Annotated in this window: 216 protein-coding genes and 2 pseudogenes (2 of these 218 cut by a window edge); 73 read left to right on the forward strand and 145 right to left on the reverse strand. The window is 32.5% G+C overall.

Annotation, left to right across the window (positions count from 1 at the left end; translation table 11 throughout):
• Together ACRHNM_RS05300 and ACRHNM_RS05305 are read right to left on the reverse strand one after the other, a co-directional pair.
• A protein-coding gene (locus tag ACRHNM_RS05300) for a hypothetical protein (protein WP_431134425.1) crosses the window boundary here: on the reverse strand, positions 1-464 show its 5' end (the start). It extends 574 nt beyond the left edge of the window; the window shows 464 of its 1,038 coding nt (coding positions 1-464); the start codon lies at positions 462-464; its stop codon lies off the left edge, out of view.
• Positions 465-641: 177 nt separating this feature from the next.
• The gene (locus ACRHNM_RS05305) at positions 642-1,985 is read right to left on the reverse strand and encodes a microtubule-binding protein (protein WP_431134427.1); all 1,344 of its coding nucleotides are present in this window, start codon (positions 1,983-1,985) and stop codon (positions 642-644) included.
• A gap of 174 nt (positions 1,986-2,159) precedes the next feature.
• On the opposite strand from ACRHNM_RS05305, the gene ACRHNM_RS05310 reads away from it, so the two are divergent.
• On the forward strand, positions 2,160-3,011 hold the full coding sequence (locus ACRHNM_RS05310) for an MBL fold metallo-hydrolase (RefSeq protein WP_431134429.1): 852 nt from the start codon (positions 2,160-2,162) through the stop codon (positions 3,009-3,011).
• 92 nt (positions 3,012-3,103) lie between these two features.
• The gene (locus ACRHNM_RS05315; protein WP_431134431.1) at positions 3,104-3,334 is read left to right on the forward strand and encodes a hypothetical protein; all 231 of its coding nucleotides are present in this window, start codon (positions 3,104-3,106) and stop codon (positions 3,332-3,334) included.
• 199 nt (positions 3,335-3,533) lie between these two features.
• Here ACRHNM_RS05315 and ettA read toward each other — a convergent pair whose 3' ends face one another.
• The 7 genes from ettA to ACRHNM_RS05350 form a co-directional block, all read right to left on the reverse strand.
• On the reverse strand, positions 3,534-5,225 hold the full coding sequence (gene ettA, locus ACRHNM_RS05320) for an energy-dependent translational throttle protein EttA (RefSeq protein ID WP_431134433.1): 1,692 nt from the start codon (positions 5,223-5,225) through the stop codon (positions 3,534-3,536).
• A 79-nt stretch (positions 5,226-5,304) separates the two neighbouring features.
• Positions 5,305-5,487 (reverse strand): CAL67264 family membrane protein, encoded by a 183-nt coding sequence (locus ACRHNM_RS05325; RefSeq protein ID WP_040249340.1) that lies wholly within the window; start codon positions 5,485-5,487, stop codon positions 5,305-5,307.
• Between the two features lie 84 nt (positions 5,488-5,571).
• On the reverse strand, positions 5,572-6,288 hold the full coding sequence (locus ACRHNM_RS05330) for a pirin family protein (RefSeq protein ID WP_431134435.1): 717 nt from the start codon (positions 6,286-6,288) through the stop codon (positions 5,572-5,574).
• An 18-nt stretch (positions 6,289-6,306) separates the two neighbouring features.
• Positions 6,307-7,179: a pirin family protein gene (locus tag ACRHNM_RS05335; RefSeq protein ID WP_431134438.1), complete on the reverse strand. Its 873-nt coding sequence runs from the start codon at positions 7,177-7,179 to the stop codon at positions 6,307-6,309.
• Between the two features lie 90 nt (positions 7,180-7,269).
• Positions 7,270-7,707 (reverse strand): MarR family winged helix-turn-helix transcriptional regulator, encoded by a 438-nt coding sequence (locus ACRHNM_RS05340; RefSeq protein WP_431134440.1) that lies wholly within the window; start codon positions 7,705-7,707, stop codon positions 7,270-7,272.
• An 18-nt stretch (positions 7,708-7,725) separates the two neighbouring features.
• Positions 7,726-8,013, reverse strand: coding sequence for a GNAT family N-acetyltransferase (locus ACRHNM_RS05345; RefSeq protein ID WP_431134442.1), 288 nt, complete (start codon positions 8,011-8,013; stop codon positions 7,726-7,728).
• Between the two features lies 1 nt (position 8,014).
• On the reverse strand, positions 8,015-8,545 hold the full coding sequence (locus ACRHNM_RS05350) for an NADPH-dependent FMN reductase (protein WP_431134444.1): 531 nt from the start codon (positions 8,543-8,545) through the stop codon (positions 8,015-8,017).
• Positions 8,546-8,684: 139 nt separating this feature from the next.
• Between ACRHNM_RS05350 and ACRHNM_RS05355 the strand changes: the two genes are divergently transcribed.
• The 4 genes from ACRHNM_RS05355 to ACRHNM_RS05370 are packed head-to-tail and all read left to right on the forward strand — an operon-like array spanning position 8,685 to position 13,322.
• A complete protein-coding gene (locus ACRHNM_RS05355) occupies positions 8,685-10,313 on the forward strand; it encodes an acyl-CoA carboxylase subunit beta (RefSeq protein WP_431134445.1) in 1,629 nt (542 codons plus the stop codon).
• A gap of 3 nt (positions 10,314-10,316) precedes the next feature.
• Positions 10,317-11,183 (forward strand): hypothetical protein, encoded by an 867-nt coding sequence (locus tag ACRHNM_RS05360; RefSeq protein WP_431134447.1) that lies wholly within the window; start codon positions 10,317-10,319, stop codon positions 11,181-11,183.
• On the forward strand, positions 11,167-12,048 hold the full coding sequence (locus tag ACRHNM_RS05365) for a hypothetical protein (protein WP_431134449.1): 882 nt from the start codon (positions 11,167-11,169) through the stop codon (positions 12,046-12,048). Before ACRHNM_RS05360 ends, ACRHNM_RS05365 begins: the two co-directional genes overlap by 17 nt.
• A 5-nt stretch (positions 12,049-12,053) precedes the next feature.
• Positions 12,054-13,322 carry an MFS transporter gene (locus ACRHNM_RS05370; protein WP_431134947.1) on the forward strand — a complete coding sequence of 423 codons (1,269 nt, stop codon included), beginning with the start codon at positions 12,054-12,056 and terminating at the stop codon, positions 13,320-13,322.
• Between the two features lie 3 nt (positions 13,323-13,325).
• Here the strand turns inward: ACRHNM_RS05370 and ACRHNM_RS05375 are convergent, their stop codons facing one another.
• Positions 13,326-13,493 (reverse strand): hypothetical protein, encoded by a 168-nt coding sequence (locus tag ACRHNM_RS05375; RefSeq protein WP_431134451.1) that lies wholly within the window; start codon positions 13,491-13,493, stop codon positions 13,326-13,328.
• Between the two features lie 202 nt (positions 13,494-13,695).
• Entirely contained in the window at positions 13,696-14,760 is a 1,065-nt protein-coding gene (locus ACRHNM_RS05380) for an AMP-binding protein (RefSeq protein ID WP_431134453.1), read from the reverse strand.
• 92 nt (positions 14,761-14,852) lie between these two features.
• On the opposite strand from ACRHNM_RS05380, the gene ACRHNM_RS05385 reads away from it, so the two are divergent.
• Together ACRHNM_RS05385 and ACRHNM_RS05390 are read left to right on the forward strand one after the other, a co-directional pair.
• Positions 14,853-16,736: a DUF3857 domain-containing protein gene (locus ACRHNM_RS05385; RefSeq protein ID WP_431134455.1), complete on the forward strand. Its 1,884-nt coding sequence runs from the start codon at positions 14,853-14,855 to the stop codon at positions 16,734-16,736.
• Positions 16,736-18,670: a hypothetical protein gene (locus ACRHNM_RS05390; RefSeq protein ID WP_431134456.1), complete on the forward strand. Its 1,935-nt coding sequence runs from the start codon at positions 16,736-16,738 to the stop codon at positions 18,668-18,670. Before ACRHNM_RS05385 ends, ACRHNM_RS05390 begins: the two co-directional genes overlap by 1 nt.
• Before the next feature lie 48 nt (positions 18,671-18,718).
• Here ACRHNM_RS05390 and ACRHNM_RS05395 read toward each other — a convergent pair whose 3' ends face one another.
• Genes ACRHNM_RS05395 through ACRHNM_RS05405 form a run of 3 tightly spaced genes read right to left on the reverse strand, consistent with a single transcriptional unit; the run spans position 18,719 to position 21,663 of the window.
• On the reverse strand, positions 18,719-19,885 hold the full coding sequence (locus tag ACRHNM_RS05395; RefSeq protein WP_431134458.1) for a CPBP family glutamic-type intramembrane protease: 1,167 nt from the start codon (positions 19,883-19,885) through the stop codon (positions 18,719-18,721).
• Between the two features lie 5 nt (positions 19,886-19,890).
• Entirely contained in the window at positions 19,891-20,946 is a 1,056-nt protein-coding gene (locus ACRHNM_RS05400) for an o-succinylbenzoate synthase (RefSeq protein ID WP_431134460.1), read from the reverse strand.
• A gap of 27 nt (positions 20,947-20,973) precedes the next feature.
• Positions 20,974-21,663, reverse strand: coding sequence for a DUF2490 domain-containing protein (locus tag ACRHNM_RS05405; protein ID WP_431134462.1), 690 nt, complete (start codon positions 21,661-21,663; stop codon positions 20,974-20,976).
• Positions 21,664-21,737: 74 nt separating this feature from the next.
• Here ACRHNM_RS05405 and ACRHNM_RS05410 point away from each other — a divergent pair, with 74 nt between their 5' ends.
• Positions 21,738-22,652: a sterol desaturase family protein gene (locus tag ACRHNM_RS05410; protein WP_431134464.1), complete on the forward strand. Its 915-nt coding sequence runs from the start codon at positions 21,738-21,740 to the stop codon at positions 22,650-22,652.
• A 125-nt stretch (positions 22,653-22,777) separates the two neighbouring features.
• On the opposite strand, the gene ACRHNM_RS05415 is transcribed toward ACRHNM_RS05410, so the two are convergent.
• The 6 genes from ACRHNM_RS05415 to ACRHNM_RS05440 form a co-directional block, all read right to left on the reverse strand.
• Entirely contained in the window at positions 22,778-23,293 is a 516-nt protein-coding gene (locus ACRHNM_RS05415) for a hypothetical protein (RefSeq protein ID WP_431134466.1), read from the reverse strand.
• Between the two features lie 140 nt (positions 23,294-23,433).
• Complete coding sequence (locus tag ACRHNM_RS05420; protein ID WP_431134468.1) at positions 23,434-23,982, reverse strand: HNH endonuclease; 549 nt, start codon at positions 23,980-23,982, stop codon at positions 23,434-23,436.
• Positions 23,983-24,148: 166 nt separating this feature from the next.
• Positions 24,149-24,553: an OsmC family protein gene (locus ACRHNM_RS05425; protein WP_431134470.1), complete on the reverse strand. Its 405-nt coding sequence runs from the start codon at positions 24,551-24,553 to the stop codon at positions 24,149-24,151.
• A 72-nt stretch (positions 24,554-24,625) separates the two neighbouring features.
• A complete protein-coding gene (locus ACRHNM_RS05430; RefSeq protein ID WP_431134472.1) occupies positions 24,626-25,303 on the reverse strand; it encodes a metal-dependent hydrolase in 678 nt (225 codons plus the stop codon).
• A gap of 193 nt (positions 25,304-25,496) precedes the next feature.
• Entirely contained in the window at positions 25,497-26,402 is a 906-nt protein-coding gene (menA, locus tag ACRHNM_RS05435; RefSeq protein WP_431134474.1) for a 1,4-dihydroxy-2-naphthoate octaprenyltransferase, read from the reverse strand.
• A 16-nt stretch (positions 26,403-26,418) separates the two neighbouring features.
• Entirely contained in the window at positions 26,419-27,258 is an 840-nt protein-coding gene (locus tag ACRHNM_RS05440) for a 1,4-dihydroxy-2-naphthoyl-CoA synthase (RefSeq protein WP_431134475.1), read from the reverse strand.
• A 192-nt stretch (positions 27,259-27,450) separates the two neighbouring features.
• Between ACRHNM_RS05440 and ACRHNM_RS05445 the strand changes: the two genes are divergently transcribed.
• Together ACRHNM_RS05445 and ACRHNM_RS05450 are read left to right on the forward strand one after the other, a co-directional pair.
• Positions 27,451-27,879 (forward strand): hypothetical protein, encoded by a 429-nt coding sequence (locus ACRHNM_RS05445; protein WP_431134477.1) that lies wholly within the window; start codon positions 27,451-27,453, stop codon positions 27,877-27,879.
• Positions 27,880-28,101: 222 nt separating this feature from the next.
• Positions 28,102-28,521 carry a hypothetical protein gene (locus ACRHNM_RS05450; RefSeq protein WP_431134480.1) on the forward strand — a complete coding sequence of 140 codons (420 nt, stop codon included), beginning with the start codon at positions 28,102-28,104 and terminating at the stop codon, positions 28,519-28,521.
• On the opposite strand, the gene ACRHNM_RS05455 is transcribed toward ACRHNM_RS05450, so the two are convergent.
• The 5 genes from ACRHNM_RS05455 to ACRHNM_RS05475 all read right to left on the reverse strand — a co-directional run bounded on the left by ACRHNM_RS05455 (position 28,518) and on the right by ACRHNM_RS05475 (position 33,205).
• Complete coding sequence (locus tag ACRHNM_RS05455) at positions 28,518-29,348, reverse strand: CvfB family protein (protein WP_431134482.1); 831 nt, start codon at positions 29,346-29,348, stop codon at positions 28,518-28,520. The genes ACRHNM_RS05450 and ACRHNM_RS05455 overlap by 4 nt on opposite strands.
• 92 nt (positions 29,349-29,440) lie before the next feature.
• Entirely contained in the window at positions 29,441-29,782 is a 342-nt protein-coding gene (locus tag ACRHNM_RS05460) for a DUF2853 family protein (protein ID WP_431134484.1), read from the reverse strand.
• Positions 29,783-29,869: 87 nt separating this feature from the next.
• Positions 29,870-31,630 carry a 2-succinyl-5-enolpyruvyl-6-hydroxy-3-cyclohexene-1-carboxylic-acid synthase gene (gene menD, locus ACRHNM_RS05465; protein ID WP_431134486.1) on the reverse strand — a complete coding sequence of 587 codons (1,761 nt, stop codon included), beginning with the start codon at positions 31,628-31,630 and terminating at the stop codon, positions 29,870-29,872.
• A 30-nt stretch (positions 31,631-31,660) separates the two neighbouring features.
• The gene (locus tag ACRHNM_RS05470; protein WP_431134488.1) at positions 31,661-32,776 is read right to left on the reverse strand and encodes a chorismate-binding protein; all 1,116 of its coding nucleotides are present in this window, start codon (positions 32,774-32,776) and stop codon (positions 31,661-31,663) included.
• 3 nt (positions 32,777-32,779) lie between these two features.
• Positions 32,780-33,205, reverse strand: coding sequence for a PaaI family thioesterase (locus ACRHNM_RS05475; protein WP_431134490.1), 426 nt, complete (start codon positions 33,203-33,205; stop codon positions 32,780-32,782).
• 40 nt (positions 33,206-33,245) lie between these two features.
• On the opposite strand from ACRHNM_RS05475, the gene ACRHNM_RS05480 reads away from it, so the two are divergent.
• Complete coding sequence (locus ACRHNM_RS05480) at positions 33,246-33,881, forward strand: alpha/beta hydrolase (RefSeq protein ID WP_431134492.1); 636 nt, start codon at positions 33,246-33,248, stop codon at positions 33,879-33,881.
• Between the two features lie 36 nt (positions 33,882-33,917).
• Positions 33,918-34,490 carry a GNAT family N-acetyltransferase gene (locus tag ACRHNM_RS05485; protein WP_431134493.1) on the forward strand — a complete coding sequence of 191 codons (573 nt, stop codon included), beginning with the start codon at positions 33,918-33,920 and terminating at the stop codon, positions 34,488-34,490.
• On the opposite strand, the gene ACRHNM_RS05490 is transcribed toward ACRHNM_RS05485, so the two are convergent.
• The 4 genes from ACRHNM_RS05490 to ACRHNM_RS05505 form a co-directional block, all read right to left on the reverse strand.
• Positions 34,487-34,807 carry a YtxH domain-containing protein gene (locus tag ACRHNM_RS05490; RefSeq protein ID WP_431134496.1) on the reverse strand — a complete coding sequence of 107 codons (321 nt, stop codon included), beginning with the start codon at positions 34,805-34,807 and terminating at the stop codon, positions 34,487-34,489. The genes ACRHNM_RS05485 and ACRHNM_RS05490 overlap by 4 nt on opposite strands.
• 93 nt (positions 34,808-34,900) lie before the next feature.
• Positions 34,901-36,379 (reverse strand): serine hydrolase, encoded by a 1,479-nt coding sequence (locus ACRHNM_RS05495; protein WP_431134498.1) that lies wholly within the window; start codon positions 36,377-36,379, stop codon positions 34,901-34,903.
• Positions 36,380-36,442: 63 nt separating this feature from the next.
• Positions 36,443-37,714, reverse strand: coding sequence for a hypothetical protein (locus ACRHNM_RS05500; RefSeq protein WP_431134500.1), 1,272 nt, complete (start codon positions 37,712-37,714; stop codon positions 36,443-36,445).
• An 82-nt stretch (positions 37,715-37,796) separates the two neighbouring features.
• Positions 37,797-38,750 carry an NAD(P)H-dependent flavin oxidoreductase gene (locus ACRHNM_RS05505; RefSeq protein WP_431134501.1) on the reverse strand — a complete coding sequence of 318 codons (954 nt, stop codon included), beginning with the start codon at positions 38,748-38,750 and terminating at the stop codon, positions 37,797-37,799.
• A 149-nt stretch (positions 38,751-38,899) separates the two neighbouring features.
• Between ACRHNM_RS05505 and ACRHNM_RS05510 the strand changes: the two genes are divergently transcribed.
• The 4 genes from ACRHNM_RS05510 to ACRHNM_RS05525 all read left to right on the forward strand — a co-directional run bounded on the left by ACRHNM_RS05510 (position 38,900) and on the right by ACRHNM_RS05525 (position 45,651).
• Positions 38,900-40,822, forward strand: coding sequence for a transglutaminase-like domain-containing protein (locus ACRHNM_RS05510; protein WP_431134503.1), 1,923 nt, complete (start codon positions 38,900-38,902; stop codon positions 40,820-40,822).
• A gap of 3 nt (positions 40,823-40,825) precedes the next feature.
• A complete protein-coding gene (locus ACRHNM_RS05515; RefSeq protein WP_431134505.1) occupies positions 40,826-43,003 on the forward strand; it encodes a hypothetical protein in 2,178 nt (725 codons plus the stop codon).
• A gap of 99 nt (positions 43,004-43,102) precedes the next feature.
• The gene (locus ACRHNM_RS05520) at positions 43,103-45,004 is read left to right on the forward strand and encodes a DUF294 nucleotidyltransferase-like domain-containing protein (protein WP_431134507.1); all 1,902 of its coding nucleotides are present in this window, start codon (positions 43,103-43,105) and stop codon (positions 45,002-45,004) included.
• Complete coding sequence (locus tag ACRHNM_RS05525) at positions 45,004-45,651, forward strand: 3'-5' exonuclease (protein WP_431134509.1); 648 nt, start codon at positions 45,004-45,006, stop codon at positions 45,649-45,651. Before ACRHNM_RS05520 ends, ACRHNM_RS05525 begins: the two co-directional genes overlap by 1 nt.
• Here the strand turns inward: ACRHNM_RS05525 and ACRHNM_RS05530 are convergent.
• From ACRHNM_RS05530 to ACRHNM_RS05575, 10 genes are all read right to left on the reverse strand, one after another.
• Positions 45,648-46,268, reverse strand: coding sequence for a DUF2306 domain-containing protein (locus ACRHNM_RS05530; protein WP_431134511.1), 621 nt, complete (start codon positions 46,266-46,268; stop codon positions 45,648-45,650). The two genes, ACRHNM_RS05525 and ACRHNM_RS05530, sit on opposite strands and share 4 nt — an antisense overlap.
• Before the next feature lie 9 nt (positions 46,269-46,277).
• On the reverse strand, positions 46,278-48,185 hold the full coding sequence (gene acs, locus ACRHNM_RS05535) for an acetate--CoA ligase (protein ID WP_431134513.1): 1,908 nt from the start codon (positions 48,183-48,185) through the stop codon (positions 46,278-46,280).
• 11 nt (positions 48,186-48,196) lie between these two features.
• On the reverse strand, positions 48,197-50,092 hold the full coding sequence (locus tag ACRHNM_RS05540) for an acetate--CoA ligase (RefSeq protein WP_431134515.1): 1,896 nt from the start codon (positions 50,090-50,092) through the stop codon (positions 48,197-48,199).
• Between the two features lie 271 nt (positions 50,093-50,363).
• On the reverse strand, positions 50,364-50,729 hold the full coding sequence (locus ACRHNM_RS05545; RefSeq protein WP_431134517.1) for a response regulator: 366 nt from the start codon (positions 50,727-50,729) through the stop codon (positions 50,364-50,366).
• 16 nt (positions 50,730-50,745) lie between these two features.
• A complete protein-coding gene (locus ACRHNM_RS05550) occupies positions 50,746-53,436 on the reverse strand; it encodes an ATP-binding protein (RefSeq protein ID WP_431134519.1) in 2,691 nt (896 codons plus the stop codon).
• Between the two features lie 339 nt (positions 53,437-53,775).
• Positions 53,776-55,554 carry a sodium:solute symporter family protein gene (locus ACRHNM_RS05555; protein WP_431134521.1) on the reverse strand — a complete coding sequence of 593 codons (1,779 nt, stop codon included), beginning with the start codon at positions 55,552-55,554 and terminating at the stop codon, positions 53,776-53,778.
• Between the two features lie 30 nt (positions 55,555-55,584).
• Positions 55,585-55,845, reverse strand: a complete 261-nt coding sequence (locus ACRHNM_RS05560; RefSeq protein ID WP_040249453.1) for a DUF4212 domain-containing protein — start codon at positions 55,843-55,845, stop codon at positions 55,585-55,587.
• Between the two features lie 11 nt (positions 55,846-55,856).
• Positions 55,857-57,101 carry a hypothetical protein gene (locus ACRHNM_RS05565; protein WP_431134523.1) on the reverse strand — a complete coding sequence of 415 codons (1,245 nt, stop codon included), beginning with the start codon at positions 57,099-57,101 and terminating at the stop codon, positions 55,857-55,859.
• Between the two features lie 107 nt (positions 57,102-57,208).
• Positions 57,209-57,628: a transposase gene (locus tag ACRHNM_RS05570; protein ID WP_431134525.1), complete on the reverse strand. Its 420-nt coding sequence runs from the start codon at positions 57,626-57,628 to the stop codon at positions 57,209-57,211.
• Positions 57,629-57,723: 95 nt separating this feature from the next.
• A complete protein-coding gene (locus ACRHNM_RS05575) occupies positions 57,724-59,097 on the reverse strand; it encodes an alanine/glycine:cation symporter family protein (RefSeq protein WP_431134527.1) in 1,374 nt (457 codons plus the stop codon).
• Between the two features lie 89 nt (positions 59,098-59,186).
• Here ACRHNM_RS05575 and ACRHNM_RS05580 point away from each other — a divergent pair, with 89 nt between their 5' ends.
• Together ACRHNM_RS05580 and ACRHNM_RS05585 are read left to right on the forward strand one after the other, a co-directional pair.
• Positions 59,187-60,275 (forward strand): heparan-alpha-glucosaminide N-acetyltransferase domain-containing protein, encoded by a 1,089-nt coding sequence (locus ACRHNM_RS05580; protein ID WP_431134529.1) that lies wholly within the window; start codon positions 59,187-59,189, stop codon positions 60,273-60,275.
• A 5-nt stretch (positions 60,276-60,280) separates the two neighbouring features.
• Entirely contained in the window at positions 60,281-60,658 is a 378-nt protein-coding gene (locus tag ACRHNM_RS05585; RefSeq protein WP_431134531.1) for a nuclear transport factor 2 family protein, read from the forward strand.
• 95 nt (positions 60,659-60,753) lie between these two features.
• Here the strand turns inward: ACRHNM_RS05585 and ACRHNM_RS05590 are convergent, their stop codons facing one another.
• Positions 60,754-61,236 (reverse strand): DUF2306 domain-containing protein, encoded by a 483-nt coding sequence (locus tag ACRHNM_RS05590; RefSeq protein ID WP_431134533.1) that lies wholly within the window; start codon positions 61,234-61,236, stop codon positions 60,754-60,756.
• A 269-nt stretch (positions 61,237-61,505) separates the two neighbouring features.
• Between ACRHNM_RS05590 and ACRHNM_RS05595 the strand changes: the two genes are divergently transcribed.
• Together ACRHNM_RS05595 and ACRHNM_RS05600 are read left to right on the forward strand one after the other, a co-directional pair.
• On the forward strand, positions 61,506-61,868 hold the full coding sequence (locus tag ACRHNM_RS05595) for a DUF2975 domain-containing protein (RefSeq protein WP_431134535.1): 363 nt from the start codon (positions 61,506-61,508) through the stop codon (positions 61,866-61,868).
• Positions 61,869-61,870: 2 nt separating this feature from the next.
• Positions 61,871-62,076, forward strand: a pseudogene (locus tag ACRHNM_RS05600) (helix-turn-helix domain-containing protein).
• A gap of 122 nt (positions 62,077-62,198) precedes the next feature.
• On the opposite strand, the gene ACRHNM_RS05605 reads toward ACRHNM_RS05600, so the two are convergent.
• From ACRHNM_RS05605 to ACRHNM_RS05620, 4 genes are all read right to left on the reverse strand, one after another.
• Positions 62,199-62,612, reverse strand: coding sequence for a lipocalin family protein (locus ACRHNM_RS05605; RefSeq protein WP_431134537.1), 414 nt, complete (start codon positions 62,610-62,612; stop codon positions 62,199-62,201).
• A gap of 193 nt (positions 62,613-62,805) precedes the next feature.
• Positions 62,806-63,570, reverse strand: coding sequence for a DUF3667 domain-containing protein (locus ACRHNM_RS05610; RefSeq protein WP_431134539.1), 765 nt, complete (start codon positions 63,568-63,570; stop codon positions 62,806-62,808).
• A 30-nt stretch (positions 63,571-63,600) separates the two neighbouring features.
• The gene (locus ACRHNM_RS05615; protein ID WP_431134541.1) at positions 63,601-64,548 is read right to left on the reverse strand and encodes a phosphoribosylaminoimidazolesuccinocarboxamide synthase; all 948 of its coding nucleotides are present in this window, start codon (positions 64,546-64,548) and stop codon (positions 63,601-63,603) included.
• 135 nt (positions 64,549-64,683) lie between these two features.
• Positions 64,684-65,637, reverse strand: coding sequence for a PhoH family protein (locus ACRHNM_RS05620; RefSeq protein WP_431134543.1), 954 nt, complete (start codon positions 65,635-65,637; stop codon positions 64,684-64,686).
• 210 nt (positions 65,638-65,847) lie between these two features.
• On the opposite strand from ACRHNM_RS05620, the gene ACRHNM_RS05625 reads away from it, so the two are divergent.
• From ACRHNM_RS05625 to gldG, 6 genes are read left to right on the forward strand one after another with little or no spacing between them, the layout of a single operon-like run.
• Positions 65,848-66,720 (forward strand): SAM hydrolase/SAM-dependent halogenase family protein, encoded by an 873-nt coding sequence (locus tag ACRHNM_RS05625; protein ID WP_431134545.1) that lies wholly within the window; start codon positions 65,848-65,850, stop codon positions 66,718-66,720.
• Between the two features lie 4 nt (positions 66,721-66,724).
• Positions 66,725-67,021, forward strand: a complete 297-nt coding sequence (locus tag ACRHNM_RS05630) for a putative quinol monooxygenase (RefSeq protein WP_431134547.1) — start codon at positions 66,725-66,727, stop codon at positions 67,019-67,021.
• Positions 67,022-67,028: 7 nt separating this feature from the next.
• Positions 67,029-67,256 carry a hypothetical protein gene (locus ACRHNM_RS05635; RefSeq protein WP_431134549.1) on the forward strand — a complete coding sequence of 76 codons (228 nt, stop codon included), beginning with the start codon at positions 67,029-67,031 and terminating at the stop codon, positions 67,254-67,256.
• On the forward strand, positions 67,257-67,985 hold the full coding sequence (gene gldF, locus ACRHNM_RS05640; protein WP_431134551.1) for a gliding motility-associated ABC transporter permease subunit GldF: 729 nt from the start codon (positions 67,257-67,259) through the stop codon (positions 67,983-67,985).
• A complete protein-coding gene (locus tag ACRHNM_RS05645) occupies positions 67,982-68,476 on the forward strand; it encodes a hypothetical protein (protein ID WP_431134553.1) in 495 nt (164 codons plus the stop codon). The genes gldF and ACRHNM_RS05645 overlap by 4 nt, the downstream gene beginning before the upstream one ends.
• Positions 68,463-70,133: a gliding motility-associated ABC transporter substrate-binding protein GldG gene (gldG, locus tag ACRHNM_RS05650; protein WP_431134555.1), complete on the forward strand. Its 1,671-nt coding sequence runs from the start codon at positions 68,463-68,465 to the stop codon at positions 70,131-70,133. The genes ACRHNM_RS05645 and gldG overlap by 14 nt, the downstream gene beginning before the upstream one ends.
• Before the next feature lie 52 nt (positions 70,134-70,185).
• On the opposite strand, the gene ACRHNM_RS05655 is transcribed toward gldG, so the two are convergent.
• Positions 70,186-73,107 carry a S8 family serine peptidase gene (locus ACRHNM_RS05655; protein WP_431134557.1) on the reverse strand — a complete coding sequence of 974 codons (2,922 nt, stop codon included), beginning with the start codon at positions 73,105-73,107 and terminating at the stop codon, positions 70,186-70,188.
• 207 nt (positions 73,108-73,314) lie between these two features.
• Between ACRHNM_RS05655 and dnaN the strand changes: the two genes are divergently transcribed.
• Positions 73,315-74,433: a DNA polymerase III subunit beta gene (gene dnaN / locus ACRHNM_RS05660; protein ID WP_431134559.1), complete on the forward strand. Its 1,119-nt coding sequence runs from the start codon at positions 73,315-73,317 to the stop codon at positions 74,431-74,433.
• A gap of 368 nt (positions 74,434-74,801) precedes the next feature.
• Here dnaN and ACRHNM_RS05665 read toward each other — a convergent pair whose 3' ends face one another.
• The 8 genes from ACRHNM_RS05665 to ACRHNM_RS05700 all read right to left on the reverse strand — a co-directional run bounded on the left by ACRHNM_RS05665 (position 74,802) and on the right by ACRHNM_RS05700 (position 87,739).
• Entirely contained in the window at positions 74,802-77,339 is a 2,538-nt protein-coding gene (locus ACRHNM_RS05665) for a T9SS type A sorting domain-containing protein (protein WP_431134562.1), read from the reverse strand.
• Between the two features lie 105 nt (positions 77,340-77,444).
• A complete protein-coding gene (locus ACRHNM_RS05670) occupies positions 77,445-78,197 on the reverse strand; it encodes a LytR/AlgR family response regulator transcription factor (RefSeq protein WP_431134564.1) in 753 nt (250 codons plus the stop codon).
• A 6-nt stretch (positions 78,198-78,203) separates the two neighbouring features.
• Positions 78,204-81,026, reverse strand: coding sequence for a sensor histidine kinase (locus ACRHNM_RS05675; RefSeq protein WP_431134566.1), 2,823 nt, complete (start codon positions 81,024-81,026; stop codon positions 78,204-78,206).
• A gap of 351 nt (positions 81,027-81,377) precedes the next feature.
• Positions 81,378-81,587: a YgaP family membrane protein gene (locus tag ACRHNM_RS05680; RefSeq protein WP_431134568.1), complete on the reverse strand. Its 210-nt coding sequence runs from the start codon at positions 81,585-81,587 to the stop codon at positions 81,378-81,380.
• Between the two features lie 31 nt (positions 81,588-81,618).
• Positions 81,619-81,924, reverse strand: coding sequence for a hypothetical protein (locus ACRHNM_RS05685; protein WP_431134569.1), 306 nt, complete (start codon positions 81,922-81,924; stop codon positions 81,619-81,621).
• 45 nt (positions 81,925-81,969) lie between these two features.
• A complete protein-coding gene (locus ACRHNM_RS05690; RefSeq protein ID WP_431134571.1) occupies positions 81,970-85,167 on the reverse strand; it encodes an efflux RND transporter permease subunit in 3,198 nt (1,065 codons plus the stop codon).
• A gap of 111 nt (positions 85,168-85,278) precedes the next feature.
• A complete protein-coding gene (locus ACRHNM_RS05695; RefSeq protein ID WP_431134573.1) occupies positions 85,279-86,355 on the reverse strand; it encodes an efflux RND transporter periplasmic adaptor subunit in 1,077 nt (358 codons plus the stop codon).
• A 76-nt stretch (positions 86,356-86,431) separates the two neighbouring features.
• Positions 86,432-87,739: a TolC family protein gene (locus ACRHNM_RS05700; RefSeq protein ID WP_431134575.1), complete on the reverse strand. Its 1,308-nt coding sequence runs from the start codon at positions 87,737-87,739 to the stop codon at positions 86,432-86,434.
• A gap of 125 nt (positions 87,740-87,864) precedes the next feature.
• Between ACRHNM_RS05700 and ACRHNM_RS05705 the strand changes: the two genes are divergently transcribed.
• Positions 87,865-88,863, forward strand: coding sequence for a metal-dependent hydrolase (locus tag ACRHNM_RS05705; protein WP_431134577.1), 999 nt, complete (start codon positions 87,865-87,867; stop codon positions 88,861-88,863).
• 62 nt (positions 88,864-88,925) lie between these two features.
• Here ACRHNM_RS05705 and ACRHNM_RS05710 read toward each other — a convergent pair whose 3' ends face one another.
• The 10 genes from ACRHNM_RS05710 to ACRHNM_RS05755 all read right to left on the reverse strand — a co-directional run bounded on the left by ACRHNM_RS05710 (position 88,926) and on the right by ACRHNM_RS05755 (position 101,603).
• Positions 88,926-89,552: a DUF2202 domain-containing protein gene (locus ACRHNM_RS05710; RefSeq protein ID WP_431134579.1), complete on the reverse strand. Its 627-nt coding sequence runs from the start codon at positions 89,550-89,552 to the stop codon at positions 88,926-88,928.
• A 245-nt stretch (positions 89,553-89,797) separates the two neighbouring features.
• Positions 89,798-90,136, reverse strand: coding sequence for a DUF4870 domain-containing protein (locus ACRHNM_RS05715; protein WP_431134581.1), 339 nt, complete (start codon positions 90,134-90,136; stop codon positions 89,798-89,800).
• A 68-nt stretch (positions 90,137-90,204) separates the two neighbouring features.
• Positions 90,205-92,976, reverse strand: coding sequence for a PQQ-dependent sugar dehydrogenase (locus ACRHNM_RS05720; protein WP_431134583.1), 2,772 nt, complete (start codon positions 92,974-92,976; stop codon positions 90,205-90,207).
• A gap of 440 nt (positions 92,977-93,416) precedes the next feature.
• On the reverse strand, positions 93,417-94,874 hold the full coding sequence (locus ACRHNM_RS05725) for an NAD(P)/FAD-dependent oxidoreductase (RefSeq protein WP_431134585.1): 1,458 nt from the start codon (positions 94,872-94,874) through the stop codon (positions 93,417-93,419).
• 68 nt (positions 94,875-94,942) lie between these two features.
• Positions 94,943-96,556 (reverse strand): T9SS type A sorting domain-containing protein, encoded by a 1,614-nt coding sequence (locus ACRHNM_RS05730; RefSeq protein ID WP_431134587.1) that lies wholly within the window; start codon positions 96,554-96,556, stop codon positions 94,943-94,945.
• A gap of 252 nt (positions 96,557-96,808) precedes the next feature.
• The gene (locus ACRHNM_RS05735) at positions 96,809-97,543 is read right to left on the reverse strand and encodes a class I SAM-dependent methyltransferase (RefSeq protein WP_431134589.1); all 735 of its coding nucleotides are present in this window, start codon (positions 97,541-97,543) and stop codon (positions 96,809-96,811) included.
• Positions 97,544-97,581: 38 nt separating this feature from the next.
• Entirely contained in the window at positions 97,582-98,898 is a 1,317-nt protein-coding gene (locus ACRHNM_RS05740) for an APC family permease (protein ID WP_431134591.1), read from the reverse strand.
• Positions 98,899-98,919: 21 nt separating this feature from the next.
• Positions 98,920-99,360 carry a methyltransferase family protein gene (locus ACRHNM_RS05745; RefSeq protein ID WP_431134592.1) on the reverse strand — a complete coding sequence of 147 codons (441 nt, stop codon included), beginning with the start codon at positions 99,358-99,360 and terminating at the stop codon, positions 98,920-98,922.
• A gap of 5 nt (positions 99,361-99,365) precedes the next feature.
• Positions 99,366-100,709: an MBL fold metallo-hydrolase gene (locus ACRHNM_RS05750; protein ID WP_431134594.1), complete on the reverse strand. Its 1,344-nt coding sequence runs from the start codon at positions 100,707-100,709 to the stop codon at positions 99,366-99,368.
• A gap of 168 nt (positions 100,710-100,877) precedes the next feature.
• A complete protein-coding gene (locus ACRHNM_RS05755) occupies positions 100,878-101,603 on the reverse strand; it encodes a peroxiredoxin (protein ID WP_431134596.1) in 726 nt (241 codons plus the stop codon).
• Positions 101,604-101,793: 190 nt separating this feature from the next.
• On the opposite strand from ACRHNM_RS05755, the gene ACRHNM_RS05760 reads away from it, so the two are divergent.
• A complete protein-coding gene (locus tag ACRHNM_RS05760; RefSeq protein WP_431134598.1) occupies positions 101,794-102,207 on the forward strand; it encodes a hypothetical protein in 414 nt (137 codons plus the stop codon).
• A gap of 54 nt (positions 102,208-102,261) precedes the next feature.
• Complete coding sequence (locus ACRHNM_RS05765) at positions 102,262-104,361, forward strand: TonB-dependent receptor domain-containing protein (RefSeq protein WP_431134600.1); 2,100 nt, start codon at positions 102,262-102,264, stop codon at positions 104,359-104,361.
• Positions 104,362-104,717: 356 nt separating this feature from the next.
• Here ACRHNM_RS05765 and ACRHNM_RS05770 read toward each other — a convergent pair whose 3' ends face one another.
• The 27 genes from ACRHNM_RS05770 to ACRHNM_RS05900 form a co-directional block, all read right to left on the reverse strand.
• Entirely contained in the window at positions 104,718-105,308 is a 591-nt protein-coding gene (locus ACRHNM_RS05770; RefSeq protein WP_431134602.1) for a methyltransferase domain-containing protein, read from the reverse strand.
• Positions 105,308-105,604, reverse strand: coding sequence for a thioredoxin (gene trxA / locus ACRHNM_RS05775; protein WP_431134604.1), 297 nt, complete (start codon positions 105,602-105,604; stop codon positions 105,308-105,310). The genes ACRHNM_RS05770 and trxA overlap by 1 nt, the downstream gene beginning before the upstream one ends.
• Positions 105,605-105,616: 12 nt before the next feature.
• Positions 105,617-106,618, reverse strand: a complete 1,002-nt coding sequence (locus tag ACRHNM_RS05780; RefSeq protein WP_431134606.1) for a c-type heme family protein — start codon at positions 106,616-106,618, stop codon at positions 105,617-105,619.
• A gap of 3 nt (positions 106,619-106,621) precedes the next feature.
• Positions 106,622-106,960, reverse strand: a complete 339-nt coding sequence (locus tag ACRHNM_RS05785) for a rhodanese-like domain-containing protein (protein WP_431134608.1) — start codon at positions 106,958-106,960, stop codon at positions 106,622-106,624.
• A 262-nt stretch (positions 106,961-107,222) separates the two neighbouring features.
• Positions 107,223-108,023, reverse strand: coding sequence for a sulfite exporter TauE/SafE family protein (locus ACRHNM_RS05790; protein WP_431134610.1), 801 nt, complete (start codon positions 108,021-108,023; stop codon positions 107,223-107,225).
• 65 nt (positions 108,024-108,088) lie between these two features.
• On the reverse strand, positions 108,089-108,721 hold the full coding sequence (locus tag ACRHNM_RS05795) for a Crp/Fnr family transcriptional regulator (RefSeq protein ID WP_431134612.1): 633 nt from the start codon (positions 108,719-108,721) through the stop codon (positions 108,089-108,091).
• 401 nt (positions 108,722-109,122) lie between these two features.
• Positions 109,123-109,953 (reverse strand): universal stress protein, encoded by an 831-nt coding sequence (locus tag ACRHNM_RS05800; RefSeq protein WP_431134614.1) that lies wholly within the window; start codon positions 109,951-109,953, stop codon positions 109,123-109,125.
• A gap of 169 nt (positions 109,954-110,122) precedes the next feature.
• The gene (locus ACRHNM_RS05805) at positions 110,123-110,512 is read right to left on the reverse strand and encodes a hypothetical protein (RefSeq protein WP_431134616.1); all 390 of its coding nucleotides are present in this window, start codon (positions 110,510-110,512) and stop codon (positions 110,123-110,125) included.
• A 10-nt stretch (positions 110,513-110,522) separates the two neighbouring features.
• Positions 110,523-110,942 (reverse strand): hypothetical protein, encoded by a 420-nt coding sequence (locus ACRHNM_RS05810; RefSeq protein WP_431134617.1) that lies wholly within the window; start codon positions 110,940-110,942, stop codon positions 110,523-110,525.
• Between the two features lie 11 nt (positions 110,943-110,953).
• Complete coding sequence (locus ACRHNM_RS05815; protein ID WP_431134619.1) at positions 110,954-111,373, reverse strand: GreA/GreB family elongation factor; 420 nt, start codon at positions 111,371-111,373, stop codon at positions 110,954-110,956.
• A gap of 19 nt (positions 111,374-111,392) precedes the next feature.
• Positions 111,393-112,697, reverse strand: a complete 1,305-nt coding sequence (locus ACRHNM_RS05820) for a Glu/Leu/Phe/Val family dehydrogenase (protein WP_431134621.1) — start codon at positions 112,695-112,697, stop codon at positions 111,393-111,395.
• Between the two features lie 176 nt (positions 112,698-112,873).
• On the reverse strand, positions 112,874-113,038 hold the full coding sequence (locus tag ACRHNM_RS05825) for a hypothetical protein (protein ID WP_431134623.1): 165 nt from the start codon (positions 113,036-113,038) through the stop codon (positions 112,874-112,876).
• 188 nt (positions 113,039-113,226) lie between these two features.
• Positions 113,227-114,555 carry a sigma-54-dependent transcriptional regulator gene (locus ACRHNM_RS05830; RefSeq protein ID WP_431134625.1) on the reverse strand — a complete coding sequence of 443 codons (1,329 nt, stop codon included), beginning with the start codon at positions 114,553-114,555 and terminating at the stop codon, positions 113,227-113,229.
• 7 nt (positions 114,556-114,562) lie between these two features.
• A complete protein-coding gene (locus ACRHNM_RS05835) occupies positions 114,563-115,654 on the reverse strand; it encodes a sensor histidine kinase (RefSeq protein ID WP_431134627.1) in 1,092 nt (363 codons plus the stop codon).
• Positions 115,655-115,710: 56 nt separating this feature from the next.
• On the reverse strand, positions 115,711-116,655 hold the full coding sequence (locus ACRHNM_RS05840; protein WP_431134629.1) for an L-histidine N(alpha)-methyltransferase: 945 nt from the start codon (positions 116,653-116,655) through the stop codon (positions 115,711-115,713).
• Position 116,656: 1 nt separating this feature from the next.
• Positions 116,657-117,811 carry an ergothioneine biosynthesis protein EgtB gene (gene egtB, locus ACRHNM_RS05845; RefSeq protein WP_431134631.1) on the reverse strand — a complete coding sequence of 385 codons (1,155 nt, stop codon included), beginning with the start codon at positions 117,809-117,811 and terminating at the stop codon, positions 116,657-116,659.
• A 1-nt stretch (position 117,812) separates the two neighbouring features.
• A complete protein-coding gene (locus tag ACRHNM_RS05850; protein WP_431134633.1) occupies positions 117,813-119,036 on the reverse strand; it encodes a bifunctional alpha/beta hydrolase/OsmC family protein in 1,224 nt (407 codons plus the stop codon).
• Between the two features lie 6 nt (positions 119,037-119,042).
• A complete protein-coding gene (gene msrA / locus ACRHNM_RS05855) occupies positions 119,043-119,549 on the reverse strand; it encodes a peptide-methionine (S)-S-oxide reductase MsrA (protein ID WP_431134635.1) in 507 nt (168 codons plus the stop codon).
• A gap of 183 nt (positions 119,550-119,732) precedes the next feature.
• On the reverse strand, positions 119,733-121,301 hold the full coding sequence (locus tag ACRHNM_RS05860) for a protein adenylyltransferase SelO (RefSeq protein WP_431134637.1): 1,569 nt from the start codon (positions 121,299-121,301) through the stop codon (positions 119,733-119,735).
• A 15-nt stretch (positions 121,302-121,316) separates the two neighbouring features.
• Positions 121,317-121,778 (reverse strand): peptide-methionine (R)-S-oxide reductase MsrB, encoded by a 462-nt coding sequence (gene msrB / locus ACRHNM_RS05865; protein WP_431134638.1) that lies wholly within the window; start codon positions 121,776-121,778, stop codon positions 121,317-121,319.
• Between the two features lie 165 nt (positions 121,779-121,943).
• Complete coding sequence (locus ACRHNM_RS05870; protein WP_431134640.1) at positions 121,944-122,675, reverse strand: heavy-metal-associated domain-containing protein; 732 nt, start codon at positions 122,673-122,675, stop codon at positions 121,944-121,946.
• 54 nt (positions 122,676-122,729) lie between these two features.
• Positions 122,730-123,116 carry a DUF302 domain-containing protein gene (locus ACRHNM_RS05875; protein WP_431134642.1) on the reverse strand — a complete coding sequence of 129 codons (387 nt, stop codon included), beginning with the start codon at positions 123,114-123,116 and terminating at the stop codon, positions 122,730-122,732.
• 343 nt (positions 123,117-123,459) lie between these two features.
• Complete coding sequence (locus ACRHNM_RS05880; RefSeq protein ID WP_431134644.1) at positions 123,460-124,794, reverse strand: DUF885 domain-containing protein; 1,335 nt, start codon at positions 124,792-124,794, stop codon at positions 123,460-123,462.
• Positions 124,795-124,822: 28 nt separating this feature from the next.
• A complete protein-coding gene (locus ACRHNM_RS05885) occupies positions 124,823-124,990 on the reverse strand; it encodes a hypothetical protein (protein WP_431134645.1) in 168 nt (55 codons plus the stop codon).
• 92 nt (positions 124,991-125,082) lie between these two features.
• Entirely contained in the window at positions 125,083-126,354 is a 1,272-nt protein-coding gene (locus ACRHNM_RS05890) for a hypothetical protein (RefSeq protein WP_431134647.1), read from the reverse strand.
• Positions 126,355-126,360: 6 nt separating this feature from the next.
• Positions 126,361-127,728: a serine aminopeptidase domain-containing protein gene (locus ACRHNM_RS05895; protein WP_431134649.1), complete on the reverse strand. Its 1,368-nt coding sequence runs from the start codon at positions 127,726-127,728 to the stop codon at positions 126,361-126,363.
• A gap of 5 nt (positions 127,729-127,733) precedes the next feature.
• On the reverse strand, positions 127,734-128,828 hold the full coding sequence (locus ACRHNM_RS05900) for a DUF2911 domain-containing protein (RefSeq protein WP_431134651.1): 1,095 nt from the start codon (positions 128,826-128,828) through the stop codon (positions 127,734-127,736).
• Positions 128,829-128,975: 147 nt separating this feature from the next.
• Here ACRHNM_RS05900 and ACRHNM_RS05905 point away from each other — a divergent pair, with 147 nt between their 5' ends.
• Positions 128,976-129,965 carry a helix-turn-helix domain-containing protein gene (locus tag ACRHNM_RS05905; RefSeq protein ID WP_431134653.1) on the forward strand — a complete coding sequence of 330 codons (990 nt, stop codon included), beginning with the start codon at positions 128,976-128,978 and terminating at the stop codon, positions 129,963-129,965.
• Between the two features lie 145 nt (positions 129,966-130,110).
• On the opposite strand, the gene ACRHNM_RS05910 is transcribed toward ACRHNM_RS05905, so the two are convergent.
• The 25 genes from ACRHNM_RS05910 to ACRHNM_RS06030 all read right to left on the reverse strand — a co-directional run bounded on the left by ACRHNM_RS05910 (position 130,111) and on the right by ACRHNM_RS06030 (position 149,996).
• Positions 130,111-131,367, reverse strand: coding sequence for a S41 family peptidase (locus tag ACRHNM_RS05910; protein WP_431134655.1), 1,257 nt, complete (start codon positions 131,365-131,367; stop codon positions 130,111-130,113).
• 4 nt (positions 131,368-131,371) lie between these two features.
• A complete protein-coding gene (locus tag ACRHNM_RS05915) occupies positions 131,372-132,496 on the reverse strand; it encodes a serine hydrolase domain-containing protein (protein WP_431134657.1) in 1,125 nt (374 codons plus the stop codon).
• Between the two features lie 6 nt (positions 132,497-132,502).
• A complete protein-coding gene (locus tag ACRHNM_RS05920; RefSeq protein ID WP_431134659.1) occupies positions 132,503-133,468 on the reverse strand; it encodes a type 1 glutamine amidotransferase domain-containing protein in 966 nt (321 codons plus the stop codon).
• A gap of 238 nt (positions 133,469-133,706) precedes the next feature.
• A complete protein-coding gene (locus tag ACRHNM_RS05925) occupies positions 133,707-134,309 on the reverse strand; it encodes a hypothetical protein (RefSeq protein WP_431134661.1) in 603 nt (200 codons plus the stop codon).
• Positions 134,310-134,450: 141 nt separating this feature from the next.
• Complete coding sequence (locus ACRHNM_RS05930) at positions 134,451-135,095, reverse strand: hypothetical protein (protein WP_431134663.1); 645 nt, start codon at positions 135,093-135,095, stop codon at positions 134,451-134,453.
• Positions 135,096-135,306: 211 nt separating this feature from the next.
• Positions 135,307-135,924 (reverse strand): CatB-related O-acetyltransferase, encoded by a 618-nt coding sequence (locus ACRHNM_RS05935; RefSeq protein ID WP_431134665.1) that lies wholly within the window; start codon positions 135,922-135,924, stop codon positions 135,307-135,309.
• A gap of 7 nt (positions 135,925-135,931) precedes the next feature.
• Positions 135,932-136,804, reverse strand: a complete 873-nt coding sequence (locus ACRHNM_RS05940) for an SDR family oxidoreductase (protein ID WP_431134667.1) — start codon at positions 136,802-136,804, stop codon at positions 135,932-135,934.
• A 24-nt stretch (positions 136,805-136,828) separates the two neighbouring features.
• Positions 136,829-137,908: a serine hydrolase domain-containing protein gene (locus ACRHNM_RS05945; RefSeq protein ID WP_431134669.1), complete on the reverse strand. Its 1,080-nt coding sequence runs from the start codon at positions 137,906-137,908 to the stop codon at positions 136,829-136,831.
• Positions 137,909-138,008: 100 nt separating this feature from the next.
• Positions 138,009-139,784, reverse strand: coding sequence for a helix-turn-helix domain-containing protein (locus ACRHNM_RS05950; protein WP_431134671.1), 1,776 nt, complete (start codon positions 139,782-139,784; stop codon positions 138,009-138,011).
• A 167-nt stretch (positions 139,785-139,951) separates the two neighbouring features.
• The gene (locus tag ACRHNM_RS05955) at positions 139,952-140,980 is read right to left on the reverse strand and encodes an amidohydrolase family protein (RefSeq protein ID WP_431134673.1); all 1,029 of its coding nucleotides are present in this window, start codon (positions 140,978-140,980) and stop codon (positions 139,952-139,954) included.
• Positions 140,950-141,435, reverse strand: a complete 486-nt coding sequence (locus ACRHNM_RS05960) for a hypothetical protein (protein WP_431134675.1) — start codon at positions 141,433-141,435, stop codon at positions 140,950-140,952. The genes ACRHNM_RS05955 and ACRHNM_RS05960 overlap by 31 nt, the downstream gene beginning before the upstream one ends.
• Positions 141,436-141,585: 150 nt before the next feature.
• Positions 141,586-141,810: a hypothetical protein gene (locus ACRHNM_RS05965; RefSeq protein ID WP_431134676.1), complete on the reverse strand. Its 225-nt coding sequence runs from the start codon at positions 141,808-141,810 to the stop codon at positions 141,586-141,588.
• The gene (locus ACRHNM_RS05970) at positions 141,800-141,970 is read right to left on the reverse strand and encodes a hypothetical protein (RefSeq protein WP_431134678.1); all 171 of its coding nucleotides are present in this window, start codon (positions 141,968-141,970) and stop codon (positions 141,800-141,802) included. The genes ACRHNM_RS05965 and ACRHNM_RS05970 overlap by 11 nt, the downstream gene beginning before the upstream one ends.
• 88 nt (positions 141,971-142,058) lie before the next feature.
• The gene (locus tag ACRHNM_RS05975; protein ID WP_431134680.1) at positions 142,059-143,009 is read right to left on the reverse strand and encodes a hypothetical protein; all 951 of its coding nucleotides are present in this window, start codon (positions 143,007-143,009) and stop codon (positions 142,059-142,061) included.
• A gap of 9 nt (positions 143,010-143,018) precedes the next feature.
• Positions 143,019-143,750, reverse strand: a complete 732-nt coding sequence (locus ACRHNM_RS05980; RefSeq protein ID WP_431134682.1) for a serine hydrolase domain-containing protein — start codon at positions 143,748-143,750, stop codon at positions 143,019-143,021.
• 19 nt (positions 143,751-143,769) lie between these two features.
• Complete coding sequence (locus ACRHNM_RS05985) at positions 143,770-144,117, reverse strand: 5-carboxymethyl-2-hydroxymuconate Delta-isomerase (protein ID WP_431134684.1); 348 nt, start codon at positions 144,115-144,117, stop codon at positions 143,770-143,772.
• 107 nt (positions 144,118-144,224) lie between these two features.
• On the reverse strand, positions 144,225-145,061 hold the full coding sequence (locus ACRHNM_RS05990; RefSeq protein ID WP_431134686.1) for an NmrA family NAD(P)-binding protein: 837 nt from the start codon (positions 145,059-145,061) through the stop codon (positions 144,225-144,227).
• 16 nt (positions 145,062-145,077) lie between these two features.
• The gene (locus ACRHNM_RS05995) at positions 145,078-145,572 is read right to left on the reverse strand and encodes a DUF1772 domain-containing protein (RefSeq protein ID WP_431134688.1); all 495 of its coding nucleotides are present in this window, start codon (positions 145,570-145,572) and stop codon (positions 145,078-145,080) included.
• 4 nt (positions 145,573-145,576) lie between these two features.
• Positions 145,577-145,978 carry a DUF5367 family protein gene (locus ACRHNM_RS06000; RefSeq protein WP_431134690.1) on the reverse strand — a complete coding sequence of 134 codons (402 nt, stop codon included), beginning with the start codon at positions 145,976-145,978 and terminating at the stop codon, positions 145,577-145,579.
• Between the two features lie 90 nt (positions 145,979-146,068).
• On the reverse strand, positions 146,069-146,923 hold the full coding sequence (locus tag ACRHNM_RS06005) for a helix-turn-helix domain-containing protein (protein WP_431134692.1): 855 nt from the start codon (positions 146,921-146,923) through the stop codon (positions 146,069-146,071).
• A gap of 173 nt (positions 146,924-147,096) precedes the next feature.
• Complete coding sequence (locus ACRHNM_RS06010; RefSeq protein WP_431134694.1) at positions 147,097-147,954, reverse strand: alpha/beta fold hydrolase; 858 nt, start codon at positions 147,952-147,954, stop codon at positions 147,097-147,099.
• Between the two features lie 26 nt (positions 147,955-147,980).
• Positions 147,981-148,943 carry an NAD(P)-dependent alcohol dehydrogenase gene (locus ACRHNM_RS06015; RefSeq protein ID WP_431134695.1) on the reverse strand — a complete coding sequence of 321 codons (963 nt, stop codon included), beginning with the start codon at positions 148,941-148,943 and terminating at the stop codon, positions 147,981-147,983.
• 68 nt (positions 148,944-149,011) lie between these two features.
• Positions 149,012-149,323: a helix-turn-helix domain-containing protein gene (locus tag ACRHNM_RS06020; RefSeq protein WP_431134697.1), complete on the reverse strand. Its 312-nt coding sequence runs from the start codon at positions 149,321-149,323 to the stop codon at positions 149,012-149,014.
• 88 nt (positions 149,324-149,411) lie between these two features.
• Positions 149,412-149,576, reverse strand: coding sequence for a hypothetical protein (locus ACRHNM_RS06025; RefSeq protein ID WP_431134699.1), 165 nt, complete (start codon positions 149,574-149,576; stop codon positions 149,412-149,414).
• A 141-nt stretch (positions 149,577-149,717) separates the two neighbouring features.
• Positions 149,718-149,996, reverse strand: a complete 279-nt coding sequence (locus tag ACRHNM_RS06030; protein WP_431134701.1) for a hypothetical protein — start codon at positions 149,994-149,996, stop codon at positions 149,718-149,720.
• Between the two features lie 315 nt (positions 149,997-150,311).
• Between ACRHNM_RS06030 and ACRHNM_RS06035 the strand changes: the two genes are divergently transcribed.
• From ACRHNM_RS06035 to ACRHNM_RS06060, 6 genes and pseudogenes are all read left to right on the forward strand, one after another.
• Complete coding sequence (locus ACRHNM_RS06035) at positions 150,312-151,583, forward strand: alpha/beta hydrolase-fold protein (protein WP_431134703.1); 1,272 nt, start codon at positions 150,312-150,314, stop codon at positions 151,581-151,583.
• Positions 151,584-151,739: 156 nt separating this feature from the next.
• Entirely contained in the window at positions 151,740-152,594 is an 855-nt protein-coding gene (locus ACRHNM_RS06040; RefSeq protein WP_431134705.1) for a CPBP family intramembrane glutamic endopeptidase, read from the forward strand.
• A gap of 283 nt (positions 152,595-152,877) precedes the next feature.
• Positions 152,878-154,263, forward strand: a complete 1,386-nt coding sequence (locus tag ACRHNM_RS06045; RefSeq protein WP_431134709.1) for a serine hydrolase — start codon at positions 152,878-152,880, stop codon at positions 154,261-154,263.
• A gap of 1 nt (position 154,264) precedes the next feature.
• Positions 154,265-154,723, forward strand: a complete 459-nt coding sequence (locus ACRHNM_RS06050; RefSeq protein WP_431134710.1) for a hypothetical protein — start codon at positions 154,265-154,267, stop codon at positions 154,721-154,723.
• A gap of 3 nt (positions 154,724-154,726) precedes the next feature.
• Positions 154,727-155,302, forward strand: a complete 576-nt coding sequence (locus ACRHNM_RS06055) for a helix-turn-helix domain-containing protein (protein WP_431134712.1) — start codon at positions 154,727-154,729, stop codon at positions 155,300-155,302.
• 66 nt (positions 155,303-155,368) lie between these two features.
• Positions 155,369-155,568, forward strand: a pseudogene (locus ACRHNM_RS06060) (zinc ribbon domain-containing protein).
• A 44-nt stretch (positions 155,569-155,612) separates the two neighbouring features.
• Here ACRHNM_RS06060 and ACRHNM_RS06065 read toward each other — a convergent pair.
• The 3 genes from ACRHNM_RS06065 to ACRHNM_RS06075 form a co-directional block, all read right to left on the reverse strand.
• On the reverse strand, positions 155,613-155,909 hold the full coding sequence (locus tag ACRHNM_RS06065) for a LytR/AlgR family response regulator transcription factor (RefSeq protein ID WP_431134949.1): 297 nt from the start codon (positions 155,907-155,909) through the stop codon (positions 155,613-155,615).
• Positions 155,910-155,937: 28 nt separating this feature from the next.
• Complete coding sequence (locus ACRHNM_RS06070; protein WP_431134714.1) at positions 155,938-156,315, reverse strand: LytR/AlgR family response regulator transcription factor; 378 nt, start codon at positions 156,313-156,315, stop codon at positions 155,938-155,940.
• 511 nt (positions 156,316-156,826) lie between these two features.
• A complete protein-coding gene (locus ACRHNM_RS06075; RefSeq protein ID WP_431134716.1) occupies positions 156,827-157,468 on the reverse strand; it encodes a DUF6266 family protein in 642 nt (213 codons plus the stop codon).
• A gap of 420 nt (positions 157,469-157,888) precedes the next feature.
• On the opposite strand from ACRHNM_RS06075, the gene ACRHNM_RS06080 reads away from it, so the two are divergent.
• Entirely contained in the window at positions 157,889-158,215 is a 327-nt protein-coding gene (locus ACRHNM_RS06080) for a YegP family protein (RefSeq protein WP_431134718.1), read from the forward strand.
• A gap of 1,326 nt (positions 158,216-159,541) precedes the next feature.
• Here the strand turns inward: ACRHNM_RS06080 and ACRHNM_RS06085 are convergent.
• From ACRHNM_RS06085 to ACRHNM_RS06145, 13 genes are all read right to left on the reverse strand, one after another.
• Positions 159,542-160,681, reverse strand: a complete 1,140-nt coding sequence (locus ACRHNM_RS06085) for a hypothetical protein (protein WP_431134720.1) — start codon at positions 160,679-160,681, stop codon at positions 159,542-159,544.
• Between the two features lie 351 nt (positions 160,682-161,032).
• Positions 161,033-162,127: a Card1-like endonuclease domain-containing protein gene (locus tag ACRHNM_RS06090; RefSeq protein WP_431134722.1), complete on the reverse strand. Its 1,095-nt coding sequence runs from the start codon at positions 162,125-162,127 to the stop codon at positions 161,033-161,035.
• Positions 162,127-162,705: a hypothetical protein gene (locus tag ACRHNM_RS06095; RefSeq protein ID WP_431134724.1), complete on the reverse strand. Its 579-nt coding sequence runs from the start codon at positions 162,703-162,705 to the stop codon at positions 162,127-162,129. Before ACRHNM_RS06095 ends, ACRHNM_RS06090 begins: the two co-directional genes overlap by 1 nt.
• 1 nt (position 162,706) lies before the next feature.
• Complete coding sequence (locus ACRHNM_RS06100; RefSeq protein ID WP_431134726.1) at positions 162,707-164,146, reverse strand: phospholipase D family protein; 1,440 nt, start codon at positions 164,144-164,146, stop codon at positions 162,707-162,709.
• Positions 164,139-165,470, reverse strand: a complete 1,332-nt coding sequence (locus ACRHNM_RS06105) for a hypothetical protein (RefSeq protein ID WP_431134728.1) — start codon at positions 165,468-165,470, stop codon at positions 164,139-164,141. Before ACRHNM_RS06105 ends, ACRHNM_RS06100 begins: the two co-directional genes overlap by 8 nt.
• Positions 165,470-169,666, reverse strand: coding sequence for an AAA domain-containing protein (locus tag ACRHNM_RS06110; RefSeq protein WP_431134730.1), 4,197 nt, complete (start codon positions 169,664-169,666; stop codon positions 165,470-165,472). Before ACRHNM_RS06110 ends, ACRHNM_RS06105 begins: the two co-directional genes overlap by 1 nt.
• Before the next feature lie 28 nt (positions 169,667-169,694).
• Positions 169,695-171,815, reverse strand: a complete 2,121-nt coding sequence (locus ACRHNM_RS06115; protein WP_431134731.1) for a Piwi domain-containing protein — start codon at positions 171,813-171,815, stop codon at positions 169,695-169,697.
• Positions 171,816-171,859: 44 nt separating this feature from the next.
• Positions 171,860-172,567, reverse strand: a complete 708-nt coding sequence (locus ACRHNM_RS06120; RefSeq protein WP_431134733.1) for a hypothetical protein — start codon at positions 172,565-172,567, stop codon at positions 171,860-171,862.
• Positions 172,568-173,707, reverse strand: a complete 1,140-nt coding sequence (locus ACRHNM_RS06125; RefSeq protein WP_431134735.1) for a DUF3800 domain-containing protein — start codon at positions 173,705-173,707, stop codon at positions 172,568-172,570.
• Entirely contained in the window at positions 173,708-177,004 is a 3,297-nt protein-coding gene (locus tag ACRHNM_RS06130) for an Eco57I restriction-modification methylase domain-containing protein (protein ID WP_431134737.1), read from the reverse strand.
• 346 nt (positions 177,005-177,350) lie between these two features.
• Complete coding sequence (locus tag ACRHNM_RS06135; RefSeq protein WP_431134738.1) at positions 177,351-177,650, reverse strand: ORF6N domain-containing protein; 300 nt, start codon at positions 177,648-177,650, stop codon at positions 177,351-177,353.
• 655 nt (positions 177,651-178,305) lie between these two features.
• Positions 178,306-178,890, reverse strand: coding sequence for a mobile mystery protein B (locus ACRHNM_RS06140; protein ID WP_431134740.1), 585 nt, complete (start codon positions 178,888-178,890; stop codon positions 178,306-178,308).
• 2 nt (positions 178,891-178,892) lie between these two features.
• Entirely contained in the window at positions 178,893-179,351 is a 459-nt protein-coding gene (locus tag ACRHNM_RS06145; protein WP_183477848.1) for a mobile mystery protein A, read from the reverse strand.
• Positions 179,352-179,610: 259 nt separating this feature from the next.
• Here ACRHNM_RS06145 and ACRHNM_RS06150 point away from each other — a divergent pair, with 259 nt between their 5' ends.
• From ACRHNM_RS06150 to ACRHNM_RS06220, 15 genes are all read left to right on the forward strand, one after another.
• Positions 179,611-180,438 carry a helix-turn-helix domain-containing protein gene (locus tag ACRHNM_RS06150; RefSeq protein ID WP_431134742.1) on the forward strand — a complete coding sequence of 276 codons (828 nt, stop codon included), beginning with the start codon at positions 179,611-179,613 and terminating at the stop codon, positions 180,436-180,438.
• A 98-nt stretch (positions 180,439-180,536) separates the two neighbouring features.
• Complete coding sequence (locus ACRHNM_RS06155; protein ID WP_431134744.1) at positions 180,537-181,106, forward strand: YceI family protein; 570 nt, start codon at positions 180,537-180,539, stop codon at positions 181,104-181,106.
• 283 nt (positions 181,107-181,389) lie between these two features.
• Positions 181,390-181,692 carry a phosphoribosylpyrophosphate synthetase gene (locus ACRHNM_RS06160; RefSeq protein ID WP_431134746.1) on the forward strand — a complete coding sequence of 101 codons (303 nt, stop codon included), beginning with the start codon at positions 181,390-181,392 and terminating at the stop codon, positions 181,690-181,692.
• Between the two features lie 33 nt (positions 181,693-181,725).
• Positions 181,726-182,517 carry a glucose 1-dehydrogenase gene (locus ACRHNM_RS06165; protein ID WP_431134748.1) on the forward strand — a complete coding sequence of 264 codons (792 nt, stop codon included), beginning with the start codon at positions 181,726-181,728 and terminating at the stop codon, positions 182,515-182,517.
• 22 nt (positions 182,518-182,539) lie between these two features.
• A complete protein-coding gene (locus ACRHNM_RS06170; protein ID WP_431134750.1) occupies positions 182,540-183,127 on the forward strand; it encodes a DUF417 family protein in 588 nt (195 codons plus the stop codon).
• A gap of 34 nt (positions 183,128-183,161) precedes the next feature.
• The gene (locus ACRHNM_RS06175) at positions 183,162-184,046 is read left to right on the forward strand and encodes a pirin family protein (protein ID WP_431134752.1); all 885 of its coding nucleotides are present in this window, start codon (positions 183,162-183,164) and stop codon (positions 184,044-184,046) included.
• A gap of 453 nt (positions 184,047-184,499) precedes the next feature.
• Positions 184,500-185,147, forward strand: coding sequence for an NAD(P)-dependent oxidoreductase (locus ACRHNM_RS06180; protein ID WP_008610595.1), 648 nt, complete (start codon positions 184,500-184,502; stop codon positions 185,145-185,147).
• 73 nt (positions 185,148-185,220) lie between these two features.
• Positions 185,221-186,189: an aldo/keto reductase gene (locus ACRHNM_RS06185; protein WP_008610596.1), complete on the forward strand. Its 969-nt coding sequence runs from the start codon at positions 185,221-185,223 to the stop codon at positions 186,187-186,189.
• 210 nt (positions 186,190-186,399) lie between these two features.
• Positions 186,400-187,911: an aldehyde dehydrogenase family protein gene (locus ACRHNM_RS06190; RefSeq protein WP_431134755.1), complete on the forward strand. Its 1,512-nt coding sequence runs from the start codon at positions 186,400-186,402 to the stop codon at positions 187,909-187,911.
• Between the two features lie 69 nt (positions 187,912-187,980).
• The gene (locus tag ACRHNM_RS06195; protein ID WP_008610598.1) at positions 187,981-188,352 is read left to right on the forward strand and encodes a DUF779 domain-containing protein; all 372 of its coding nucleotides are present in this window, start codon (positions 187,981-187,983) and stop codon (positions 188,350-188,352) included.
• Positions 188,353-188,591: 239 nt separating this feature from the next.
• Positions 188,592-189,593, forward strand: coding sequence for an alpha/beta fold hydrolase (locus tag ACRHNM_RS06200; RefSeq protein WP_431134757.1), 1,002 nt, complete (start codon positions 188,592-188,594; stop codon positions 189,591-189,593).
• A gap of 175 nt (positions 189,594-189,768) precedes the next feature.
• Complete coding sequence (locus ACRHNM_RS06205) at positions 189,769-190,299, forward strand: YceI family protein (protein WP_431134759.1); 531 nt, start codon at positions 189,769-189,771, stop codon at positions 190,297-190,299.
• Between the two features lie 69 nt (positions 190,300-190,368).
• Entirely contained in the window at positions 190,369-191,193 is an 825-nt protein-coding gene (gene ygiD, locus ACRHNM_RS06210; RefSeq protein WP_431134760.1) for a 4,5-DOPA dioxygenase extradiol, read from the forward strand.
• 17 nt (positions 191,194-191,210) lie between these two features.
• Positions 191,211-191,633 carry a DoxX family protein gene (locus ACRHNM_RS06215; RefSeq protein WP_431134762.1) on the forward strand — a complete coding sequence of 141 codons (423 nt, stop codon included), beginning with the start codon at positions 191,211-191,213 and terminating at the stop codon, positions 191,631-191,633.
• 27 nt (positions 191,634-191,660) lie between these two features.
• A complete protein-coding gene (locus ACRHNM_RS06220; RefSeq protein ID WP_431134764.1) occupies positions 191,661-192,224 on the forward strand; it encodes a TetR/AcrR family transcriptional regulator in 564 nt (187 codons plus the stop codon).
• Between the two features lie 116 nt (positions 192,225-192,340).
• On the opposite strand, the gene ACRHNM_RS06225 is transcribed toward ACRHNM_RS06220, so the two are convergent.
• From ACRHNM_RS06225 to mnmE, 8 genes are all read right to left on the reverse strand, one after another.
• Positions 192,341-194,098, reverse strand: coding sequence for a DUF3987 domain-containing protein (locus ACRHNM_RS06225; RefSeq protein ID WP_431134766.1), 1,758 nt, complete (start codon positions 194,096-194,098; stop codon positions 192,341-192,343).
• Positions 194,095-195,003, reverse strand: coding sequence for a BT4734/BF3469 family protein (locus ACRHNM_RS06230; RefSeq protein ID WP_431134768.1), 909 nt, complete (start codon positions 195,001-195,003; stop codon positions 194,095-194,097). Before ACRHNM_RS06230 ends, ACRHNM_RS06225 begins: the two co-directional genes overlap by 4 nt.
• A complete protein-coding gene (locus ACRHNM_RS06235) occupies positions 194,990-195,286 on the reverse strand; it encodes a helix-turn-helix domain-containing protein (protein WP_431134770.1) in 297 nt (98 codons plus the stop codon). Before ACRHNM_RS06235 ends, ACRHNM_RS06230 begins: the two co-directional genes overlap by 14 nt.
• Positions 195,283-195,582: a helix-turn-helix domain-containing protein gene (locus tag ACRHNM_RS06240; RefSeq protein WP_431134772.1), complete on the reverse strand. Its 300-nt coding sequence runs from the start codon at positions 195,580-195,582 to the stop codon at positions 195,283-195,285. Before ACRHNM_RS06240 ends, ACRHNM_RS06235 begins: the two co-directional genes overlap by 4 nt.
• A 157-nt stretch (positions 195,583-195,739) precedes the next feature.
• Positions 195,740-196,687 carry a DUF6617 family protein gene (locus ACRHNM_RS06245; RefSeq protein ID WP_431134774.1) on the reverse strand — a complete coding sequence of 316 codons (948 nt, stop codon included), beginning with the start codon at positions 196,685-196,687 and terminating at the stop codon, positions 195,740-195,742.
• On the reverse strand, positions 196,687-197,781 hold the full coding sequence (locus ACRHNM_RS06250) for a phage integrase SAM-like domain-containing protein (protein ID WP_431134776.1): 1,095 nt from the start codon (positions 197,779-197,781) through the stop codon (positions 196,687-196,689). Before ACRHNM_RS06250 ends, ACRHNM_RS06245 begins: the two co-directional genes overlap by 1 nt.
• Positions 197,782-197,787: 6 nt before the next feature.
• Positions 197,788-198,153 (reverse strand): helix-turn-helix domain-containing protein, encoded by a 366-nt coding sequence (locus ACRHNM_RS06255; RefSeq protein ID WP_431134777.1) that lies wholly within the window; start codon positions 198,151-198,153, stop codon positions 197,788-197,790.
• A gap of 217 nt (positions 198,154-198,370) precedes the next feature.
• Complete coding sequence (gene mnmE / locus ACRHNM_RS06260) at positions 198,371-199,762, reverse strand: tRNA uridine-5-carboxymethylaminomethyl(34) synthesis GTPase MnmE (RefSeq protein ID WP_431134951.1); 1,392 nt, start codon at positions 199,760-199,762, stop codon at positions 198,371-198,373.
• Positions 199,763-199,883: 121 nt separating this feature from the next.
• On the opposite strand from mnmE, the gene ACRHNM_RS06265 reads away from it, so the two are divergent.
• A complete protein-coding gene (locus ACRHNM_RS06265; protein WP_431134779.1) occupies positions 199,884-201,050 on the forward strand; it encodes a redoxin domain-containing protein in 1,167 nt (388 codons plus the stop codon).
• Positions 201,050-202,219 carry a redoxin domain-containing protein gene (locus tag ACRHNM_RS06270; protein WP_431134781.1) on the forward strand — a complete coding sequence of 390 codons (1,170 nt, stop codon included), beginning with the start codon at positions 201,050-201,052 and terminating at the stop codon, positions 202,217-202,219. The genes ACRHNM_RS06265 and ACRHNM_RS06270 overlap by 1 nt, the downstream gene beginning before the upstream one ends.
• A gap of 12 nt (positions 202,220-202,231) precedes the next feature.
• Here ACRHNM_RS06270 and ACRHNM_RS06275 read toward each other — a convergent pair whose 3' ends face one another.
• Positions 202,232-202,882 carry a rhomboid family intramembrane serine protease gene (locus ACRHNM_RS06275; RefSeq protein WP_431134783.1) on the reverse strand — a complete coding sequence of 217 codons (651 nt, stop codon included), beginning with the start codon at positions 202,880-202,882 and terminating at the stop codon, positions 202,232-202,234.
• Positions 202,883-202,936: 54 nt separating this feature from the next.
• On the opposite strand from ACRHNM_RS06275, the gene ACRHNM_RS06280 reads away from it, so the two are divergent.
• Positions 202,937-203,827, forward strand: coding sequence for a lysophospholipid acyltransferase family protein (locus tag ACRHNM_RS06280; RefSeq protein ID WP_431134785.1), 891 nt, complete (start codon positions 202,937-202,939; stop codon positions 203,825-203,827).
• A gap of 3 nt (positions 203,828-203,830) precedes the next feature.
• On the opposite strand, the gene ACRHNM_RS06285 is transcribed toward ACRHNM_RS06280, so the two are convergent.
• Both ACRHNM_RS06285 and glmM read right to left on the reverse strand, forming a co-directional pair.
• On the reverse strand, positions 203,831-205,336 hold the full coding sequence (locus ACRHNM_RS06285; RefSeq protein ID WP_431134787.1) for an aminotransferase class V-fold PLP-dependent enzyme: 1,506 nt from the start codon (positions 205,334-205,336) through the stop codon (positions 203,831-203,833).
• 31 nt (positions 205,337-205,367) lie between these two features.
• Complete coding sequence (gene glmM, locus ACRHNM_RS06290; RefSeq protein ID WP_431134789.1) at positions 205,368-206,756, reverse strand: phosphoglucosamine mutase; 1,389 nt, start codon at positions 206,754-206,756, stop codon at positions 205,368-205,370.
• 74 nt (positions 206,757-206,830) lie between these two features.
• Between glmM and ACRHNM_RS06295 the strand changes: the two genes are divergently transcribed.
• The 8 genes from ACRHNM_RS06295 to ACRHNM_RS06330 all read left to right on the forward strand — a co-directional run bounded on the left by ACRHNM_RS06295 (position 206,831) and on the right by ACRHNM_RS06330 (position 214,342).
• Positions 206,831-207,433, forward strand: coding sequence for an ACP phosphodiesterase (locus tag ACRHNM_RS06295; protein ID WP_431134791.1), 603 nt, complete (start codon positions 206,831-206,833; stop codon positions 207,431-207,433).
• On the forward strand, positions 207,430-209,133 hold the full coding sequence (ggt, locus tag ACRHNM_RS06300) for a gamma-glutamyltransferase (RefSeq protein ID WP_431134793.1): 1,704 nt from the start codon (positions 207,430-207,432) through the stop codon (positions 209,131-209,133). Before ACRHNM_RS06295 ends, ggt begins: the two co-directional genes overlap by 4 nt.
• A 176-nt stretch (positions 209,134-209,309) precedes the next feature.
• Positions 209,310-210,290 (forward strand): DUF6624 domain-containing protein, encoded by a 981-nt coding sequence (locus ACRHNM_RS06305; RefSeq protein ID WP_431134795.1) that lies wholly within the window; start codon positions 209,310-209,312, stop codon positions 210,288-210,290.
• 52 nt (positions 210,291-210,342) lie between these two features.
• The gene (locus tag ACRHNM_RS06310; protein ID WP_431134797.1) at positions 210,343-210,900 is read left to right on the forward strand and encodes a GNAT family N-acetyltransferase; all 558 of its coding nucleotides are present in this window, start codon (positions 210,343-210,345) and stop codon (positions 210,898-210,900) included.
• 102 nt (positions 210,901-211,002) lie between these two features.
• Positions 211,003-211,746 carry a class I SAM-dependent methyltransferase gene (locus tag ACRHNM_RS06315; RefSeq protein ID WP_431134799.1) on the forward strand — a complete coding sequence of 248 codons (744 nt, stop codon included), beginning with the start codon at positions 211,003-211,005 and terminating at the stop codon, positions 211,744-211,746.
• 86 nt (positions 211,747-211,832) lie between these two features.
• Positions 211,833-212,741, forward strand: a complete 909-nt coding sequence (locus tag ACRHNM_RS06320) for an ATP-grasp domain-containing protein (protein WP_431134801.1) — start codon at positions 211,833-211,835, stop codon at positions 212,739-212,741.
• Positions 212,731-213,453, forward strand: a complete 723-nt coding sequence (locus ACRHNM_RS06325) for a hypothetical protein (RefSeq protein WP_431134803.1) — start codon at positions 212,731-212,733, stop codon at positions 213,451-213,453. The genes ACRHNM_RS06320 and ACRHNM_RS06325 overlap by 11 nt, the downstream gene beginning before the upstream one ends.
• A gap of 178 nt (positions 213,454-213,631) precedes the next feature.
• A complete protein-coding gene (locus ACRHNM_RS06330; protein WP_431134805.1) occupies positions 213,632-214,342 on the forward strand; it encodes a flavodoxin family protein in 711 nt (236 codons plus the stop codon).
• A gap of 29 nt (positions 214,343-214,371) precedes the next feature.
• Here ACRHNM_RS06330 and ACRHNM_RS06335 read toward each other — a convergent pair whose 3' ends face one another.
• From ACRHNM_RS06335 to ACRHNM_RS06345, 3 genes are all read right to left on the reverse strand, one after another.
• Positions 214,372-214,890 carry a hypothetical protein gene (locus ACRHNM_RS06335; RefSeq protein WP_431134807.1) on the reverse strand — a complete coding sequence of 173 codons (519 nt, stop codon included), beginning with the start codon at positions 214,888-214,890 and terminating at the stop codon, positions 214,372-214,374.
• Positions 214,891-215,090: 200 nt separating this feature from the next.
• Positions 215,091-216,323, reverse strand: coding sequence for a glycosyltransferase (locus ACRHNM_RS06340; RefSeq protein WP_431134809.1), 1,233 nt, complete (start codon positions 216,321-216,323; stop codon positions 215,091-215,093).
• 17 nt (positions 216,324-216,340) lie between these two features.
• Positions 216,341-216,814, reverse strand: coding sequence for a heme-binding domain-containing protein (locus tag ACRHNM_RS06345; RefSeq protein ID WP_431134810.1), 474 nt, complete (start codon positions 216,812-216,814; stop codon positions 216,341-216,343).
• Between ACRHNM_RS06345 and ACRHNM_RS06350 the strand changes: the two genes are divergently transcribed.
• From ACRHNM_RS06350 to ACRHNM_RS06385, 8 genes are all read left to right on the forward strand, one after another.
• A complete protein-coding gene (locus ACRHNM_RS06350) occupies positions 216,804-217,418 on the forward strand; it encodes an adenylosuccinate lyase (protein WP_431134812.1) in 615 nt (204 codons plus the stop codon). The two genes, ACRHNM_RS06345 and ACRHNM_RS06350, sit on opposite strands and share 11 nt — an antisense overlap.
• Before the next feature lie 47 nt (positions 217,419-217,465).
• Positions 217,466-218,482 carry a COX15/CtaA family protein gene (locus ACRHNM_RS06355; RefSeq protein ID WP_431134814.1) on the forward strand — a complete coding sequence of 339 codons (1,017 nt, stop codon included), beginning with the start codon at positions 217,466-217,468 and terminating at the stop codon, positions 218,480-218,482.
• 14 nt (positions 218,483-218,496) lie between these two features.
• Positions 218,497-219,018 carry an IS1096 element passenger TnpR family protein gene (locus tag ACRHNM_RS06360; RefSeq protein ID WP_431134816.1) on the forward strand — a complete coding sequence of 174 codons (522 nt, stop codon included), beginning with the start codon at positions 218,497-218,499 and terminating at the stop codon, positions 219,016-219,018.
• A 120-nt stretch (positions 219,019-219,138) separates the two neighbouring features.
• Positions 219,139-220,035, forward strand: a complete 897-nt coding sequence (locus ACRHNM_RS06365; RefSeq protein WP_431134819.1) for an ABC transporter ATP-binding protein — start codon at positions 219,139-219,141, stop codon at positions 220,033-220,035.
• A gap of 54 nt (positions 220,036-220,089) precedes the next feature.
• Positions 220,090-220,914, forward strand: a complete 825-nt coding sequence (locus tag ACRHNM_RS06370) for an ABC transporter permease (protein ID WP_431134821.1) — start codon at positions 220,090-220,092, stop codon at positions 220,912-220,914.
• 139 nt (positions 220,915-221,053) lie between these two features.
• The gene (locus ACRHNM_RS06375) at positions 221,054-224,494 is read left to right on the forward strand and encodes a T9SS type B sorting domain-containing protein (protein WP_431134823.1); all 3,441 of its coding nucleotides are present in this window, start codon (positions 221,054-221,056) and stop codon (positions 224,492-224,494) included.
• A gap of 42 nt (positions 224,495-224,536) precedes the next feature.
• A complete protein-coding gene (locus tag ACRHNM_RS06380; RefSeq protein WP_431134825.1) occupies positions 224,537-226,381 on the forward strand; it encodes a gliding motility-associated C-terminal domain-containing protein in 1,845 nt (614 codons plus the stop codon).
• 508 nt (positions 226,382-226,889) lie between these two features.
• A protein-coding gene (locus ACRHNM_RS06385; protein WP_431134827.1) for a choice-of-anchor L domain-containing protein crosses the window boundary here: on the forward strand, positions 226,890-230,686 show its 5' portion. 1,051 nt of this gene lie beyond the right edge of the window; the window shows 3,797 of its 4,848 coding nt (coding positions 1-3,797); it begins with the start codon at positions 226,890-226,892; its stop codon lies off the right edge, out of view.

The raw sequence follows: 230,686 nt of genomic DNA on the forward strand, positions 1-230,686 counted from the left end.
ACAAACCGATTAAAAATATACTTCTGTTCTACAGAGGTGTAATAGACTATGGATGCTGCCTGAAACAACTTGTGTTTTCTAACAGGTTGTTTTTTTCGTAATAACTGGTCTAAAAATTCGTCTTGCAGTTCACTGACATCTTTAAGTTTTGCGATATAATTATCTCTTAAGGATAAATCGTTGAATAAATATCTAAATTCTAAATAATTTGGAAATCCTGAATCGGTTAAATCCACTTTCATGTTATCCTCTTCATCATACATGTATTTGACACGCATGGCTTCAATAGAGTACAATAATAAGTCGCAATATTGTTTAAAAAAGATGAGTTCTTTAGACGTACATAGGTTTTCCTTCTGAACACTTACAATCAGTTCTTTAAGAACGAAATCTACTTTTTTATGATAAAAGATGTATTGTTCTTTAGAATCTAATACTGCGGAATCTAATGGAGTTACAATCATATTCTAATTAGATATGAGTTTATTTAATAGTTTGCGTTAAGGATTGATGCGACATCCTTTTTGTTTATTTGAAGACCTTCTGACTGCGATAAAGGTGACACTACAAAAAGATATAGCGGAAAGCCTGACCTACTTTTGTCATTAAAAGCAAAAGTAGGTAACGCCATCATCATTAATTTAGCTTAACAAATCATCTGTTCCACCTTCTGGCTTTGGAGTTCCTTCAGATTTGCCATCATCTCCTGAAGGTGCATTAGGATTTGCTTTATAGTAATCTTCGAAAATCTCTTTCATATCGATACCATAACGCTCAGCAAAATTCTTTTGAATATCGACATCTTTAGCACGAATTTCTTGTAACGCCTCAGCATAACTACTGTATACTCCTTGCATTACTTTTTCGTGAACAGGAATATTATCCATCATTTCCTGACGTGCTTTAGCACTTGCAGTATGCATAGACGCTAAGGTTTCGCCAATGTGTTCATCCGTTTTTACACCTAAATGCTCTAAAATAGCAGCAAATTCCTGATCTGTTCTTGCTTTTAAAGCCACGACGTAACCATCATAATATTTAAGGCGCTCTTCGGTATCACTCTTTAATTTAGCACGATGTGTTTGTAAATTACTACGTAAAGACGTCAATACTTTAATCGTTAAATTATGTTTATGAACGAAACTATCTTTAGAAGCCGCTAAAGTGGTGTAGGCATTTTTAAGTCCTTCTAATTCCTCTACTTCCTGTTCCAAAGTTGTCACATTACCAATGGCTTGAGCATACTCGGCAGATTGTTTATCGACTATTTCTTCTAAAGCCTGACGAGCTTGTTTTAAAGCGGCATATTTTTCTTCAAGTTTTGCTTCTACCTCTTTCTTCTTTTCTAAAGCTTTTGTGTGATTTTTAGTAGCTTCGACAATGGCAGTTTGCAATTTATCTTCAACTTCTTTAATTTCTACTTCACGATTTTTTAATCGTGTTACAGCTGCCTGAGATTTATAACTTAGTTCGCTTAGTAAGGTTTGTACATCTGCGCTTTCAATACGGGTTTGAAACATGGCTTTCGCTTTGTTATCGGCAGCATCTCTATCCTTTTGAGCCGTTTTTAGCTCATCTTGTGCATCTTTAATTTTACTCTTTCTTCCCCAGAGATTATTCCACCAGGTATCTGGCTTAGCTTCAGCATCTTCTAATTCTACTTTAGCACGTTCTAAGCGCTTAATTGCATCATCAATAATTTTTTGTTCATCAGGATTAAGTGAAGAGAATTTCTCAAAAATAATGCCTACTTCATCTTGATAATCTGTAAGATCTTTTATGGCATCTAAAAGCGTTGTTCTGTCTTTTTCTGCCATATGAACGACATCATCAAGCGTTGCATTTAAGATTTTCTGACGACTTTCAGGATCATCTTCCTGAGCTAATTTAGACTTCATAGTGTCAATGGCTTTTCCCCAATTGACATCTACTTTCTCACTTTTCTCGTTAGTATTGGTTTCTAATAAATCAAAATCGTCAGACATGGTTTGTGTAATGTTTTAAGTTGAACAAAGTTTACAGACAAGCAATTTCGTTAAAAAATATGATTTTAAAAATTTAATGTGCTTAAATTATCAGTAGCTAATTTGAATATTTTGTTACAATTTTTCATTACTCCTAAATTTGTAATTATCTTTAAGTTCTAAAAAACAGATGAGATGAAATATTTAAAGCTTTTTATAATATTGATTTGTATATCAATAAGTTCTTGTAAAACTGACACTAAAGAAACGAAAACAACTACCATAAGTGAATCAACAGATGAAAAGGCAAACTCAGATCACAAATTTGAAGCTGATGATACAAACTTTGATGCTTCAGAGAGTGCTGTTACTATTCATCCAATCCACCATGGAACTTTAGTTTTAGAATATGACAATGTAGTGCTTTACGTAGATCCTGTGGGAGGCGCTGAAGCTTTTAAAGGTCAGAAACCACCAACTTTAATATTGGTAACAGACATTCATGGTGACCATTTAAGCATTGAAACTTTAGAAGCAATTTCGATTGCTGGCTCTAAAATAATAGCTCCAGTTGCTGTTGCTGACAAATTACCTGCTGAGTTACGAAGTAAAACCTCTGTACTTTCAAATTTTGAAAGTAAAAATTACAGCATTGGTAGTTCTAATTTAACTGTTGAAGCCATTCCGATGTATAATCTTCGAGAAGAAGCATTACAATTTCACCCTAAAAATCGTGGTAATGGTTATGTCTTGACTTTAGGAGACGAACGTATTTATATTTCTGGTGATACAGAAGACATTCCTGAAATGCGTGCCTTAAAAAATATTGATATTGCTTTTGTTTGTATGAATTTACCTTATACCATGACTGTTGAAAATGCTGCTGATGCCGTTTTAGAGTTTCAACCTAAAAAAGTTTATCCGTATCACTACAGAGGCACTGAAGGTTTTAGTGATGTAGAAAAATTTAAATCTATCGTGAATGAGGAAAATAGCGCTATTGAAGTAATACTGGATGATTGGTATGAAAAATCCGATGAAGTGTAAGTGTTAAAATGTAACTTTTTTATAATTAAATAGTTGGCGTTTCGATTTAAATTGTATATTTGAGTGACCAAATCTGATTAAACTTAAAAGATATGTTAGCTAACTTCACCAGGAATTACTCCCTTGTAAGCACGACACAACTCACTATTGTACTCATTATAACTGCTGTTATTTTTGCAATTTTTATTGGTATTGCTGTTATTAAAATGTACAAACTCAAAGCTGAGAACAAACGCTTAATGGATAAAAGCAAGTACAAATCTAAGGTAGATAAAGAATATACAGACTTTACGGATGGTCATCTTTATGATACTAATAATTAATTCTTTGTAGTATGCAAGATCTTTCTAAGATTGTCGCAATACTATCTATTGCATTTATAACATTACTATTTCTATTCATTATAAATCTTATCAAAGTCTATAAATTAAAACAAGAAAACAAAGGTCTCCAACAACAACTCAATAAAAAATAAAAAGTCAGCATAACGCTGACTCTTTTACCTTTAAAACTCACTTAATATTATCTCACTAGCTTTTTATATTTGATTCGTTTTGGCATCAAATCGCCACCTAATCGCTTTTTCTTATTTTCTTCATAATCGGAGAAACTCCCTTCAAAGAAATATACCTGACTATTACCTTCAAAAGCTAAAATGTGTGTACAAATACGATCTAAAAACCATCTGTCGTGACTAATCACAACTGCACAACCTGCAAAATTCTCTAAACCTTCTTCTAAAGCTCTTAATGTATTGACATCAAGATCGTTAGTTGGCTCATCTAAAAGTAAAACATTACCTTCCTCCTTGAGTGTCATTGCTAAATGCAATCGGTTTCGTTCACCTCCAGACAATAACTTAACCGCTTTATTTTGCTCACTTCCAGAAAAGTTAAAGCGACTTAAATAAGCTCTGGAATTCACTTGTTTTCCTCCCATCATCACTAACTCTTGTTCATCACTAAAGTTTTGCCATATTGATTTTTCTGGATTGATATTAGAGTGTGCTTGATCTACGTAAGCGATTTTAGCTGTTTCACCAACGATAAACTCTCCTTTATCAGGTGTTTCTTCTCCCATAATCATTTTGAAAATGGTTGTCTTTCCAGCTCCATTCGGACCAATAACACCAACAATACCTGCTTGAGGCAGATTAAAATTTAAATCTTCATATAATAATTTATCACCATAACCTTTGCTTACGCCTTTGGCTTCAATCACGTTGGTTCCTAAACGTGGTCCATTAGGTATGTAAATTTCAAGCTTTTCATCCAGCTGTTTTTGATCCTGACTCATTAATTTATCGTAATTCTTCAAACGTGCTTTTTGTTTCGTTTGTCGGCCTTTAGCACCTTGACGAACCCATTCTAACTCTCGTTCTAAAGTTTTTTGACGTTTGGAAGCCGTTTTGCTTTCCTGAGCCATACGTTTCGATTTTTGATCTAACCAAGACGAGTAATTTCCTTTCCATGGAATTCCTTCACCTCTATCGAGCTCTAAAATCCAGCCTGCTACATTATCTAAAAAGTATCTATCGTGAGTTACAGCGATAACCGTTCCTTTATATTGTGCTAAATGGTGCTCTAACCAATGAACAGATTCGGCATCTAAATGGTTGGTAGGCTCATCTAAAAGTAACACATCAGGTTCCTGAAGTAACAAGCGGCAAAGCGCGACTCTACGACGTTCACCACCAGATAAAACTTCGATTTTTTTATCGCCATCAGGCGTACGAAGCGCATCCATGGCTATCTCTAATTTGGTATCTAATTCCCAGGCGTTAGAGGCATCAATTTTATCTTGTAGTTCTGCCTGACGATTCATTAGTTTTTCCATTTTGTCTGGATTACTGTAAACCTCCTCTAAACCAAACTGATCATTAATGCTATTGTATTCATCAAGTATCGCTACAGTTTCAGCAGCGCCTTCACGAACAACTTCCATAACTGTTTTATCATTATCTAATTTTGGTTCCTGTTCTAAATAGCCGACTGTGTAACCAGGTGAGAACACTACATCACCTTGATAATTTTTATCAACACCTGCAATAATTTTTAACAGTGTTGATTTACCTGAACCATTAAGCCCTAAGATGCCTATTTTTGCTCCATAGAAGAAACTCAAATAAATATTTTTAAGAACTGGTGTGTTTGCAGATTGAAATGTCTTAGTAACGCCAGACATTGAAAAGATTACTTTTTTATCGTCACTCATTTTTCCAAAAGTTGTTAATTGTTAATTTGTTGGATTAGTTTTTTTGACTTAATCATGAAAGAATTTGGGTGTTTAAAATCTAAACTCTTCCTTTGAGAGCGTTAAACACCCAAGCAATAGCAAAAAAGCCAATACCTACAGCTGCAAATCCCCATCCAGCGACATCATCATATCTAAAGGCTCCTAATGCTATTAAACCTAATCCGACTATTATCATAATTGTGGTAGCCCAAGCCAACACCGTATTTTTATTCATTGCCATAATTATATTTTTAAGGGAAATACAAATATCGCATTTTTAAACTAAAAAAAGCACCCAAATTTGGATGCTTTTTTTAGTTTAAATCTAGGTCATTGGAACTTCAACGATTACCAATTCTGAATTTAGGTTTGATTTTATTTTTAAACCATCTGTTTGAAACACTCCAATAGCATCTCTTTTTTCAAGAGTAGTGTTTGCTATTTCAATTTCACCATCTATTACAAAAATATATAAGCCGTTTTGTTCAGATTTTACTTTTAAATCAATACTATTATTTGAATCTAAATGAGTTCTATAAATATAAGCTTGTTGGCTGATAGGCAAAGCACGTCCTTCTAGCTTATCTTTAGGTGCAACAACAGTTTGCAACCGGTTTTTTTTACCTTCCATTGGAAATAGACGTTGTTCATAATTTGGTTCCACATTTAATGCTTCAGGAACAATCCATAATTGTAAAAAATTAACTTCATCTGTTTTACTATCGTTAAATTCTGAATGTGTTAATCCAGTACCAGCACTCATTACCTGTACTTCTCCAACTTCAATAGCGCGTTTGTTTCCCATACTATCTTTGTGAGATAATGCACCTTTTAACGTAATTGAAATGATTTCCATGTTTTGATGCGGATGGGTTCCAAATCCCATTTTAGGCTGAACTACATCGTCATTTAAAACCCGAAGAGCACCAAAATTCATACGTTCTGCATTTTGATAACTCGCAAAACTGAACGTGTGGTATGATTTTAACCAACCATGATTAGCGAATCCTCTTGAATTTGATCTGTGAACTATTGTTTTCATAATCGTTTCTATAATATTTTAATTTGCGGGAAGAAACCCCATTTTACCCATTTGATAATCTCTCATAGCTTCTAAAAGTTCGGTTTGTGAATTCATCACATAAGGTCCGTAAGTGGCCACAGTTTCATTTAGGGGTTCACCAGAAAGTAATAACAATTTACTATCGGACTCTGCTTTAACTGAAACACCTTCACCATCCTGATTAAACTCCATCAACTGATTTTTATCAAGTTCTAAAGATTCCGTTCCATTTACAATCACTTTTCCTTTTAGTAGATACAACAATCCTTTGTGAGATTTAGAATACGGAATAAACTGTTCTCCTTCTGCTTTCGCATCTATCATAAAAGCATTTACAGCAGTTTGCGTTTTAATTTTTCCAAAAGTATTTTCCAGTTCACCAGCAATGATTCTTATGGTTACTTTCTGATCTTCGGAAGTAATACTCTTAAAATCCTCATGTTTTACATGCTGGTAATTAGCTTCTATCATTTTCTTTTCAGAAGGTAAATTCAACCACAACTGAATGCCTTCAATTGTTCCTCCTTTTTTCACGAACTCTTTAGTAGGTCGTTCAGCATGAACAATACCGCGTCCAGCTGTTGTCCATTGTACATCTCCAGCCTTGACTATACTTTCATTTCCCAGTGAATCCCGATGCAGTTGTTCACCTTGTACTAAAAATGTTACAGGCTCAAAACCTCTGTGTGGATGTGGACCCAAATCAAAAGGGTTGTTTGTTTCTGAAATGTCGTATGGACCATAATGATGCAGTAACACGAATGGATCAATCATTTCAATATGCTGTGTTGGAAAAGGTTGTCGTAAGCGAATGGAACCCATATTTACAAAGTGACTTCGTCCTGCTCTCTGTATTGTATTTAGTTTCATAATAATATTTTGTATTGATATTTTCCATGGAAAATATCTGGTTAAAAAAAACGATTGAATTCCTTATAAGTTACCGTTTTAAATGGAATCTTACCGCATTTTATCAAGCAGGTGACTTAGTTGTTCTGCTTCATCTTCATTTAAGTTTTTTAGCAGACTTTTATTAAAATCATTAGGAATGGAGTTCAAAAGCTCTAAACCTGATGCTGTTATCGCGATTTTTACAACTCTTCGATCATGATCTGATGGTAGTCTTTCTATATATTTTTTAGAACATAACTTATCCATTAAACGTGTTGCATTTGGAGAACGTTCTAACATTCGATTTTTAATAGTTTGAACATTTAAAGGTGCTTCTGCTCCTCTTAATATTCTTAAAATGTTATACTGTTGAGGAGAAATACCAAAATCTTTAAAAAATTCATTTTGACAACTTGTTATCCAATTCGCTGTATATATAATATTAAGCAGCGCTTTTACTCTGTTATTCTCAAATTTTGAATTGATATCTTTAGCTAAATCTCCCATTCTTCTGTGCTTGATATTTTAATCTTCAAATAAGACATCAGTATAGTCATCCTTTTTTTTAAAAACGGAAGACACAAACGGACAAAGAGGTAAAATTTTAATGTGATGTTCTCTTGCATATTCAACAGAAGCATCGACTAACTTATATCCAATTCCCTGACCTTTTAATGACTCATCAACTTCGGTATGATCAATAATAATTTTATCGTCATTAGCATGAGTATAAGTCATTTTAGCTACTTCCTGACCATCTACTTCATAATAAAACCGACCTTTATGTCCTGTGTTTTTGTGTTTAATATTCATTTTATAAACTATTTTGAAATTGTTTAACTTTTTCTAAAAGTTGCTGATTTAAATCTTCATTTGTAATTTTTCCATCTTGAAAATTTGCTCCAAAAGATGGTAGTGAAAACATTGCTACAATATTAGCTTCATGTCTTGGAAAACGATCATTTGCCATAGCTAAAACAGATTGTCCTCCTCTTGCTCCTGGTGATGTGGCCATTAATAACATTGGTTTACCAGAGAATAATTTTTGTTCAGCTCTAGACATCCAATCAAAAATATTCTTGAAAGCAGTTGCATAAGCTCCATTATGTTCTGCCAAAGACAGTATGATTCCGTCAGAAGATTCTATATGTTTCAAAAATGCATGTACATCATCTGGAATACCATGTTTTATTTCAAAATCAATCCCATAAATTGGCAAATCAAAATCATTTAAATCCAAAACTGTAACGTCAACCTCTTCCACTAATGTAGAAGCATACATAGCTAATTGTTTATTTATTGAGTTTTGACTATTGCTTCCTGCGAATGTTATAATGTGTTTCATTTCCTGTTTTTTATTACGCGAATATACAATAAATATTAATATATCCCTAGGAAACTAATTCCATGTTTTTTATTTTAACAAATTATTCACTTTTTAATCCGTTAAGGGTTTCGTAAATTCGTAGAAAATTAACAATACTATGGACATCAACTTCAATAAAAACGAAGATCACAATAAATTACTCCTATCTGACTTAAAAAAACGTCTAGCAAAAGTAAAGCTAGGTGGTGGTGAAAAGCGTATAGAAAAGCATCATTCTAAGGGAAAAATGACAGCAAGAGAGCGAATTAATTTTTTATTAGATGCTAAAAAGCCATCTCTAGAAATTGGTGCGTTTGCAGGCGAAGACATGTATGAAGAGCATGGTGGATGTCCTTCTGGTGGTGTTGTTGTTAAGATGGGATATATTAAAGGTAAACAATGTATCGTTGTTGCTAATGATGCCACAGTTAAAGCTGGAGCATGGTTTCCAATTACCGGAAAAAAGAATTTACGTGCTCAGGAAATTGCTATTGAAAACAGATTACCTATTATTTACTTAGTGGATTCTGCAGGTGTTTATTTACCTATGCAAGATGAGATTTTTCCTGATAAAGAACATTTCGGACGCATATTTAGAAATAATGCTGTAATGAGTAGTATGGGAATTACCCAAATTGCAGCTGTTATGGGAAGTTGTGTTGCTGGTGGAGCTTACTTACCAATAATGAGTGATGAAGCATTAATTGTGGATAAAACTGGAAGCATCTTTCTGGCTGGTAGCTATTTAGTGAAAGCTGCTATTGGAGAAACGATTGATAATGAAACATTGGGAGGAGCAACTACACACTGTGAGATTTCTGGAGTAACAGATTATAAAGCGAAAGACGATAAAGATGCTTTAGAAACGATTCAGCGATTAATGGATAAAATTGGCGATTATGATAAAGCTGGATTTAACAAGACTGCTTCAAAAAAACCAAAAGAAAATCCAGATGATATTTTCGGAATATTACCAAGGTCAAGAGCAGATCAATATGATATGAAAGACATCATTAAGCGTTTAGTTGACAACAGCGAATTTGATGAATATAAAGAAGGTTACGGACAAACAATAATCACTGCATATGCAAGAATAGAAGGTTGGGCTGTTGGTATCGTTGCCAATCAGCGAAAACTGGTCAAAACCAAAAAAGGTGAAATGCAATTTGGTGGTGTTATTTATAATGATAGTGCAGACAAAGCTACACGATTTATCGCCAATTGTAATCAGAAGAAAATTCCGTTAGTATTTTTACAGGACGTCACAGGATTTATGGTAGGTAGCAAATCTGAACATGGTGGTATCATTAAAAATGGTGCAAAAATGGTAAATGCAGTTAGTAATTCTGTTGTGCCAAAATTCACGATTGTGATTGGTAATAGTTATGGCGCAGGAAATTATGCCATGTGTGGTAAAGCATATGACCCAAGATTAATTGCAGCATGGCCAAGTGCAGAACTTGCGGTGATGAGTGGAAATTCTGCAGCTAAAGTTCTACTGCAAATTGAAAAAGCTTCACTTCTTAAGAAAGGTGAGGAAATTACTGAAGAGAAAGAAAAAGAGTTATTTGATAAAATCAAAAACAGATACGATAATCAAGTTTCTCCTTATTATGCTGCGGCACGAATCTGGACTGATGCTGTAATCAACCCGTTAGATACGAGAACATGGATTAGTATGGGAATTGAAGCTGCCAACCACGCTCCTATTGAAAAACCATTTAATATGGGCGTTTTACAGGTTTAAATTATGAACTATTTTTTCATTTTACTTTTTAGTTTTTCAATTAATGGTTTTTCTCAAAATGAAGGTAATATTATTAAACCTAGAATTAAATTCACAAAATTAGAATCTAAGAAAAGAATAAAAAACGAATTGTATTATACAATATCGAATAATGATACTTTTTATATTGAAGAGTATAAATTTAAGAGTTTAAATGATTTTCAATATGATAAAGAAAAAACACCTTATCTTTTAGAGCATTTTAGTACATCTGTTTTTTTTAATACTAATAAATATTCTAAAAAAACTTATCAGTTATATCAATGGAAAGTACCACTAGTAATTTACTTTGATAAAGCTATTTCGAATAGAATAAAAAAGAGAGTAAAAACCTTTTATGAAATAACAGATAGTATTCATAATTTAAACATTACGTTTACCAATAATTTAGATAAAGCAAATTACAGGATTTTTATTACTGATAAAACATTTGATATCGACCCTTATGACTTTGGCATTACCGACTCACTAGAAATGCAAAAGTTTTTTTTTAATAATTGTTACTACTCCATAGTTAGCGACAATAGCAACGGGATTATTGGTTGCTCAATGAAAATCAATAGAAAACAATTAGATTCTGATGATATACTATTGACAAACATAAAACAAGGAATTTTTTTAAGTTTAGGTAGATTTCATTATAATTATTATTTAACATCTGAAAATAGCCTGACTAGCCTGATCTATGATAATAGAGATGTTTTAAGCAATTTAGATTTAAATCTTTTACGATTGCATTATTTTCAATTATATGATCGACTCGTAGATGGAACTGATATTTTCAAATTGTTGCAGTCAAATGAATCAAATCTGTATGAAATCAATAATTAGTTTTTTAATTATCGTGCTTCTTTCTCTTTCTGGTTTTTCACAAAAAAAGCAAAAGTCTAAGCACTTAAGATACTTTCCTCTAGAAACTTTTAAAAAAAACTATAATCATACACTAACAAAAAAGGATTCTTTAAACTTTATGATTAGAGATAAAGATACTTTAGTGTTAATTACAGAGAATATGAAGTCTATTGGCACTTTTGTGGACTATGCTTATAAAGACTCTATTTTTCTTAAGCATTATAAAAAGGTTGCTTTCAATCATAAAAATGATAGCTTAGATCCTACAACCACAATGAAATATTGGAAAAATGACATAAAGCTATTCTTTGCCAAATCTGTTTCAAGAAAAGAGAAAAAAGCAATTTTAAAATTTGTTAAAATCATCTCAAATAACGTTGACTCTCTTAATATTTATGAAGCTAAAAATCATGCGGATTCTAATTATCAAATCTACTATTCAACTGATTATAATTACGATTCCAATCTCAAAAATTTAAAAGGTGCTGATTATTGGATTTATTGGAATGGCGATAATCAAATTTATAAAGGAGTTGTCAAAATAAATACTGAAAAATACTTCAGTGAGTCTCTACGAATTGCTAAAATCAAAACACTTTTGTTTCGGTCGTTAGGTCACTTTGAGTTGTCAGATGAGTTTGATTGTAGAAGTTATTTCTCAAATTGTTTCTCTGAGAATAAACAAATAACAGATTTTGATTACGAATTACTTAGATATCACTATTGTTATGGTATCTGTAAAGGTACATCGTTAAACACTTTTGAAATACAACATGAGGATATAAAAAAAATCTTAAATGAGGACCACCATGCTATTTATAGATTTTATTATTCTAACAATTAAAGTATATTTTGAAAAATATAAGTGCAAATTCACCAGCGTCCATTATCATCTTACTTATTTTAGCTGGTGAAGCTGTTTTTATATTGCCTTTTGTTTTACAGCGCATTTTTAGACCAACCTTTTTAGAAACCTTTGCTATAAATAATACACAATTGGGAAGTTGTTTTTCCGTGTATGGATTGGTCGCCTTATTCTCTTACTTATTTGGTGGTCCGTTAGCCGATAAATTTAAACCTCATGTATTAATGTCTGTCGCTTTAATCCTGACTGCGCTTGGTGGATTTTATTTGGCAACATATCCCAAATTAGCAAATCTTCATTTACTTTATGGTTTTTGGGGTTTTACTACCATTTTTTTGTTTTGGGCTGCCATGATTAAAGCTACCAGAATTTGGGGAGGCACTAATAAACAAGGTATTGCTTTTGGATTTTTAGATGGTGGACGCGGACTTACAGCTGCCATTTTTGGTTCTGTAGGAGTTTTGATTTTTTCATTATTTCTTGTAAAAGACATTGAAATTACCTCTTTAAATGAACGTCGTGAAGCTTTTAAATATGTTATTATTTATGCTTCAGTTGCGATTTGCATTATTGCTGTATTCGTTTTTTTTTATTTAAAGAATTTAAATACTTCTCATGATGATTCGTTAAGTAAGTCAAATTTATTGACCTTTTCTAATTTTAAAAACGTGATGAAATTCAGGTCAGTTTGGCTACTTATGATAATCATATTATGTGCATATTTTGGGTATAAAATGACTGATGTTTTTAGTCTTTATGCTAATCAGGTGATGAGCTACAACGAAATAAATTCAGCAAAAATAGGCACTTATCTATTATATATGCGACCTGTTATTGGTGTTGTAATTGGTTTACTTGCAGATCGAACTCGAGCTTCACTATGGATTATTATTGGATTTCTACTCATGTTTGTTACCAGTTTGATTTTTGCTTCTGGGATTATAAATGAGAGTTCCACATTGCTTTTTGTGCTCACTATTATTACTATGGCTTTAGGAGTATATGCGGCCAGAGTTTTATATTTTGCAACTTTGGAAGAAAGCAAAATTCCACTGGCATTCACCGGAACAGCTGTAGGTTTTATATCAATTGTAGGCTATACTCCAGATATATTTGCGGGTCCGTTAATAGGTTATTTTTTAGATGCTAATCCTGGAGAACTTGGTCTACAACATGTGTTTGCAATCATGACAGGCTTTTCATTTGTTGGACTTATAGCGGCTTATTTTTTATACAAAACTTCAAAATCTTAATCTTTAATAACAGATATAATCATCTACTGTTAAACGCTTTGAAATTAATTTGAAGGCTTGATTTAAAATAACTTCATCTTGAATCATTTCATTTTCAGGAGTTTGAAATACAAACGAAATGTTGTTGACTAGTAAATTAGAATCCCCTGTTTTACTCTCTAAAGTATCCACAATAAAACTGATTCAATTATCTATTGAAACCAATTTAGTTTTAATATTTAAGTTCTGACAAACAGCAATGTTTGTTAATAAGACTCCGAATTGAGATGGCCAGATGTTACATTTGTATATTTTTTAGATCTGCATTAAACATACATACGAACCACTAACATTTAAACAAATAATCAGTAAAGCTAAATTATCGATAAGTTAACTAACTCAAAACGGTATCTAGAATTTTTTTACGTTGCAATTTTCCAGTTTCAGTTTCTATAAATTTTGGAATATTATAAACCGCTTTAGGAATCTCATATTTTTCCAACTGTGAAAATACATCTTTGTCAAAATCGGTGTTTTGACTTTCTATAACAAGAATAACTTTCTGTCCAAAATCGTTATCTTTTTCTGATGCTATAAAAAAACGATGCTGTATCAAATCCTGAAGTTTAAGTTCTATTAATTCCGGAAACACTTTCACACCTCCCGAATTAATCATATTATCATAGCGACCAACAAGTTCAAATTGATGCTCTGAAATCAATTCTACAACATCATTCGTTACAATAGTATCCTTACTTAACTTAGGTGCATCAATAACCAAACAGCCTCTGTTATCTTTAGAAATACTAACATGTGGCAGTACTTTAAAACCTTTTATATGAGTAGGGTTTTGATTGAGCTTTTTTACAGCAATATGACTTATAGTTTCTGTCATACCGAACGTTTCAAATATGTTTGTGTTTAAGGTCTGTACCTTTTCTATCAATGGCTTTGAAACACTTGCTCCACCAACTATGAGTGTCTTAATATTATGTAATCTATTTAAAGAATTTTTAAGCTGTAATGGAATCATGGCACAAAAATCATAATGCTTTTCATCGTCATAAGCAGGATACAATGTTGGAGCTATCATATCTAATTCTAAACCTAAAATCATGGCTCTCACCAACATCATCTTTCCTGAAATATACCGACTTGGTAAACAATGTAATGCTTTATTTCCTGGATTTATTCCAAAAAAGTCACCTGTCATAATAGCAGAATTAACCATGGCTGCTTTACTTAGTTTTATCATTTTTGGCAGACCTGTTGTTCCAGAAGTGCTTACCATAACATGGTCTTTAGAGTCTAACCAATCTAAAAGAAAATTTCCAGCACTTTTTTCATAAGGTTCCCCTTCTTTTATTAGGTTATATGCAACTTCTACGAGTTCTTCATGATTAAAAGATGTTCCGTTCAACTTAAATTTTAAGTGAATTTTATCAAATGTCGGAGTCATTTTGGTATGATATTAGCTATATGTTTGTATACTATTTTTAACACAACTAAGTTAAAGATAAATAGTCTATATTTGAATTAAACCCCTAAACAATGAGTAAATATTTTTTCTTTTTCTTACTTGTACCCTTTTTTTGTTGGTCACAAGATTTTTCTGATGAAGATTACATCTATCTCAAAAGACATGAACATATTAAAATAAGTCTGAATGACGACAAATTTGATATCGTTCAAAATATCACAGAACAAGGAAAATTTATAAGTTCAAAAAATTTGTACTATGCCAATGAATCTATAGGTTATAGTAGTTTTTCTGAAATTAAAGACATCGAAGCGTTTACATATATTCCTTCAACCGATAAAAAAATTGAAGTGGATTATATTGAAACGAAACAAGAATTTGACAACATGGTGTTTTATAGTGATGATGAATTCAAAAGTTTTATATTTCCTGCAGTAGCTAAAGGCGCAGAAACACATTTAAACTACAAGCGAATTATTAAAGAACCTCGCTTTTTAGGAGGTTTCAATTTTGCGATTCATGTTCCGACTAAAAGCGCTCAGCTTTCTGTAGAATTTCCAAAAAATGTTGAAATCGGTTATGTAGAATTTAATACGGAATCTATCAAATTAGATTTCAAAAAAGAAGAAACGGCAACTAGTAATATATACACATGGAGTGCCTCCAACACTGAAGGGTTTGAAGGTGAAGATGATAGTGAAGCTGCCATGTATTATTTACCTCATATGCTTCTGTATATAAAAAGCTATAAAATAAATGACAAAAAAGTAAATGTTTTAAATGATTTATCCGACTTATACAAATGGTATGTCAGCTTAATAGATCAAGTAGACACTAATGAATTGGATAATGTCTATAACATCACAGATGAGATTACAAAATCATTAACTTCTAAAAAAGACAAAGCAAGAGCCATTTTTGAATGGGTACAAAACAACATCAATTACATCGCTTTTGGAGATGGTTATGGCGGATTTATTCCTACTGGAGCAGCATCCACTTATGAGACACGCTATGGTGATTGTAAAGCGATGTCAAACCTGCTTTATGAAATGCTTAACCATGTCGATATAGAAGCTTACAGAACCTGGATTGGCTCCAGAAACAAACCTTACTCCTATTATAAAGTTCCTACCACCTCAGTAGACGACCATATGATTACAACTGCTATTATTGAAAATGACACCATCTTTCTTGATGCTACAGACAGCTATGTGCCTTTTGGCATGCCTAGTGCTTTTATTCAAAACAAGGAAGCCCTTATGGGAATTGACAAAAACAACTATAAAATCATAAAGGTTCCTGCTCAAAATGCAAATAAAAGTATTACTGACATCACGACTCACATGCGTTTAGAAAATGGTACTGTAAAAGTTTCTGAAAAACGCACTCTAAAAGGATATGATAAAGTAGAGTTCGTTTCTGACTACATCTATAAAAAAGATACCAAAACTGAAGAGGAATACCTCAATACAACACTTGCTCTTGGTAATAACAAAACTAAATACACTAATATTTCTAAGACCAATTTTGATAATAAAGGCATTCCATTAATTTTGGAATACGATTTAGACATTGACAGCTACACCAGAAATATTGGCGATAAAATTTATATTAATTTGAACATTGATCGCTCTCTATCAAATAGTGATGTAGAGATTGAAGGTAGAAAGTTCAGTAAAAAAATTGATTATCAATTTGAAAAACACTTTACTACCCATTTTCAAATTCCAGACGGTTATAAAGCGAGTTACATTCCTGATGAAATGTCTTTTGAGGATTCAAACTATGGCTTTGACATAAAATATGAGTTGAAAGATAATGTAATCACACAAACCAAATCCATTTATATTAAAACCTTGAGTGTTAAAACCGATGATTTTGAAAACTGGAATCGCTTTATAAAAAGTTTATTAAAAGCTTACAAAAAAAGTATAATATTAGAACAGATATAATGATAAAAAAAATTGCATTTATAGCCTTATTGATAACTTCAACAACTGGTTTTGCCCAGCACTATTTAACTTATGACTGGGAAAAGAAACCAAAACTACATAAATTGTCTGATGATGAAAAACAAGAATCTTCAATAGCAATTTTGAAGAAAGTTATTGTTGAGTATGATTATGAAGAAAACTCTCAAGAGCCTAGACTTTATGAGACAAAACATACCATTGTTCACGTTAATGACGACAAAGGGATTGCGCAACACAATACCGTTTACATTTCAATGTATGATGTAAAAAGACTTGTTGAAGTTAAAGCCAGAACGATAAGTCCTAAAGGAAAGGTTGTGTTATTAAATCAAGAAAACATCAAGGAAGTAAGTAATGTAGAAGAGTACGGAGATTTTAAAATTTTTGCTATCGAAGGTGCCGAAATGAACTCTGAAATAGAAGTTTTATATACTGTAGAAAAAGAATTCGACATTTATGGTTCTGAAACCATTCAATCGAACTATAAAATAAAAGACGCTCAGTTTTTATTCATTACTGGAGACCTTCAATCTAATGTAAAAGCTTACAGAACGCTTCAAACATTTGAACCTGTTACCATAGATGGAGATAAAGCTCAGCTTTTGAGCATTAAGAACATTCCTGCTATGGTTGAAGAAGAATATGCTACACCAAAAGCTAATAACATTTCTGTTGTATATCAGTGTTTTCCTGAAGGTCAAAACATTACTCAAAACATGTTTTGGAATAATGTTTCTAATAATATTGGCCACCAATTTTTTCCTGAAACAGTTGTTGAGCAAGCCAAAGAGGATGTCAATAAAATTGTGGAAGGAAAAACAGACCTTACTACGTATAAAAAAGCAGCACTTGTAGATATTTTTATAAAGTCTAATTACACTATTGTTAAGAACAACAATCAGGAACTTTCAGATTTAAATTATATTTTAACAAATCGTTCTGCTAGTGATTACGGTATTTTAAAAGTGTATGCACAATATTTAACAGCGTTAGATATTGAATTTGAAATCGTAATTACAGCAAACCGTTTTTTAACAAAGTTTGATCCAGAATTCTTCCTTCCGAGTATGCTTAGAGATTTTTTAATCTACATTCCTTCAGAACGAAAATATATTGCTCCAGATCGATTTGAAGCTAGAATTGGTGAAGCGCCTTTCAATATTTTAGGGAATTATGGTTTATTTATTTCTTCAGATTTTCAGCATTATTTCTCAAAAATCATTCAAGAAGATCCTGAATATAGTAGAATTAGAAGAGATATGAACATCTCTTTTAAGAATGATTTTGAAAGTGTCACTATCAATCAAGATCAGGATTATTATGGTCACTGGTCTGAAACAAGCAGAGCTGTTTTGAGCCTGTCTACAGAACAAGGTATTGCAGAATACAAAGATTATTTAACAGGTTCTGGTATTGAAGATAAAGAGATTTTAAGTTATGAAACCTTCAATACTGATATGAATCAGTTAGAATATAACATTCCGTTTCAAGTTAAAACAACAATTTCCTCTGAAGTTTTATTAGAAGATGCTGGCGACAGCTATATTTTTCAAATAGGATTAGTTATCGGAACACAAAGTGAGTTATATCAGGAAACGGAACGCATCAATCCAATTGAAATGATTTACCCTAACCGTTATAACTATGAAATTATAGTTAACATTCCTGAAGGTTACGAGGTGGAAGGTTTAGAATCTTTGGTTATTGATAAAAGCTATGTGGCTAGAAATGGAGAAAAGACTGCTAAGTTTGAATCTAATTATAAACTTGAAGATGATAAAATCGTCATCACGATTGAAGAATTCTACAAAACGCATGAGTTTGATTTAAACAGATATGAAGAATTCAGAGAGGTCATCAATGCAGCATCAGATTTTAATAAAGCTGCTATTCTATTTAAAAAAGCAGAATAGAAATTAAATTTATAAGACAAAAAAAGCGACTAACAAGTCGCTTTTTTTTTATTCAATGATTTTATAATCTTCTTTTGGTGGCTCTTCTATGGGAGCAAAAAGTTTATCTTTCCAGTTGGTCCACTTGTACTTTTTAGAAAATATAATTAGTAATAATGGATACATTATAAACACCGGAACAATCAAATCTATCATTCCTAATTCTGGTTCTGCAATATCCTTTAAAATAGAATGTGTTTGGAACGCTGTCCAGTCTGTGGTTACTAATAAAGCTGTGAATAAGTTATTTGCTGCATGAAAGCCTAAAGCCAATTCCATTCCTTCATCCATAACCGTCATAATTCCCCAAAACAAACCTGTTCCTATGTAATAAATCATGATAAAGTATCCTAATTTTCCGACTTCAGGATTTGCGATGTGAAGTCCACCAAAAATAACAGATGTAATAAGTATAGGTGTCCAATTTCTTTGACACATATTTCTAAGACTATCATTCGTTTTAGATTCAAAAAAATCAATCTTTTTTAAGATAAAAAACAACAAAACGACGAATAGAAAAATACCAGCAATAAGACCAGTATTAAATAATGTATCTATACTATAATTAATGTTTAGTATCACCAGTAAGGGTATAAATACTATGGAAACAATAAACGCAAAAGGAAAGTGTTTTTCTTTTGTTGCAGTTCCGAAACCTTGCATTAAATACCCTCTAAAAACATACTCTTCTAAACTTGTTTGAATTGGAATTAATGCCACAGCTATAACTACCAGAATAGCAAATCGTTTAATTTCAAAGTTATACATATAATTTTCTGGAGACAAATAGAAATAGTCTAACAACACCAATCCAGAAGACAGGACTCCCCAAAACACAAAGGTAAACCAAATCCGTTTCCAATCTAACTTTGATCTTGACGTGGCTATAGATGTCATCGTTTGCTTATGCAAATATTTTACCGCAAAAAATAACCCTACAAATCCAGCTGCAAAAGACAGTAGCATTAAGAAGAGAAATACATTTGCATCTAACATAGAATACATTGATTCTTCCGTAATATCCTCTAATCCTTCTCCTCCATTTTGCATTACTTTGAAAACTACTGCTATTAACAAAGGGAACTGACCTATTATAGAAGCTAAAAGCACTAATAAAGATCCTATTAGGTATCTCCAAAAGTCATGTTTTACTTTAAAAGCTTGGTTTATAAACATATAAATTATTTTTTTAGACTTATATCAAGATTGGTCATATTCCAATCTTGATTAACATTATATTGTAATGTTCCGTTATTTACTTGTAACGGACTTTCAAAATTATTGGTAAATAAGCTACCAGTTCCTAAGCCTTGTGGCAAGTGGCTTTTAAGTGTGTATGTCCATTGCGCTATGGCATTCAAACCAACATTACTTTCCAAAGCACTGGTAATCCAACTTCCTATTTTGTGTTTGTCAGCAATATTTATCCATTGCTGACTGCCACTCCATCCACCAACCAAACTTGGTTTTAAAATGATGTATTGCGGACGAATCATTTGTAGCAATTCTGTTTGTTTTGTTACAGAAAACACACCTATTAATTCTTCATCTAACGCAATTGGTAAAGGTGTTTGTTCGCATAACTTTGCCATTGCTTCAAATTGTCCTTGTTTTATGGGTTGTTCAATCGAATGTAAATTGTAATCAGACAAACGTTTCAACTTTTCGAGAGCATTTTCAGGAGTAAAAGCACCATTTGCATCTACTCTCAATTCAATATCACTTACAGAAAATTCTTGTCTTATTGATTTTAAAAGATGCAATTCGGTATTAAAATCGATAGCTCCAATTTTCATTTTGAGACAATCAAAACCAGCGTTAAGTTTTTCCTTGATTTGATCTTTCATAAAAGCTTGAGTTCCCATCCATATCAATCCGTTAATAGGAATTGAAGCTTTGCCTTCTGTAAATTCTGAAGGATATAAATTGAAAGGCGATTGACCTTGTAAAGATGCAAAGGCTTGTTCCAAACCAAACTGGATGCTTGGATATTCGATTAAACTTTCTAATAACTTTTCCAGACCCAACTGAATATGCTTACAAACCCATTGAAGCTTTGCCTCAAAATCTGGTCTGTCATCAACGCTAAGGCCTCTAAATAAGCCACATTCACCAATTCCTGTTTTATGATTATCTTTTAAAATAATGAAATATGTCTCTTTGGTTTTTAAAATTCCACGAGACGTTCCACTAGCCTTTTTAAAATGGAGTAAGTAAGGTTGAAAAGTTGCTATCATCTAAACACAAAAATAAGGCTTCTTAAGTTAGAATTTGTGATGAAAACTTAACTGTAATTGTGCTTTCCCAATCGCATTGGTTTTTTGATTCATCCAACCCAATTGAAAGCGCATCCCTTCTTTTAAAACATACCCAAAACCAAGATAAGTACGATTTCTATCAAAAAATGCTACTTCTCTTCCATCACCAATATCTTGTTGTCCGTTAATAAACAACTCATTATACAAAGCGGCATACACAGCACCTTTTTCTAAAGCAGATTTATTAAAAGGTACATTTAAAAACAGATTGTAACGATATCGTGTTCTAAAATCTTGATCTTCAACAAAACGCTGTTCATACCTGAAACGATGGGCTAAGTAAATTCGTTGTCCTAATTTCTGAGGAATTAATACTTCCTGATAAATTCTACTCTCTCCTGAAGTTGCAGTACCATCTCCATACTCTCCAGATGTAATATTAGCATACCCAAGGGTTAGTAAAACATTAGCCTTTTTTGGTGTATAAGTTGCACCTGCTCGAATTAATAATTGTTCTAAATCACCACCTAAATTCCAATTACGATACTGGATATCTCCTTGAATTCCAAACTGACTGTCTTTAAACTGATGATTTAAGAAGTACATATACCAAGCACCTGTTTTACTAGATTCAACTTGCGCAAAACCATGTAGAGAAGAGCATGCAATTATAATAAGTAAAAGTTTCAATTTCATAGTGTAAATTTTAAGCTATTGCAAAAGTAAAGATTTTTAAGGATTTCGTACATTAGCAAAAACCTTTGTTTCAAATGCAAGACCCAGATTTTCCAAATATTATTTTATATGCCATTCCGTTTTTTATACTGGCAATGGTATTGGAGTTATTCGTAACCATCAAACAAGGCATGAAAACTTATGAGTCTAAGGATGCGTTTTCCTCCATTGCTATGGGTTTAGGGAATGTGTTTTTAGGTTTTTTTAGTAAAGCTTTGGTATTGGTATCGTTTTTCTACATCTATGAAAATTTTAGGTTTTTTACAATTCCGATTACATGGTGGAGTTTCGTTTTAATTTTCTTTGCTGATGATTTTGCTTATTATTGGTTTCATCGTATATCTCATGAATGTCGCCTATTCTGGGCTTCACATGTGGTACATCATTCTTCTCAACATTATAATTTAAGTACTGCTCTGCGTCAGACCTGGTCTGGCGGGTTTTATACTTTTATTTTTTGGTTATGGTTACCTTTGCTTGGATTTCATCCTGCCATGATTTTACTTCAAATGTCTATAAGTTTATTATATCAATTTTGGATTCATACCGAAGCCATAAACAAAATGCCACGATGGTTTGAAGCTATGTTCAATACGCCTTCACATCATCGTGTTCATCATGGAAGCAATCCGTTATATTTAGATAGAAATCACGCAGGCATTTTGATTGTCTGGGATAAACTTTTCGGAACATTTCAACCAGAATTAGAAAATGAGAAAGTTGTTTATGGTCTCGTTAAGAATATCCATACATATAACCCTGTAAAAATTGCTTTTATTGAATGGGTTAACATGTTTAAAGATGCTTTTTCCGGACGTCAATCTTTAAAAAGCAGACTGCTCTATTTTGTAAAACCACCAGGCTGGAAACACGATGGGACAGGTATTGTGAGTGAGGACTTAAAAACGGAGTGGCTGAAAATGAAACCTAAGCAACGGAAAATTCAATAAATTTTACTAAATACTTTCAAATTGATTAATTAATTGATGTTACAAGATGCTACTTTTTATAATTTAGTTCATTATCAATTTACATTGCGAATACTCAATTAAAATTTAATAATAAGAACTGATTATTATTGTTTTTGATTTTTCACTTTTAACCATATCATGAAAGAGCTAATAATTGATAAAATATCAATTACTAGAACGATATAAGTTCCTGTTTTTGTTATGCTTATTATAGAGTTTCCGTTAGAATTTGTTTCCGAAATCAGTATAAAAGGTGTAAATACCACAATAACTATGAAAATTTGAAAAATGACAAAAAGCAATAAAGGGATGACATCACGAATTTTTAAACCAATAAAAATCAAATCTTTTTCTCTTTTTTTTCTCCATTTTTCCCAATCGTTTTGATGAGATGTTCTTAAAAATAATCCTAGTTGACGAACCCTTACTTCATTATGGCACCAAATAAATGACATGACCATAACAATTGGAGGGCAAAAAGCTAACAATAAAATTACTTTTTGAGTAAAACTAAATGAAAAAAATGCACCAATTATAATAATAGTCCAATTCAAAATATTTTGTCTACTACCTAACCTTAAAATTAGTTCTTCTCGTAATTTATTAAATTCATTCTCCATCCTTAGTTCCTAAAAAAATTGCTACTAGCCTAGTGCGAATTTTGATCACTAGCCACAACGAAATTAATAAAAGAAAACGAATCTGATATAAGTCTAAAATTTTACTCAAAAAATTTATATTTAAGTTACTAAAAATTCATTTACTCTGTTACATGACTCCAGTTTTCACCCGTTTTTATTCTGTAAAGTTGCATTTCTGAAATCCCAAATTGTTTGGCTATCATTTTCATTCGGGTTCTACGATTTGGATCGTTGATTTTTCGTTTGATTAATTTGACTTTAGTTTCAGTTAATTTAGCATTAGATGGTATCTTACGAACAATATTTTTGAATTCAGGATTACTAAACTGGTGATGCTCTTTTTCTTTTTTGGTTGCCCATTTTAAATTTTCGACGCGATTGTCTGTCTTGTCATAATTCAAATGTATAACACATACTCCATCTTCTTTATCAAGAAAATGTTCAGCAACTAGTTTATGTACATATCTACTAGTTAGTTTTCCATTCTTTTTTTGCTTGAGAGGTAAATTCTGATAACCATTTATAAAGTATTCTTTTACAATAAATTGTTCTTCCGATTTACAATTTATGATTCTACCATAGTTAGAAATTTTGAATTTCTCTTTTTCAGAAATTTTGTCATCAAATTTAATCTCTTTCCATTTTTCATTCCAGTGATTTCTGATCATTTAATTTACTTTCTTTTAATTTTATTAAATATGTTTGTTTAAGATTAGTTGTTTGGTTAGGCTTTTAATTAAACAAATATAAGCCATAAAAGAACATTTGATAGCAATATTAACAAGCCTATAATTTTTATTAGACTTAGCTATTAGCTTTCGTTTAGTCCTTTTTTTATTCAGATACTATTTTTAATTCTCCAGTGATGTTACATGAGGATTTTACTGTATTAAATATTGTTCCAAATTTTTCGATATTCTTTTTAAGTAAATCAATATTTAAACTATGATCTTGACTGTAGATTTTCAATTCATAATGTAAGTCGTCCATCCTGGGAGGTTTTTCTAGGCGTATTGCATGGACTACTAATTCTGCATTTGAGTATTCAAAATTCATTAGCTGTGAAAAGCGTTCAACATTTTTAAGAATACATGCTGAAAATGATCCTAAGAATAATTCGGCTGGGTTTGGCAAATCATTAGCTGATTCTGGAGTAATTCCAAAAACAATCTCTGATTTTTTTATTTTTATCGAAGCATTGCTTCTGGAAGAAGAATTGGCTTTACTATAGTACTTCATAAATTAATGTCGTGTAAAGTTAGGGCTAACTAATTCATGTTGAAATAAATTTTTAAACCCAATTATTTCAGATTACAGTTCAATACTCTCACCGATTTCCAAGAGCATCAAATCTTTATTCTTATCAAAAAATTTACGTTTAGCCACTTCATGGTCTATTTCTATATAGCCAAACGTATCAAAATGATATCCAAGAATTTTATCACATTGTACAAAATCACTAGCTATAATAGCATCATCAATGCCCATAGTAAAATTATCTCCAATAGGTAAAATAGCTAAATCAAGTTTTGTTTGTAAAGGGATAAGTTTCATATCCATCGTAAGTGCTGTGTCTCCAGCTATGTATATATTTTTATGTTCGCTTTCTATTACAAAACCTCCTGGTTGTCCACCATAACTCCCATCAGGAAATGAAGAGGTATGGATAGCGTTGACATATTTTAAATTTCCAAACTCAAAATCCCATTGACCACCATGATTCATAGGATGGTTCTCAATACCTAACTTATCGTAATGCGTCGCAATTTCAAAGTTAGATACCACTACAGCTCCAGTGCGTTTAGCAATGGTTTCAACATCTAAAACATGATCTTGATGTGCATGAGTAACCAGAATAAAATCTGCTTTAAGTTCATCTAAATTAATTGCAGAAGCTTTAGGGTTTTCAGAAATAAAGGGGTCGACTAAAATATGTACATCTGCGATTTTAATACCTAAGCTTGCATGGCCATAAAATGTAATTTGCATAAGAAATTTTTTAACGGATAATTAATAGTAATGTAAAATACGAAAAAACTCAGACAGATTAAAGATAATTTGTCTGAGTTTTAAAGCCCCAAATTTTATTGCCAACATAATAGCAAATAATGCCGACCTACAAAATTTCAATCATAAATATAAGAATTAATTATTTGAAAACCAAACAATTATGTTAAAAATTTCATAAAATATAACCGACACCTAAAAGCACTGAAAACAAGAAAGTAGTTAATGCCAATACTTTTAACTGCGAATCAAAATCATTTGCTTTCTGGGCTTTTTTAATTTTTATCAAATGAATAGTCAAGGGAATATAAGTTATAAAAAACAGTAAATTATAATATGAAGAAAAATAAAGTACTCCAAAAATTGCAGAAATAGCAATAGCTGAACCTATTAGAAAAAAGTGATAATGTTTTGCTTTTTTCTTTCCTAATTTAACTGCTAAAGTTATTTTATTTGATGCTCGGTCTGAATCAATATCTCTCATATTATTAAGGTTTAAAACACCTACACTTAACAAACCTAAAGCTACAGATGGTAAAAATATATGATGATCTAAGTCCTTTACAAATAATAAATAACTTCCTCCAACACTAACCAAACCAAAAAATATAAAAACGAATACATCGCCTAAGCCTCTGTAGCCGTAAGCCGAATCTCCTACTGTATAAGTTATAGCAGCATAAATTGATAATCCAGCTAGTAAAAAAAACAATAATGATAAGAATAAATGACTTACTCCAAAGGATGCATAAATAAGTGCCACAGACAATCCAACAACGATTAAGATATTGTTTTTGATACCTAGCATCATTTCATCTTCACTAATGGCTCCACTTTGAATAGCGCGTTTGGGACCTACTCTATTCTCATTGTCTGTGCCTTTAACACCATCTCCATAATCGTTAGCAAGATTGGAAAGAATTTGTAAACTGATGGTTAACAAGATAGCAATTACGAATATATAAATATTAAAAGCGCCATTATGTTGCGCTAAACAAGCTCCAATAATAATTCCTGAAACTGATAATGGTAAGGTTCGTAATCGAAATGCAGAAATCCAAGGTTTAATTTTTTTAAACATTACAATAGAGTTCTATTTATGGAATCCATTTTTTATCAAAGTTTGGCTTACGTTTTTCCAAAAACGCATCACGACCTTCTTTAGCTTCATCAGTCATGTAAGCCAGACGTGTTGCTTCACCAGCAAATACTTGTTGCCCTACCATGCCATCATCAGTTAGATTCATTGCAAATTTGAGCATTTTAATTGAAGTTGGTGATTTAGCCAAGATCTCTTGAGCCCATTCGTATGCTGTATTTTCTAATTCGTCATGAGGAATTACGGCATTTACCATTCCCATGTTGTAAGCTTCCTGTGCAGAATAATTCCTTCCGAGGAAAAAAATCTCACGAGCTCTTTTTTGACCAACCATTTTCGCTAAATATGCAGAACCATAGCCACCATCAAAGCTGGTAACATCAGCATCTGTTTGCTTAAAAATAGCATGTTCTTTACTGGCTAAGGTTAAATCGCAAACCACATGCAGACTATGTCCACCACCAACAGCCCAACCAGGAACCACAGCAATAACTGCCTTTGGCATAAATCTTATTAAACGCTGTACTTCAAGAATGTTTAAGCGATGGTAACCATCATCACCAACATAACCTTGATGACCTCTTGCTTTTTGATCACCTCCAGAACAAAAACTCCATATACCATCTTTTCCTGAAGGTCCTTCAGCAGACAATAATACAACACCAATATTTACGTCTTCGTTGGCATCATAAAACGCATCGTAAAGTTCACTTGTTGTTTTCGGTCTAAATGCATTTCTAATATCTGGTCGATTAAATGCTATTCTGGCTACACCATTGCTTTTTTTATAGGTAATATCTTCATAGGTTTTTGCTGTAACCCATTTTACTTTATTCATGTTATAATCTATTTAAAAACAAAAATACTGCTTTTAATATAATATGTAAGTACAAAAACATCCAAAACGAGAGATAATTTCGTACAATAAGTTCATGATTTATTTTGTGACCTTTATAGAATAATCGTGTCTAAAGTATTGGTACTATTCACAGTAGGCTAAAAATTAGTTAAATTAAATATATTTAGGGATATGACTATTGTAGATTCAAAGGTAGCTTCACAAATTGTTAAGCAGGAACAATCTGATGCAGGAACACTTCATTTTTTTAACCATATTGCAGTTGTTGAATTCAAGGAAGGCTTACACATTGATTTAAATTCAGGTAGAAAAACGATTCATGATTTAATGACTTATTTTGGGAATACAAAACCATTTGGTTTAGTTGCAAATCGGGTTAATTCATACTCTATTTCACTATTAGAAACGATGGAAGTTAAATCGATTTTTCCAAATATGGTTGCTTATGGTGTTGTAAGCCATAATGAAGCTGGACGAATGAATGCAAAAATTGAGAGTAGTTTCTGTTCTTCAAAAGACATTAGTTTTGATAATTTATATGAAGGTTTAGATGCTGTTTATTTGAGAGTGATAGATAAATTAGGCGTTTCTTTAAACTAATTGTATGTGACCTGCCATAATTTTAAAACACGATACTTATTGTTATTTTATGGATGGAGTAGTTTTTTCTACGTCCATGCAATAATTATCATAAATTAATGCAGAATCTCTATATAATCATTTTTTAGCATGATGAATAGATAATACTGATATTCGTTAAAAATAGCTTGAATATACTGTTTAGGTGCAATACCTTTGTAGTCCCTATATTTAATAACAGTTATGTCGATTAGCGATACCAATTACAAAGATCAACTTATCCGTTTAGAAGTTGTAGATCTTGGAAAGTTATATTTCTTTAAAGATTTTCTTGTTGCAGAATTTAATGAAGGTGTAACCATTAGCTTCGATAATTTTGATGTCGTTAGGTTTCTAATAAAAACACACTATAAAGACGAAGATTTTGGTTTTATAGCAAATAGAATACACTCCTATTCAATAGCTATTAATGACGCACCTCTTTTCAACTCAACATTCAAGAATTTAAAAGCCTATGCTACTGTAACTTATACCTCTTTTGCCAGTAAAGTTTTTGAAATGGAAAATTACTTTTTCAAATTTAACAGGCAAAATTTCAAAGAATTAGACAGTGCAATTGATTGGGTTAAAAACTGCTTAAACGACCACACTAGAGACGTTTAAATGAGATGAATTCCGTCGTCTTTTATATCAATTAATCGTTGCTTATATAAAGAGCCTATTGCCTTTTTAAAACTCTTTTTACTCATTTCTAATTCGTCTTTTATCTGATCTGGATTAGATTTGTCGGTTAATGGTAAAAAGCCATCACTATCTTCTAATGTGTGTAGGATTTTTTCGGCATTAGGTTCAATGTTTCGATACCCAATTTGACCTAAAGTAATATCTAATTTGTTATCATGACGTACTTTTTTCACGATGCCTTTAAGTTTATCGCCAACACTTAGTTCTTTATAAATATCATCTTTATAAATTAAGCCATGGTGTTGTTTGTTAACAATCACATTCATGCCAAGTTCTGAAGGATGTGATACTATTAAATCTACCTCATCAAATTGTTGAACTGTAAGGTCTTTATTATCTAAAAAGCGGTTCGTTTTACTTGAAGCTACTAATCGACCTGATTCTTCATCTAAATAACAAAAAATCAAGTACCAGCCACCAGCTTTCATTTTAAAGGCCTGTTCTTTGAAAGGACAAAATAATTCTTTAACCATTCCCCAATCTAGAAAAGCACCATGTTGAGTTACTTGATTACAACGTAACATTGCGAAATCATTAACAGTTACATAAGGTTCGTCGGTTACTGCAACGGGTCGTTCTTCATTATCTAAATACACAAAAACATCTAGAGGTTCCCATATTTTGAATTCTTCAGGTACATATCTGTTAGGTAATAAAACTTCATTTCCATCTGCATCAGCAAGATATAAGCCTTGTTCGCTTTCACGAAGGATATCTAGTGTATTGTATTCTCCTATTTTTATCATGAGGCAAAGATACAGATATTACATATTAGAAATAAAAAAAGCGTTAGAATTCTATTTGAATCATAACGCTTGATATTTTAAAAAGTTTACGGTTATTTGTAAACTGACTCTTTCTTAAAGTGTTTAGTCAATAAATAATAAACAACTGCTCTATATTTATTTCTATTGGACTTTCCGTAAGTTTCCATTACAGCATCAATTCCTTTATCTAAATCAGCACTATCTTTTAATCCTAATTTCTTAATTAGAAAGTTGTTTTTTACAGTTGCTAATTCAGAATCATCAGAACCCGAAACTGTTGCTGCATCTGCATTGTAAATTGATGGACCACAGCCAATTGTTACTTTTGTTAATAAATCCATATCAGGATTTACGCCACATTTATCTTTTAAGTCTGCAGCATACTTTGTAATTAATTCGTCTCTTTTACTCATGTGTAAATAATTTTTAGTGTTAAAAAAAGCTCTATAAAGATAGTTAATTTTGAGACACCTAAATAATTAAAAGGTCACAAATAATGATTATTTAATATAATCAAAATAGTCTAAGAGAATGGCATCATTCACTGTTCTTGGTGTAAAAACCTCGAGTAATCTAGGTGTTTTAGACTTATTAAAAAAACCTTTCAATGACTCAGATAGTGCTGTTTCATTAGACGCTGTACGGTATTGAATTTTATACATCTCACATAAATGTTGTGCCGTTAAATGATGAGTTGTTTCAAAATAATCGTCAAAATTCTCCGTGTTTTTATGTCCAGGTAAAATTCTGAAAATACCACCACCTTGATTATTGATAACAATAATTCTGAAGTTATTAGGAATATAGTTGTTCCATAGGGCATTACTGTCGTAAAAGAAACTCAGATCACCAGTAATAAAAGTGGTTTGCTTATTTGCTACAACCGCACAACCAATAGCGGTAGATGTGCTTCCATCAATTCCGCTTGTGCCTCGATTGCAAAAGACTTCTATTGACGGATTTAAATTAAAGAGTTGTGCATATCGTATTGCTGAGCTATTGCCTAACTGCAATATGGTTTTATTAGGAATAGACTTTAATACATGATTAAATACTTTAAAGTCTGAAAAGGGAATCTCTTTAATGTATTCTAAATGCTTCTTGCTTCTGTGTTTTTTTACCAAAATCCAAGTGTCAAAATAATGACTCTTTGGAAGATGCGTGATTTTTGATAAAAAAGCTGAAAAGAATTGATTAGGAGAGGTTTCAATATGCTTAGTTAAACAGAAAAACGTATCGTAAGCTTTTTTTTCATCTATATGCCAATGGTGTTTTGGTTTGTATTGTCGTAAAAATGCTTTAATTTTTTTGGACACAATCATACCTCCAAACGTAATTAAAATCTCAGGTTGTAATGCTTTTAACTCCTCTTCAGATAAAGGTGCAATCATTTTATCTATACTAGGAAAAAAGCTAGAATGATGCAAATTTGAAGTCGTCTCAGTAAACACTAAAACGCTATCATCATCTGCCAGTTCTTCAAGTAATTTTTGCTCTACAGCATTAGGTTCTAAAACACCAACCAATATCATTTTTCGTTGTGCAACATACCATTCATCTATACAATCGTCTAATTCAGCTTCGTCAATCTTTGGAGATTTTAAATCTAGAGACTCTACTTCTGGTTTAACCGTTAATGTTTCTGAAAGTTCATAAAGAGGTTCATCAAAAGGTACATTAATATGTACAGGTCCTCTTTTTAATTTAGCTAAATTTAATGCTGTATTTATTTCGTCTTCATTAAATGTCTGAATGCCTTGTTGCAACCCTAAAATACGTTCTAATTTATTCTCTAAATTCTTAAAAATTGGCAGTTCTTCTTTTCTTGACAAATTATGTTCATCTTTAAGATCGAGTTTCAGGTTTGCTGAATATAAAATATGATTTTCAAATACATTTTTCTGATTAATTGCTTGTCCGTCACCTACATCTATCAAATGCTTTGGTCTGTCTGCAGAAAGCACAATTAAAGGAATATCACTGTAGAACGCTTCTGAAATTGCAGGATAATAATTAAGCAGTGCACTACCTGATGTACACACCATAGCAACTGCTTCTTTTGTTTGTTGTGCAATACCTAAAGCAAAAAAAGCAGCACAACGCTCATCTACAATGCTATAACAGGTAAAATAATCATTATTAGTAAACCCTATCGTTAGAGGTGCATTTCTACTGCCTGGAGAAATAATAACATGTTTAACCTGTTTGAGTTTACACAACTGAACAACAGTTTGTGCTAAAGGGATTTTTGAGTGAATCATAACTACAAATTTAAGAAAAAAACGGCTGTTTTAAGACCTCAAAACACACTTCATTGTTTCTGCTTTTGATACCGTTTCCTCCCATTCTTTTTCGGGATTTGAGTCTTTGGTAATTCCTCCACCAACATATATAAATGCTCTGTTGTTTTTAATTTGCATGCAACGTAGATTTACAAATAAACGACTGACAGATTTCACCGAACCATATGCATTATTTTCTACATTGCGACTGTTCGTATTTCTAGATCTTGTTTCTTTAAAGTTGAGTTCGCCTAAAAAACCTGTATAAAATTCACGATTATAAGGTTCGTTAGTAAGAATAAACGCTTTGGCTCTTTTTACTGGCAATCCGCAAACGGCTGGAGTTGGATGCATTTTTTTTAAAACAGTACGTAAGTCTGTGTTAAGAATTCCACTAATATTAGATTGCAGATGTAAAAGGGTTCCTGCTTTTACTGTTTTAGCTTCAGAGACTGACAAAGTGTTTGCAGAAGATTTTAAACAATTTTCTATAAAATTGGTGACCATTTGCTGTTCTTCCTGTTCCTTTTTTTGCCAGACGACATCCATAGAATCTTTATAAGGTTGTGTTCCTGCTAAAGCCATCGTTTTAAAACGATTTCCTGACATGTCAATTAAAGTTTCTGGAGTTGCTCCTAACCACAGACCAACTTTAGGATGATACCAACAATACACAAACGCATCGGGATAATTTTCCAGTAATTTCTTAAATACTGAAATGGTTTGATTTTCTTGAAAACTTACAGACTCACATCTTGACAACACCACTTTTTGCAGGCTCTCTTTTTCAATAGACGCAATGCCTTTTTGAACCAAATCTATATGTGCTTGTTTGTCGCCAGACACATCTTCAAGATTAGTTTTACCGAACGTATTTGAGTGTTCGTTTTCCCGTTCACAAGTTAAAAGCTCAGAGTGATCTAATGGAATGAATACGGTTTGATTAGAATCGTCAAAAGGCGCAAATACAAATCCGTTTTCAACAAAATTTTGAGTATGGAAAATGTTATTGTTCTTTTGAAGCAAAGCTTTAATCTCAGAATCGGCAGGTTTACTATAGGCAACAAAAGGTAAATTATTAGTGTATTGATTTTCAATATGTAAAAAGAACTCTTTTTGTAGCATTATCTATTTCTTTTTTGGAAGCGATATGGTTGATAATTTACAAATAGACACTAAATTATCATGTTCATCAGTGACTCTAATATCCAACAATTGAGTGGTTCTTCCTTTATGTAAAAATGTAGCTTTAGCATATATAAAACCTTCGGTAACACTTTTTAAATGGTTTGCTGTAATTTCTAGGCCACGAACAAAAAACTGTTCCGTATCTACAAACATATGAGCAGCAAAACTTCCAACGCTTTCCGCCAAAGCAGCTGTTGCTCCTCCATGTAAAACACCATCTGGCTGATGCACTTTAGGTGTGACTGGCATTCTTGCGACTAAAAAATCTTCGCCATAATCTACCATCTCGATAGATAGTGTTTCCATTAATGTGTTTTTACTCACTAAATTGGCCTGAGCCAATAGATCTTCTTTAGATAATTGCATAGAATTACTGTATTTTTATAATCGATAGCAAAAATACAAAATGAATTCTACTGAAAACGAAATTTATTATACCATTAACAACAGTTATTCTACATTGAATAGTTTAACTAAAACCACTAAACATGTATGGTTTGTATGTCATGGCATGGGTTATTTAAGTCGTTATTTTATTCAGTATTTCAAAGGACTTGATCCAAATGAGAACTATATCATTGCACCTCAGGCTCAAAGTAAGTACTATCAATCACCAAAATTTAAACATGTTGGTGCAAGTTGGCTCACTAAGGAAAACACACGGGTTGAAACCGAAAACGTCATGACTTATTTTGATGCTGTTTTTGAGAATGAATCCATACCTAACGATAAAAATTTAATAATTTTTGGATATTCTCAAGGTGTTAGTGTCGCGATGAGATATCTCGCTAAACGGAAACTTCAATGTCATCAGCTTATATTGCATTCTGGAGGCATTCCAAAAGAATTAACACCTGAAGATTTTAAATTTCTAAACGCAAAAGTGACTTTAATTTATGGCACTCAAGATGAATTTTTAAATGAAGAACGTATCACTTATGAAACTAAAAAAGCTCAATCGCTGTTTGGTAATAATCTGAAGATTCTTCCGTTTGATGGTAAACATATTGTTAATGTTAATTTGATTGAAAAGCTAGTATAATATTGAGATTCCTTATACTTAAGAATAACACATCATATGAATACACCAACCTTAGAAAACAAACGCGTAAAATTACTGCCTTTAACGCTTGACAATTATCATTATTTGTTACCTATTACTCAGGAAAAAGATTTAATTTATTACTCGCCAAGTGATATATCAACTCCTGAAGCACTTAAAAATTATGTAGAAGTTGCTTTAGAAGGATTTAATACTAACACAATAATGCCTTTTATTGTTTTTGATAAACTAAAACAGAAATATGCAGGAAGTACGAGATTCGGATTAATAAACTGGAAAAATAAGGTTTTGCATATTGGCTGGACATGGATTGGTAATGAGTTTCAAGGTTCTGGACTCAATATGCATATGAAGTTTTTAATGCTTCAATACACATTTGAAACCCTTGAGTTTGAAAAAGTAGAATTCAGAATTGATGAGCGCAATCAAAAATCACGTAAAGCTGTTGAAAAACTTGGAGCTACTCTAGAAGGTTTATTAAGGAAAGATACCTTAATGAGAGATGGTTATAGACGTAATACCTGTTGTTATGGCATCTTAAAAGAAGAATGGCCAAATATTAAAGCTACAGTATTTAAACCCTTTTAACTAGTTTTTTGAAGCATTTTATTTTTCTCTTTTAAAATAGCCAATTGCTTTTCTAAAAATGTAATGGCCTGCTCTGTTTTAAAACTGGTTTTAGAAGCTATATCTTTAATTTCTTGCTTTAATGTTTCCTTACCTGAAGCTGCTGCCTTGGATACATCTTCTTTTACTTCTTTTAAATCACTAGACAATTGATTCTTAATCTCTTTACCCTCTTTTTTGAGTTTCTCTCTAGTGACACTTCCTTTTTCTGGTGCTAACAAAACTCCTGCTGCTGCTCCAATGAGTACACCTAGTACTATTGCTCCTTTATGAATCATAGCTTTTTTATTTTAAATTAAATGTGTTTTAGTTATAAGTCGCAGAACTAAGGTGTTTGTTACAAATACGCTTCAAATCAACAACTTAAACTCCTAATTTATTTTATTAATTTCTTCAATCATATCTTTAGCATTACTGTTTTCTGGATTGAGTTCTAAGGCAATTTTATAATTTTTTAGTGATAAATCGTATTGTTCATTTAAGAAGTAAGCTTCACCAAGACTGTCATATGGATTTCCTTGGTCTGGGAATTCTGAAACTAATAATTTGAATACTTTTATTGCATTCTCCTTTTGCTCTTTTCTTAAAAGCTCATAACCTATTCTGTTAAGTATGGAAGCATCTTGAAAATTATAATCCTCAGATTTTTCTCTCTTCACTTTTTTGTAAAACGCTATTCCTTCATCTGTGTTATGAATAATCTTATCCTTAATTAAAAAATAGATATTCTTTTTTGGGTAGATTTCAATATCATCTAAAATTCTGTTAGCAATACTATTAATTAGCATTCCAGAAGTATCTCCATTTGAATTAAACATCACAGTAAAACCTGCATTCAATTTCGGTAAAATAACAACCCAGTTTGTGCTTCCATTTGTCCCTCCATTATGCATGAATTCACCATCAGTATTAACTTGCCAAAAATAACCAAACATACCTTCCTCTTCATCTGTAAATAAAGGTTTCTTCATTTCTTTAACAACTGGATTATTAGTTTCAAGAAGATACTCAATGTATTTGAGTACATCTGGAATTGTAGATTTTAATCCTGCTCCTGCTCCAGTCATAGGGAATACTATGGGTTCTACAAGTTGACCTTCATCATCATAACCATTTAAAAAAAAATCAGCTTCCGATGGACTCAAAGTTAGACTAGTTTGATTCATTTTAGCTTTAGTCAGAATCTGTTCCTTTAATAATTCAGAATAGGATTTATGATATACTTTTTCAAGAATTATTGCTAAAATTTCTGGACCAATAACTGGAGAATAATCATATCTGGTACCTGGAATCGTATCTAATTTATACTGCTTCAAATCTTTTAGTAATGCTTCTCTATCATAAGCAACAATATTCTTTTTATCTTCTGGTGATGAATTTAATGAAAACATCTTTAATAAAGCTTCAGAAAAATCTCTTCTGATTCCGCTTGAGTGCGTTAATAAATCTCTAATTTGAATGGATCTATTTTTATATTCCAAATTTGGATAGGAATCGTCTAAATAGTTTCTAATATCATCGTCTAGATTAAGTTTTCCATCTAAAACAGCCTGTGCAGTTATAATTCCAGTAAAAGTTTTGGTAACTGAAGCCAATTCAAATATTGAATGATCATTAGGTAAGTTGTTTTTGCCTTTATCAATTTCTCCATAATAACCAGTATATGTTTTTCCATCTTTATAAACACCAATTGATACTGAATTAATTTCTGGGTATTCAAGAACAAAATTGGTATTATTGACCATTAAATATTCGATAGGATTTAATGATGTTTCAGAGAGTTCTTTAGATTCTTCTTTACAATTGAAAAGAACCAGAATAATGAAAAGTAAGCTAAATTTTCTATGCATTATAAGTTAATGTTGATTATTGTAAAGATACATTTAAATGAAAAATGTTACAGTTTACATGAATTATAAACATTCAAAACAATCAATAAAATGATTATCAAATTCAACATCATCTGATCCTTTTAGGATATTTTTAACCAGACCTTGCTTATCAATTTCATATTTGAATTGTTTAGCGTATTTAATTAAATCGTCCCTTCTATGTTTGATTTTATTAATAATTTCGTTTTCGCTAAGTTTGGCAATGTTTTCTGGCCAGATATTTATGCTCGCTTCAATTACTGAATCTGTAAGTTGCTGTTGTAGATATTTAGCTTCTGAAACAAATAGATCTTCAGGTGTGTGTATCAAAAAATAACGATCAAATGGATACACCAAACCTGCCATATAATCAATATCTTCTTTAAATGGTCTCAATTCTGGAATGACATGTTCATTTGATAAAACAGATGGAATAAGCCCTTCTGGATTAAAAAAAGCATTATCTCTGTCGCCTGGCACTGGAATGGCATTGTATTTTTGAGCTATGCTTTGAATTGCCCAACCCCATTGTTTGGTATGTCTGTCCCAATCTCCAATTATAAAATCAAAAAGTCGCGCTCTGATAAGTGCTTTTTTATCAATTGAAAGATTGTTTTTTAATTTGACCTTTAACTCTTGTAAATCTTCAGTATCGACTAATTTATCTACATTTTTGATGGACGTCCAATTGACATCACTTTCAGTTTCATATTCCAGAAGATATAAACGATTTCCATAATTCTTATTATAGTGATGTAATACCTTTTGTTTTGGTATAAAAACTAATTTCGGATTGGTATGAATTATTTGAGCTTCATCAGACAACTTCGCAACAACCAATGCTGCATAAGGATGTTGAGCCGATATACCATCAACAACAATATTTTCTAAGCCTAAGGTTTTTGCTACATCAGGAATTAAAGGTTTTGGATCTTTATTAACGCTTCGCAATGTATATTCTATTCCGTTTTTAGCTTTTAAACGCAACGAATGGGTTTGCTTTCCTCCTCCTTCTTTTACAATGTTCATGCCTCCAAAAAGTGTATCAAGAAATACTACAGGAACCATAACTGGTGTTGACCAGACATCTCTATATTGACTTCCTTGTATTAAGATTTTGATATCATCAGCCTCGTACAGCACACTCGCAGCAACTAAAACTGAATCATGGTTTTTAAAATTGATGGCATCAATAGATTTAAAATCTAATATTTCACAACGTTGAAATGTTTTAGATGTACTCGATACTGACCAATACACAAGAATTATTATTACACATAAAGCACTAAGTAAAATGTAATAAATTCGTTTCATATGGATTTTTAATTAAAAACAAAATTAGTTCAAAATAATATTGACTTTTAATCCATAACACAATAGAATTAACTTATATACTCTAAGCATTAACCAACTTAGAAACAATATCTTTTACTGGTAAAATGGCTTTAGTATGCTCAATACTAGGACCAGCTACCCAAACGGTTTTATACGTTGCTTGTTTTGCTGCTTTTTCAGTGGCTTTCATTCCTATTGAAAAGCGAATCATTTTCACCCACTTTTTAAGTTTGCGGTTTTTATTTAACAGGTTTTCTAACCAAGTTGCTTTGGTACCTATTTTTTGAACATAAGGGGTGTTAATAACTGTACAAGGTGTTCCAGAAATACGTTCAGTCATCACAATATCATCAGCACCATAATCGACACAGGCTTGCTTATAGTCGTCTGTAACACCAGCTTCAACTGAAGCAATAAACGGACTCCCAACAGAGACACCTTCAGCACCATAACTCAGCATTTTGTCAATATCTGCTCTACAACCAACTCCTCCTGCAGAAATCACAGGAATAGTTAATTCTTTACTCAATAGGTTGGTTAATTCTTCTGGAGTAAGATTTCCTCTATGACCACCAGCTTCATTGTTTACTGCAATAGCAGCATCAGCACCTAATTGCTCTACTTTTTTAGCAAAACGTAAATCGGTAACATCACAAAACACTTTTATCCCAACAGCGTGAGCTTGATTTATGGTTTCTTCAGGACTTCCCAATGATGTGATAATGAAATCACAACCTTCTTCACACAGTACTTCCAACTGACCTTTATACTTGATATTAGATTTATTAACGATGAGGTTAAAGCCAAAAGATCCTCCTTCTAGTTTAGCTGCCTTTAATTCTTTTATAGCAACTCTTAACTCGTCTAGTGTTCTATAATTTAATGCTGGAATACATCCTGCAATACCAGCATTCATAGCTTCTTTTACCATGGCAACATTAGAAACCAAAAACATTGGTGCTTGTATAATTGGATATTTTATATTTAAAAGCTTAGTGAGTTTTGTTGGAGTCATGCTTATTATTTTTTGTAAAGATATGAAAAATACTATGCGTGCATAATTAAATGTTTTAATAAAAAGGTCAGGTGAAATAATAAAAAAAGTCCTATTTTTAACTTTTTCTTAACTATTGCACAAACACAATCGCATTCTAACAACTACCTATGATTAAATACACGTTAAGTGTTTTCCTATGTTTAACACTAATTTCCTCCGCATTTTCACAAAAAAGAATTGAGCCAGCAACTGAAGACATTACTTTAGCTAACACATTAAAAGAACTATATCCTGATGACCATGTCGCATTGATTACCAGTAAGGATGATGTTTCTTTTGATTTAAATAAACGCGATGGAAAGGTGACTGTAATGCATCATGTAGCCGAAAACATGATTAATATAGACTCTCGAGCTGATATTCAAATCTATAATTTTTACGATGGAGAATCGACTATCGAAGAATTTGAAATTAGATATAGAAATCAAAAAGAAGCGAGTTTTTATGTAAAAGATGAAGCTTATACTAGCGATGATTTATTTCATAACGACAGTCGTGTACAATATGCAAATATTGATTTCCCTTTAAAAGGCTATCGATATTTAACCTCAATTAAAAAGGAATACAAAGACATCAAGTATTTTACTAAACTCTATTTTAATGGCGAATACCCAACAGTAAAAAAAACGATTTGTATTGAAGTTCCAGATTGGTTAGATTTAGAGCTTAAAGAAATGAATTTTGAAGGATATGCTATTGAAAAAAATGTAAATCCGAATAAAAAAGGAAATGGAAAAATCTATACTTATACCTTAAAAGACACTCCAGGAATGTATAAAGACAAGTCTGCTCCTGGACCTACATATATTTATCCTCACATTCTTATTTTAGCTAAATCTTACACAGTAAATGATGAAACAGTTAATATTTTTAAAGAAACACAAGATCTCTATAACTGGTATAAATCGTTGGTAAACAGCTTAGAAAACGATAATACACCTATACAATCTAAAGTTAAAGAACTCACAGAAAATGCGACTTCAGATGAAGAAAAAATAAAAAACATCTACTACTGGGTTCAAGATAATATTCGGTATATCGCTTTTGAGGATGGTATTGCAGGTTTTAAACCTGATGAAGCTTCTAATGTGTTTACCAAACGTTATGGTGACTGTAAGGGCATGGCTAATCTCACAAAACAAATGTTGATTGAAGCGGGTTTCGATGCACGTCTAACCTGGATTGGTACAAAACGAATTGCTTATGACTACTCTACACCTAATCTCTCTGTAGATAACCATATGATATGTACACTCTTTAAAGATGGTAAGACTATTTTCTTAGATGGCACTGAAAAATTTAATGCTTTTGGTGAATATGCAGATCGTATTCAAGGCAAGCAAGTTTTAATTGAAAATGGCGATGATTATATTTTAGAATATGTTCCAAATTCTGAAGCTGAATTTAATAAAGAACAATTTGCTTATAGCTTGAAACTTTCAGATAATAATATTGTTGGCAACGTTGACAAAATCTATAATGGTGAAAGTCGATCTGGTCTACTCTACTATTTCAATAGTTTGAAAACTGATAAAAAAGATGAATTTTTAGAATACTATCTCAATAAAGGAAACAGTAATATTAAAGTGTCTAATATTGAAACTTCAGATTTACAAAATCGTGATGGCAACATAAACATTGCTTACGATGTAGATGTAAAAAATGCCGTATCCTCTTTTGACAATCAAGTGTATATCGACCTTGATTTCGATAAAGAATTGTCAAATTTTATTATGGAAGAACGCCATACAGATTACATTTTCAGATCAAAAAAAGACCTGGAATCTGTCACTCATTTAGAAATTCCTCAAGGTTATAAAATTTCACATTTACCAGAAAATATTTCGGTAGCCAGTGACAACTTTAATATGAGCGTTAACTTTTCGAGAGAAAACAATGTTATTATTTACAAAAAACAATTCCGTATAAAACATGCTAAAATTGAAACAAGCGATTTCGAAGAATGGAATGGTTTCATCAAAAAACTCGATGCCTTATACAACGAACAAATCATCTTAAACAAAGACTAACTTATGACTTCTAAATATCTACTCTTAATCATTTTTATAGTATCCACAAGCGCTTATTCTCAATCCAAAGAAGAGTTGGCTGCTAAAGATTTTTTTTGGGGAACCAATGATGCTTACAAAAATGCCAATGATATCCCAGCAGAATGGTCAAATGAATCGGCTGTGATTATTTATAAGAATGAAAACTACGATTTTCATAAATATGGTAAAAATGTAACCTATACCACTTCGGTAAGAAAGCGTATAAAATTGTTAGATAAAGCTGCTGTTGAAGAATTTTCGGAGTTTGCTTTTATCAAACGCTTCAGATCATCGAAGGGTCGTTTTTCATGGAAGAAAAAAGGAGATACTTTTGTTGGTGTTAAAGTGATTAAACCAGATGGAACTGTTACAGAAATTGATGTAGAAAATGATGCTGTTGAAGTTGATGGTGAGACCAAATTAGCCATATCAAACCTTGAAGTTGGTGATATCATTGATTATTATTCGTATAAAAATGAACCTTTTAAAAGCACATATGCTTTTGGCTTTGATCCAGTAGAAACAAGTTTAAATGAAGAATATCCAATTATGGATTTTAAATTATTCTTTGAGACTGAAAATGATTTCTTTATCAACTTCAATTCGTTTAATGGAGCACCAGATTTAATTGAAATTCCAACAGAAAAAAAGAACATGAGACGTTATGAGCTTACGGAAACAAATATTCCTAAGCGTGAATACACACGTTGGTTTTACCCTTTAGTAGAATTACCTTCGTATAAATTTCAAGTTTATTTTGCCCGATCTGGAAAGTTTGAAGATCGTGCCTTAGCCTTTCTCCCTGAAAAGGAAGACATCATTAAAACCAGTGTTTCAGATGAAGAAGTTTTAGACCTTTACGATAGTAGATTTAAACCAGATGGTGATGTTGGTGATGTGAAAGATTTTTTCAAAGGAAAATCATTTAAAAATGATTCTGAAAAAGTAACTGCTGCTTATTATTACATGCGTCATTATTACCTGACACGTTATTTAGAGGCGTTTTATGCTAGAGAAGCAAATATTTCTACCTATCCGTTTATGGTCTATGGAAACAATGTTGTTTTCATTCAAAATCAAAAACAATTCATCAGACATTTTACAGAATTCTTAAAACGACAAAAAATTGATTACAGTATTGTTGTAGGTAAAAAACGTTTTGATGGTAATATTGACGATTTACTTATTGAACGAAACCTAAACGTTATGGTAAAAGTTAATACACCAGAACCTTCATATGCAGAGTTTTTTAGTCCGCATACCAACATCAATGAATTTTCTCCGCTTATGGAAGGCACAGAAATCTTATTGTTATCTTCAAAGAAAAACAAACGCATTATTGATAAAATAGATCGAGGTTCTCTACCATCATCAACGTATGAAGACAACGAAACTAAAAAAGAAATGATTCTCAGTTTAAATGATGACTTCTCCGGATTCTCTCTGTCTGCGGTTAATAGTTTTAAAGGCCATCAAAAAGGAGAGCAACAATATGACAGATTATTGTTTAGTGACTATGTCTTTGAAGATTATAAAAAATATGAAACAGAATCTTGGATTGAAGTTACAAGAGGAAAGAAAAATAAGATCAAATTTCAAAAAGAAATGGATGCTTTAATTGAAAAATTAAAAACTACCCAAAAAGAACGTTTTGAAAACAGCGCAAAAGGAGAATACGGAATCGATGATATTGAGGATTACACTTATATAATTAATGAAAACGGACGCTATTCACTTGATAGCTATTTTACATTTACTGAAAGCTTTTCAGCTAAAAATGCCTTAATCAAGAAAGCTGGTCCCAATTATATTTTTGAAATAGGTAAATTAATTGGTGGACAAATAGATTTAGATGAAAAAGAACGTCAACGTACAGAAAATGTATACTTACCACACCCAAGAGCGTTTAACTATACCATTAGATTTAATATTCCCGAAGGTTATACTGTGACTGGCTTAGAGAATCTGAATAAAAATGTGGACAATTCTACTGGAGCGTTTATCAGTCATGCAAAAATTGAAGACAATCAGTTAGTCATTGAAACGTCAAAGCGCTATAAACATTATTACGAGCCAAACAGTAACTGGTCAAAAATGATTGCATTTTTAGACGAAGCAAACCAGTTTACAAATGAAAAAGTCTTACTGAAAAAGAAATAGGTTCTTATTCATTTGTGAAGTATTAAATAACTATAGCATTTTAGCAAATACCTGACGTTTTTCAGCTTTTATACTATTTATTTTACATAAATTAGTAAGATGAAGAACACCATTGCAGAGCGTATTTTAGATTTCCTTAAAAGCTTTCCTCCTTTTGATTCTTTAAGCTACAATCAGTTATTTATAATTTCGTCACAAGTAAAAGTCATTTACTTTGAAAAAGAAGATTATGTTTTTAAGCAAAACGACGTGTTACATGACTGCTTCTATGTGGTTAAAGATGGAGCTATAGGAATATATCGTGATAAAACCTTAGTCGATGAATGTGACGAAGGCGATATTTTTGGATTACGTGCCATTATTCGTAAAGACCTTTACTTGCTTAATGCCGTTGCTATTGAAGAAAGCATTGTATATGGTATTCCTGCTAATTTAATTGAAGAAGTCATTATAAATAATCTTCAGGCAAATCAGTTTATTATAGCAAGTTTTGCTACTAATGCTCGTAATCCTTATTCAAAGGAAGACAAAGGAAAGATATTTGCAAATGAAACCATATTACAACCAAACGCATCTAATTTTACCGAAGTACAATCGGCTTCTTTTTCTAAAAACCCTATTACCTGTCAAGTAGAAATGACCATAAAGGAGGCTTCAATTATGATGAGTAATTATAAAGTAGGATCTGTTGTAGTAACAAAAAACAAAAGGCCAATTGGTATTATCACTGATAAGGATTTGCGACATAAAATCGCAACGGGTAAGCACAAGATTTCAGAACAGGTTTCAGCAATTATGTCTTCTCCAGTTATAACTTTTCCAGAACAGATTACTGTAGCCGAAGCACAAATTGCCATGCTCAAACACAGCATATCACATTTATGTATTACGAAAGATGGCACCATTAATTCTGAATTAGTTGGTATTCTTTCAGAACATGATATTATCGTAATTCATGGGAATAATCCTTCAGTACTCATTAAAGAAATCAAACGTGCCACTTCTGCAAATCAGCTTCAAACCATCAGACAAAAAGCACAGGTTTTAATGAAGAATTACATTGAACAACACATTCCTATTTCATTCATTACCCATATTATTGCTGCTATTAATGATGCCATAACAAAACGTTGTATTCAGTTGAGTATGGATGAAATATATGAAAAACCACCAACGAGTTTTGCATGGTTAGCAATTGGTAGTCAAGGACGGAAAGAGCAATTACTTCTCACAGATCAAGATAATGCTTTAGTATATGAAGATGTAGAGAATGATAAAGAAGCAAAAACATATTTTATCAACTTGTCAAAAGCAATCAATAGCAAACTTGATGTTGTTGGTTTTGAATTGTGTCCTGCAGAAATGATGGCAAGTAATCCAAAATGGTGTTTATCTGTTTCTCAGTGGAAAGCTCAGTTTAAAAACTGGATCACACATCCTGATGAAGATAAAATGATGCTTTGTAACATTTTTTTTGATTACGATATGGTATATGGTAATCATGAACTTGTTGATGAAATGTCTGATAGCATATTTGAAGCTATTGATAATTATGAAATCTTTTTGAATTTCATGGGTCGCAATGCCCTTAAAAACCCTCCTCCTCTAAGTTTTTTTAGAAATTTTTTAGTGGAAGATTCTGGAGAACATAAAGATCAATTTGATATTAAAGCCAGAGCCATTATGCCTTTAGTTGATGCAGCTCGATTACTGGTTTTATCTCATGAAATTAAAGAGATAAATAGCACATTGGCACGTTACCAGAAACTTTGTGATTTAGAACCTCAGAATAGTGACCTCTACGAGTCTTGTGTGAACGCCTTTAGAATTTTATTACGCTTTAGAACACAACATGGTTTAAAACATGGAGATTCCGGACGTTTTATTGATGTTAAGAGTTTAAGTAAAACTGATAGATTAAAATTAAAAGGCTGCTTTAAACCTGTTAAAGATATTCAGGAACTTGTTCAAATTAGATTTAAATTATCACAGCTACTATAATGAATTGGTTTAAAAGTCGTCATAATTACCCTGAGTTTTACAAGGTGTATAGAGAAGCCTTCAAACAAAAACATGATGATTTAAAAACAGTACGCTTTGTAGTTTTTGATACTGAAACTACTGGTTTGAATCCTAAATCTGATAGAATATTATCTATTGGAACAGTCGCAGTTAAAGCCTTTCAAATTCATATCTCAGATAGTTTAGAGTGTTATTTAAAACAAGAGCAGTTTAATAAAGAAACTGTTGAAATTCATGGTTTGCTTAAAGAAGGAACTCTTACTAAAATAGAGGAGTCAGATGCCATAATTAAATTTTTAAATCATATTAAAAATTCCGTTTTAATTGCACATCATATCGCTTTTGATGTTGCCATGATTAATGAAGCTTTAAAACGCATGGATTTGCCAAAATTGAAAAATAAAGTCATCGATACAGGACAACTGTATAAAAAAACTAAATACCTCAAAGATGAGAAATATTATAGCTTAGATGAATTATGTGAGACTTTTAACATAAAAATGCAGGACAGACATACAGCTTCTGGTGATGCTTTTTTAACTGCTGTACTATTTTTAAAACTATCTGCTTTATTAAGACAAAAGAAAAAACGTTTAAAACTAAAGGATTTTTTGAACTGGATTTAAAGTTGCATTTTGTTAAGCTCCTGACTTTTAACAATGTAAGCTGCAACTACCATATTTGGAATCCAGCACAACCAAGACACAATCCGATAAGCTGTCATGAAGTCTTGAAAAATAGTCGTTAAAATTGGTAACCAGATTCTTAAAGTAACAGCTGCAAAGCAGGCAGCATAACTGTAAATCATGAATTTTTGATGTTTACTTATACTACGATTTTTAATTTCTAAAAAGGCTCGTATGGTTGTATAAATCCAGATCAACGCCAATAAAGAAAACCCTAACGTAGAGACTATTCCTCCTGTTGCAAAATAAGCAATATACAGACCAGAAAATCCACTAAGCAACACCGAAATTATATAAACTTTACCAATGTTACGATGCAAGTTAATATTGTTTTTCCTAAGTGTTTTATTAAACTGAGTCCAACCAATTAAAAGTGCTAAGCCTCCTAACGAAATATGTGCATAAAACCCAATATTCCAAAGCCCATCATTTAACAACAAATCGCTTTTAGAATTTAACAGACCAAATGTTGGATCAATTATAAAATATATCAAGGGATATAACCCAATTGAGATACATAAAACTGCAAAAATTATAAAAGCGATTTTTTTTATCATTAATTAAACCTATAAAGCATTATCTATAATTTCCTGAACAACTTCCGGATTTAAAAGCGTACTGGTATCACCCAAATTGCTGGTATCTTTACCTGCTATTTTTCGCAATATACGACGCATAATTTTACCACTACGAGTTTTAGGTAATCCATTGGTAAATTGAATCTTATCTAATTTAGCTATTGGACCAATTTGTTCTGTGATAATTTGATTGATTTCTTTTCTTAGATTATCGTGATTACGATCTTCTCCTGTTTCTTTTAAAGTGACATAACCATAAAGCGCATTTCCTTTAATATCATGTGGAAAGCCTACAATGGCACTTTCAGAAACAGCTGGATGTTCGTTGATAGCATCTTCAATTGGAGCTGTTCCCAAATTATGACCAGAAACAATAATAACATCATCAACACGTCCTGTAATTCTGTAATAACCAACTTCATCACGTAAAGCACCATCACCTGTAAAATACTTATGCTCATAAGCCGAAAAATACGTGTCCTTATAACGTTGGTGATTTCCCCAAATAGTTCTTGCCATGCTGGGCCATGGAAATTTTATACACAAACGACCATCAACCTGATTCCCTTTAATTTCATTTCCGTTTTCATCCATTAATGCTGGTTGGATGCCAATAAACGGCAACGTGGCGTAAGTTGGTTTTGTTGGTGTTGCAAAAGCTATAGGTGTAATCATAATTCCACCAGTTTCTGTTTGCCACCAGGTATCAACTATTGGTGCTTTTTTCTTTCCTACATTATCATCATACCAATGCCAGGCTTCTTCATTAATGGGTTCTCCAACAGTCCCTAACACTCTGAGCGATGACAAATCATGATGTTCCAAATATTCAACACCTTCTTTTGCTAAAGCTCTTATTGCAGTTGGTGCTGTATAAAATTGATTGACTTTGTGTTTTTCTACGATGTTCCAAAATCGTCCGAAATCTGGATAACTTGGTACGCCTTCAAACATGATTGTTGTTGCACCATTACATAGTGGTCCATAAACTATATAACTATGACCTGTAATCCAACCAATATCAGCAGTACACCAATACACATCTTCTTCACGATATTGAAATACATTTTTGAAGGTATAGGCTGTATAGACCATATAACCTGCTGTAGTGTGAACCATGCCTTTAGGCTTTCCTGTAGAACCTGATGTATATAGTATAAACAATGGATCTTCGGCATCCATGGTTTCAGCCAGACAATCTGAAGCTGCCTTATCAAGTAAAGGCTGTAACCACAGGTCGCGACCCTCTTTCATTTGGATGTCTGAATTGATGCGTTTGGCAACTAATACAGACTCTACGCAAGTACAGTCTTCTAATGCTTCATCAACAATACCTTTTAAATCTATGGTTTTAGAACCTCTATACGAACCATCACTGGTTATGACCATTTTGCAATCTGAATCATTTATTCTGGTAGCTAAAGCTGTTGAAGAAAATCCTGCAAAAACTACAGAATGAATTGCTCCAATTCTAGCACATGCTAACACAGAAACTGCTAATTCAGGAATCATAGGTAAATAAATGCAAACCCGATCACCTTTTTTAATTCCTTTGTCTTTTAATACATTTGCAAATCGGCAAACTTTTTCATGTAATTGATTGTAAGTGATATGCTGAGCTGCTTCATCTGGACTATTAGGTTCAAAAATAATAGCTGTTTTTTCTCCTCTTACAGCCAAATGACGGTCGATACAATTCTCAGTAATATTGAGTTGAGCACCTTCAAACCATTTAATCTCTGGTTTCGTAAAATCCCAGCTTAAAACATTACTCCATTTTTTGCGCCACATAAAATGTTCTTCTGCGATTTCCTCCCAAAAAACTTCAGGATTTCTTACTGATTTTCTATAAACTTGATAGTATTCTTCTAAATGTTTAATATGATAATTACTCATGGTTATTTTTTTTAATTATAAATCCCAATATAATGGGTTTGATATACTGTTTTAATTTCGTTAATAATTGCGACATCATCAATAGTAGATGGAATATTATATTGTTGTTCATCTGCAATATTGCGTAATAATTTACGAAGAATTTTTCCACTTCGTGTTTTTGGTAATCGATTTACAATAAGTACATCTCTAAATGATGCCACAGCTCCTATTTCATGACGAATATTTTTAATAATTTCTTTTTGAATCTCTTGTTCTGACAAAACGACTCCTGTTTTTAAAACAATCAGTCCCAGTGGCTTCTGACCTTTTAGTTCACAATGAACACCAAAGACAGCACATTCGGCAACCGATTTATGAGATGCAACGACTTCTTCCATTTCGGCAGTTGATAATCGGTGTCCAGCAACATTGATGATATCATCAACACGACCAGTAATAAATACATAACCATCTTCATCCTTGTAACCTCCATCTCCTGAAAAATAATATCCAGGAAAACGATCGAGATAACCAGATTTGAATCGCTTGGGATTTTTCCATAGATTGGATAACGTTCCAGGAGGCAATGGTAATTTCACGGCAACATAGCCTTCGCTACCATCAGAAACCTTTTCTCCTTCTTCGTTTAAAATTTGTATATCATAGCCACAAACAGGAAAACCAGCTGATCCAGGTTTTACAGCTTGTAGTTCTACACCTGCCATATTTGCCAACATTGGCCAACCACTTTCAGTTTGCCACCAATGATCAATTACGGGAATCTTTAAGTGATGTTGCGTCCAGGTCAAAGTTGAAACATCACAACGCTCTCCTGCCAAAAACTGATACTTTAAACAAGACATATCAAACATTTTTAAAAGTTCACCATCGGGATCTTCTTTCTTTATAGCTCTAATAGCTGTTGGTGCTGTAAACATAACTTTTACTTTATACTCACTTATAACTCTCCAAAACGTTGAAGCATCAGGTGTTTTTATCGGTTTTCCTTCAAATAGAATTGTTGTATTACGATTTAATAATGGTGCGTAAACAATATAACTATGACCTACAACCCAACCAACATCACTGGCTGCCCAAAATACATCGCCTTGTTCAACATCATAAATATAATTCATAGAAAACTTTAAAGCTGTAGCATAACCACCAGTATCTCTAATAATTCCTTTTGGAGTTCCAGTAGTTCCTGACGTGTATAAAATATAAGATGGATGTGTTGATTCTAAAGAAACAGCCTCAACTGAAGGAGATTTTTCAACCAGAGTAGTATAATCAATATCATATGCTTTATGAGGTATCTCAACTCCTAATTGTCTGTCAAATACTATAACATGTTCTGGTTTGTGAGCAGACTGCAAAATAGCTTCATCAACAAAGGGCTTATAAGGTACAATGCGCTCTATTTCAATACCATTAGATGCCGTAATTATAGCTTTAGGATTACAATCTTCAATTCTAATAGCAAGTTCGTGAGGTGCAAATCCACCAAAAACCACAGAATGTATAATTCCTAATCTGGCACATGCCAGCATTGCATAAAGCGCTTGTGGAATCATTGGCAGATAAATGATGCATGTATCTCCTTTTTTAAGTCCGAGATTTTGTAATCCACCAGCTAGTTTTGATACTTCGTGGTACAGGTGATTAAATGTAATAACTTCTTTGATATTGGTAACTGGAGAATCGTATATGATAGCATTTTGATTTCCAAAACCATCTTTAATGTGTTTATCGATACACAAATAACTTAAGTTAAGTTCACCATCCTCAAACCACTGATAATAATCATACTTATCTTTTGAAATAATTGATTTTGGTGCCTTAAACCATTCCAGTTGTTTAGATTGATCTTTCCAGAACTCATCGGGCTGCTGGATACTTTTTTGATAAAATTTATGGTAGTTCATGGCTTTAACTTTTTAGAGTTTAGTAAGCCAAACCAGTTAGGATTTAGCACTTTTAATTTTATAAGTGCCCATAAAATAACTACAAAGCAAATGCCCATAACTATTGATAGTCCTGCATTTACATTGGTGTCATTTTCAAATTTAAATCTAAGATATAGCGTCGCAATGGCATAGATACTAATTATAATATCTGACGCTAAGGGATTGATATGAAATTTCATGTCTTAAAACTTTAATTAAACATTAGTTTGTTTGCACACAAAACCAAAATTTAATCGATTAGTTCAAGAATTTCTGAAACTATTTTTTTTACTGAAAACGGTTTAGTTAAATATTTGTCTGCTCCTAGTTTTAGACCTTTTTCAATATCTGAAGCTTTATTTTTAGCGGTTAAAAACACAACTTTAGTGTGTTCTAATCCTTTTGCTTTTTTTATGTGTGTTAAGGTTTGATATCCATCAACATTTGGCATCATAATATCGAGCAAAACAATATCTGGAACCTCTTGTTTTAATATTTCTAAAGCCTCACTTCCATCTCTGGCAATATACACTTCAAAATCTTGTTTTTTAAAGGTATATTCTAAGGACATCACTATGTTTGGCTCATCGTCAACTATTAAAATTTTTCTCTTCATAAAAATTTAATACAATTTACTTAAAAGGTAGCTTAAAAACAAGCTTTGCTCCATTTTTTAAACCTTTATCAGCCCAAATTTTGCCCTTATGTTTTTCTATAATCTGCTTTGTTATGGCCAAACCTAAACCGCTCCCATGAGGTTTAACTGTATTTTGATGTTTAGACTGATAAAATTTATCAAAAATATAGTCGTGATCCTCATCAGAAATCCCTTTACCATTATCAGCTACAGAGATTTCAACATATTCATTTCCGAGTTTATAATCCAAAACAATTTTTCCTGTTTTTGGTTTACAAAATTTAATAGCGTTCGATAATAAATTAGTTAGCACTTGAAGAATACGATCTTCATCATAACTTAATTTAAAACTATGCGGATTTTTATTTTCAATAATAATATCTTTTTTAGCTGCAATTTGTGAAACACTGGACAACACTTTCTTTATTGTTTTCTGAAGATCATAGCGCTGAATATCCAGATTTAATCGACCTGTTTCCAGTTTTTCGAAGTCTAAAATATTATTAATTAAACGCCCTAATCTGTCTGAATCCTGAAGAATGTTTTTTAGAAACTGAAGCTTCATGTCTTTGGGCATATCGTCATCATCATCCATCAGTAATTCTGTTGCTGCACGAATACCTGTAATGGGTGTTTTTAATTCATGAGCAACGGTGTCTAAAAATTCATCTTTTTGTCTATCCTTTAAAATTAATTCTGCATTCGCATCTTTCAATTTTGAAGACAATTGTGATAACTCAGTTGATTTTTCAAGAAGCATCTTATTATTAACAATATTCTCTTTTGATTCTTCTAAAATTCTCAGCACTTCAACCAAACTAATTTGCTCTTCTTTGACAACACCAGCTATTAATATTTTTGCAGAAGCACTACCAATACTACCTGTTAATAGTTTTTCAGAAAAATTAATAAGTCTTGCATCAGCCATTTGAGTATTTGGTGACATTTTATACTTTGTAAAAAAGATTTTTAAGGCTCGATTAGCTCTATTTTCACCTAAAAACCGAATTAAGACACTTTTAATGTCGGCGACATAGGCTTCTCCTTTCCAAACCAAAGCACTATCCTGAAGTGTTGAAAAGTTTTTGCTATCGACAAACATTTCTGCATAATTTCGTTCTCTGTAATGCCCTTTATATAGAAGCGAAAACACCAAATAACACATCACATTTACAGTCATACTCCAGAAAAACGCATGTGCAGGTGGACTCAGAAAATCTATTCCGAATAAGGCATATGGTTTTAAAACAGAAACACCTTGAAATCCATATTGTACAAAATTATCACTTCCAGTATAGGCTTGAATCACAAAAGGGAGCACGAGTGTATACACTGCGATTGCCAACCCGGAAATCATACCAATGATAGTCGCTTTTGATGAGCCACGATTCCAGAACAATCCAATAAAAAATGAAGGTGCTAATTGTGCTATGATTACAAATGAAATTAACCCAATGGAATACAAGGATAATTCTTTAGAAAAGGAAACGTAAAAAAAGTAAGCGACAATGATAATTGTGAAAATAGAAATACGTCTGATATTCTTTATGTATTTCGAATTGCGCTCAGGTTGGTTTTTAATGAATTTATCCAAAAACCCATAAGGAATAATAAGGTTGTTACTTACCATGGTAGATAAGGCTAAAGTAGAAACAACTACCATGGAGATTACTGCTGAAAAACCACCTAAAAACACTAGTGTTGCTAAAAATGAATTCCCATTTTGAAGTGGTAATAAAAGCGTATAATATTCAGCATATGAAGCATCACCAAAGGTCAGTTTTCCAGCCCAAGCTATAAAGATTACAAAAGCGTTGAATAACAATAAATATAAAGGGAACAACCAAATTGCTTTTTTCAAATGTTTTTCACGATTGTTTTCCAAAACGGCAACCTGAAATTGTCTTGGCAACAAGAAAATAGCCATAAAAGACAAAGCAATCATAAAAAACCAGTTAAACCCATCTTCAACTCCACTTAAAGTGGTTAACGATTTGAAATTACTGAGTTGGGATATTTGACTATAAATATCTGAAGTGCCATCAAACAGATAAAATGTAATGTAAGCACCAACAATCAGAAAAAACACTAGTTTTAATATGGATTCAAATGCAACAGACGCTATAATTCCTTTATGTTTTTCTGAGGCATCTGTATTTTGAGTTCCGAAGAAAGTCGCAAATACGGCTAATAATAAAGCGACATAAAAAGTAGAGTCATCCAGTATCGTGGTTGAAATATAACTGGTTTCATCTGCCATAATTTCAAAAGTTTCAGACACCGCTTTTAATTGCAATGAAATATAAGGAACAGTACCAAATAGGCAAATTAAGGTGACTAAAGCACCAAGAAATTTATGGTTTCCGTAGCGTAGAGAAATAAAATCCGCAATAGATGAAATTTTATGCTGTTTAGAAATTCTTATTATTTTTCTAAGCACTATAATCCATAAAGGCGCAGCTATTACAGGACCTAAATAAATGGGCAGAAAGTTAATACCTGAATTTGCAGCAATTCCAATACTTCCATAATACGTCCAAGCAGAACAATACACTGCTAACGATAATGTATAAACGTAAGGATTATTAACCCATTTGCTTTGCTTTTTCTTTTCGGCAACAAAAGCAATGTAGAATAACACTGCCAGATAAATGATAATGATAGAAACAAGCAAATAATTATTCATAGTGACGTTTTAATACGATGTATGAAATGATTATGGATACCAACCAAATTGAAAAGATTAAAAAATAAAATGTGGGTATGCCCAAAACAGCACCTTCCCTATTGAATATTAAAACGAAGGGGATATTGAACAGCAAGAATAAAGCTATTGACAGTACTACTAATTTTTGTTCATGACGCTTTTTCATTTGGAATGCCCTAAGTAATTCTGATGTTAAAATAACAGAAACTTTAAATATTTCAACTAATATAAGAAATCAGCATTACAATTAAGTAACGCTGATTTTCTAACTAACTAATATACCTGAAATTTCTCAAACTACAGAAATTGCAAGGCTAATTAATGACTTGAAGCTTCACCTGCTCCAGAAGGTATTCTTATGCTTTCCACCATATCCTGAACATTTTGAGGAGGTGCCGGAGTTAATCTGGAAACGATTACTGATACCACAACATTGACTAACATAGCAACGGTTCCAAAGCCTTCAGGAGATGTTCCAAACCACCACTCACTTACTGGTCTTGGATCCATAACGCCAATGAGACCTGTTTTGTATCTAATCATGTAGAATAGCATCAATACTATTCCAACAATCATACCTGCAATAGCACCTTGTTTGTTCATTCGTTTATCAAAAATTCCTAAAATAATTGCCGGAAAAAATGAAGCTGCAGCTAATCCAAAAGCAAGTGCGACGACGGCTGCGACAAACCCTGGAGGATAAATTCCGAAGAGTCCAGCGATAATAATAGCAACAACAATAGCTCCTCTAGCCCACATTAGTTCACCTTTATCAGATATGTTAGGTTTTAATTGCTTTTTAATTAAATCATGTGAAATTGATGTAGAAATAACCAGTAGCAATCCTGCAGCCGTTGATAATGCTGCTGCAATACCACCAGCAGCAACTAAAGCAATCACCCAATTTGGAAGATTAGCAATTTCAGGATTCGCTAACACCATAATATCACGATCTACATACAATTCATTTTTAGTGCTAGCATTAGCATTTGAAATCATTCGTTCGCCACTGGCTCCTCTTGCATCTGTATACACTGGTTTTTTACCATCTAAGGCAGAACCAGCTACATATTGGATTTTACCATCGCCATTTTTATCTGACCAAGCAATTAATCCAGTATCCTCCCAGTTTTTAAACCATTCTGGAATTTCTTTATATTCTGTTTGACTTACCGTTTCAATTAGATTAGTTCTTGCAAAAACAGCAATTGCAGGAGCAGTGGTATATAAAATAGCGATTAGTAATAATGCATAACCCGCAGATTTACGTGCATCTTTTACTTTTGGAACTGTAAAGAATCTAACAATTACATGTGGTAATCCAGCAGTACCAACCATTAATGCTAAAGTAATGGCAAAAACATCCCAAGTTGATTTGCTACCATCTGTATATTCATTGAAGCCTAATTGTGTATGTAAGGCATCTAATTTATCAAGTAGAAATGTACCATCTTCAACAGTTCCTCCCATTCCTATTTGTGGAATAATATTTCCAGTCATTTGAATGGAAATGAAAAACGCTGGTACCATAAAGGCGAAAATTAACACACAGTATTGCGCCACTTGCGTGTATGTAATTCCTTTCATTCCACCCAAAAAAGCGAAGATTAAAACCACTGTCATACCAATAATGACTCCAATATTGATATCTACCTGTAAGAATTGAGAAAATACAATTCCTACACCTCGCATTTGTCCTGCGACATAAGTAAACGATACAATTAAAGCACAAATAACGGCTACTGTTCTTGCTGTATTTGAATAATAGCGATCTCCAATAAAATCTGGCACAGTAAACTTTCCAAATTTCCTGAGATAAGGTGCCAAAAGCAATGCCAGAAGCACGTATCCACCAGTCCATCCCATTAAAAACACGGAGCCATCATAACCCATGAATGAAATCAAACCAGCCATACTTATAAATGATGCAGCACTCATCCAATCTGCTGCAGTTGCCATTCCGTTAGCTAAAGGAGAAACACCTCCTCCAGCAACGTAAAATTCTTTAGTTGAACCTGCTCTGGCCCAAATTGCTATTCCGAAATATAGGGCAAAAGTAATCCCTACTAATATCCAAGTCCACGTTTGTACACTCATAATGTTTTGTTTTTTTTAATTAGTTAAGAGTTACTCGTCGAAACCGTATTTTTTATCCAGTTTATTCATTAATCTCACATAGACAAATATGAGAATTACGAATACGTATATTGATCCTTGTTGTGCAAACCAAAAGCCCAGTTTGAAACCACCCAGTCTAAACTCATTGAGTTCTTCTTTAAATAAAATTCCGCAGCCATAAGACGCTATGAACCATATTGATAATAGTATGGATAGATATTTTATATTTTCTTTCCAATACGCTGTTGCATGTTTTTGTTTTTCACTCATAATAGTCATTTTTATAGGTAAATCATTGCCTGTAGCGTAACTGTACCAGTAGCATCATTATCGCCATATTTTGTATTGAAATACTCTAAAGTTAATTTTGAATTGTGTCCACTGAAATAAGCATTAGCTCCAATTCCGAAAGAAGTTGCCTGATTATCAATAGCATCAATTTGTCTGTTATCAAATTGTACATATGGCTGAAATTTTGTTTTACTTTCCGAAGCAAAAACATAACCTAGATGTGCATGTATTAATGAACCTGTTTCATAGGTTGACCCTAAAGTAAAGTCTTCTCCATAGTTATTAAACTGACTGAGTAAGTACGCTGTTATTGCTGCTCCTCCTTCACCTAACGGAGCGTCATAAAAGGCATCAATTGCAAAAATAGAAACATCCTCACCAGATAATTCACCATTACCATCTGCTACTACTGAACCATTTGGATGCAGAAAAAATCCAGCTCCAATATTGAAGACTTTTTTACCTCCCAAATAAGTTCCAACTTTATAAGGTAAAAAATTAGATTCCTCATCTAAGAAATGGTAATCTAAATAACCAGCATAGGTTTTTCCTGCATCTTTAGAACCCAGCAAACGTCTTCCAGAATAGATAGCTGCACCATCATTTACTGGTACTGCACTAGTTTGTAAATTATTAGTGACAGCGTCATTTACAGCAATTCTATACTGTAGTTTTTTGAACTTACCTTTTACATACACTCCTATATGACGTGCAAATTGATCGGATAAGCCTATAGTTGCCCATGCCTGACGTTGATTATCCAGTGTCATCATATTTAAAGTACTTTGGTTATTGAGTCTCGAAATTCCATTCCAGTAATGTAAGCCACCACCTATAGCGTGGTTATCACTTAAACTGTATTGAGCCCAGACATCATGAAAAAACAACTGTGAGTTATCACCTGTTCCTACAGGAGACATATTATCAGCATTAAGACTGTTTAAACCAAAATGTGTCAGAATTAAAAAGTCTTTATTGATTTGAGCGTACATAAGTACACGAGCTCTTCGTATACTAAAATTAAGTTCACTTTGCTCATTTCCATTAGCATCTGATGGACGGTCTGAATTGTGTTGTGCCCAAAATTGAGCCCAGGAAATGATTCTGAAGTATTTAGAACCATCCTCATTTAATTTTACTTTCAGTCCACCAGTATAATCTGGAGAACCTTGAGCAATAATACATTGAAAGATCATAAAAAAGAGACCGATCAACAAAAGGGATTGTTTCTTCATTGTTTACATGTGTTAGTTAGTAATGTATTGGTTTTGTGTGCACTACTAAGCTCTTAAAAACAATGTTCTCACAAAAAATAACTATATTTTTATGTTAAATAGGTATACTAATCTTTAAAACGCTCCCATTTTATAAGCATAAATTTATCTCCTAATTCGGTAACAACAACACCTGCACCTTTGATGTTTTCAGAATTACTAAAGTAATTTCCAAGTTCTGAAGCATTGAGAATCTTATAGGTTGGATGGTAATTTGTGTTATACGGTCGTTTTATATTATACTTCTTGACCCAATTCATAATACTCACATGTGAAATACCCAAAATACGTTCAATCTCACGATAGGTTAACCCTTCTAAATACAACTGTAAAGACTTATTGACATAATAATCGTCAATTTTCTTTCCTATTTTGTTTACAGTGAAAAAGTAGTTACACTTTTTACATTTGTAACGCTGTCTGTCATTAACAATTCCACTTTTGATGTAATGATCTGAACCACAGTTTGGACATAAATCTACAGTCATATATATTAATTTAGCATAAATATATCAATTTAGCACATTAAATACAAATATGCTTAATATGTTCTATAAAACATTATAAATTGAACTCAACAACCTTATTTTGATGACAACCTTTTCAGATATTCATTTGTTTCCTTTACAACTTTTGGAGCCAGTAGTATCGTAGCGAGCATGGTAGGTATTGCCATAAAAGCAAAGATGCCATCTATAAAATTAATCATTGTACTAAAAGACGTTGTAGCAGCCAAAATAATACTCAATATATAGAGGTAGTTATAGTAGTGTTTTTTGTTTGCTCCTATTAAAAAAGACATGCATTTTGTCCCGTAATAAGCATAAGAAAACAAAGAAGATATGCTGAAGACAAATACACAAATCATTAATAGATATTGTCCGTAACCAGGTATTGCATCTTGAAACGCTGCTGCTGTTAAACTCACTCCATTATCTGAAGTTGTTTCCCAAACGCCTGTGACTAAAATAGCTAAAGCGGTTAGTGTGCAAACAATTAATGTGTCAATTACTGGACCCAACATAGCTACTAAGCCTTCACGAACGGGTTCGTCTGTTTTAGCTGCTCCATGTGCCATTGGAGCTGTCCCAATTCCAGCTTCATTAGAAAAAGCGCCTCGTTTAATTCCTAATAAAATCAGGGCACCTAAAACACCTCCAAAGACAGCATCATCATTGATGTAATTGGCTTCAAAAGCATCAGTGAAAATCATTAGAAAATACTTTGGAACTTCTGAATAATTTATAGTTAAGATTATTAGTACTAAAACAAAATAGAGTATTACCATAGATGGCACCATTCTGGAAGCGATGTTACTGATGCGCTTTAAACCTCCTAAAATAACGATAGAAGTTATAATTACTAAGATTGCAGCAATTGTTAAATTTGAAATCAAACTGACTTCAACACCATTTGGAACTAATATGATATCATTTATAGCTTGTTTTAACTGATTGACGTTAACAACTGGCAATGCACCTAACATTCCGAATGCTGAGAATAGTATTGCTAAAAATTTCCAGTTTCTACCTAAACCTTCCTGTATAAAATACATCGGACCACCTTGCAAATCACCATTACTATCCTTTCCTCTGTACATAATGGCTAACGTGGATGTAAAAAATTTAGTGCTCATTCCTACAATAGCACTGATCCACATCCAAAACATAGCTCCTGGTCCTCCAACAGAAATAGCTAAAGCAACTCCAGCAATATTTCCCATACCAATGGTAGATGATAAAGCTGTTGTTAACGCTTTAAAGTGGCTGATTTCTCCTGGATCATCTGGATCATCGTACGTTCCTCTTAATACTTGAATAGCGTGACCAAAAAAACGAAATGGTAAAAACCTAGACAAAATTAAAAGATATAATCCACCTCCAATTAGCAAAGCGAGTAACGGAATTCCCCAAGCAAAAGACGAGAATTTTTCAGATAATAGATTGAGTTGTTCCATAAATAGACCAAAATACACCTCTAAGATATTATTTTAGTTTTAGCAATCCTTGAAAATTAAAGTATCTTTAAATTTTAAAACCAACTTATTTGAATAGCAACCGACTTTTCTTTATCGATGCTGTACGTGCATTCGCTATTTTGATGATGCTTCAAGGTCATTTTATTGACACACTTTTGAATCCTATATACAGAGACGAATCAAATTTAGCATACCAAATTTGGTCCTATTTTAGAGGAATTACTGCTCCTACGTTTTTTACCATTTCAGGCTTGGTATTTTTATATTTGCTTTTAAGAGCGAAAGATAAAGGGAATGACGATTCCAGAATAAAAAAAGGGTTGTACAGAAGCTTTTTGCTGATTGTAGTTGGCTATGCGTTGCGGATTGATATTTTTGGGTGGTTACATGGTGAATTTAGCAATTATGTTTTTGTAGTAGATGTTTTACAGTGCATAGGTTTATCTCTTATAATGCTAATTGGTTGTTACGTTTTACTTCGAAAACAGCTTCGGTTGCTATCACTTTTACTACTGGTTTTAGGATGCTTTTGCTTTTTAACTGAACCCTTGTATCGCAACTTAGATTTAAGCCATACCCCAAAACTATTTGCCAATTATATGACAAAACGCAATGGTTCAATTTTTACTATTTTACCATGGTTTGGATTTACAGCTTTTGGCGGTTTTTTGGCTACTGTATTCTTTTCTCATGTACATAAAAACAGATTTCGATTAATTACAGTGATTTCATTTTTTGTCTTCGGAAGCCTTCTCATTGAATATTCATCCTGGTTTTTAATGAAACTTTATTACTGGACAGATATTGAGGTATTAAAATCGTCTGCTTATTACAATTATCTGTTTACACGATTCGGCAACGTGCTGCTATTATTTGGAGTTTTTTATGCTGCTGAACCATTTCTGAAAGGTTCTCTTATTGGTAAAATCGGACAAAAAACCTTATCGATTTATGTGATTCATTTTATAATCATCTTCGGAAGTTTTACTGGTATTGGGTTAAAGCGCTTTTATTATCAATCACTGTATCCTACAGAAGCCATATTAGGTGCTGTGTTGTTTATACTTGTTGTGTGTTTTATATCATTTCACTATGTTAAAACCAATGCCTTTATTTATAAAAATATAAGACGATTAATAAAAACCGTAAAAGCATAAAACCTATGAATCTTGAACAAAACAAAAAAAATGCTATTGCATTTTACAAAACTGCTTATCTAGGTCAACCAAACAAGGCTGTTGATAAATATGTTGGTCGTGAGTATATTCAACACAACCCTGAAGTTGAAGATGGTTTAAGCGGGTTTATAAATTATTTTGAACGTATGCACAAAGCATATCCAGAAAAATCTATCGAGTTCGTCCGTTGTATAGCTGAAGGAGATTTAGTCGCTTTGCACACACATCAAATATGGCCAGATAATGATGAGTATGTTACGATGGACTTTTTCAGGTTTGATAGTAACGGAAAGATTTGTGAGCACTGGGATGCGATTCAGCAAATTCCAAACACCTCTTCAAACCCTAATACGATGTATTGATTTTCATAATTTATAATTATAAAAGTATTTTCATTAGAACAGCTGATTGGATATCAATTTGGCAGCATAAAAATTAAACATTTAGTATCTTATGTTTATTCAGTTTCAAATATTCTTTTCCACTTCGCTATTTTTATTCCAAAACCTATTCCGCCTGCAATCATAATTATTCCTGTTGCGATTCCAACCATTCCAAAAAAGGGAGTATTCGGTATTCTTACTAATATTTCTGCTGCAAATGCTGCATAGAGTCCAATGACAGACCAATACATAAATGAAAAGTGAAGGTATTTCCAATTATTTTTTGGCTTTTTTGTCCAAATAGGAATCATTCCAAGTAGTATAGATATTAAACTCACCATAGTAGTGTAGTGAAATATTCCCCAACCATTAAATAATCGGTAAATCATAAAGGCTGTTGAAATTAAAATCCCCATACTAACAAGGTATAAATACCCTATTTGCACGTGTTTTTTGGTTCCTTTTTTTGCAATTAAAACAAAAGTTCCAAACAATAAGGCAAAGCAAGATGAAATCAAATGAATCAATCCAATTTCATTTCCTACTAAGTTTTCCATTGAGGTTAATTTTTAATATAAATATTGTACTTATAATATAACTCGTTGCTTAGAATTTAACAAAAATTAATCTACTGAACCTCAATTAAATAAAAAAAATATTTTTTTTTAATATTTAATTATTTTTTTACAATAATTTATTATTACTCGGAATTATTTTCGCAGGAATAAAATTAATAGATTATCTACATTGGACTTTTCAATTAATCAGAAAGTGGACTTTGCCAGATGAACCTTTTTTCTCTAAGGTAAATTTGACAAATAGTGATGTGCAAATATCGGTCAGAACGTATTTGATTTTTGCCATTGCTTATATTATTGTATTTGGATTCATTTTTTTAGGTCTCTACCAACTGAATAAAACGACAAAATTGTTTGCAGAACAAAAGATTTTCCAGAAAGAAGTTGGTTCAGCTTTTAAAAAGGCAGGAAAAGCATTTCTTGCTTTTGCATTTGGAACACTGATTATTGATATTGCTTTTTTAGCATGGACACAAACCTCTAGCAGAATAATTGATTTGTTTTCAACTGAATTAATAGTGTTTCTTATTTTGGGGTATTTGATGTTCTTTTTAGCCGACATCTTTGAAGAAGGGATAACTCTACAAAAGGAAAACGAATTAACAATTTAATTATGGCTATAGTAGTTAATTTAGATGTCATGCTTGCCAAAAGAAAAATGCAATCGAAAGAATTGGTCGAAATTCTGGGTATTACACCCGCAAATCTTTCCATATTAAAAACTGGTAAAGCTAAAGCAATCCGATTTAAGACACTTGAAGCAATTGTGAAGCTTTGGAGTGTCAACCTGGAGATATTTTAGAATATAGAAAAGAATAAAAAAGCCACACACATCAATGTGCGTAACTAATCTTTAGGTTTAGCCTACTCGGAAAGCTCTAGCGGATTTTATAAGAGTATACAAATTAAACAATTGATTACTAATGTTGTTTCAACTATTTTTATTCACCTCTTTGCCAACTGGTTGTATTTGTTATACCATTTTCAGTTTGCGAATAACTCAAACTTGTTGCAGTCAATTCATATAAGAAATTATTCGATTCTGCATTTGAGATAAAAGATAATGAATTGTTATCAACAGAATATTCTACAGTGTAATTATCCTCTAAGCAATCATTATTATTGTCATAATGTTCTTTAAAACTTGCCATTGAATTTTCCATAAAAGTCAATCTCGTCATAAGTCCACAATCTGTTAATTGTGCATTTCCTGCATCAGAAGAACTGACTCCAATTAATCTCCATGTACCAATTATTGAAACTTCAGTGCTACTGTTGTTATTGTCATCATTTGAAGAACAAGAAAAAATTAGTAATCCCATCACAATCCCTAATGGTAGTTTAAATTTTTTCATTTACTAAATCTTGTTTTAAGTTGTTATTTTAATTGATAATTACGTTGGCTGGCACTAAGTTAGTAAATAGAAAACGAACCAGAGGAAAATTCTATCCGATTTTCGAAGTAAACTAAGGCTATAGCAATGAGTCAGAAATGTTGCTATGTGTTAATTTTAATCGGTATTTTCTAAAAAATAAGAGTTGTTTTAGTTAAATGCTCAATGGAAAAAGAAGCGCTAACAATAACGGAATTAGTAGGAAGCGAATAAAGAAAAAGATTACGAGTCCTATCAATACAAATAGTATTCTTTTCAATAGTGCGACCTCTCTAAAAAAGGTCGTTAATGCATATATATAATATATCATGATTGCTATAACCACAAAGAGAACTGGTGCATAAGCATTTATCAGCAGTTTTGGAAGTCCGACAAAAAAAGTCGTTATAAAAATGGAGTTCGCAATGAGATAAAAACTAAGGGTCAGTAATTCGGAATAATTATATCTTAACTTTCTAAATAATCCATAAAATCCAATTGGAAAAACCAACGCTTCTATTAAATTCCCCAATAATGTCCAATCTGTTATTAATCTTAAATCCCATAATAACATGCTTGTATTTAATTGATTTGAAAGAAATGAAAACCCTTGAAAATGTTCAGCATTAATGGCTTCATTAGCATTAGACCAATACTTAAAAAATTCGTGTATAGCTAAAGCAATGACAAGATATCTCGTTGGATTTGTAAATTTTTTGCGTGACCCTTGAATGAAGGATTTAAGGACTTCGCTAGGTCTAATGAGAAGTTTCCAAAATGTAAAAAAAAAGCCCTTATGGATGTTAAAGGTATTATCAAAAAAGTCATTGAAAATATTGGTAAACTTTAATCGATTATTTGCTGTGGCAACCTGTCCACAATTAAAACAGTAGTTTCCTTTAAATTCAGTTTCACAATTTTTACAATATCTTTTTTTCATTGTGTTGCTCAAAATGACATACAACTCTTCTTATCCTAAATAAGCCAAAACATTTGTCTCTATCCTATTTTGAATATCAGACACATCTGCTTTTACGAAGGGTTCTCCCATGATGTTTTCGTAGAGTTCAATGTAGCGTTGGCTAACCGTCTCTATATAATCATCACTCATTTCAGGAACCGTTTGCCCTTCAAGTCCTTGAAAGTTATTAGCGATTAACCACTGACGTACAAACTCTTTAGACAGTTGTTTTTGTGGCTGGTTTTTATCTTGACGTTCCTGATAAGCCTCAGTATAAAAATAACGCGAAGAATCAGGTGTATGAATTTCATCAATCAGTACAATTTTTCCGTCTTTAGTTTTTCCAAATTCATATTTGGTATCTACTAAAATCAACCCTCTAGACGCAGCAATTTCTGTTCCTCGTTGAAAAAGTTTACGAGTATAATCTTCTAAAACGATATAATCGTCTTCTGAAACAATACCACGTTTTAAAATATCTTCTCTTGAAATGTCTTCATCATGATCTCCCATGTCTGCTTTTGTAGCTGGTGTAATAATAGGTTGAGGAAATGGATCGTTTTCTTTCATGCCTTCTGGCATTTTAACACCACATAACATACGTTTTCCTGCTTTATACTCACGAGCTGCATGACCAGACAGGTAACCACGAATGACCATTTCTACTTTGAATGGTTCGCATAAATGTCCGACAGCTACATTAGGATCAGGCGTTGCAGTCAACCAATTAGGCACTACATCTTCTGTAGCTTTCATCATACTTGTTGCAATCTGATTTAAAATTTGACCTTTATACGGAATACCTTTTGGCATTACCACATCAAAAGCAGATAATCGATCTGTAGCAATCATGACCAGTTCTTCATCGTTAATGTTATAGACTTCTCTTACCTTGCCTTTGTAAACACTTTTTTGCTTTGGAAACTTAAAATTTGATGCTATAATAGTGTTACTCATTGTTGTTTTGTCGTTTACGTGTTAAGTTGTTAAAAATACAATAGTCTGCGATTTAGCCCTAGCCCAGATTAAGGCATTTGTTGGAGCTCCTCGCAGAGAGCGACTGCCGAAAGCTGGAATAAGCTCCTGAAAAAATTAATCTCTGTTTTCAATACTCTTATAGGCTTCTATTACTTTCTTGACTAATTTGTGACGAATGACATCTTTATCATCTAGATAAATCATACCAATACCTTCAACATTTTTAAGGACAAGTAAAGCTTCTTTTAAACCAGAAATGGTTCGTCTCGGTAAATCGACCTGACCTGGATCACCTGTTAGTAAAAACTTAGCACTTTTTCCCATTCGTGTCAGGAACATTTTCATTTGAGCATGGGTTGTATTTTGACCTTCATCTAAAATTACAAATGCATTGTCTAATGTTCGTCCACGCATAAATGCTAATGGTGCAATTTGAATGGTTCCGTTTTCAATAAAATTTGCCAGTTTTTCAGCAGGAATCATATCACGAAGAGCATCGTAAAGTGGCTGCATGTATGGATCTAGTTTTTCTTTTAAATCACCAGGAAGAAACCCTAAGTTTTCTCCAGCTTCAACAGCAGGTCGTGTTAAAATAATTCGTTTGACTTCTTTATTCTTCAAAGCTCTTACAGCCAATGCGACACCTGTATAGGTTTTACCTGTTCCTGCTGGACCAATAGCAAACACCATATCATTTTTACGCATGCTCTCTACCAACTTACGTTGATTTACAGTTTGTGCTTTAATTATTTTACCATTAACACCATGTACAATTGTTTCACCACTTTGAGTAGATGTTGTATAGTCATCACTACTCTGGCTAGTTAATACACGCTCAATGACATTCTCGTCAAGTTTGTTGTATTTTCCAAAATGTTCCATCAACATATTCATACGACGGTCAAATTCTTCCAATAAATCTTCATCACCATAGGCTTTTATACTGTTGCCTCTGGCTACAATTTTAAGTTTCGGAAAGTATTCTTTAAGGATTTTAATATTGGCATTCTGAGCTCCAAAAAATTCTTTAGGAGTTATTTCTTCTAGTTCTAAAATAAGTTCGTTCAAAAGCTATTCGATTTATAAATTAATCTGTTTTGTTTTATTAGTTTTGTGATGAGAGAAAATGAAGCTCATTTAATAACATCTCTACCAAAAATAATTAAACTATTTAATTCATTAGGTTTTCCTAAGATTAAAAAATCAATTAGTTTTTAACAGTTTTGTGTCAGATTAGTAATGCGCTTATATCTATTAACTATTTTTTGCAATTCATCTATGGCAATCATCACTTTAACAACCGATTTTGGCGAAAAAGACCACTTTGCTGGTGCCATCAAAGGCGCTATCTACAGTGAATTGACAGATGTGAAAATTGTTGATATCTCACATTCTGTCGCTCCTTTTAATGTTTCTGAAGCGGCTTATATCATTCAGAATGCTTATAGCAGCTTTCCTAAAGGAACCATTCATGTTATTGGAATTGATTCTGAACTTAATCCTGAGAATAAACATATCGCTATTCAACTCGACGATCATTATTTTATTTGTGCCAACAATGGTATAATGAGTATGATTTGTAGAGACATTGCACCACAGAAGATTGTAGAAATAAACATTCACGATCGTGTAGCAACGAGCTTTCCTGTTTTAGATGTTTTTGTAAATGTGGCTTGTCACATTGCTCGTGGTGGAACTTTAGAAGTCATTGGTAAAGTGATTGACACCATTAAACCTATAAAAAATTTAGTTCCGTTTGTAAACGACGAAAGAAATCAAATTATTGGTAGTGTGATTTACATAGATAATTATGGGAATGTTATTACAAATATAAAACGTCCGTTTTTTGAATCGGTTCAAAAGACTCGTAATTATGAAATTTCAGCACGTAGTTATAAATTTAAGCAAATCTATGACAAGTATAGTGATGCCATCAATTTTGATATTCCTGAAGAAAAACGCTATGACGCAGGTAAAGGGTTAGTTGTTTTTAATTCTTCTGGCTATTTAGAAATTGCAGTTTATAAAAGTGACAACAATACTGTTGGTAGTGCCTCTAGTTTAATGGGTTTAAAAATGAGAGATACAGTTACCGTAAACTTTATTACTACTCCTGTAATCCCAAAAGGAAAAGAACTATTAGAACGTTAAAATTATGTTTGTAAGAATTGTTAAAATGGGTTTTGATCCCTTAAAAATTGATGAATTCCTTGCCGATTTTGAAACTGTAAAACATAAGATAAGAGCTTTTGAAGGTTGTGAGTTTTTAGAACTTTATCGTGATAAACACAATACAAACCTCTTTTTCACGTATAGTTACTGGAACTCTGAAGCTGATTTAGAAAATTACAGACACTCCGATTTGTTTAAAAGTGTGTGGTCAAAAACAAAACCATTATTTAATACCAAGCCTGAAGCTTGGAGTGTGAATAAAATAGTAAGCTTAAACTAATGAGTTAATGACTGAAAGCGAACTTAAACATGCATGGAAAAAATTAATAATACCATTCGTAATTTGGATTGTAATATTAATTATTTCTGTACTTTATAACAGACTCGGAAGCAAAAAGCCTGTTCCGCAAACCGTTAGTCTTATTGCTTCAGTATACAGCTTAACACTAACTTTCTTTTATAGTGTTAAAATCATTACATTCAGAAAAAAATTAAAACAGTTAAACAACAACTAAATGTTTGCCATACTCAAAAAAGAAATCAACACCTTCTTCGCTTCTCCTATTGGTTATTTGGTCATTGCTGTATTTTTATTACTCAATGGTTTATTCCTTTGGTTGTTTAAGGGTCAGTTTAATATTCTAGATAATGGTTTTGCAGATTTATCCAGCTTCTTTCTATTAACACCATGGATTCTTATTTTTTTGGTACCAGCTGTGACCATGAGAAGCTTTGCAGATGAAAAAAAGCAAGGCACACTAGAGTTGCTTCTCACAAAACCTATTAGTCATTTACACATCGTTCTCGGAAAATATTTAGGTGCATTTGCTTTAATTCTTATCGCTTTAATTCCGACATTATTATACGCATATACCATTTCTAAATTAGGAAATCCCGAAGGAAATCTTGACTTAGGAAGTATTATGGGTTCCTATTTTGGGCTGTTATTTTTAGTGGCTGCTTACACTGCCATTGGTGTCTTTTCGTCCAGCCTTTCAGACAATCAAATTGTAGCATTTATTATCGCTGTTTTTATTTGCTTCTTTTTTTATTTCGGATTTGAAGGTTTATCGAACTACAATCTGTTTGAAGATCTTTTTTATATTGAAAAATTAGGTATGGAATCCCATTTCAAAAGTATGAGTCGTGGTGTTTTAGATACCAGAGATATAATTTATTTTTTAAGTGTAACGGTGTTATTTGTTATTTTAACAACCCTAAACATTAAACGTACTAATCAATGATTGTTACTACTGCGTTAGTTGTTATAATGAGCATTGTATTTGTGCTCGTTTTCCTGTTTGTGAATACCATAGATAAACGCAAATGGTTAACCTTTATAGTGAGTTTAGTTCTGACACCTTTTATATATTTTTATATGGTTTATCCTATGATAAATATTTTTAGCAATTACCATCATCAAAAGTATTTTTCTTCAGAATTATGGAAAGAAGAACCAGCATTACGCTACGAGATTTCTGATAACATGCTGGCTTCTGAAACTTTAACAGGAAAATCGAAAAGTGAAATTATATTACTTTTAGGAACTCATGAATGGCTATCTTGGGATGATCTCAAAAAAAATCATGATACCAATAGATGGAATTATAGTTTAGGGATTGAGCCAGGTGCATTTAATCAAGAAAAAGAGTGTATTGAACTCGTATTTAAAAACAATAAAGTTACCACTGTAAACACTTATAAAGACCTTATAGAATTTGATGATAACGACTAAAAAATATATCATAACCATAGGCATTACATTAGTAGCAATCCTTGTCATTAATTTGATTTCTAACCAAGTCTACAAACGTTTTGATTTAACAAAAGATAAACGCTACACGCTTTCTGATGCTGCCAAAGAAACTATTGCAACTGTTGATGCTCCTATAATTGTTGATGTCTTTTTAGAAGGAGATTTTCCTTCAGAATTTAGACGGTTACGCAATGAAACACAACAGATTTTAGAAGAGTTTGCCGTTTCAAATGAGAATCTCAAATTTAGTTTTATCAATCCGTTAGAAGATGAAGCTACACGAAAACAACGCATTCAACAGCTTGCACAACGTGGCATGCAACCCTTTCAAATTACGGTTCAGGAAAATGGTAAAACCTCGCAAGAGGTTGTAATTCCATGGGCTCTGGCAAGTTATAATGAACAAACCGTTATTGTGCCTTTAATAAAAAATAAAATAGGTGCTTCAGATCAGGAACTCGTTAATGGTTCTATTCAGAATTTAGAATATGTATTTGCAGAAGCTTTCAAAAAGTTAGTCCATCCAAAAGGAAAAAAAATAGCTGTTTTGAGAGGAAATAATCAATTAAAAGATGCCTATGTTGCTGATTTTCTTCAAAGACTGGGAGCGCATTACTTTTTAGCACCTTTTACCTTAGATAGCGTAGCCAGCAATCCGCAAAAAACCTTGAAGGATCTCAATACCTATGATTTAATTATTTCAGCTAAACCTATGGAGCCTTTTTCTGAAGAAGAAAAATATGTGCTCGATCAATATACGATGCAAGGTGGAAAAAGCCTTTGGTTAACTGAAGCGATTGTGATGGATCAAGATAGTTTGTATGGTAATTCTGGAAGAGCTGTTGCCATAATGAAAGATCTTAATCTTAATGATTTTTTCTTTAAATATGGTGTGCGTATAAATCCTGTTATGGTTAATGACCTCTACTCTGCTCCAATCACTCTGGCTATAGGAGAAGGTAGCAATGCGCAATTTCAACCAGTACAATGGCCATATTCGCCTTTGGCTGCTAACAATCCGAATCATCCAATTACAACTAATATTAATCCTGTACGATTTGATTTTGCCAGCCAGATTGACACCTTAAAAAACTCAGTTGATAAAACTATTTTACTGAGAAGCTCTCAATTAACAAAGCTTGTGGGTGTGCCTAGTGAGGTAGATTTAGAAATCGTTACCCAAGAACCTGATCCAAAAACCTATACAACTCCTTATCAGACATTAGCTGTTTTATTAGAAGGTGAATTTACGTCGGTTTATAAAAATAGAGTTAAACCCTTTGAGCTCAATGACGATAAAACGACCAGTAGTGCTACCAAAATGATTGTGATAGCTGATGGTGATGTGATTAAAAATGATGTCATAAAAAATAAACCTCAGGAGTTAGGGTTTGACCGTATGACAGGTCGTCGATTTGGGAATTCTGAATTTCTTGAAAATGCGGTTAATTATTTATTGAATGATGACGGACTTATTAATATCAGAACTAAAGATGTAGCGCTTCAGTTTTTAGATCCACAAAAAATAGAGAAAGAAAAAGGCAAATGGCAAATGGTTAATATTGCTTTACCTCTTGTAATTTTAGTGCTATTCGGATTCGTATTTAGTTATTTTAGGAAACAGAAATACACATAAAAAAAAGACCACGATAACTGTGGTCTTTTTTTTATATTTAAAATATCAATTACTACTTTATAATAAGTTTCTTCACTCCTTTTTGATTACCATTATTAATTTCTACCAGATAAATCCCTGCAGATAAGCTAGTCGTATCAACTATTTTTCGATCTTGAATATGGAATGCTTTTGAAATTAACGCTCTTCCATTAATATCATAAATACTAAGATTTACAGTACTGTTTTGGTTTTGTAATGAAAATTCGAAATAATCTTTTGCAGGATTGGGAAACACTTCAAAACCTTCTAAAATATTATCAGCAATACTTAATGGTCCAGCTGTTTCACAAATTTCCAAAGCAAAAGTATTTAAAGCACCTCCATCTTGATTGTAACCATCAACAACTCTCAAAGTCCAGTTTCCGGCAGAATTTTCAGAAATAAAAGGTGACAATAAGTTTTGACCTCTAATCACACCTGTAACGCTAGGAGTTCCTCCCGAACATTCGAAAGCAATTCCACTATCATCAAAGGTGACATTAGCATTTTGATCATCTCCACAAGCTCCATCCATTAAAACAACTTCAGTACCAGATGGGCTGATTAAACTAATTGTTAAATCTGCCAACCAAGTATGATTTAGACCCATTGTTACATTAATATCACCAATTAAAATATTTTCACTGGCAGGTATCGTAATGACCGATTCAACTTCGTTTGGAACAAAGGTTATGGCCAATGGTGTATCTTGAGCTGTAAACAGATTAGAACAATTAACACTCTCTGTTGTAAACGATGCGTCAGAAAAGCTTCCTTCAACACATTCAGATATAGCTTTAACTCTCCAGTAGTAAAGTGAGTTACTATCCAGACCAGGAACAGCTATATTTGTTTCTGTTGTAGTTGTTTCAAAAATAATTGATGAAAAATCTGAAGTAGAAGCCACTTCGACTTCATATTCTAAAGCATTAGCATCACCATTCCAGGTTAATGTAGGATAAATAAACACCTCTGTTTCACCATTATTTGGATACCCTAAAACCGGATTGCTCAACACGTCAGCATTTTTAACTTCCAGTTCCAGTTCAACTTCTTTAGTTAACGAAGAACCTGAAGCAATAACTGTAATAGGATAAACTCCAGCACTTACTGAATTTAAATTAGAAATTTCGAGAATAAAATCTTCATCAGATGTAATTTCTGATGGTGTGAAAGTAGCCACAGCTCCTGATGGTAAACCTGCTACAGATAAAGTTGTAGGTCCGTTATAGGTCGTACTTGAAGCATAATTAAATTCATATTGGGCAATTTGATTAGCACAAATTTCTTTTCTCATGTTATCAGGAGTGTATGCAAAATCAGATTCAGAAATGCCAGTCGCAATAAGAGAAAAATCCTGAAAATTATTAAGTAAATTTCCTTTATGAGTTACTCTTATGATATAATCTCCAGAAGGAACATCAATTTCTACTTTTTCAACATTATCAACATCATTGACACCTCTCGCTGCAGGTAAGGTACTTATAAGTGTGAAAAGTTTCCATGGATAAAATAAGTTTCCATTTTGATCTTCTAACACCAAATCCAAGTCATTAACTAACCTTGGAGTTGTATCATCTTCAATAGTTGACACATTTCCTGGAGGATCTGTCCAAGCAATAGTAACAACAAGTGGATCTACACCATTTGAAGTAACGGTTTTAGTATACGTACCAAAATTTGTCAAGGAGTTTTCATCAACAAGTGATTCAAATCCTTCATCCAATAATGCTTGTGCTGCTGCCTCAGTATTTAACAAACCCCAACCAAATCGTGAATCTGGTCCAGGATACGTACCAGCTTCTAAAGCTGTTTGAATCATCAAGGCCTTTAATGTTGCAGATTTCATGAAGTTACCATGTATATCACTATGTAATTCTTGCAACAATGCTAGAGCTCCTGTAACGCTTGGAGCTGCCATTGAGGTACCACTATAAAAAGTATATTCATCATTTCCCGAAGCCACAGAAGAGTAAGTATTTACACCTTTCGCCGAAATATCTGGTTTTACTCTTCCATCATCAGATGGTCCCCAACTACTAAAGCTAGACATCGTAACACTTCCAGATCCTGTGTAATTTGCTACAGTATTCACTGCGGCAACTACAATATTATTTTTTGCATTTTTATCTCCTGTTAAAAGGTCATAACCACCATCAGCTGGGTTAACGCCATCATCTCTATCATTACCTGCAGAATAAACAGGTGTGTAATAAGGTGTATTGTATAGTAATTCATCTAAAGCTCGCGCACCATTGGAATAACTTCCTAAATAAGCTGTTGACACATTTTCTGCAGGAACACCATAAGAATGATTTGAAAGTAGAAGTCCTGCTGCTGCTAAAGGCACCATTTCACCCATATCGTTATCAAAATCATTAGCTAAAACAGTGGCTTTTGGAGCCATTCCTTTTGCATTTCCACCAGCTGGTATTCCAGAACCAATAATCGTACCAGATACATGAGTCGCATGACTACTAAGTCCGGTAGCATCATCAACTTGCTGTACTCTACCTTCAAGAAGTTCGTGCGTAGGCAAGACAAATCCACCATCCCAAACTCCAATAATAATACCTTCTCCTTCAATTTCGAGATCTAAGGTTCCTGTTGGGCCAGGATATAATCTATTAGCTCTAATTGTAATTCCTGCTCCTTCATTAGTGGTTGAAGTATACAATAAAGAACCATCATCTAAAACTTTGTGTAACACTGCTATACCTCCATTTTCTCTTTCAATAGTTATTGGTATATTATTTTCAGCAGCATAAATTTTAGCAGCTTCAAAATCTTCTTTAAAGACACGTGTATACTCTAAAGCAAGTTGTTCAAGTAATTCTTGGTCGTAGGTTTCTGCAATAGCCTTTTTTTGGGCTGAAGTTTGTCCAAATAAATAAGATGATATAGACAAACAAAGGGCAAGCACTAAATGTACTTTTAGTGGACTTCTTTTCATAGAATTTAATTTTTTTTTATAAAAATAAATCATTTAAAACTATAAAACTAACAACTGTTAACTAAAAATGTAATCTCTGAATATTTTAATAAAAAAATACCTGAAACACCTCTAATTCTTAATGTTAATAAAATTGTATAAATAAGACTTAATATTATCAGTTTAATAAAATATATTTGTTGTTCAATTCTTTTATATAAAACACGCATGAAATTTATTGTATCCAGTACATATTTACTTAAACAACTACAAGTATTAGGTGGTGTTATTAATAATTCTAATACACTTCCAATTTTAGATAATTTTCTTTTTGAATTGAAAGATTCAAAACTTACTGTATCTTCAAGTGACCTTGAAACCACTATGTCTTCTACTTTGGATGTAGAAAGTGATGAAGATGGAAGCATTGCCTTACCTGCACGTTTGCTTTTAGATACGCTGAAAACTTTTCCAGAACAACCGCTAACTTTTGTTGTTGAAGATAATAACACTGTTGAAATTAGTTCAAATCATGGTAAATATGCCTTAGCATATGCTGATGGAAATGAGTTTCCTAAAGCTGTAGAACTTGATAATCCAAGTACAACTACAATTGCAGGAGATATTTTAGCAACTGCAATTAGCAAAACGATATTTGCCGCTGGAAATGACGATTTAAGACCAGTTATGAGTGGTGTGTTTTTTCAATTTTCTACTGAAGGCTTAACTTTTGTTGCAACTGATGCACACAAACTAGTGAAATATACTCGTGAAGATATAAAAGCGGATCAGGTTGCCGAATTCATTATGCCTAAAAAACCTTTAAATCTGTTAAAAGGAATTTTAGCAACAAGTGATGAGGCTTTAACCATTGAGTATAATGATTCTAATGCAAAATTCACTTTTGAAAACTCAGTATTAGTGTGTCGTTTAATTGATGGAAAATATCCAAATTATGAGGCGGTAATACCTAAAGAGAATCCAAATAAATTAACTATTGATAGGACTCAGTTTTTAAACTCTGTTCGTCGTGTAAGTATTTTTTCAAATAAAACAACACATCAAATCCGCTTAAAAATTGCTGGAGCTGAATTAAATATTTCTGCTGAAGATATTGATTACTCTAACAAAGCCGAAGAACGCTTAACTTGTGATTATCAAGGTGACGATATGCAAATAGGTTTTAACTCACGTTTTTTAACTGAAATGCTGAATAACTTAAGTGCAGATCAAGTTCAATTAGAAATGAGTTTACCAAACAGAGCTGGAATTTTAACTCCAATTGACGGTTTAGATGAAGGTGAACAAGTAACTATGCTTGTGATGCCTGTAATGTTGAATAGCTAAAAATTAATTACTCATAATAATTTATAGAAAAAGCTCACCAAAAAAGGTGGGCTTTTTTATTATTTGAATCATAGTGTTAATTAAGATTATTAACTATATCATTACCCCTCTCATGAGATGTTTAAACCTCTACTCTATCTGTCCTTTTAAACGTAAATAATAAACAAACAGCATCTACAGAATATTCAGATACTACCTTCTATACTATCTTCAAAAGTATTTGACCCTACCATCTGTAGAACATGTTAATATTACTACTGTAAAAGTTTAAACTACGGTATAATAATTTTGTTTCCAATGATTTAATACATGTAATAAAAAAAGCGCTCATCATACTGAGCGCTAAATTAAGTTTATACAATATCAACTTAGTTCCTAAGGAACTTCTGGTTAATCATATTTTCTGATGTTTTAATTTGAATCATATATAAGCCTGCTGCTAATTCAGACACATCAATACCGTTGTTTATTGCATTAGATTGTTTTTCTAACTGTCCATTAATTCTGTAAATAGATACACTTTCAATTTGTGCTTTCGATTTAATAAACAATATATCTCTTACAGGATTAGGATATAGTTTTACTGAATTTGTATTAAAAGCAACATCATCCACTCCTAATGTAGAGGTATACTCATAAGTACCTAAATCAATCGTACTATTAAATATTCTATCATTACCAGCTAAATCTAAATCGCCAAATAAACTCACATCATAAAGTGCATTATCTCCTTGATCAACAATGTAATTTGAAGCTGAAGTTGGCTTGTAATCGCTATCTAAATTTAAATTATCTGTTGCTGGCTCTAAAGTTGTTAGGTTTGTTGCGTTAAACGTACCATTAGTTCCAGCGTTAGAAGAAACATTAGCAATGGTGTTTTTAATAAACACATCATAATTTGCATCAATTCCGTTGGAAATATCTCTAGTGGCTGCAGCACCATTAGTTGTATTCTGCCAAAAAATAGAATTATTAACATTTAGGTTTACACTTCCATTACCTGATGCCGTAATAGAATTACCATAAGTACCATTATAATCATTATTAACAAACGTACTATTATTAATTACAACATCTAAGGTATTACCATTGTTAAAATCTTCTCTGAAAATATTTAGCGCTGCAAGATTAATATCGTTTTCTGCTACCAATACATTTGCCCAACGTGTAAAAATATAACCGTTTGTGCTGTCTGATTGCACAAAAACCAATCCCATATTTACAATGGTGTTATTTATAAATTTGGTATTTTCAATAAGTAATCCTTGATTAAATCTTCTCATTTTAAGTAAATACCCATTAGAATAGTTATTCCTTAATACCGAATTTTTAATTTTCAAATTATTAGCATTTAAACTATTAGGTATAAATATCACACCGTTTTCTTCTACTCCACCAGATTGTGATGTGTCGTAAATGTTTTCAAAAATAATACCATCAAAAGTGACGTTACTCGTTCTTAATTCAAATAAACGCTCCGCATTATCAGTTTTGTTTGAAGAAAAATCACCATCGATATCATCACCATTAATATCTCCTGTAAAAATAGTTGCATTCGTCGTGTGAATTGCAGTAAAATCTCTATCTGCTAAGGTCGTTTCGGTTCCAAAAAAACCTCCAATAATATCTACTTCGTTTGTATTGACAATTATTGGCGTGTTTTTATCTGCCAAAGTGTACGTCCCTTTTGCTACCCAAACAGCATCATTTAAACTGGTATTTGCCAAAGCATCTGTTACGTTTGTAAAGGCATCTGCCCATGAGCTACCATCGTTGGCTCCTGTAGCATTAGCATCTACGTAATATACTGCTGGTATACAATTTTCGCTATAACTTGCCTGATTGTCTTTAGTCCAACCTTGTACATATTGTCCGCTATTTGCTGGTGGCGAAAAGCCAGCGTCTACTTGTATACACGTTAAACTTGGATTACTATAAGCTTTCATGTAGGTAAAGTTGCTGTTATTTCCGTTAGAGATTAACAAGGTATCTAATGCGCTATTATTATAGCAGAACAACTCATTAATACTTGTATTTAAACGAATATCTAAACTTGTTAAATTGTTTGAAGCAACATGCAAACGTGTTAAAGATAAGTTGTTGCTCACGTCAATAGTAGTTAAGCTGTTATTTGGTACATCTAATCGTGTTAAATTAATAAAAGCCTCAATACCAGTAAGATCTGCAATACTAACACCATTCATAATTAACTCTGTTGTTGCTTGTGCTTCAGCCAAAGTAATGTCAGAATCTCCATTTACGTTGATACTGCTATCATTAACTAAAAAGCTTTTAAAATTTACATCAGGAATGTTTACTATTTGGTTTAACGCTGCGCAATCTTCATTGTAAAAAGCTGAGTTACCTTTTGTCCAACCTTGACTGTATATTCCAGCTTCTGCAGGTGGTGTAAAACCTGCATCTATTTGAATGCACGATAAACTATTACCATAGGCTTTCATCCAATTAATATTGCTGTTATTTCCGTTGGCTATGTTCAATTCAGACAAAACACCATTGTTATGACATTGAATGTCTGTAATTAATGTGTTTGCACTAATATCTAATGTTTCAATCTGGTTTCCTGCGCAGTGTAAACGCGTTAACGCAAGATTATTACTAACATCTAAAGCAGTTAAATTATTAGTATAACAATCTAATCTTGTAATATTAACAAAGGCCTCAATTCCTGTTAAATCTGAAATTGATAAACCATTTATTAATAATTCGCCTGAAAATGCTTGCGCTTCAGCTATAGAAATTTCAGAATCGTTATTGGTGTTAATTGCTGAGTCTGCTAACAAATAGCTTTTAAAATTAGTGTCTGGAATGTTTACGTTTTGAGCAACAGCCGAAATCAAACCAAAACATAAGCAGGTTGTAAATAAGAGTAAAGTTTTTTTCATTGTAGTTGAGATTTTTTATAATTAATCAACTACAAAACAACTATAACATTAAAGGTTTTTAATGTGCTTTTTTCTGAATAGCTCTATTTTCTTTCTAAAAGAAATTTACATAAACGTTTCTTTAATGACTTCTAAAAATTGATCGCGTTTAGATTTTGAAATTGGAATGCGTTTTTGATTACTCATCAATAAATAATCGCCATTATCTTTTACCAATTCGTCCACATATTTTAGGTTTATGAAATAAGATCGATGACATTTAAAAAACAGGGCATTGTTTTCTAATTGGCCTACAAAATGCTTTAAAGGCTTGCAAATGGTTTTTTGTTTACTATCGACTAATTGCACATTAGTATACATTCCATCAGCTTCAAAATATAAAATATCATTGTGTGAAACAAACATAATCCCTTTAGGAATTTCTAAGACAATTTTATCCATAGAGAGTTGTTCTAAAGAGTTACGTAGCTTATTTAATTGATTGTATAAGTTATTGGTTTTTATGGCTTCATCAGCTTTAGCGACAGCTTCCTTTAATTCAGTTGTATCAACAGGTTTTAATAAATAATCAACTGCTGAAAGTTTAAAGGCTTCAATAGCATATTGGTTGTATGCTGTTACAAATATGATTTTAAAATCTATATGATTAGGAAAGTATTCCAAAATATCTAAACCTGATTGATTAGGCATTTCTATATCTAAAAACACCACATCTGGCTTTGACGCTTTTATTAAGTCTACACCAGAAGCTAAATCTTGTGCTTCATCAATACTGGTAATGTTTGCACAGTGTTCAGTAATAAGGTTATACAGCAAATGTCTTGCTCGTTTTTCGTCGTCTATAATTAAGGCTTTCATCTTCTATTATATTGGCAATGTTATAATCACTTTAGTTCCTGAAGATTTTTGATTTTTGTTTTTCAAATCTTCTACCTCAATGGTTATATCACGTTTTAATTTGTTTTTGTACAGGTGAACCCGTTCTTCATTGGCTTTAGTAGCAAAGGGTTTATGTTGTAAGTTTGGTCGCTTTATTTTTTCTGATTGCTCACGACCAATACCATTATCCTCAATGGTTATTTGTAATTTATTTGGTTGAATTATTTTGGTTTCAACAATTAGTCTCCTATCGCCTGACTTGTGTAGTAATCCGTGTTTTAAAGCATTTTCAACATAAGGTTGTATAAATAATGATGGTACTTTAATTTGATTGGTTTTTAAACGTTCATCTGTTTTAATGCTGTATTCCAATTCTTCTTCAAAACGTACCTTTTCTAATTCTAAATACAGTTTTAAAGCGTTTAATTCTTGTTGTAAAGTAATTTCGTTTTGCTGACTGTAATCTAAATACATTCTTATAAGTCGGCTAAACTTCACTAAATACGAACTTGCCAGTTCCTTTTCATTCGAAATAATGTAATCTTGAATAGAGTTTAAAGCATTAAAAATAAAATGCGGATTCATTTGTGAACGTAAATTCTCTAAGCGTAAATTGGTGATTTTTTTATCGGTTAAAATTTTATCAATTTCAGTAATACGTTGCTCTTCTTTTTGTTTCAATCGCCATCTAAAGTACAGCCAAATCAATCCAATTATTACTAATAAAATCAAACTATAAAACCAGTAGGTTTCCCAAAACGGTTTGATGATTACAAAAGTAATAGGAGATGAAAATACTGCATTTTTTGTGCTTACATTTTTTGCTTTTAGCTCTACGATATAAGTTCCGCTTGCTAAGCTATTAAAATTAACGACGTGAGTATTCAATGGTATATTTTGCCAAGTGGTATCTAATTGCTGTACGCGATATTGATAAGTCACATGTTTATTGGTTTGAAAGCCATTAGAATTAAATTGTAATGCAATTTTATTTAAGTGATAAGGAAGTTTATAATATGACTGCACAACGGTATCTCGATCATTGATGTGCACAGCTTCAATTTTAATTTTTGAAGTTTTAAATTTCTTAAACAAACTTTCCCCTTTAGGTAATATATAAAAGGATTGCGGTAAGTATACAATAATAGCATCTTTGAGGACAAGAAAATCATTTACGGCCATATTTAAGCCATCTTGTGCATTTAAAGATTTTAAAGCCTTGGTTACAGTATTGTATTGAAACAATCCTGAATCGGTGGAAATCCATAATACATCACCATCAGATTTTATAGTATTTATTAGTAAATCTTCTGGTAGCCCAATTGAAGATTGTTTTAAGTTATTATTCTCAAACTTCATTAAGCCATTATGCTGAGTGGCAAGCCATATCGCTGTGTTAGATGTACTCATTGTATTAACCAACAAACTATGGCCTTGAAATTGTATTTCTTCTGAAGAAAACGTATTTAAATTATATTGAAATAAGCCGTCAATATAAGACACAAAAAGTTTATCGTTATGAACCACTGAAGTCTTTACCCGACTAGAACGTAAGATGTTTTTTTCAATTGAATTATAAGGATTATTATAAACTATACCTTCTTTATAATTACCATAAAATAGTAAGGTGTCATTGAGTTTAGAAATGGTTTTAGCTACAGAAAACTTGTTAATTGCATCTGTGATTTTGTCGTTTTTTAAATTAACTACAAACGATTCTGAAGCATTAATGCTTACTATTACTTGCTGTTGTTGGTCATCATAAAACAGGTTTCCTATTATTTTATGACCTGGTAACTGAAGGATTTTAATGCAATTTGATTGATTGTAAAATAATAATTTACCGTCATTTGTTCCTAATACAAATTGATTGCCTTGTAAAGTACAAGATGCTGTTATTTTAGATTTTGGAATCTTTAATTCTACGTGTCTAATATTTAAATTTGGAGAAACAAAGACACCATTATCTAATGTCGTGAACCAATGATTGTTATTAAAATCTATTTCAACATCAGTAATAGACTCCAAACTAAAAAACTGCTTTTTAAATCTGAAAGTTTCATTTTCAAACTCATAAATCAACACTCCTGAAGTCGTTAAAAACCAGTACTCATTGTTGATATTTAGATAGTTGTATATAATTTCATTTTTTAACTGAGATGGTGTTTGCAGTTTTCTTACTGTATCAGTAATTGTATTAATTAGGTATATAACATTGCCATCTTCACTCTTATGTGTCAAGAATACGTCATTTTTAAGTGTAAATAACTTAGGGGATTGTATAAGTTTTAAACTTTCAATTTCTAATATTTTTTTGCTCTTAGTTGCTTCTATCTTATAAACACGATGCTTTTTTAATAGCCCTTCATTATTAATTGCGAACACATAACTATCATCATTTAAATTTGTATTACTAATACACATACCTGCAAAAATTTTATTTATTTTTTTGGTAGTTTTATCTATATCGTAAACACCTGTAATTGTAAATAATCGTATGTGATTTTCTGAAATTGTATATGGAGACAATTGACCTTTTACCAAATGACTAGCGTCTAAAAAAAGGGTTAATCTGTTGTTCTCTATATAAAAAAGCTGTCCGTAAACATTGTTGCACCACAACCGTCCTTCGTGATCTTCTTTTAATTGAAATAATGAATTTCCTTTTTGATTAGGGTGACTAAACCGTTGGTATGATTTACCATCATAGCGATATAAACCTTTATTAGCAGCTAACCATATATAGTTTTTTTGATCCTCAATAACATCATAAAATTCTACGTCTGGAAGATTTGATATATTCGCCATTTGCTCTAAAACTGGGTTTTGAGCTTTTATGGTTAACGAAAGAAAAAGAATTAATATGTACTTAAAATAATGCAACATAATTTGTAACTCACAAACTTAATATTTAAATCAATAATATTGGTTTCAATTTTCTGTAAGTGGTTGTATTTTTTCTAAATAAAAAAAACACCTACATATTTGTAAGTGTTTGTTTTATCTTTTTTGATTGTGAGTCTATTGAATAGACAATGAACTAAGGAAATTGATAGACAGTTGGACTGATGAGTAATTGCATATTGTTGGTTTTGATCGCATTTTAATTTTAAGCTTAAGTTTTCAACTTTAACTTAATGATTAGTACAATATTTAAACTTAACACGTTTTACAATTACCTCCTTCTTTCTTAACACCCAATTTCACTAAAATAGTTTCTAATAAACACCATTTTGTGAATGCAGACTGGATTAAATTTGCACCTATAAAAACTGTAAACCACATCCAGTTCGCATTAACATAAACGGTAAGTACAACACTTAATAGTACCATTGTACCTACTATAACTCTAAAATATGTATTTAGCATTTTAATTTATTTTTAAGATTAAACTCTTTTTTTATATGTATCTTTCAATTGGAACCACAACCGCTTTTATAGGATTATTGGTTTCTAAATTTGAATTGAATTCTTTTATAACATCAAATAACACATCAATATTTTCATTGTCTGTAAACGAAAAAAACAAACTTGATTCATTCCCTGATTTTTCACTTGAAAACCAACTAGATGCCATTAGTATTGATGATCCATTTTTATAACCATCAATATCTGAACTACTAAAGTTGTGAATATTTGCCTTTTTGAAAAGTTTCAAAACGTCTCTTTGAAACTCTTCGACTGCTGTAACTATGACTAATTTCATTTTTTTAAAATTTAAACGTCATTCTGAACTTGTTTCAGAATCTCATTATTTATACTTCTTCTTCTTCTCTATCATATAATATACCAATGGTACAACCAACAGTGTCAACACAGTTGAAACAATAGTGCCTCCCATTAACGAGATGGCTAAACCTTGGAAAATAGGATCAAACAAGATTACAAATGCTCCAATTACAACTGTTCCTGCGGTTAGCAAAATTGGTGTTGTACGAACAGCACCAGCTTCAATAGCTGCTTGTTTTAACGGAACTCCTTCTGCTGTTCTTAAATTGATAAAATCAATCAGTAAAACGGAATTCCTTACCATAATTCCTGCTAAAGCAATCATACCAATAAATGAGGTTGCTGTAAAAAATGCTCCCATAATCCAGTGTCCCAGAATAATTCCAATTAAGGATAATGGAATCGCGACCATCATTACCACTGGTGCCTTAAAGTTTTGGAACCAGCCTACAATCAAAATGTAAATCAAGATAATGGCACCTAAAAAAGCAATCCCTAAATCTCTAAATACTTCTAGTGTAATTTGCCATTCTCCATCCCATTTTACGGTGTAATCATCTTCAAAATCTGGCTGTCCTAAATACATTTCGTTAATTTCATAACCTGTTGGTAATTCAATTTCTTTTAACTTTTTCTCCATTCCTAAAATGGCATATGCTGGACTTTCCAGTTCTCCAGCCATATCAGCTAAGACATAAACCACACGCTTCTGATTTTTACGATAAATACTTTTTGCTGTAGTAGTTTCACTTATACTTACCAAATCTGCAATAGGAACCATATGACCTTGTTTCGATTTTACTTTTAATTGAGATATATCTGTAATTGTTGATTTTTCCTTTTCATCTAATGTTAACACCAAATCAATTTGGTTTACTGCGTCTTCGTCATATAAATTGGTGACGGCTCTATTTGACAATGCCATATTCATAGTGTAAGCAATCTGCTGTGGTGCAACACCATACAACATGGCTTTTTCCTTGTTGATTTCAAATTGATATTCGGTCTGATCATCTTCAACCATCCAATCAATATCAACAACATCATCTGTATTTTTTAAGATATTTTTAACACTATTAGCTATTTTTATTTGCTCATTATAATCTGGTCCATAAACTTCAGCAACTATCGTTGATAAAACTGGTGGTCCTGGTGGCACTTCGACTAACTTTACATTCGCATTATATTTTAAAGCAATCTTCTGAATGTCGGGACGTAACAATTTAGCAATGTCATGACTTTGAGCAGAACGTTCTCCTTTATCAATTAAATTAACCTGAATGTCTGCCATGTTACTGCCACCTCTCAAATCGTAATGACGTACTAAACCATTAAACGTAATTGGTGCAGATGTGCCTACATAGTTTTGGTAATTGACCACTTCTGGTCGTGTCGATAAATACTGTGAAATTTCTTGAGCTACGACTCCAGTACGCTCCAATGTTGTTCCTTCAGGCATATCAATGACGACCTGAAATTCATTCTTGTTATCAAAAGGCAACATTTTTACAGCAACAGAATTGGTAAAAAACAAAGCCATGGTTCCCAGTAACACAACAAAAGTACCCAGTAAAAACATCCAGCGTTTTCCTTTGCTTTCTAAAAGTGGTCTTTCAAATTTGTTATAAATCTTATAAATACGTGTATCCTCTATCGCTTTTTCTGGTTTTTCTTCAATGCCTTTTTTATCTTTTTCTCTTAAGAAAATATATCCTAAATACGGTGTAATAGTTAAGGCTACGAATAAGGATAAAATCATGGCAATAGATGCTCCAATAGGCATTGGCGCCATATAAGGTCCCATTAAACCAGATACAAAAGCCATAGGTAACACCGAAGCAATAACTGTAAATGTGGCTAATATCGTTGGGTTTCCAACCTCATTGATCGCATATAAAGCGGCTTGTTTAAATGGTAAGCGTTTCATCTTGAAATGCCTATGCATGTTTTCAGCAATGATAATCGAATCATCTACCACAATTCCTGTTACAAAAACCAATGCAAATAATGTAATTCGGTTTAAAGTATAGTCGAGCATATAATAGCTCAATAAAGTCAGTGCAAAGGTAATTGGAACCGATAAAAACACGACCAATCCGCCTCGCCAACCCATAGCTAACATCACAACAATGGTAACTGCAATGATAGAACCTATAAGGTGCAAGAGTAATTCTGATACCTTATGAGATGCTGTTTCACCATAATTTCTGGTCACTTCAACATGAACATCGTCAGGGATTAATGTCGTTCGTAAATGCTCAACTTTATCGATGATTACTTCTGCAATTTTCATCGCATCTGCTCCTTTTCGTTTTGCAACAGAAATGGTTACAGCTGGGTATTCTGAATTATAATCTGACGCTAATTCGCTTCCGCTTCCAAAACCTAAGCTCACATAGTTTTGCGGTACTTCTGGTCCATCAATAATTTTAGCAACTTGCTTCAAATAAATGGGCTGGTTTTGTTGGACACCGACTACTAAATTTTCAACATCTGTAACCGATTCTAAAAATTTCCCTGTATTAATCAGGAATTCAGTATCATTCTTATCAAAGCTTCCTGAACTTAACTGACTATTATTTGCCTTTATCATTTCTGAAACCGACAAAAAATCCAGTCCACTGGAAGCCAATTTATCTTTATCTAAAACCACACGTAACTGACGATTTCTACCACCAATTTTATGTGTTATTGCTACATCATTTACCTTTTTAATTTCAGCTTCAAGCTCTTGAGCCATTTGATTTAACTGGTAGTCGTCGTAATTCTCACTCCACAACGTTAAACCTAACATAGGTACATCGTCAATAGCACGTGTTTTTACCAGTGGAAACGTAACACCTGCTGGCATCTGATCCATGTGCTTGTTGATTTCATTATACAGCTTTACAAACGAACGTTCAATATCTTCGCCTACATAAAACTGAACAATGACCATTCCCTGTTCTTTCATAGAGGTAGAATACACATATTCCACACCTTTAATATTCGAGATCAACTGTTCTAAAGGTTTAATAACCCGTGATTCCACTTCTGTTGGACTTGCACCTGGATAGCCAACAAAAATATCAGCCATTGGCACATCAATTTGTGGTTCTTCTTCACGCGGAATTAAAAACGAACTATAGACACCAATGACCATAAATACAATCATTAACAGTACCGTTAACTTAGACTGCATAAAGACTTTGGCAATTTTTCCTGCGATTCCTTCTTTCATTTTAAGTTTATTGTTTTGGGCGTTTTAACAGGCTATCCATTACAATCTTTTTTTGCCATATGTGGCAGCAAAAAAAGGATTTCCTTTGCTATCCTTAACGCGACTTTTTAGTTATTGAATTGATATTTTTGCTCCGTTAAAAAGCTTCCCTTCAGCTGAAACAATATAGCTTTCATCTGCGGTTAAGCCAGATAATACTTCTACTTGGTTTCCAAATGTTCTTCCTAAACGTAACCAGCGCAATATTGCGGTGTTGCTCTGACTTACAGTATAAACTCCAGACAACTGACCTTTAGTTACAATGGCTTCTTTTGGAATTAAAACCAGTTCAGATGTTGCTTTACGCTCTACAGGAAATTGAACGGTTGTAAACATGCCAGACAAAATATTAGCATCTGTTTTATCTAAATCTATTTTTACTAAATATTGTCCACCAGTATTCTTGGCAGAAGTACTTACTTCGACAACTTTACCTTTAATCGTTTTATTAATGGCTTTTACCATGACATCCACTTTAGTTCCTTGTTCAATTTCAGAGATTTCAGTTTCAGGAACCATTGCCATCACTTCAAAATAATCTGGAGTTTCTATACTTATTAAAGGCACTCCTGGATTTGCCATATTGCCTGCTTCTACATTTTTACTGGTAATTATTCCGCTAAAAGGCGCTGTTATGTTACTATACATAAATTGAGCATTAACTTCATTTTTCATTTGCTTCACTGCTTCTAAGCGTGCCTTAGCCATTTCAAAATGAGCTGTGATATCATCTAATTCTTTTTGAGAGGCACTATTGTCAGCAAACAAATTTTTAAAACGGTTGTAATCTTTTTGTGCATTATTAAATGCTGCTGTTGCTTCGGTGATGCTGGCATTTACCTGCGCTTTTTTCGCTTGTAAATCGGTGTTATTAATAGACACTAATAATTGACCTTCTTTTACTGTATCGCCAACATTAACGTGTACTTTATTGACATAACCCATCATTCTGGTGCTTAAATCTGCGCTATTAGACGCTTGAATTTTGCCGCTCACAGATAAAAACAAATTGTTTTCATGTGCTTCTACCTCGCTCATTTTTACAACTATTGCAGGTGAATTATCTGTAACTACTTTTTTGTCTTTACTGCCACAACTCGTCATTAATAAAGCCACAGATAAGGTTAGGATGGTATATATATTTTTCATTTTTATTTATTTTATAATTATGTCTTAACTGTATTCGGCCAGACAAGGTGCTGTTTACTTGTGTGCAGCCGAAAGGTTATTTCTTGGTTAAAAATTGTAAATACGCTTGCGCATAATTGTATTCAAAAATAGTTTGGTAATATTCTAATTGCTTTTGTGCGTATTGCGTTTCTGCTAATAATAAATCGGACGTTTTTTCTAAACCTTCTTTAAATCTGTTGGTTCGTATTCTTAAAGATTCTTCAGACTGTTGCAGAGCCAAAGTGGTGAGTTCTAATTTGTTTTCAGCATCTGCAAAAGCTCGCTTGGCTTTGTTTAACTCAAGATGACTTTGTGACACATATTGCTTGTATTCTAATTTCGACTTTTCAAACTCTGCCTTACTTTTTTGTGCTTTTCCAAAACGTTTAGAACCTTGAAAAAGATCCCAGCTTAATTGTGCACCAATTAAATATCCATTGGCATCTGCCTGAAGGATTTGATCATCATAAAGTTCATAGCTTCCGAACGCATTTAATTTTGGTAAAAACGCCATTTTATCAGCTTTACTCATAGCTTCATAAGCATTTGAAACTAATTGCATCGCCTTAATATCTGAACGGTTTTCTGATATTGACTGGTCCATCATTCCAAAAGTTGAAACTGTCAAACTATCTGTTGGTGTATACACTACATAAGTTTCATCATTCATCAGAAACGACAAATAATTAGATGCATTTTGCACATTACTTTTTGCTGTTTGTAATTGATTTTGAACTTCAGTGACACGTACTTCAACATTTAATACATCTGCACGTTGTAAATACCCTTGTTTAAAACTGTTATCTGCTAATTTTTTATTCGCATATGCCGCTTTCAGTGCTTTTTCTAAAACTTCAACAGCTTTATAAGCCAGTTGTAATTGCATATAGGCTTTTTCAACTTCAAACACCAAATAGTCTTGTGTACGGGTTATTTTCAATGACATCGCTTCCATTTTTGACTTAGCCGCTTTACGCTGATACATTCCATCAAGGTTAATTAAGGGTTGCTGTATTTCAAGTTTTGTAGCAAAGTTTTCTATTTGTGAAGGGTCATTTAATAATGCTGGATTAAAGTCTGCTTGAGTTACTATTTCCTGATTCAATTTAGAACCAAAAGCCATTAATGGGTTTGTTGTTGCAATTCCAGTATGGCTTGCTGTAATGTTTGGTAAAAACACAGCATTTGTTTGTCTGAAATCTGCTTTAGCCTGATTAAATTCTTCTTCAGAAATTTTAATACTCGTATTGTTTTCTGAGACCTTAGATAAGACTTCTGTTTTGGTTATTGGCACCAACTCTTGTGCTTGTATTGAAATGCTCAACAACAGAAAAGAAACCACTAAAAAGTATGTTATTTTCATTACTATTATAATTTTGTAGTACAAAAATAGCCTTAAGAAAGCTTGAAGTCAGTAACAAAGGTTACCAAGAAAAAAGCTTTTAAATAAAATGGAGTTGGTAGTTTGGTTTACTTTTACAAAATAATATGGATTCACTTACTCAAATAGTATTAGGAGCAGCTGTTGGCGAGGCTGTATTAGGAAAAAAGATTGGAAATAAGGCTATGCTCTATGGTGCCATTGCTGGTACCATTCCTGATTTAGATATATTTGCTTCTTATTTTACAGACACCGTTACAGCACTTTCTGTTCATCGTGGTTTTACACATTCTATTGTGTTTTCTTTAATTTTTGCTCTTCTATTCGGCTGGATTGTTTCTCGATATGAAACCTTTAAAGATTTTAAGAGTTGGTCCTGGCTTTTTTTCTGGGCTTTTCTAACACATCCTGTTTTAGATGCGCATACCACTTGGGGAACTCAATTATTTTGGCCTTTTGATTTAAGATTAGCGTTTAAGACAATTTTTGTTATAGATCCTCTTTATACCTTACCGTTTTTAGGGTTTCTAATTCTTACTTTAATACAAAACCGAACACACAGAAAACGTCAGTTTTATAATAAAATGGGTCTCATAGTGAGTTCATCCTATCTGGTACTTGCATTTTTTTTGAAATGGATTGCGTTTCATCAATTTGAAAGAGCTTTAAAGAATCAAACTATAGATTATATACAATTAGACACAAGACCTTCACCTTTAAACACAATACTCTGGAGTGCTAACGTAGAAACTAAAGATGCCTATTTGCTCGGTAATTACTCGTTGTTTGATTCGAAACCTATCACTTTCGATTCTTATCCAAAAAATCACGACTTACTAGGCGATCTCATTGAAAATGAAAACGTAAAACGAATGATTGCAATTACTGAAGGATGGTACATTATCTCCAAAGAGCATGAAAATCTTTATTTTAACGATTTAAGGTTTGGACTTTTAAGTTTAGCTCCAAAATCTGAAAATTTTGTCTTTAAATATAAAATAGACATGGATGATTTTGGTAATGTTAGGTTTATTGAAGAGCCTAAAGGTCAACGTGATGGAAAAAAGTTACTCTCTGAATTATGGACTCGTTTAAAAGGGAATTAATATATTACTTAAAAATAAGTACTCTAGTCAGAGTACTTATTTTTTAAAACGTTATAATTGAACTAATTACATTGTTCGCTGCTGCCAGCTATGATACTGTCATAGGCTTCTTGCGTTAAAAACTGTGGCGTATATGTATTACCTCCATTTTCGATACCAGACACGAAACTTCTTAAATGATTTCGGGAACCACATTGCAAACTTTCAAAAACAGATTGTATTACAGTGTTTGTAGTATCATTAATATACTCTTGTAAATCTACAATGTCTAAATCTTCAATAGTTGCTCCTATTTGCAATGCATTGTACTGGCTTACTGCTCCATCAATTACGAATTGATTGTAAAAGTTTTGCAAATCTTGATTTATAAATTCACCCATAGGTAAAATAGTATAGTCTATGCTATTCTGGATCAGTAAACTCTCAATTTTATTCATATGATTCTGTTCACTATTTTTAATATTGGCAAACTGATTTAAAGACCACAAGTCATTTAAATATGTATAAGTGTCTCTAGCTAATTTTTCTTCTTCTAACATAAAAAGCAACGCAACTTTATCATCTTCAGTAACTACTGTATTTGCTCTCTTTCCAGACATATCATCATCATTACTACATGCTGAAATTAATGTAAAAGATATTACTCCTGTAATAATTGTAATGGCTTGAATTAATCGTGACTTTTTCATTTTATAAGTATTTATATTATGATATAAATTTCCTAAAAAAAAAGAAAATAGTCTGTCACTTATGTTACATATTAAGTTAAAAAAAATTAACCTCTTCTTCTCTTATTTTTCAAAGTAGAAAAACCTTTTTTGAGTCTAAAAGCAGATAATACGATAAAAATTTAAATTAACAGATTAATATCGCTTACCATAAAAAACGCTCACTTAAAAAAGTGAGCGTTTTCATCTACCTCTTATAAAAATAACTAACTAATAAAATTAAGAGATAAAGGATATCGTGGTATCTCTCCATGGCTTGCTCGAATAGCATTTATGATTGGATATATAAATGATAATATACATAATATTATTAATCCTACAATACCTAATCCTAAAGCCAATATTAACGGAATGCATATTAAACTATAAATCAGTATACTTATTTGGAAGTTTACGATGCGTTTGCCCTGCTCATCCATTTTATAGACATTCTCTTTTTGAGTAAGCCAAATGACTAATGGCACTACTAATCCGCCAAAACCTGTAATAAAGGTAAGCAACTGACTTAAATGTGTTAAAACGATAAGTTGATTATCTTGTCTCATAATAAAGTGATTATTTTGATTGAATACACCTATTGGACGCAAATGAGCATAAAATGTTACATGATTTTTTATCTAATTACTAATTTTTTAATAGTTGTTTTATGTCCTGAATGAATTTTAACGATATAGAGTCCGGAATTCAAATCAAGATTGATACGTGTTTCATTGTTAATGGTTCTTTTTAGTACTTTTTGACCTGCTATATTAAAGATTTCCATAAGACTATCTTCTTTTAACCCTTTAATATAAACATATTTTTCTGTTGGGTTTGGAAAAAGAATCACATTTATGTCTTCCGTTTCATGGATACCTAATGTATCCTCTACTGTAAATGTCGCTGAAATAATAGTTGTGTTGGCACATTCATCTGTTAATTCAAAAGTAACCAATACTGATTCTGGACACGAAATAGTTGCTGGAGCATCATGAAACACTGTTGCTACTCCACAATTATCTGTTCCCGAAAAACTAGTAAGCCAACTTTCATATTCTGTTTGATTATTAGGTGAACATCCTACGGTCAAGTCTGTTGGCATATCATCCCAAATAGGATAAGTTGAATCTATAATGGTCAATATTTGAGAATGAGTACTCACATTATTACATTCGTCAGAAGCAATCCATGTACGAATAATTGAATAATCTCCAGAACAAGATTCATTTGAAATACTTTCATTAAAACTGACCGTTGCAGTTCCACAGGTATCTGAAGCTGTTAAGGTTTCCGCAGATGGAATTGCATCACATTCGACACTTGTATTTGCAGGAAGCGTTTCATTAAATACAGGATTGCTATTATCTTCAACCGTTATCGTTTGCACGTGAACTGTTTCGTTGTTACACTCGTCAGTAGCTGTCCAGGTTCTGGTAATTATAGATACTCCAACACAGGAACCTGAGGTTATACTTTCACTAAATGAAACCGTTGCAGTTCCACAGCTATCTGAAGCTGTTAAGGTTTCCGCAGATGGAATTGCATCACATTCGACAGTTATATTTGCAGGAAGCGTTTCATTAAATGTTGGGTTGCTATTGTCTTCAATAGTAAAAGTCGCTTGTTTGGTAATTTCATTTCCACAGTCATCAGCTAAGGTAAACGTTACTGTTTCTGAAACCGAAGAACCACATGTCACACTTAACCCAGAATTGTTATTTGTCAATGAAGCATTTCCACAAAGTACGCTTCCAGAACAACTAGCTAACCAATTATTAAACTCATCATTTGGATTTGTGCTTTCGTCACATTGGAGTGTTACATCGGTTGGTTCGTTAGTCCAGCTTGGACCTTCAAATGTAATTTTAAATAAGGTTCCATTGTAAATATTCACATAATATAGAAAGCCATCAAGAGGATTTTGCATCATATGGACAATACCATTACCAAAATTTATAGGAGCTAATTCTGAAATATCACTTATCCAGTTTAATGTGCCATCAGTGAGAGTTGCTATATTAATCCAATTTCTTACGTAATCAGTAAACAAATATTTACCAGTCATACTACTGCCTAATGCATCTCCTTGTATGTAAACACCTGCAATAGCTGTATTTCCTCTAAACTGAACACCTGTTGTTGGAGATCCAGTTGTACCTACTCTTGGATCTGTAGGAGTCGTGCCATTAAACCATGGTACTCGAGCTTCATTACTTCCTCCATGTTTCCAAGCCACTTCTGGTCTATCGTGTACAAAACGTCTTAAAGCAGGATTAGGATTATCTATAAAGCTTGTTGGTTGCGGACAGTTATTAACAAAAGGGACATTGCCTTCATCAGGATTTGTTGTTCCGCTATTATAATAGCCATTGTGTTTTATCTGACCTTCATATAAAGGCCAGCCACCATTTAAACCTCCTTTATCAAAAATATGCAGGTCTTCCCAAGTTCCCCAACCTACATCAGCTACATGAATAATACCTGGATCACCATCGTTCGGATTTGTACTTCCACTTCCTGGTTGGATTGACATTCTAAACGGATGACGCAATCCCATTGCCCACATTCTCGATTCAGGAGCTCTTGGATTGGAAGCATTATAATGTGGATTTGATGGAATACCATCACCTGTTTCAGGATCAAGTCGCAATACTTTACCACATAGCGATGTAATCATCTGACTTCTAAAAGCACCTACATTTTCTTCAGGACGCATAATACCATCATTAATTGCTTGTTGCCAATAGGTTTCATTAGCACTTCCTGTATCGACAGAGCTATAACTAGCATTATCACCTGTAGAAACTAATAAGGTTCCATCGTTGGCAAAAATAACCGTTCCTCCAGCATGAGATTCGTGTGTTAATGGCACACCTGTTGAAACTGATTCACCTAAAAGTACGGTTCTAGTAGCATAGTTTGTTGTTAAAGGACTGCTACCTATATTTAATTGATAGCGTGTAAGTCGACTAATTGTTGCTTCATAATAGTCATTATCATTAGAATCATAACTTGGAGTTCCATAATTCATAAGATGCTCCCTATCAACCATATAATACATATAAACTAAACCATTAGTTTCGAAATCAGGATCAAGACAAAAACTTTGATATCCAAAATCTCTCCAATCTCCAACTTCATCAGAAATATCGAGAACAGGAGTTGTTTGCTTTATGTATTGTGTTCCATTCCAGTTAGAAACATATAAGTGTCCGCGTTTTTCCCAAACAAACATCTTTGTACCATCCGAATTAAAAACAACACCCATTATGGTATTGTATCCATTTTGAACTTCGGAAGCCGAATAGCCCGTTGGTAATTGTGCAAAGGAGTTTAAAAATGACAGAAAAAAAAGACTTATAGAGAAAAAAGACTTTAAATATAAAATACGATTATAGCAAAACATAACGGATAGTTTGGTTGGGTTGAAAACTAATTTTTGCTACTAATCATTATAAATGTAGTATGAATATATATGGAAAAAAAATAAAAGACTTAAGAGGAAAAAAAACTCGATAATTGGGTTATAATTGAAAGAATAAGTATGGTTTATCACCAGATAAATTGTCTTATAAAAAAAGAGCGTTACAAAACGCTCTCTTTCTTAAAGATACAGAAGTCAATCTATATCTTCTAACCAACCAATCAAAAAACTGACAACCACATCAGTTTACTTTTCGAGTTCCTCCATGTCCACCAGCCACTACAATCATTATTTTTATACTTAAGTAAATGAATTTAAAAAACTGGATGATTGGATTCATCATTTTAAATCTTTGATATCTAGAAATTCGTTGTGTCATGATATTGTTATGATATAAAGTTGCTCATGTTATTCTTTTTTTCCTATTCTGGAATCAACCACCAGAAGGGTTTCATTTTAGCTTTATAAATAAAAGCGTAATGTAACGCCAGTTTTAACCAATGACCTGCTAGTCCTATTTCTCCAAAAGTTTTTCCTAACTGTCTTCCTTGTGTTTTAGGGTATGTTTCGTAATCTGGAACAATTGGATAGGTCGTAATGCTTACACCACTCCCTTTTGTTAATCCGTATCCAGCTGAAGCAATACAAGCAGCTCCCATATTACCCATTGAACCTTTATGATGACGTGATTCTTTTCCTTTTTTAATAGAATCGATTATATTATCAGCTACTAATTTTGCAGTGATTCCTGATGGCATTCCAGTACGAGGTGGTGATGGCGAAATATCAGTTCCATTTTTACTTTTTCTAGGTTTTGAAATGGCATGTGGAGGCGCAAACGCAATTCCAGGTGCAAAAATATTTTTATAAGTCGGATTTTGATAGGTTTCCGGCCAATCTCTAACAGACCATTGTTCGTAAGGTTTTGGTGTGTAGTCAGCATCAACAATCATAAAGCCTTTGAAAAGTTTTTCCGTAATATCGTTTTCATTTTTATCAAAAGCTTTAAAACCATGACCAGAAAACGAAGGAATAAGCATTGCAAAATCATACGTTTCCGTTTTATGTTCTCCATCTAAGTTTTCATAATATGCAACTCCATCTTCAATTTTATTCACTCCTGCTCCAAGAATCCATTTAATATCTCTGTCTTCAAAAATCATTTCTATCATTTCGTGAGATTTCATCGTCATGCTTCCATAGCTCATAAGCATTCCATCCATACCAAAATCACCTAATTTGTACTCATTAGAAATCCATGTAACTTCTGCCAAATCTCTAACATTATGACGTCGTAATTCTTGTTCTACATTTAAAATATACTCGAAAGCAGCACCTTGACAAGTGGATTTTGCATGACCTGTACCGATTAAAATCTTAGTTTTCTTGCCTTTTTTCATGTCTTGAATTAAAGCATTTAAGCCTTTCCAAGCATGATCAGCATGTGTATACGTGCAAACAGAATATACTTTGTTTTTTCCTGGAATCAGGCCTTCAGTCGCTTCAAAATTTAGTTTAGGACCAGTTGCATTAATTAAGTAATCGTAAGTGACTTTTTCTTGTTGACCTTTATGATCTCCTACCACATACTCTGCTAACACATAAGGTTTTTCTTCATTTTTATCACCTTCAGGAAAAAAAGATATGGCTTTAGCTTGTTTATAACCAATACCTTTCTTTTTGTATAAAGGTGCTAATGGAAATAGAATTTTTTCAGATTTCATTCTACCAATACCTACCCAAATATTGGACGGAATCCATTGGTAATTACTGTTAGGTGACACTACAACAACCTCATGCGCTTTTGAAAGCTTTCTACGCAAATGAGAAGCGGCTACATGACCTGATATTCCAGCTCCTAATACAACAATTTTTGCCATTGCTTTATTTTTTATTGAAGGTAATTATGTTTTTAAAATTGTTTAGTAACATTTGTTACATACAGATGTTATAGCTTAATAATTTTTTTCTCAATACTATTTATCCTGTTTTTAAATAACAAAACGTACTCTCCAGAAGCTAATTCAGTTAAATCGAGAAGAATGTTTTTTAATCCGATTGTATTTTCAACCTGTATTGATTTGAGGTTTTTTCCAGAAACATCATAAACCTCTAAAATGCTTTTTTCTGTATTTGGAATAAATACTTCTATTGAAAAAATACCTTTTGAAGGATTTGGATACACTTTTAAATTATAGATGTTATTTGAGTCAAGTGCAACTTCATCTACATGTAATGTTGATTTATTAATAAATACTTTAAAAGCTAAATTACTTGCGCTGCTCTGTGTTCCATCGTTTATAAAAAATATATTTTCCTGAGTGCTCTCAATACCTCCAAAAATATAACCTATATGTGTGAGTCCTTCTTGTAAATTATTGACATCTACTATTTCATCAGTTAAATAGTTTGAGTTAGCATGTAATGGAATAAACTCTGCTCCTGAACCTAAAAACGTAGGCATTTCAATATCTAAACTACTTTCTACCATAGACCCATCACTAAACCTTGACACTTTACTGATAGTCTTTACAAATGGTACATTATTATCTTGAATAAGATTATTATTAGCGTCTAGTTTGTATTGACTCATTCCGCCAAAAAACAAAGTATGCATTACATTGTTTGAACTGTCATATAGAGGAACTTTTGCACTGTGATACTGACTTAAGTATTGATTAAATGTATTATTTACTGAATAACCAGATGCTGTAACATCGACACTATTTAACCATGGTAAATTTGCTGCATACTGAAAGACACCACTAAACATAGTAAAGCCAGGAGTTCCATCAGGAAATATTTGTGGTGCCATATTATAATCTCTTCGATGTAAATTGCTAGGATCGTTTTGAGCCGAATAATTAAAGACTGATAAATTTGTTCCATCATCATTAATTTCAAATGTTCGAATTTCGTTAGTATAATTTTGAATAAATCCTGGTCCGTTGTTTGGTCCCATCGGATTATATCTACCCTCAAAATATTGTCCACCACATAGATAAAACACGTCATCCAGCAAACCTAAATGACCTCCAGTCACTGCAAAATTACTATTTGAAATTTGTCTAAAAAAAGGGATAATATCAGCATTATTAATAACCGCATTCGCTAATCCGTTGACATCAACAGCTGTCAGTTTATCATAAGTAATGTGATCATTTTGTGAGCCGCTATAACCATAACCACCAATAATATATAAGGTATTTCCCCTTTGAATAAATTCCTGGTTTGTAGATTGTAATTGCTCAAACAGAGCGGTTGACAAAACACTTATCGAAGAACTCCAGGTTTGATTTGTCACAGGATCTATAACAAACACATTTTTGTTATTATCACTTTCAAGAAATGCAGCAAATGGCTGTCTTCGATGCAAACCATCGATTCTTCCACCTAAAATAATCCATTTTCCATCGGTTGTTTTTCCCCAAGAAAAAGAATGAACACCAGGCGCATTTGCTATAACTAATGGTTCAATTTGAACTGTAAACTGATCTTGCGACCAACTTAAACTAACTATTATGATTGATAATAGATAAGAAAATAATATTTTAACTTTCATGATTTTAGTATACTTTAACTTCTTCAAATCTCTGAAAATTAAATATCTATTAGAGTAACTTTTGTTACATACAAAAAAGAGCATCATGAAAGATGCTCTTATCAAAGAACCAGTTATTACTCATACCCTAATAACCATGTATTCAATAATTTTAATTCACTATAAAATGTTTTTTATGAGCTTAGAGGAGTTATTGTGTCTGTCACATCGTTAAATACTTCTGTAATACGCGCTACAAAAGTCTTTCATAACTTATTTCGCCTTTATAATGAATTGATATGGTAACAAATCAACATTAACATCTAATGTATAGCCTGCTTTTTCTAATTCACTTCTAACAGTCTCCAAATCTATTTTATGATTTACTGGTGGACCTACCGGAATTTCTTTTTTAAAATAATCGATAATAACCAGTTCACCATCCGATTTAATACCGTTTTTGACTTTAGAAAAATAATCGATTCGATTCTCGATGTGATGATAGGTATTTACAATTAATACCATATCAACTTCATTATCCTGCAAACCTGGACTATCATAAGGAATTTTACGAAGTTCTATATTTTCAAGATTGTTGTCTTCAACACGTTTTTTTAAGGCTTCTTGAAATTCATCACTCACATCAGCAGCGATAACCTTTGCTCCTTTTTCGGCTAGTTTCACTGAAAAATAGCCTGAACCAGCTCCTATGTCCATTATCGTTTTCCCCTTTATATCGCCAAGATATTCTAGCACTTTTTCTGGTTTTTGATATGCATCACGCTCTGGCGATTCAAACCGCTCAATTAAATCTTCGGTAGTTGAACGATGCATGTAATCATTAGCTGTTTTGGAAGTGTCTGAATTATGGTGATTTCCATGATGATTTTTGTCTTGTTTTGCATCGTGGTTGATATCTTGATTACCACTTTTCTCGTTGTGTTCCTTACAGGCCATAAATGATACCGCTAAAGATGCTGCAAGGAAGATATGTTTTGTTTTGTTCATTGTTAAATAGTTATTTTGGTATTTGTTAATATTAAATTTTATTTAAGTTTTGTATGATTATCATTCAGTTTATTACTCCACCAATAGGTTAAAAAACCAAGGGCTATATTACTCAAACCCACGATGACTTCGAAAGGACTACTGATGAACGCATAGACAATCATCCATAAGAATAAGATAATAAAAACGATCTGAAATAGTGGAAATAATGGACTTTTAAATTTGTTGGTTTGGTTGTTTTTTTGATGGCAGCGTAATTTAAAAACACCTACAACAGTAGCCATGGAAGATATGGTTAGCAAGATACCACAGTAAATTAATATTTGTTCAAAAGTTCCTGTTAAAATCAACAATGCACTAATGCCAAATTGCAGCCATAGCGCTCTTTGCGGAATATTGCTTTTTTCACTTTTAAAGAAATCCCAAAAACGATGATCTTTTGCAATGCTAGACGTCACTCTCGAGCCTACCCAAACCATAGCACTGATTCCTGAAATTAATAACAGTGAAATGGCCAATCCAAAGAAACGTCCATAATCATCACCAATCATTTTGTTCATCGCAATCGTTCCAACATTTAACTGGCCTTTCAGCTCAGGAATAGGCACATGTTTTAAAAATACATATTGTAAAAATGTATAAAGAACCGTTACAATTAAGGTACCACCAATCAATGCAATGGGTAAGGATTTTTTTGGGTTTTTAAATTCTTCAGTAATATAGGCTGCAGCATTCCAACCTGAATAGGAATAACTCACATATATCAAAGCGACCGCAAATGCAGGTGAAATTAAATTAGAATAGTCAGAATTTGACAAAAACTCAATATTGCTAAAAGATGGCTCCTGCCAAATCCCAATAAAAATTAGTACCACTATGATTGCTATTTTAAACAACGTACTGGCATTCTGAAACTTTGAACTCAAGGACAGGTTTTTTGTATGGATTAGTGTAATAACAGCAATCAATATAATACTTGTCCATTTGGGATTAAGATTAAAATAGGGAAAGTAGGCGACAAATGCCATAGCAGAAAGTGCAATAGGTGCAGCAAAACCAACAGTTATTGAAATCCAACCCGATAAATAACCAACAAGAGGATGAAACAGCTTTGTTAGAAAAGCATATTCACCTCCCGAACGTGGAATATGAGTTCCTATCTCAGCATAACTAAAAGCTCCAGACAAGGCAATAATTCCGCCTAGAACCCAAAGAATTAGTATAATTGTTGGATTGTTCAGGTCTTTTAACTGAAATCCCAGACTGGTGAATGCTCCTGTCCCTATCATATTTGCCACTACCAATGCAATGCCTGTAAGTGTAGTGATTTTATAAGTTTGTATTTTTTTTGACATCAAAATCTTTGTTCTGAAATTCTATATAAACCGTCGCGTTTTTTGTTTATAATCTGCATATTCTGAATAGTTTTCAGCTAGTAACTTTTCTTCATATTGAGATTTGAAAAAAAATAAGATTAGCAATAATAAAGCAATTAACGCTTTATACCAAGATGCTTGATACAAGGCATAGCCCAAGCCTGAAAGAATGATAGCGGTATAAATAGGGTGTCTAGTTATTTTATAAGCTCCTGTAGTGATCAGTTTACCATTTAAAACAGGAGTTGGATAAGGAGAGAGTTTTGTGTTGAGTTGCAATAAGGCTACCAGTCCTAAAATGAAACCCAAAGCTAAAATAATCAATCCCGAATAACGTAACCATTCAGGAAGATATACGTTTGTGTTTTGAACAGGAAGACTGTAAGTAATAAAAAGCACTAATTGAATGCTAACGTAGATATAATCTTTCTTAGACTTCAATACAATTAATCTTTAAATTGTTCTATATCATCACTTAAATCGTACACCTTTACGCCTTCTAAAGCTTTTTGAAGAATACTACTTCCTGCAGCACTGCGATAACCACCTGCGCAATGTACCACAATTGGTTTATCTTTTGGAATCTCATTAGCGGTATCTCGCAGCTCATTTAAAGGATGAGATATGGCATTTTCAAAATACTGCTCTTCTTCAACTTCACTTTTATTTCTTATATCTACAATGGTATAATGATCTGGATGTTTTTTAAAATTTTTCAAATTCAACTTTTCAAAGGTTTCAAATGATGAATGATCTAAGGTTAACAAGCCTATTAATTGTTTTTCGTACCCAATTTTTGCTATACGATGTAAAATTTCATCTTTATCTTCAACAGATTTTAAAACCACACAGAATTTTTCTTCCGGTTTAACAATAGATCCTAGCCATGTCTCAAACTTATCATCTTCGGTTTCTGCCATGATATTGAAACTTCCTGAGATATGTTTCTGTTTAAATTGTGCTTCATCTCTAACATCGATGTATAAAACATCTTTATCTTGAATGTCGTTGACTTTGAAATGAAACTCTGGTCGTGCTATATTCTTTTCAAAATTATCTGCACCTATTTTATTAATGTCCACATTAAAGCCAAAATACGAAGGAATAAAGGGTTGATCTGCTAAAATATGACTCACAAATTTATCCTCAGACAAACTCTTAAAAGCCCAGTTTTCCTTACGCTCCCTTCCTAAAGTACTCGAAGAATCGCTACTCATGTTTTTTCCGCAAAGCGAACCTGCTCCATGTGCAGGATATACTACTGTATCATCTGGTAAATCGTTAAATTTAGTTTGCATAGTGTGGTACATACTTTTTGCTAATTCTTCTCTTTTAGCTTTCATATTACCAGATTTTTCACGTAAATCTGGACGACCTACATCTCCAATAAATAAGGTGTCACCAGAAAACATAGCATGACTTTCTTTATCTTTTGCAATAATTGTGATACTATCTGGAGAATGTCCTGGTGTGTTTATTGCAGAAAACGTTACATCTCCTAAATTAAACGTGTCACTATCATCAAAAGTTTTATGAGGATAGTTGGCTCCAACCATTTTACTTACATAAATCGTAGCTCCTGTTTCTTTATGAATTTGTAAGTGACTACTCACAAAATCTGCATGAGGATGTGTCTCAAAAACAGCCGTGATTTTTGAATTGTATTTTTCTGCTAATTGATAGTACTGTTTTGGGTCTCTTGAAGGATCCACTAAAGCCATTTTACCTTTACTAAGTATTGCGTAAGAATAATGTGCTAATGGTTTGTCTTCAAATTGTATAATCTTCATAATAATTCTCTTTTTAGGTGCTTTAAATAGTTAAAAATAAGTGATGATTTTTTAATTTATAATCAGGAATCGACTCATGTTAATATAATAAAAAGTATCTGTAAATCCTAAGTCCCTTTGTTTAAAAAAAGCCTCAAACTGAAGATTTTTAATAACCTTACATCTCTTTTATTTTTTGAGAATTTCGTTTAAAACTGCATTCTTGTCTAACTTCTTGGTACAAAAGAACCAGTCTTTGCAATCTAAATCATCTGTTGATGACATTCGTTCTTCTGCGACTCCACATGATCCTGCAGGTGATACAATCACATCATCACCAGGAATCCAATCTGCTGGAGTGGCTACGTTAAATTTATCGGAAGTTTGCATAGCAATTAAGGCTCTATACAATTCGTCAAAATTTCTACCTAAACTTAATGGATAATAGATTAAAGCTCTAACAATACCTTCTGGGTCAACAAAAAAAACAGCTCTAACTGCTTGTGTTTTGCTTTCTCCTGGCTGAATCATTCCATACTTTTTGGCAACATTCATAGAGATATCTTCAATTAAAGGAAATTTAACTTCGATATGTTCCATGCCATTGAATTTAATTTTATCCTTGATTGTTCTCAACCATGCTATATGACTATATAAACCATCAATTGACAATCCGATTAGGTTACAGTTAGCCTTCTTAAATTTCTCCTCCAAATGTGCAAAAGTCATAAACTCAGAGGTACAAACCGGTGTAAAATCAGCTGGATGACTAAATAAAATTGACCATTCTCCGTTATAATCTGAAGGAAAATTAATTTCACCTTGTGTCGTTATGGCTTTAAACTCTGGTGCCTTATCTCCAATTCTTGGCATTGTAAATACGTCTTGATCTTCTAATTTTTCGATGTTACTCATGATGTTATGATTAAAATTATATCATATAAAAATAACTTACATTTTGCATCAATTGTGTAACACAAGTCACTTAACCCATTTGAAAACATAATATTAAAATAGACATCCTCTATACTCTCTAAGATGAGTATTAAAAGGATGAATTGTTAAAAAAAAATCAGGAATGTGATAAAAGTCACTTTAAAAAAATATGATTACCAGTATCTTTATCCCAATGAAAATTAGCTCCTACATTTTTTCTACAGCATTAACGTTAATTATTGCTCTTAACAGTGTAAAAGTAACGCTAACCTATGCGTATTATGAGTTAGATCCTATTGGGTTTGTTGAAGCTTTATGTGAGAATAAAGACAAACCAGAACTTGCTTGTAACGGTAAATGTCACTTAGCAAAGGTGTCAAAATCACAAGATAAAGAACAAAACACTCCTGAAAGTATCCTTGATTTTAAAGAGCTTACACTATACCAAAATCACATTGCAAACGTTGAATTTGCCTTTAGAGCATTATCAAATAAGAACGAGCCTCAATTTTATCAAAACTTATATTCTTTTACGACTACAAACGATTGTTTTCATCCACCTAGATTATCATTTATCTTTTGAAATAGGTAGTTTCAACTACTACACATACTTAAGTTAAACAAAATACTACTATAAATGAAAACATTATATAGTGTGCTTCTATGCATGCTAATCTCAATGGTATCATTTGGTCAGCAACCTAATGAGACCAAACAAGACACCACCAAAACAGTTACAATACTTGATGAAGTTATTATAACAGGAAACAAAAAAAATGATCCGGTTCTCACTTCTGTTAAAAACAATTATGTTGAAAAAATTGTACAGCCAAAAAATGTCGCAGATTTATTCAACTCTATAAATGGCTTTTCTGTTATTAAAAGAGGAAATTATGCTATTGACCCATCATTTAGAGCAGCACAATATGAGCAGCTCAATATTCAGTACGATGGTGGTACAAAAGCCATGCATGCTTGTCCTAACAGAATGGATCCAATTACAACACATATTATACCAGAAGAAATTGCTAAAATTGAAATTATAAAAGGGCCTTATACTGTAAGATATGGTGCTACTTTTGGAGGCATTGTAAACATGGTAACTCAAAAACCAGATTATGAAGATTATGGTGTACACGGAAAAGTTTCTGCTGGATATGAAATTAACGGAAATTCACTAGTAAACTTAGCCCAACTACAATACATTAAAGATAAATATGACATCGTTGCTAATGTTGGCTATAGAGATTTCGGAAATTATGAAGATGGCAATGGTGTTGAAATTCCATCATCTTTTAGAAGTACAGATTACGGTATAAAATTAGGTTATAACATATCAGAGAACCAACGCATTCAAGCGCACTGGCGACAATCTTTCGGTCGTGATGTCTTACATGCTGCGCTACCCATGGATACTGAATATGATAACAGCAGCATAATTTCATTAGATTATAAGTTAGATCACATTGGAACCATAGTAAAATCATTAACGGCAAAAACGTACTACAGTTATGTAGATCATTTAATGACTAATACCAACAGACCTTCATTTATGATGATGGAAGCTTCGTCTGCTGTTGATGCTACAACAATTGGAGGGAAATTAGAGTTAAGCTGGAAACCTTTAGAAAAGTTGAATCTTTTTTCTGGTATTGATGCTATGCATATTGCCAGAGATGGTGGCAGAACACGATTAGTTAAAATTATGAATGGAAATGTTTTACCAATGCCTATGATTTTCAATGATAAGGTTTGGCAAGACTCTTATATTACAGATTTAGGGCTCTTTACAGAAGCAAAATACAATTTAAGTTCTCATACTATATTAACCGCTGGAATTAGATATGATAATGTAGTATCAGATATACAAGATCCAGAAGATGACTTTGCTGCAATGTATGACCTAAAAAAACGCACTGAACATAATATAAGTGGTACTATTTCAATTAAAAAAGCAGTTAGTGACAAATTTTTATTAGAAGTTGCTTATGGTCGCGGTGTACGTTCTGCCAATATGATAGAACGTTATATAAATCATTTTAATGTGGGTCAGGATCCATATGAATACATAGGGAATCCAGACTTAAAAGCCGAAGTTAATAATCAATTTGAAATTGGTTTTAAAGGACGAGAGGATTTGAAAAATGGATTTAACAGGTTTAAATATGATGCATCGTTCTTTTACGCTTTCTTTGAAAACTATATTGTAGGCATTGTAGATCCAACCATTACCAGAAAGTTTAATCCTATGGCAGAACCAACTAATGCAAAAGTTTTTAGAAATCTAGAGGAATCTTATAAAACCGGATTCGAGATTATGGCAGAAATAGATTTTCTTAATGATTTTTATTTCAAAACTGAATTTGCCTATGTGTATGCAAAAAATAAGGACTTGTCAGAATCTTTACCGTTAACTCCTCCTTTTACAACAAGGCTTTCCGTTGGATTTGAAAAGGAAAAATATTGGGCTAACGTACAGTATAACATAATCTCAAAACAAGATGACATATCCAGAAACTTTGGAGAAACTGAAACCGATGGCTACCAGACTTTAGATGTGCGTTTTGGTGTGAAACCCATTGAGAATACAACGTTTGGTTTTGCTGTTATTAATGTCTTTGATGAAGCATATAATAATCACTTAAATTTTTCTTTTACAAATCAAGAAAACTTTGGAAGAACACCAATTACAGAACCAGGTCGAAATTTCTCTGCGTTTTTACAATACAGATTTTAAAACATAATTTTATAAAATAAAAAGGAGTGCTTTCTGGATAAGGCACTCCTTTTTTAACAACAAATAATTAAAAATCACCTCTCTTTAGGCTCTTCTTTATCTTTGTCGCTAGTAGTCATAAATTTTACTAAAAAACCTATAAGTGTAAGACACACTAATCCGAAAATAGCTATCATTACTACACCATTAGTCCAATTATATAATGCAATGCTTTGAGATATCATAGTATAAAGTATTAAGTTTTAGTCTTTGTTTTCTAACGGTAAAATTATAATAGTGTTGTGTGATTAACTATGACTTTTATCAGTAAATGACAACGTGCATTTAAAATTAAAAACACTCAATACTATTTAAAATTATAATTGATTTGATTTTTCTAAAATACAAAACAATTCTTTATTTGCTCTTGAGTGATGCGAATTATAAGCCCCTTCCATAAGGATTATATTAAAATAATTCTCAAAGCGTTTAAGGTATTCCGATTTAGAACCTCCAAAAGGCGGACGATCTGTATACAATTCAGCATTAAATAAAAGACCTACCAATTTCCCTTTGTTAGAAAGCAACGCATTCATTTTAGCCACGTAATTATTTCGTAAACGAGGTTCGATGGCACAAAAGAATGTTTGTTCGATAATTAAATCGAAAGTCATCTCCAAATCAAAGAAATTGTCATGCAATAACTGCTCAGATGGAAAATATGGAATTCTTGATTTCAAATTGTCAAGTGCTGTTTTTGAAACATCTACGACATATACTTTTTCGAATCCAAGGTTAACTAAATATTCGGCTTCGTAAGCATTTCCACATCCAGGAATTAAAATCCGAATCGATTTATCTGTGAGTTGATCTATATAAGCCTTGAGAGGTGGTGATATTTCTCCTAAGTCCCAACCTATATCTTTATTCTTATAGCGAGACTCCCAAAAATCTTCGTTTAACTTCATTAATTACTATTAGATATCACGTTTATTAATTCATCTTTTTGAATCATACCAGATTGTCTCCATATCTGCTTACCATTTTTAAACAGCAAGAAAGTTGGCACTCCTTTGACCTGATATTGGGCTGCCAAAGATTGATTTTTATCAACATTTATTTTTATAATTGATACATTCTCACCCAAAACACTTTTAACGTCTTTTAATATTGGACTCATCATCTTACATGGTCCACACCAATCTGCATAAAAATCAATTAGTACTGGTTTATTTTGATTTATTATTTCTGAAAAATTGCTCATACCTGACCTTATTTATTTGTTGAAACTGATGCTCCAGATTCCTCTAATTTCATTTATATTATAACCTATAGCTTTATCATTTGGATACAGCTGATTGATTTTATTTAAAGTTTCTTGATTCATGGTTTGATTAGGTTTACCATGACATTGTAAGCACATATCATTTGTGACAATAGGATAATATACATGAACTTTTTCATTTATTTCAGTAACAATAGGTTCCATTTCTAAATTACCTGCTAATTTTTCTTTAAAAGTGTTTATGTGATCCCGTTCATTTGAATCGGCTAAGTTATTTTGGTTTCTGGGTTTATCAGTCACACGTTTAATAGATGCATTATGTACCACAGCCATACTATCTGTTAAAGGATAAGCTTTTATGTTGCAAAATTCTAATGCTGCAATGGTTCCTTTTTTTTGAATAGTTCCCATTAAATTTTTTCCTAAAACAGCTTTAGTTGTCAAAGCATAATGTAATCCTCTGTCACTGTAAGTCATTTCATTGTCATTTGTTTTGACTTGTTTTTTCTGCATTCTATTTCCTTTTCCTTTACCCATTCCTTTATGGTTTCCTTTTTCAGAATTGAAATGATCTTCAAACCATTCAGGTTGTTCAATCTCATTATCATACAGGTATTCAGAAATCATTTGTATCGTCTTCTCAGGAAAAGCTTGTTTAGGCATTAATCCAAAACGTTTTACAGCTCCATACATTTTTGCATTATCTTCAGTAGGATTATTGATCCAGTTTTGTATGGCTTTCGTAAATTCTTCTTTAGTCATTCCCTCTTTTAAATAATGCTTTTTTACGGCAATCATTGGAGGTCCAATTCTGTCATCGTGACTTGCTACAGGACTATGACAAACATAACAATTGGTTTCCATTAATTTCTTTCCTGGATGCGTGCTTTCTGTTATCATTGCTTTGTTGGAAGCATATGACATGTCCTTTTTAGTATTGTTACAGCCAAGTAATACTATGGATAACGTTAATACAGTTAGTATATGTTTCATCGTTTAATAATTTAGGATACCACCTCTTAAATCGTAGATTTTTTTAAACTCCATATTAGCAAGTTTATTTGCTGTTTGCCTACTTCGGCTTCCGCTTCTACAATACACATAAACAGGCTTATCTTTATTAAGTTTATTCAGCTCAAGATTAAAACTCCCAGAAAAGAAGTCAATATTTTTGGCTCCTTTAATATGATTTGAGTTGAATTCATTAGATGTTCTAACATCAATTAATTGCACATTCTTTCCGTCTACTTGACTTTTGAATTCAATAGGAGAAAGAACTGTGATGCATTCGTTTTGGATGGATTTATCACCAAAAATTGCAGATAAAAATGACATATTATTTATAATTTAAATTAATTTTCGAATAAAAATACTCGTTTTCAAAATTAAAATCAGTAACCTTTGTTACATAAAAAAGCGCATCCTACTTATATTCAGATACGCTTTTTACCAACCAAAATCATGTGTATTATTGTTTAAGAACTCTAAAAAAAGTATTACCTACAAGTTTGTGTATAATGCATGAAAGTTCTTTTACTAAAACAGTTTAAAAGTAATACAAATTAACATCCTGTGGTGTAACATAAGTTACATAGGATTACTTTGTCAATTCTTTGAAGATGATATAAACACCCATGACCAGTACAAACCAGCCAAAACCTTTTTTAAGATGTTTCCCATTTATGAATTTTGATAAATAGATTCCTAAGAAAATTCCGAAAACTGAAATTGTTGTGAACTTGAATAAAAAGAACCAATCAATGTCTAAGTTCTCAACATCACCAATAAAACCTATAAGTGATTTGATTGCTATAATTAAAAGCGATGTAGCAACCGCTTTTTTCATAGGTAATTTTGCTAATAGAACTAATGCAGGAATAATCAAAAATCCTCCACCTGCTCCAACGATTCCTGTCAATACTCCAACCACCAGACCTTCAATAATTATTAACGGAAAATTGTAAGTAATCACAGTTTCTTCCTCTGGTTCACTTCTTTTGTTTCTTATCATAGATATAGAAGCAACCAACATGACCACAGCAAAAAAGAGCATAATTGCTATATTTTTTGTCATTGTAAACGAGCCTATACTGAATAATTCTTCAGGAATAGCAGGTACTAAAAACTTTCGTGTACCATATACCGCAATAAACGCAGGAACTGCAAATACAATAGCCGTTTTAAAATCGACCAGACCTTTTTGTATATTTCGTATTGCACCTACTAAAGCAGAAACTCCAACTATAAATAAAGAATATGCAGTTGCAGTAACAGGATTAACAAACATGAGATAAACTAAAATTGGAACTGTTAAAATAGAGCCTCCTCCACCTATGAGTCCTAAAACGACTCCTATTAAAAGTGCTCCAAAATATCCTAACAATTGTTGTATCTCCATATTATATTGTAAGTTCCTTCAAAACTAAACTGAATTTGAATGGCATTGGGTAACAAAAGTTACTTTTATAAATCTATCACTTTAATATTATTTCTCTGAAGTGCAATTTTACCATCAAGAGCCAATTTTTTTAGTAATCTAGAGACAACTACACGTGATGTATGAAGATCTTGTGCAATTTCCTGATGAGTCACATGAATCACTTCATTGTGATTAACCATCGCTTTATCTTTTAGATATTTAAACAAACGTTCGTCTAACTTTAAAAAAGCAATTGTATCAATGGCTTGAAGTAATTCGGTCATACGATCGTGATAACTTTGCAAAATAAATTTTTGCCAGCTTTTATATTTACCTAACCATTCTTCCATTTTTTGAATAGGAATCATGATTAATTTTGTATCTGTTTCAGCAATGGCTCTGATTTCACTTTTTGATTGACCTAAGCAACAAGATAGCGTCATTGCACAGGTGTCACCTCGTTCTATAAAATATAGCACAAGTTCATCTCCATTTGTATCTTCTCGAAGAATTTTAATTGCTCCACTTATCAAAAGTGGCATAGATCTTATATAATCGCCAATTTCAATAAGTTTATAGCCTTCTGGGACTTCTTTATAGATGCACACATCATTTATTTCTTTAAGAAGCTCATCCTCAAACAAATAACCATAGCTTGCTTTTAAATCTTCTAACATAAGGTAATTTTATGCTAAATATAACTTATTTGAAAAGTTTAGAAAAGTCTATCAGTAGCATTTAGTAAAGAAAATTTATTACAATTGCAATTGACAATTTTAATCTCACTCTAATAAATTGTATGGTTTAATTCTGAATAACTGTATAAAATAGAATACATCTCACCTCAGAAGCATTAATAGCTACACTTAAAATTAAATGTATTAATTGATGTTGGAAGTCTGCAAACAAGTTTGTGAAAACTTAAAACTGTTTTATCATTACATATTGAATGATAAGCACATCTGGAATATTAGCCTCCAAATATTGGTGCAGGCACAAACCAACACAGTAATGAAATAATTACAATTCCAATTATGACAGCAATAATATAAAATTTGCGATTACTCATAAGAGAAATTTATTGATGAATTGTTAAGACTGTGTTTGCACGTAATTGTTCTAATTTGGAAATCACCTTTGATTTATAAAGTCCGATTTTTCTAAATACATCTGGCTTTTTATCAATGACACACATGATGTCAGTAAGGTGTGACATCGCATAATCTTTTAAATGATTTGATGACTGAACAAATTCTATATCTATTGGTTGAATTAAATATTGCTTTACATGCACGATTAGAGTTTCTAAATTAATAGCAGCTTCAGCAGATAAAGAATGCTGTGTTTCCAATACTAAGATTCCGATTTCAAAATTAGTATTAACCAAAGCCTTACAGAATTTATTTATTTCATTTGTATTGATTTTTTGCTTAAAGTCTGAGGCTATTGTGAGGTGGACTCCTTTAGAAACGGGTGCATTTGGAGGAACTATTAAAATAGGACAAGATCTAATTTCTTTTAATACATTTGTGGTAGTCTTGCCTATCGTTTTCTCTGCTCTGCTTGAAAGAATTACAATGTCTATGTCTAATTTCTCTACAGTGTTTTTGAGACCATGAACCAGATTGCTGTGCTCACAAATTGCATGAAATACATGTTTGGAGTTCTTAGATTTTAGAGTGTATTTTTCTACTAATCTCCCTAATTGTTTTAAAGAATCTATTTTAGGTTTATCAAACCATTCATCATCGGCCTGAAGCAATTCGATAGCATTTAAACCTGACATACCATAAGAATATGAGTTGAAGAAATAAAACTCACAATATTCATTTGTAAAGAGTTTAGTTACATAGTCAATGGTGTGATAACTATTCAGTGAAAAGTTTGTAGGAATTAAAATTTTTTTCATCTTTTTAATGTTTATAATTGACTCTTAACTATTTGATATTTTAAAAATTCTTAGGGATAACCGTGAAAGCAGTACTTTCACGGCTAAACACACAAAAAACCAACAGGATTACTCTGCTATTAACCAATTTTAATTTCGTGTTCCCAAGTTTTAATAACATCTGTTTTTATCATTTTCGTTGGTACTTTTTCAGTAACACATAAAATTGATGTTTAAACGCATTGTATTCTTCTATGAATTTCAAATAATTTTCACATTTATGTTCATGAAACTTTAATCTTGTGGCATCATACTCTATTTTTCCATACTCAAATTCCACTTTTAGTTCTTGTTCATATTTACATAGGTTTGCCATATTTAAAATATTCTTTCTTCTTATGGCTTGAATTGCGATTGACATTGTATTGTTGTGCAGAAGTTGTTTTTCAATAATTTTAAAATGATCTAATTCGCTATTAAGCCATTCTAAATTACTGATCCAAGAACTTAATTCTTTTAAGTCTTTCTGGATGCACAACCTTCTATGTGAATCTATTTTATGTATTGAAATCGTATTCAAAAATTTATAATTAATTCACTTTTAAAAGTGAAAATTTGCCTTGCATCTTGTTAAAAAATTCATCTTTTAGTCTTCTATATTTGTCTAAGTGATATAAATAACTTCTTCGATAACTTTCATGTTCATTTATATACACCATATCACATTGAGTATCTTCACATTCTACAATATGAGTTCTAGAATTTGCATAGTTGTGAAGTGCGTTTAATAAGGTATCATTTTCAATTTCCTTTTTTTTAAAACGGTCAGACACACTATCATCATCCAGTTTATAATTCAGATTTTTATTGCAAATACCTATCAGATTAGTCAATTCTTTTTTGATGTATTTTAAATGATTTATCCAATTGTCCAGTTCCATTGTGTTGATTTTATGTGTCACATCAACCTCTGTGTCATGGCTAAATATTTCAGTATTCAAAGTTGTCATATTCTTTAATTTTATATTACGATGTCTATTCCACTAAGAGTTTCTTCTTGAACGACTTCGGTAATTTTAACATGTTGCTTTCCATTGGGAAAATCCCATAAAATTGTATCACCTTTTGAGTAACCTATCAATGCAGAACCTAATGGCGTGAGCACAGATATTTTATTAGTATTGACGTCCTTATCCATAGGAATAACAACTTGAATGGTTTTTTCAATTCCGTTACTAAACACTACTGTGACTTTACTATTAAATCTTATTATATCATACGGCATTTCTTCATCATCAGTTATATGAGCTGTTTTTAACTCTTCAGATAATTTCATAAGCGACTTTTGGGTGTCATGATCTTCTGCATATCCTGAAATATTCAAGATTCGTTTCAGGTACACATACTCTTTCTTTTCTAATATTAAGCTTCCGTATTTCATGGGTTTAGTATTTATTAAATTATGGAAAAATTCCTCTTTGGATATATGCTTTTTCTATTCGCTCAATAGCAATACAGTAAGCTGCTGTTCGCATATCCATAGCTTCACGTTGAGAATATTGATACACTTTGTCAAAAGATTCTTTTAATTTCTTTTCTAGTTTTAGCATGACTTCATCTAATTGCCAAAGCTCACCATTTCGGTTTTGAAGCCATTCAAAATAACTACCAATTACACCTCCAGAATTACATAGAATATCAGGTATGATTGTGATACCTCTTTCTAAAAGCACTTTCTCTCCTTCTACATTTGTTGGTCCGTTTGCGCCTTCTGCAATGAGTCTTGCTTTTATACTTGGCGCATTTTCTTTTGTAATTTGATTGCCTAATGCTGCAGGAATACAGATATCACAGTTTAGAGTAAAAAACTTCTCTTTAGCAACAGGTTTCGCATTGGGATAATCAACAATGCTTCCGTCATTAATCTGGCTGTATTTGAACAGGTCTTCTACTTTTATTCCTTTTTGATTTTGAATACTGCCATAAGCATCTTGTACTGCTACCAATTTTGCACCATCTTTTTCTAAAAAATGAGCAGCCCAATACCCTACATTTCCAAAACCTTGAACAATGAACTTTTTACCTTCTAAACTCTTATGATGTGCTTCTGACCAGAACTTAATTGTAAGATATACGCCAAATCCTGTTGCTCTGTCACGACCTTCCAATCCTCCACTTCCATCTGGTTTACCTGTAACAACATGTTGATTTGCAGTACGTTCAGCTGGCGGACGCGTACTCATGTAAGTATCTGCTATCCAAGCCATTGTTTGACTATTTGTGTTAACATCTGGTGCAGGAATATCATGCTCTGGACCAATATTATCTGCTAATGCAAATGTGAAACGTCTGGTAATGCGCTCTAATTCAGATTGCGAATATTTTGATGGATCTATTTTAATACCTCCTTTTCCTCCACCATAAGGCAAACCTGCCAAAGAGGTTTTCCAGGTCATCCACATTGCTAAAGCTCTTGCTGCATCAATGTCTACAGTTGGATGATAACGCAATCCTCCTTTATAAGGACCTAATGCATTATTATGCTGTACGCGGTAACCTGTGAATATTTCGACATCACCATTGTCCATTTTTACCGGAAAATTTACAATAATCTCGTTATTAGTAATGCTTAGTATTTTTCTGATGTTTGGATGTAAATTAATATGTTCTGCAGCACTGTTAAATTGCTCCATTACATTATCCATCATACCTTTTACTGGTGCTTTTTTAGTCTTTTTTGTCAAATCTGCTGTTAATGTTGTCATTTGGTATGTCTTTAAAATTTTTATTTGAAATAACGGTTCGCGATAGATCTTTCCTGATATTTCTCAATGATGTATTTGTTTCTAAGGGTTCTCTTATTTACTTTTTTGTCATCTAAATTTCGAGATGTCATTGCTGCTATTAATGCATTAAAAATCATAATCTTAATTATTAAAAATTAAACTAACTCCAGTATTTGCTCTGGTTGCTGTACTATTTTCGTAGTCGTTTCGTTTGGTTTAACGTCATCAAACTCACTACAAGACCATACCTGATCCTTTTGCGATGTTAATACACAATTGTTGAGATGCACACAACTCGGACAAATATTAAAGTGACTCATATTAAAACTTGTTAATGTTATTTACATACCAAAAGGCAATGCCTATGCCAAAACATAATCATTAGACTACTACAAACGAGAAAACCCTTTTTAAACAAAGGGTTAAGCGATTAATCACATGTAATATGAGTTAAGAATAAACTGGTACAAAACTACCCATATGGCGCAAAATTACCCAGTAAAAGTTGTCATTCTGAAAGTTTTTGCCGAATGGTTTTTCGGTCTATTTGAAGAATTTTTGCTGCTTTAGTTTTGTTATTTCCAGTAGCTCTTAATACTTTTTCAATGTATTGTTTTTCAATAACTTTTAAAGGTTGTAATGGTTCTGAAGTTATATTTAATCTAATCTTTAAATGTTCTGGCAGATGCTCTACATCAACAATCTTGTCACACATGATTACAGCCCTTTGAATAATATTTTCTAATTCTCTAATATTTCCAGGCCAATCATAACGTTTTAAAATTGTAAGAGCTTCAGGTGTTATTTTTAAAAACCGGTCTTTGTATTCCACACCATATTTAAAAAGGAACTTATCTACCAATAAACCTATATCATCTTTTCGTTCTCGCAAAGGTGCTATTTCAATTTCTACAACAGTTAATCTGTAAAACAAATCTTCTCGAAAGCTTTGTTTTTGTATCATGTCTCTTAAATCATTATTTGTTGCTGCTATGATTCGTACATCAATTTTCTCTGCTTTTGTTGTTCCCACTTTAATCACCTCTTTTTCTTGGAGTACACGCAATAATCGGGATTGAACAGCTAGTGAAGCATTACCTATTTCATCTAAAAAAATGGTTCCTCTATTGGCTGCCTGAAAAAAACCTTCTCTATTTGTTTCTGCACCAGTAAATGCACCTTTTACATATCCAAACAATTCAGCTTCTAATAGATTTTCTGGAATGGCACCACAATTGACTGCAATAAAAGGAGCTCTAGAAAATTTACCTTGATAATGTATAGCTCTAGCGACCAACTCTTTACCTGTACCGCTTTCTCCTTTAATAAAAATTGTGGCTTTGTTATCTTTTACGCGTTCAATAACCTGAATAACATCATTGATTTTTTCAGAATTACCTATAATTTCTCCATAAGCTTTAGGGCTTGTTTCATCAGGTGTTTTAGAATGTTGCTCTTTTTTTTCTGAAGTAGTTAAAGATTTGTCAAGCGCTGTTTTAAGTTCTGCTTTAGTGAATGGTTTGGTTAAATAATCTACCACACCCGATTTAATAGCTGTAAGTGAATCTTGAACTGAAGGATAACCAGTAACGACCAGCTTTGGCATCTTAGGATAATGTTCTGACACAAATTTAATGAGTTCAAAACCATCCACTTCTGGCATTTTCAAATCGGTAATTAATAAGTCTACAGACGAGTCTCTTAAAATTGCTACCGCTTCTTTTACAGAAATCGCCTTAAAAACATGATAATTCCAGGATTGCAAATGACGTTGTAAAAGTTCCAGGATGTTAACATCATCGTCAACAATAAGTATATTTTCTTTGCGTAATTGCATCGTTATTCTATTCTTTAGGAAGCGTTATTGTAAATATAGCACCTTTATTTGGGTTATTTTCGGCAGTAATAGTTCCTTTATGTGAAGCCACAATACCATGAACGACACTTAAGCCTAAACCAGAACCTTCTCCCAAGGGTTTGGTTGTAAAAAATGGCTGAAATACTTTGTCTAAATCTTCATCTGCAAACCCTTTACCTTCATCTGAAATTTTGAGAATAATCTCATTTTTTGTGCCTTTAGCTTCAATGATCACTAAACCATTTTTAGGAGAAAAATAAATAGCATTCATCAATAAATTAAATACTATTTGGGTTAGCTGAATAGGATCTGCACGAAGCCATAATGCTTCATCTTTAACATTAATGAGGTATTTTACTTGCTCCTTTTTAAAGGTAGCATCTAATAGATTAATGGCATTTCTTATATTAGGAATGATGTTAACACGTTTCTTTTCTTGTGGCATTTCACAAGCAAAAAACATTAGTTTTTTTACGACTTCTCTTGAAAAAATAGCATTTTTTATAATTTTATCAACATCTTCTGACGACATTTTTTTAGCGTCTAAATCGCTTTTTAACAATTCAGCAAAGCCTAAAATATTAGCCAAAGGTGTATTTAACTCATGAGCAATTCCAGCGGTAATTTCGCCTAAAATACCTAAACGATCAGCATGCTCCATTTGTCGCTTTAACGAGATTTCATTTTTTTGAATTTCAATACGTTCTAATAAGCTTCCTAATTTTAAAGCGACATTATTTAATAGTAATTGTTCTTCCTCTAAAAAATCATCTGCATGATATTCTGAAGCCTTTAAATGTGCCACAATTTTTCCTTTAGCTTCATTGAACAAGTTTATTTCAGAGTGAAGTGTTACAGTATTTTCAAGTTTTACTTTAGTAGAAAACGCATGACTTTCTGTAATGATTTCAATGTCTGTTTTTTTTGGAAATTGAAATGCTTTTTTCAAACTAAATGCAATTGCTTTTAATGTATCTCCAATAAGTTCAATATCTGTGTTTACAATTATCGAAGATACTTCATACAGGCAGGTAAGTTCTTTAATACGTTCTTTTAGGGCTTGTTCAATTGTACTCATTAGAAAATGCTTCCATCTTAATTACAAAAATAATACTCTTTAAATCATCAGAACCTTTAATGTTTTACTAATAAAGTATCTGTAAAATAGTGTTTACAATCTAAAAAATGATTTACAGTTTTAAAGCCACTTTCTCGTGCCAGATTGTCTATTTCTTCAAGACTGTATTTTTTTGATAATTCTGTCCATATTAATTCATCGTAAGCAAAATCAAAACTTTTTCCCAGTTTATTTAGGACTACTTTTTGGTCACGAAGACTAATAATATAGCTATGTACTTCACCATTTACAGGATTGTAATGACAATAAAAATCAAAATCGTCTACTTTAAAATCGCCATCAAACTCTCTATTAATTCGCAATAATAAGTTAATATTGAATCGTTTTGTAATGCCGTGTTTATCAAAATAAGCGTTTTGTATGGTTATTGGATTCTTTTTTAAATCTACACCAAGTAATAGCGAATCTCCCTTTTTCATATTATTATTAAACAATTGCAATAGATTTTTCGCTTCCTTTTTTGTATAATTTCCAATATTACTTCCTAGAAATAGTAACAAGCTCGGAATTTTAGTTTGGACATTTTCTTTTGAAAGAATCTCAAAATAATCACCAACCTTTGGATGAATGGAGAGTTTAGGTAATTTACTTTTCAGCTTTTTTGTCAGTTCATCCATTGCGCCTTGAGAGATATCAATAGGTACATAATGAAAATCTATATGGTTGTTTACCAAATATTCGAGCAGTTTAAACGTTTTGAAACCATCTCCAGCTCCCAGTTCAATAATGTTAAAAGGTTGATTATAGTTAACAGCTTCAATAATTTGTTTTGCCTGTAATGATAAGATTTCAAACTCACTATTGGTCAAATAATAGTCTGGCATGTTCATTATTTCCTGAAAAATGCGACTTCCAGCATCATCATAAAAATATTTAGAGGAAAGTGTTTTTCTTTCTGAGGAAAGGCCTTCAATTATATCTTTTGCAAATTGTTTATTCATATCATTTTACGAGTCTTATTCCTGAAAACATCCATTGTAAAGAGGGATGAAAAAAGTTTCTATACGTATTTCTACTGTGGTTTTTTGATGTTGCCACAGATGCACCTCTTAATACTTGCAATCCTACCATAAACTTACCATTATATTCACCAAGAGCACCTTCGGCTTTGGTATAGTTTGGATAAGGCTCATAAGCACTAGCTGTCCATTCCCATAAGTTTCCCCAATTTAATTTAGAGGAAGCTACTTCCCATTCAAACTCTGTAGGTAAGCGCATCCCTTTCCACTCTGCAAAAGCAAATGCTTCATAATAACTCATATGCATTACTGGTTCGTTAGGATTGAGATCTTCCAATCCATTAAAACTATAATGTTGCCATTTTCCATTAGAAAAATGCCAATATAAAGGAGCTGTTATGTTGTTATTATTTATGAAATCCCAGCCTTCAGCATGCCATAGATTAAAATTTTGATAACCTCCAGCGTTTATAAACTCGATGTAATCTTTATTGGTTACAAGTCTATTTGATATTTGGAAAGGGTGAATGTACACTTTGTGGAGACCCAATTCGTTATCGAAGCAAAATCCGTCACCTTTAAATCCTATGGTATAAATACCTTCTTTGACAGAAATAAAATCCTGTGATTGTGTAACTTCTGAAAGTTGCAAATCAGTTTCATACGTTGGAAATGTAGGTTGATGACCAAGAATATATTTAATATCATAAACCAGCAGTTCTTGATGTTGCTGCTCGTGATTTATACCGATTTCAATGAGCTCTATAAGTTCTTTTGAGTGGTTTTCTTTTAATAAATCAATAATATTTTGAGTAATAAATTTACGATAAGCAAATACTTTTTTTACAGTAGGTCGCGTCATTAATCCTCGATTTGGTCTTAAGACACGTTCGCCAGCATTGTTATAATAACTATTGAATAAATAAGCAAAATCTTCATCAAAAACCGTATAGTTTGTTTTAAATTTAGTTAAAACGAACTGCTCAAAAAACCAAGTACTATGTGCCAGGTGCCATTTTGGTGGTGACACATCAACAATGGGTTGTACCGAAAAATCTTCTATTTCTAAAGGTTCACAAATAGTTTCGGTGATTTGCCTAATCGTCTTAAATTTTTTAATTAATGGATCTGTATTCAAACTATGCTTCTATTATTTTTGTATCAAATATTACTTCGCGAGCCACTGTTTTATGCACAGGACATTTCGATGCAATTTCTTTTAATCGTTGTTTTTGTTTATCGTTTAAGTTACCTATAAGTTTCAGTCGCTTTGAAATATGGTCTAAAAATCCAGGTGTTTCAACATCTAAGTTTAATTCATCACTATGTTTTCGTGCATGAGTAATGTACACATAGACATCTTGTAGATCCCATTTTTTTCGTTCAGCATATAATTTAAGAGTCATTGCAGTACATGAGGCAATGGCTGCGTTTAAGTATTCGTAAGGTGATGGACCGAAATCGTCACCACCAAAACTATTGGGTTCATCTGCTATAAATGTGTGTTTTTTGGTTTGGAGCTGTGTTGTAAAATTATTCTCATTCAAATCCAGATGTGCTACCAGTTGCTCACCTTCAGTATTGAGCATTTTATTTTCTTGTTTTGGAAAATACAATTGAGCCCATTCTCCAATCAAACGTCCTGCATAGTGACTATGTTTTGAATTCAGCAGTAAATGATCTGCATCATGCAAGCTGATAAAGCTTTTGGGATGCATGGCATTTTGATACAATTTTTGAGCATTATCAATACCCACTATCTTATCAAATGGTGCGTGCATCACTAAAAGTGGCTTACGAAGTTTTTTTGTGATTTCTGGCAAATCAGTTTTGCTAAAATCATTCACAAATTCTTGATTGACTTTAAAAGGTCTACCGCCAATATTTATTTCTACTTCACCTTTGTCTGCCACGTCATCAATAGCATGAGAAAAATGTTGTGTAACATGCTTTATTGTTGCTGGTGTTCCTATGGTAGCAACTGCTTTTATATTGTCTAACTTAGAAGCTGCAACAATGGCTGCTGCTCCTCCTAATGAATGGCCAATAAGTAAACATGGTGCCTGATAATGTTCTGTGATGTGGTTACTAACAGCTATTACATCTTCAATATTTGCTGAAAAATGACTTTCTGAAAATTCACCTTCACTTCTACCCAAACCTGTAAAATCAAACCTGATGACACCAAAACCATGGGAAGTTAAAGATCTGGAGATGTTCTTTGTAGCATTATAATTACTTGTACAAGAAAAACAATGCGCAAAAATAGCATAGTAATTTGGTTTTTGGTTTGCAGGCAATTCGAGATAAGCAGCAAGGTTGTACCCTTTCTTATTTGTAATTTCTATTTTGTTGGTTCGCATTGTATGTTATACTTTTTCCTTAATAAAGCTCTCATCAAACCTCAGAAAATGACAGGTGTAACCATCAGGATTTTTTACTAAATAATCTTGATGATAGTCTTCGGCTTTCCAAAATGTTGAGTATGGTTCTAAGGTTGTCACCACTTTTCCTTGCCATTTTCCAGATTCATCGACCAACTTAATCATCTCTTCTGCTATGTTTTTTTCTTCATCATTCTGATAAAAAATTGCAGAACGATAGCTAGATCCTTTGTCATTACCTTGCTGATCAACAGTAGTTGGATTATGCATTCGGAAAAAATAATCTAAAATCTCTTTATATGATGTCTCATTTGGATCATAAGTTAACTCAATACCTTCTGCATGACCTGGATGATTTTTATAAGTTGGATTGTCATTTTCACCACCTTGATATCCTACTTCTGTATCTTTGATTCCTGGTTGAGTTCTAAATAAATCTTCCATTCCCCAAAAACAGCCTCCTGCGATGTATGCCTTTTTATAATTAGTCATTGTATCATCTTTTAAAATTTATATACGTGAATGTATATCTAGTCTTTATTTTTACTATAAAATTACATTAATAAGATTATTTATAGAACATTTCTGTATTCAAAAATCAAACTCAGGTTGTGTGATGATATGTTTGGGCACCTTACATCACTTTATAAGAACTTGATGTTTTAGTATTTTTCTTTATGAGCTACATGACAGCATAGAACAACCTACCTTATGTCTGGCCCATTCTGGACGTTTAGCAAACCACTTTTCTAATTGTGGCTGTTCATTGTATGGATGTTTTAAAAGATTAAAAAGTTCGTCAATAAGGTCATAGTTTCCTTTATCTGCATCATCTATAGCCAATTGAGCCATATAATTTCGCAATACATATTTAGGGTTTATTCTATTCATATGAGTTTTCCTTTCTTCATCAGTTAATGCCTCAGACGATAAGCGTTCTCCATAAGTCAAAAACCAATTGCTCCAACGTTGTTTAATACGATCTGAAATTTCAGTTGGTCTGTAAAATGCGTCTTTAAGTACTGGCAACCAATCTTCAGTTTCAGCCTTCTTTAGGTTTGCGAGATTCCTAAAAAAAATAGTCATATCTGTTTCAGATAATTGCAATATGCTTTCAAGTTCATCAACTAAAATGGCATCTTTTTTTTCTTCATGTTGCAATCCTAACTTAGAACGCATCATTTTAAGGTATGCCACTTGTACATCTGAAGTATAAGCGTTTAGAATGGTTTCAAATGGTTCTGCCTCATTGATTAAAGGATAAATCGCATTTGCCAGTTGATATAGATTCCAGAGTACCACTTGTGGTTGCGTTCCATATCGATATCGTTTGTGTGTACTATCTGTGGTATTTGGTGTCCACGTATGATCATAACCTTCTAACCATCCGTAAGGTCCGTAATCTATAGTAAGTCCAAGAATTGACATATTATCAGTATTCATCACGCCATGAACAAAACCAACCCGTTGCCAATGGATGACCATATCCATACTTTTATTTACAACTTCATTAAAAAAAGCAATATACACCTCTTTTGATGGTGTTCCCAAATGTGAATAATGTGTTTTAATTGTAAAATCCACCAAAGTTTTCAATGTTTTATCATCACCTCTTGACGGAAAAATCTCATAGCTTCCAAATCGTAAAAATGAAGGTGCAACACGAGCTACAATAGCACCTTTTTCATATTCTGGATTACCATTATACATAACATCACGTAATACCTGGTCTCCAGATAATGCTAATGATAAAGCTCTTGTTGTGGGCACTCCTAAATGATACATGGCTTCACTACACAAGTATTCTCTGATAGAAGAACGCAATACTGCTAATCCATCTGCAGAACGCGAATAAGGAGTTTCACCTGCACCTTTTAATTGCAGTGTCCAGTGTGTGTTATTATGTTTAATTTCTGCTAAATTAATAGCTCTTCCATCTCCTAATTGTCCAGCCCAATTCCCAAATTGATGTCCAGCATAACACATGGCATAAGGCCTGGTGCCTGGTATAACCTGAGCTCCAGTAACAATGTTTAGAAAGTCTTTTGTGTTACTGTCCTCTTTCGTAAGTCCTAAATGATTCAACATTTCTGGAGAGACATGAATAAGCGATGGATTGCTTGGAGTTTTAGGTATTACGTATGAAAAACAAGCCTCCTTAACCTGTCTTCTTGTATTTTCAAGAACTGGGTCTGCAGGTAATTGTTTATTAAATCTATCGTTTATATTGAGTTTAAACTCCATAAGTTTTATAGCTTTCTATACCTTCTTGTTATCTTCAGTTTGAAGTACCATAGATTCCGAATTGATACAATATCGCAATCCGCTTGGTTCTGGTCCATCAGGAAAAACATGACCTTGATGTGCATCACAAGTATTACATTGCACTTCGACACGAACCATTCCGAAAGAAACATCTTTAATATATTTTATAGCATTTTCTTTAATTGGTTGAGTAAAACTTGGCCAACCTGAGCCTGAATCGAATTTAATAGTAGAGTCAAACAAAGGTGTATTACAGCATACGCAATTATACTGTCCTGCATCATACCTGCTACACAAACCTCCAGAATGAGGTGCTTCAGTACCAGCCTGACGTGTGATTCTGAACTGATCTGGAGTTAAAATGGATTTCCATTCAGCTTCAGTTTTTTCAACTCTACGATCTGGTTTCGGATTGCCATTTACCGAAAAGTCTATGATATCTTTCCATGTTAACATAATTTATTGCTTTCTTAAATTGGTTTTACAAAGTTACTATATGTTTTTTGAACGAATGATGTTTCATCTGACTGATTCTTCATCATAGCAAGCTAGCATTATATAGAACGTTTTATAGTTTTTATGTTTTGAATGTTGATTTGAATTTTCCATAAGACTATAATCTTAAGAAATTAGCATTACTATTGCCATAACAATCATAATGGCGTTTTCTATAAAAGTGGCTTCTGTCATAGGTAATTTTAAGGCTGTACCAAGACATGCGCATCTGATAGCCTTTTTGTCCAGTAATGTTTTAGTTACACCAATAGTTGTCATTCCTAAAACAACTATTGTGATGATTAGAGCTATTTGAACCTCAATACGCATCAAGAATAATAATCCCAATACAGTTTCGATAAATGGATACACTTTTCCATAAACAGGTATTCTTTTTGCTACTGGATCGTACATGGCAAATGACTCAGGAAACCCTTTTAAATCTAACATTTTAAAGAAACTAAATACAATGTAAAAGAGACCCATAAAATCTAACATAAAATCACGCCATGACCAATTGCTGTAGTGTAATAAAGTACTTGCAGAAGCGATATAAAAAATGATTAGCAACAAAGGTTTTAACTGTTGTAATTTACTCATTTGCTCTATCCTTTCTTTTGTTTCAACTGATGCTGATGAGAATACATTTTGCTCTTGTTTTTCAGACAATGTATATTTTTCTGGTAAGGCATTTTGGAAAGTCTCTGTGGCAACATGAGTGCTCATAGCTATCTCTGCCTCTCCTTTTTCAAGATTCACAGAAACACTGGTTACCTTATCTATTGCACTTAATTTTTGTTCTACAGAAGCCTTGCAGTTGTTACAAGTCATTCCTTCTATTTTATAGGTGTGCTTCATTATTTTGTAGTTTTAGCAACATGTTTTTACTCTACTGCAAATCATTAATATGGTTTAAAGCTGATCTATTACTGCTTTAAGTTTATCAGTAATTTCTTCAGCAATTCCTTTTAAATCTTGATTGTTTACAGCCTGCATTGAAGCCATAGGGTTGACTGCAGAAACTTCAATATCGCCAGAATCTAATTCTTGCACAATTACATTACATGGTAGCATCGTGCCGATTTTATTTTCAGCCAATAAAGTCTTATGAGCATATGGAGGGTTACAAGCGCCTAAAATTTTATAATTATTAAAATCTACATCTAACTTCTTTTTTAGGGTCTCTTTGATATCAATTTCTGTCAACACTCCAAAACCCTGTTCTTTAAGGGCTTCTGTCACTTTTTCTATACTGTTTTTAAAATCAGTTTTGAGTATTTTTTTAAAATAGTAATTCATAATATTGTTGTTCTAGATTCATGAACCAATTTAACATAAATTTCATTTCTTTTTAACCTAAATCAACTGAATATTGACGCGTTAACTAATCCTAACTGGTAGTTTGAATATAGAAAGTAAGGACTTGGTTTGAAGTACTTATAAGTAACTTCTCGTAACCCTTAACCAACGTGAGTGGTTAAGATTAACTGTTTAAAAAAAAGCTACCTACTTATTAACTAGTTATTTCCAAATACAGGAAGTCAATTTTTCATTCCTAGGTTTCGATTGCATGTAGGACAAATTCGACACAAAAACGATGTAAATAGAAGCTCTACTACAAATTACTGCATTCGTAATCTAACTAAAAATTTTTAACACTATTGTCAAATAAAGACATTGGAATATCACCATACTTTAATAAGTTTTTATGAAACACTTTATAATCAAAATTTTCTTTTGCTTTTGCTGAATTAAGAAGTTTTAAAAATACATTAGATCCATATTTATAGGTCACAACTTGAGCAGGCCAGCGCTTCATTCTTTTAATTTCTCGTAGTCCAATATCATGTTGATCTCTAATGTGATTTTTCCAAAAGTTTATAGCCTTTTTATCAGACCAACCATAATAGTTAATTCCGACATCCAAAACAACTCTTACAGATCGGATTAAATCCCATTCCCATTTACCATATTCATTATATATTGTTTTATATACACTTAAATCTTTACCCAGATATTCAACATAAGCTCCCCAACCTTCCACAAATCCAGAATACCAGAATAATTCTTGAATATCTGTTCTTTTCACGATGTCATTAACCATCACTTGATAGTGGTGTCCAGGAATGCCTTCATGAATGTATATCCAATCTATTTGCCTTTTATTGAATGGTTTATCAAAATGGTTAAAGTAAAATGTCCCATTGCTATAATAAGCTGGTACTTGCGCTAGCGAACTATTAGAGCCTTCTGCAATATTTACATCAGAAATATCTTTTATATAAGGAAAAATATCTGATGCTTCTTTTGCTACTTCCAGCTTAATATTATTAAATGCATCCTCAACATCATTCAAAGTATCATAAAAAAAAGAAGCGTCCTTTAAATGTCTATTAAAAGCTATTTCCGATAAATTAGATTTTTCCTGTAACTTTTTCATTTCTTGTTTTACGGTCTTTACTTCTTCCAATCCGAATTGAAATATTTTGTCTGGATGTACCTCAGCATTTACCCAACGCTTTAATAGATAAGCATACCAGTTTTTACCATTTGGAATGGTATAAACACTCTTTGAATCGTCTAAATAAGTGGTCTTATCCCATTGTTTTTCTAAAGTTAAACGCTCTAAGTTTAGCCCAACTTCATAGTTCATAATATTATAATCCAAACGCTGATATTCATCCAAAGTATTGATATTAATACGGCTTAATTGTTGTTTAATTGTTTTAAAAAACGTCTCTTGTTCTTTTAGAGCCTCAGTAGATTTAATAGATTTTAAATTCTGAACATAATTGACTTGTAAATTTGGAATATTTAAAGCTGTATAGGTTTCTAAAAATTGCTTTTGAATATCAGTAAATTCTACGTTTTGTGAACCACAAATTTGACTGATAGAACCAACTATTATTAAAATTTTAAATCCAATACTTTTCATCTCACTTCCAATCATTACAATTAAAAAATTTTTCTTGTTCATCGTTTTACTATTCTACCTATTAAATATATTAAGTTTTGTTAATATCTAAACTCAAAGTTTTCCATCTTAAATGCTCCAATTTCACAGTATTTACTTCACTTCGACTATATTTTAAAAACACATCGTCAATATCAGCAGACAATAAACCTTCTTCTTTATAATACAACTCAGTATGAAGTTCAAAAAAGCTCTTCATCTTCCTATTCATGATTAAAAATAATCTACCTTCTTTCTCTTCAATGGATACTTTTCTACCATCTATTTTGTAAGTTCCTATTAACTTTTTCTTTAGTCACTAGGTATCGGTTTTTTTGAATCTTCAACTTGATAAGCCTTTACTAAATGCAACCAAGGATCTCTGTGTTTAAGTCTATCATTATAGTTAAAAACAACCTGTTCATCTGGCCATAAAAAAGTACCTAAGTCCATTTCCCAACTTGTTGGCCAAAGCGTATGCGTTAAGGAAACCTTTAAACCTGAATTTGGTAATGTAATATATTTGATATCTCCAACTGTATTGGCTCCTTCAGCAGTAGGTTCTCCAACAATAATTGCCTTAGTATTTAAATCTAATATTGAAGTAAGTTCCAGTAGTGTTCCTTTTGTTGCTTTACTTGTTAATATAAAGAGATGACCTACTTTGTTTATAACTTTTGAATCTCTTAATAAGTCGGTTAGAGGTTTTAGTTTAAACCCATTTCCTCCTCCTCCATATCTCACATCAATTATGACTTTGCTGGCTTTATTTTTCTCAAGAATTTCCTCAATACTGTTGACAAAACCAGAAAAAGATGTCCCTTTTTGATTATTAGATATGTGTTGCAACTGTATAAACAACGAATTAGAGTTTGGTAAAAATTCGAACCAGTAGTTTTCACCTTCATGACTAGTGTTTGAAGTACTAAAATATTCATCATTAGGCAACTCTCGTGATAATTTAGTGTACGCTTCAATCGAACTTTTTTTAATGTGCTTTGATTGCCCTGAGGCAAACTGCAATAATACTTCATCATTACTATCTCCAATTTCTAGAAGTTTTAACATTGAAGGCATAAAACCATAAAGTTGAAACAAGTGTTTTTTGTAGTAGTTATTATCTGCATTCAATAATGATTTTGCTTTATTAAAAGTTTCCTCAACAGTTGCGTTATTAATTTTCAAAATTTGCTCACCAATTACATCTTTATAGTCGTCATGTGCATCAAGAATGTATAAACCATCATTAAACCAATAGGTTTTTATGGGCAGTACTTGCATTGAAACACCTTCTTGAAACATAGGCACATTGCAACCTTCATCATTTAAAGTATTTAATAATCGCTGCAGAGCAAAAACAACAACTTCCTTTTCATTTCCTACTTCTGAAGTACTTATAATTTCATATACAGCATCAAAATCTGTTTTGCGACTTTCATATTGAGGCACCATTTTTTCCACTTTCTTTTTTAGAAACTGAAAGTCTTCTTTCCAAGATTTTTGATCAATATTAAAATTGATCTCTTGTGAGTTTATTGTACCTGAAAAAGTGTAAAAACTTATTACTATTAAAATCCTAACCATCTTATACTATTTAATTTTCGATAATATCCAACGTGTACTTTCTTTCCCTATCATAATACTATAATTATCACGTGCATGAGTCATATAGCTACCGTCACTTAGTGTTTCGACATTATGTTGCATAGACTTAAAGTTAACAAAGCCATGGTCTGCATTTTTAATTAAAATAAAATCACCTTTGCCTCCATTTTTATTGACAATATCTACTAATTTTTCAGCACCTTTTTTATCAATTGCCTGAATATCAAATTCGCCATGCAATGCTAAAACATTGGTTTTTACTTGTGACCATACTTTTGGAATATTGACATCTGCTAAGTTTTGCCAGAATTTAAAATGACGTCCTATGTACTGGTTTCTTTCAAAATCACTGGCATTAAAAAATTCTACATAAGCTTCGTTTTTAAGCATCTCTTCTCCTGAAAGTTTCTTAATTAAAAAGTCGTCGTTGAACTTTAAATAAACTTTAGAGTCTTCTTTTATTTGAGCATCAGACACTCCAAAATGTTTTGGCTGAATGGTATACAAGTCTACCATATAATCATACCAGTTTTCAGCAACAGTTCCATAAGTTATGATGCCTCGAGGTGCTTGAAATTTGTTTAATAATGGTGCTATTACGCCTCCCATTGAATGACCAAACAAAAAAATATTATTGGCATCTACTGTTTCTTGATTACGTAAATCTTTGTAACCTTCCTTAAATGCGGTAAGTTCTTCTTCAAAATTAATTTCAGAACACTGTTTTTTACTTTGACTATCTCCTACACCTGGTTTCTCAATTCTGTATATAGCAAAACCAGCATTAACCCAATCGTTCATTAGTTTTTTCATTGGACTATCATTAGAAACTGTTTCTATAGAACCACAAGTATAACCTTGTAAAAAGTACACAACAGGCGCTTTTTTATGTTGTTTAGGTGTTACTAAAATACTTCGCAGTACATTATCCTTATATACAACTTCACCGTAAGTCACATTACCTTTTTCGAAAGATTCAATTGGTCTGCCTTTTAAAACAGTAGAATTCGATTGTATTATATTATTTGAATAGTACTCTACTTTGATCTCATCTCCTTCATATAATTGACTCGTTATAGCGAGCACATCTTGAATTGTATTTACCGATTTACCATTCAATGTTGTAAGGACATCACCTTGTTTTACGCCTAAATTCGAAAACGTTGAATTGGGCATAACCGTAGAGATATGTACTCCAGAATTTACTTTTAAATTATGTTGGGTTGCAATACTATCTGTCATTGTTTGCATCATTATTCCTAAAAGACCTTTTCTTTTAAGTGTTTGTGCATCAGAAATGTGATGAGCAAATTGGAGAACAAGAGCTATCGTAATATATTTTAATGTCTTCATGTAACTTATAGTTTATATGTACCTGTTTCTACTTCAGTAATAATTTCGTCAAGTCTATTTTGAAATCGCTCAGGAGCTGATTCCTTAACTTTTTTTATGTCTTTTACAGAAGCTTTTATGTTGCCTAAAAAGTATTGACTTAAACCTCTGTTTAATTGTATTGACCATGCCTCAGGATATGCCTTGAAGTTTGAATTATTATAGTCATAAGCATCCTGATAAAAACCATTGCGCAATAAGAAAATTCCAAAATCATTGGCATCATAAGCATTTGCATACAACGCTTTGGCTTCCTTAATCGTTGACTGCAGTTCAGTTGTCTTATTAAGTTTTTCAAGTAATTTTATTTTAGTACTGAGATTTCTATGGTTCTTATTAGCAGCAAAACCACCATATCCACCATTGATAGAGCGGTTTACCCATTCTAAAGCTTCTTCTAAATTGGTATTGTGATTTAAACACCAATTTGCAGCATCATTCCAAGCTTGCCAATGATACGTGTTTATGCCTCTCAATTCGCTTCTAAAACTTGACACTGTTGTAGCATTTAAATCGACTTCAACCTTAAATGGAATTCGACGCTTTTCCCACTCTAAACCAATGATGAGCGAGTTCTCTGTGCGGTCTAGAAATTCATAATCTAATTGTTCTGAAAATGGAGACTCTACAGATTCGACCTCAACATTTAATGTAACGTCTTTTTTGATATCTAAGTAATAACTTCCCCATTGATCATTATTATGAGCAAACAATAAAGTATAGGTATTTCCCTTCGGAATCACGTGAAAACCATATGTTCCTGCTTTTAGATGTTGTCCTTCAATTAACACATCTGTGCTAAACGTAATTGTCGTATTCATATTTGCACCAGCTCTCCAGGGAATAGGGTTTCCTTCTTGAGGAATAATGTTAGGGTTGTTCCAAACATCCCTTCCTTTTACTGAAGGACTGCTATAATTGATTGTTATATTGGTGACTCCCAGTTTTTGGGTTTCTTGAACTTTAGGACTTGATTGAGGTATGTTTAATGTATGAAATTGTGCGAAGGCGAATACCGAAACTAAGAATAAAGCTGAAGTTGTAAAATACTTTTTAAACATGTTGAATGATTTTTATTTATACCTACAAAACTAGCCTCTAATGCTCTCCAAAATCTCCTAATTCCTGAAATATGGAGATAGATTTATGAGCATTTTAACAAAAAGAACATTACTTTAACTACTATATTTGTAGAAACAATATGAAGTATGAACCCATCCACAGCACTAATAATTTTTTCAAGTATTGCAGTGACATCTTGTGGATTTTTATCTAGTTATTTCTTATTCATTAAAAAAGAACATCGGTTAAAAGACGTCACACTTGGGTTATTATTTATTGCAATAGCATTTCGGATTGCAAAATCTATTTTCTATTATGCGCTTCCAGAAATATCACCTGCTGGAGTTGGATTAGGTTTTTTTGGTTTCGCTTGCATTGGTCCGTTAACGTATATGTACTTTAATATCGATCAAACTACACGCACCTATTTAAAGCCTATTACCTTATTGCATCTCATATTTCCAGTATTAGGATTTATTATTATTTTGGTTAATAGTAATTATGCCTATGAATTATATTTATTAGCTAATATAAGTTTAGCTGCTTATCTTGGATTTATAGCAAATCAATTCTTTTTTAAATCAAAAGCTTCAGAATTATCAAAATGGTACAAAGTCCTTTTTTATGCTCTGGTTGCATTATCTATTATTCTAATTTATCAATTGATTGGAGAAAGTATTAATGCCTATGCTATAGGTATCGCATTGTCATCACTGGTAATGTATTTTTTGTTTTTTTATGCACTGCAGTCACCTGTAGTCGTTAAAAAACCTAACGCAAAAGTCTTACCACCAGAATTGTTACAAAAAATAAAAAATGCAATAGAAGAAGATCAGATTTTTATGCAACCAGCTATTTCGTTAGCACAATTTTCAGAGGCCATAAACACACCAACCTATCTGGTAACAAAAGCTACAAAATCTATTTATAATAAGAGTTTTCCTGAAGTTATAAATAGTTTCAGAATACAAACCATCAAACAGAAACTTTCGCAACCGGAATTTGCTAACGAAAAAATTGAAGATCTTGCGTATGACGTTGGATTTAATACCGCTTCTACTTTTTACAATGCTTTTAAAAAAGAAGTCTCTATGACTCCTAGAGAATATCAATCATCAATCATGTCAAAGTATTAAAGTACTCCAACCTACTTGTGTAAGCTTTTAATTTTAAAAAGGTAAATACGGGACAATGATTTTAAACTAGCTAAAAAAATAATAGCTCATTAATGACAATCCTTATGTCTTTCAACATACAACTTTAAAACAAAAAAACTAGAATTTATGGAGCTTCTGTCATTTTATTGTTTAATACCTTCAAAACAGTATCTACACTATTAAACAATTCATTCTGCTTTTGATTTATAATTACGTCAGGTTGAAGCGCAGTATTTTCCTGTTCTGATAAGCGAAACAGTCTTTTTGAATATGTAATTACTAATTTTGAATTAGGAAGTTTAAAACTATCCATATCTTGATAGCCTGTAGGATTTGACCCAGTAGGTTGACCGACAATTTTAGCATTTAACAATTGCTTAAAGAGAGCTGCATTACTTGTTGCTGCTGAAAAGGTTTTGTTACTTGTTAAAACAAACACACCATTTTTCCAATCTATGGAATCAGCGAGGTTAAGTGCATACGCTAAAACCGTTCCTACATATAAATCGCCTCCTCCATTATTGCGCATATCAATGATTACCTGTTTCATTAGGTTTTCTTGAATATATGAAACCAATTGTTCGCCAAAAACTTGCATGTCTTCAAAACTTGGATAGCTTTCAAAATTAATATAAATAGCTTTAATGTTCTTAATAGATGTATACCATAAATAATCGAACATAGGTTTATCTGGTTTTATTATCTCAGGAATTCCAATATTTAATTCTGTAAAATTCCCTTTATCTATAGCAGTTTTATCTAATGCTTTTAGAGTGACTTTTATTTCTTTACTATTTTCATTTAAAAAAGTAAATTGTGCAGTATTTCTGTTTTTAGTTATATCAAGATTATAAAGTAATTCGCTTATGGTTAAATATGAACTAGTTCTTAATGTTTCTGAATATTCATTCTCTACAAATTGAGTAACTTGTGAAACTTTCATAGAAACCTCTTCAATAGGAACGTCATCAATAGCCATTAAAGATAGTTTTAATAAGCTTTTATGCTCTTTTATTACTTTTACTACTCGCCATTCCTTATCGATATATTCTATTTCAAAAGGAAATCGATGTGTTGCCATATTTCTTAAAGATACAGCTGTATGACCGTCATTTACACGTCTTGTTAAGCGCATTAACTCTAAAATAATCTCAAAATCGTTTAATGAGTCAACATTGTTGTAAATCTTATTCCACTCATATACAAATTCTTCTTTAGTTACCGAGTGATAAAGGTCTATATGTTTTTGTTCTAAAGACGCTTTATAGATTTTTAGATCTTCTTTCCAATTAATTTTGTTTGATGTTTGTGCAAACAAACCATTAATTGATAATAATAGTGCAATAAAATAAATACTTATAACTTTTATAAATGTGTTCATAGCTCTATTTATTTTCTATTCTTTTAAGTATATCATAAACCAAAATCATTGCACTCTTAGAAGCCTCTAGCTGATTTAAAGAACCAGAAATATAAGTATCTAATTGTGGGCAATACCATAAAAAAGATGCTGTACTTCCAGAATGCCCTATAAGTTGTAGGGTTGTGTCTGTGTCTGTTAATTCACCTAAAGAAACTTGCCTAATACCAAAGCCGTAATCCATACCTTTAGTTTCACTCACCCAGTTTTGCATGGCTAAACGTGTATCTTTCTTTACAAGGATATCACTATTAAAAGCTTTTAAAAAAGTAATTAAATCTTGAGTGGTAGACACCAGACCGCCTCCTCCCCAATCTGCACTTAAGCTTTTAAGAGATGATAACTCATATTGACTTGCATAGAATTTAACAATAGGAAGTTTGTTACCCATTGCTTTAGATTTTAAATTGATGTAGGAACTATTCATTTTTAAAGGTTGAAAAATATGTTGTTGAAAGAACATATCTAATGATAATCCACTTAGATTTTCAATAATCAATGCTAACAGCACATATTCTGTATCTGTATAATGATAACCTTCACCAGGAATAAAATGTGGTGTCATCTTGTCTTTTGAAAACTGAATCATATCTTCACCTGTCCATGTTTTGTTAGGGTTTGTCAATATCTGGTTGATAATGTTTGGACTTTCATCGTTAGTTTGATCCGTAAAATAATCAGGCAAACCAGAGGTATGTTGCAATAAATGAGTAATGGTTAAATCTTTTGAATAGTCTTTTCCATCAACAACATTAAGGTTATTCACCAATGAATCTGGTAAATATTTAGTGATTTTGTCTTCAAAATTTAATTTATTTTGATCCTTTAAAATACCAATTGCCGTAGCTGTAAGCATTTTGGTAACACTGGCTGTATAAAATGGACTTTTTATTGAAATAGAATCTTTTTTACTTTCCGCTATCTGAATGTCAATTCCACGAGATTCAGAATATATGTGTAGAATAGCACTTTTAATGTTTTCTTTTTCTAATTCTGTTTTAAACAAATTCTTAATGCCTTTATCTATAGTTTGTTGACTAAAAAGCGTAGAGGTTAAAAAACATAGACAAATTATTACGAGTGTTCTCATGATTTTCTATTTATTGGATTCTATGTCTTTTGCATATGCAGCTAAACGTAAAAGATCGTAAAATTTTCCGATATTGCCCTGTAGTATGGATATTGCACTGTGGTCAATTAGTAATGCTCTAGAAATAGATTGTTTATTTTCTTCGGTAATCTGCTTTATTAGCGCTCTAGAATTTTCATTACCTTTAGTTTCGTAGCTGTATAAAACTTTAACCGCGTTTTCTTCTGTAGTTATTGTTCTTGGTTTAGGGGTATATCCTAATTGCTTTATCATAGTTTCTGCCAAAATCCATACGGACCATGGATTTTGACCTGTTATTAAATTATTATCATGACTAATTTTTTCAAGATACATTAAACCTTCATTAAATACAGCTCCTTGATCTATTAATTTGTCTTGTAATAAGAAAGGGAATATAGATCTAGCTTTTGGAATTAATAATAGTTCTTCTTTATTGGTAAAACCGCTCACTTGTTTATTTTTTAAAAATGATTCCCCATCTTTTAAGGTAACATTTACAAATGCCGCAGGTCCATGACAGACTGCGCCTATTACTTTATTATCCTTGTGTAAGTCTAGTATTAATGTCTGTATAAATGTATTATTTGGAAAATCAAACATTGCTCCTTTACCTCCAACAAAATAAACGGCTTCATATGTTTTAGGTTTTACATCTTTTAATAGCAGGCTATTATTGATTTTTGACTGCGCAATCGAGTCATTCAAAAATGCATAATCAAAAAGTCCCATATCGTCATCGTCTAAAACCACAGGAGGCTTACCTCCTAAAGGACTTGCTATATCAACATCAAAACCATTAGCTTTAAATACATAATAGGCTCTTGCTAACTCTGTAAGTTCATAGCCTGTACCTTTTCCACTAGTCCCTAAAGAATCTGTACTCGTTACGACTGCGAGTATTTTACCTCGATAAGAAGGCACATCTTTAGTGATATACGGGATATCGTTCACGTTACTATGAATTAATGTGACATCTTCAGCCGGTAATAAACTTGCTATGAATATGCTTATTATTATGATGCAGATAATAATTACCACTATGCTCGATAGAATCCATTTAAGTACTCTGTATTTTTTAAACATAATTTCTTTTGTTAGTTATTATTACTATACTTATTGGTATAGTACTCTGTAATTCTTGCAAGTGAGACAGTTTGTTTGTTAATATTAAATGCTTTAGTTATAAAAATTATAGCCAACTAAAGCCTAATCCTATATTAAATATTACGGCATCTCTATGCATATCGTTTTCTAAAAATGCCCTTCCCAAAACTAATTTAGACTGAATATTTAGCGCAAAATTCTTCTTTTTATAAATTTCGTAGCCAGTACTTGCCATAACAGCACAACCAAAGTTCCAATCGTCATTAACCTTGTCTTTAATGTCGTAAAGTGCAGGTGAATCTATAGCCAAACCAATACCTCCGTGAATCCACCATCTATCTTTTACCCAATATTGTACAGAAGGAATAAATCCACCAAAATGTCTGTCGTTATCTTGAAATTCGTAGATATTTCCTGGTAAAGAGGCTGTAATGGCGAGTTTTTCGTTTAACATGTAGCCAAACTTTAGATCTGGAAAAACGAAGGTTCCCTGAGCTTTATCAAACGTTTGAATACCAGCACTATCTTCTATACTGATAATCCCACCACCTGCTACGAACTCAAAGATGAAACCATCCCTTTGTGCTGTTGTTTCCGAATTTGTGTTTTGTCCAAATGTTATACTTGATAGTAATACAAAGGCTACACAAGACATTTTTAATCTGATTTGTTTTTTGATTGATTTCATAATTATTCGTTTTTTAATTGTTTCTATTTTGATGTTACAAAGTTGCGATAGTTACTAAAGTGAATCGTCTTGAATTATAATTTAGGACCTCACAATAGCCTTGAATACTAATTTAGAATCTCAATAACATAAAAGTTGTTTTTAGAATTTTATACCTATATAAAGGTTAGGTTCAAAAAGGAAATAGGATTTCCACCTATTGTCTATTTGTTTAAATGCATCTGGTGTATTGGTGTCTATCATCCAGTTTTGACAATGAAATTGAGGCTCTATATAAAATTGTTTCTTTTTTCCAAATGTAAAATGATAGCCAATATGATAAGAAGTATAAAGCTTAAAACCATTAGCTATTTTTTTATTATCAAGATCTAAATATGTTTTGTACTGTGGCAAAACTTCAACGGAAGCAAACAACCCTTTCCAAAGCATTCGCTGGTATGTTATTCCTATGCCAGTTTCACGCAGATAACCAGGATAAAATTCAGTTTCAGAATCTATTTTATCTAAAAGTCCATCCCACCATTGAATACCCATAGGTTGAAATAATCGCCAAGTGGCTAACTTAATTCCAACAATATTTTTAGCATTTAATTCTTTTTTTATGTGCAATTCAAAGTGTTGGGTATTGGTTCTTTCGCCTCCTTCACCAATATTACCTATGATAATAGCAGGAAAACTTATCCTGTATTTGAAATCTAAATCATTGTTTTTTAGTGATTCCGTATTACGCTGTGCAAAAACATTTAGTGTACAAAGTGTTAAGCCGAAGATGAATAGTTTTTTCATGGTAATGTGTTTTTAATTGTCCGTTTTGACTAATGCTTTATTTGTATGGTGTAAAGAAACATCAGAAATCAAGGCGCATCGCCCTAAATTATGATTTCAAACCTTTTTACTACTAATAATGATTTTTAGGAACTGAAATGAAACTATGAATAGCACAAAAAAAGCTTAACATTTTTAGTGTTAAGCCTTATCATAAATTGTGCTTTTTGTTTTAAAATAACCCCTCTGGTTTAGAGGTGAGGTTTTCCACATTTTGCGTAATTTTTTCAATATCCCAATCCCACCATTGCATCTTCAGTAGTTTCGAAATAATGTCTTCAGTAAATCTTTTTTTGATAAGTTTCGCAGGATTACCTCCAACCATAGTATACGGTTCTACATCTTTTGTCACTACTGCTTTTGCAGCTATTATAGCACCATCTTTAATTTGAACACCAGGCATAATGGTTGCTTCTTGACCAATCCACACATCATTACCTATTACTGTATCCCCTTTTGAGGGATAGCTTTTGCCCTTCATTGCATTTTGCCAAGCACCACCAAATATGGCAAAAGGATATGCTGATGTTGCTTCAGCTATATGGTTACCACCATTCATTATAAACATAGCATCAGATGCTATCATACAAAACTTACCAATAATGAGTTTGTCACCTATAAAATCGAAATGATATTTGACGTTTTTTTCAAAGTTTGAAACATCATTAAAATCATCATAATACGTGTAATCGCCTACAATAATATTAGGATTATTAATATAGTTCTTTAGAAAGCAAAGGTTCTTATAATGAGGTAACGGAAATACTGTATTTGGATCTGGAATTTTCATTTGATTCCTATTTAATACATGATACATTTTTGGCTTCTTCTCTAAAATAATCATTTAAATGATGATTACCATAGGTTGGTGCTATATTGTCTTCAGCCATTAAAGTTAGAAAAAACTCAATCGGTCCATAGGTTTTAACTGAGGTAAACGTTCTTAAAGACCAAATAATTAATCGTCTTAACCAATCTGGAAAATGTATGATTTTTATGGGCATATTTAAAGCGTTTAAAGCGAGTTGACTCATATCGTTAAGACTTAAAATATCAGGTCCTCCAACAGTTAATTCTTTATTGTAATCGTTTAAAGTATTTACTATAGTTTTTGCTAAATCTTCACCATGAATAGGGTTAAATTTTTGATGACCCGATCCAAATAAATACACGCGACCTGATTTGGCCATTTGTAAAAAGTCTTTCATATCTGAGAAAAAACCGTTAGGTCTCACTATGGTATAGTTTAATCCTGAAGATATTAAGGCATTAACAAATTTTTCCTTAGCTTCAAAAATTTTTAAATTCCGATATTTATTTCCATTAATTGCCGAAACATAAACAAAATGCTGTACTCCAGCTTTTTTTGCTTCTATCAACAAATTTATATTGGCTTGATAATCTACATCCATATATGTAAATCCATCTTTTTGTCTGGTAATACCCACGGTAGAAATTACGGTATCAATACCTTTACAAATATCCCTAAGGGTTTCAGGTTTAGTGACCTCGGCTTGTTTTATTTCTAAATAATTTTCATTAGTATTTACTAACTTATCAGGGTTACGGACAATGGCAATGACCTGATTTTGTTTTTCAATTAATACTTTTAACAAATAACCACCTAAATAGCCTGTAGCTCCTGCCAATAATACGTTGGTATTTTTCATTATGAATAAGTTTAGAATTTTATTTTAATTAAACTCGTTTGTTAATAGTTGTTGGATAATAGTATTTCGTTGCAAACCTGTATCATCCTGTTGATTGCTTAATAGTATGATAGTTGCATTGTGTTCTGGTATAAAACCAATCATACTCCAATAGCCATTAATATCTCCACCGTGCCAATATAGTGTGGTGTTAAGTTCTTGTGTGGTGAACCAACCCAAACCAAAATCAGTAAATCCACTTGGGACATCTTGAGCAAATATTTCGGCTTTTTCTGCCTCTGTAAACCAATTAATTCTTACCGCATTGGTCCACGTTTCCATATCGTTTGGGGTACTACTAAAGTCTCCAACACCAAAAGGAATGGCCATAGGATACGTGCTATTTGAGGTTCCATTTAAATAGCCTTGAGCGTGCGTATTGATATCAATACTATTGTTACCTTTATAGGTATCAGCCATTCCTAATAGAAGAAAGATGTTTTGTTGAATGTACTCGTGGTAAGACATTTGAGATAGTTCTTGAATTAATAAAGCTGCGATAAGAAAATTTGAATTGCTATATTGTTTATTAGAATCTGGTATAAAATTGAGACCGTTTTCTGAAATCATTTCTTTAATAACTTCATAAATATCTATTTCATCCAAGGTTTCACCTTGTTCATAGGCATCTTCAACTACAAATTGATAATCTGGAATACCAGATTGATGCGATAATAGCTGTGCAATGGTAATTTGACTGCCATTGGGAAATTCAGTATCAAATTCATTCAATGTTTGGTTAAAACTGCTAATTAAACCATCGCGTTTTAATTGTACAATTGCCGCTGCCGTAAGTGTTTTACTTACTGAACCAATGCGATAAGCAAGATTGTCATCTTGTGGTAATTCAGTGCTTTCATTTGCCAATCCAAAACCGTGGCGTACTAAATCGTTGCCGTTTTTAGTGACAATGGCATAGCCTTGAAAATCAACTTCATTTAATAAATTTTCAACGTTTGTGTAATTATTTGTTGGTAAACTAGCCTCGTCCTCATTAGAGCATGATGTAAAAAATCCAATAATTGATAGTATAAATACTACTGATAGTTTGTTTAAAGTTGTCATAACGGTTCTTTTTTTGATTATTAATTTTGGTACAAAGATTCATTAGATTAACAAAGCAATCGTACTGAATTATAATCTGAAACGAACTAATTAAGAATCACTATGAATTGGCTTTTAACCAAGCACTAGGTGTCACATCTTCTATTTTTTTAAAATATGTATTAAATACACTTTTAGAATTAAAGCCACTATCATAAGCTAACCCAAGAATGGTTAGGTGAGAATTTTTAGAATCTAAGGCTATTGTTTTAAAATGATTTAAACGATAGGAATTCACAAATTCATTAAAATTGAGATTAAAAACTTTATTGATGAGATATGATATTTTATTGGTATTTAACTCTAAAACATCAGCAACAAATTTTAAACTTAATTGCGGGTTTAAAAAAGGTTCTTCTTCTTCAAAATATGCAAGTAGCTCTTTTTTTAAAGTCTCTATTTGCTGATTATCCAAAATGTTTGAAGCTATATTTTCTTCATCTTTTGAAGGAACTTTGACATCTTCAACGAACAAGTTTGACTGATGCAATTCTGAGAACCCTTTAATGTTATGTAAGGGTTGCAAAAAAGGTTCTTGTCGAAAGTTTATAACTTGACCACGTCTGTGGTTAATCATTTCTTTTAAACGCATAAGCCCTTGCTCTTTATGGACAGAGTTGGCTAAAACAAACAGGTCATAGGGCACAAGCATCGTTTGCTTTTTATAATCTTCTATCCATTTATTGATGATTTGATGCGGAATCTCAACAGCTTTTTTATTGATTAGATTAAATAATAGCTTTTTCTCTTCGTTTAGCGTGGTATGGTGAATATGCTCCGTAAACTCTTGCTTTTTGTTTAGCCATATTAAACAAAAACATTTTAAATGATGTGCTAATTCTAATTGAGGGTTAAGTGTTAGTGCATAATTTACAGCTTCTAAGGCTTTATCAAATTGATGTTTATAATAGAAAATATGAGCTAATGTGTAGTGATTATTGGCAGAAAGCGGATCTACTTCTAATAATTTATTAGCAAATATCAAGGCTTTGTCAAAATATCCAAGAGCGATACACAATTCGGCCATAGCCTCTAAACCATCTATGTGATTTGGATTTATCTCTAAAACTTTATTAATATGAATAAATGCATTTTTAAAATCCCATTCTTCCCAAAAAAACTTTCCAACAAAAGATAATGGATATTCTGGTAAAGATGTGTCAATTTCTTTGGCTATCAAAAAATTACTAATTGCTAATTCCATAGCTTCCTGATAGGGCATATAACCCCACATTGCCAATAAGCCATAGCATTGTAAATTGGCATAATAAGCTTTGGCATAATTTATATCGAGTGCAATGGCTTTGTCGTAAAATGTAATTGCTTCTTTTATGCTTTCTGGTGTCCATTTTAATTGTAATGAGCGTCCTTTTAAAAACAATTGATAAGCATCAACATTATTTGTTGGTTGCTTTATCAAATGGTCTTGCACTTCAAAATGCCCAAAATTGTTTCTAACTTCATCTGCAATCGCTAAACTAATTTCGTCTTCTAAGTCGAAAATGTTTACCAGGTCTCTATCGTATTTTTTGGACCAATAATGAATACCGTCACTTACATCTATTAATTGTGCTGTAATTCTAACCTTATCTTGAGATTTTTTTATACTACCTTCAAGAATTGTATTTACATTTAATTGCCTGCCAATTTCTCTAATATCAATATCTTTTCCTTTAAAGACGAAAGATGAGGTTCTCGCAATAACTTTAAGGTGTTTAATTTTTGTTAATGCATTTATAATTTCTTCAGTAATACCATCACTAAAATATTCGTTGTCAGCATCACTACTCATATTAACAAATGGTAAGACTGCTATAGACTTAGAAGGAGTTGACAATTTTTAATAATTTGGTTTATATATTGTTAAGACGAAGGAAAATCTCATTTGTTTCAAAATTAATTAAATGACGAACAAATATATAAAACTTTGGAAACTCCTATTTCCTTAAACAGAACGTTATTCATCAATGTTTATAAAAGCTTTAGTGATAAAAGTGAAAATTGTTACTCTTCAATTTCTTTTGCTGAAAGCGTGCTTCTATTAATTATCTTTCCATGAATAACTACTTGTGAAATGTCATTATATGCTGTAATATCCTGTAAAGGGTTTTTGTTTAAAATTAAGAGATTAGCCTTTTTTCCTATCTCAACTGTACCATACAGTTTTTCTAGTTTAAATGCTTTTGCATTTTCGATGGTTGCAGATGCTAATATTTGATGTAATGGAATTCCTGCGCTTTTCATTTCTAACATTTCTAAATACCCATTGTAACCAGGAGGATTTCCATATGTTGGAGAAGATGGCGTATCTGTTCCAAATAAAATTATACCATCATGGTCATACATATATTTTAGGTTGATTTTTCCTTGATTTGAAAGTCGGTTAAAATTCTTAACAATTATAGTTTTAGGAGCATCACCAAAGATATTGGTATACATTGCATCTACATTCGCTTTATAATAATCAATTAGCTGTTTTGGTAGTACATGCTGTAACTCAGAATCATTTAGAAATTCTGAATTCGTGAGTGTCCGCAAGCCTTTGATGACTTGCAACGTTGGCATATACCCAACATTATTTTCAATTTCAATATCTAATGTTTTTTTAATTGCTTCAGGAATCCTATTGGTACTGTCTGAACTATAATTTCCCCAATTCCAAAGTCCATGAGCTATAATATCTACTTGTGCGTTTCCTAAAAATTTATGTGCTTCTATAGAGTTGCCATGAGCTACTAAAATTAAATTATTTTTATGAGCTTCACGTTTCAATTCTTCCATGAGTGCTTTTGAAGGTGTTGGAAAAGGAGCTTTTGTTGGATCAAAACCTGGTTCGTAATATGTTTTTACAGCAATAGCACCAGATGTTGCAATTCTTTTAACTACAACTTTAGGTGTATGGTTTTCTTTTTTGTATTTTTTTGGGATTGGATAGGCTTTATTTTCTTGATAAATAAAGTTCGGGATTTCATCATTCCAGTTTGAAAGTCCGTAACCATTGCCTATGACAGCACCTCCACCAACATAATACAAGTCGGGTTTAATTTTAGCTTTATTAAACTCAGATAATCTTTCAGTTTTACAGTTCCCAAATCAATTAATGTGGTATAACCAAAATACAAATAGCTTTTTGGAAGTTGTTTTCTAAAGCTTTTTACAATCATAGGATTTTCTACTTCCTCTTTGTCAGATAAGGCATCAGTTCCAGTAACGTGAACATGGCTATCGATAAGTCCGGGAATAATGTATTTTCCTTTTGCATCTGTTGTTTTGAATGCTCCTTTTAGATTAGGTTTGTCGACACCAATAAATATAATTTCATCTCCATCAAGTACGATATAATTTTCAAGAGATAAAGTTTGATTTTCTGGAGATATAATTCTAGCATTTTCAATAATCAAGCCATTTTTTACTGTAATTATAGCCTCGCTGGATTTACATGAAATTAAAGTTAAGATTGAGAATAGTAGTATAATTGTTTTCTCCATTAGTTCATTTTTTAATTAGCATTAAAATTATAATTAATATATGGTGTCTTAATTGCTGTTATTGTTGATTATTAAACTTTCTTTTATAGATTTAAACTCTACCCAATAAATACCTCAATGATTGTCTCCGCCTCTATGGAAAAACAAATGCTAGTCATCGATCGATACGCTTGTAGCCATTTCAGTTTGATCTGTGGTTATTTTAGATCCAAAGTTGTTCGTTTTTGCCCATTTACCACTTTTATTAAAACTGATGTATAAATCACTGTCACCAAACCCTAAGTCACTTTTAAAATCATATATCATATAGCTTTCGTCTTGAGTAATATATGAATATGTTATCCATTTACCGATAGAATTTATTTCACTTTCCATCAACTAATTTCATAGTATAAATTTCGTTGTCATCTTCTGTTTTTTTAAGTGTACAATATATTTCGTTCATTTTTGGAATAAATGTAATGTCAAACTCATAGTTATCAGTCGAAATAATTCCTTCTCCAAAAACCATAAGAGTATTTGTTGGAATATTCACATCTAACAATAATAAATTGTATGTGTTTCTTCGTTACAAGAAAACAAAAGAAACACTAAGAATAATAAAGCCACGTTGATAGCTCTCATTATTTAATTTTTATGAATGACACATTTTTCGCTCTGCTGCTGGATACCTCAAATCCTATAACATCATTAAACGAGTTTCTTACAAAAACCACTTTTAGAAAAGATCCTTTATTACCAATGAAATAATCATTTTTGATAGCTTTTAATTTGAAATCACCTAATCTTGTGTGTGTTGCTACTAACTGATTATCTTTAATATAAAACGAGTAATACGCATTTAATTCGGAACTGTAATATCGTCCTGTGAATTCTTCAAGTGTAGTTGCATTGTAATTTGCAGGACTATATTTTTCCGAAACGATTTGATATCCATCATCTAGCGTTACAATCATTTTATTGGAATTGAACGAGACCGAAACATACTCTTCTGGCGCCATTTCAAACTCATTTTCTCCAACAGGAATCAACGCAGTTTTATTTGTGCCATTTCTTATATATTGTAAGGTGTCGTTTTCAACTTTAATGTGGCGTGAGTATTTATCAACTTCATTCCAATAATACCCCTCAAATTGTTTTAAATATGCAGTTCCTTTTTTAATAGGTTTTTTGTGGGTTAATAACTTTTTGGGTGATGAAATTGATTCTTTATTTTTAAGATAAGGCTCTAAACAAATGTCCATTATATCGTAAACCATTTGTGCGCCATTAATTTCACCATTCGTGTTTGTAAAAATGACACTTAAATTAAGTTCTGGAAACGTAGCCAAATAGGCCTGATAACTTGCATCTTGGCCACTGTGCTCTAAGCGTTTGAAGCCTTTATAGGTATTCACAAATAAACCATTGGCATAGCCATAGGTTTCCCCATTATTCAAATGCAGTAAAGTTAGCATTTTATTAAAGATTACTTCACTACCTACTTTTTTTGTATCATAATTAATGGCCCATTTGCTCAAATCTGTAATTGTCGTGTTAAGATTGGTAGCACCCACACTGAAGTTATTAAACAAATCTTCTACTTAATTTGAATCGACTTTGAAATAGGAAAGACTTTTGTTTTTAATAACCTGTCCTTCTTGATCTACAAATTTAGAATCATACATTTGTAGGGGTTCAAAAATGCGCTTATGCATAAATTCTGAAAAAGACATCTTCGATATTCTAGCTACGATTTCTGCCAACAATGCATAGTTGGCATTGCTATACATATGCTTTTCGTTAGGTTTAAAATTTAAAGTCTTTTGATTAAAAATAACACCCAATACCTGTTCATTGGTAATAACATCATCTAGTGTCCAACCAGCAAGGCGTAATAGGTTATACTTATCTTTTAGTCCGCTTGTGTGATTTAACAAATGGCTAATGGTTATTTTATTGTCAAACTTATGCATCTCAGGAAGGTAGATTCTAATATCATCCTCTAAAGCCAGTTTTCCTTCATCTTCCAGTAAAAGAATGGCGAATGCGGTAAACTGTTTTGAAACTGAAGCCACATGAAAAGAAGTCTCTTTGTGAATCGGTATGTCATAATCAAGATTGGCCAATCCAAAGTACTTTTCGTATATCAATTGATTGTTCTTTACAAGACCAATAGCAACGCCTGGTTCGTTCTTATTATAATTGCTCAAAAGGCTATCGATTTGAGTTGCTATGCGATGGATAATAATTTGCTCATTGTTGTTTTGAGCATTAAGATTTTTGGCAAATAAAACAAGTAGTATAGTCGCTATTAATTTTAAATTTGTTCTCATTTTTTTGATTGTTGATTGATTAATTGATTAATATTTTATTACAATAGCTTGCCTTTTCAAAATCTCTAATATTCATAGAAATAATAGGAACATTTGGAAATATAATCTTTAATTCTGTGATTATCAATCTGGAAAGTTGTGCTTTTTGGTATATAGTTCTACCTTCCATAATATTGCCAAAAATGTGGATGAAGTCATCATCTGTATTTCCTGTAGTATAATACTGATATGGGTTAATTCTTACTTTTATTTCTTCTGGAACAAATAACTTTGTAGCCATCGCAGAATCGTACACTTTCTGAATGATTTCCTGTGGTGATTTCAGTTTTATAATCTCTTTTGAACAGTCTACTATAAAATGTGGCATAGTTAAATCGTTGTTTAAGGTAATGTGGTAATAATAAAAATTAAAAGTAGGACTACTAATTGTATCAGATGTATCATATTGTTCTTTTTTGATTGATGTAATTTACTTTAGGCTAAAATCTTAGGGCTCCAAACTCTAGTTACTGCTGTTTCTTTAACATAGTCTGAAAAATCTTTTGGTTGTCTTCCTAATACATATTCTATATCATTAGTGATTTCAGAATTAGCAGGATTACCCAAAACTTCAGTAAATAAATATTCAATTAACCAGACAAAATCACTCGGCACACCTTGTTGCTTCATTACGTTAACATAAGCTGGCAAAGCTATAGGTGTAAAGGCAATATCTCTCCCTGTAACTTCTGATATTTCTGTAATGACTTCCTTAAAAGTATATGCTCTAGGTCCAGTAAGTTGATAAATTTTACCATTATGCTTATCATTTAATAATGCCGCTACAGCTACATCAGCAATATCTTCTGTATCTACATAAGGAACTTTGACATCTGCTTGTGGTAAAGCGACAAACCCCTCTAATATTGGCTCTAAAAAAAAGCTCTCACTAAAGTTTTGATTGAACCAACTTGCGCGAACAATCGTATAATCTAAACCCGAATGCATCACGACCTGTTCGCAAAGTTCTGCTTCTCTTTCACCCTTTCCAGATAATAGCACTAATTTTTTGACTTTACTTTTTTTAGCAAGTCTTGTCAATTCTTCAATAGCTTCTAATGCACCTGGCACTGCCAAATCTGGCTGAAAAGTAATGTATACTTTATTCATACCTTGGAGTGTTTTTGTCCAAGTTTCTGGTAAATACCAGTCAAATGCTAGTGATGCAGATCTAGAACCAATTCTGACGTTATGCCCTAAACTTTCTAATTTGCTTGCCACTTTTCGACCTGTTTTTCCAGTACCTCCAATGACTAAAATGTTATCTTTCATAATGTGTGATTTTAAATTATTTCTTTATTATTAAGGTTAGTATAATTAGTATAAATGCTATAGCAGAACTCATAGTTCTAATAAGATGTAAAGTGTTCCATTTATCTTCAAACCGCTCTCGTAGTTGTTTTAAGTCTTCTGTTTTTGCTTTGTTTAAATCCGTTTTATCTAAAATTTCATTAAGTGGCACGTTACCTGCAATGGTAACTAATAAGACTCCGAAAAAGTAGATAGCAATCGCGAAAATCAAAAACCATATGATAGAACTCGATTCATTTTTATACAAGTACAAATAGATAAGACCTAAGAAAAATGGACCGAAAAATACAAGAATAAAAAACGGATTAATAATGCTTCTATTCATCTGTTGAAAGGCACTCAAATAACCTAAATCATCTAACTGACCTATTCCTGGTGTTACTGCATTTGTCCAAGTAAAACATAGTCCTGCTGATAAACCAAGTAATAAGACAAGTACAATGGTCAATATATGATGAAGTGTTAAATCCATGATGCTATTTTTTAAGAATTGAACGTTTTGATTGTACACATACATACCAGTATAAACTGGCTACAAGTAGAAATTCAAAGGCAATAATCCAGTAACCTAATGAAGTAAAAAAACTATAGTAATTACCTCCATTAGGTATCACAAACAGTGGTACTGTTATCAGTGCATCTAATACAGCTGCAATGATTAACAATATTTGACCAACTTTAAGTCCGTGGGTTTTGTTATCCTTTTTGTAGTAGAGATAACATCCAAACCAAACTAGTGGTATTACAACAACAAACAAAACAATATTTGCTTGAGTATCGAGGTTCTCTAAAATGGGTATAGCATACGAGATTGAATAAAATAGTATAGCGATTGTCCAAATGCAGATACCTAATAAAATGGCGCGTTGTGTTTTCATGCCTTTATAAGTTTTAATTACACGACAAAATTATGTGGAAGACAAATGAAAGACTTGTCCTAAACGGATAATGATTTGTTCAAGAAGTAGTTACTTGATTTGACTAGGTCGATAGCCAAATTTTTTTTCGAAGGCATTAGAAAAAGAACTCAGACTGTCATAACCTACATGCCATGCTGCTTCTTGCACTGTAGCTTCTTCATTCCTAATCATTTTATTTGCAAGTGTCAAGCGCTCATTTTGGAGGTACTTAAAAACAGGCACTCCAAAGAGTTCTTTAAAATCACGTTTTAATTTAAAAGTGTTTAAACCTATTAGTTTGGAAAGTTCAGTTAAAGAAGGTGGGTTGTCGATATTATCTAAAAGTATTTTTTTTGCTAGATCTAATTTTTCGCGTTCTAAGAATTTAATTTTTTCGGTTTTCAATGTTGCCAGTTGACCAAAAAAATGGGATAATAAAGCGGTTATCTGACTTCTAAAAAACATCATTTTAGTTTTACCTTCATATTTAATATTAAATAAGGAATCAACAATAGACTGCATGTCTGGTGTCATAAAAAACGAAGGACCCTCAACATAATGATCGGAAGGATTTACCAACTGATTAAGCATTTCACTAAATAATTCCCCTTCCTCATTTGGTAAGGCATCAATGGCTTTTATAGATGTAGCAATTACCAAACACTGTAATGGTTTTAAAGCCGAAACCGTATGAATAAATTCTACATTATCATCAGCATAAAATGAAAGCGCTAATCCTTTTGTATAGCTAAACTCCTTTTTCTTATTACCATACTTTACAGCTAAGTCTACATTTCCAGAACCATAAAAAGCTACAGCTATTATAGGTTCATCAAAGAAACAAGAGTCTACAGTAGTTTTATCTGATTTTGCTTCTTCAACTAAAATGATAAAATCATTAATATTTATGGTATCTCTTGTCATATAACAAATTTAAAAAAAAAGACAAGGAAATTATCCATTTTAGGAGTTTAGTAATAGGAAACTTAGACTATTTACTGATACAGAAAGTATCTTTATCATTCTTATACAAAATACTGAGTAAAAAAATCGGTACAATTAAAATCAAGGCTTTACAATAGGTTGTTTTCTCTAGACTATTTGCTTTTCTTATAAATTAGTTCTTCTATTTCTTTAAAATTATTTAAACTAGGAACGTGTTTAGAACCTTCTAGTAAAACAACCTCATTTAATGAAGGAAATAGTTGTTTGACTCTCCTTATCATTTTTTTACCCGGAAACATGATGTCTTTTTCAGCAGCGAAAATAGTGATTGGTGTTTTTATTTGTTTTGCTGAATTTTTAGAAATTACTGGCAGTGGGGAAAAATCCATATTGCAATATTGAAATGTAGCTGACATGAAGGTTAATGCAAAATCATCATATTCAGAAAAAAGAACGTTCATTACTTTTTTAATGTATGCTTGATTATTTGTTTTTATGAACTTTTTTAAAGGAATAAACATTTTCCATACATTAAGAATTGGGTTGCCATTTACGATATAAACAGGTGCAATTAAGAAAACTTGCTTTATTGGAGTTTCGTTAAATTCTAATGCCTTTAAACTAATTAAACCACCAAATGAAAAGCCAACCAAGCTCACTTCTTTGAGCCTTAGTTTTATGATGATTTCTATAAGCCATTTTCCATACTCTAAAGATTTCATATCCAGTCTGTTTTCAGCACTTTTATTGGGTTGTGCCAGTACATCAACTGCATACACGCAATACACTGACGATAAATTAGGGAACGATTCTAAAATTTGAGGTGCACAACCACCAGTTCCATGTATAAGTAACAGAGGTGGTAAACTCGTATCGCCAACGCATATTACATTGGTTTTACCAAACTTAGTTCCAAGTAATGTTTCAGAATAGTCTTTAGATAATTCATTAAGTTTTTGATTGTAAAGATTTAAAAGTTTTGATTTTCCTTTTTGCGATTTAAAAAACATATACTATTCGTTTTTTGATTGATGATTTATAGATTGATGATGACTACATTACCTACTTTTCGTCCAGTCTCGAGATATTGATGTGCTTTTGCAATATCTGATAGACCATAGGTACGATCTATAGTAGTATGTAATTTATTTTGTCCGAAAAAATAAACCAGATCTTTGAATAACTGCTTTAAATCTTTGGTCTTTTTCATTCCTGTAGCAGCAAACTTTACTTGTTTTGAGTTCCACAACATTTGCCAAAGTATTTGAATGCTTAATACAGGCGTCATAAAAATGCCATCAGAACTGATTATTTTTTTAGCAGTTTGATAGGATAATTTTCCAACAGCATCATAAATCACATCATACTTACATGATAACTCATTTAAGTTGACTTTGGTGTAATCTATTACGTCATCTGCTCCTAATGTTTTTACAAAATCAATATTTTTAGCATTACAAATTCCTGTGACTTTTGCTCCCATCAACTTTGCCAGTTGAACTGCTGCAGACCCCAAACTTCCGGAAGCACCATTTATTAAAATATGGTGTTCTTGTTGAATATTTGCAATGTCTTTTAAGAAATTATATGAGGTTAAAAAACCATCACAAACTGGTGCGGCTTGAGTATGAGAAATTGCATCGGGTTTTAACTCGATAATCATATCTTCAGAAATACACAAATAGTCTGCATTACTACCATTACTAAATAGCTTTTCACCAAAAACGGCATCACCAATACTGAACTTTTTCACATCAGATCCAACGGCTTCAACGATACCTGAGAAGCCTGTTCCTAAAGCTGTGTTTTTGGGTTTAAATACGCCAAGAAATAATCTTCCAAGTCTTGGGATCCCTTGACGCATCATAGTGTCTGCTCTAGTAACTGATGAGGCTTCAATGTTTACTAAAATTTCATTAAACTGAGGTGCTGGTTTTTTAGTTTCAACAATCTGAATAATTTCTGGCGAACCATATTTTGTATAAATTGCTGCTTTCATAATTATTATTATTTAAAGCAAAGTTGAAGTTAATTAAACAATTAAAAGTTCTATATTATAAATCGGAACTAACTCTCCTTATGAGATTGCAAATAATAATTAAGGGTTATTCCTTCTATTTTTTTGAAGAATGTGTTAAGGACCGTTTTAGAATTAAAATCACTATCGTAAGCAACAGCCATAATAGTAACACCTTTATTTTCTTCTAAAAGAATACGCTCTTTAAATTCCTTTACTCTATAAGAATTGACATATTCAGAGAAGTTTTTATGAAAGTCTTGATTCAGTAATTGAGAGACATAATTCCTTGGAAGTTCTAAATAACAGGCTAAATCTTTTAATGACAGATCTGGATTTAAGTAGAGTTTGTAATCTATCATAATTTGTTCTAACTCTTTTGTGTACTTTTTAATTTCGGAAGCATTCAGCAATGCTTATTTGTACTTTTTTTTCTGTTTATAATTGCAATTATCCGGAATTGTCTGAAGCATAATCGCCTTGTGATCTGGTTTCAGCATGTAGTTTGTTAATCCCCTCAATCCTATTAACATAAGGCTTGTGCAGCATATCTTCATACTGGTCAAACACAGACAGATACATAAAAAAGAAGATAAATAAACTGGCTGGTTTCATCTTCCGAAAATAATAAAAAAATAAACAATAAAAATCTAAATATGAGTGATTTAGAAAAAATCAGCAAAATTAACACACAACCTCAAAAAACCTAAAACCAACACCATCCGAAGCATTCAACAAAAATAAAGCACCATCAACCTATTGATAAAACCGTACATCCAAAACACAAAACTTAGTTCCTATTTTTAGAGGTAAAGTATTAGGCACTAACGTAACAGAACTACCCGTGAAATTCTTGTCTAAAACTAAAAAATTCGCCAAATACAACTCATAATCCAAACTACTAAAATCAAAGTCAAGCACACCATATGTCAATTCAATACGCGTAGCACCATTGATAAATCCAACTTGCTTAATATCAAAATCAGAAATCGTTAAAGCATAACTACCAGAATTAACAGCATAATTAAAAGGCATTACTCGCTTTACATCACAACCATAAGTATGTTTAGCATAGCATTGGCAACAAAAACCATAGAATCACAAAACCTCTTAAGTTGGTTAGTCAGAATAAAAATACCTAGAGTTATAGAATGTTATATGTCTTAACTGACATTTGATATGCTATTTAACAACCTAAAATTGTTGATTCCGTATAAAATTCTGTTATATGTCGCTTTTCATATTTTTTACATCCAAATATGAATATTTTAGCTTTAGGTTTAACATTATGAAAAAAATTTAATACATCGCACTAACTCGTTAGCCTCAATTATGAAAACCAAAATAAGAATGATTAAAGACAGTAACATGACCAAAGGATTAAAAATAATATTGACTATAGGACTCATTATTGTCTCTCAAGAATTTGTAACAGCTCAAGGAAATCAAAATCAACAGTTTTTGCAAAAAGTAGGTGTCTTGGATAGTCTCTATTCCAAGGTATTAGACGAGTCAAGAAAGATTTATGTGCAATTGCCTGCCAGTTATACCCCTGAGAAAAACCAAAATTACCCTGTAGTTTATATTTTAGATGGAGAAATCTTTCTCCCTACCGTAAATGATGTACAAAATTACTATAGTGGTGGTTTTATACCAGAAATGGTTCTTGTGGGCATTGCTAATAATAAAAACAGAGTTCGAGACCTCACTACTTCTACCATAACCACGAAATATGCTATGCCTTTCAGTGAAAAAAACGGAGAGGCAATCAATTTTGGGAAGTTCATTGAGAAAGAACTGATTCCTTTTATTGAAAGCAATTATCCAGTTACTAATTACAGAACGCTAATTGGTCATTCTTACGGAGGTTTATTTACTATGTCCACACTAATTAATCAACCCAATTTATTTGCGAATTATTTGGCCATAGACCCTAGTCTAGATTGGGACAATCAAAAGCTATTAAAAGAAGCCCAAGACGCATTTGCTAAACAGAATTATACAAACAAAGCTTTATTTATGTCACTTAGCGGACAATTACATATGCAGAACTCGCAAATAACGATAGACAATGTAATGCAGGATGTATCCGATTTTACTTTGTTCGCTCGTTCGAATATTACCTTTTCACAGTTGGTTAATAAAAATGCTAAAACCGGATTGTCTTTTGACTGGAAATTTTACCCTAAAGATATTCATGGAACTGTGCCATTCCCTTCAATTATGGATGGTTTAATTTCACTTTTTGAATGGTATCAAATGGAAAATACGGATAAAATAAATTCATTTGACACGTCCAAAGAAGACCTTTTCAGTACAATAAAATACAGAGAAGAGAAACTCAAAAAGCATTTTGGATATACTGAAGCACCTTATCCAGAAGAACTTTTGATTATGTTAGGTTATATGAATATGGATATGCAACAACCTGAAAAGACGAAAATGTACTTTGAATTTGCAGTTAAGTATTATCCCAAAAGCGCAAGCACACATAATTCAATGGCCGATTACTATGAAGCACAAGGCGACTTTGCTAATGCAATTAAATATGTAACTAAAGCTTTTGGATTAAGTGGTGACCATGTCTACAAGAAAAGAATCGAGGAACTTAAAAGAAAATAACAAAGGCTAATATTTTTATATGAGTAATGGCAGCGAAGAAGTCTTATAGGAAACAACCACGAAATCTGCCACTACACATACAATTTATCGTTAGGCGCAATGTAACAAAACTACGAACTCATCGTCTTCCAGTAACAAACCAATCAGTAAATTAAAATGCCAAAAAAATTATCGGAAAGAAAAGAAACTTGGAAAACAATCTTTCTATTTCTTGCAATCGTTCTTCTTCTTACTTCACCTTTTCATTATGCCATAGTTAATTTATATCCATCACGAATATATGTTGGAGCTATAATGTGGTGTCCTGCAATTGCCGCATTTATTACCTTAAAAATAAAAGGTCGTAAGATTTCATCTCTAAATTGGAATTGGGGAAATTGGAAATATATTCGACTTTCTTATTTTATTCCTGCTTTATATGGCTTAATCACTTATATACTAATTTGGGTTTTTGGTTTTGGAAGCTTAACAAATGAAGAAGCAATTACAGACTGGGGAAAAGAACTTGGTTTGATTGGAATTGGAACTCTACATCCAACATCGATTGCTATGATCGCTATTATCTTATTAGGAACTATTGAAGTCATAAGAGCAGCTGCAACAACTTTAGGGGAAGAGATTGGATGGCGAGGTTTTTTCATTTATGAATTAAGAAAAGTTCTTTCTTTTACTGGTGTTTCCATTTTTAGTGGAATTATTTGGGCAACTTGGCATTGGCCATTAATTGTGTATTATGGCGAAAATGTAATCTTGGAATTGACAACATTTTATGTTGTTATTGTTTCAATGTCATTCATTATGACTTACTACACTTTTAAATCTAAAAGCCTATGGCCAGCAGTAATTTTTCACGCAGTAAGCAATGTATATATTCAAAAAATATTACCTGAGTTAACAATAAAAAATGAAGGAACAGAACATTGGCTTGGTGAAAACGGAATTATGTTTGCAATTGTGACTTGCGTTTTTGGTATTTACTTTTGGAGAAAAGCAATTAAAGACAAATTGTAACTTAAAAACACAGTGCCTAACAAAGAACGGAGTCAAAAAACAAGTCTTTTTAAAATGCTGAAATTCCATTAGAGATAATTTTTACAGGAAACAGCAGTATTTCTTTGCCAATTTGGAACTGATTTCAATAACTGTTAGAATCTCATCTCTTAAGTAAAATAAAGTCCAAATGTGCTATTATTTAAAGGAATAAGCGTAAATGTCATAAAGATGTCATAAGCTTGGCGCAAGTGTCAGTAAGGTTTGTATTTAATTTTGTCCCATGAACATTAAATACATACTTATGATTAATTTTTTTACAAGACTCACTTTTCTTTTTATCACATATTTTGGCTTTAGTCAGAGCTACGAATCAAAAATGGATTCCATAGTTGCTATAAGTTATAATCAAAACGAGCCTGGTATTTCAATTCTAGTAGCGAAAGAAGGAGAATCTATTTATAATAAAGCTTTTGGAAAAGCTAATTTAGAATTAAATACACCTTTACAAAAGAGTAGTGTATTTCAGATTGGTTCAATTACAAAACAGTTTACCGCAGTTTCAATTTTAATTCTAGCAGAGCAAGGTAAACTAAATATTGAGGATAATATTGGAAAATACATTCCTGAATATGCCGAAATAGGAAAAGACATTACCATTCATCATCTATTAAACCATACTTCAGGCATAAAAAACAGAACACCTGTTGGTGACAAGGGTTTTATTTCTAGAACTGATATGTCTCCCACAGAACTTATTGCATATTTTAAAGATGAACCTTTAGAATTCAAACCAGGTGAAAATTTTAAATATAGCAATGCTGGCTATATTGTACTAGGACGAATTATTGAAATCATTTCTGATCAATCTTATGGCGATTATATAGAACAAAGTATTTTTGATAAAATAGGAATGGCTTCCTCATTCTACGGAAGCACTAAAGAAATTATTAAAAATAGAGCTTCAGGCTATCAAATGGAAAAAGATAGCTTTACTAATGCAGAATACATGAGCTTAACTTTGCCGTATTCAGCAGGTTCTATTTTATCTACGGTTGAAGATCTATTAAAATGGCAAAACGCACTGAATTCCAATGTGTTATTAAAACAAACCAGTTTCAAACAAGCCATAAAACCCTCTGTTTTAAATAATGGCAAAAAAATACCTTATGGATATGGTTTTAGATTAGCAAAATTGGGGGAATCACCTATAATAGCTCACACTGGTAGTACAAAAGGTTTTACTTCTATTACATTCTTTTTACCAAGAGAAAATATCTATATCGTAGCTTTAACCAATTGCAATTGTAAAAATGTGAATTCTATTGCAAAACAAGTTGCCCAGTTATTTGTAACTGTACCTAAGGCTAATAAAATGTCTTCTGATGATCAAATGGCTCAGCAAAACAGAAAGTCAATAGATGTGCCTCTTGAAATATTAAAAAAATATGTTGGAACTTATGAGGTTAAGTCTAACGTTAACCTAACAATCGGCTTAGATAACACAAATCAACTATACTTATTAGCTCCAGGTCAAACTAAGAAGGTTGAGCTATTTGCTGAAACTCAAAATCATTTTTTTATAAAAATTGTAAATGCAGAAATTACATTTAATAAAAACGAAGTGAATAATGTTATTAGCCTAACTATGAATCAATCTGGTCGTAAAATCAGTGCTAAAAAAAATTAATATGAAAACCAACAAAAAGACACCTCTGCAACAGGCCATACATTATGCTAAAGTGCCTATACTAATAGCATTATTTCTGTCCCCAATACGGTATACACTAGAATTGATAGGACTACCAGAAAATGCTATTTTTATTATTGGTCTGCTTTGGCTCACCTTAGGATTTGCCATATATTTAGGTATTAAAACCTTTAACAAGAAAATGCCTTATCGCATCCTCTTATTAAGTCTAGCTATTTTTTCTCCAATCTCAAGAGTTCCTGTGGCCATACTTTGGTGGATCGATACGAAATGGGAAATTGGCACTCATTATGGATTATATTATGATAATTTTGGTGAAGCCTTATTAAATCATGTTATTTACGGATCCTTAGTTCAATTAATTCCTGCATTCTTATTAGGTTCAATAACAATAGTACTAATGAGGTATAGAAAACAGTCACAAAAAATAAACCTATAGAAAATGGATAAAAACTATTTAGCTATACGCGTAAAAGAGTTAAGAAACCAGAGAGGAATGTCTCAAGAGTTTCTTGCTGAAGAATCTGGATTGAGTTTAAGAACGATTCAACGGATTGAAAAAGGGGAATCAAATCCCACAGGAGAGTCATTGAAGCGTTTAGCCAATGCCTTAAATGTAAGTCCAGATGATTTGATAGATTGGTCAATAAAGGAAGATAAAAAGTATTTAACGTATCTCAATCTCTCTGCACTGTTATTTCTAGTCTTTCCTTTGCTTGGGGTATTAATTGCATTTATACTGTGGACATCGAAAAAAGGAAAGATTAAAAACATTAATAAATTAGGAAAAAACCTCATTAATTTTGAAATAACATGGACAATCTTGTTATTTTTCATTCCCATATTATTATTTATCACATCAAAAATCGGACTAATAAAAGATATGACTTTGAGCTTATTTTTTATAGTCATTGGCATTTTGTATTTCAGTAATTTAATTTTAATATTGATCAATACACTGAGAATAAACAATGAAAAAGAGGTGATATATAGTCCTAGATTTAAGTTTTTAAAATAAAAGGGCAATGAATAACAGTGTTAATCTTTTACATCCATATAGTATCAACTCAAAAAATATAAAACTATGAAATACAAATGTCCGAAGTGTGATAATACCACTTATGAAATTGGTGAAATGAGAGCCACGGGTGGTACGTGGTCGAAAATATTTGATGTACAGAATAAAAATTTACGTCAGAGACCTGTAAAAAATGTACTTATACTGAATTCTTTAAAGCAAAGACGGGTGCTTTGAGTAATATTTTCGATTTTTTCACGAATTAAAATAGTTTTTACTGAAGCACCAATTTTTTAAATGAATCTTAAACTTATTTAATAAGTTGATTAATATTTGTTTTATATAGCTTACCAATAGGTACAATGTGATCGCCAATATAAATTCTATTACCTTCTACTCTAACGATCTGCTTTTTTGCAACGGCAAATGACTTATGAACTTGAAGAAAATCATTGTCAGAAAGCAATTGGATGATATCCGATATTTTTTCGCGAATACTTATGGTGTTATTACTCGTGACAACTTTGGTATAATTACCTGAAGCTTCAATAAATAGAATAGTATCTACATCTACCTGAATATGAATATTATTCTGTTTTAAAAAGATCTGTTATCCTTCAGGTTTTATAGTCTCTTTATTGTCTTATTTTTACTGGATTAGTGTCAGAAGAGGTCACTTTATTAATAGCAGTTAAAAAATGTTCAAAACTAAATGGTTTTAATAAGTAATCTACCACATTTAATTCATAGCCTTCAATAGCGAATTCACTATAGGCAGTCGTTACAATAACTTTTGGTGGAGATGAAAGTGTTTTTAAAAATTGAAATCCTTTTAATTTGGGCATGTTCAAATCTAAAAAAATGAGATCTATATCATGTTTGCTTAAGTAGTCGATAGCTTCTATAGCATCGTAACAATCTGCTTTGAATTCTAAATTCGGAAGCATATCACAATGACCTCTTATTATATCGTGTGCAATATGTTCGTCGTCTATAATGATATATGTAATCATAAGCCTTTAATATTCAATGTAGCCGTATGGATGGTATCTGTCTTAGATAGTGTTAAGGTATGATTGTTTGGGTATACCAGTTCTAATCTTCGTTTTAGTTTTTTTAATCCAATTCCTGTTTCAGGATTATCTTGTGCTTCATCAAAATTATTTTCTATTTTTTAAGGTGTTTTCACCACGCCATCAACAGCACATCATCGAGGAGCTTTTTGAGTCTTTAGGTGAATTAAAAATTAATTAAGATTAGATTAGGATACATAAAGTACTCCTCTCCTATTTATAAGCCTTTCAAGAAAAATGTGTAAATGCAGGACAATTATTTCATCCTATTTCCCGATACAATATCTTCCTAATACCGCTATTGTTGAGTTGATAAACATTAGGCAACAAATAGGATACAAATAATGCTTGAAAAGCATCAATTAAAGACAATGAAAAATAAATTGAACTACAAATATAGTATAAAAAAAACCACTCGTTAAGAGTGGTTTTCAATCAAAAACACCAAGCATTAATTAGCTATTCCAGAGCCTAAATAAGTACTGTTTGATACTTGATTACCATCAGCAGTGATAAAAGCCATAAAAAGCTCTACTGTATCTCCTGCGTAGGTTGTTGGGATAGCAACAATTTGAGTCCCAACTGTTCTATCAGCACCATCGGTTAAAGAAATAGATTCTTTCTTTGATGGATTGTAAACCAATAACATTGATTTATCAGTAGTGTTTGCATTTCCTTCAGCAGAGTTATCATCCCAGTTAAAAGTCACTTCTCCTGGATTAGCAAGATCAGTAGTAGGGTTTAAAGCAGTCGATAAACCTCCTCTACTGACTAATGCGTTAGGAAAATCAACCTCAAAGTTAGGTTCGATCCCTGTAATCGCATTATTTAATACATAAGACATAGCTGCATTAAATGCAGTCTTTTTTACAGCTAAAAACTTATATCCTTTTTGGATAAATGGTTTAACAGCTTGAATAAATTCTAAAGTCACTGTAAACTTATTTCTTTGGTTTACTTGACCTGTAGTTCTTGGATTGGCTACACTTGAAGGTTTAATTCTAATGTAGTCAATTCCTTTCCAGCTTCCACCGATAACATTTCCAACCTTACCTGAAAGCCCTCCTAAAATACCTTGAGCAATTTTTCCCATAACATAAATGATTTAAATGAAACTTATTTTTCTTCGGACTTGGTACGGACTTAACACGAAGCTGTACCTTCCGTTGAAATATAAGTCAAGTATTATGCTATTCTTCTAATATGGATTTTGTTGCTTTAGATTACTTCCTTTTGCATTAGAAACAAAAAAAGTAAACTTTTTTTTCAGAAAAAGAGAAAAAAGAAAGGCAATACTGTTGTGGCGTGGCAATCCTGTCAAGCTTTTTGGGAAAAATCGTGCGCTTGGATAGGTTTAAAAAATAAGCACCGTTCATTTTAGCGTACTATTTTTTTCAAAACCCTTGTGGCTTGAGCTTTATAGGATTATAGCGATGGCAGTTGGAAGCCACGTATCTTTGCTATCTTTTTTATTTTTTTCCTATATTTATGGATAACTAATTATAATAATATTATGGCAAAATTTGAAGTATATACAGATGCTCGTGGTGAGTATCGATTTAGATTAAAAGCTAACAATGGACAAAATATATTAGCAAGTGAAGGGTATTCCGCAAAAGCTGGTTGTATGAACGGTATTGAATCTGTTCGAAAAAACTCTCAAGATGATAGAAAATTTGATAGGAAAAAATCTAGTAATGGAAAGCATTACTTTAATTTAAAAGCAACTAACGGTCAAATTATTGGAACAAGTGAGATGTATGAATCATCTTCTGGAATGGAAAATGGTATTGCATCTGTAAAAACTAATGCTCCTAATGCTTCAGTCGAAGAGGTTTAGTTTAGCATTTCCATAAGTCAAAATTATTAATATAAGCCCTCTTTTTATTGAGGGTTTCTTTTTTACTAAAATGTTTTAGCAGGTAATCTAAAAGGCGCGAGCCGGCTGCGAGATGAGCAAGGGTGGTGTGGTAATAGCACGTTGCTTTTTCAGCAAAAGTGCGTACCACAGCAACGGTTTACCGCAAGGGTGGCGCAGTTTTTTGATTTCTTATTGTAGACAGATGGATTATTATTGGTATTTCTGAATATTCAAGTTTTGGCAAGTGCAGCGATTGAAGGAGGCGATGGAAGGTATTGAGAATAGTTTTCATTTAAGGATTGGCGTTTACTTATTGTCAATTGCATTGAGGATTTTAAGGGTTTGAGGAAAATATAATAATATTAGCGAATAGCCAATCCGTAATGTAAAAACTATTAAGCGTGGATGGAATTGCCGACTGAATGAGTTGCTCTTGCAATGTCTGCAAAATAGGATAATCCGCAATGTAGATGGAAGTTCAGATTTTTATTGATGTTTACTATTTCTAATGAAGTAATCAAATATTCTTTTGATGTATTGCGGTTATCTTATTTGCAATCTGGAGTCGTTCAAAAAATGTGACACCCGCAGACCCACATGCTTTATTGAATCAAATGTTATAGAATTAGATTATTTCAATTAAGACACTAAACTTTCTGTTAAAACTAAAACACATGTGGGTTTTGCCCGAAGCGACCCGCAGGCTCGCATCATATTAAGTAGCGATTGTACCCCTTAAAATATGCGCCTGCTTTTGCAGGCACCAATTTGGGGATACCTGCTTTTCGCAGGTAGGGGTACAAAAGTAGCTACGGGTGAGGAAGGAGAGAATGTGTAAAATAAAACAAATAAATAGTACCAACGAGGACGTGTCGCCGCAGTGGTGCTATTTAGCTCGCGACGTTTATATTGTTTTAAGTGCTCGTGAATAGCCAGAAGCGAGCTAGGCCTATATTTCAATGATATTCAAGTGGCTATTTATGGTATATACAAGCCTTTTAAATTAGAATTGTGATTGATTATGAGACCCCTCTACTGCGCTCGTGGTGATAATTGAAAATAAAAAATTGGCTTGCAGATATGTTTTATGGAACAAAATGGAACGACTGACAAACACCTTATTACCTGCCTTAACGAATTTGTGGGCAAAGGCAAAAAGTACAGGCTATAATTACTCTAAAAGTCTGTTTAAATTCTAAAAATATCTTTAATTATAGCTTGTACTGTGGGGAACGGAAAGCTCTTGCAATTGAGAGCGTGAAGAGCAACGAAACAAACGAATGCGTAAGTGCTTGCAGTGTGGGGTTACCAATACTTATTCCTTTTAACTTCAAGTGTTTCTCTGTCTATATCTTCTAATAACTTCACTTCTTTTTCTATCAATGGATCATACCAATCGGCCTTTTCCTTGGCCCATTCAAGCGTATTTTTAATTGGCTGATTGTTGGACTGAAGTTTTAAATCATTACTCTCTAATTTTTTAATGAATTTTCTCAAATACTCCGCTTTATGCCAACGTGTTGCCATTGTAAGTAAGGCTTTGAAATTTGATAATTCTTCATCTTTAACCTTTTGTAAATCTTCTTCTATTTTACGTAATTTTTCCTGCTCTTCTCTCCAAATAGCACGCTCTATTTTTCTTGCTTTATCTTCTTTTGCTCTGGTTTCAATCCAAACTAAAATATCCGCTAATTTATCTTCTAAAGGTTTTGTTTTAGTATCTGACCATTCTTTTTTGGGATACAAATCATCTAATTTTAAACATAAATTTCCAGTAGGCTCTAGATCAAATGAATCCCAGCTATTATTCGTTTCTCGTTTAACTCTTCTATTCTTTTCTGATAATCTTATATCATACGATTGTTCAAAAACTGTTATGGTTGTGTGATTTGAAACTTTAATGATATATCCTCGCTTTTCCATTGCTTTTATCAAGGTATCCATAAACCTTAATGCTCTTGAAAAAAGACCGTCTGATACATTAATACTTAATGCATCTGAATCATCAATTTTCATGCTCCAGTTTCTGGTTTTGTTTCTAATCTTTATTGCTTTGTGGTATTCTTTAGTAGCAATAATATATTTATGAGGTTTTGAAAGCTTATCCGGAACTTTTAAAGACAATTCCTTACTTGTTTCAATTTCTGTTTTTAGTTTGCTTTTTACTTTACCTGGCGGATTATATGCTATATAGCCCTTTTCATCAAGGTATAAGATTGTTGTTTTGTCTTTTTCTACATCTATTGGGAATGTAGTTTTAGACACTTTTTTATTGTGCTTTATCTTTTGCCAGTGCCCTGATTGTGGTAGTGGTATATTGTGTTGCTTGCAAATTTTGCGCAAATTATAGGCATCAAAATTTAACTCTTTTGCTAATGTTGTTAATGGTTTAGACCAAACTAAATCATATAAATCCTTTTGTTTGAGACCTTTTTTATCTGACATTTTTAGCTATTAAAATGGTAACATATCAAAATAAAGCTTTCCGTTGGATTCCTTTATTTTAACATAGATTCGGCTATGCTTATGGTAATTATCATAAAAGCAATAATGCGTATATCCTTCGTCTTCCCATTCTGGGTTTTCAATTTTTAAATGCAACTTCCCTTTAGATGTTTTATAAGCACATTTAAGCATACTCGTAAAGAACCTATAAAAATTTAATTTATTAGGAAAGGTTGTCTCGATGTTATTGGCTAATAAATGGTATAGGAAGATTTTTGGTTTGTTTAGCTCTACTGCAACCTTTAAACTCTTTATTACTATTTTAGAATACAACACGTTCAAATTAGTTTATTATATCTCCAATTTTGATAACATGTAATCTAACTTTTTTGAAATTGAATTAAGTTTAACGTGTTTCTTATTGAATTCTTCCAAATAAAAAACTTCAATTCCAAAGTCTTGACATTTCTCAATTAAATGAGCTTGAGGTTTGTAATATGATACAAGTATTGATTTAGAGCTTATTCCTCCATAAAACTTACCAATTGCTCTCATTTTATTAATATCAGATTGTGTGACCTTACCAGATTTACATTCGATAAATAAGATTTTTTGACCTGTATTAATTAATATATCTATTTCATTCTTATCTAACTTGCTATCAGCATTGGATTTAATTGCTAAACTCATGTGAACCTCTCTTGCCGATTTCCATGAAGATATCGCAGATGCCACAATTAGCTCCCACCAAAGACCTGATGATAATATTTTAAAGGCATTTGCACCTTTCGATTCTATATTAAATTTAGGTGCAGAAACCTTTAGATAAATACCGTTCCAATCAATGCTAAACTTTTTGTTTTTATAAGTAAAGCTTGTACGCTCACTTTTAACATCTACTGCCCTTAATAGCTTAAATAATTCTGAAATACCAGACTTACTTTTCCTTAACTCTAGTATTTGATTTGCTAATTTTAAATCTTCATTTGAGAAAGCCTTTAAAGATGTGGAAGAAAATGTATTATGATTTGAAAGTAGAAGGAAATTTTTTGTTGATATATTCTTTTGTAATTTAGTTTGTGTACCATTAGATATATCTATTAAGTTTTGGTTTTGATCAATATAGAAACTAAAACATTCCAAAGTTTTAAAGACCTCTTGACTTGCTAAAGCCATAAGCTTTGTACCACTTGTTAAATTTAGCTCAAATGTTGCACCTTCATTATCGCAAATAATATTTGTTACAGTCTCTTCAATTGATTTATAGTTATATGGATCTACTTGATAGCTAATGGATTTATAGCTGGAAAGGTTTTTTTCTAATCTATTTTTTAATCTTACCGATTCCTTTGTATATAGAATATGGACTGTATCTGGATTTCTTTCCAATACGCCTATGTATACAGGTAAAATCTGACCACCTAAAAGCGTTATTTGATGTGTCATTATTTTATAAATAATTCTGGTTGGTTAATATCTGGATTATAAACAATATTTAAAACTTCAGTTCCAGGCAATGGTTTTCTTAATTCCTTTATATAACCCTCGAAATCTACATATGTAATTTTACATCTATAATCTTTACCAAAAATAGATGCAGCTGCCACCATTGACTTTTTACCGCCTGTAATATCAATTGTAATTCTTTGCGATTCAATTTCATACAATATTTCTTTCAAAGATTTGTATATCGTATTAAAACTTGTATCTGAAATAGTAATCAAACTAAATTCATTTTCTACAAACTCTTCAACACGATTAATTACTTCTTCTTTATGTTCTGTTGTAATAACATAATGTTTAATTGGTCGAATTGTATTGGCTGTAAGAATTATAGGTTCTGGTGAGAAGCCTAACATAGAAATTAAAACTTCTTCTTCATTGAATAGGTCTTCATATTTATTTTGAAAATTCTCAATTATTTCTGGAAATAATTTATCAAAATAAAGCTTTTCAGCTAATTGAAAGTTTCCATGTTTAGCTAAAGCTAACCACTCATCTGTATATTTTAAATTAGATTCCATTTTATTCTAATATTATTTTAGCGCTTCGATATTTAAGAAGATATGATTCCAAATTATATTCCACCCTATTAAGTTGATTACCAATAGTTAAAATATTATCTTCAAAATCAGCTCCATAAGAGTATTTACCAACCTGAATTTGAGAAATTTTATTGTTTTTTAGCTTATAATAAGAAGGTAATTCATCAAGTAAATTTATTAGTTCACTATTTGATTTATGTATCTTAATTGTTATATCTTCTGGTAATTGTTTAGGCTTAATTTCTTTTAATTCACAATGGTATGCATAATAATCAAAGTACTTCCTTTTAAGAGGTGATATATTGAAAACATAAGGTGCTGTGGCTATTTGCCATTCAATAAATGCCTGCATATTTACCTTTTGATTTTTCTCTAAAACTAAACCTACTTCAAATCCATTTTTAAGACCATGCTTACCATCTATATTTGCTGTAAAAATCATACTCTTTTCTGGTGTAAGAATGCCTTTGGAATGATTATACACATCTCCATAAATTTTGCAGCCTAAATTCGCTAACAATGTACATCCTTCTATATGATCTGACCTATAATTCATTCCCCTCGAAAAAATATAAACGACATTTCCATTCTTTATTACCGATTTAACGGCATTTATGAATTCTGGTAATACATTGAGTCCAACAATACTATAAGTAGATAAATAAACATCCCCAGAACTATTTTCTATAATTTTGACTATTTCCTCATATAAAGATTGTTGATGGTCTTCGAAGGTAAATTTTAATTTTGTTTCGGATTTTAATGCTTTTGCCTTTTCTGAAATATTTTGATTACGGGAAACAATAAATTGTTTGTTAGAATTAGCTGTGATGAATCTTGTGTATGCAGTACCATTTTGAAAAATTTCATCAAAAAGGTTATCTAAATGACTTAAAGCACTTGTGTTCTCAATTAAAACACCTGTTTCTGGATTATTAGTTAAGGAAGGTGTAGTCATGTTGGCGCTTGTTAGCAACCCTTTTTTCCTATCTGAAATCAAAAACTTGGCATGAGCTGTTCTTGTAGCTCTTACATGAGCACCATTTGAGTATAATTTTTTGACTATGTCAAGATGGACTTGATTGAAATTTTCTATCATTTCCTCTTCTGATAGTAATGATGTAGAAAACTTTGATTCATCTAATTGAGTTAAAATAAAAACAGCGACATTAGTTCTTTTTAAAACATTTTCTAGTTCTGTATAAATCTCATTATCAGTAATGATAAATGAACATAGTTTTATAGATGACTTTGAGCTTCTTATTAACTCAATCACTTTTCTTTTTATTGAATTTTGATTAGGTAAGGTGATAAAAAAATCATCTCGCTCTAACCAAGGGTTATTATTTCTGTTTTCATTGAGAACAAAATAACCTCCTTTGAAGTGTCCTTTATCATTTATCGTATTTATATTATTCATTGACCAATTCTTCTATGTGCATGTGTTGATTGATATCGATTTTTTCAAGTAGTTCAAACTCTTCAAGTAAAACCAAGGCTTGTCTATAGTTTTTATACCTAAATAGTCTTTCTGTTATATGATGTACTTCCAAATTTTTATTTGTTGCATCTTCCAAAAAATTCTTTATTTCTAATAAATTATAAACGAATGGCGAATTTGTTTTAAATGAAATAAAAACTACCCAAATACCGTTATTAACTGATATTCTTTGATATTCCCTACCTCTCTCCAAATTTCTTAATATCAGACTTCGATTTGATTTTTGTTTTAAAAGTAATTCTTCAGTAATATTTATGCCAATTTCATATTTTGTGTTGATAATCTCTTCTTCAGATGAAAACTCTACGTTATATAATTTACTTAAAGCTAATTTTAAATCTTCTCTAGTTATAAATTGAAGTTTATCTTCATCATTCTCTTTATCTATTTCAACCCAGTTAGACGCAAAGGCAAATTTTTCATTCTCATTTTTATCCTTCCATGTATCTATCCTTAATTCAAGTTTTGCAATTTGATTTTTTATTTTTGATTCAAAAGACCTTATTTTTTCAGAATCCCCAACATTAGAAAAGCCATCAATAATCTCTCTATAGGGTTTGTTATCTTTAATCATTAAACCCACCAAAATAGACATAGACATTTTGGTAAAATCAATCGTTTCTATCTCTTCAAGTCCTAATGGTATTGCCCAAGACTCTCTCTCATTAACAGGAATATTAAATATATTCTCAAGAACTTTTTCTTTATTTAATGGTTCATGAACAATATTAGGTTTAAATGGCTTATATGAAATTGTTTCACCTTTTGAATTTGTATAATATGTAAACTCGTTTTCATTAAAAAATGATTTAAGATATTTTGCAGAATAAAGCTCGCTACTTAATGGCTTAAAATCAATCCCATCCAAATAAAAATTATGTTGACGCTTTTGAAGTCGTTTTTCTTTGGAAAAAATTAATATATCCCTTCCAAGCTCTGTAACATTTAACCTATTCTCACCTTCAATTAATCTTTCAGATTTCATTTGCTCAATCCTTAATTCAACACCTCTTTTTTGAACACTTAAAAATTGGGCTATATCAAGACTAGACATTTCATTATTTAAAAGAATACATTTAATAATAGCTTTATCTAATTTTTCCAATGGATCTGGTGTGCTATCCAGTATGGTTGCATGAATACAATAGATTGGATATTGTAAGTAAGCAATTGATTTTAATTCAATTCCTTCTTCATTTTTGGTTTGATAATACCTTTCTATATCTAAATTAAATAATGCCATTAACCTCTTATTAATTTTAGAGAAACTTGTTTCTTTGATTTATTCACCCTATCGATTAAAACATATAAAACCATTCCTTTTTTAAAATTTTCTTTAAAATTTTTTCTCTCTTTGTACGGTAAATTTGTAAAATGCAATAAGCCAGTTATACCTTCTTCAATTTCAACAAACAAACCATAATCAACTATATTCTCAACTTTACCGATAATCTTGTGACCACTTTTTAAACTAAAACTATCCCACGGGCTTGGTTGAGTTTGCTTTAACCCAAGTGATACCTGCTTCTTTTTTATATTATAATCTAACACCTTAACTTTAACATCCTCATTTATTTCAACTACGTCTCGCGGGTGATTTACTTTAGACCAACTTAAATCTGATATGTGAATAAGTCCATCTAGGTTACCAAGAGAGACAAATGCTCCATAACTTTCTAATCTTTTTATTCTTCCTTCTATGACGCTCCCTTTTTTATTCTTCTCCATGAAAATTTCAAAAGGTGTTTTTAAATCAGTATAATCCGTTAATTCAACAAAATTACCAATACCTTCATTTTTACTTAAGTCCACTAATCTTGAGAAAAGGCCTGTATAATTAAATAACGTGTCGTAGTGGCTACGAGGGTCAGTTAGCGTCTCTGAATTACCTACTAGAATTAATTTCTTTTTCGCTCTTGAAAATGCCACATTTAATCTTCTTGCATCATCTAAAAAGCCAACCTTTTTGTTTCTTTGATCTGGTGATGCCGCTCTCGTAAAACTGAAAACAATTACATCAAACTCCATACCTTGAAAAGAGTCTAATGTGGACACTTCAATTAAATGAGAATTATTATGGCCTTGAAGAGATTTTTTAATATGTTTTACTTGTGACTTGTATGGGGCTACAACCGCAAAGTCATTTGGTGTGAGACCTGATTCAATAAGTTTAGGTATGACCAAATTACTTATGCAATAGGCTTCAGAATCGTTTTGAGCAGAAAAACCATCAAAACTCTCATAAGGGTTTTGCGCACTTGATGTATTAATGAATACCACTTCTTTTTCGAAAGGACTTGGCAGTTGTAAACGGTTTTTATAAGTATGTTCTCCCATTTTGACCTTTCCTTCATAAAAAGAATCCGAGATAAATTCTCCAATGTGTGGATGCATTCTATGTTGATAGTTTAATAGCTCTTTATTTTCTTCTGGAAACTGTTTATTTGCAATTCTCTTTACGAGAAATTCGAAAAAAGAAGTTTTTAATGCATGCTGAATATCTTCTTTTAAAAAATTCTTGCCGTATTTAGATTTGGGAAAACTTGTTGCTTCATTCTCATCAAGTAAACTTCCGTCTATATATGGTGGCAATTGCATTTGGTCTCCTACAAGAATTACTTTTTTAGCCATCGATATAGCTGCTAATGTTTCTGAAATATTAGCTTTACCTGCTTCATCTATTATAACCGTATCAAATTTTAAATTGTATTCGTTTAATTCCTTATCTGTTCTAACACCTATACAGGTAGCAAAAGCGACATCAATGGATTTATATAAAAGAGGTTTAACTAATATTTCCTTTTCATGTGACAAATTATCCTTCCATTCAATTAAAAGGGTTTTCAAACTATCCAAATTCGAAAAGGCAGTTTTAGACAGCATTTCTAAAAACTCATAATTCTTATTTAATAATTCGTCTTTAAAGCTTTCATTATAATTTACACTATTGTCTTTTATAATAGTTTTAAGGTTATCTCTTATATCACTAAATTCAAAGTTAATATCTTGCTCCAGTAAGTGATCTATTTGATTAATATTTGTAATTAATAATTTTTCAAAATCTTCTGAATAAATCTCAATCAAATTATCTATTTGATACTGTCTCAAACTTTCTTTGATTTTTTGCTTATTACCAAGCCTAATACATGAAATGTTTTTATTATTAGAAACTTTTTCAAGCACGTTATCAACTGCAATATGAGTTTGACTAGCCACGAGTACTTTTTCCCCTTTTGCTATCAACTGCTCAACAACCTCTGCTATAACTGTTGTTTTCCCAGTACCTGGTGGTCCTTGAATTAAAAAAACATTATTATTACCAACTGCCTTTTTCACAGCTTTTACCTGATTGTTATTAGGCTGTTTTTTTTCAGTTTCCTCTAGTAGTTTATTTATATAATCTAAATCATCTTCTTTTGGAGGTTTTATTTTTTCTGGTCTTACCAAAAGTGATTCAATATGATCTAGCTTTAACTTTTTATCAAAAAAATCTCTAATCCCCTCTCGTTGAACCTGATACTGACGAAGTTCAACTTTGGGCTCAATATAAAAACCATCATCTAAAACATCTAAAGGTTTATTCAGATGTTTAAGGTGTAATTTTGTTTTATCATTAATAGTTTCAACTAGTGCATCACCAAAAATAACAAACTCTTTTTCTCTGTTTTCACGATGAGAATTTTCTTTTGTTCTAATGGACACCATTTGATTTTCATCACCATTACCTCCAAATAAGTCTTCTACATCTTTTTCTATTTCAATAGCAATATTTGTTATTGTATTTGGAATTACCTTATACCCATTTACAAATACCCTTAAGTTTTCATTGCCCTTTCTCTCTATATCTTCCTGATATTCTAAAAATTTATCGAAAATTGAGATAGAATGTCCTTCTTCCCTTAAAATAGCTCCTGATTCCTTTTTTAACCTATTAAGTGTTTCAAAAGCTAATACTTTACTTTGAATCTTTATAAAAACTTCCTTTTGATTAGATTCTAGTGGCCTTGAGCTATCAGGAGATAAAAATCGGATTTTACTATTTAAAAGAAAAGTCCCTTTATTTAGACTATTCGTTTTATCTAATGAATGCCATTTTTTAGTTCTATCCAGAGATAAATTAAATATCATGAAATTATATTCGTCTTCTTCAATAAATACATTTCCAGATAAATATATTCTTTCATTAAATAAGACCCATTCATGTTTTACAACCCCTTCGTTATTATCTACTCTGGTATTTGTTCTTACCCAATATTTTTGGTTTTCTAAAAACTTTAACGCATCCTTTTCTTTTGTACTCTCACCTAGATAAGGCAATAAAGCATTCTTAAAATCGTTTTCCCATGCTTTAGTGTTGAAACCAAAATTTACATATAAAATACTATCGATAGTAATAGCACTTGAAAACAACTTTTCATCATTTTCAAACCACCTTAAAACATTTTCTCTATCAACCTTGTTGGCTACTGAATAATAAATAGATTTTTTGAATGTTTTGATTGATTGTAAATCCGAATCTTGAGTTTGAAAATCTTCTTTTACTATTTCTACAACATCATCAAGCTCAATTGTTTCTTCAATGCCTAATTTTAAAAATTGATTGATTTCATCTCGCCCATTTAAGACAAGATTTAATGAGTCACCAATTTTAAAGGATGAACGATGGTCTACTGAAATATTTATAATACCAAAAAGGTCTAATTCTGTTTGTACAATTAGTTTATTAATTAATATTTCTTGAACTACACCTTTTAATTTTTGCCCAGATTTTAAATTTTGCCACTTTTTAGATTCTGCTGGTCTACTTAACAGGTGTTTTCTACTTACTATAACTTCTTTACCTGCTTCATTTTCTAGAACAACCACTTTTATTCTATCTCCTACTTTGAATGAAGATAATAATCTTTGAGAATTGAAAATATTCCACGATAAATTTTGAAGAGGAAGAATAGCTTTTTGATTTTGAAATAACTCAACATATACAAGTGATGGTTGAATAATCTCAATAATTTTCACATTCTGTTCAGAACCTTGTTCAATTATTGATACTAAATCTTGCTTAATTGTGTTCCTTTCTTTTATAAAATGTGTAACTATTAACTCACAATTTTCTATTGATATTTTAGTAGTTGGACGTGCTATAATATCAATACCTCTTTGATTAAAAAAGGCTATTGCCTCCTTCAAGGATATATCTAATTCTCTTAAAACTTTATTTAACCGAATATGATTAGATTGAGGTTTATCTATATTTTTTAATTTAATTGCTCTATCAAAAGTTTGTTCTGTGCCAACAATAGATTTTCTAACCAACTTAAAACTAACATTATCCCCTAACTTAAATTCTTTATAGTCTTTAAAAACATAAGATACTCTAGCATCTTCTGCATACTCAATAATGCCTAAATTGGAACTTATTTTAATTATTTTACCTTTCATTGACTTGCTGTTCATTAATAGTTAAATTTTACAAAAACCATAATTTATCTTTTGCGTGATCTGGAACCACATTTTCAAAACGTGGTGCTATTTGGGCTACCATTTCAGGATATTTGATTGTAACTGGTACATTTTGTTGGCGTAAGGATTTCCAATACAACCTACTAAACTGATATACTTGTGTTAGTAACTCTTCAATAACCTCAACATCTTCAAAAGCATCTTCATCTGGACTGCTTATTTTAATCTTTATAGGGAATGGATAACCATCGGTATCTGAATAAAAACGATCGCTTGGATAACGTGCATTGTTGAACAGTAAAAACTGATTTTCGGCAATGCGAATGTACGTACCACTTACCGGCATTAGTTTGTTATCCCAATTTAAATCGTAGGCAATGATGTCTTCAGATTCTGTTTTGTTGATGTTTAGTATGTATAGAGGCACTCCTAATTTTAGTTTGTGCATCCCTTCTATTATGGGTTTTAACTCCTCATATTTCATTTCCTTGTAAAAATGAATCACTACCTTATCTGCTTCTGCTACAGACGTAAAATCCCTAATAGCTTTTAAAATACTCCCAGCCAGTAACTCTGTTTCGTTTTGGTTGAAGTATTCAAAATTTCTAAACAAACCATTGTTTTGAAAACTAAAGGCACTTGCTATATATCTTCTGTTTTCTCCTTGATTGGTAAATGCTCCTACTCCAATCACCAATTCTTTTTTATCGGTTACTGCCAACTTCCAAGGTGCACCACCTAATTTGGCGTGGATAGCCAATGCCATATTTTGTAATGAGAATTGGAAGTTGTATTGATTTTCAATATTGACCACCATTTTTTCATAATCAACCACTTGAGTAACTATGCCTTCGTTTAAAAACAGTTCTTTAATACGGATGTAAATTTCGCGGTCGTCTGGATCTGGTGTGAATTTATCAAATGGGCTTAAATAAAATGCTGCGTATTTTATATTATCGTGGTCGAATGTTAGGCTTTCTAACTTTTCAACTATTTCTGGAATCGGGTCATTTTCATTGGTAAACTCGATAAAGTGTTCTTTAGATGTTGCTACTTTAATATTTACATACGACTCAATACCGTGAAAATATTTCTTCTTTGTGTCTGTTACAACAACACCATTTTTTAAATTACTATAAAATGACTTAATAGCTTCTTTATGTGATGTATGGTAAATAAAGAAAAACTTAATGTTTTGATTGTTTGGTCTGCGATAAGGACTTAAGATATTCATTGCCTTTTTAGGCACCAGATGGGTTTTCTTATTGCCATATTGGTCTTTACCAAACTCCAACAAACCCAAGTTGGGATTTATGTGATTAATACGATTACCAGGCACATCTATATAAGCATCTTGCTTAAACGGGAACAAGGCTTTAAATTCTTCTGTAAACAAATACTTTTCTGTAAAATTGGTAATAAGCGTTACATATTTTTGGTATTTGTTTTTTGGTCTTTCTGGTTCTTCAATTGGAATGTTTATCGCTCTTGCCAATTGTAAATTGAATATAGGAAAGGCTTGACTAAAATCTATGCTGTTGTAAAACTCTTCTTTATCCTCTGTATCAAGGTCCATTTGATAATTGAATGTTTTTTGACCATACACGCAACGTTTAATAAATTCTGTTTCCTCAATATCCTGAACTGACTTTGTTAGCACTTTTGACGTACCATCATAGGACACTATTAGCTCTGGTAAGTCTGTAAGTTTTGCAAACTGTATCTTAAATGAAAATTTATAAAAGAGGTTATAGTCTGCTGTGTTACCGTTTTTTGAAGGTATCCACACTTGTACATCACGCACAAAGTTTTTGACTACGATATAGCCCTTTTCTAAAAAATAGGTTTTTAATTGGTGTTTAAGGAATTGCTTGTAAATGCGTAGTTCTTTACCTTTTGTCAAGTCTATTTTAATGCTTGGTGCATTGGGTATTTCTTGAGTAAACGTAGTGTAAATATGTTCTACTTGAGATAAATCTGTATCAGGAAACGCCTCTTTAATCTGCTTTGAAAACTTTGACCAATGAATTGGATGGCTTTCTTCTATATCCTCCAATGATAAGTATATGGTAGGTGTACTACTTGGCCATTTAAAATTGAGTATGTTGGTTTTTAAGTGTTCTTGCATAAATAATGAGGTGTTTGTTTTTACATATAGCGAGTAATTATAGGTTATAAATAGACATCGTACTTTTCAAGTTTTTCAAATAGACCTAAAATATTTTCAATGATTTCGTTAATAAAATTCTTTTTATCAAATACCAAGTGGTAATAAACTATGTCCCTATCTTTCTCCAATAAAATATATCTTCCTTTAGAAAAGGATTTTAGCGTCTTATATTTACTAATTTCATCACCAAAGACTGTACTGTTATTGTGTACAATACAATTTCTAACTCTCCTTAAATTATTTATATATGACCAATGAGGTTCTAATTTTTTAATATCAACTTTAGCAGCTCTTGTTAAAAACAACTTTGCCTTTTCAAATTCACTATTACCACGTAAATCATCTAAACCAAACTCTTTATCGTGCATTAAACAATAAGAGTTACACACGTCTTGAATAGTCCGTTCTATAAAAGAGAACAATTGTGTAATCATTGAAGCTCTGAAACTTTGTACAAAATCCCTATCAATCTCGATTACCTTTTCAACCAAAGTATCTTGTAAATGGTTTAAATATTCATCGGCATACTTTTTAGGTTCAGCTTCAATCTTTGCCATTATTTCAGAATACTCCTTTTCGTGATTGGTTAAGGAATTGTCAAAATGGTCTTCGACAAACTTTGCATAATTGCGAAAGGTTTGTAACTCCAAGTCTAAAAAGAAGATATTGTTATCTTTTCTGAAATTTGATAATGCGTTTACTCTTGACATCTATTTAATACTCAAAGTTTCTACTAAATTTTTAAGTTCTTCCATATCTGATAATGGAATAAAATCTCCAACTGTTTTATTGGCAAAAACACCATTTGCTATTTCAATCTTTTTTAACATTGGTAAGATATAATTAAGGTAATGGGTAAAATAGGTATGAACATCTGATTTATTTACAGCTAACTTATATCCACTTGTACTCGATGATGAAACTATAATTATTCCCTTAAACCTTAATTCTTTAACAATTATGCGTAAATTTTCAATTGAAAGCTCTTTACCAGTATAATATTTTAATGCATTAGTAATTTCATATGTTTGAGCATACTTAAATGGAAGAACTTTTTGGTGCCAGAGCAAATAATCAAGTACAGCTTTCGAAATATCATCAGCAATTTCATCATAAATCTTAATCGCGTCATTACGAACAATTTCATAAACTTCTGAATCTATTTGCTTTTCAGGATTCACAACAAAGGTTTTATTGGCGACCTTATCAGGGAAGAAAGTTATATTAGGTGTGATTGGTTTTAAAGTGTAAAATATATCCTCACTATTATTGGATATAAATGAAGCATTAAAAACTCTACCATAAGACCCAGCTATTAAATCGGCCAATTGAATAAGAGGTTCTTCTTTATCATCTGAAATATGATATTGTTCAAAAAAATTGTTTTGATAATTTTGTTGGATATAATTTTTTAGTTCGCTGCTATATTTTTCGCTAATCAAATTATCCATAAAAATCTCAAACTCGGAAAAGTTATTGTTGATTTGAGAAACAAAAATCCCTCTAAAATATTTGTAGAAGACCTCTTTAAATCTTAAACCTCCTGTGTCCTTTGATAACTTTTCCTTATCAACAACAAGTAGATAAATAATGAAGTTTAGATTTTTAATCAAATACTCTAAAATTTCAATTCTTTTCTTTTCATCCTTTAGAACTTTTGAATTTGATTTAATAGGGTTGCCATAAAAAAAGTTCACACTTATACTATCTCGTACTTCTCTTGCCTTGTCTAAATTCGATTCTTTTACTACAATTGCAGCATAAACAAAATGTGTAATGTTCTTTACATCATTTTGATTTAATGTAGAAGTACCAAACTCATCCCCAAATATGTAAACTTTCTCACTCATCTAACTGTTCTCCACTATTTCTCGTTCCTCTTGTGTTAAGCCATACAATTCATACACCATATCATCGATTTCCTTTTCTGTTTGGTTGATTTGGGTTTGTAATGCTTGGGCTTTTTTCTTGTTATCCTCAAAAAGTTCTAACCACTCAAACTCGTCTTTTTTGGTAAGCGATGTGCCACCTGCTTTTTTAATGGCTTTGTTGAGCTCTTTTATAAAGTCTGCAAAGTCTAACTCGTGCCAGTTTTCGAGTTTTCCTGATAACTTTTCTAAATTAAATTTGATACAGAAATATTTTCTAAAGGAATCTTGAACTTTATTACTACTATCATTTAGTTCAATTAGATTATTGCTTAATTTCGATAATTCGGAATCAATATCTTTAAACTTGTTGGAAATTGGTATGGTTGTTATTTTATCTCTTCTAAAATCATAAAAACCACCTTGTAATGTTGTACAAACATTCTTTAAATAGAAAAACACCAATTTGGAATTTAAAAGAGCTAATAATGCTTTAGAATCTGTTGAGATAAAAAAGTTATTGTCCAACAAGAAAACTTCTCCTTTTTCATCAAAATAAAAATTACCTCTATTGTTAATTCTTGGATAGATTATTTTTGGTTGTTGCATTTCTTCATAGTATGCACACGCTCTTAAATTCCAATAATTTTCGCCTTGGTCGTATCTTTTTATTAAAGCATCCTTGTAGTTATCTAACTCTTCTTGGATATCAGGATATAGATTTGGTATATCATCATCATACCCAGTAAACAACAAGTATTTATCTTGAAAATTAAAATGATTTCTTTTTACTTCTTTTCCTGTTGCTAAAACTTTAATTCTTTCAGCATTTTTAGAGTTTTTAGCTATTAATTCTTTTCGCTTTTCTCCATCAACTATAAACGCTTCATTTCTTCCAGTTGTTAAACCTCTATAAATTTTCTTGTTGACATATTTACCTAATTCAATGGAATCGTTTGCTAATTTGTTTAATATTTCAAATGAAGTTACATCAATAAAGTTCCACATATCTTCAGTTAATGATTCATAAGGAACAATAACTTTATTAGTTTCAAGCGTATTTATGGGGTCAGAGCTACTTGTTCTTTTATTGATTTCAGAATACACAAACGACTTTTTGTTATCTTCTTTATTCTTGTTCAAGACATAGATAATTGGATAGGTAGTAGCATCTGCAAAAACAGGGTAATCATCAAAATCAAAAAGTAATTCTAAATTGGATTCTTCTTTAATCACTTTTCGTATTTGTTTACCATAAGTGGCTTTTAAGAACTTGTTTGGTAAAATGAATGAAAATAGTCCTCTTTCATTCATTAAATTAATCCCTTTTTCAATAAAATATGTGTATAAATCGGCAACACTATTATAGCATTTATAATGTTTTTCTAAATATGGCTTAATATCCTTAAACAGTTCTTGTCTTACATAAGGCGGATTCCCAATTATTACATCAAAACCACCTTTATCAAATATCTGTGGAAATTCTTGTTGCCAATTAAAGGCTTTATCTCCTGCAACGGTTTTGCTATCAATTAATGAGTTACCACATTTAATGTTGTTGCTTAAATCGTTGAGTTTTCGTCGTGGTTGTGCGGTGCGTAACCAAAGCGATAGTTTGGCAATTTCTACAGATTCTTCATTAAGGTCTACGCCATAAATATTGTTTTCTAAAATGGTGTTTTCTATATCGCTTAATATAAGGCCACCACCTAATACTTTTGCTTTTAGCTCATCGATGTAACGGTGTTCTTTAATGAGAAAATCCAAAGCTTGGTTTAAAAATGCTCCAGAGCCACAAGCAGGGTCGCATATAGTGATTTGTAGTAACCACGCTCTGTAATTATCTAAAACCTCTAATAGTTGTTTTTTGGTGTTTTGATGTGTTCCCTTTTTTATCTCGAAATAGGCTTCTTCTTTAAAACCTAATTGGTCTTTTTTCTCTTGGCACAATTTACCAACGGTATTTTCTACAATGTATTTGGTAATGTATTTGGGTGTGTAGAACACGCCATCTTTTTTACGCTTACTCTTTTGCTTATCGAACTCGCCACCTTCAATTTCGGCATTAACGCTTTCTATTTCGTTGAGTGAGTTTTCAAAAATGTGACCTAAAATATTGACATCTACTTGACTACTAAAATCGTATTTAGCGAGTTTATAAGTGTGTTTGTACAGCAAATCATCATCAATCTCTAAACTATCGAGAATGGCATCCGGTTTAAACAATCCGCCATTATAGGCATAAATTTCGGCTCTTGAGGTTGTGCCTTTTCTACCTTCATCCAAGAAATGAAAATATTGTTTAAAGAGGTTATACAATGGACGTTCATCACCAAAATCGATATCAGCTTTCCACTTGTCCAGAATTTGGATGGTAGAGTTTGGTGGTAAAAGGTCTCTATCTTCAGCAAAGAAAATGAATAGAAAACGATCTATGAGCTTCTGTGATTTTTTAAATAGGGATAGTTTGACGTTTTTTTCGAGGGATTTTAGGTCGTCTACTTCTCGATACGATTCACTTTGTGAATCACTCGAAGTGACGATAGTATCAAGAGATTGCTTCGTCGTACCTCCTCGCAATGACCCCTCGACTCCGCTCGGGGCAGGCTTTTCGGATTTAATGCGTTTGGTATTTCGTTTTACGAGGTCTCTAAAGAGTTCGCGTTTAAATACGGAATAGTCGTTGTAAAACTGTTTGGTAATCTTGTCTTCCTCAACTAAAGAGGCTTCTTTTATTGTTAGCGGTAGATTGTTAAGAATGTTATCCTTTTGTAAGCATAGGTACATTAAAGCAAATTCTTCGGGTGCTAACTGAAATAGGTTAAATTCCAAAAACTCGGTAGCATCGTTGATGTAAAATCGCAACTTCTCAAAATTGGATGTGATGACATACACACAACCCTTTTGGTTGGCTTTATAATCGAATGCCTGTTTGCGGATGCTTTCTAAATCTTTGGTATTGGTTCCCTTTAGTTCAATTACGCCAATTGCTTTAGCTTCCTTTAAAATAGCTCCATCTGCTTTACCTGCGCCTTTTTGGTTTTTAAACTCGGTAGTGATATTAAAATCAGGCTTTGGATTTAGCGTATAACCCAAGACATTTACAAACAGCTCATCCAGAAACTTTGCCTGGTACTGTTCTTCTTTAGAGTTTTTAATATTCTCTTGAATGGTAGCATTATGAAAATACTTGGTATATTTTTTATAGGCACGCTCTATTATTGAATTATCTTGTTGCGCCAGATATGTTTTTATTACTGATGTTTGAAATAATGCCATTTACTCTTTGTTCTTTGTTTTGAAGCCTATAGGTTTACGGTTTGATTGATTGATTTGTTGTTGATCTTTATTTAATAAGTAATGTAATGCCTGATTGATGTCTTTGAATTTAGTATTCATTTGCTCATACATTTTATATTATAAATTTTTGTATTCGCGAATCTCGCATATATTGAATATTAAAATACTTTTTATCCACTTGTTGTAATTTCTTTTTAACTAATAGACATTGAAAATAAAAATGGTCGATTTCTTTTTCTAAAACAGCAATGGCTTCTTTAAGGTCTTTGTAATCTGCTAAATGTTGACGCAATACCACAAATGCCCTGATAATAGATATGTTTACCTAAACTGCTTTTTTACTTTTCAATACACTTGATAACATAGCTACACCTTGCTCTGTAAAAGCAAAGGGCATATAACGTCTGCCTCCATGACTTGAGATCACATTTTGTGATGTCAAGTTATCATACTCTTCCTTGGAAAGTTCAAACATGAAGTCATCCGGAAATCTATCGAGATTTCTTCTTACAGCTTGTTTAAGGACTCTGGTTTCAACCTCATACAACTCTGCAAGGTCGAAATCGAGCATTACACGCTCACCATGTATCTGATAGATTTTATTTTGAATAATTTGTAATTGCATTCCATATTATATTTAAAAAATCGCATGACAATACATGGCAATGCTAGTAACATTGCACAAGTTGCTATACATTAATCTGTCTTTAGGGAGACTTTAATTCCTTAAAAATAAGAAAAGAAAACAAAGAACCCTTAAAGGAAAACAGAAATTTAAAGGTAGTTTTTAACAATTGGTTTTTGATACGGTTTTCCGTAAATCTTTTACAGTTTTGCATGAATTTACAGGAGCTGAATAAAGCCCTTTATATGAGTTTGTTACTCAAATTCTGTTCATTATTCTGACGTGTTCAGTGACACTGAACAGGCTGTTTTGGTGAACACTCATATAAGTCTTTTTAGATTGCCACGTCGCTTCGCTTCTCGCAATGACAAAAAAGAGGGAATGAGGACGTTGAGGATATTGAGGAATTAAGTGATTATTTTATTCTTTTTTGCATTGATCAAAAAAGAAACAAAAAAATCTAGGCTTACAATTCTTATTTACCCATTACGCTTTATGTCCTAAACAAAAAGAACTCGAAATACATTTCTCAAACAGCTTTTTGTTTTTAACGGACATTTCAGCTATGGGTCCCAAAGTCGAATTGTAGGTCGTTTTTAATACAAAAAGGAAAGACCGCTTTATGATAACTGATTATAAATTGAGCTGTTATTAATTAAGACAGAGCGAAGTTTAATAAGGGTTTGTAGTGGTTATTATCGGCTTGTTTTACTGCTTTAAGATACGCTTTACGTGTATCGCTATCTTTAGAGAGATTTGCTGCACCCCAAGAAAAGGGTTCTTTACCAAATAGCTTTTCAATAATAATGTCAGCCATTAATCTACTATGTCTCCCATTTCCATTAGGGAAACAGTGGATGCTTACTAAACGGTGTTTAAAGTAAATAGCGATTTCCTCTGGTGGATAGGTTTCGTTTTCTATCCAAAACAGCGTATCATCACAAAGCGCTTTTAACTGCATTGGGATTAGATAACTCTTAACCCCTATGTTTTTTTCTGTTTTTCTGAATGTTCCAGCCCACGCCCACACATTGCCATACATACGCTTATGTAAGTCACAAATAAATTTTTCTGTGAACACCTGTTGGGGTTTGAACTTTTTACCAAATATCCACTGTAAGGCTTCTTCGATATTGAGTTGTTCGAACTCGTCCAATTCGCCTTTAGTGGATATGGTTTCTATGAGTAAGCCCTCTTTTTCTTCTTCATCAATTGGGGTTTGCCCATCTATGTAGTCCAAGTTTAATCCCATAGCATTTTTGGCATTTCGTTTTTAATAATGGCTGTGCGCTCTTCAATCGCTTTTTTAATGCGCTGTTTAGAGTTTTCTTGATCTTCCAATTTCATTGTATTAGACGTTCTGGATACAATGCGTATTGCCAATTCTTTGGCTTTTCGCTCTATTAAATCATCTAACGTACCATCTTTAGGCACGAAGCCATATACCAATTGCATATCGAGCGCACTGGCAGTATCCTTTAAGGTTTTGAGGGTGATGTTCCCTTCTTTTTCCCTTGTTTCAATCTCCTGTACACTCTGTTTTGTAATAGACAATTTATCTGCCAACTGCTGTAAAGACATACCCAAAGATACTCTTACCGCCTTGAGCCAACCAGTGGGTGGTGGCGTTACTTGAGCAGCTGTATTAAACCCTCTTAATTTTCGGTCTAATTGTTCTAATTGTAATCTCTTCTTGTTCATAACGTAAGGCTTTAGACTGACATATTATTTACAAACGTAAGGTTTTAACCTGACATAAACAAATATTTCGTCAGCTTATAAACTGACATTAACAACCAAAAAGTAAGGTTATAGACTGACATATACTATGTGATTTCCTTAAATACTTGATTTCCTTAAATTCCTTAACGTTAAATTTATTAATAAAAGTAATTGGTTTAAAAATTGTAACTTTAGGGCATTACCGTTTTACGGCAACTATTTAACGTGTTTTAAAAAAATGGATGAGCCAGTACATATATTTAAGTTTGGTGTAGAGGACGCAAAACAAGTTGCCAAATCAAGCAATGAGCCTCACATTCATAATTTTGAGGAAATACTTATTGGAAAGGAAGGCGCTATAGAGCATTTTATAGATTTTGAAACCACTGTGGTAGAAGCTCCTTATGTTTGTTTTATTACCAAAGGCAAGGTTCATCGCGTAAAACCCATTTTGAAAGATGGTAAATGTGATGTATGGGTTATAAGGTTTCAAAGTGAATTTGCAGCAGAAATCATCTTTCAATTATATGCTACTTTTCATAATGACGCCAATATTTTTTGGCCTGTAGATAGAAAGACTGGCCGTATTCCTATACTAACAGAAATGATGCACAACGAGTTGACACACTCATCACCTAGTTTTTCACTTATTAGGCATTTGCTAAATGCTGTTATTTTACTCATTTTATCTAAAAAAAATAAGCAAGAAGAAAATGGCATCTCTAAACAGCAAAATGAAACTTTTACTAATTTTCTTTTGATATTAGAGGAAAATTTTAGACGACCATTAGGAGTGAATTTTTATGCTGAAAAATTATTTATGAGTAGTCGAAACCTCAATTTAATTTGCCAAAACATACTACAACAAAGCGTATCAGAAATTGTTGAGACTAGAAAACTTATTGAAGCTAAAAACTTATTAGTATCTACTGATAAAACAATAGCCGAAATTGCCTATGAACTGGGTTACAATGAGAATTCCTATTTTTCGAATGTCTTCAAAAAAAAATCTGGACAAACTCCTGGAGAATTTAGGAGCGAGATGAAAACCATGCTTACTTCTTAAAACTACAACTCTATTACCGAAAAGTGTAACACCTTACCTAGGTGTTGTTTCTACCTTTGTAATCAAATAACATTTAAACCATTTAAATATATAAGATTATGAAAAAAGCACTGTATTTATTAGTAATGACCTTTATAACAGTTGGTACTTACGCACAGACCCAATGGAAAGTTGACCCTTACCATTCTTCCTTGAATTTTAATATTTCACACTCTGGAATCAGTATTGTAAACGGTAAATTTTTGGAATACACTGGACAACTCACCACTAATGGTGATGCACTTGAGACTGCGAGTTTTGATTTTACTGTTCAAACCAAAAGTATCAACACCAATGTGGAGAACAGAGACAATCACTTAAGAAGTGCAGATTTTTTTGAGGTAGAAACATACCCTACGATGCAATTTAAGAGCACTAAAATATTAGCAACTGGCAAGCCAGACCATTTTTTGCTCTATGGAATATTGACCATTAAAAATGTTACCAAAGACGTGATTTTTGATGTGCACTATGGAGGTATCGCCAAGAGTGACCAAGGAGAAAAATTAGGCTTGAAAGCCACCACAAGCATTAATAGATTTGATTATAACATTAATTATGATCCAGCAGCAGCTGGTATTGGTAAAGATGTAACTATTATAGTACACTTACAATTTGCCAAGCAATAGTAAATTATAAACCAAGGATTTATAATCCTTTAAAAATTAGAAATCATAAAAAAATTTAGAACACAAAAATTGAGCAAACAAGAAGTTTATATCCGATATTTAATAGGAGCTTTTCTAACCATATTTGTATTAAAGGCAGGGCTTACAGGTTTTCTATTCTACTTTCTGCTAATTTTTACAGCACTACTAATTTTTAGTGGTATAGTGGAACGTAGTTACCTTAAAACCTTATGTGTTTCAGAGAAGTAGGAGAAAGAAGTTTTGACCATTACATATAATTACGATGAAAAATTATTCAACATTATCTGTCACTATGAATCGATTGAAAGCTGATGGTTATAATATAGATTTCAATTTAAGCGGCTATTGTATCCATTGCCCAAGTGAGCAATTAAAATTGAGTCCTTCGGAATTTCAAATTGATAAGTTTTTTCGGTTTGAAGGACAATCTGACCCTGCCGATGGTGCTATATTATATGCGATTTCATCTGAAAAGTACAATTTAAAAGGTGTACTCGTTAATGGTTATGGCATTTATTCAGAACCCTTGACGAACGAGATGCTTGCAAAATTAAAAACACATTAAACAAAATAATTACAATTTAAAAAGAATAAAGACATGAAACATTTAGAAAACAAAGTAGTCATTATTACTGGAGCAGCCATGGGACTTGGTTTAGCCACAGCGAAAGAACTCGCCTCAAAAGGCATTAATCTCACATTAGTAGATTATAATGAAAAAGGTTTAGCAGAAGCTAAAGCTGAAATTAACGAAGATTTTCCTTTGGTAAAAATTCACACCGTGGTGGCTGATGTATCGAATGAAGAGGCCGTAAAAAACTATGTAACGGAAACTGTAAAAACGTTTGGGAGAATTGATGGTCTATATAACAATGCTGGGATTGAAGGGAAACAAGCAAGTATCACCGAGTATGATATAAACATTTTCAAAAAGGTGATTGATATTAATTTGATGGGTGTTTATTATGGGATGCGCTATGTTATTCCGGTGATGCAAAAACAAAAACACGGGCGTATCGTTAATGTTGCTTCCGTTGGTGGTATTCGTGGCGTATTAAACCAAGTGCCTTATGTTGCTAGTAAACACGCCGTTTCTGGAATGACAAAAAACGCCGCTCTTGAATATGGTAGAGATGGAATAAATACAAACGCCATTGCTCCTGGAGCAATTTTAACTCCAATGGTTGCAGAAGCGTTTAAACAAGTAAATCCAGAAGATCCAAAAGCAGCAGAAACTGAATATGCACAACGTAATCCTGCCAAAAGATTAGGCTTACCAAATGAAGTTGCTAATGTGGTTGCTTTTCTTTTAAGCGAAGAGGCATCATATGTCAATGGTCAGACCATAGCTATTGATGGTGGGGAATCAAATATTTATGGTAATGTTTAATTAAAAAATAACTAAATAAAATATGCAAAAGCTTATCGAATTAATAGCAAACAGCCAATCTCAATTTATAAATCTTACACGGTTTTCCATATTTATAGTTATGGTATGGATTGGGGGCTTAAAGGCATTTCAATATGAAGCCGATGGTATTGTGCCATTTGTTGCCAATAGTCCGCTAATGGGCTTCTTTTATACTAAAGATGCCCCAGAATACAAGGCATACAAAAACCCTGAAGGCAAAACCGTACAAAAAAACATTGACTGGCATAAAGCAAATGGTACTTACCTATTTTCTTATGGCTTGGGTGCTGTAATTATTGTGATTGGGTTACTTACCTTATTAGGGATATGGTATTCCAAGATAGGATTTTTTGGAGGGCTACTAACTTTTGGAATGTCATTGGTTACCCTTACATTTTTAATTACTACGCCAGAAGTATATGTTCCTAATTTGGGAGGTGACTTTCCTACCCCTCAATTTGGATTCCCATATCTCTCTGGCGCAGGTAGATTGGTATTAAAAGATGTTATTATGATGGGAGCAGGATTAATCATAGCGTCGGATAGTGCCAGAAAAATAGTAAATTTAAGTCCTGCCAATAAATTATAGACATATAATATTAATTTATTCAAAAACAACCATTATGTCAAACATTAATCTAATTATTGAAGAAAGAGCTGCCAATATTGGAAAATTTATGGTGGGCAGGTTATTGCCGTTCAGGCAAAAAAGAATGGTAGGTCCGTTTATTTATATAGACCACATGGGGCCCGTTAAGTTAAACGAAAGAGAAAATTTTGATGTACTTCCTCATCCACATATAGGACTTTCAACACTTACTTTTCTATTTGAGGGAAGCATCATGCATAGAGATACTTTAGACAATCATGTGGAAATAAAACCTGGCGCCGTAAACTGGATGACAGCAGGAAAAGGAATTGTGCATTCTGAACGGACGCCAGATTATTTAAGGGATTCGGATAAACTCATGCACGGTTTGCAAATTTGGGTGGCTCTGCCCAAGGTGTTGGAACAAATGGAACCGGAGTTTTTTCATGTAGACAAACACCAAATACCTACCTGGAAAGAAGGTAAGCTTGAGTTTAAATTGGTGGCAGGAGAAGCTTTTGGAAAAAAATCACCCGTCCCGGTTTACAGTAAATTGTTTATGCTTGAAATAAAAAGCACAGGTAAGGAATCTGTAAATATAGGTGAACATCTTTATGGGGAATCGGGGTTATACATTCTTCAAGGTGCGATTGAAAGTGATGGTCATGTTTACGGCCCTAAGCAGTTATTGGTAAGCAAAGACAGTAGTTTATGCGAATTTACCATTCAGGAAAACAGTACTATTTACATCTTTGGTGGCGAACCTTTCCCTGAAGAACGCTTCATAGATTGGAATTTTGTTTCATCGGACAAGGCATTGATAGCTGATGCAAAACAAAAATGGATAGCGCAAACATTTGATAAAATAAAGGGGGATGAAGATGAATTTATACCCTACCCTTCAAACACAAAAAAATAAATATCTAAACTAAAATAGTATCAAGCCCAAAAAAGAAACTTTATAAAATTAAAATTAAGTCGCCAACAACTTATTGATGGTGAAATGAATGATTAAATTATAGGGTCACAAAAATTGATGGATTATTTGAGTTTGGTTTTTTCATGATTGTGTTTGTAGTTTGTCACGCTTGTAATTCTTCAAGTGGCCCTGATTTATTAAACGTAAATCCCTATAATACCAAAAACTACAACTCAACTACCGAATAGTGTAACACCTGCACCAATGTATGTAAGTAACTTTGCATTAAACATTAAAATATAATTTTTATGAAAACGAAAGAAAACCATGGAATTCCGCCTTTCTGCGATTCTGAAACGGGTATTTGCATTATACCAGCTTATTGTGTTGGGATGGACATAAACACCGATACAAATTGATATAAGCACAATTGTGATATTAAACAATACAATTATGAAAATAGTAATCATTGGGGCAACAGGGTTTTTAGGTTCCAAATTAGTGAATGAAGCAAGAAACAGAGACTTTGAAATAACTGCAATTGCTAGAAATACAGATACAATCATAGATAAAAAAGTGAATAAAATTTCTGTGGATGTCAATAATGTAGAGAAGCTTACTGAAGCATTGAAAGGACAAGATGTTGTCATCAGCGCATTCAATGCTGGTTGGACAAACCCTAATATTTATGAGGATTTTATTGCCGGTTCTAAATCAATTCAAGAAGCCGTAAAAAAAGCGAGTGCTCAAAGACTAATAGTTATTGGCGGTGCGGGAAGTCTCTATACAACTGAAAAGCAACAAATAGTAGATATGGTTGATTTTCCTAAAGAAATAAAACCTGGAGCAACTGCTGCAAGGGATTATCTGAATATTTTAAAAGAGGAAAAAGATATTGATTGGGCATTTTTTAGTCCCGCAATTGATATGCATCCTGGAATAACTACAGGTAGAACAGGCCAATACCGTTTAGGAAAAGACAATCCAGTTTTTGATCAAAACAATGTATCTAGTCTATCAGGAGAAGATGTAGCTGTTGTTATATTAGATGAAGTTGAAAGTCCAAAACATCATCAAGAACGATTTACAGCAGCGTATTAAATTAATGGGTTACCCAATTTAAAATAATCTTTATAAAAAAGGTTACACATTAATTTTTATAAAACAATTTAAAATGAAAAAAATAAAAATAGGACAAACAGACATAGAAGTAGCACCTTTCAACCTAGGGGGAAACGTTTTCGGATGGACTTTAGACGAGCAAAAATCTTTTGAATTATTAGATGCTTTCATCGAAGCAGGCTTTAACTTTATCGATACAGCAGATATGTATTCATATTGGATAAACGGAGGTGTTGGTGGAGAATCGGAAACCATCATTGGAAAATGGATGAAAGCCCGAGGTAACCGCGACAAAGTAATTATTGCCACAAAAGTAGGCGGACCTACCGGAGTACACGAAACAGACTCTAGCAGAAGACACATTTTGGAAGGGGTTGAAAAATCATTGGAAAGATTGCAAACCAATTACATCGACTTGTATTATTTGCATTACGACGACGAAAAAACACCAATAGAAGAAACCCTTAGAACGTTTCATGAGTTAGTAAAAGCTGGAAAAGTAAAACACATTGCGGTTTCAAATATTTCTCCGGAGCGACTTCGTGAATCATTGGAATTTTCAGAGAAAAACAACCTTCCTAAATATCAGGCATTGCAGCCTTTGTACAATTTAGTAGAGCGAAAAGGATACGAAACCGTTTATGCACCCATCGTTGCAGAATATAATTTAACGGTATTCCCTTATTTCGCATTAGCGGCAGGTTTTCTAACAGGAAAATATCGTTCGGAAACTGATTTTAGCAAAAGCCCGCGCGGACAAAGAATGGCTCAGTATCTGAATGAACAAGGTTTGAATATTTTAAATGCTTTGGACCAAATAGCTGAAAAACACAATACCGTTCCTGCAACGGTTTCATTGGCTTGGTTATCTGCTCAACCTCATATTGGTGGTCCCATTGCCAGCGCAACATCCAAAGAGCAACTAGAGCAAATCTTGTCGAGTACATCATTAAAATTAGACAAGGATGACTTAGTATTGCTTAATAAAATCAGCAAGCAAAAACATGCTAATATAGTCTAGATTTTTGTTGAAAACATATGAAAATAAAGACGTTATAATAGTTAAAAATACAAAAATTAAGGGAAAGGGAGTAAAAAAATTGTACCTTGCTTAAAACAGTTATACTGGTTTACTAAAGGCATAATTACTTTAAATATGATGTTACCTTTTACTGAAAAATAATACAATTATGTCTTTTTAACAAAAAAAAATAATCTAAATACAATAATTATGAGTAAAGAAACAATATTGGCTTGGCCAGAATTTAAGGAAAAATACGATAACTACATCAACGGAAAATGGACACCTCCTGCACAGGGAAAGTATTTTGACAATATTTCTCCAATTAACGGTAAGGTATTTACCAAAGCTGCACATTCTACCGCAGAGGATATTACCTTGGCTGTAGATGCGGCTCACGAAGCTTTTAAAACTTGGAGTAAAACTTCTGCAACCGAAAGAAGCATCATTCTGAACAAAATTGCAGACAGAATTGAAGAGAACCTGGAATACATTGCGACAGTTGAAACCATCGACAACGGAAAAGCAATCCGGGAAACAATGAATGCAGATATTCCTTTAGCAATTGATCATTTCCGCTATTTTGCAGGTGTTATTAGAGCAGAAGAAGGTTCTCTTAGCGAACTGGATCAAAACACAGTTTCCCTAATCGTTAACGAACCGATTGGAGTCGTAGCGCAAATCATTCCGTGGAACTTCCCGATTTTAATGGCGGTATGGAAACTTGCTCCTGCCTTGGCTTCAGGTTGTACTATTGTCTTAAAACCAGCAGAAAGTACACCTACTTCAATCTTAGTTCTGATGGAATTAATTGAAGATTTACTTCCTGCAGGCGTGCTGAATATCGTAAACGGTTTCGGTTCTGAGCTGGGAAGAACTTTGGTTACAAATAAGAAAGTGTCAAAAGCTGCTTTTACTGGTTCAACTGCAACAGGACGTATAGTGATGCAATACGCTACTGAAAACATCATTCCTGTGACTATGGAGTTAGGAGGAAAATCACCTAACGTCTTCTTTAATTCCGTAATGGATGAAGATGACGACTTCTTGGACAAAGCAATTGAAGGCGCAGTTATGTTTGCCCTAAACCAAGGAGAAATCTGTACAGCTCCAACCCGATTGCTTATACAAGAAGATATCTACGACAAATTTATTGCAAGGGTTATCGAAAGAGTTGAAGCCATCAAAATGGGCAACCCGTTAGATAAAACCACGATGATGGGAGCACAAACTTCTAAAGTTCAGTATGACAAAATTTTATCTTATTTGAAGTTAGGAAAAGAGGAAGGAGCAGAATTATTAACTGGTGGTGAAGCTGCTAAGTTGGACGGCGATCAGGAAGGTGGATATTACATCAAACCAACCTTGTTTAAAGGACACAATAAAATGCGAATCTTCCAAGAAGAAATCTTTGGACCTGTATTGGCAGTTACAACTTTTAAAACAGTTGAAGAAGCCATAGAAATATCTAACGATACCCTTTACGGTCTAGGGGCAGGTGTTTGGACTCGCGATGCACACGAATTGTATCAGGTACCAAGAGCCATTCAGGCTGGTAGAGTTTGGGTAAACCAATACCATGCGTATCCTGCAGGAGCTCCGTTTGGAGGATATAAGCTATCTGGATTCGGTAGAGAAAACCACAAAATGATGTTAGGCTATTACCGTCAAACCAAGAATATGCTAATCTCTTATGACAAGAAAAAACAAGGATTCTTTTAATTAACGTTTTGAAAAGAGCAAATTCCATTTAGGGTTTGCTCTTTTTTTAACAACCAAAATCAATAAATTATGATATCTCGCATAGACAGTACAGAAAAAGCAAATGATTTAATCAAAGTGCTGCAAAAAAAACACGGTGAACTAATGTTTTACCAAGCTGGAGGATGTTGCGAAGGTACACAACCACAATGTTTTGAAAAAGGAGGTATTTATTTGCGGATGAATGATGTTTGTATCGGAGAAGTGGAAGGATGCGAATTTTGGGTGGATCACGATTTGTTTGAATACTGGAAACATTCTCATTTTACACTCGATGTAACCGACGGATTTGGAGCTGGAGGATTTTCACTCGAAACACCACTCGGAAAAACCTTTCAGATTCATTACAGACTTTTTACTCCCGAAGAAACAGATAATTTGACTCCGATTAAATTGGCTTAATGCACTAACGTTGTTGCCATCTAATAAAGAAGTCTGTATAATCGTCAAGCGAGTTTAGGGACGGTACAAAAATATACTCACCCAAATGCACAACTCACCTAAGGAAGAGTTTAACAAACAAACGCTTACCTGTTTGTGTCTTTATGTTGTTCAATTAATAAAGCTGAAAATGCTCATTTTTCAAAAATCATTTTGCTAACAGATATTACATAAACAACAATCCATAAAATATAAAAACGATGAAAATGAACTTATTATCTATATTAACCTTTTTAATTACTTTTCAGTTTACGATAGCACAATCTGATAGCCTACAATGGTTGGACATTGAATTGTCTAACTATCAATATCCTTATGCTGTTTCTATTTTGGAGTTGAAAATACAAGAGCAAGATTTAAAAATGGCTTATATGGATATTACCCCTAAAAATTACAATGGTAAAAACATTGTTTTGTTTCATGGAAAAAATTTTAATGGAGCTTATTGGAAAACAACAATCGAAGCATTAAGCAAAGAAGGTTTTCGTGTCATCGTACCCGATCAGATTGGGTTTGGTAAATCCTCGAAACCAGAACATTTTCAATATACCTTTCAACAATTAGCACAAAATACCAAAACGCTACTTGATACTTTAAACATAAAGGAAACAGCCATTTTAGGACATTCTATGGGAGGTATGCTAGCTTCACGTTTTGCCTTAATGTACCCTAAAACAATCACAAAACTAATATTAGAAAACCCTATTGGATTGGAAGATTGGAAACTAAAAGCACCATACAAACCTGTGGAATGGTGGTATCAAAATGAACTTAAAAGTAGTTATGACGGCATAAAGAAATATCAATTAGAAAACTATTATGACAACAAATGGAAATCTGAATATGATCAATGGGTGAACCTATTAGCGGGTTGGACATTAAATTCAGATTATAAAAAAATTGCATGGAATTCAGCATTAACCTATAATATGATTTTTACGCAACCTGTGGTTTACGAATTTAAAAATATTACCGCTCCAACACTTTTAATTATTGGCATAAGAGATAGAACGGCTCTTGGAAAACCGCTTGTTTCTGAAGATGTTAGAAAAACCATGGGGCTTTATAATGAATTGGGTAAAAGAACCCAAAAGGAAATTCCTAATGCACAATTAGTGGAATTAGAAAATATAGGGCATTTACCTCATATTGAGAAGTTTGATAGTTTTATTCAACCGGTAATAAAATTTTTAAAAGAATAAGTTGCCAAAACCCTATCAAAATAATTGAGTGTTAGTCTAATCAATCACCAAATGGGTTCTGGAACGATATGAAAAACATCCTTCCTTCCTAAATCTACAACTCAACTACCGAATAGTGTAACACCTGCACCAATGTATGTAAGTAACTTTGCATTAAACATTAAATATAATTTTTATGAAAACAACAACATGGGCAATAGACCCAGCGCACAGCGAAATAACATTTAAAGTTAAGCACTTAATGATTTCTAACGTAAAAGGAGAGTTTAAAACTTTTGAAGCCTCTATTGATGGTGAAGATTTTACAAATTCAACCCTTTCCGCAAAAATTGATGCCAGTTCTATATCAACCAATAACAATGATAGGGACACACATCTAAAAAGTCCTGATTTTTTTGAAGTAGAACAATTTCCTGAAATCACTTTTAAGAGCACTTCCCTTAAAAAAGGAGATGATGATGAGTATAAGTTGGTTGGTGACCTAACCATTAAAGGTGTTACCAAAGAAATCACGCTTGATACCGAGTTTGGAGGTTTTATGAAAGACCCATACGGAAACGAAAAAGCAGGTTTCTCTATTAATGGAAAATTAAACCGTAAAGACTTTAGACTTAACTGGAATGCTGCCTTGGAAGCAGGAGGCGTTATGGTTGGTAATGAAGTGAAGATTAATGCAGAAGTTCAATTTGTAAAGCAAATTTCATAACTTTTTTATGAAGTGAATCGCAAACAATTTTTAAAATCCTTGGCACTTTTGCCACTTGCAAGTTCGAGTATGAATTTAAAAGATTTAAATAAAATGACCTCAACAATGAGTCGCACAGAAAAAATGCCCGTGTTGTTCCTTGGTCATGGAAGCCCTATGAATGCCATTGAAGAAAATGAATTTGTAGCAAACTTTAAACAACTAGGGAAAGAATTGGTGCGGCCAAATGCGATTCTCTGTATTTCGGCACATTGGGAAACCAAAGGTACTTTTGTAACAGCCATGCAAAATCCGCCTACCATTCACGATTTTGGTGGATTTCCACAAGCCTTGTTTGATGTGCAATATCCTGCACCAGGAAGCCCAGAATTGGCACAAGAAACCAAAAATATCATCACTCTGACCGAAGTTGGATTAGATGACAAATGGGGACTTGACCATGGCGCATGGAGTGTTATCAAGCATTTATACCCAAATGCAGACATTCCAGTAATACAGATGAGCATAGACTATTCGCAACCTGCAAAATATCATTATGAACTTGCAAAGGAACTAAACAGCCTACGCAACAAAGGTATTTTAATAATTGGAAGTGGAAATATGGTACACAACCTACGTAAAGTTGCTTGGGATAAACTAAATGATGAATATGCTTATGGTTGGGCTATTGAAGCTAATGAGAAGATGAAAAGCCACATATTAAGTGGAGACCATCAAAACCTTATCGATTTTAAATCGCAAGGAAAAGCCTTTGATTTGGCCATTCCAACACCTGAACATTATCTGCCCTTGCTTTATACATTGGCTTTAAAAGAAGAAAACGAAAACCTAACATTATTTAACGATAAACCTGTTGGAGGATCCCTTACTATGACTTCAGTAAAAATAGGTTAACAATTTTATTAACACTTATGAACAAACTATTTAATATAGATTTCAAGATAAACACTGTAAGTACTGTTTTATTAATCTTAAGAATTGGCATCGCAACATTCATGCTGGTGCACGGACTCCCTAAACTTCAAATGTTGTTTAGTGGTGAAATCCAATTTCCAGGAGTTATGGGAATGAGCCCAACATTTTCGTTGGCTCTTACCGTATTATCAGAAGTGGTATGCTCTATTTTAATTTTAATAGGATTGGGCACAAGACTCGCGTCAATTCCTTTAATAATCACCATGTTGGTAGCCGTATTCTTGATACATGGTAATGATCCATTTTCAAAACAGGAATTAGGACTTCATTACTTGCTGATATATATAGTGTTGTTTATACTTGGAAGTGGTAAGTATTCCTTTGATGCCATTATTCAAAATTACCTAATAAAGAAATAATTGAAGGTAGAACCAAGTACTTAAACAATGAATTTAAAAAAGAACATTATTGTTAATTCTCTTGAATTATTTGAAAGTTATGGCATCAAAGTAGTAACAATGGATGATATAGCTTTTAACATGGGAATTTCTAAAAAAACATTGTATGTACACTTTTCCGGAAAGAAGGATTTGGTAAAGAATGTCGTTCATTTTCTTTTTGAGAGGCATTTTTTAGCCATTGACAAAATTTTAGCTGAAAATGAATCCCCAATAAAGAAAATAAACAAGATTTATGAATATGCTGTGAATTACTTAATACAAGTTCCACCTATTTTTCATTTAGACTTGCAAAAATACCACGCTGAAGCTTATAGAATTTACGACCAAAATCGTTGCGAAATAATCTTTGGTATTGTTAAAAAGTTATTGGACGAAGGGCAACTGAAAGGAGAAATTGACAAAAGCATTAATACAGCTATGTTCTGTGAATTTCATTTAATTAGTTTAGATAAAATTATAAATAGCAAAACATTGTCATTAGGGTATAGTGTAAAAGATATTTTGCATAATACTATAGGCATAAGTTTGAAGGGGATTTTCAAAAAATAGAATTTCAATAACTATCTGGAAATTATTATACTAATAACAACTCCTAATGTATTTCGTTGTAAAATTGTCTCTCGGTTTTCAAACTTTCCTTCCAGTATATGAATATCCCCAGCCTCCTATTCTCTATTTTTTGTAACATTTGAATAATTATTATGATTGTCTCTATGTATAAGTCCAGATTCGATGAATTTTGCTATATATCCTTCTGCCGTTTTGTGTGGAATTTTATGACTATCTGCACAATCCAAATAGTCTTGCCTGCTGAATTGCTTGGGTAAGCTTTCTAAAAACCGTTCCTTTCTGTTTAAACGTTTTACCGCTTTCTGCTCAATAGGCAAATCATTAAAGACTTTACTGCTATGTTTTACTAAAATAGAAATGATAGTTAGAGCACTATCAAAATCTATATCTTCACATTCTTTAACTTGATTCACATCACCATCTTCCATAATACGGAATGCTGTAAATAGTATCATTATTCTAAAAGCAATTAAGCCTAAACGCCTTATAGTTGCAATATACTCTTCGGGTTGCAGGTTGATGTATTTGGTTTGCAAGGATTCGAAAAATGTATTGAATTGCTGTTGCTGATGGATTGTTAGTCTTACTTCGATTTCTGGATTATTCTTTAATGTTTTATATAAGCCCAAGAACTCATTTCCTAATTGTGAGAAATAGTCATCTAACCCAACATTGTTATTGTTTGAAAATACGTTTTTCCAAGTGGGCTTTATATTCATATAGTAGAACATAAAGCGACTAAACAATCCATTTTCGGCATTAGGAATTAGAGTTGCCACTTGCTTGGGTGTGCCGGACAATACTGTTGATAAACACGGTTTTTCAATATCTACATACTCTCTGTCGGTTCTACGATAGTAACTTATTGTTTCGTGATGGAAAGCTTTACGAAAACCATCGCTATAATTACCGTAATCGCTTTTAAAGGCTTGAGCTAACGTGTCGCCTTCAGTTTCAAAAATCAAACCTTTACCTTCATTGTCTGAAATTAATTGATAGACTCCAGTTACACTATTATTTGCAGGAATAAACAGCATTCTTTCTGGTGGTTTGCTTGGTTTTTCTAAATTTTCATCTTTACCCTTATTCATATTGTAAGCTGCATTTTCTGTATTGAATTGTTGTTTTAATACTTTGGCTTGCTCACGTTTTAATTTATGCACAGGATCTACCAAATTTTTAATTTGGTTAAGTCTGCCTTTACCTGCAGATGCAGGTGCGGTAACAAATAAATATAAATTACTAAAAACCTTACGTTGGTCGTAAATACCAAAGAGTTTAGGAAAACAAGCACTAAAAGCCGTTAAAGCTCCCAATAACAAAATATCCTTTTCCTCTTGACTACTCGCAGGATTTACAACTTGTTGTAAAAACTGCGGTAAGGTATTAAATACCTCATCAGGTATTGTTGGCATTGCTTGCTCTGATGGATCAACAACAGTTGCAACATTTGTTGCAACCTCGTTGTTGTTTTGTTGTTTAGTCGGTTTTATACCTGACTGATGTGCGTAATGATAAAAGGTAGCAATGCTAATGCCGTGACCTTTTGCATTTAGGCATTTATTGAATTGTTCGTCACATTCTTTTGAATCATAACCTACATAGTTTTTGCTTATTATACGGAAGTAGTCTCTTCCTGTTTCTCCATATTCTTCAGCTAAAGCAAATCCTAAATCTCTCCAAGTGGCATAATTGCCTGTAATGTCTATACCTGATTGCTCAATTGCAGAAATGTAGGTTTCAATGTCGTTATCAGCAACAGCAATAACTTTTGTTGTTGCGTTGTTGCTTGTTGGTTGCGGTTGTTCTTCTGGAACTTCCAACCATTCTTTTGGATTAAATATTTTTGTCATAATGCTTGGTGTCTTTTATGTAAAAAGGCTTTTGGGTCGTATGGTAAGAAACACGCTCTGGAAACGTCTTTACCTGATTGGTCAACCTCTATGTTATAAGTATGCTTAATATAATTGGCTACTGCCGTGAAATACTCTGAATGCGTTACCTCTGAAATATCTATTCTGATAATCCATTTTAGGCCATCGCCAGATGGTGATGTGAATAGCATTTCGGTTTCAAAGTACTCATCGTTTAGCAATTGCTTTTTTAACTCTTGAAGATTTTCCAAATGGTCGAAATCAATAGTTAATAGATTGGAATGCTCTAACAAATTGTTATCGTTTCGCTTTTCAAACGTTCCTGAAAAGGTGACGTAATCAAAGTGATTCGCTTTGAATCTACGTGCTTCTTTTACATCGGTTATTGCTCTTAAATCTTCAGTAAACCTTTTGTATTTATCACTTGTGATTAATGCAAATACCTGATGTAATCGCAAAGTTTCCGAAGGAAACACATTGCGAACTGGCGCTTTGTAGAAGCTACAGTTTGCATACCAGGTATCATCTGGATCATTAAGCCATTCTAAATCATCTTTTTCTTTTACTTCTAAATTTAGATGCAGCTCTTGGTTAATCTTGAGTAACAATTCTTCTTCATCGGTTATTCTAAAATGGTATTGTGCAAAATCGAATACATCACCGTTAAAGGTCTTTAGTTCTGTGTCCCGATGTGTTGCTATTACACCATCAATATGTATCCGTAAGGTTTCTTTACCACCATTAAAAGGGTTTCGGGTTATCCCGCAGTCCCTTCCCTTTAAGGAAAGGACTGTTGTTTCAGGATAATACTGTCTTAACACATAGGCATAAATCTTTAAGCCATAATGTGTTTTGTCTAATATTGCTTCTCTACTTATTTCCATGACACTTGAAATTATGGTTGTAGTAGTTATCTTGAAGCAACTGCTCGATATCGGAAACCTTGTAATAAAACTTGCCTTTTATTCTACTGTATGGCAGTGTTCCGTTCGCTCGTAATGTTTGCAGTGTTCGCTTGCTTATATGAAGCATTTGCAATACATCTTGATTGTCTAACCACGAATCTTTTAGGCGTTCAACTCTCGATTGCCTTAACACTTCGATACGTGTTTTAATGTCCTTTATTTCTTGTGAGAGTGCCAAGAGTAGATCGATTATTTCAGTCATAACCTTACCGCTCCTTTCTTAATTAGGTAATCGGCAGCTTGCTGTTCGATTTCATCTTGTGAATCAACACGGTTACTCAATAACCATTGTTCTAATTCTGCTCTGTTGAAATAAATCTTCTTACCATTCGGTTTGTAATGTGGAATGGTTCCCGTACTTGTAAGCTTGTATAAATGGGATTGTGATAATTCCAAAAATTTACAGGCTTCGTTAAAGCTTAATACGTTTTTTACAATAATGTTTCTGTCTAAAACATGTTTCTCAATAATTTTGAGACGTTCTAATATTTCGTCCATGACTAATAAAATTTAAAAAAAGTAATGGACATCTGGCCAAATGTCATTCTTGGTTTTCAAGAACAGGACAAAGGTTTGAAAAGAGTGGTTTTTAAAGTGTGAGAGTTTTAGATGAGTGTGAGAATACAATGAGATTTCTAAATAATCTCATTGTTTTTTATTGTATTTGTTTGAATATATTATCTATGATTTCCTTTTTTGAAGGTGCTTTGCCTTTGGTATATAAGTTATGTGCTGTTAAAGGTTTTCCAGACTTCGTGTAAAACAAGCCAGTTGATTCAATTAAAGTTGGGGTTAAATTTTTAAAATAAGGCTGTAATTGTTTAACAACATATTTAAATTCTGTAGTCTTACAGTCTAAATATATTTCTTTCTTTAAATCACTAAAATCTTTCGATAATAAAAGGCTTTGTAAGTCTTTAACGTCTGTTTTTACATCGAGAAGATCAATACTTAATTGAAGTTTATTTAATATTTTAAATAACCAATCGGGATCTTGTCTTGTATATCCAAATGTAGTTTTAGGCTTGCTTTGTGTTTTTACTACTTTTTTAATGCTAGTATTTTTAGACTCTTCAACATTGACGATAGTAGTATTATCAAATTCATCTTCGTTGAAATATTTCTCGGCAAGTTCTGAAATAGTAAATAATGGCCTGTTAGAAAATTGACCGTATTGTTCTTGTAATTCGGCATACAATCGGATTGCTGAAATTTTTAAATAATTAATGATATAATTGTCATCGTTACTTAAATCTGTTCCAATATTACGCGTACTGATGTATGCTGATATATCATTCAGGTATTTATCGAATTTGTTATTTAAAATTGTGTAACTGTATTGATTTTCGGCAATTGTCGCATTGTCTGGAAAGTCTGCCATAAATGAAGCTATAATGTTTTCAGTCTCATTAAAAATGCATTTTTGGTAATACTCTTTTTTACTATTCAATGGTCTTTTAAAGTTTACTTTAAAAACCGCATTATCAGCCTTTGTTGCTCCTTTTAAATTTGATAACAGAAGTTGAAACTCTTTTTCTGATCTTTTCTCTCGGTGTAAGCCTTTAGTTATAGAAACTAAACTTGAAAACATGCTTTCTTTCATTATAAATCTAATTGAATACGGTTAGCAGCTTCTTTCTTTTTGTCGTCAATTACTTTGGCATAAATCTGCGTGGTACGTAATTCTTTATGTCCTAACAACTTTGAAACTGTATAAATATCAGTCCCTAAAGTTAGTTGTAAAGTTGCATAAGTATGACGTGCGCAATGAAAGGTAATGGTTTTTGAAATACCTGCATTCATCATCCATTGTTGTAATTTAAGATTTGACCAGGCACTATAATGTAATCCTTGAAATACTTTTTCATCCGGTTTTCTCTCTTCTCCTAAAAACTCTCTTGCTTGATCTGAAATTGGTAATGTTTCAGCTCCTTTAGTTTTCTTTTGACGAAATCTGATATAGAATCCCATTTCTTTAGAATGTTGAATTTCTGACCATAATAATTTTTCAATATCAGACCACCTTAATCCGGTTAAAGATGAAAAAATAAAAGCTTTCTTTAAAATTGGTAATTCACAATCTGTATTAACTGTCTTTTGTAATTCATCAAGTGTTAAAAATTCTCGTTGAGGTTCACCTTGTTTAAAATATGCTACTCCATTAGCTGGATTTACCTTTAGTATGCCATCTTTAACAGCTTGTTTTAATGCTGCTGAAAATTTACCGAAATATGAATATTTAGAGTTTTGTGATAGTTTTTTACCTGCTCTGGCCATTGCATCTTTTTCTAAATACTCTTTAAATCGTTCTACAAATGATTTATCTACGTCTTGAAAGCTAACATCGGTAGGGCAAAATATTTTTAAATGCTTCAACATACTATTCCAATTACCATAGTTACCAGAGCTTGTGTTTTTCTTTTCGGCTAAAGCAGTTATATAGGTAATAAAACTTCCTTTTAATTTCTCTATATCTTGAAATCCATAAACACCATTTTGAAGTTCAATTTGGCGTTGCGCACAAATAGTTTCAGCAAGTTGTTTTGTCTTCTTGTTGACGTCTCTTTCAGTTTTGGTTTTTGGGTTTATCGAGAGATACAACCTTAAATATTCGGTTTTACGTTTCCCTTTATGATAGTAATCTAAATACAAACTAATTTTATCATTCTTCTTGCGTTGTCTTAATGTTACTTTCATAATGAATTAATTAAAAAGGTTTTCTATTTGAGATCTAGCTATTATTCTTTTTCTTCCAAAAGAAACAGCTTTTAAACGTCCTTGCTGAATCATTCTTTGAATGGTCCATCTACTTACACCAATTAGTTTAGAGGCATCAGTAACACTTAAAAAGTCTTTGTTATTTATAGTATTATGATAAGTGAGAGTAGGTTCACTTTTTTGTTCCTGCATATCAATAGTTAGTGTGGATTGTATTTTCTCTTGACGCTTTCTTACCTTATAAGCTTTACCTGCACAAACAGATGTACAGTATTTAGTAACTGTGGTTCGCGCTGTAAAGGCATTACCACAATGCTTACACGTTTTTGGAATGAATAAATTACTGCTCATAAATGGTGCTTTATGTAGCGTTATGGTGCAACGTGGGGCAATATGGTGCATCATTTCGCCAATCTTTTTGCCAACAGATTTGGGCAACAAATCCGTAATTTAGGCAACAGATATGAAACAAATTTACTTAAAAAAATACAAATAGACAACAATAAAAAGAAATAAAAATAATATAACTTAAAGAAAAACAGCTAGTTATGCATAAAAAGAAATTAGGTTACTTCCCGATACAAAAATTTGCAAAAATATTGCCCAGCAAATCATCATTGGTAATCTCTCCCGTAATCTCACCAAAATGATATAATGCCTGACGAATATCGATTGCCAATAAATCACCAGACAGACCAGATGCTAATCCGTATTTCACTTTTTGTATTTCCTCAAAGGCTTTCAGTAGAGCATCATAATGACGAGAGTTAGTCACAATGGTCTCATTGTTTCGTAATGAACCTGTATTAATAAGATTCAATAGGCTATCTGTTAATTGTTCAACACCAAAACCTGTTTTTGCAGATAATAATTTAATATCTGGAATCTCAGACTGTATTTTTGAAATTAAAATATCATCAACTTTATCTATTTTATTCGCAATCACAAGAAGTGGTTTTTGAGGATATTTATTTTTGATTTTCTCAAGTTCAACCTTTAAAATCGAACTTTGATTTTTAAAATCAACAGCATCAAATAAGTAAATAACAACTTGAGCCTGCTCTATTTTTTCAAATGTCTTTTTAATTCCGATACTCTCTACAACATCTTCAGTCTCTCTAATTCCTGCAGTATCAATAAATCGGAAACCTATTCCTCCAATGGAAATTTCATCTTCAATAGTATCTCTGGTCGTTCCAGCAATTTCAGAAACAATAGCACGTTCTTCATTTAATATGGCATTGAGCAAAGTCGATTTTCCAACATTGGGTTCTCCAACTATCGCTACAGGAATTCCTTTTTTTATCACATTTCCGACAGCAAACGAATCTATTAACCGCTTTAATACAAAAGTAATTCTATCAACCAAATCTTTAAACTGAGAACGATCTGCAAACTCTACATCTTCTTCAGCAAAATCCAATTCAAGTTCAATTAACGATGCGAAATTTAAGAGTTCTTCTCTAAGTTTAGCAATTTCCGAAGAAAAACCACCACGCATTTGTTGCATCGCTATTTGATGTGACGCTTCATTATCACTTGCAATCAAATCTGCTACTGCTTCAGCTTGTGATAAGTCTAATTTACCGTTTAAAAATGCACGTAAAGTAAACTCTCCTGCATTAGCCATACGACAACCTTCTTTAAGAAATAATTGAATAATTTCTTGTTGAATATAATTAGACCCATGACAAGAAATTTCTACTACGTCTTCGCCTGTATAAGAATTAGGGTTTTTAAATACTGACACTAAAACTTCATCAATAACACGTTTCTTGTCTACAATATGTCCTAAATGTATGGTATGAGTTTGCTGATTGGCTAGCGATTTACGATTTACAACCGACTTAAAATGGGTATCAACCTTTAAAATAGCGTCATGTCCTGAAAGTCGTATTACTGCAATAGCTCCACTTCCAGCAGCTGTAGCCAAAGCAACAATTGTATCTTGATGTGTCATCATAAATGCATTTTTTACAAAAGTATTGCAATTTTAACTTTATAATGCATTTTATAAAAGTTCTTTAAGTTTTTATTATCAAAGGACTTGTTATATTTGTAATAGTAAAAAATATAAAATCATGAAACATATTATTTCTATTCTGGCGCTGTGCTTACTTGTTATATCTTGTAAAACTGAAGAAAAGCAAACTGTTAAAAGAGATGGGTATTATATTTCAGGTACTGCACCTGGTATACACAATGGCATTAGGGCTTATTTGGAAACTTCAGACAGTCGAGGTAGAAAAATGGCTATGGATACAGCAATCGTCATGAACGAAACATTCGTTTTTGAAGGTAAAATTGACAATCCTGAAATGATTAACTTAAAAATAAATAGTGTTAATGGTACGTTACCCTTAATTATTGAAAATGGAGAAATGACTATTAACATTAATAAAGATAAAATGTCTGCTTCTGAAGTAACAGGTACAACAGCTAATGCTGCGTTAAACGATTACAATGAAAAGGTTAACGAATTAAACACAAAACGCTTTGAACTTATAAGACAAATACGAGCTAGCCAACAAAATAATGATGGTAATACAAATATTGAAGATTTACAAGCTAAAATAAATGAGATCTCAACTCAGATAGAAAACTTACCTTATGAATTCATCAGCAAAAATGACGACAATGTATTTTCTATTATCCAACTCCAAAAGTTAGCTAAATCAAAAAATGCTGACTTCTCCAGAATTGAAGCTGCTTTAAATAGTTTAAGTGAAGATTTAAAAAATTCTACACCTGCAAACGGCCTTAAAATGGAAATACAAAATAAAAAGGCTGAGGCTGCTGCTGTTTCTGCTACTGAAATAGGGCAAGTTGCACCTTCGTTTACTGCTCCAACACCAGATGGTAAACAATTAGCTTTAAATGATGTAAAAGGAAAATTAACGCTTATCGACTTTTGGGCGTCCTGGTGTAAACCATGCAGAATGGAAAACCCAAATGTTGTAAAAGTATATCAAAAATACCATGATAAAGGACTAGAGATAATTAGTGTTTCTCTCGATGGAAGCAGAACTCAAAAAGACCCAAAAGGAGCTTGGATAAAAGCAATTGAAGACGACAAACTTACGTGGAGCCATGTATCAAACTTAAATTATTTTAACGACCCAGTGGCTAAGGCTTATAACATTCGATCAATACCTGCAACATTTTTGTTAGATGAAAACGGAAAAATTATTGCAAAAAACCTAAGAGGTGATGCTCTTGAAAAGAAAGTATCCGAATATCTTAAATAATGAGGCAACTACTTTATTACATCCTTTTTGTGGGTTTGATGGTATCGTCATGCCAAGATGATACTAAATCAGAATCCATTAAGGTCAAAAATGATGGTTATACTATTTCTGGATCAGCTCCTGGACTTTTTAATGGTTTAAGGGCTTATTTAAAATCGACCGATGAGAAAGGATTTTTAAAAAATCAAGATACTGCTATCATCATGAATGAAACTTTTAGGTTTGATGGTAAAGTTGATACTCCTGAAGCTTGGTATCTTGAAATTAATAGTTTAGATGGTTCTTTTCCTTTTGTAATTGATAATTCAAACTTAAGCATTGAGATTAATAAGGAGAATATTAAACACTCAAAAATTGAAGGTAATTCTGTCAATAACAGTATAGCAAATTTTAATTCACAACTAAAAAAGCTAAATGATTCGCTTGATGCAACAGGTGAACGCTACAGAAAAATGATTATCGCTAAAGAGAGTGTCATTGGTATGTCTGAACAGATTAGCAATTTAAAGGATACGATTCTAAAATTTCCTCATAAGTTTATTAAAAATCATACAGATAACCCTTACAGCTTAGTGTTGTTAAACACGATGATCAGAAGAAATGCTTCAGACAAAGGGATGATTGTAGCTTCGTATGATGCCCTTAATGAATACCTCAAAAACGCAAATCTAGGCAAACGCATTGCCAAAAGTATTCCTGAAATTAGAAAGCAATACGACATCATTGCTGCTACACATATAGGCAAAGCAGCACCTGATTTTTCTGCACCAAATCCAGACGGTAAAATAATTGCCTTATCAGACATTAAAGGAAAAGCTACTCTCATTTATTTCTGGTCCTCATGGTATGAAGCATCAAGAAGAGAGAATACAAGATTGATAGAGTTGTATGAAAAATACCATGATGAAGGCTTTGAGATTATAGGTGTTTCGTTAGATGGCAACAAGAAACAGACTCAACCAAAATCTGACTGGATAAAAGCAATCAAAGAAGATCGTCTTACCTGGAATCAGGTTTCAAACCTTAACTACTTTAATGATACCATTTCTAAAACATATAGCGTAAAAACATTACCAGCATCATTCCTGTTAGATAAAGAAGGGACTATTGTCGCTAAAAATCTTATTGGAAATTCTTTAGATGCAAAACTGGAAGAATTATTAAAGTAGAATTAATCTCGTTTATATTTTACCCATTTTATGCATCACAAATAAAATAACGATAGGAATAATAAGCAGACCTATCATTACCAAATCGGTTTTAAAAAGTGAAGGCACTAAAATTAAAGTCACAACCAAACCTCCTATGGCACCACCAAAATGGGCATCATGCCCAATATTACCTATTCTGTTTTTCATACCATAAATTGAATATAATAAATAACCAATCCCGAAAATATAAGCAGGAATTGGTATAGGAATAAAAAACAAATACAAACTCATACTTGGATCTAATAGTATAGCTGCATATAAAATACCAGTGACTGCACCACTCGCTCCAATAGCACTGTATTGATATTCATTTTGATGAAAATATAAGGATAGTAAGCTCCCTAAAAGTAAGCTTATGATATAAATTACTACAAAGTTAAATTCGCCAACGGATACAATGACACCATCAGCAAAAAAATACAATGTCAGCATATTCATAAATAAATGAGGAGGATCTGCATGTAAAAAGCCTGAGCTAAACATCCTAAATTGCTCACCTTGTCTCACGCGACCTACATTAAATTTATAGCGCTCAAAAAAACTGTAATCATTAAACCCTTTATAAGATATTAACACGTTAGCTGCAATTATTACAATGGCTACTAAACTTAAATTATCCATAGACTAAACATTAAATTATACATATATTTGCTCCTGCAAATCTAAGATTAATAAATGCAATTTCTAGTTTACATTTTAGTTTATCCCTTTTTATGGTTCGTTTCTCATCTACCATTTAAGCTTTTATATGCAGTTTCTGACGCGCTCTATTTTATTTTATATTATGTGGTTGGATATAGAAAAAAAGTAGTGAAAGAAAATCTTAGGCTAGTCTTTCCTGATAAGTCTGAGCAAGACATCAATACCATTACAAAAAAATTCTTTCATCATCTAAGTGATATGGTTGTTGAATCGATTAAATCATTAAGCATTTCTGAAGCTGAAATGAAAAAGCGATTTACATTTACCAATATTGAAGAAATTCACAAAATTGAAAATACTAATAAAAGTATAGTTCTCATGTGTGCACACTATGGCAGTTGGGAATGGATTTTCATCTTACAAACACATGTAAAATCTAAAGGCTATGCCATTTACAAGCGTCTAGAAAATAAATACTTTGATAGATTAATAAAAAAAATCAGAGCTAAATACAATAGTTATTTAATTACTACCAAAGAAACCATTCCTATTCTAGTTGAAGCCAAACGTAAAGGTGAGTTAACTATTAACGGATTTATATCTGATCAATCACCAAAACGTCACAAAGCGTTTCATTGGAACGAATTCATGAACATTAAAGTTCCTGTTCATACAGGTGCAGAAATGCTGGCCAAAAAATTAGACATGGCTGTTGTTTTTTTTAGAGTTAAAAAGTTAAAACGTGGATATTACGAAACGACTTTTGAAACAATCACCACATCTCCTAATGACTATAAAGATTATGAGATTACAGACCTGTTTTTAAAATTAGTAGAACAACAAATCTATGATGCTCCTGAATACTATTTATGGACACACAAAAGATGGAAACATCGAGATAGCGTTCCTCCTGAATTTCAGTAAACCTTAAAAATCAAACCACATTTTCACTGTAGCGTCCTGAGAGATATCATCTTTTACAGCGTGATGCACAAATTCATTATTTGCAACTATATACTCGTAATCTTTAGCCCATTCTTTATGGTTTTTGGCTAACGATTTAATACTTTCACAAACAAAATTTATTTCTTTGTTGGTAGTGGTTGGATGAATAGACATTCGAATCCAACCTGGTTTTCTAACTAAATCACCTATTGAAATTTCATTAGTTAACTCATGACTTGTTTTTTGGTCAACATGTAACAGGAAATGTCCATAAGTTCCTGCACAACTACAACCTCCTCTTGTTTGAATTCCGAAGCGATCATTTAATAACTTCACACCCAGATTATAATGTAAATCATCAATATAAAACGATATCACTCCCAAACGATTCTGATGCTGTCCAGCTAAAATATTGATGTTTTCTACATCAGAAAGCGCTTCAAAAATAAAATCAGTTAGCTCATGTTCACGTTTCAGAATATTATCAACTCCCATAGCTTCTTTAAGCTTAATCGCTAAAGCCGTTTTTATGGTTTGAAGAAAGCCTGGTGTACCACCATCTTCACGATCTTCAATATTATCAATATACTTATGCTCTCCCCAAGGATTGGTCCAGCTTACTGTTCCTCCACCAGGACAATCAGGAATCATATTGCGATACAAGGTCTTATTAAAAATCAGCACACCAGACGTTCCTGGACCTCCGAGAAATTTATGAGGTGAAAAGAAAATCGCATCTAAAGCCTGATTTTCATTTTCAGGATGCATATCAATGTCTACATAAGGTGCAGAACAAGCAAAATCCACAAAGCAAACACCTCCATACTGATGCATCAATTTAGCAACCTCATGATGTGGCGTTTGAATACCAGTGACATTAGAACCTCCTACTATGGAGGCTATCTTGAGTGTTCGATCTTGATACTGCTCAAGAAGTACTTCTAAGTTTTTTAAACAAAATAATCCTTCATCATCTGGAGGAATGACTTCTACCTTGGCAATGGTTTCTAACCAAGATGTCTGATTAGAATGGTGTTCCATATGAGTTATAAAAACTACTGGTCGAATCTCATCAGGAATTTCGGTAAACTTTTTAAGATTTTCAGGAACTTTGAGTCCTAGAATACGCTGAAACTTATTGATTACACCTGTCATTCCATTTCCTGAAACAATCAATACATCATCAGCATTACTATTAACGTGTTTCTTGATGATATGCTTTGCTTCGTGATACGCTTTTGTCATTGCTGTACCAGAGACTGTAGTTTCGGTATGTGTATTGGCTACAAATGGTCCAAACTCATTACAAAGCTTTTCTTCAATTGGCCGATACAAACGACCTGAAGCTGTCCAATCTGTATAAATGATTTTTTTCTTCCCAAAAGGCGACTCAAACTCTTGATCTACACCAATGATGTGCTGTCTGAACTTTTGGAAATACTGTTCAAGTTTAGACGTTGTTTGGGATTTAGTTTCAGTAGACATCATAATTGCTTTATTCCTCTTTCTTTTAAAGATACTAAATATTTGCGATTCCTTTAATTTCAGAAATAATTCTGTCAGCAAGTGTATCTGCTTCACTTTGCGAAGGCGCTTCCGTATAAATACGAATAATAGGTTCTGTATTACTTTTTCTCAAGTGTACCCATGAATCATCAAAATCTATTTTAACACCATCAATCGTTGTTAAATTTTCGTGTGAATAGTTATTTTTCATCGTGTTTAAAATACCATCAACATCTAAACCTGGTGTCAACTGAATTTTCTTCTTGCTCATAAAATAATTAGGATATGACGCTCTTAAGTCGCTCACATTCATTTTCTTTTCAGCTAAAAGACTTAAAAATAAAGCTACACCAACCAAGGCATCACGACCATAATGCAGTTCAGGATAAATAATGCCTCCATTACCTTCACCACCAATAACCGCGTTATTTTTCTTCATAAGAGCAACCACATTTACTTCACCTACAGCACTAGCTTCATAAGTTCCACCATGTTTTTCGGTAACATCTCTTAACGCTCTTGTAGAACTCATATTACTTACTGTATTTCCTTTGGTTTTGCTCAACACATAATCTGCACAAGCCACCAAAGTATATTCTTCACCAAACATCTCTCCTTTTTCATCCATAAATGCCAGACGATCTACATCTGGATCAACGACAACTCCAAAATCGGCATGCTCTTTTACAACCGCTTCTGACAAGTCGGTTAAGTGCTCTTTAAGTGGTTCTGGATTGTGTGGAAAATGTCCGTTAGGCTCGCAAAACAATTTTACAGGATGCACACCTAAACGCTCTAACAGCAAAGGAATGGCGATACCTCCTGTTGAATTCACTCCATCAACTACCACTTTAAATTTAGCTTTTTTAATCGCTTCTACATTTACCAAATCCATATCTAATACTTCATCAATATGCAAATCGATATAAGCATCATTGATGGTTATTTTTCCTAAACTGTCCACATCAGCGAATGTCATACTTGTGCCTTCTGCAATTTCTAAAATTTTAGCACCTTCTTTACCATCTAAAAACTCTCCTTCAGCATTTAACAATTTTAAGGCGTTCCACTGTTTCGGATTATGACTGGCTGTTAAAATAATTCCGCCATCAGCATGTTCCATAGGTACAGCAACTTCAACCGTTGGTGTTGTTGATAGCCCTAAGTCAACCACATGAATTCCTAAACCAACTAAAGTGTTCATAACTAAATTCTGAATCATTTCACCAGAAATCCTAGCATCGCGACCAACGACAACTCTATATTGATCTTTATTGCGTTGCTGCTTGATCCATGTTCCATAAGCAGAAGCAAATTTTACAGCATCAATAGGTGTTAAGTTCTCTCCAACTCCACCTCCAATGGTACCTCTAATTCCTGAAATTGATTTTATAAGTGTCATATCTTGTTAATAGTTTCAGCAAATATACTATTTCAAAACCGTAAATCTTAACTCACAATTCGTAAATTACACCTATGAATTTTCTAGCCCATATTTACCTTTCGGGAGATAACGATATGATTACTATTGGTAATTTTATTGCAGATGCTGTTAGAGGTAACAAATACAAATTACTATCTCCAGAATTTCAGGTTGGTATTAAACTGCATCGTCATATAGATACATTTACAGATACGCATCCTGTTGTAAGACAAAGCACCAAACGTTTACACAAAAATTATAGTCATTATAGCGGAGTTATTGTCGATATTTTATACGATCACTTTTTAGCAAAAAACTGGAAAAACTATTCTGATATTCCCTTAGAAACCTATGTTGATGATTTTTATGAATGTTTACAGGCACATTTCGATATCTTACCAGAACGTTTTCAAAAATTAATGCCTTATATGATAGCCGATAATTGGCTGTTAAGTTATGCTGAAGTTGAAGGCATTCAACGTGTATTGAATGGCATGAATAAACGCACCAAAAACAAATCTGGAATGAACTTAGCCACCAATGAACTGAAAAAGTACTACTCTGAATTTGAAAATGAATTTACCCTCTTTTTTAAAGATCTTATAATCACTTCAAATACCAAACGCATAGAACTTATTAAAGCTTATAATTTATGAGAAAACTCATTCTTTTATTCCTTTTATCTCTATGTTGTACAGCGTGCAAAAAAGAAAAACCAAACATACTTTCCGTCATACAAAAACGAGGCGTTATTGCAGACAGTGCTATGGTTGTAACAGCTAGGAAAGAAGCCTCTAACATAGGAATTGATATTTTAAAAAAAGGTGGAAATGCTTTTGATGCAATGTTTGCCACAGAAATGGCACTAGCCGTTGTTTATCCGTATGCTGGAAATTTAGGAGGAGGTGGATTTATGGTGTATCGACTTGCAGACGGACAAACGGGAGCCTTAGATTACAGAGAAAAAGCACCTTTAGCGGCACATGAAACCATGTATTTAGATAAAAATGGAAATGTGATAGACAATATGAGTCGTGTTGGTGTACATTCGGTTGGAGTTCCAGGAACTATTGCTGGTATTTTTACTGCGCATGAAAAATTTGGAACGCTTCCTGTAAAAGACTTAATGCAGCCTGTTATTGAACTTGCTCAAAATGGTTTTGCAGTCACCGAAAAGCAACATATAAAATTAGACCATTACGATAGCATAATGAGAGTTGTGAATGGAAAAGACATTCTGTTTACTAAGAATATAAAAGCTAAAGACACTATTAAGAATTTACAACTTGCTGAAACGCTAAAACGCATTGCTTTAAATGGAAAAGATGAGTTTTACAGAGGAGAAACAGCAAAACAACTTATGGCGTTTTTAAATAAAAAAGAAACCATTATGACGCTTGAAGACCTAGAGCAATATGAAGCTAAATGGCGAGAGCCTGTAACGTTTCAGTATAAAGATTTTAAGATCATTTCTATGTCACCTCCTTCTAGTGGTGGTGTATGCTTGGCTCAAATTATGAAGATGATGGAGCCTTTCGATCTAAAGTCTTATGGGCATAATTCCTTAAAAAGTATTCAGGTAATGGTTGAAGCTGAGCGACGTGCCTATGCAGACCGAAGTTATTTTTTAGGCGATCCCGATTTTATGGATATTCCAATCAAAGCATTATTGAGTGATACGTATTTAAACAAGCGTATGGAAGATTTTTCATTTGAACAGCCAACACCTTCCAATGCGATTTCTCATGGCGAAATATTAGGCTATGAAAGTGAAGAAACCACACATTACTCTATTGTAGACACGTTTGGAAATGCAGTTTCTGTAACGACCACTTTAAACAGTGGTTATGGTTCTAAATTGTATGTCGATCAACTCGGTTTCTTTTTAAATAACGAAATGGACGATTTCAGTAGCAAACCTGGTGTACCAAATATTTACGGATTAATTGGTGGAAAAGCTAATAGTATTGCACCTGAAAAACGAATGCTAAGTGCTATGACACCAACTATCGTTGAAAAAAATGGTGACCTTTTTATGGTGTTGGGAACACCTGGAGGCTCTACAATAATCACATCTGTATTACAAACCATTTTAAATGTGGTAGAGTTTGATATGACCATGCAAGAAGCTGTTGATGCGCCTCGACTGCATCACCAATGGTTGCCTGATCACATCCGAATGGAAGTCGATTTGTTTTCTGAAGAACTCAAACAACAACTTGAAGCCAAAGGTTACGATATTAATGAAGCCTCTGCGCCTATTACTGCCAGAGTTGAAGCCATTCTGGTTTTAAATAATGGTAAACTTGAAGGAGGAGCCGATTATAGAGGTGATGACACTGCAGTTGGATTTTAAACACAAATCGACATATTTGATTGACATACAGGTTGTTGTCGATAATCAAGAATAACTATAAATCCAATAAAATGTGCTAAAACATTTTTGTAATGTTTAATTCTGTTTTTATTACCTTAGTTTCACAATCACAACTTAGGCATTCATAAATCGCCAGCAAAAGCTTGAATAACACTATGAAAAAACTATTTTTTACAACAGTACTGGGATTACTAATATCTAATTTTTCTATGAGTCAGAATATGGATAGCTATAACGCTTTCGTACAAAAAGCAGACTCCCTATATCGTACCAAAGATTTTATAAAATCAGCAGATGCATATCAAATTGCGTTTGATTCTAATGAGGGCAAAGCGTATCCTAATGACAGATACAATGCAGCTTGTTCATTCGCTTTAGCGGGAAACTCTGACAAAGCATTGTATCATTTACTTTATTTAGCTGAACACCCAAGAATAAAATACCAAAACTACAATCATATAACGACCGATTCCGATTTAAACACACTTCATAATAGCGAACAATGGAACAAAGTAATAACCTTAGTTAAGGCTAACAAAGATGAAGCAGAAAAGTACTATGACAAGCCTCTTATGGCAATACTGGATACAATATACCAAGAAGATCAATCCTACAGAAGACAAATTAAAGATATTGAAGACAAATATGGTCGTGAATCTGATGAAATGCATAAACACTGGGAACTCATCAACCAGAAAGATTCTATCAACCTCATTAAAATACAAAAAATTCTGGACGAAAAAGGCTGGTTAGGTCCTCATATCATTGGAAATCAAGGAAACTCAACCTTATTCCTTGTCATTCAACATTCGCCATTAGACGTTCAGGAAAAGTATTTACCTATGATGCGTGAAGCCGTTAAAAAAGGAAATGCTAATTCTGGTAGTTTAGCACTTCTGGAAGACAGAGTTGCTCTGAGAAAAGGTGAAAAACAAATCTATGGAAGCCAAATTGGAAGAGATCCTGAAACTGGAGCATTTTATGTTTCACCATTGATTGATCCTGAAAATGTGGATAAAAGACGTGCTGAAGTCGGACTTCCTCCAATTGCAGATTACGTAAGCAACTGGAATATGACTTGGGATGTTAATAAGCATATCGAAAGAACTGAAAAGCAAGAAAAGTCGAAAAATTAAAATGCCCTAAATACATAATCGCTTATAATTCTATAGAATAATTGATATTACATTGAAAACAGACTACATCTTTACCTCTGAAAGACTCGGATTTCGGAATTGGACCAAAAACGATGTCATTGAATTTGCTGAAATAAATGCAGATGTAAAGGTGATGGAACATTTTCCGAAGCCTTTAACAATAGAAGAAACATCAGATTTCATTGAGCGACTCCAGAAACATTATACTGAAAATGGCTATAATTATTTCGCTACCGAAGTTTTAGAAACTAGCGAATTTATTGGTTTTATAGGATTAGCTTATCAAGAGTATCAAACAGAATTCACACCAGCAACAGACATTGGCTGGCGACTAAAAACAAGTGCTTGGGGAAAAGGATATGCAACCGAAGGTGCAAAAAAATGCTTAGAATTTGCTTTTAATAAACTCGGTTTAAATAAAATTATTTCTGTATTTACTGAGAAAAACACCAAATCTGAAAACGTTATGAAAAAGATTGGTATGGAAAAAATTGGAACCTTCAACCATCCTAAATTAAAGGCATATCCAGAATATGAAAAATGTATTTGTTACCAGATAAGCAAGAGTAAGTGGGAAGATATTTCATAATTCATTATAGGTTTAATACACACAAGTTGATTAACTTTCACTAATTTAGTGCTCGTTGCAATTATTGCTCATTATCATTTAACCTTTAGAACTCCAAAAAACATGCAAGAGTTAATCACTAAAATCATAGCAAAAAGTCAGAATAGATTTACCTTTTGCATCGACTTAATTAATGAATTAAAGCTTGAAAACATTGCAGAATTAGGAGTTTATAAAGGAGACTTTGCCAAAAAGATATTAGAGAATAGCCCTTTGATAAAAAACTACACTATGATTGACCCTTGGAGAAATTTATCGGGTTGGAACAAGCCTGCAAATAAGGATAATGATACTTTCAATGAGTTTTACAAGGAAACATTATTAAAGACTGATTTTGCTAAAGAAAAAAGACACATTCTCAGAGGAAAAACAACTGAAGTCATTGACCAAATCGATGATGATACTTATGATTTTGTATATATAGATGGAGATCATACACTCAAAGGAATAACCATTGATTTAATAAATTTATGGCCTAAAGTAAAGAAAAACGGTTTTGTATTAGGCGATGATTTTTCGGCTTCAATATGGCAGCATAGTCAAGATTTCGAACCAACCATGGTTTTTCCTTTTGCAGTATATTTTGCTGAAGCTGTTAATACCAAAATTTACAGTCTTCCCTACGACCAATTTCTAATAACTAAAGGTCAGACAGGATTTGAATTTATTGATATGACTAGAGAAAAAAAATATGCAAATTCAGAATTGAGAACACAATTGCTTAAAAAGTCCAAATCGGGCTTCAAAAGTTTAATAAAAAATAAGATCCCTTTTGCTTCCAAAATATATACTGTACTAAAAAAATAAGTCTGAAACATACCATCAATATAAAAAAACATAATCATTAACATTTCATCATTTTTTCTAATCTGCTTACCAAACTAAAAAATTAAATGCTAACATACGATTGCGTCATACTAACAGATCAAAGATATCTCAACGATTCAAAAACTGATGCCTACAAACACAATGTCTATGTTGAAGACCGCTTGGTATATCATGCCTTGGAAGAACTCGGACTCAAAACGTTACGACTCGCTTGGGATGATATGTTTTTTGACTGGTCCTCTACAACTTCGGTTTTGTTTAGAACTACTTGGGATTATTTTGATCGCTTTGAAGAGTTTTCAAAATGGTTAGAAACTGTTTCAAAACAAACAACTTTATTAAATTCTGAAGCTATTATTCGTTGGAATATTGATAAACACTATCTTTTAGATCTTCAAAGAAAAGGTATTCACATTGCAGAAAGTCATTTTATAGAACAAGGTGCTAAGGTAACCTTAGCTCAACTTCACGATATTTTAAATTGGAAAGATACCGTTTTAAAACCATGTATTTCTGGAGCTGCAAGACATACCTATAAATTAAATCCTGAAAATTTAAAAGCATACGAATCCACATTTCAAAAACTAATTGCTGCTGAAGCCATGATGTTACAGCCATTTCAACATCATATTGTTAGTAAAGGTGAAGTTTCTATGATGGTATTTAATGGTCAGTTTTCGCATGCGATTCTTAAAAAAGCGAAAGCAGGTGACTTTAGAGTACAAGATGATTTTGGTGGAAGCGTTCATAATTACACTCCAACCCTTGAAGAAATTGAGTTTGCTGAAGCGTCTGTAAAAGCATGTGACGAACTACCTATTTATGCCAGAGTTGATATTTTTGAAGATAATGACGGCCAGATTGCACTTTCAGAATTAGAGCTTATTGAACCCGAATTATGGTTTAGACATCATCCTGAAGCCGCTAAACTATTGGCTAAATCTATTAAAAATAAATTAACGCATGACCATTAAACGCATTTTAAAAATTATTGGTGGACTTATAATTTTCTTTACCTTACCTACTCTTTTATTTTTCGGATTTATGTATTTCAAATACAACGAAGAGTTACCAACCGGAATCCAAGGAAAAGATGCAGATATACTGGCAACAAGAATGCTTAATGTTTTGAATTATGATGCGTATAAAGCCACAGATTACATTGAATTCACGTTTAAAAAACGTCACCATTTTAAATGGAATAAAACTCAAAACACATGTGAAGTCTATTGGAAAAACATTAAGGTAAACCTAGATTTAATCAATCATGACAACTCTAAAGTGTTTATTAATGAAGTAGAATACAACCAGAAAGATGCACATGATTTCATTCATAAAGCAGAAAGCTATTTTAATAATGATACCTTTTGGTTGGTTGCGCCTTATAAAGTATTTGACAAAGGTGTAGAACGTAAGCTGGTAAAAACCAAAGATCATAAAGATGCTCTTTTGGTCACTTATACCTCTGGAGGCACAACACCTGGTGATTCCTATTTATGGCATTTTGATAACAACGGGAAACCAAAAAGTTTTCAAATGTGGGTCGATATTTTGCCTATTAATGGTTTAGAAGCGTCTTGGACAGACTGGACAACCACCAAAACCGAAGCACAATTACCTACATTTCACAAGCTATTATTTCTGGGTTTAGAAATTGAAGACATTACAACAAGTCGTCAGATTTAGACAAGTAATTATGCAATAACTTATTTGGGTTAAACTAAAAAATAAAGATGGAGCACTCAATATTACTCCAAAAAAATAAAGTTTTAACATTATGGCTTTAAAACTCTTAAGGCTATGTTATAAACATTGCTAACTTCATCTAGTTTTAGTATTATGTGATATAATAAATACAGAAAACATGAGAACTCCAGACTTTTCAAAACTTAAAGCCATATTCGTTAATTGTACATTAAAACAATCTCCCAGACAAAGTCATACTGAAGGATTAATGAATGTATCACAGAACATTATGAAAAAAGAAGGTGTTACTGTTGAACACATCAGATGTGTTGATCATGACATTGCATATGGTGTATATCCTGACATGACTAAACATGGAGCAAACACAGATGAATGGCCAGAACTATTTGAAAAAATTTTTGATGCCGACATCCTAATTATTGGGACTCCTATATGGTTAGGCGAAAAATCTTCTGTAGCTCAAAAATTAATTGAACGCCTTTACAGTATGAGTGGTAAAACTAACAACAAAGGTCAGTACCTGTTTTATGGCAAAGTTGGAGGCTGCGTGATAACAGGTAATGAAGATGGTATTAAACATTGTGCCATGGGAATGTTATATGCATTGCAACATATTGGATATTCTATTCCGCCACAAGCCGATTGCGGTTGGATTGGTGAAGTTGGTCCAGGACCTAGTTATTTAGATGAAGAAGCACATGCAAAAGACAATGACTTCACCAATAGAAATACCACATTTATGACTTATAATGTAATGCATTTAGCATATTTATTAAAAGAAAATAATGGATATTCTGCTTATGGAAATTCCAGAGACCGTTGGGATGATGGGAACCGTTGGAATTTTGAAAATCCAGAATACCGCTAAAAAACAAATCTATTGGTGAAAATATTACATTATAACTTAGTGTAAACTAACACTACATCCTCTTCTGGATAGGAGTAATCCATACCATCATACATTTCAATCTCAAACAAGTTTTCTATAGATACAGTCAGTATATTTCCTGAAATGACACCTACAAAATCAGTCGTTCCGTTTTCAACAGTTATCGTGTTTCCATTACGTGTCCAGGTCGTTTCCTGATTTAAACCATCTAAACATTGGTACACATGTTCATACTCAGTAGGACTGGTAATTTCAATCGAAATATACGTTAAGGCTGTTACCACATTTACAGTACCATCAGTTCGAAAATTGATAAAATCGTCATTATAGCATGGCGTTTCTTCAAAAAGATTTCTACTGGCAATACCATCATTGTTAAAATCGAAAGAACTTTCTACGCTCAAAGCTGATAAAACCCAGACACCTTCTACACTGACATCGTTATCATTAATATTGTCGTCATCAGAAGAACAAGTAAATAAACTAACTACAATAAGGGCTAAGGCTAATTTAAAAATAATTTTCATGGTTGAATGGATTGTTGGTTACGCTAAACCATCGCATACATTTTAAAATGTCATCAATTAATTCTCATCTTCTATAATATAATAATCGGTTCTTGATACTGAATACGTTTCAGGATAATATTAAAATAAATTATATAGAATATTTAATGACAGGTGGATCATATTGTCATATCATAAAAAAACAATGGTTCAATTGTTTTTTACTTATTTTTCTCTTCTATCCATTTGCTCATAAACTTGGTGCTTTGCATATGATGATGCTGAAGCATTTGTCCGATAAAATTTTCTTGTCGGTGTGTTTTGAGAATTGTCAACAAATCTTTAATGAGTTGAAGAAAATCTGTTTGAAAATCTGAATGTTGAAAACGTGTATTGATTATGTCAAACCCATTACTTTGAAATTCTTTCCAAATAGACGAATGTGTATACAGAGTAACTGCTGAATTTGCAAATTCATGGACATCGTCAGTTATGGAACCACTAGCTTCCATATTTCCAAACATCCCTTCCGCAGCTATCGAACTCATTACAGAAGGTGTTCCATTCTGCATGGCATCAATTAGTTTTCCTTTTAAACCTGCTCCAAATTGTAAAGGCGCTAAACAAACTCTAGCTTTTTGTATCACTTCGGCAACATCTTCAACATAACCTTTAACCAAAAAACCTTGCGTTTCATTGTGCAACTGACTGATTTTTTGTGAAACATAAGCACCAAAAATATGTAATTCAGCTTGAGGTAATTGTTTACGGATTAAAGGCCAAATAGTATGCTTTAAATATAAAATAGATTGATCATTTGGTGGATGCAAAAAATTACCAATAGTTACAAAATGTTTGCGTTCATTAAAATCAGGTAGGTTAGAAATGGTTGAGTCTGCAACTGGTTTTAAAAGAAATGGCAAATAATAAAGAAGTGACACTTCAACTTTAAAAACCTGAGTGAGAAGTTCATATTCTGCTTCAGAAATAATTAAACTTAAATCACATCTATAGATACTTGCAATTTCACGTTTAGCAATCTCATTAAATAAATATGAATTATCGAAAGGCAGTTGCTCTTTAAACGCTTGCTGTCTTCCCTTTCGCAAACAATGCAGGTCTTCAGTATCAAGAATACGTAACGCATCCGGACAATGTTGTGCAACTCTCCAGCCGTATTGTTCTTCTGTCATAAAACGATCAAACAATACAACATCTGGTTGAAGTGTAATTATAAAATCGTCAAAACTAGACTGATTTAATACGATCGTAACTTGTTCAATTCCTAAAGAACCTAAATCGAAAGCATGGTCTGTTTTTGTACAAGCACTTGCAAAAGTAATGCTGTAATCGTCAGATTTAAAACAGGAAATAAGCTGCATCATTCTACTTCCTGCAGCAGAACTATTAGGCTCTGGCCAAACAAAACCAATAATAAGGAGTCTTTTTTGCACAGAATTACTTGCTAAAACTAATCGTTAGGAAGTTGATTAGCATACGTTGCTCTAACATCTTTTGCCCAATCTATAACAGTTTTAATCTGAGCATCGGTTAGATTAGCTTCAGAATGCGTCCATGTATAAGAATTCAGAGGCATTTCTTTTGCTTCTACCATTTCTATTAATTCATCAAGCTTATGGTCTTTCTTTTTTATGCTGTATTCATTCCATTTAGACACATCAAAATGTCCTTTTCCATGTTTAACATGATCGGCTAACCAGTAATTTACAGGCGTTATATTATTATACCAAGGATATCGTGTAACGTCACTATGACAATCAAAACATGATTCCTGTAAAATCTCCTTCACTTCAGGAGATGGTTTCGTTTCAGTTAAAAATGCATCAATAGATGCGTAATCGCCTTCATTCTTATCTGGTCTGAAAAATTGTGCTACAATAAACACAATAAGTAATGCTAAAAGTATCTTTTTTATGAGTTTCATTTTGATTATTTTTGTAGTGCTTAAAATTACAAAAAAAGGTTTGACAACAGAACAACTTTACAACGAATTAAATTACGTCAACCATTCGCGAGAAAAGCGCCTTTACTATGCCAATTTAGTAATCTCGCAACCAGAACTCATTCCTGAATTACTGAACATATTATTTAAAGTAGACGATAAAGTTTCTTGTCGTGCTGCTTGGGTATTTGAATTTATGTGTGGTGAAAAATTAGAAGCTATTATTCCTTATTTAGATAGGTTTACGGAAGACATTCACAAAGTTCATCTGGATTCGGCTGTCAGACCTGTAGCCAAAGTATGCGAATATTTAGTCAAAGCTTTCTATTCGAAAACCGACAATGCTATTCAAACTGCTCTGAATTCAAATCATAAAGAGAAAATTGTTGAAGCTTGTTTTGACTGGATGATAAATGATGAAAAAATTGCGCCTAAAGCTTATGCGATGAACACCTTGTTTTTATTAGGCAATGAGATTGGCTGGATTCATCCAGAGCTAAAAATGATATTAGAACGAGATTACCAAATGCAAAGCTCAGGTTTTAAAGCTAGAGCCAGACATATTTTAAAAAAAATAAACTCTTAAGCCTTTTAGTTTAAGTAATTGCTAGAGAAAAAGAAAAAACATAAAAAATGAAAAAGGACAACAAAAAGGTTATTTATTGGCTATTTACTGGTTGTATATTGATTTTTATCATGGTCATTGTAGGTGGTATTACCAGATTAACGCATTCTGGATTATCGATTTCTAATTACAAGCTTATTTCTGGAACTATTCCTCCTATGAATGAAGTTGAATGGCATGAGGCCTTCGATTTATATAAACAATATCCTGAATATCAAAAACTCAATACACATTTTGACTTAGAAGACTTTAAAGATATCTACTTCTGGGAATGGATTCATCGTGTTATTGGACGATTTATAGGTTTGGTATTTATACTTCCATTTATATACTTTATCATAACGAAACAACTCTCTAAGTCAACCATAAAAAAATCAATGATCCTCCTCTGTTTGGGAGGTTTTCAGGGTTTTTTAGGATGGTATATGGTCAAGAGTGGTTTAGTTGATAATCCAGATGTAAGCCATTACAGACTGGCCATGCATTTAACAACAGCATTTATCACCTTTGCCTATACCTTCTGGGTGGCATTAGATTTGATATTTCCCAATAAAAAAGATATTGATAAAGGCGTGAGAAACGTCATTAGATTTGGTATGGGAATTCTAATCCTTCAAATTATTTATGGTGCTTTTGTTGCTGGTTTAGATGCAGGTTTTATACACAACCACTGGCCAATGATGAGTGAAGGTAAATTCATGCATGAAACCGTTTATATAGAACACAGTCCGTTATATAAAAACTTTATTGAAGGAAAAAGCGGAGTTCAATTTGTTCACAGAACTTTAGCTTATGTCGTCGTTGCAATGATTCTTTTTATTTGGTATAAAGCAAAACGATTAATACTTACCAATAATCAACTATATGGCATTAATGCTTTATTAATTATGGTTGGACTTCAATTTTTACTGGGTGTTTTAACGATTATCTATGCAGTACCTGTTTGGCTGGGAGTTGTTCACCAAGTAGGTGCTTTTTTCTTACTAACAGCAATGACATTTACTTTGCATCGTTTCAGTAAATAATTTACTTTTGCATTATGATATACAGATTTAGAGTTATATTAGATAACGACACTGACGATGATGTATTTCGAGATATAGAAATTCTCGAAACAGATTCACTTGAAGACTTGCATAACGCGATTACGCAATCATTCGGCTTTGATGGATTAGAAATGGCGTCGTTTTATATCAGTAATGATGAATGGGATCAAGGAGAAGAAATTTCTATGTTTGACGTAAGTGAAGGTCATTCTTCTGTTCGTCTAATGAGCGAAACAGCTTTGAATGAGGTGGTTCATGAATCGCAAACCAAATTGATTTACGTTTACGATTTTCTAAGTATGTGGACCTTTTTGGTAGAACTTGCTGAAATTGTAGAACAAGCTGAAGGCACTGATTATCCTAACCTTATGTTTGTTCACGGACAAATTCCTGATACTGCTCCTGAAAAAAGTTTTGAAGCTGAAAATTTTGATGACTATGATGAGTTTGACGATGATGATGACTTAAACATCGATGACTACGATAATTTAGACTTTGACGAAAACTGGAATTAAAAGGTTTCTGCTTTTATATGTATTAATTAAGACGACACTGTAACAAAATAATGACAGTGTCGTCTTATTTTTAGAATCAACCTTTACTGAACTCTTTTCAGTAAAAAAATCAATCAAATTTTGGAATCTATTTTAACCATCAACAACCTTACTAAAAAATTTGGCTATCTCACTGCTGTTAAAGACTTATCGTTTACCATCAACAAAGGCAACGTCTATGGTATCTTAGGTCCAAATGGTAGCGGTAAATCCACGACACTTGGCATCGTTTTAAATGTGGTCAATAAAACCCAAGGAGACTTTCATTGGTTTGATGGACAAACATCTACTCATGATGCCTTAAAAAAAGTAGGTGCTATCATTGAGCGTCCAAACTTTTATCCATACATGACTGCAGAGCAAAATTTAAAACTTGTTTGTAGAATTAAAGATGTTGATCAAAGTAAAATAGCTGAAAAATTAGAAGTTGTTGGTTTATTAGATAGAAAAGATCACAAGTTTAAAACCTACTCCTTAGGTATGAAACAGCGTTTGGCTATTGCATCTGCTTTGCTAAATGATCCTGAAATATTAATTCTTGACGAGCCTACAAACGGTCTTGATCCTCAGGGAATTCACCAAATTCGTGCGATTATAAAACAAATTGCACGTCAAGGTACAACAATCCTTTTAGCCTCTCACCTTTTAGATGAAGTTGAAAAAGTGTGCTCACACGTGGTCGTGTTGAGAAAGGGCGAAAAACTATATTCTGGTCGTGTTGATGAAATGATCTCAAGTTATGGTTTTTTTGAATTGAAAGCCGAAAAACATAACGAGTTAGTAACACTATTGAAGAATGATTCATCTTTCGGAAACATAAAAGTTGAAGACCAACTCATCACTGCGTTTTTAAACCAACCCATGGATGCACCAACTTTTAATAAACTTATGTTTGAAAAAGGCATTGTATTATCTCATTTAGTAAAACGTAAAGAAAGTTTAGAAGAACAATTTTTACAACTTACAGACAACAATTAAAATTTGCCTGAGCTTAGTTTAAGGGGTAATCCATCAAAATAAAACCAATCCATCATGTTAAGACTTTTACAATTAGAATTACAAAAACTTTTACTCAACAGAGCGAGTAAAGTTTTGATATTTATATCCTTCGTATTGCCTTTTTTCGTTATTATATTATCGTCATTACGTATCGACTTTTTTGGTTTTTTTACCTTAGAATTGGGCCATTACGGACTTTTTAACTTTCCAATTGTTTGGCACATTACCACCTTTTTTGCTTCTCAGTTTAAATTCTTTTTCGCTATAGTAGTGGTCAGCATGATTGGTAACGAATACAGTAATAAAACAATTAAACAAAACCTTATTGATGGCCTTAGTAAAAAGGAATTTATACTCTCTAAGTTTTATACTATTGTATTCTTTTCAGCCATTGCTACATTTTTAATTTTTATTATTTGCTTATGCATAGGTTTATACTACTCTAGTATAAATGAAGCAAGTTTAATCTTTAGAGAAACAGAATTTTTATTAGCTTATTTTGTAAAACTGGTCGGCTTCTTTAGTTTGTGTTTGTTTTTAGGGATGTTAGTTAAACGTTCTGCTTTTGCACTCGCCTTTCTGTTTGTATTATATATTTTAGAATGGATTATTTTTGGCTTAATTACTTGGCAGGCGAATGCGGATATTGCTGAAAAAATTCAGAATTTCTTTCCGTTAAAATCAATGTATAAACTCATAGACCAACCATTTCAGAGAATTGCAATATCAAAAGCTCCTAACGGACAAGAATTTATGTACGACTTTGCAGTACATTGGTATGAAATTGCTATTGTTTTAGGTTGGACTGCTCTTTTTATCTTTTTATCCTATAGATTATTAAAAAAGAGGGATTTGTAATACTTTTATTCCTTAAGCTGTGTCTTTGCTAGTATAGTTTTATGTTAAAGTTCTACAGAAAATCATATTTTACGTAGTAATTTTAGCCTAAAAGCTGTTATATTATCGCAGACCGCTTAAGAAAATTGCTATTATTACAATGAAAAAGAAATCCCTTCTATTTTTAACGATACTGCTATGTAGTTTATTTACCTATTCACAACAAGAGGCTTCCTATTGGTACTTTGGACAAAATGCTGGCTTACGTTTTAATGCTGGAGCAGGAACTGTTACAGCAGTAACCGATGGTCAAATTAATACGCTTGAAGGCTGTACTTCTATTTCGGATGCTACAGGAAATTTATTGTTTTATACAGATGGTCAAACCGTCTGGAATCAAAACCATCAAATCATGCCAAATGGCGATTATTTTGGCGGAACAGGACTATTAGGAGACCCTTCAAGTACATCTTCAGGATTAATTGTACCTAAACCTCAAGATCCTTCACAATATTATATTTTTACAGTCGATGAACCTCATCATGATAATGCCAGTGCTTTTCCTAATCAATTTACAGGTAATTACGATAGTGGTGGAAGCGTTCCTGTTCAGGATGACGGTTTTAATAATGGTTTGAATTATTCGTTAGTCGATATCAATTTAGCTGGTGGTTTGGGAGATGTTGATCCTGTAGAAAAAAATATACCTTTAATTACTTACGACCCAACTGATCAAGATGAAATTTCATATAAATGTTCTGAAAAAATCACAGCCGTTAAAGCAGATGATTGCTCATCATTTTGGGTCATTACTCATTTTGTTGATCGATTTTATGCTTTTAAAGTAGATACAAATGGTGTTGATACCAATCCTGTAATTTCTACGGTTGGTCCTTCAGTTCCAGTGCAAGGTTACCGAAGAAATTCATTAGGATATATCAAAGCTTCTCCAGATGGGTCTAAAATTGCCGTTGCTCATTTTGGTTTTGCTACCACAACTGCTGGTAATGCTGCAGGAGGTGTTTATTTATTTGATTTTGATAATGACACTGGAATTGTATCTAATTCTATTGAACTTTATGGTCCTGAAAATAACGACAGTCCTTATGGTGTGGAATTTTCAGCAGAAAATAAAAAGGTATATGCTTCGGTTAATGATGGTCCGAATGGTAATGGAGCTAGCAGCATTTTACAATGGGATTTAGAAGCTCTTAATATACCTGCCTCTTTACAAATGGTTCACAGCTCTTCGTCGTTTAATGCTGGTGCTCTTCAACTTGGTATTGATAAGAGAATTTACAGAGCTCAGGTTAATTTTGCTAATTTACCTTCTTCTGGACGTTTTTTAGGTGTAATTCAAAACCCTGAAGCTGATGGCATGGCTGCCAACTATAATGAAAATGGTGTATTATTGGATGTCAATAATAATTTTAATAATTTAACTCGAATTGGATTACCTCCCTTTATTCAATCTTTATTCAATTCGCAAATTGACATCATTCAGAATGGCATTAGCACCACTGAATTAAAACTCTGTATAGGTGACAGCTACACACTATTAGCTGAAGACATTCCTGGAGCTGATTACACGTGGACAAAAGATGGACTGCCATTAGCAGAATCAACATTTCAGTTGTTAGTTGATGAACCCGGTTTTTACGAAGTGTTTATTGAACAGAATAATGGTGAATGTCCTATTGAAGGGGAAGCCGTAGTTGGTATATTTGACATCCCTACAGCAACCCAACCAGACAATCTAATTGCTTGTGACCAGTTTGGATTTTCTACCTTCGACCTTAGGATACAAGATGCCCAAGTATTAGACTCACAAAATCCTGATGATTACAGCGTTCGTTATTTTACCAGTCAAATTGATGCTGACACTGGTGAAAATGACATAATAGGAGACTTTACTAATACTGAAAACCCTCAAACCATTTATGCAAGAGTTGATAACAACAATAACCCTAATTGTTACGCAGTTACTTCGTTTGATTTAAACGTATTTATAACACCTACAATTGCTATTTTAGAGGATATTACTATATGTGATACAGATTTTAATACCAGTAGTATGGATGGCTTTGTAACGCTAACCCTTACTGATTTTAATCCGGATATTTTAATCGCCCAGGACGAAAATCAATACAGCATCACCTATCATCCAACTCAACTTGATGCAGATGATAACACTAATGTACTTCCTAACATTTTTACAAATACCATAGCATATACTCAAGAGATTTTTGTTCGTATGGAGAATAATGCCAACACAGATTGTTATTCAACAGACTCTTTTATTCTTACTGTTAAGGATGCTCCCGAAGCTATAGATACCACCATTTTTCAATGTGATGAAGATGGCATACCTGAAGGGTTTACAACTTACAATCTTAATCAAGTTTTTAATGACATTACTAATAATGCATCTGATAGAACTCTAAATTTCTATACATCTCTAACCGATTTAGAAAATAATGAAGATGAGATTGATCCAGATGCTTTTGAGAATTATTTTAATCCGCAACTCATTTATGCTTTAGTGACTAATACAACTACAGGATGCTCAAGTATTGCTGAAGTTACACTTCAAACCAGTTCAACCGCTTCAAATGATACCTTTTTAGAAACGTGTGACGACGATGGTATTGAAGATGGATTTTCAAATTTCAATCTCTCTGATGCTGAAAATGCTATCTTGTTTGGGTTGCCAGCAGGTCTGGATGTGGCATATTATGAAACATATAACGATGCGCTTGTTGAAGGTAATCCGATAGGTCCCAATTTTACCAATACCATTCCTTATTTTCAAACCATTTATGCACGTGTTGAAAATACCAATGCATGTTTCGGAATTAGCACTATTGAATTGACTGTTTTTGAATTACCAAATATTGAAATCGATGAAGAGTTATTGTATTGTCTAAATGACTACCCACAAACGATTACACTAACCAGCGGACTAATAAATGATATTCCAAATAACTACTATTACGAATGGTCAACTGGTGAAGACATGTTTGAAATTGAAGTTAATGAACCTGGAACATACACCGTTCGAGTCACCAATACAGATGGGTGTTTTAAAGATCGAACAATAACCGTTTTACCTTCTGATATTGCTACCATTACGGATATTCAAATTACAGATGCAACATCAAACAACAGTATCTCTGTTTTTGTATCAGGTGAAGGTATTTATGAATATGCTCTTGATAACATTTTTGGACCTTACCAAGAGAGTAATGTTTTTACTGATGTAGATTTCGGATTTCATACTGTCTATGTTCGTGATATTGAAAATGATTGTGGTATTACAGAAGAAAAAGTATCAGTGATTGGGTTTCCTAAATTTTTTACACCAGATGGTGATGAAATTAATGCCTTTTGGCAGGTAAAAGGTCTTTCACAACAATTTCAACCCAATACACAAATATTAATTTTTGATCGCTATGGAAAGCTACTAAGTGAGATTGATCCGCTTGGTCCAGGTTGGGATGGCACCTACAATGGTGCAGAAATGCCGTCTAGTGATTATTGGTTTGCAGTAACCCTTCAAGATGGTAGAGTATTTAGAAGTCATTTTGCCTTGAAACGTTAATTTTTTTTATATAAATTCACATATCAAAAAACACAACTCACCATGAGGTTTGGTAAATTTATAGTTTTACTTTTCATTCTAACTGTACCAGTTTCATCTTTTGGTCAAGGTATCGAGTTGTTTCAACAATTTAATGGACGATATGACTATACTGCCATTGGAAATACGCTTAATCCCTTTGAGAATAATTTAGATTTTAGTTTTTGTTTTCCTTTAGAATCCTCTGATGCTGACTTAAATTTATCATCTGATAACACAATTGTAGCGGTATATTTATATTGGGCTGGTTCTGGCTTTGGAGACACCTCTGTTGATTTAAATGGAACATCATTTGAAGCTGATGATATTTATCATGTAGATTATGAAAGTGATGATTATGGCACACTTCACTATTTTTCTTGCTACACAAATATCACAAGTTTTATAATTGATGAAGGAAATACAACTTACGAATTTTCAAATTTAGACATCACTGAAGATCTCACTAACTCCATTGGATATTGTCAAACGAGAACAAACTTTGGAGGATGGAGTATCTATATTATATATCAAAATGACAGCTTACCTTTAAATCAAATCAACTTATATCAAGGTTTAGAAATTATAAACAGTAACAATCAGGACAAAACAATCCTCATAGATAATTTAAATGTTATTGATAATGCTGGAGCAAAAATTGGATTTTTAGCATGGGAAGGTGATAATCATTTAAATTATGGAGAAAGTTTATCTTTTAATGGAAATACACTTTCGAATCCTCCTCTAAACTTTGCTGACAATGCGTTTAACGGAACCAACACCTTTACCAACTCTACGTCCTTTTACAATGGAGATTTAGATGTGTATGACATTCAGGATAATATCTCAATTGGAGATACCAACGCCATAATCAACATGACTACAGGAGTTCTAAATCCTGACGGAACAGTAACTGCAGATTTAATTATTTTGAATAATATTATTACTGTGCTTAACAGTCAACTTCCAGATGCTACAGTATCTATTGACGATTACAACGTAGATTGTTCAAATAGATTCGTTTCTATTGACTATACCGTTTATAATGTAAATAGCACAGCCCCTTTACCATCAAACACAAATATTGCTTTATATGCCAATGACTTATTGTTTTACGTGACCACTACACAAAATGAAATTCCTATAAATGGATTTGAACCGAATACAATTAATGTGCAAATACCAGATAATATAACTGATACAACAACATTTACTATAGTAATTGATGATGATGGAACAGGTATTGGCTCAGTGACAGAAATTAGCGAGATTAACAATAGCTTTGAAATAGAATTTGATGTATTCGTGCTTGATCCTGTAGAATTTTTACCTGATGTATCATCGTGTAATGAAGGTTTTAACTCAGCAAAATTTGATCTGGAAGCTGTTCTAAGTTCTAATAATATTGATACAATTACTAATGTTAATTTTTATAAAAGCCTATCAGATTTAGAAGCAAATACAAATGAAATTCTCATACCCGAAAGCTTCAATAATACAAGCAATCCACAAACTATTTATATAAGAATTGGTGATTTACCTTGCTATGATGTATATGCATTTGATATTTTAGTTGAAAATTGTCCTCCTGTTATACCCGAAGGCTTTTCTCCAAATGACGATACTATAAATGATTGGTTTAATATTCAAGGCCTCTACGATATCTTTGAAAAACACGAACTGAAAATTTTTAATAGATATGGAACGCTTATTTTTGAAGGCAACAATGACAAACCTTGGCAAGGCTTTATAAACAGAGGTTTAAATAATCATGGCAAACTTGTTCCTGTTGGTACTTACTTTTATATTATAAATTATAAAGATTCAAATTATGAACCTTCAGTAGGTTGGGTTTATGTCAACTACTAAAGTGTTAAAGTTTAATGCTATTCGTCGTATTTATTTGCCATATACCTTCCTAACTTCTAATTTTATTTTGAATTTATACGCTTTGTAATCTTTCCTTCACTATTACAAGTGATTATTAAACTTTTTTAATTATGACATATAATGTTATCAGTTCTCAAATTGCTGTTATTCAAATATGCGTTTAAATATCAACAACTATTCTATTTAATTAATTCACCATTCATTTTTAAAAAAAATTTAATTGTACCACAACATTTTTAAAATCCTACTCTATGATTTATGTGATGATTTATTTATTCATTTTTAAACCTAAGGAACGCAAATTATTAATCAAAAAAGTTTCAGAATTAGTATTATCTAAAAATGCCAAATGTTAATATTTTATGTATTTCGTCGTAAAAATTTGCGTTTCATCTAATTCGGTACTATATTTCGACAATTAAAATTTACAAATTAGCCCCAAGTCCCAAACCTCGTGGTTAACTGCCACGAACTTAACCGCTTAATAATGAATATTTTAAAACAATCCCTCGCAGTAATACTCTGCTTATTTTTTGGCTCATTATCTTATGGTCAACAAATTAGTATCGACAATTCTTTTACTGAACAACAATTAATTGTAGACAATTTAATTCAAGGTTGTGTAGAAACCTCTAATATAAGTTCGCAAGTTAACGGATCTGTTAATGGATTCAATAGTTTTGCATACTTTGACAAAGCAGGATCTAACTTCCCTTTTCAAAACGGAATCATGCTTTCTACTGGAAATCCTGTTTCTGGTGGTAACACTCAAAACAATGCCATATTGAATGAAGGTGAGACTAATTGGACTACAGATCCTGATTTAGAAGCAGCATTAGGCATTTCAGGAACCTTAAACGCGACATCTATTGAATTTGATTTTGTATCTGTCTCTAACCAGATTCAATTTAATTACATCTTAGCTTCCGAGGAATACTTTGGAAACTTTCCTTGTGAATACTCTGATGGATTCGCATTTCTTATTAAAGAAACTGGATCCAGTGATCCTTATACCAACATAGCCATTATACCAGGTACATCAACTCCTGTTAACACAAACACGATACATGATGACATTGTTGGATTCTGTTCTGCTTCAAACGAGGAATATTTTGAAGGTTACAACTTAGGAGACACAAATTATAATGGTCGTACAACTGTTATGACAGCAACAGCTTCTATTCTGCCAAACGTAGAATATCATATCAAAATTGTTATTGCTGATCAAACGGATAAAAACTATGATTCAGCTGTATTTATAGAAGGAAATAGCTTTAGTGCTAATGTTAACCTTGGAGATGACATTCAAACTTGTGCGACTAATGTAACCTTAGATGGTAATATTGACAATCCGCAAGCTGTTTATTCCTGGTTTTTAAATGGTGCTTTAATTCCTGGTGAGAACCAATCAACACTTGATGTTTCTCAGTCAGGAGATTATACAGTTTCAATAGAAATTCCTTTAACAAACTCTATTTGTGAGATTGAAGATACCGTAAATGTTTTATTAAGCTCAACACAATCAGCAGATGTGATTTCAGACTATCAGCTTTGTGATGACATTAGTGGTAATGGTGTAGAATTATTTGATTTATCTACTAAAGACGCTGAAGCTTTAGCCTCAGTTCCGTCTTCAAGTTATAATGTAAACTATCATTACACTCTAAATGATGCTTTAAATGGAATCAACCCAATCACCTCTCCAATTCAAAACATAACAAGTCCGCAAACCATATACGTTAAAATCGAAGACACCATAAATGGATGTCTCGCATTTCAAAGTTTTGATTTGATTGTAAACTCTTTACCAACTGTAATTGAGCCTACTCCATTAATAGTTTGTGATGATTCAAATTCTGATGGTGTAACCACGATTGATTTGTCGCAAAAAGATGATGAAATCACCAATGGTAATCTAGACTTACAAGTGACATATCACTTAACACAAAATGATGCAGACAACGGAGTTAATGCAGTTCCTTTACCATATGTGAACATCAATACCACCGAAACGTTATTTGTTAATGTAACAAATGTTAATACAGGTTGTTCGACCAGTACCGCAACTTTAGATATAGAAGTATTAGACAACCCTTCAATTAATACCGAACCACAATATTTAGATGCTTGCGATAATGATCATGACGGATTTGCCTTTTTTGATTTAACTTCGGTTACCACAGATGTTGTACAAGGCCTAACAGGTGTTGATGTAACATTTCATGAAACCCAAGAAGATGCAGATTTAGGCATTAATCCTATTGCCAACGAAAGTAATTATCAAAATATCGTGAGTGATCAACAAATTGTATTTATCAGAGTTGAAAACCAATCTACAGGATGTGCAAGTATAACTCCAATCGAACTTCATACTAATCTTTTACTAACAGCAACAAACATAAGAGATTTTAGCATCTGTGACATTGATAATGACGGAGGAGAAACATTTGATTTATTAAACATCACTCAAACCATACTTGGTGATTTAGAAGACATACTAGGTTATGAAATTCTAATTGATTTTTATTTATCTGAAAACGATAGAGATAACCAAATTAACCCTATTGACCCTTTAGTGCCTTTTGAGCCTTCAGAAAGTCCTCAAACACTATACATTACATTAACAAGTCCAACATGTCTGGAAACCGATAATTTTGAACTGCTTATCAACCCAATAGCAGAATTTGATTCTATAGGACTAGTAAGCGTATGTGGTACAGGACAGGATGGATTTACAACCATTGATTTAAGTCAGTTCAATGCTCAAATAACAGACAACCAAACCGGTTATACTGTAAGATATTTTGAGACAGAAGAAGATGCCAATGCAAATACGAATAGTTTACCTAATCAATATACAAATACTTCTAACCCACAAACTATATATTCAAGAATCTCATTTTCACAAACAGGTTGTGCAGACATAAATTCTTTCCAAATTGAAGTATTACCAGCTCCTGAGAGCAATACTCCTAATGATATTATCATTTGTGATGCAGATCAGGACGGCATATCATTGATTAATTTAAATGATAAAATTTCTGAATTGGTAACAACAATGACTAATAGAGTCATTACCTTTCATAATAGTCAATCTGACGCCAATAACGATATAAACCAAATAGTAAATACCTTTTCTTATTCTGCAAATACGGAAACCATTTTTGCTAGAATCGAAAATTTAACTACTGGTTGTTATACTACAGAAAGCTTTGAAGTAGTAGTAAATACATTACCTGTAGTTAATTCTATTAGCTTGTATAAGTTTTGTGAAATTGGAGATGATGGCATTGGAGAATTTGTATTTTCAACTCAAGATGCTGACATCCTAAATGGCCAAACCGGAAAAGAAGTTTTTTATTACGAAACGGCTTTAGATGCTCAAAACAATACAAATCCAATAGATAAAGATAACATTTACGTTAATACATCCAATCCTCAAACCATTTTTATTAGGGTTGAAAACCTAACAGATCCTAATTGTTATGCAACATCATCTTTTCCTATTGAAGTTGGTACTAATCCGTTATTTAATGAACCAACCGATATTTTTATCTGTGATGATATTACCAATGATGGTAGTGTAGAATTTGATTTTAGTGTACAACTTGCCGAAATAACTCAAGGCATAAGTGAGATTGAAGAGGTGAGTTTTCATACATCTCAGGAAAATGCTGAAAGCAATACTGATCCGTTGCCTCTAAATTTCAACAACACTGTTAATCCACAACAAATTTATGTAAGAATCAGCAATGGAACCATATGCGAATCCTATACGTCTTTTGTTCTTAATGTTATTGCTGCTCCAGATGTAAATCTACCACAACCTTTAGTGGAATGTGATGTGGATTACGATGGAATTATCACATTTGACCTAACGCTTTCAGAATTTGATATTTTAGATGTAAGACAGGATAATATTGAAATTTCTTATCACGAAACGCTTGAAGAATCATTTTTGCAAACCAATGCAATTTCAGATCCTGAAAACTACACCAACTTAACAGATAGACAAACCGTGTTTGTTCGTGTGACAAATACAATTTCAGATTGTTTTGTTTCTGTACCTTTGGATCTCATAGTAAACTTACCTCCTGCTATTAATGAAATTGCAAGCTTTACGGTTTGCGGCAACGACGCAAATACTACAGATTTAACAGAAATTAATGCAACATTATTAGAACAAACTGCAAATGTATTGGTAGATTATTATCCAACCTTGCAAGACGCAGAAGATCAAACTAATGTTTTAAATTCAAATTATAACTACTTAACGACTAGTGA

Origin of the sequence: Psychroserpens mesophilus (assembly GCF_050617655.1) — a bacterium.
Lineage (GTDB): Bacteria > Bacteroidota > Bacteroidia > Flavobacteriales > Flavobacteriaceae > Psychroserpens > Psychroserpens mesophilus_A.

Coding starts and splice junctions, on each gene's coding strand:
- ACRHNM_RS05305 (WP_431134427.1), bottom strand. CDS start 1,985: ATGTCTGACGATTTTGATTTATTAGAAACCAATACTAACGAGAAAAGT.
- ACRHNM_RS05310 (WP_431134429.1), top strand. CDS start 2,160: ATGAAATATTTAAAGCTTTTTATAATATTGATTTGTATATCAATAAGT.
- ACRHNM_RS05315 (WP_431134431.1), top strand. CDS start 3,104: ATGTTAGCTAACTTCACCAGGAATTACTCCCTTGTAAGCACGACACAA.
- ettA (WP_431134433.1), bottom strand. CDS start 5,225: ATGAGTGACGATAAAAAAGTAATCTTTTCAATGTCTGGCGTTACTAAG.
- ACRHNM_RS05325 (WP_040249340.1), bottom strand. CDS start 5,487: ATGGCAATGAATAAAAATACGGTGTTGGCTTGGGCTACCACAATTATG.
- ACRHNM_RS05330 (WP_431134435.1), bottom strand. CDS start 6,288: ATGAAAACAATAGTTCACAGATCAAATTCAAGAGGATTCGCTAATCAT.
- ACRHNM_RS05335 (WP_431134438.1), bottom strand. CDS start 7,179: ATGAAACTAAATACAATACAGAGAGCAGGACGAAGTCACTTTGTAAAT.
- ACRHNM_RS05340 (WP_431134440.1), bottom strand. CDS start 7,707: ATGGGAGATTTAGCTAAAGATATCAATTCAAAATTTGAGAATAACAGA.
- ACRHNM_RS05345 (WP_431134442.1), bottom strand. CDS start 8,013: ATGAATATTAAACACAAAAACACAGGACATAAAGGTCGGTTTTATTAT.
- ACRHNM_RS05350 (WP_431134444.1), bottom strand. CDS start 8,545: ATGAAACACATTATAACATTCGCAGGAAGCAATAGTCAAAACTCAATA.
- ACRHNM_RS05355 (WP_431134445.1), top strand. CDS start 8,685: ATGGACATCAACTTCAATAAAAACGAAGATCACAATAAATTACTCCTA.
- ACRHNM_RS05360 (WP_431134447.1), top strand. CDS start 10,317: ATGAACTATTTTTTCATTTTACTTTTTAGTTTTTCAATTAATGGTTTT.
- ACRHNM_RS05365 (WP_431134449.1), top strand. CDS start 11,167: ATGAAATCAATAATTAGTTTTTTAATTATCGTGCTTCTTTCTCTTTCT.
- ACRHNM_RS05380 (WP_431134453.1), bottom strand. CDS start 14,760: ATGACTCCGACATTTGATAAAATTCACTTAAAATTTAAGTTGAACGGA.
- ACRHNM_RS05385 (WP_431134455.1), top strand. CDS start 14,853: ATGAGTAAATATTTTTTCTTTTTCTTACTTGTACCCTTTTTTTGTTGG.
- ACRHNM_RS05390 (WP_431134456.1), top strand. CDS start 16,736: ATGATAAAAAAAATTGCATTTATAGCCTTATTGATAACTTCAACAACT.
- ACRHNM_RS05395 (WP_431134458.1), bottom strand. CDS start 19,885: ATGTTTATAAACCAAGCTTTTAAAGTAAAACATGACTTTTGGAGATAC.
- ACRHNM_RS05400 (WP_431134460.1), bottom strand. CDS start 20,946: ATGATAGCAACTTTTCAACCTTACTTACTCCATTTTAAAAAGGCTAGT.
- ACRHNM_RS05405 (WP_431134462.1), bottom strand. CDS start 21,663: ATGAAATTGAAACTTTTACTTATTATAATTGCATGCTCTTCTCTACAT.
- ACRHNM_RS05410 (WP_431134464.1), top strand. CDS start 21,738: ATGCAAGACCCAGATTTTCCAAATATTATTTTATATGCCATTCCGTTT.
- ACRHNM_RS05415 (WP_431134466.1), bottom strand. CDS start 23,293: ATGGAGAATGAATTTAATAAATTACGAGAAGAACTAATTTTAAGGTTA.
- ACRHNM_RS05420 (WP_431134468.1), bottom strand. CDS start 23,982: ATGATCAGAAATCACTGGAATGAAAAATGGAAAGAGATTAAATTTGAT.
- ACRHNM_RS05425 (WP_431134470.1), bottom strand. CDS start 24,553: ATGAAGTACTATAGTAAAGCCAATTCTTCTTCCAGAAGCAATGCTTCG.
- ACRHNM_RS05430 (WP_431134472.1), bottom strand. CDS start 25,303: ATGCAAATTACATTTTATGGCCATGCAAGCTTAGGTATTAAAATCGCA.
- menA (WP_431134474.1), bottom strand. CDS start 26,402: ATGTTTAAAAAAATTAAACCTTGGATTTCTGCATTTCGATTACGAACC.
- ACRHNM_RS05440 (WP_431134475.1), bottom strand. CDS start 27,258: ATGAATAAAGTAAAATGGGTTACAGCAAAAACCTATGAAGATATTACC.
- ACRHNM_RS05445 (WP_431134477.1), top strand. CDS start 27,451: ATGACTATTGTAGATTCAAAGGTAGCTTCACAAATTGTTAAGCAGGAA.
- ACRHNM_RS05450 (WP_431134480.1), top strand. CDS start 28,102: ATGTCGATTAGCGATACCAATTACAAAGATCAACTTATCCGTTTAGAA.
- ACRHNM_RS05455 (WP_431134482.1), bottom strand. CDS start 29,348: ATGATAAAAATAGGAGAATACAATACACTAGATATCCTTCGTGAAAGC.
- ACRHNM_RS05460 (WP_431134484.1), bottom strand. CDS start 29,782: ATGAGTAAAAGAGACGAATTAATTACAAAGTATGCTGCAGACTTAAAA.
- menD (WP_431134486.1), bottom strand. CDS start 31,630: ATGATTCACTCAAAAATCCCTTTAGCACAAACTGTTGTTCAGTTGTGT.
- ACRHNM_RS05470 (WP_431134488.1), bottom strand. CDS start 32,776: ATGCTACAAAAAGAGTTCTTTTTACATATTGAAAATCAATACACTAAT.
- ACRHNM_RS05475 (WP_431134490.1), bottom strand. CDS start 33,205: ATGCAATTATCTAAAGAAGATCTATTGGCTCAGGCCAATTTAGTGAGT.
- ACRHNM_RS05480 (WP_431134492.1), top strand. CDS start 33,246: ATGAATTCTACTGAAAACGAAATTTATTATACCATTAACAACAGTTAT.
- ACRHNM_RS05485 (WP_431134493.1), top strand. CDS start 33,918: ATGAATACACCAACCTTAGAAAACAAACGCGTAAAATTACTGCCTTTA.
- ACRHNM_RS05490 (WP_431134496.1), bottom strand. CDS start 34,807: ATGATTCATAAAGGAGCAATAGTACTAGGTGTACTCATTGGAGCAGCA.
- ACRHNM_RS05495 (WP_431134498.1), bottom strand. CDS start 36,379: ATGCATAGAAAATTTAGCTTACTTTTCATTATTCTGGTTCTTTTCAAT.
- ACRHNM_RS05500 (WP_431134500.1), bottom strand. CDS start 37,714: ATGAAACGAATTTATTACATTTTACTTAGTGCTTTATGTGTAATAATA.
- ACRHNM_RS05505 (WP_431134501.1), bottom strand. CDS start 38,750: ATGACTCCAACAAAACTCACTAAGCTTTTAAATATAAAATATCCAATT.
- ACRHNM_RS05510 (WP_431134503.1), top strand. CDS start 38,900: ATGATTAAATACACGTTAAGTGTTTTCCTATGTTTAACACTAATTTCC.
- ACRHNM_RS05515 (WP_431134505.1), top strand. CDS start 40,826: ATGACTTCTAAATATCTACTCTTAATCATTTTTATAGTATCCACAAGC.
- ACRHNM_RS05520 (WP_431134507.1), top strand. CDS start 43,103: ATGAAGAACACCATTGCAGAGCGTATTTTAGATTTCCTTAAAAGCTTT.
- ACRHNM_RS05525 (WP_431134509.1), top strand. CDS start 45,004: ATGAATTGGTTTAAAAGTCGTCATAATTACCCTGAGTTTTACAAGGTG.
- ACRHNM_RS05530 (WP_431134511.1), bottom strand. CDS start 46,268: ATGATAAAAAAAATCGCTTTTATAATTTTTGCAGTTTTATGTATCTCA.
- acs (WP_431134513.1), bottom strand. CDS start 48,185: ATGAGTAATTATCATATTAAACATTTAGAAGAATACTATCAAGTTTAT.
- ACRHNM_RS05540 (WP_431134515.1), bottom strand. CDS start 50,092: ATGAACTACCATAAATTTTATCAAAAAAGTATCCAGCAGCCCGATGAG.
- ACRHNM_RS05545 (WP_431134517.1), bottom strand. CDS start 50,729: ATGAAGAGAAAAATTTTAATAGTTGACGATGAGCCAAACATAGTGATG.
- ACRHNM_RS05550 (WP_431134519.1), bottom strand. CDS start 53,436: ATGAATAATTATTTGCTTGTTTCTATCATTATCATTTATCTGGCAGTG.
- ACRHNM_RS05555 (WP_431134521.1), bottom strand. CDS start 55,554: ATGAGTGTACAAACGTGGACTTGGATATTAGTAGGGATTACTTTTGCC.
- ACRHNM_RS05560 (WP_040249453.1), bottom strand. CDS start 55,845: ATGAGTGAAAAACAAAAACATGCAACAGCGTATTGGAAAGAAAATATA.
- ACRHNM_RS05565 (WP_431134523.1), bottom strand. CDS start 57,101: ATGAAGAAACAATCCCTTTTGTTGATCGGTCTCTTTTTTATGATCTTT.
- ACRHNM_RS05570 (WP_431134525.1), bottom strand. CDS start 57,628: ATGACTGTAGATTTATGTCCAAACTGTGGTTCAGATCATTACATCAAA.
- ACRHNM_RS05575 (WP_431134527.1), bottom strand. CDS start 59,097: ATGGAACAACTCAATCTATTATCTGAAAAATTCTCGTCTTTTGCTTGG.
- ACRHNM_RS05585 (WP_431134531.1), top strand. CDS start 60,281: ATGAATCTTGAACAAAACAAAAAAAATGCTATTGCATTTTACAAAACT.
- ACRHNM_RS05590 (WP_431134533.1), bottom strand. CDS start 61,236: ATGGAAAACTTAGTAGGAAATGAAATTGGATTGATTCATTTGATTTCA.
- ACRHNM_RS05605 (WP_431134537.1), bottom strand. CDS start 62,612: ATGAAAAAATTTAAACTACCATTAGGGATTGTGATGGGATTACTAATT.
- ACRHNM_RS05610 (WP_431134539.1), bottom strand. CDS start 63,570: ATGAAAAAAAGATATTGTAAAAATTGTGAAACTGAATTTAAAGGAAAC.
- ACRHNM_RS05615 (WP_431134541.1), bottom strand. CDS start 64,548: ATGAGTAACACTATTATAGCATCAAATTTTAAGTTTCCAAAGCAAAAA.
- ACRHNM_RS05625 (WP_431134545.1), top strand. CDS start 65,848: ATGGCAATCATCACTTTAACAACCGATTTTGGCGAAAAAGACCACTTT.
- ACRHNM_RS05630 (WP_431134547.1), top strand. CDS start 66,725: ATGTTTGTAAGAATTGTTAAAATGGGTTTTGATCCCTTAAAAATTGAT.
- ACRHNM_RS05635 (WP_431134549.1), top strand. CDS start 67,029: ATGACTGAAAGCGAACTTAAACATGCATGGAAAAAATTAATAATACCA.
- gldF (WP_431134551.1), top strand. CDS start 67,257: ATGTTTGCCATACTCAAAAAAGAAATCAACACCTTCTTCGCTTCTCCT.
- ACRHNM_RS05645 (WP_431134553.1), top strand. CDS start 67,982: ATGATTGTTACTACTGCGTTAGTTGTTATAATGAGCATTGTATTTGTG.
- gldG (WP_431134555.1), top strand. CDS start 68,463: ATGATAACGACTAAAAAATATATCATAACCATAGGCATTACATTAGTA.
- ACRHNM_RS05655 (WP_431134557.1), bottom strand. CDS start 73,107: ATGAAAAGAAGTCCACTAAAAGTACATTTAGTGCTTGCCCTTTGTTTG.
- dnaN (WP_431134559.1), top strand. CDS start 73,315: ATGAAATTTATTGTATCCAGTACATATTTACTTAAACAACTACAAGTA.
- ACRHNM_RS05665 (WP_431134562.1), bottom strand. CDS start 77,339: ATGAAAAAAACTTTACTCTTATTTACAACCTGCTTATGTTTTGGTTTG.
- ACRHNM_RS05670 (WP_431134564.1), bottom strand. CDS start 78,197: ATGAAAGCCTTAATTATAGACGACGAAAAACGAGCAAGACATTTGCTG.
- ACRHNM_RS05675 (WP_431134566.1), bottom strand. CDS start 81,026: ATGGCGAATATATCAAATCTTCCAGACGTAGAATTTTATGATGTTATT.
- ACRHNM_RS05680 (WP_431134568.1), bottom strand. CDS start 81,587: ATGCTAAATACATATTTTAGAGTTATAGTAGGTACAATGGTACTATTA.
- ACRHNM_RS05685 (WP_431134569.1), bottom strand. CDS start 81,924: ATGAAATTAGTCATAGTTACAGCAGTCGAAGAGTTTCAAAGAGACGTT.
- ACRHNM_RS05690 (WP_431134571.1), bottom strand. CDS start 85,167: ATGAAAGAAGGAATCGCAGGAAAAATTGCCAAAGTCTTTATGCAGTCT.
- ACRHNM_RS05695 (WP_431134573.1), bottom strand. CDS start 86,355: ATGAAAAATATATATACCATCCTAACCTTATCTGTGGCTTTATTAATG.
- ACRHNM_RS05700 (WP_431134575.1), bottom strand. CDS start 87,739: ATGAAAATAACATACTTTTTAGTGGTTTCTTTTCTGTTGTTGAGCATT.
- ACRHNM_RS05705 (WP_431134577.1), top strand. CDS start 87,865: ATGGATTCACTTACTCAAATAGTATTAGGAGCAGCTGTTGGCGAGGCT.
- ACRHNM_RS05710 (WP_431134579.1), bottom strand. CDS start 89,552: ATGAAAAAGTCACGATTAATTCAAGCCATTACAATTATTACAGGAGTA.
- ACRHNM_RS05715 (WP_431134581.1), bottom strand. CDS start 90,136: ATGAGACAAGATAATCAACTTATCGTTTTAACACATTTAAGTCAGTTG.
- ACRHNM_RS05720 (WP_431134583.1), bottom strand. CDS start 92,976: ATGTTTTGCTATAATCGTATTTTATATTTAAAGTCTTTTTTCTCTATA.
- ACRHNM_RS05725 (WP_431134585.1), bottom strand. CDS start 94,874: ATGGCAAAAATTGTTGTATTAGGAGCTGGAATATCAGGTCATGTAGCC.
- ACRHNM_RS05730 (WP_431134587.1), bottom strand. CDS start 96,556: ATGAAAGTTAAAATATTATTTTCTTATCTATTATCAATCATAATAGTT.
- ACRHNM_RS05735 (WP_431134589.1), bottom strand. CDS start 97,543: ATGAACAAAACAAAACATATCTTCCTTGCAGCATCTTTAGCGGTATCA.
- ACRHNM_RS05740 (WP_431134591.1), bottom strand. CDS start 98,898: ATGTCAAAAAAAATACAAACTTATAAAATCACTACACTTACAGGCATT.
- ACRHNM_RS05750 (WP_431134594.1), bottom strand. CDS start 100,709: ATGAAGATTATACAATTTGAAGACAAACCATTAGCACATTATTCTTAC.
- ACRHNM_RS05755 (WP_431134596.1), bottom strand. CDS start 101,603: ATGAGTAACATCGAAAAATTAGAAGATCAAGACGTATTTACAATGCCA.
- ACRHNM_RS05760 (WP_431134598.1), top strand. CDS start 101,794: ATGATTACCAGTATCTTTATCCCAATGAAAATTAGCTCCTACATTTTT.
- ACRHNM_RS05765 (WP_431134600.1), top strand. CDS start 102,262: ATGAAAACATTATATAGTGTGCTTCTATGCATGCTAATCTCAATGGTA.
- ACRHNM_RS05770 (WP_431134602.1), bottom strand. CDS start 105,308: ATGAAGTTAAACGAAGATTTTTGGGAGTCTCGCTATAAGAATAAAGAT.
- trxA (WP_431134604.1), bottom strand. CDS start 105,604: ATGAGCAATTTTTCAGAAATAATAAATCAAAATAAACCAGTACTAATT.
- ACRHNM_RS05780 (WP_431134606.1), bottom strand. CDS start 106,618: ATGAAACATATACTAACTGTATTAACGTTATCCATAGTATTACTTGGC.
- ACRHNM_RS05785 (WP_431134608.1), bottom strand. CDS start 106,960: ATGTCATTTTTATCTGCAATTTTTGGTGATAAATCCATCCAAAACGAA.
- ACRHNM_RS05790 (WP_431134610.1), bottom strand. CDS start 108,023: ATGGAGATACAACAATTGTTAGGATATTTTGGAGCACTTTTAATAGGA.
- ACRHNM_RS05795 (WP_431134612.1), bottom strand. CDS start 108,721: ATGTTAGAAGATTTAAAAGCAAGCTATGGTTATTTGTTTGAGGATGAG.
- ACRHNM_RS05800 (WP_431134614.1), bottom strand. CDS start 109,953: ATGAAAAAAATTTTAATTCCTACAAACTTTTCACTGAATAGTTATCAC.
- ACRHNM_RS05810 (WP_431134617.1), bottom strand. CDS start 110,942: ATGACAACTTTGAATACTGAAATATTTAGCCATGACACAGAGGTTGAT.
- ACRHNM_RS05815 (WP_431134619.1), bottom strand. CDS start 111,373: ATGAAATACGGAAGCTTAATATTAGAAAAGAAAGAGTATGTGTACCTG.
- ACRHNM_RS05820 (WP_431134621.1), bottom strand. CDS start 112,697: ATGACAACATTAACAGCAGATTTGACAAAAAAGACTAAAAAAGCACCA.
- ACRHNM_RS05825 (WP_431134623.1), bottom strand. CDS start 113,038: ATGAGTCACTTTAATATTTGTCCGAGTTGTGTGCATCTCAACAATTGT.
- ACRHNM_RS05830 (WP_431134625.1), bottom strand. CDS start 114,555: ATGCAATTACGCAAAGAAAATATACTTATTGTTGACGATGATGTTAAC.
- ACRHNM_RS05835 (WP_431134627.1), bottom strand. CDS start 115,654: ATGAGTACAATTGAACAAGCCCTAAAAGAACGTATTAAAGAACTTACC.
- ACRHNM_RS05840 (WP_431134629.1), bottom strand. CDS start 116,655: ATGAATAAACAATTTGCAAAAGATATAATTGAAGGCCTTTCCTCAGAA.
- ACRHNM_RS05850 (WP_431134633.1), bottom strand. CDS start 119,036: ATGCGAACCAACAAAATAGAAATTACAAATAAGAAAGGGTACAACCTT.
- msrA (WP_431134635.1), bottom strand. CDS start 119,549: ATGACTAATTATAAAAAGGCATACATCGCAGGAGGCTGTTTTTGGGGA.
- ACRHNM_RS05860 (WP_431134637.1), bottom strand. CDS start 121,301: ATGGAGTTTAAACTCAATATAAACGATAGATTTAATAAACAATTACCT.
- msrB (WP_431134638.1), bottom strand. CDS start 121,778: ATGTTAACATGGAAAGATATCATAGACTTTTCGGTAAATGGCAATCCG.
- ACRHNM_RS05870 (WP_431134640.1), bottom strand. CDS start 122,675: ATGAAGCACACCTATAAAATAGAAGGAATGACTTGTAACAACTGCAAG.
- ACRHNM_RS05875 (WP_431134642.1), bottom strand. CDS start 123,116: ATGAATTACTATTTTAAAAAAATACTCAAAACTGATTTTAAAAACAGT.
- ACRHNM_RS05880 (WP_431134644.1), bottom strand. CDS start 124,794: ATGAACAAGAAAAATTTTTTAATTGTAATGATTGGAAGTGAGATGAAA.
- ACRHNM_RS05885 (WP_431134645.1), bottom strand. CDS start 124,990: ATGAAGAGCTTTTTTGAACTTCATACTGAGTTGTATTATAAAGAAGAA.
- ACRHNM_RS05890 (WP_431134647.1), bottom strand. CDS start 126,354: ATGGTTAGGATTTTAATAGTAATAAGTTTTTACACTTTTTCAGGTACA.
- ACRHNM_RS05895 (WP_431134649.1), bottom strand. CDS start 127,728: ATGAAGACATTAAAATATATTACGATAGCTCTTGTTCTCCAATTTGCT.
- ACRHNM_RS05900 (WP_431134651.1), bottom strand. CDS start 128,828: ATGTTTAAAAAGTATTTTACAACTTCAGCTTTATTCTTAGTTTCGGTA.
- ACRHNM_RS05905 (WP_431134653.1), top strand. CDS start 128,976: ATGAACCCATCCACAGCACTAATAATTTTTTCAAGTATTGCAGTGACA.
- ACRHNM_RS05910 (WP_431134655.1), bottom strand. CDS start 131,367: ATGAACACATTTATAAAAGTTATAAGTATTTATTTTATTGCACTATTA.
- ACRHNM_RS05915 (WP_431134657.1), bottom strand. CDS start 132,496: ATGAGAACACTCGTAATAATTTGTCTATGTTTTTTAACCTCTACGCTT.
- ACRHNM_RS05925 (WP_431134661.1), bottom strand. CDS start 134,309: ATGAAATCAATCAAAAAACAAATCAGATTAAAAATGTCTTGTGTAGCC.
- ACRHNM_RS05930 (WP_431134663.1), bottom strand. CDS start 135,095: ATGAAAAAACTATTCATCTTCGGCTTAACACTTTGTACACTAAATGTT.
- ACRHNM_RS05935 (WP_431134665.1), bottom strand. CDS start 135,924: ATGAAAATTCCAGATCCAAATACAGTATTTCCGTTACCTCATTATAAG.
- ACRHNM_RS05940 (WP_431134667.1), bottom strand. CDS start 136,804: ATGAAAAATACCAACGTATTATTGGCAGGAGCTACAGGCTATTTAGGT.
- ACRHNM_RS05945 (WP_431134669.1), bottom strand. CDS start 137,908: ATGACAACTTTAAACAAACTATCAGTAGTATTTATACTATCAATTATT.
- ACRHNM_RS05960 (WP_431134675.1), bottom strand. CDS start 141,435: ATGGAGAAAACAATTATACTACTATTCTCAATCTTAACTTTAATTTCA.
- ACRHNM_RS05965 (WP_431134676.1), bottom strand. CDS start 141,810: ATGGAAAGTGAAATAAATTCTATCGGTAAATGGATAACATATTCATAT.
- ACRHNM_RS05980 (WP_431134682.1), bottom strand. CDS start 143,750: ATGAGAACAAATTTAAAATTAATAGCGACTATACTACTTGTTTTATTT.
- ACRHNM_RS05985 (WP_431134684.1), bottom strand. CDS start 144,117: ATGCCACATTTTATAGTAGACTGTTCAAAAGAGATTATAAAACTGAAA.
- ACRHNM_RS05990 (WP_431134686.1), bottom strand. CDS start 145,061: ATGAAAGATAACATTTTAGTCATTGGAGGTACTGGAAAAACAGGTCGA.
- ACRHNM_RS05995 (WP_431134688.1), bottom strand. CDS start 145,572: ATGGATTTAACACTTCATCATATATTGACCATTGTACTTGTCTTATTA.
- ACRHNM_RS06000 (WP_431134690.1), bottom strand. CDS start 145,978: ATGAAAACACAACGCGCCATTTTATTAGGTATCTGCATTTGGACAATC.
- ACRHNM_RS06005 (WP_431134692.1), bottom strand. CDS start 146,923: ATGACAAGAGATACCATAAATATTAATGATTTTATCATTTTAGTTGAA.
- ACRHNM_RS06010 (WP_431134694.1), bottom strand. CDS start 147,954: ATGTTTTTTAAATCGCAAAAAGGAAAATCAAAACTTTTAAATCTTTAC.
- ACRHNM_RS06015 (WP_431134695.1), bottom strand. CDS start 148,943: ATGAAAGCAGCAATTTATACAAAATATGGTTCGCCAGAAATTATTCAG.
- ACRHNM_RS06020 (WP_431134697.1), bottom strand. CDS start 149,323: ATGATAGATTACAAACTCTACTTAAATCCAGATCTGTCATTAAAAGAT.
- ACRHNM_RS06025 (WP_431134699.1), bottom strand. CDS start 149,576: ATGAAACCAGCCAGTTTATTTATCTTCTTTTTTATGTATCTGTCTGTG.
- ACRHNM_RS06030 (WP_431134701.1), bottom strand. CDS start 149,996: ATGCCTTTTAATTATGCTGTTAATTCTGGTAGTTATGCTTTAACGATT.
- ACRHNM_RS06035 (WP_431134703.1), top strand. CDS start 150,312: ATGATTAAAGACAGTAACATGACCAAAGGATTAAAAATAATATTGACT.
- ACRHNM_RS06040 (WP_431134705.1), top strand. CDS start 151,740: ATGCCAAAAAAATTATCGGAAAGAAAAGAAACTTGGAAAACAATCTTT.
- ACRHNM_RS06045 (WP_431134709.1), top strand. CDS start 152,878: ATGATTAATTTTTTTACAAGACTCACTTTTCTTTTTATCACATATTTT.
- ACRHNM_RS06050 (WP_431134710.1), top strand. CDS start 154,265: ATGAAAACCAACAAAAAGACACCTCTGCAACAGGCCATACATTATGCT.
- ACRHNM_RS06055 (WP_431134712.1), top strand. CDS start 154,727: ATGGATAAAAACTATTTAGCTATACGCGTAAAAGAGTTAAGAAACCAG.
- ACRHNM_RS06070 (WP_431134714.1), bottom strand. CDS start 156,315: ATGATTACATATATCATTATAGACGACGAACATATTGCACACGATATA.
- ACRHNM_RS06075 (WP_431134716.1), bottom strand. CDS start 157,468: ATGGGAAAAATTGCTCAAGGTATTTTAGGAGGGCTTTCAGGTAAGGTT.
- ACRHNM_RS06080 (WP_431134718.1), top strand. CDS start 157,889: ATGGCAAAATTTGAAGTATATACAGATGCTCGTGGTGAGTATCGATTT.
- ACRHNM_RS06085 (WP_431134720.1), bottom strand. CDS start 160,681: ATGTCAGATAAAAAAGGTCTCAAACAAAAGGATTTATATGATTTAGTT.
- ACRHNM_RS06090 (WP_431134722.1), bottom strand. CDS start 162,127: ATGACACATCAAATAACGCTTTTAGGTGGTCAGATTTTACCTGTATAC.
- ACRHNM_RS06095 (WP_431134724.1), bottom strand. CDS start 162,705: ATGGAATCTAATTTAAAATATACAGATGAGTGGTTAGCTTTAGCTAAA.
- ACRHNM_RS06100 (WP_431134726.1), bottom strand. CDS start 164,146: ATGAATAATATAAATACGATAAATGATAAAGGACACTTCAAAGGAGGT.
- ACRHNM_RS06105 (WP_431134728.1), bottom strand. CDS start 165,470: ATGGCATTATTTAATTTAGATATAGAAAGGTATTATCAAACCAAAAAT.
- ACRHNM_RS06110 (WP_431134730.1), bottom strand. CDS start 169,666: ATGAAAGGTAAAATAATTAAAATAAGTTCCAATTTAGGCATTATTGAG.
- ACRHNM_RS06115 (WP_431134731.1), bottom strand. CDS start 171,815: ATGCAAGAACACTTAAAAACCAACATACTCAATTTTAAATGGCCAAGT.
- ACRHNM_RS06120 (WP_431134733.1), bottom strand. CDS start 172,567: ATGTCAAGAGTAAACGCATTATCAAATTTCAGAAAAGATAACAATATC.
- ACRHNM_RS06125 (WP_431134735.1), bottom strand. CDS start 173,707: ATGAGTGAGAAAGTTTACATATTTGGGGATGAGTTTGGTACTTCTACA.
- ACRHNM_RS06130 (WP_431134737.1), bottom strand. CDS start 177,004: ATGGCATTATTTCAAACATCAGTAATAAAAACATATCTGGCGCAACAA.
- ACRHNM_RS06135 (WP_431134738.1), bottom strand. CDS start 177,650: ATGCAATTACAAATTATTCAAAATAAAATCTATCAGATACATGGTGAG.
- ACRHNM_RS06145 (WP_183477848.1), bottom strand. CDS start 179,351: ATGAACAAGAAGAGATTACAATTAGAACAATTAGACCGAAAATTAAGA.
- ACRHNM_RS06150 (WP_431134742.1), top strand. CDS start 179,611: ATGGATGAGCCAGTACATATATTTAAGTTTGGTGTAGAGGACGCAAAA.
- ACRHNM_RS06155 (WP_431134744.1), top strand. CDS start 180,537: ATGAAAAAAGCACTGTATTTATTAGTAATGACCTTTATAACAGTTGGT.
- ACRHNM_RS06160 (WP_431134746.1), top strand. CDS start 181,390: ATGAAAAATTATTCAACATTATCTGTCACTATGAATCGATTGAAAGCT.
- ACRHNM_RS06165 (WP_431134748.1), top strand. CDS start 181,726: ATGAAACATTTAGAAAACAAAGTAGTCATTATTACTGGAGCAGCCATG.
- ACRHNM_RS06170 (WP_431134750.1), top strand. CDS start 182,540: ATGCAAAAGCTTATCGAATTAATAGCAAACAGCCAATCTCAATTTATA.
- ACRHNM_RS06175 (WP_431134752.1), top strand. CDS start 183,162: ATGTCAAACATTAATCTAATTATTGAAGAAAGAGCTGCCAATATTGGA.
- ACRHNM_RS06180 (WP_008610595.1), top strand. CDS start 184,500: ATGAAAATAGTAATCATTGGGGCAACAGGGTTTTTAGGTTCCAAATTA.
- ACRHNM_RS06185 (WP_008610596.1), top strand. CDS start 185,221: ATGAAAAAAATAAAAATAGGACAAACAGACATAGAAGTAGCACCTTTC.
- ACRHNM_RS06190 (WP_431134755.1), top strand. CDS start 186,400: ATGAGTAAAGAAACAATATTGGCTTGGCCAGAATTTAAGGAAAAATAC.
- ACRHNM_RS06195 (WP_008610598.1), top strand. CDS start 187,981: ATGATATCTCGCATAGACAGTACAGAAAAAGCAAATGATTTAATCAAA.
- ACRHNM_RS06200 (WP_431134757.1), top strand. CDS start 188,592: ATGAAAATGAACTTATTATCTATATTAACCTTTTTAATTACTTTTCAG.
- ACRHNM_RS06205 (WP_431134759.1), top strand. CDS start 189,769: ATGAAAACAACAACATGGGCAATAGACCCAGCGCACAGCGAAATAACA.
- ygiD (WP_431134760.1), top strand. CDS start 190,369: ATGAATTTAAAAGATTTAAATAAAATGACCTCAACAATGAGTCGCACA.
- ACRHNM_RS06215 (WP_431134762.1), top strand. CDS start 191,211: ATGAACAAACTATTTAATATAGATTTCAAGATAAACACTGTAAGTACT.
- ACRHNM_RS06220 (WP_431134764.1), top strand. CDS start 191,661: ATGAATTTAAAAAAGAACATTATTGTTAATTCTCTTGAATTATTTGAA.
- ACRHNM_RS06225 (WP_431134766.1), bottom strand. CDS start 194,098: ATGACAAAAATATTTAATCCAAAAGAATGGTTGGAAGTTCCAGAAGAA.
- ACRHNM_RS06230 (WP_431134768.1), bottom strand. CDS start 195,003: ATGGAAATAAGTAGAGAAGCAATATTAGACAAAACACATTATGGCTTA.
- ACRHNM_RS06235 (WP_431134770.1), bottom strand. CDS start 195,286: ATGACTGAAATAATCGATCTACTCTTGGCACTCTCACAAGAAATAAAG.
- ACRHNM_RS06240 (WP_431134772.1), bottom strand. CDS start 195,582: ATGGACGAAATATTAGAACGTCTCAAAATTATTGAGAAACATGTTTTA.
- ACRHNM_RS06245 (WP_431134774.1), bottom strand. CDS start 196,687: ATGAAAGAAAGCATGTTTTCAAGTTTAGTTTCTATAACTAAAGGCTTA.
- ACRHNM_RS06250 (WP_431134776.1), bottom strand. CDS start 197,781: ATGAAAGTAACATTAAGACAACGCAAGAAGAATGATAAAATTAGTTTG.
- ACRHNM_RS06255 (WP_431134777.1), bottom strand. CDS start 198,153: ATGAGCAGTAATTTATTCATTCCAAAAACGTGTAAGCATTGTGGTAAT.
- mnmE (WP_431134951.1), bottom strand. CDS start 199,762: ATGACACATCAAGATACAATTGTTGCTTTGGCTACAGCTGCTGGAAGT.
- ACRHNM_RS06265 (WP_431134779.1), top strand. CDS start 199,884: ATGAAACATATTATTTCTATTCTGGCGCTGTGCTTACTTGTTATATCT.
- ACRHNM_RS06270 (WP_431134781.1), top strand. CDS start 201,050: ATGAGGCAACTACTTTATTACATCCTTTTTGTGGGTTTGATGGTATCG.
- ACRHNM_RS06275 (WP_431134783.1), bottom strand. CDS start 202,882: ATGGATAATTTAAGTTTAGTAGCCATTGTAATAATTGCAGCTAACGTG.
- ACRHNM_RS06280 (WP_431134785.1), top strand. CDS start 202,937: ATGCAATTTCTAGTTTACATTTTAGTTTATCCCTTTTTATGGTTCGTT.
- ACRHNM_RS06285 (WP_431134787.1), bottom strand. CDS start 205,336: ATGATGTCTACTGAAACTAAATCCCAAACAACGTCTAAACTTGAACAG.
- glmM (WP_431134789.1), bottom strand. CDS start 206,756: ATGACACTTATAAAATCAATTTCAGGAATTAGAGGTACCATTGGAGGT.
- ACRHNM_RS06295 (WP_431134791.1), top strand. CDS start 206,831: ATGAATTTTCTAGCCCATATTTACCTTTCGGGAGATAACGATATGATT.
- ggt (WP_431134793.1), top strand. CDS start 207,430: ATGAGAAAACTCATTCTTTTATTCCTTTTATCTCTATGTTGTACAGCG.
- ACRHNM_RS06305 (WP_431134795.1), top strand. CDS start 209,310: ATGAAAAAACTATTTTTTACAACAGTACTGGGATTACTAATATCTAAT.
- ACRHNM_RS06315 (WP_431134799.1), top strand. CDS start 211,003: ATGCAAGAGTTAATCACTAAAATCATAGCAAAAAGTCAGAATAGATTT.
- ACRHNM_RS06320 (WP_431134801.1), top strand. CDS start 211,833: ATGCTAACATACGATTGCGTCATACTAACAGATCAAAGATATCTCAAC.
- ACRHNM_RS06325 (WP_431134803.1), top strand. CDS start 212,731: ATGACCATTAAACGCATTTTAAAAATTATTGGTGGACTTATAATTTTC.
- ACRHNM_RS06330 (WP_431134805.1), top strand. CDS start 213,632: ATGAGAACTCCAGACTTTTCAAAACTTAAAGCCATATTCGTTAATTGT.
- ACRHNM_RS06335 (WP_431134807.1), bottom strand. CDS start 214,890: ATGAAAATTATTTTTAAATTAGCCTTAGCCCTTATTGTAGTTAGTTTA.
- ACRHNM_RS06350 (WP_431134812.1), top strand. CDS start 216,804: ATGAGTTTCATTTTGATTATTTTTGTAGTGCTTAAAATTACAAAAAAA.
- ACRHNM_RS06345 (WP_431134810.1), bottom strand. CDS start 216,814: ATGAAACTCATAAAAAAGATACTTTTAGCATTACTTATTGTGTTTATT.
- ACRHNM_RS06355 (WP_431134814.1), top strand. CDS start 217,466: ATGAAAAAGGACAACAAAAAGGTTATTTATTGGCTATTTACTGGTTGT.
- ACRHNM_RS06360 (WP_431134816.1), top strand. CDS start 218,497: ATGATATACAGATTTAGAGTTATATTAGATAACGACACTGACGATGAT.
- ACRHNM_RS06370 (WP_431134821.1), top strand. CDS start 220,090: ATGTTAAGACTTTTACAATTAGAATTACAAAAACTTTTACTCAACAGA.
- ACRHNM_RS06375 (WP_431134823.1), top strand. CDS start 221,054: ATGAAAAAGAAATCCCTTCTATTTTTAACGATACTGCTATGTAGTTTA.
- ACRHNM_RS06380 (WP_431134825.1), top strand. CDS start 224,537: ATGAGGTTTGGTAAATTTATAGTTTTACTTTTCATTCTAACTGTACCA.